A 230,686-nucleotide genomic window follows, 5' to 3' on the forward strand; every position below is an offset into this window, starting at 1 on the left:
GTATCCAATGTTTTCACCAACGAGCCGGCGTTGCGTCTGGCGCACAAGCTGGTCGACGCGACCTTTGCCGACAAGGCATTTTTCTGCAACTCCGGCGCCGAGGCCAACGAGGCTGCGTTCAAGCTGGCCCGTCGGGTTGCCCATGATCGCTTCGGCCCGGACAAGCACGAAATCATCTCCACCGTGAACAGCTTCCACGGTCGCACCCTGTTTACCGTCAGCGTCGGCGGCCAGCCGAAGTACTCCGACGGCTTCGGCCCGAAGATCACTGGCATCAGCCATGTGCCGTACAACGACCTTGAAGCGCTCAAGGCACAGATCTCCGACAAGACCTGCGCGGTGGTGATCGAGCCGATCCAGGGTGAGAGCGGCGTAGTGCCTGCTGACCTGGCTTACCTGGAAGGTGCGCGCAAGCTGTGTGACGAGCACAACGCGCTGCTGATCTTCGACGAAGTGCAGACCGGGGTCGGCCGTACCGGCCACCTGTATGCCTACCAGCATTACGGCGTGATCCCGGACATCCTCTCCAGCGCCAAGAGCCTGGGCGGCGGCTTCCCGATCGGCGCCATGCTGACCACCGACGACATTGCCAAGCATCTGGTCGCCGGTACTCATGGCACTACCTACGGCGGCAACCCGCTGGGCTGCGCCGTGGCCTGTGCAGTACTGGATGTGATCAACACCCCGCAGACCCTGGCCGCTGTCACTGCCAAGCACGAGCGCTTCAAGGCACGCCTGGAGAAGATCGAGCTGTTCAGCCTCGTCCGCGGTGTCGGCCTGCTGATCGGCTGCGTGTTGACCGATGCCTGGAAAGGCAAGGCCAAGGACGTGCTCAACGCCGCCGAGAAAGAAGGCCTTATGGTGTTGCAGGCTGGCCCGGATGTAGTGCGTTTTGCACCGAGCCTGGTCATCGAGGATGCCGATATCGACGAAGGCCTGGACCGCTTCGAACGCGCGGTAGCCAAGCTGCTGCAAGGCTGACATACAGCGATTCTGTCGCCGCTGTCAGTAGTGCCAGCGGCGACAGCAGAATTCCAGCGCGGGTGCCTTGTCTCAGGCGGGCACCCGCCGTTTTGCCGCACCACGCTGTGCGGCCCGTATTCCCGAAAGGAGTGACACCATGCTGGTAATGCGCCCCGCGCAAATGGCTGACCTGAATGAAGTGCAGCGCATGGCTGCGGACAGCCCGGTTGGTGTCACTTCGCTGCCTGATGACGCTGCGCGTCTGGGCGACAAGATTGCCGCGTCGGAAACCTCGTTTGCCGCCGAGGTCAGCTTCAATGGCGAAGAGAGCTACTTCTTTGTGCTCGAAGACACCAGCACCGGCAAGCTGGCCGGCTGCTCGGCCATCGTCGCCTCGGCGGGCTACTCGGAGCCGTTCTACAGCTTTCGTAACGAGACCTTTGTGCATGCTTCGCGCGAGCTGAAGATTCACAACAAGATCCACGTCCTGTCGCTGTGCCACGACCTCACCGGCAACAGCCTGCTGACCAGCTTCTACGTGCTGCCGGAGCTGGTGGCCAGCGGCTTTGCCGAGCTCAATTCGCGCGGCCGCCTGCTGTTCATGGCCGCCCACCCGGAGCGCTTTGCCGACTCGGTGGTTACCGAGATCGTCGGCTACAGCGACGAGCAGGGCGAGTCGCCGTTCTGGGATTCGATCGGGCGTAACTTCTTCGACCTGAACTATTCCGACGCCGAGCGCCTGTGCGGGCTGAAGAGCCGGACCTTCCTCGCCGAGCTGATGCCGCATTATCCGATCTATGTACCGCTGCTGCCGGACCACGCTCAGGAGGCGATGGGTCAGGTGCATCCGCGGGCGCAGATCACCTTCGACATCCTCATGCGTGAAGGCTTCGAGACCGAGCATTACATCGACATCTTCGACGGTGGCCCGACCCTGCACGCACGTGCCTCGGGGATCCGCTCGATCAGCCAGAGCCGAGTAGTTCCGATCAAGCTCGACGAGGCCTCAGTCAAGGGTGGCCGCTCGTACCTGGTCTGCAATGGCCAGTTGCAGGACTACCGCGCCGTGTTGCTGGAGCTGGACTGGGTGCCGGGCAAGCCGGTCAGCCTGAGTAGTGAAGCGGCCGATGCCCTGGGCGTCGGTGAAGGTGCCAGCGTGCGCCTGGTCGCTGTTTGAGCGGCCTGGCCATAGCGCCAGCGTTCGCGACCCGCACCCGTCTTGCGGCCGGCACAGACCGCCGCTCAAGGAGATAGCATGATCGTTCGTCCTGTACGCAGCAGCGATTTACCCGCGCTCATCGAAATGGCGCGCAGCGCCGGTACCACTGGCCTGACTACCCTGCCGGCCAACGAAGAGCGGCTGGCTCAGCGCGTGCGCTGGGCTGAAAAGAGCTTCACCGGTGAGGCCGGGCGGGCCGACACCGATTACCTGTTCGTGCTTGAAAACGACGAAGGCCTGGTGGTCGGTATCAGCGCCATCGCCGGTGCCGTCGGCCTGCGTGAACCCTGGTACAACTACCGGGTCGGCCTGACCGTCAGCGCTTCGCAGGAGCTGAATATCTACCGCGAGATCCCGACCCTGTTCCTGGCCAACGACCTCACCGGCAACTCCGAGCTGTGTTCGTTGTTTCTGCGCAGTGATCACCGCAACGGCCTCAACGGTCGCCTGCTGTCGAAGGCGCGCATGCTGTTCATCGCCGAGTTCCCTGAGCTGTTCGGCAAGAAGGTCATCGCCGAGATGCGCGGGATCTCCGACGCCGCAGGCCGCTCGCCGTTCTGGGAGTCGCTGGGCCGGCACTTCTTCAAGATGGAGTTCAGCCAGGCTGACTATCTGACCGGCGTGGGTAACAAGGCCTTCATCGCCGAATTGATGCCCAAGTTCCCGCTGTACACGTGCTTCCTTTCCGAGGCTGCACGCAGTGTGGTCGGCCGGGTACACACCGACACCGAGCCGGCGCTGGCCATGCTCGAGCGCGAAGGTTTCAATTACCAGGGCTACGTCGACATCTTCGATGCAGGCCCGGCAATCGAATGCGACACGGCGAAGATCCGTGCCGTGCGCGAAAGCCAGAATCTGGTGCTGGCAGTAGGCACTCCAGGCGATGACGCCACGCCGTACCTGATCCACAACCGCAAACGCGAAGACTGCCGCATCACCGCAGCGCCAGCGCGGCTGGCGGCCGGCACGCTGGTGGTCGACGCGCTGACGGCGAAACGCCTGCGCCTGGGCGTGGGTGACCACGTGCGCGCAGTCACCTTGTCCGCCAGTCGGGAGGCGCAGTGATGACGACCCATTACATCGCAGGGCAATGGCAGGCTGGCCAGGGTGAGGCGCTGCAGTCGCTGAACCCGGTCACCCAGGCGCTCGTCTGGGCGGGGCAGGGCGCTGCTGCTGGCCAGGTTGCCGCCGCAGTAAGCGCGGCTCGCGAGGCGTTCCCGGCCTGGGCGCTGCTCAGTCTGGAAGCACGCATCGCGGTGCTGGAAGCCTTCGCCGAGCAGCTCAAGGCCCATGCTGACGACCTGGCCCGCTGCATCGGTGAAGAAACCGGTAAGCCGTTGTGGGAGTCGGCAACCGAAGTCACCAGCATGGTCAACAAGGTGGCGATCTCGGTGCAGAGCTATCGTGAACGCACTGGTGAAAAAAGCGGCCCGCTTGGCGATGCGACTGCCGTGCTGCGGCACAAGCCCCATGGCGTGGTGGCGGTGTTCGGCCCGTACAACTTCCCTGGCCATTTGCCCAACGGGCATATTGTGCCGGCGCTGCTGGCCGGTAACTGCGTGGTGTTCAAGCCAAGTGAGCTGACCCCGAAAGTGGCCGAGCTGACGGTCAAATGCTGGATCGCGGCGGGTGTGCCTGCGGGTGTGCTCAATCTGGTTCAGGGCGCCCGTGAGACTGGCGTGGCGCTGGCTGCCGATGCTGGTATCGACGGTTTGTTCTTCACCGGCTCCAGCCGCACCGGCAACCTGCTGCACCAGCAATTTGCCGGGCGCCCGGAAAAGATTCTGGCGCTGGAAATGGGTGGCAACAATCCGTTGGTGGTCGATCAGGTCAAGGATCTCGACGCGGCCGTCTATACCATCATTCAGTCGGCGTTCATTTCTGCCGGCCAACGCTGCACCTGCGCGCGTCGCTTGCTGGTGCCCGAGGGCGCCTGGGGTGACAGCCTGCTGGCGCGGCTGGTCGAGGTCTGCCGCAGCATCACGGTTGGCGCCTATGACCTGCAACCCGCGCCGTTCATGGGCTCGGTGATTTCCCTGGCGGCGGCCCAGGCCCTGCTTGATGCTCAGCAAGCGCTGATCGGCAAGGGTGCGCTGGCGCTGCTGGCGATGACTCAGCCGCAAGCAGGTGCGGCGCTGCTGACGCCTGGCATCATCGATGTCACAGGCGTTGCAGAGCGCCCTGATGAAGAGTTCTTCGGGCCGTTGCTGCAGGTCATTCGCTACGCCGACTTCGACAGCGCGATCGACCAGGCCAACGCCACCCAATACGGCCTGGCCGCCGGTTTGTTGTCTGACTCGCATGCGCGCTATCAGCATTTCTGGCTGCGTAGCCGCGCCGGTATCGTCAACTGGAACAAACAGCTCACCGGGGCCGCCAGCAGTGCGCCATTCGGTGGCGTCGGCGCCAGCGGCAACCACCGCGCCAGCGCTTACTACGCGGCCGACTACTGCGCTTACCCCGTGGCATCGCTGGAGACCGCCAGCCTCGCCTTGCCGGCGACATTGACGCCGGGCGTCACCCTATAACAAATGGTCTCGGAGCCTTGCCGATGAAATCCTATGAAGTGAATTTTGATGGCCTGGTAGGGCCGACCCACAATTACGGCGGCCTGTCGTACGGCAACGTGGCCTCGCAGAGCAACAGCCAGCAGTGCTCCAACCCGCGCGAAGCGGCGCGTCAGGGCCTGGCCAAGATGAAGGCGCTGATCGACATGGGCTTCAAGCAGGGCGTACTCGCCCCGCAGGAGCGCCCGGCCGTTGCTGCCCTGCGCCGGCTCGGCTTCAGCGGCAGTGACGCCGAGGTGATCCGTCGCGCCGCCCAGGAGGCCATGCCCTTGCTGGTTGCCAGTTGCTCGGCTTCGAGCATGTGGGTGGCCAACGCGGCAACGGTCAGCCCGAGCGCCGACACTGCCGATGGCCGCGTGCATTTCACTGCCGCCAACCTCAACTGCAAGTATCACCGCAGCATCGAGCATCCGACCACCAGCCGCGTGCTGGCGGCGATGTTCGCCGATGAGCAGGTATTCGCCCACCACCAGGCGCTGCCGGCGGTGGCCCAGTTTGGTGACGAAGGCGCGGCCAACCACACGCGCTTCTGTCGCAGCTATGGCGAGCCCGGCGTAGAGTTTTTTGTCTACGGCCGCAGTGCCTTCGACAGCCGCTACCCGGCGCCGCAGAAGTACCCGGCACGCCAGACCCTGGAAGCTTCGCAGGCCGTCGCTCGCTTGCACGGCCTCAGTGCTGATGGGGTGGTCTACGCTCAACAGAATCCAGCGGTGATCGACCAGGGCGTGTTCCATAACGACGTGATTTCGGTAGGTAACGGCGAAGTGCTGTTCTACCACGAGGATGCCTTCCTCGAGACTGATGCGGTGCTTGCCCAGCTGCAGGCTAAACTGGCCGGCAAGGGTGGCAAGTTCCAGGGCATCTGCGTGCCACGGGCGGCGGTGGCAGTGGAGGACGCGGTGCGTTCCTACCTGTTCAACAGCCAACTGCTGTCACGCGAAGACGGCTCGATGCTGCTGGTGGTGCCGGAAGAGTGCCGCAACAACCCGCGCGTCTGGGACTACCTGAGCCAGTTGACCAGCCAGGGTGGCCCGGTCAAGGAGGTCAAGGTGTTCGATCTCAAGCAGAGCATGCAGAACGGCGGCGGCCCGGCGTGCCTGCGTCTGCGCGTGGCCTTGAAAGAATCCGAGCTGGCGGCGGTCAATCCAGGGGTTATCATGTCGGCGCCGCTGTACGACAGCCTGATCCAGTGGGTCGATCGGCACTATCGCGATCGCATGAGCGACAGCGACCTGGCCGACCCGCAACTGCTCACCGAATGCCGTACGGCCCTGGATGACCTGACCCAACTGCTCAAGCTGGGCTCGGTCTATCCGTTCCAACGCCAACCCTGAAGAGAGAATTACGTAATGTCTGACGCCCTGCGCCTGATCCTGGAAGACGATGATGGCACCCAACTGGAAACCTCCTGCACGCGCTTTGCCGTGCTCTGGCAGGGCAAGGAAGTCTGGATTCAGCAGGACGGCCGCGGCCAGCTGCTGATCGGTGTGGATGTCGCTGAAGGCGATGCCGAGTTCGCCAACCTGCTGCTGCGCCCGATGGCCACCAACCTGGTCAGCCTGCAGCTGGAGATGGAGCCGGCTGAGCTGGGCGACGACGATGAGGATGGCCACGTGCACGGCCCGGATTGCGGTCACCACCACTAAGGATGTGCCTATGCTCGCCCTCGGCAAACTGCTTGACCTGACGCTTGGCGGCCGTGAGCCGGGCGAGAAGACTCAATCGACATCAGCAGGTCTGCGCCTGCGTTGGCTGGGGGAGGGCGCGCTGGAAGTGACGCCGCCGAAGGTGGACGACGGCACCTTGCACCTGCTGCTGTCGGCGGGTATTCACGGTAACGAGACCGCGCCGATCGAGTTGCTCGATCAATTGCTGCAGGGCATCGCCAGGGGCGAGATCGTGCCGCAGGCGCGGGTCCTGTTCCTGTTTGGCAGCCCAATGGCGATGCGTGCAGGCCAGCGTTACCTTGAGCAGGACCTGAACCGCTTGTTCAACGGTCGGCACGAATCGTCGAGCGGCTTCGAAGCGCTGCGTGCTGCCGAGTTGGAGCAGTACGCCCGCACGTTCTTCAGCGTGGCTGGGCGCAATCGCCTGCACTACGACCTGCACACCGCGATCCGCGGCTCGAAGATCGAGCAGTTTGCCCTGTACCCGTACAAGGACGGCCGCCAGCATTCGCGCCGCGAGTTGGCGCGCCTGAGCCAGGCCGGGATGCAGGCGGTGTTGCTGCAGAGCAAGACCTCGATCACCTTCAGTGCCTTCACCTACGAACAGCTCGAAGCCGAGGCGTTTACCCTGGAACTGGGCAAGGCGCGCCCGTTCGGGCAGAACGAAGAGGTCAACCTTGACCGTTTGCACAAGCGCCTGGTGCAGATCATCGAAGGCAAGGAGCCGGCGGTCGACGACAGTTTCGACGGCCTGCAACTGTTCAGCGTGGCCCGCGAAATCATCAAGCACAGCGACCACTTCCACCTGCACCTGCCGGATGACATCGAAAATTTCTCCGAACTGAGCAAGGGCTACCTGCTGGCCGAAGATCTGGCTGAAACTCGCTGGATCGTCGAGGAGGAGGGCGCGCGGATCATTTTCCCCAACCCCAAGGTGCGCAACGGCCTGCGTGCGGGCATTCTGATCGTGCCCGATTCGGGCCAGCGCCTGAGCTGATCCGTACCATTTGTCGCTGGCTGCGCGCTGCGCGGCCAGCCTCGAGCGGCGCATCCTGGCTGATTTTCCCTGCCCCAGCGGTAATTGGCTTGCCAGCGGCCAAACCCTCGCCTTAGCATCCCCTTCAAGTTTTTAGCCGTGCTGACCTGAAATTGCCCGCAAACGACCTTTCAGGGCGCATAAACACACTGCATCCAGCTTGCAGGACCGATATAATGCGGCCCTTTGCCGTCGTTTCGACGTGTTTGCCTTAACGGCCGCCGTTTCCGTGGAAGAACCTATGAAAAGCGCAGAAATCCGTGAAGCCTTCCTTCGCTTCTTCGAGGAGCAGGGCCACACCCGTGTTGCCTCCAGCTCCCTGATCCCGGGCAACGACCCGACCCTGCTGTTCACCAATGCCGGCATGAACCAGTTCAAGGACTGCTTCCTCGGCCAGGAAAAGCGCGCCTACACCCGCGCCGCCAGCAGCCAGAAGTGCGTCCGCGCCGGCGGCAAGCACAACGACCTGGAAAACGTCGGTTACACCGCGCGTCACCACACCTTCTTCGAAATGCTGGGCAACTTCAGCTTCGGCGACTACTTCAAGCGTGACGCGATCACCTATGCCTGGACCTTCCTGACTTCGCCGCAGTGGCTGAACCTGCCCCAGGAAAAACTCTGGGTCACGGTCTACGCCAGCGATGACGAAGCCTACGACATCTGGACCAAGGAAATCGGCGTGCCGGCCGAGCGCATGGTGCGCATTGGCGACAACAAAGGCGCGCCTTACGCTTCGGACAACTTCTGGACCATGGGCGACACCGGCCCATGCGGCCCGTGCACCGAGATCTTCTTTGACCACGGCGCCGATATCTGGGGTGGCCCACCCGGCTCGCCAGAAGAAGACGGCGACCGCTACATCGAGATCTGGAACAACGTCTTCATGCAGTTCAACCGCACCGCCGATGGCGTCCTCCACCCGCTGCCAGCGCCGTCGGTGGATACCGGCATGGGCCTGGAGCGGATCAGTGCGGTGATGCAGCATGTGCACTCGAACTACGAGATCGACCTGTTCCAGAACCTGCTGGTAGCCGCAGCCCAGGCCATCGGTTGCAGCAACGACGGCCAGCCTTCGCTGAAAGTCGTCGCCGACCATATTCGTTCGTGCGGCTTCCTCATCGCCGATGGCGTGCTGCCGTCCAACGAAGGCCGCGGCTACGTGCTGCGCCGGATCATTCGCCGCGCTTGCCGTCACGGCAACAAACTCGGTGCCAAGGGCAGCTTCTTCTACCAGATCGTCGCTGCCCTGGTCGCCGAGATGGGCCAGGCCTTCCCTGAGCTGAGCAGCCAGCAGGCGCACATCGAGCGCGTCCTCAAGAGCGAAGAAGAGCAGTTCGCCAAGACCCTCGAGCAGGGCCTGCGCATCCTCGAGCAGGACCTGGCCCAGCTGCAGGGCACTACCGTCCCGGGTGACGTGGTGTTCAAGCTGTATGACACCTATGGCTTCCCGATGGACCTGACCGCCGACATCGCCCGTGAGCGCGAGCTGACCATCGACGAAGCCGGTTTCGAGCGCGAGATGGAAGCCCAGCGCGAGCGCGCCCGCTCCGCCAGCGCCTTCGGCATGGACTACAACAGCCTGGTCAAGGTCGATGTTGCCACCGAGTTCCTCGGCTACCAGGCAACCACGGCACAGGCCAAGGTCGTCGCGCTGTACAAGGACGGCCAAGCCGTCGAGCAGCTGCATGAAGGCGACGAAGGCGTGGTGGTGCTTGATCGCACGCCGTTCTACGCCGAGTCCGGCGGCCAGATTGGCGATGCCGGCTACCTGCAGGCCGCCGACGTGCGCTTTGATGTGCGTGATACCACCAAGACTGCCGGTGCTTTCCTGCACCACGGTGTAGTCGCCACTGGCGCGCTGCGCGTAGGCGCCGAAGTTGAAGCGCAGGTGGATGCCGAAGTGCAGCACGCCACCTCGCTGAACCACTCCGCGACTCACCTGCTGCACGCGGCGCTGCGCCAGGTGCTCGGCGATCACGTCCAGCAGAAAGGCTCGCTGGTCGACAGCCAGCGCCTGCGCTTTGACTTCAGCCACTTCGAGGCGGTCAAGCCAGAGCAGCTCAAGGCGCTGGAAGACATCGTCAACCGCGAAGTGCGCAAGAACTCCGAGGTGCAAACCGAAGAGACCGACATCGAAACCGCCAAGCGCAAAGGTGCAATGGCGTTGTTCGGCGAAAAATACGGCGACAGCGTGCGCGTGTTGAGCATGGGCGGTGATTTTTCGGTGGAGCTGTGCGGTGGTATCCATGCCAAGCGCACCGGCGACATCAGCCTGTTCAAGATCATCAGCGAAGGCGGCGTGGCTTCTGGCGTGCGCCGTATCGAAGCGATCACCGGGGCTGCGGCACTGGCTTACCTGAACGCTGCTGAAGAGCAGGTCAAGGAAGCTGCGCAATTGGTCAAGGGTAACCGTGACAACCTGATCGACAAGCTGGCGGCGGTGCTCGAGCGCAACCGTCAGCTGGAAAAACAGCTTGAACAGCTGCAGGCCAAGGCCGCCAGCGCTGCCGGAGATGATCTCTCCAACGCAGCCGTTGAGGTCAAAGGCGCCAAGGTTCTCGCCGCTCGCCTTGACGGGCAGGATGGCAAGGCTCTGCTGGCGCTGGTCGATCAACTGAAGAACAAGCTCGGCCACGCAGTGATCCTGCTGGGCAGTGAGCATGAGGGCAAGGTCGTGCTGGTGGCTGGCGTGACCAAAGACCTCTCCGGCCAACTCAAGGCCGGCGATCTGATGAAGCAGGCCGCTGCGGCGGTTGGCGGTAAAGGCGGTGGTCGTCCGGACATGGCCCAGGGTGGCGGCGTCGACGTCGCTGCACTGGACAGTGCCCTGGCCCTGGCTGTGCCGTTCGCCGAACAGCGGCTTTGAGATGAAACGGCCCGCTAGTGATAGCGGGCCGTTTCAGGTTGGATTGTTTATTGGGTGCCCATCACGGGCAGAGGCAGCTTTGAAATGGCGTTGATCGTACAGAAATTTGGCGGCACCTCTGTCGGATCCATCGAGCGGATCGAGCAGGTTGCCGACAAGGTCAAGAAATTCCGCGAGGCAGGCGATGACCTGGTCGTGGTCCTGTCGGCCATGAGCGGGGAGACCAACCGCTTGCTGGACCTGGCCAAGCAGATTAGCGACAAGCCGGTTCCGCGTGAGCTGGACGTGATCGTGTCGACTGGCGAGCAGGTGACCATTGCCCTGCTGGCCATGGCCTTGATCAAGCGTGGCGTGCCGGCGGTGTCCTACACCGGCAACCAGGTGCGCATTCTCACCGACAGCGCGCATAACAAGGCGCGCATCCTGCAGATCGACGACCAGAAGATTCGTGCCGACCTCAAGGCTGGCCGTGTGGTTGTCGTGGCGGGCTTCCAGGGCGTCGACGAGAACGGCAGCATCACCACCCTCGGTCGTGGCGGTTCGGACACCACTGGTGTGGCCCTGGCGGCCGCGCTGAAGGCTGACGAGTGCCAGATCTACACCGACGTCGATGGTGTCTACACCACCGACCCGCGGGTGGTACCGCAGGCGCGCCGTCTGGAGAAGATCACCTTCGAAGAGATGCTGGAAATGGCCAGCCTCGGTTCCAAGGTGCTGCAGATCCGCTCTGTCGAATTCGCCGGCAAGTACAACGTTCCGTTGCGCGTGCTGCACAGTTTCAAGGAGGGTCCAGGTACCCTCATTACCATTGATGAAGAGGAATCCATGGAACAGCCGATCATTTCCGGTATCGCCTTCAACCGTGATGAAGCCAAGCTGACCATTCGTGGCGTGCCGGATACCCCAGGCGTTGCCTTCAAGATCCTCGGCCCGATCAGCGCTTCGAACATCGAAGTCGACATGATCGTGCAGAACGTTGCCCACGATAACACCACCGATTTTACCTTCACCGTGCACCGCAACGAGTACGAAGCGGCGCACAAGGTGTTGGAAAACACTGCGCGCGAGATCGGCGCCCGTGAAGTGATCGGCGATACCAAGATTGCCAAGGTATCGATCGTCGGCGTCGGCATGCGCTCGCACGCCGGCGTTGCCAGCCGTATGTTCGAAGCGCTGGCCAAGGAGACCATCAACATCCAGATGATCTCCACGTCCGAGATCAAGGTTTCGGTGGTCATCGAAGAGAAGTACCTCGAGCTGGCCGTGCGCGCCCTGCACACCGCCTTCGAGCTGGATGCGCCTGCCCGCCAAGGCGAGTAACGTGTAGTCAGGAGGAGGGCGCGGCTTGCCGCGCCCTTCGCGTTTCCGGCCGCCGGATGGGCCCTGTCCTGTCCTCTCTGGCGGCCACACACGCTGACTGTGCGTCCCGCAGCCAGCGCGCTACCTCAGACTGTTGTCCCTGATTGAACTGCGTAAGGAGAAAGCTATGTTGATTCTGACTCGTCGGTGCGCCGAGAGCCTGATCATTGGTGACGGTGAGATCACCGTTACGGTCCTGGGTGTCAAAGGCAACCAGGTACGAATTGGCGTTAGCGCGCCCAAGGAAGTCGCGGTTCACCGCGAAGAAATCTACCTGCGAATCAAGAAAGAGAAGGACGAAGAACCAACCCTTTAATTTTTATCAGATTTTTTTTAAAAAAGGGTTTGCAAACGGGGAGGGCTCTGGTTATAGTACGCCCCGTGTTGCGGTGAGGTGGCCGAGTGGCCGAAGGCGCTCCCCTGCTAAGGGAGTATACCTCATAAGGGTATCGGGGGTTCGAATCCCCCCTTCACCGCCATTATTCGCTTAGGGCGCTTCAACTGGCCAAGATTACTAAGTCGTTGAAATTAAACGAAAAAGTACTTGGCAAATCGGTAAAGCGATCTATAATGCGCGGCAAGACATGGACTCATAGCTCAGCTGGATAGAGTACTCGGCTACGAACCGAGCGGTCGCAGGTTCGAATCCTGCTGAGTCCACCATACAACATGAAGGTTTTGCTCGCAGAGCCGGATTGTTCAACCAGTGGTAATCTGGTCTAAAACTACCAACTTGGACTCATAGCTCAGCTGGATAGAGTACTCGGCTACGAACCGAGCGGTCGCAGGTTCGAATCCTGCTGAGTCCACCATATAGCACGGTGGTTGTGCTTGCACAGGCACCTTGTTTCAACCAGTGGTAACCTGGTCTAAAACTACCAACTTGGACTCATAGCTCAGCTGGATAGAGTACTCGGCTACGAACCGAGCGGTCGCAGGTTCGAATCCTGCTGAGTCCACCATCTTCATCAAGAAGCCCGCTTTTATAGCGGGCTTTTTGTTGTCTGCAATTCACCGAATTGTCAGTAAGCCGGACTAGACTGTGCGAGTAGGGCGCCCATGAGACAGGTCCTGCGCCTATGTGCTTTTTGTCTGGCGCCCACCGTCGCACTGATGGCTTTGCGCGTTGTCACAAGATAATCGCGTAAACGATTGTTCTGACCAAAAATTTAAGCAATCCGACAGCTCTTGCAGTGTATGATTGCGCCCGTCAGCCCCGCCGGGGCTTGTGGAATACCACCATGGACTTACCCAGTAGTTACCCCTTAATCCGATTTGCCAAAATAGATCTGATCGATTGATCTCCCCGGCGTGCTCCGCTGCTGGGAGTGGAGTTCGCCTATGACCGAAGTCGAAGTAAAGAAAAGCCAAGACAGCCTGCAGGATCGCCTGGCCCAGGTGATTGACCTGCTGCAGCGTCAGCGTGTTGTTGAAGACCTGACCCACCGTCAGGAGGGGCAGCACAATAGCCTGGTGGAGAGCCTCGTCCACCGCCAGAACCTGGTCGAGCTGCAACGCAAGCTCGATGACCTGCACCCTGCCGACATCGCCTACATTCTCGAAGCACTGCCGCTCGACGACCGCCTGACGGTCTGGCAGTTGGTGCGCTCTGATCGTGACGGCGACATCCTCCTGGAAGTATCCGACGCCGTCCGCCAGACCCTGATCGCCGACATGGACGATCACGAGCTGCTGGCCGCTGCCAAGGAAATGGACGCCGACGAACTCGCTGACCTGGCTCCCGAGCTGCCGCGTGACGTTGTCCACGAGCTGATGGAGACCCTCGACGCCCAGCAACGCGAGCGGGTCCGCTCGGCGCTGAGCTACGACGAGGATCAGGTCGGTGCACTGATGGACTTCGAGATGGTCACCATCCGCGAAGACGTCAGCCTGGAAGTGGTACTGCGTTACCTGCGTCGGCTCAAGGAGTTGCCAGGCCACACCGACAAGCTGTTTGTGGTCGACTCCGATGGCATGCTCAAGGGCGTGTTGCCGATCAAGCGCCTGCTGGTCAATGATCCGGACAAGCAGGTGGCTGAGGTCATGGCTACCGACCCGGTCAGTTTCCACCCTGACGACGACGCCTACGACGCCGCGCAGGCGTTCGAACGTTACGACCTGGTATCTGCCCCTGTAGTCGACAAGAGCGATCGCCTGATCGGCCGTCTGACCATCGACGAGATGGTCGACCTGATCCGTGAGGAAAGCGAAAGCGAAGTCCTCAACATGGCCGGTCTGCGCGAAGAAGAAGACATTTTCGCCTCGGTCTGGCGCTCGCTGCGCAACCGTTGGGCGTGGCTGGCGATCAACCTGATTACCGCGTTCCTCGCCTCTCGCGTGATTGGCCTGTTCGAAGGCTCGATCGAGAAGCTGGTGGCATTGGCGGCATTGATGCCGATCGTTGCTGGTATCGGCGGCAACTCGGGCAACCAGACCATCACCATGATCGTCCGCGCCATGGCGCTGGACCAGGTCAGCCCGGGCAACACCTCGCGATTGATGCGCAAGGAGCTGGCGGTGTCATTGATCAACGGCCTGGTCTGGGGTGGTGTAATCGGGGTAGTGGCGTATCTGCTCTACGGCAGCTGGTCGCTGGGCCTGGTAATGACCGGAGCAATGACTCTGAACCTGCTGTTGGCGGCGCTGATGGGGGTTTTGATCCCGATGACCCTGGTCCGCCTCGGGCGTGACCCGGCGATGGGTGCCAGTGTGATGATCACGGCAGTGACAGACAGTGGCGGCTTCTTCATCTTCCTTGGCCTGGCCACGATATTCCTGATGTAAACCCACTGCCGGCGCTTGATTGAAGAGCGCCGGCCGCCAGAAACAACAAAGCCAGCTTGCGCTGGCTTTGTTGTTTCTGGCGGTTTGATCAGGACGCGTCGGCGGCCATTTCCACATCGTGGGCAATCAAGGCTACCAGAGCGTTTTGTTGGCGGTGGGAGAGCTGGCGGAAGCGTTGCAGCAGCTCGCGCTCGTGCAGGCTCAGCTCAGGGCTGTCCAGGCGCATGCTCAGCTCGTCGCCCAGTGCACCTTCCTGGATAAGGCTCTGTTCCAGGCGGGCAATGATCTCGGAGTTCATGCTGCGGTGATGGTTGCGGGCTACCTCGGCAATGCGCTCACGCATCCCGTCTGGCAGACGAACGACAAACTTGTCAGCGGTGCGGCTTGAATAAATAGCCTGTTTCAATGGGCGCATATAAATTGACCGGTTTACTGGTTCAGGGGAAGCGGTTGTCAAATGCCGCGCGGTGGAAATCTGACCGTCGCGACGGCAAAATGTTCAACCGTCGTGTATTTTTGGCGTTCATCATGCCTAAAATCTGCCGTTTCCTTGGCGTCAATTCTGTGACAAATAGTGATCCGCATAAAGGCTTTTTGCCAGTACCAATTATCAGAAATGAGCACTGGTTTGAAAAGTTTAGCGTTTTTCGGATCTACTGAATGTCAGACCTCTGCCGTCAAAATCTGGTAACAGTCGGAAAAGGGCAGGGAAAACACCTAGAATGCGCTCGGTCCCTAACAGTGAGCATAGTGGCTATGCAATATGACGCAAGCGGCAGTCCATCGACAGTAGGTAGGTTGATATTCCTCGTTGGACCCTCTGGATCAGGAAAAGATTCCCTGATCGACGCGTCTTGGGCGAAATTGACCGAGCACGGCATCATGGTTGCTCGCCGCGTCATTACCCGCTCGCCCGAAGCACTGGGCGAGGCCGCGCAGGGTGTCAGCCCTGAGCAATTCGAGCAGATGCGCGCAGGTGGGCATTTTGCCATGTATTGGCAGGCAAATGCTTTGGCATATGGCATTCCGGCGCAGATTGATCAGTGGCTGCAGGCTGGCAAGCACGTTTTGGTAAACGGATCGCGGGCTTACTTGGCCGAAGCGCGGCGACGTTACCCGGACCTGCTGGCAATCCGCCTCGAGGTAAACCCGACCGTCCTGCGTCAGCGTTTGCTGGCGCGCGGCCGAGAGACCCCGCAAGCCATCGAGCAGCGTTTGCAGCGCAGCGCCGAACTGCAGGTGACCGCCGCCGACAACGTGCATGTGCTGGACAACTCGCAGACGCTGGAGCAATCGGTCACCAGTCTGTTTGCCTTGCTGCAGGCCGAAGGTTTGCTTCAAGCCTGACCGCTATGACAAGTCTTACGTGGCAAAAGCCCGAATCGGGCATGACAAACGGTCTGGCGCTGGTTAACATGCTCGCCGTCACGCTCATCGGCGCTCGCCGGTGGCCCTGGTCCCAGTAGCTCAATTGGATAGAGCATCCCCCTCCTAAGGGGAAGGTTGGCCGTTCGAACCGGCCCTGGGACACCATCTCTCGCGCTGCAGGCGCCCACGCAGCACCGTCACCTCCCCCAGACATTTCCCGCCGGACCTGGCACTTTCATGCTAGATTCTCGGAAATATCCGACCATTTCCATGCTGCAACGCCCAACTTGATCCCAAACGATCGGGATTACCGCGCTGGGCAGGCTTATTCACTACTCTGTGGAAGACATCACGATGCAGCAATCTTCTGCCGACGAGACCATTCGTGCGGCATTGCAGAGGTCCCATGCGCGGCTTCATCGCCAGCATGAGTTGGTGGTCGAGTTTGGCGTCGCCTCGCTCAAGGCGAGTGACCTGGACCTGTTGCTTACCAAGGCTTGCGTGGTGGTTGCCGAAGGCATGCAGACGCGCTTTGCCAAGGTGCTCACGCCGCTGCCCGACAGTGAAGACTTGCTGCTGTCGCACGGGGTTGGCTGGGACGAAGACGATATCGGTCACGCGACGCTGGGTGGTGACGTCGCCAGTCCGGCGGGTTATGCCATCGCCACCTACCGCCCGGTGCTGTCCAATCATCTTGGTCAGGAGCACCGTTTTCGCACCCCCGAGTTGCTGAAGAAGTACGGTATCGAGCGTGCCATCAACGTGCCGATTCGTGGTGCGATGACGCCGTTCGGCGTACTCGAAGCCGACAGCACCGACGGTGATGACTTCATCGAGAGCGATATCGTCTTTCTCGAAGGCATCGCCAACGTGCTATCGATGGCAGTCGAGCGGTTGGCGGCTGGTAACGCCGAGGCGCTGCCCGACCCGTATTCGGAGAGCATGCTCAACGCCAGCCCGGACTGCGTGAAGGTACTGTCGACCGATGGCGAAATCGAGTTCATGAATGACGCCGGCATGTGCCTGATGCAAGTCGGCGACCTGGCCATGGTCAAAGGCAAGCCTTGGCCGCAGCTGTGGCCAGAAGAGTCCAAGAACCTTGTGCTGGGCGTTATCGAGAAGGTCAGCAGCGGCGAATCCGCTCGCTTCGAGGCGTTCTGCCCGACCGCCAGCAACGAGCCCCGTTGGTGGGATGTCACCGTGGCGCCGATCGTCAGCCCGGACGGCGTGATCAGCAAGCTGATCGCGGTGTCCCGCGACATTACCGAGCGCCATCACCATGAGGCCAAGCTGCTCTCACTGATCGCCGCGCAGAACTCCAAGCTCAACGAAAGTGACCTTTTCCTTGAAGAGATTCACCACCGGGTCAAGAACAGCCTGCACCTGGTCAACACCTTGCTTATGTTGCAAGCCAACCTGACAGCGGACGAAGCGGTCAAGCTCCAGCTGGAGACTGCCGCTGGGCGCGTAGTGACGATTGCCAGCGTGCACGAGCGCTTGTACCAGGCGACAGAAAGCCAGGACCTCGATGTGGTTGAGTATCTGGGAGCGCTGTTGGGTGATCTGGGCAATGCGTTGGGTGATCGCAAGATCTCGTTGGAGGCTACGTCGTTTGTGCTGGCGCAAGAAAGAATGGCGCCGCTGGGGATGGTGGTGTCCGAGCTGATCACCAATGCGCTCAAGTACGGCAAGGGAAAAATCGAGGTCAGCCTGCACAAGGCTGAGGATCATGCCTTGATCACGGTGACCGACCAGGGTGACGGCTTCCCGGAGACCTTTCCCAAACCCAGTGGCACCGGACTGGGCATGCGTCTGGTCAAGAGTTACTCAGGTTACGGCGACAGCGCCATTTCGATTGATCGGCTGGAAGGCAAAAGCACCATCCGGGTCCGCTTCAAACTCTGATCCAGACCCAAGCGTGCAGCGCAGAGCGCGGTGCACGCCGGTCCTGCCGTTAGATATGCAGTGCGTGCCCCAAAGCGCGCAACGCGGCTTCCTGCACCGCCTCACCCAGGGTCGGGTGGGCATGGATGGTACCGGCTATATCCTCCAGCCGCGCGCCCATCTCCAGCGACTGAGCAAACGCCGTCGACAGTTCTGAAACTGCCACGCCTACTGCCTGCCAACCCACGATCAGATGGTTGTCGCGCCGCGCTACCACGCGCACGAAGCCGGTCTTTGACTCGAGTGTCATGGCCCGACCATTGGCCGCGAACGGGAACTGCGCAATGATGCAATCCAGACCTTGCTGGCTGGCCTGCTCCGGCGTTTGCCCAACCACCACCAACTCTGGATCGGTAAAGCACACTGCGGCAATCGCGGTGGGCGCAAAGAGCCGTGCGTGGCCGGCGATCAGCTCGGCGACCAGTTCGCCCTGGGCCATGGCGCGGTGCGCCAGCATTGGCTCACCCGCCACATCGCCGATGGCCCAGACGTTGCGCATGCTGGTCTGGCAGCGCTCATCAATGGCGACGGCAGCACCGTTCATACTCAGCCCCAGGCTTTCCAGATTGAAGCCTTGCGTGCGTGGCCGGCGACCGACGGCGACCAGCACCTGATCGGCCTCCAGCAGCAGTTGTTGGCCGTCGGCAGTGCGCGCCTGCAAGGAGCCGCCCTCATAGCCTTCGACGCTGTGGCCCAGGTATGTAGCGACGCCGAGCTTTTTCAATGACTCGGCAACCGGTGCAGTCAATTCGGCATCGTAAGTCGGCAAGATCCGCTCACGCGCTTCGACCACGCTGACCTGTACCCCAAGCTTGCGATAGGCGATACCCAGCTCCAGGCCGATGTAGCCGCCGCCGACGACCACCAGGTGCTGGGGCAGTGCCTTGGGCGCGAGTGCTTCAGTGGACGAGATCACCGCGCCGCCCAGCGGCAGCATCGGCAGTTCAACGCTGCTGGAGCCGGTGGCCAGCAGCAGATGATCACAACGGATCAACTGCCCATCGACCTCGACGCTTTTGCCATCGACGATCTTCGCCCAGCCATGGATCACGGTCACCCCGTGCTTTTTCAGCAAGGCCGCGACACCACTGGTCAAACGATCGACAATGCCGTCTTTCCAGGCCACGCTGCGGCTGATGTCCAGCTGCGGTGTGGCCACGCTGATGCCCAGTGCGGCGTGTTCGCTGTGTCGGCAGGTCTGGTGAAACCGCTCGGCTACATGGATCAGCGCCTTGGACGGGATGCAGCCGACATTCAGGCAGGTGCCGCCGAGCGCCTGACCTTCGATCAATACGGTAGGGATGCCCAGCTGGCCGGCACGGATCGCTGCGATGTAGCCGCCAGGACCGCCACCGATGATCAGCAGGGTGGTGTTGAGGGTCTGAGTCATGCTCACTCCACGAACAGGCAGGCGGGTTGCTCAAGCAAGCCGCGCACGGCCTGGATGAACAAGGCGGCGTCCATGCCATCGACCACGCGGTGATCGAACGAGCTGGACAGGTTCATCATCTTGCGCACGACGATCTGGCCGTCGACCACCACCGGCCGTTCGACCATGCGGTTGACGCCGACGATCGCTACCTCCGGGGTGTTGACCACGGGCGTGCTGACAATGCCGCCCAGGGCGCCAAGGCTGGTTAGGGTGATGGTCGAGCCGGACAGCTCGTCGCGGCTGGCCTTGTTGTTGCGCGCCGCGTGGGCCAGGCGGGTGATCTCGCTGGCATTGCTCCACAGGCTGCCGGCCTCGGCGTGACGCAGTACCGGGACTATCAGGCCGTTGTCGCCCTGGGTGGCAATGCCGACATGCACCGCACCATGGCGGGTGATGACCTGGGCTTCGTCGTCATAGGTGGCGTTGATCTGCGGGAAGTCGCGCAGGGCGACGACCATTGCCCGCACCAGCAACGGCAGCAGGGTGAGTTTGCCGCGGCTTTCGCCGTACTTGCGATTGAGCTGTTGGCGCAGGGCCTCCAGCGCGGTCACGTCGATTTCTTCAACGTAGCTGAAGTGGGCAACACGGCGCTTGGCATCCTGCATGCGCTGGGCAATCTTGCGGCGCAGGCCGATCACCGGCACCTGCTCGCTGTCGGTGCGCCGGCTATACCCACTTGGCGCTTGCCCGGCAGCGGACTGTGGTTTGCTCATGAAGTTGTCGAGGTCTTCGTGCTGAATACGCCCGGCCGGGCCACTGCCGTGCACATAACGTAATTCGATACCGGCATCCAGCGCGCGCTTGCGCACGGCAGGGGAGGCCAGTGGTTTTTCGTTGGCCTGGCGCGGCACGATTTCAGCGCTGGGCTTGCTCGCCGCAGGCTGGCTGGTGACGCTGGCTGGGGTAGCTACTGGCGCTGGCGCTTCAGTCTGTGCAGTGCTGACGGCAGGCGCCGCAGCTGCTGCAGCCGGTTTGCTGTCAGGTGCATCAACATGGTTGCCACTGCCTTCGACTTCGATGCGGATCAGCTCGCTGCCGACCGCCATGACTTCACCCGGCTGGCCGCCGAGGGCTACTACCGTGCCGCTGACCGGCGAGGGGATTTCCACCGTGGCCTTGTCGGTCATGACATCGGCCACTACCTGATCTTCGGCAATTACATCGCCGACCTTGACGAACCACTCAACCAACTCGACCTGCGCGATGCCTTCGCCGATGTCCGGCATCTTGATGACGTGCGTGCCCATTCAGACCTCCATGACCTTTTTCAGTGCCGCGCCAACCCGCGAAGGGCCTGGGAAGTACGCCCATTCCTGCGCGTGCGGGTAGGGCGTGTCCCAGCCGGTGACGCGCTCGATCGGCGCTTCGAGGTGATGGAAGCAATGCTCTTGCACCAGCGCGACCAACTCGGCACCAAAACCGCAGGTGCGTGTGGCTTCGTGTACGACCACGCAGCGGCCGGTTTTTTTCACCGAGTCGACAATCGCGTCCAGGTCCAGCGGCCACAGGCTGCGCAGGTCGATGACTTCGGCGTCGACGCCGGTCTCTTCGGCAGCCACTTGCGCGACATAGACAGTGGTGCCGTAGGTCAGCACGGTCACGTCGTTGCCGGGCCGCACGATCGCAGCCTTGTCCAGCGGCACTTTGTAGTAGCCGTCCGGCACTGCGCTCTGGGCATGCTTGGCCCATGGCGTCACCGGGCGGTCGTGGTGGCCGTCGAACGGGCCGTTGTACAGGCGCTTGGGCTCGAGGAAGATCACCGGGTCGTCGCATTCGATCGAGGCAATCAACAGGCCCTTGGCGTCATACGGGTTGGACGGCATGACCGTGCGCAGCCCGCAGACCTGGGTGAACATCGCCTCAGGGCTCTGGCTATGGGTTTGCCCGCCATAGATGCCGCCGCCGCAAGGCATGCGCAGAGTCAGCGGCGAAATGAACTCACCGGCCGAGCGATAGCGCAGGCGGGCCATCTCCGAGACGATCTGGTCGGAGGCCGGGTAGAAGTAGTCGGCGAACTGGATTTCCACCACCGGGCGCAGGCCATAGGCACCCATGCCGACAGCAGTACCGACGATGCCGCTTTCGGAAATCGGCGCATCGAATACCCGCGACTTGCCATACTTGGTCTGCAGACCTTCAGTGCAGCGGAACACACCGCCGAAATAGCCGACGTCCTGGCCATAGATGACCACATTGTCATCGCGCTCAAGCATCACATCCATGGCCGAGCGCAAGGCCTGGATCATGGTCATGGTAGTGGTGGACATGGCGGTTTCCAGGTCGATGCTGTTGTTGTGATCGTTCATGTTCAGACCCCCAGCTCTTGGCGCTGACGGCGCAGGTGCTCAGGCATTTCCTTGTACACGTCCTCGAACATCGAGGCGGCACTGGGGATCTGGCCATTGCTCATGGTGCCGTACTGCTCGGCTTGCTTCTGTGCCTTGATCACTTCGGCTTCGAACTCGGCAGTTACTGCCTGATGTTCTTCTTCGGACCACTGGCCGATGTGAATCATGTGCTGCTTGAGGCGGGCGATCGGGTCGCCCAGCGGGAAGTGGCTCCAGTCATCGGCAGGGCGGTACTTGGAAGGGTCGTCCGAGGTCGAGTGCGGGCCGGCGCGGTAGGTGACCCATTCGATCAGGGTTGGCCCAAGGCCACGGCGGGCGCGTTCAGCGGCCCAGCGCGAGGCGGCATACACCGCAACGAAGTCGTTGCCGTCGACGCGCAGCGAGGCGATACCGCAGCCAACGCCACGGCCGGCAAAGGTGGTCGACTCACCGCCGGCGATTGCCTGGAAGGTCGAGATCGCCCACTGGTTGTTGACCACGTTGAGAATCACCGGCGCGCGGTAGACATGGGCAAAGGTCAGGGCAGTGTGGAAGTCCGACTCGGCGGTAGCGCCGTCGCCGATCCAGGCCGAGGCGATCTTGGTATCGCCCTTGATCGCCGAGGCCATCGCCCAGCCGACGGCCTGGACGAACTGGGTGGCGAGGTTGCCGCTGATGGTGAAGAAGCCGGCTTCGCGCACCGAGTACATGATCGGCAGCTGACGGCCCTTGAGCGGATCGCGCTCGTTGGACAGCAGTTGGCATATCATGTCGACCAGCGACACGTCGCGGGCCATCAGGATGCTTTGCTGGCGGTAGGTCGGGAAGCACATGTCGCTGCGGTTCAGGGCCAACGCCTGAGCGCTGCCAATGGCCTCTTCGCCAAGGCTTTGCATGTAGAAAGACATCTTCTTCTGGCGCTGGGCAACCACCATGCGGCTGTCGAAGATACGCGTCTTGAGCATGGCGCGCATACCCTGACGCAGGATCTGCGGGTCGATGTCCGCAGCCCATGGGCCAACGGCGTTGCCGTGCTCATCGAGCACGCGCACCAGGCTGTTGGACAGGTCTGCGGTTTCGGCAGGCTCGACATCGATAGGGGGCTTGCGAACCTGGCCTGCATCGTTCAGACGCAGGTAGGAGAAATCAGTCTGGCAGCCTGGCCGGCCGGTAGGCTCGGGCACATGCAAACGCAGGGGGGCGTACTCGTTCATGCTGTTTACGCTCGCTCGAATATTGTTTTTGTGAGCTTTGAAGCGGTCGCCGCTGAATGCCGGCTCGTGACCAGCAGGTCAGTGCTGACTACATGGTAGTGGGAGCGCAGGAGAATATTTCTCTCTTGTTGATTGCCTTTGCCCTCACGCCCAGATAAACATTCCGCATAAACACAAAAAACTGGTGATTTTGTCTCATGCGCAAACTCGATCGCACCGATATCGGCATTCTCAACAGCCTGCAGGAAAACGCCCGCATCACCAACGCCGAGCTGGCCCGCTCCGTCAACCTGTCACCGACGCCGTGCTTCAATCGGGTCAAGGCGATGGAGGAGCTGGGCGTGATTCGCCAGCAAGTGACCTTGCTGTCGCCTGAGGTGCTGGGGCTGGACGTCAATGTGTTCATCCATGTCAGCCTGGAAAAGCAGGTCGAGCAGTCGCTGCATCGCTTCGAGGAAGAGATCGCCGAGCGGCCCGAGGTGATGGAGTGTTACCTGATGACCGGCGACCCGGATTACCTGCTCAGGGTGTTGTTGCCGAGTATTCAGGCGCTCGAGCGGTTTCTCGACTACCTGACCCGCTTGCCGGGGGTAGCCAACATCCGCTCCAGCTTCGCCCTCAAGCAAGTGCGGTACAAAACGGCGTTGCCGTTGCCAGCCAATGGCATGACCTTGCGTGAATGAGATGGACGATGTGCGAGGGTGTACAGGAACTCTGCCGTGACCCACTCATCGAAGCTAGACCTTTTTGCTGACTACGGCCTGCAGCCCGGCCTGTTTGCCCTTATGCTTGCCAGCATACCCTCCACCTGAATCGGGAGCCCCTCAGGGACGCATGCGCCAGATCTGGAAGTCTTTTCGTTCACTGTACTTTGCTGCGCTGATGATGCTGATTGGCTCCGGTCTGCTCAGTACCTACCTGGCGCTGCGCCTGGCGGCTGAAAACGTCGATAGCCTGTGGGTGGGTGCCTTGATGGCGGCCAACTACTTTGGTCTGGCGCTGGGCGGCAAGATCGGCCACCGGCTGATTGCCCGGGTTGGGCATATCCGCGCCTACGCGACCTGCGCTGGTATCGTCGGCGCGGCGGTGCTCGGCCATGGCCTGACCGACCTGTTGCCGGTGTGGGTTGGGCTGCGGGTGATCGTCGGTCTGGGCATGATGTGTCAGTACATGGTCATCGAGAGCTGGCTCAATGAGCAGGCCGATGCCAAACAGCGCGGTGCCGTATTCAGCGGCTACATGATCGCTTCGTATCTGGGCCTGGTGCTGGGTCAGTTGATTCTGGTTGTGCACCCTGAACTTGGCCCTGAGCTGCTGATGCTGGTCGCCATGTGCTTCGCCCTGTGCCTGGTGCCCGTGGCGATGACCCGGCGCATTCACCCGGCGCCGTTGCATCCGGCACCGATGGAGCCGAAGTTCTTCATCAAGCGTGTGCCGCAGTCGCTGAGTACCGTGCTTGGCGCGGGGCTGATCGTCGGCTCGTTCTATGGTTTGGCGCCGCTGTACGCCTCCAATCAAGGCCTGAGCACAGAGCAGATCGGTTTGTTCATGGGTTGCTGCATCTTTGCCGGGTTGTTGGTGCAGTGGCCGCTGGGCTGGTTGTCCGACCGTTATGATCGCGCAGTGCTGATCCGTAGCGCGGCGGGCGGCCTGGCGCTGGCGGCGTTGCCGCTGGCGATCCTGCCCAGTGTGCCGTTGGAAGTGCTGTTTGCGGTCGGCTTTGTCATCTCGTTGTTGCAGTTCTGCCTGTATCCGCTGGCGGTGGCTTTTTCCAATGACCATGTCGAGAGCGAGCGGCGGGTGTCGTTGACCGCAATGTTGCTGGTTACTTATGGCGTGGGCGCCTGTATCGGGCCGTTGGCGGCAGGCGTGCTGATGAAGCTGCTCGGGCCGCAGATGCTCTATGCATTCTTCCTGTTCTTCGCGCTGGTGCTGGTGTGGCGGATTCGACCGAAGGCGGTTACCGGTTTGCACCAGGTGGAGGATGCGCCGCTAGGACACGTCGCGATGCCGGCTGCTGGCTCGCCATTGTCGGCGGCGCTCGACCCGCGGGTGGATGAGCAGACTGTGCAGGATGTGATGCAGACGCCAGTGGCGGCGGAGGATACCGAGGAGGATCAGGTCGGTCCTGAGGGCAGGCCTTCCGAGCTGTAAGGGCTGGGCCCGCATAGCGGGCCCGGAATCTCAGTAATCGTCTTTATCGAATCGCCGCGCTTCACGCTGCAGCTGGTAGACAAAACTTTCGATCTTGCGCTGCGCCTGACCACTCAGGTTGTGGAAGCGCACGCCAGCGAAGGTGGTATTGATGCGTTCTTCGAAGTGCAGATGACGCAGCTCGACCATCACGTCCACCAGCCCCAACGGGTTGCCCGCCTTGAATCGCTCGTAAACCTGGCCCAATTGCAGACGCTGTTCTACGTCGCCTTCAAAACGCATCTTGCAGCCGGTGGCGGAGATGTCCAGCAGCTTGCCGCGCAGTGCGCCATTGCCCTTGATATGGGTACCATCAAGCGTCACATCGACCAACTGGGATAGTTTCAGCGCAGCGCGGAACGCGTTGCGGCGCTGGTGGTAGACAACTTCTTCCGGTAGGGGGCCGCGGTAGCTGCGGTGGCCATCGACCTCGGTGATGGTCAATGGCGAGTTGCATTCCCAGGCGATACGCACGCCGTCATGGAAGCCTTCAACGCGGAACGGTTCGCCGTTCTCTATGAATTTTTCCCCGTCGCGCGGGATCATTTCATCCAGTGCCACGCTGTTGCTGTCACGGTCAACATCCACTACATAGCTCTGGAACCGCTGGCTACGCTCGTGGAAGGTGATGATCAGCGGATCGTGGCTATCCAGCAGTTGACGCAAGTTGGCGACAATTTCCAAAGGGGTATTGAGCACCTTTGGCGGCTGGGGAGCATCGGATTCATTGAACACGGGTTATAAATCTCCAGGCAAAAACGACACACGCAATTAACGGCATTTTGCCAGTAGTACCGTGCAATGTCAGAAAAATCACACTTGGCTGAGCGCCCGCGGTTTGACCATTGGCGAGGTTGCGCCACGGCTGTCATACAGCGACGGAGAGTCGCCGCCCATGAGGATGCGGATTTGATTGGATGTGGCGTTTTGCTGGACCTGGATGATCCGCCCATTGGTCTCGTTGACCTGTTGGCAGGTATCCATCAACTGGGTCAGCACGCCGAGCTGCTGCATGATCAGCTCGCCGTTGGGCGAGAGGTCGGCAACTGCCTGCACACCGGCGCGATCCGCCGTGAGGCCGAGGCTGGTGAGCAGGTGATTACGGCGCTGGCCCTGCTGCTCGAGCAGCACGATCAAAGACTGCTTACGGGCGAGAATGGTCTCGAGCACCTCGATTTCACGGCCATGCAGGGCGACTGCCTCGTTCTGTAGCAACTCGAGCAGTTCCTGGGTGGGCGCGATGTCGTCTTCGATCAGTTGCAGCAGGGTTGTGTCGTGCATGGCTGGCTCTTTGGCTTGTAGCGTCCTTGAAGTCAGCGCGCCGAAGGCTTAGCGCTGAGCTTCGAAATCAAGCAGTTTACTGGCGACCCGGCTGGCATCGACCTGGTAGCTGCCGTCGGCGATCGCTTGTTTCAACTCAGCCACGCGGGCGCTGTTGACTACCGGCTGGTCGCGCAGCTTGTCGCTGATCTTCTGCAACTGCTGAGCCTCTTGGCTGAAATGTACCGCTTCTCCGCTGACGCTGGAGCGCGCTGGTGTTTCGCTGGCTTCACCGCTTTTTTCGGTGCTGCCGGCCGCGGTGCCACCGCGTACGCCGCCGACTGACGGCGAATTGTTCAAACGACTGAAGTCGATGACCATGATCAGAAACCTCTGGGTATTAAGACGCTTGCCTTGTTTTCGGCCAACCCGAAGAAAACTTTAGGCACGAATACGAAGCTGCCTGTCAGCAAGCTTTCGCTACCCGATTTCTGACACAGTTTAGGTAATGCGGTTCCTTACCGCCAGCACTGTTACATGGCTACTTCGACCTGGCCGGGGCCGGTCACCCGCGCCTTGACCACCCGCTTGGAGTTGAGGTTGCGCACTCTGATCTGTTCGCTGAAGCCGCCCTTGCTCAGTGCTTCGCCGGGCATGCGTACGCTGAGGGTGCCGCTGCGGGCCACGATCACCACTTGATCGCCCTTGCGGATCAGCTCTGCCTGTTCAAGGTGCTGCGGGGTCAGCACCTGGTCGAGCACCACCGGTCGCATCAGTTTCATGCCCACAGCCTGGTCCAGACTGCCGAGAAAACCCTGGCTGAGGGTGCCGACGTCGCGCTCGCGCAGAGTCACGTCGTCCTCGCTCACCACGCTTTCGCGCTTGAGCGGGCGGGCCATGACCACCACTTCGCGAAACAGCCTGACCTGGGCCGGTACAAACACCGTCCACGGCGCCGCGCTGTCACAGCGCACGCGTACCGTCACACGTCCGAGCGGCTGCGCCGGGCTTTCCAGCGACGCATCCAGCGGCTGGCTGCACAATGGCATGCGCAGGCGCGGGTCCAGGTTGTTGATCTGGATTTCGTAACGCCCGGCGGTCTGGCTGGTGGCCAGATAATCTTCGACGGTGAATTCAAGAAACCCTTGGGTGACACCGATAAGCTGTTCAGGCAAGGTTACCGCGTCGGCCAGCGCCCGAGCGGCAGGTGCCAGCAGGCACAGCGCAGCCAGGCTAGAGGCCAGCAAGCGGGTCAATCGTCGGGAAAATGTCGTTTTCATGTACATGACGCTCAAAAAAGCAAAGCCCGTGCCGACTTTAATAAGAAGGCAGAAACGTTAAGGAGTCTGGCATGGCTGGTGTTATGGATTCGGTCAACCAGCGCACGCAGCTGGTTGGGCAGAATCGTCTGGAACTTTTGCTGTTTCGCCTCAATGGCGCTCAGTTGTACGGGATCAACGTGTTCAAGGTCCGTGAGGTGCTGCAGTGCCCGGCATTGACCGTGTTGCCCAAGTCGCACCCGGTGGTGCGCGGCGTAGCCAATATTCGCGGTGCGACCATTCCGATTCTTGATCTGTCGATGGCAACCGGCTTGCCCGGCCTGCAGGAAGACATCCGCAACAGTTTCGTGATCATCACCGAGTACAACACCAAGACGCAGGGCTTTTTGGTGCATTCGGTCGAGCGCATCGTCAACATGAACTGGGAGGAGATTCATCCGCCACCCAAGGGTACTGGCCGCGACCATTATCTGACGGCAGTGACCCGGGTCGACAACCGCATGGTCGAGATCATCGACGTGGAGAAGGTGCTGGCAGAAGTTGCGCCATCGTCCGAGTCGGTGTCGGTCGGCGTGGTCGACCAAGAGGTGCACAGCAAGGCGGTGTCGCTGCGCGTGTTGACGGTGGATGACTCGTCGGTAGCGCGCAAACAGGTCAGCCGTTGCCTGCAGACGGTCGGGGTCGAGGTGATCGCCCTGAATGATGGCCGGCAGGCGCTGGATTACCTGCGCAAGCTGGTCGATGACGGCAAGCGTCCGGAAGAGGAATTCCTGATGATGATTTCCGACATCGAGATGCCGGAAATGGACGGCTATACCCTGACTGCGGCAATTCGTAGTGATCCGCGCATGCAACAATTGCACATCGTCCTGCATACTTCATTGTCTGGGGTGTTCAACCAGGCCATGGTCAAGAAGGTCGGGGCCGATGATTTCCTGGCCAAGTTCCGGCCGGACGATCTGGCTCAGCGGGTCGTTGACCGGATCAAGGCTACGCATTAAACCGGTCGGGGTACGCCCCGGCCTCAGCGATTGAAAAGAGGCGGTTGCATTGTCTACGGGTAATTTGGATTTCGAACAGTTCCGGGTCTTCCTGGAAAAAGCCTGTGGCATCCTGCTGGGCGAAAATAAGCAGTACCTGGTCTCCAGCCGTTTGAACAAGATGATGGAGCAGCAGGGGATCAAGTCGCTTGGTGAGCTGGTGCAGCGTATCCAGACCCAGCCGCGCAGCGGTCTGCGTGAGCAGGTAGTCGATGCGATGACCACCAACGAGACGTTGTGGTTTCGCGATACCTATCCGTTTGAGGTGTTGAAGAACAAGGTCATCCCGGAGTTCATCAAAGGCAATCCGGGGCAGCGCCTGCGCATCTGGTCGGCAGCCTGTTCATCGGGGCAGGAGCCTTACTCGTTGTCGATGTCGATCGACGAGTTCGAGCGGGGCAATCTTGGCCAACTGAAAATGGGCGCGCAGATCGTCGCGACCGATTTGTCGGGGACCATGCTGACCAACTGCAAAAGTGGCGAGTACGACAGTCTGTCGATCGCCCGTGGCTTGTCGCAGGAGCGTCTGCAGCGCTACTTCGATGTGAAGGCGCCGGGGCGCTGGGCGATCAAGGCGCCGATCCGCAGTCGGGTCGAGTTTCGTTCGTTCAACCTGCTCGACAGCTATGCGAGCCTGGGCAAGTTCGATGTGGTGTTCTGCCGGAACGTGCTGATTTATTTCTCGGCGCAGGTGAAACGCGACATCTTGCTGCGCATCCATGCCACGTTGAAGCCTGGGGGGTATTTGTTCCTGGGGGCTTCGGAGGCGCTCAATGGGTTGCCTGATCATTATCAGATGGTCCAGTGCAGTCCCGGGATTATTTATCAGGCCAAGTGATATGGCCCCAGTCACGTTGCGCTGACTGTTGGGGCGGCCTTGCCGGATGGTCGGAAACGGTCGCGCAGCGGCCCCGACTATCCCAAGGCCATGAACAAAAAAAGGCCAGCGTCAATCGACGCCAGCCTCTTCCAGAACAACAACCAATCAACCCCTCACAAGGTCAACTCAGAAGTCATACCGTACCTTGGCCGAGAACACATCGGCATCAAATCCGGACTTGCCGATGTAGTCATAATTCAGACCCACCGTCACAGCGCCCAACTTGTAATCAGTCCCCACGCCCGCTTCGTAACTGTTGCGTACCGCATCAGCTCCGTGCGTCACGAACGGCGTATTGCCCAGCAGGAAGGTAGACGTACTGCTGGCCTGGTCGGCCGCGAAGTCGTGATAGCCCATCAACTTGAACTGCGGTTCCAGCGTCCCGGCGCCCAGGCCAACGCTTCCGGCAACCCGAACCCCAGCCCCCAGCTCGATCGCTTCATAACGCTGATCTTCGATCTTCAGCGCAGCAGAAGAGCCTTTCTCACGGTAACCATCGATTTCCACTCGGCTGTAACGCGCCGCCAGGCGCGGCTCGATCAGCAACTGTGGGTTGATCCGGTAGGTATAACCTCCAACCAGATTCAGGCCCAGCAGGTCGCTGTCGTAGTCAGCCTTGGCGCGGGTGCCGGCGATGTCGCGCTTGCCTTCGTTGTCGTTGAAGCCGTAAGTCAGGCTGGCGTCAACGAAGTAGTTTCCCTGCTCAAAGCCGCCGTACAGGGTGAATGCGTGGCTGTCGACTTCGGTCTGGTTGCCGCTTTTGCCGTTGACGTCGGTATTGATGAAGCTGTACGCCAGGCCCAGGGTTAGCTGGTCGTTGAGCTTGCCATCAGCACCTACCGCGATGCCGCGGCTGTAGGCGTTGTAGCCGGCAATGCCGTCGCGTTGGCCTTGGGTCGCATCGCTGTACAGCGACTGAATCCACACGCCGGTCTGCTGGAGCGCGTCGCCCGACGAAGCGCCGCGCAGGCCGCTGGTGCGGCTGGTGGTCACGCCGTTGACCAGGCTTTGGCTGGTGGTCGCTGCCTGGGTAGCTCCGCCGTTGGTTTCCGGGGTCAGCTGTTCGGCAATCTTGGCCAGCTGCTTGCTGTCGGCGTTGACCGCAGCACGCAGCAGGGGGTCATTGGCGGCAAGCTTGGCGAGGACGCCGTCCTTGGCGAGGGCGCCGAGCGCGCGTTTGTGGTTGATGGTGCCGCCATTCAGATCCAGTACGTGGTCGATGCCTTGCTGATCCTTGGTGGTGACCACCGCCACGACCGTGTTGCCTTCGACAGCGCTGGTGTCGACATCGAGCAGTGCCGAGGTGCTGGTGACCAGCGGAGCACCTTGCAGCTCGCCGGCCTCTATCAGCTTGAAACGGCTGCCGTTGGCGCTGAAGTCATTACCGCGTGCAGTCAGTTTCAGTTGCGCACCTTCGCCGAATTCAGCGGTGCCGCTGACGCTGACGACGGCGCGAGCAGGGTTGGTGTCGGCGCCCAGGGTCAGGCCCAGTGCCGAGTTGCCAGCAACATACAGGTTGCCGTCGATGGTGGTGTGCGCCGACTGCAGCGCCAGGGTCGCCGAGTTGCCGCCCGAAACCGAACCGACGTCGATCCAGCCGTTGCCCTTGAGGCGAATGTTGGAGCCGTCAGCGGAACTGTCGGTGCCAGTGAAGGAGGTGTCGGCCTCGACTTCGATGTTCGACAGGTCGATCAGGTTGCCGACGATCACGCTGCCTTTGCGCAGGATCAACTCGACCGGGCGGTTGGCTTCGGAGGCATCGATCGCTTCATCCTGAGAGATGATGGTGCCGCTGTTGAAGATGTTCAGATCACCGTGCAACTGGTACTGAGGTTGCAGGCCCGGGCCGTCGAAGTCGACGTTGCCGATGGTGATTGCCGCGTCTTCGGCAATGATGGTGCCGGTGTTGAGCAGGTGTACGCCATCGGCGGTGCTCAGGCTGGCGCCGTCGAGCATGATGCCGTTGGCGTCGTTGCCGGTGGCGATGATGGTGCCGTGGTTTTCGATGCCGGCCAGGTCGACCATGTCGCCGCGGTTGCTGGTGGTGGCGTCGATGGCAGTGGCGCCTTCGCCGCTGACGACGATGCTGCCGTAGTTGATCACCTTGCCATTGATGGTGCCGCCTTCGAGGTTGATCCCGCGGGCGCTTTCGCCGCTGGCCACGATACGGCCGCTGTCGGCGTTGATCAGGTCGCCTTCGATCAGCGAGGTGCCGGAGAAGTCCAGTGCGCGAGCGACATCGGTGCCGCCGTCGTCGGTCAGTGGCTCGCCGATGGCCGACAGCAAACCCTGGTTGATCAGGTTGCCGCCGATCCGCGCTGGATCGATCATCAGCGCGTTGGCGCCGCCGCCGGTGGCGCTGATGCTGCCTTTGTTGATGACGTCGCCGGCGATGTCGTTGCGTGCCCAGCTCAGGCCATCTTCCCAGCTGTCCATGTCCACGCCGCCGGCAAAGTCGCCGCTGCTGTCGATGGTGCTGTTGAGGATCAGGTCGCCGGTAATCGTCGAGCCGTTCAGTTCAATGGCGTCTTCATCGCTGCCGCCGGTGTAGCTGCCAGTGAATTCGAGATTGCCGTAGTGAGTCTGGTGCTCGCTCTTGAAGCCGGCGTTGGTCAGGTTGACCACCTGGTTGGCGAGCGGCACGGCAAAGGCGGGGAGGGCGCTGGCGGTGATCGCCAGGGCCAGCAGGGTCTTGCGGAAGATAACGGGAGCCACGGTTCTGTCCTTGAAAAACGGGGGAGCAAACGGCGCGCATCCATGCATGGCTCTAGGCAGTAAGTCAGGCGACTACGGCCAGCGGGGCCGCATGTCTGCGCGGCGCGAATTCTATCCCAGATAGTGGCCAATTGACATTTTCGTTGGCGTCAATTTTTTGATTTGCCGCTTTTGCCGCCCAACTATTGCCGCCCGCCTCCCATCAAGCGGAAGCACTTTGCCGCTTTTCTGGCATTCCTATGCTCGCAAGCAAGGCTGAACGCCCTGATCCCGTGCCTTCCAGCTGGTTGGCACAGGCCTTGCTATAACTTCGCCAACGACACTCCGGCCCCATCGGCGAAGGTTTGCACCCATGAGCATCAGTTTCGACAAAGCGCTTGGCATCCATGAAAAAGCCCTGGGCTTTCGCGCTCAGCGCGCAGAGGTCCTGGCCAACAACATCACCAACGCCGACACGCCCAACTACAAAGCGCGTGACATGGACTTTTCGTCGGTGCTGGCTGCCGAGAGCGACAAGCAGCAAAACGGCCGCATCGCGCTCGACCGCACCAACACTCGCCATATCGAAGCGCAGGGCCTGGCCATGGGTGACGACACCCTGAAGTACCGTACACCGACACAGCCGTCGGTCGACCAGAACACCGTTGACGCTCAGGTCGAGCAGGCCAACTACACCGAAAACGCGATCGGTTTCCAGGCCAGCTTCACTTTGCTCAACAGTAAATTCAAAGGGCTGGTATCGGCCCTGCGCGGAGAGTAACCATGTCCCTTTCCAACGTTTTCAATATCGCCGGTAGCGGCATGAGCGCGCAGAATACCCGCCTCAACACCGTCGCTTCGAACATTGCCAACGCCGAGACGGTCTCGTCGAGCATCGACCAGACCTACCGCGCACGTCACCCCGTGTTCGCCACCACCTTCCAGCAGGCCCAGGCCGGCATGGGGCAGTCGTTGTTCGAAGACCAGGGTGAAGCGGGGCAGGGCGTGCAGGTAACGGGCATCATCGAAGACCAGAGCAATCTGGAAGCCCGCTACCAGCCTAATCACCCGGCGGCCAACAAGGACGGTTACGTCTACTACCCGAACGTCAACGTGGTCGAAGAGATGGCTGACATGATCTCGGCGAACCGTTCGTTCCAGACCAATGCCGAGCTGATGAATACGGCCAAGACCATGATGCAGAAGGTACTGACCCTGGGTCAGTGATAAGGAATCCGGACCATGGCTATCAACAGTACCAACCTCAATGAAGTGATCGCAGCGTCGGGTGTCAGCACCGGGACCAAGAAGGTGACCACCGATACGGCTTCCAAGACCGGCACTGATTCGCTGGGCAAGGATGCGTTTCTGCAGTTGCTGGTTTCCCAGATGCAGCACCAGAACCCGCTTGAACCGCAGGGCAATGGTGAGTTCGTGGCGCAGTTGGCGCAGTTCAGCAGCCTTGAAGGCATCACCTCGCTGAACGAGTCGGTCAATGCAATCACCAGTTCGCTGGGTTCGTCCCAGGCGCTGCAGGCGTCGTCGCTGGTCGGTCGTTCGGTGATCGTGCAGAACGACAAGGCGGTGGTTGACACCAGTGCAAGCTTCAATGGGCAGTTTGTGGTGCCGGAAGGCATCAGCGAAGCCAAGATCACGGTCAAGGACAAGGACGGCAATACCGTCAAGACCATTGAGCTGGGCGAACAGAAAGCCGGTTACGCCGACTTCATCTGGGACGGCACCAACGACAAGGGCGTCAAGGTCGATCCGGGTACCTACACCTTTACCGCCAGCACCATGGTGGACGGCAAGTCGGTACAGATGAATACCCTGCTGCCGGCCAAGGTCACCAGCGTCAGTTTCAGCGCCAATGGCGAAATGGTCCTCAACCTCGCCGGCGTCGGCAAGGTCTCTCTTTCCGACGTACAAACCATCGGTATCTAAGGCCAGAACGGCACAAGGAGCAACAGCATGTCTTTCAATATCGGCCTTAGCGGTCTGTACGCAGCCAACAAGCAACTGGACGTCACCGGCAATAACATTGCCAACGTCAATACCAATGGCTTCAAGTCCTCGCGCACCGAGTTCGCCGACGTCTATGCCGGCGCCAACCGTCTGGGCGTGGGCAAGAACCAGATCGGCAATGGTGTGCGCCTGGCCGCGGTTTCCCAGCAGTTCAGCCAGGGTGACGTGAACAACACCGGCAACGTGCTGGACATGGGTATCCAGGGTCGCGGCTTCTTCGTGTTGTCCGACAACGGCACCCAGGTCTATACCCGTGCCGGTGCATTCCAGAACAACAAAGACAACTTTGTGGTGACCTCCGACGGCCTGCGTCTGCAGGGCTACGCAGCTGATTCCAACGGCAAGATCCAGAAGGGCATCCTCACCGACCTGAAGATCGACACCTCGTCACTGGCGCCAAAAGCCACCACGTTGATCGATCAGGGCATCAACCTGAACTCCTCGGCAACCTCCATTCCGCTGCCGGCTACCCCGCCTGGCGCGGGTGATATCGTCTTCGACCCGGCTGACGAAACCTCATACACCAAGTCGTTCCCGACCAAGGTTTTTGACAGCCAGGGTAACGAGCACACCATGGAGCAGTTCTATCGCAAGACCGGCAAGAACGAGTGGACCATGTATACCCTGGTCGACGGCCGTAACCCGATGGATCCGACCAGCACCGCGCCGTTGGTGGGTACCGTCAGTTTCAACGAAGACGGCAGCGTTGCCTCGATGACGGCCGACCAGACTGGCCTGCCGACCGGCGCCGAATGGAGTGTGACCAACAATGTCTTCAGCATGAAGGGCTGGATCCCGGCCGAAAAAGACGGTGCCGGCAACTGGGGCTCCAATGGCTCGGCCGGCAACCCGGATGGCATGCGTCTGTCGATGAACAGCACTACCTCGTACAACACCGAGACCGCGCGCATGTCGCAGTCGCAGGATGGTTACGCCACCGGTGTTCTGTCGAGCCTGAGCATCGACTCCACCGGCGTCATGTTTGCCAGCTTCAGCAACCAGCAGTCGCGGGCGATTGGCCAGGTGGCGCTGGCCAGCTTTGCCAACGAGCAGGGTCTGCAGCAGATCGGCGGCACCCGCTGGACCGAGACCTTTGCGTCGGGTATCCCGGGCGTTGACGCACCCAAGACCGGCACTTTGGGCGGCGTCGAGTCCAACTCGCTGGAAGCCTCCAACGTCAACCTGACTCAGGAGTTGGTCGAGCTGATCAAGGCGCAGAGCAACTACCAGGCGAACGCCAAGACCATCTCGACCGAGAGCACCATCATGCAGACCACCATCCAGATGGTCGGCTAAAAGCGCTGAGGATGGACACTGGACGAGCCCCTTCACTGCAAGGGGCTCGTCGTTTCAGGCAAGGTGGACATGAAAAAACTGATCATCGCCAGCGCTGCTGTGTTGTATCTGCTGCAGGCTCAGGCTGGCACCGCGCCGTGGTGGCGCTGGGAAAGCCAGGTGGATGGCCGGCTGGTGTGTTCGCAGTGGTCGCCAGGGGAGGGTTGGAAGCGTTTTGCCGGGCCCTTCAACAATGCCGGTTGCCGCGAATTGTAGCCAGTTGCCGCCCGCGGCAAGCAAGCGCCGGATATCCGGCGTGAGTATTTCCCCACTATCCCCCATGAGCCCGTAAACACGGGCTTTTTCATGCTTTGTAAAAGTTGGTTCGGAACTTGCTTTATCGCCTGTATAGCAGCGGCGAGCGGCAAGCAATCGCCAGTGCAGTGGAGGAAGACTGTGGACAAGATGCTTTACGTGGCCATGACCGGCGCCAGCCAGAACGCGCTGGCGCAAAAGGCCCATGCCAACAACCTGGCGAACGTTTCAACCAACGGTTTCCAGCGTGACCTGGAGCAGGCGCGCTCGATGCCGGTGTTTGGTGACAGCTTTCCGTCGCGAGCATTTGCCCTGTCCGAGCGCCCGGCCACCGACTTCACCGCCGGTGCGCTGGTGGAAACCGGCCGCGAGCTGGACGTTGCCGTGACCGGCAATGGCTTTATCGCCGTGCAGGCACCAGATGGCAGCGAAGCCTATGTACGCACCGGCAGCCTCAATATTGACGCCCTCGGCGTCCTGCGCGCTGGCAATGGCATGCCGGTGATCGGCAACGGCGGCCCGATTGCCGTGCCGCCCGAGCAGAAGGTCGAGATCGGCGAAGACGGCACCATCAGCATTCGCGCCATGGGTGAAGACCCGCGGGTGATGGCTGAGGTCGACCGGATCAAGTTGGTCAACCCGGACATCAAGGGCCTGACCAAAGGTACCGACGGCATGATCCACACCACCAGTGGCCAGCCTGCGGATGCCGACATCAACGTCAAGGTGGTGTCGGGTTTCCTTGAGTCGAGCAACGTCAATGCCGTCGAGGAAATGACCTCGGTGCTGGCCCTGTCGCGCCAGTTCGAACTGCACGTGAAGATGATGAACACGGCCAAGGAAGGCGATGAAGCCATGGCCCGGGTTTTGCAAATCAGCTAATCAATTTTGAACGGGTGCCGAAAAACAGGCGCGCGAGGAGAACACTATGCTTCCGGCACTTTGGGTCGCCAAGACCGGTTTGTCCGCCCAGGACACCAACCTGACGGTCATTTCCAACAACCTGGCCAACGTTTCGACCACCGGCTTCAAGCGTGATCGCGCCGAATTCCAGGACCTGCTGTACCAGATCAAACGCCAGCCTGGCGCTCAGTCGACGCAAGACAGCGAGCTGCCTTCGGGCCTGCAGGTCGGTACCGGTGTGCGCATCGTTGGCACCCAGAAGAACTTCCAGACCGGCAGCCTGCAAACCACCGAGAACCCGCTCGACCTGGCGGTCAATGGTCGCGGCTTCTTCCAGGTCTTGCAGCCTGACGGCACCGTGTCCTACACCCGTGACGGTACCTTCCACCTGAACTCCGATGGTCAGGTAGTGACCGCCAACGGCTTTGCCCTGGAGCCTGCGATCGTCGTCCCCAACGACGCCCAGACCTTCACCGTGGGCCAGGACGGTACCGTGTCGATCACCACCGCCGGCAACCCGGCAGCGCAGATCATCGGCAACCTGCAGACGGCTGACTTCATCAACCCGGCAGGCCTGCAGGCAATGGGCAACAACCTGTTCTTGGAAACCGCTGCCAGCGGCGCACCGCAGGTCGGTACGCCTGGCCTGAACGGCTTCGGTACCACCCTGCAGCAGACCTTGGAAAACTCCAACGTCAGCACCGTGGAAGAGCTGGTCAACATGATCACCACCCAGCGTGCCTACGAGATGAACTCCAAAGTCATTTCGACCGCCGACAAGATGCTCGGGTTCGTCACCCAGCAGCTGTAAACCTTAGGTCGCTGTTGCAGCGCCAGTTCTACCGTGAGGGAAGCGTCATGAGCCGTTTGTTGTCCGTATTCGCCCTGGGTGGGGCGGTGTTGTTGGCCGGTTGCGTCGCGCCGACGCCCAAGCCCAACGACCCGTACTACGCGCCGGTGTTGCCGCGCACCCCATTGCCGGCGTCGGCCAACAACGGCTCGATCTACCAGGCCGGCTTCGAGCAGAACCTGTATGGCGACCGCAAGGCGTTTCGGGTGGGTGACATCATCACGATCACCCTCAACGAGCGTACCTCGGCGAGCAAGAGTGCCAACTCCCAGGTGGGCAAAGACAGCAAGGCCAGCCTCGGCCTGACTTCGCTGTTCGGCGCCATCCCCAATACCAACAACCCGTTGGGTAGTGGTGACCTGTCGCTCGAAGCCGGCTACAGCGGTAACCGCGCGACCAAGGGCGACAGCAAGGCCGCCCAGGGCAATACCTTGACCGGTTCGGTCACTGTGACCGTGGCTGAAGTCCTGCCCAACGGCATCATCGCCGTGCGCGGCGAGAAGTGGATGACCCTTAACACCGGCGACGAGCTGGTGCGGATTGCCGGGCTGGTGCGCGCCGATGACATCGCCACCGACAACACCGTACCGTCGACCCGCGTCGCCGATGCGCGCATCACCTATTCGGGTACCGGTTCGTTTGCCGATGCCAGCCAGCCCGGTTGGCTGGACCGCTTCTTCCTCAGCCCGCTTTGGCCTTTCTGAGTACGGATGCCCATGCTTAATTTCAGGCAGCTGATTGCCGCCACCGTGCTTGTATCCTGTGCGTTCAGCGCCCACGCCGAGCGCCTCAAGGACATCGCCAGTATCTCCGGCGTGCGCACCAACCAGCTGATCGGTTATGGCCTGGTGGTCGGCTTGAACGGCACTGGCGACCAGACCACGCAGACCCCGTTCACCCTGCAGACCTTCAACAACATGCTCTCGCAGTTCGGCATCAAGGTGCCGCCAGGTTCAGGCAACGTGCAGCTGAAGAACGTCGCCGCAGTGTCGATCCATGCGGATCTGCCAGCGTTTGCCAAGCCGGGCCAGGTAGTCGATATCACCGTGTCGTCGATCGGTAACTCCAAGAGCCTGCGCGGCGGCAGCCTGCTGATGACCCCGCTCAAGGGTATCGACGGCAACGTCTACGCCATCGCCCAGGGCAATCTGGTGGTCGGCGGTTTTGACGCCGAAGGTCGCGATGGCTCGAAGATTACCGTCAACGTGCCATCGGCCGGGCGTATCCCTGGCGGTGCCAGTGTCGAGCGGGCCGTGCCGAGTGGTTTCAATCAGGGCAACAGCCTCACCCTGAACCTCAATCGCCCTGACTTCACCACCGCCAAACGCATCGTCGACAAGGTCAACGAGCTGCTCGGCCCAGGTGTTGCCCAGGCCCTGGATGGCGGTTCGGTGCGGGTCACTGCGCCGATGGACCCAAGCCAGCGTGTCGACTACCTGTCGATCCTGGAGAACCTCGAGATCGATCCGGGCCAGGCCGTGGCCAAGGTCATCATCAACTCGCGTACCGGCACCATCGTCATCGGCCAGAACGTCAAGGTTTCGCCGGCTGCGGTGACCCACGGCAGCCTCACCGTGACCATTACCGAAGACCCGATCGTCAGCCAGCCGGGGCCGTTCTCCAATGGCCAGACGGCCGTGGTGCCACGTTCGCGCGTGAACGCCGAGCAGGAAGCCAAGCCGATGTTCAAGTTCGGCCCGGGCACCACGCTGGATGAGATCGTCCGAGCGGTCAACCAGGTCGGGGCAGCGCCCAGTGACTTGATGGCCATCCTTGAAGCGCTGAAACAGGCCGGTGCTCTGCAAGCCGACCTGATCGTGATTTGAGGGCGCTTTAGATGAACTCCAAGAGTCTGGTTTCCAGTCAAGCCGACAGCGGTGCCTACACCGACCTCAACCGCCTGACCTCGCTCAAGCATGGCGATCGTGACAGCGAAGCGAACGTGCGCAAGGTCGCCCAGGAGTTCGAGTCACTGTTCATCAGCGAGATGCTCAAGGCTTCGCGCAAGGCCAGTGACGTACTCGCTGAAGACAACGAGCTGAACACCGAGACGGTCAAGCAGTACCGTGACATGTACGACCAGCAGCTGTCCGTGAGTATGTCCCGCGAGGGCGGCGGCATCGGCTTGCAGGATGTGCTGGTGCGGCAATTGTCCAAGCAGAAGAACCCGGTCGCGACGCCCAACCCGTTCCTGCGCGGCGAGGGCGCAGGCCCTGCGCTGTGGGGGACCAAGGTGGCGACGCCGGTTCACGGCGATACCAGCAGTGCCGCGCGCAATGACGTCGCCGCGCTCAACTCGCGGCGCCTGTCGCTGCCTGGCAAGCTCACCGATCGGCTGCTGGCCGGCATCGTGCCGTCCGCCGGCAACCCGGCGCTTGACGGGCAACTGGTCAATGGCGTGGTCAAGGGCGACTGGGAGCCAGCGCAAGCGTTTGCTGCCGCCGATGGCGGTACGCGCATCCTCGGTCGGGCCATGGCCCAGCCACCGCTGGCGCCGAAAAGGGCCTTCGGCAACAGTGACGAATTCGTCTCGACCATGCTGCCAATGGCTGAACAAGCGGCCAAGCGCATCGGCATCGACCCGCGCTACCTGGTAGCCCAGGCCGCGCTGGAAACCGGCTGGGGCAAGTCGGTGATGCGCAACACCGATGGCAGCAGCAGCCACAACCTGTTCGGCATCAAGGCCACCGGCAGTTGGCAGGGCGGTGAAGCGCGGGCGATCACCAGCGAGTTCCGCGATGGCGCCTTCGTCAAGGAAACCGCCGCGTTCCGTTCCTACGACTCCTACCAGGACAGTTTCCACGACCTGGTCAGCCTGCTGCAGAACAATGCGCGCTATCAAGATGCGGTCAAGTCGGCCGATAACCCAGAACAGTTTGTGCGAGAGCTGCAGAAGGCCGGGTACGCAACCGACCCGAACTACGCCAGCAAGATCTCGCAGATCGCTAAACAGATGAAGTCGTACGAGAGCTACGCAATGCTCGGTACCACCACGCAACGTTAAGGGTAGAGAACCATGGCGAGTTTGCTCAATATTGGCATGTCAGGGCTTGGAGCCGCACAGTCGGGGTTGTACACCCTGGGTAACAACATCGCCAATGCCGATGTCGCCAGCTACTCGCGTCAGCAAAACGTGCAGAAGACCAGCGGCGGCCAGCAGACTGGCCAGGTCTTCATCGGTACCGGTACCACCCTGGCCGACGTGCGACGGGTGTACAACGCGTTTCTCGAGAACCAGTTGCGCACCACCACCTCGCTGTCCAGCGATGCCAACACCTACCTCAGCCAGATCACTCCGCTGGACAACGCCCTGTCCAGTGCCGATACCGGTATCACTGCAGCGCTGCAGAGCTTTTTCAGCGCCATGCAGGATGCCTCGGCCAAGCCGACCGAAGACGCCTCGCGCCAATTGCTGCTGACCAGCGCGCAGACCTTGGCCAAGCGTTTCAATACGTTGTCTGCCCAGCTCAATCAGCAGAACAGCAACACCAACAGCAACATGGCTTCGCTGGCCACTCAGGTCAACAACCTGACCAAGACCATTGCCGATCTCAACGAGCAGATCTCCAAGGTCAGCGTAGTCACCGGCCAGCCCAACGATCTGCTCGACCAGCGTGACGGTGCAGTCCGCCAGCTGACGTCACTGATCGGCGCCGATGTGGTCGAGCAAAAAAACGGCAACTACGACATCTACCTGAAGAACGGCCAGGCACTGGTATTGGGCAACACCACCCAGACCCTTGGCGTCGAGCCGAGCGCGGCCGACCCGACCCGCATGAGCCTGATCCTCAATCGCGGCTCGACCAAGATGGACATCACCAACAGCACCAGCGGTGGTGAGCTTGGCGGCCTGATCCGCTACCGCAAGGAAACCCTCGACCCGGCGCTCAACGAGCTCGGTCGCGTGGCACTGGTGGTGGCTGATGCAATCAACAGCCAATTGGCCCAAGGCATCGACAAGGAAGGTAACTTCGGCGCCAGCCTGTTCGGCGACATCAACAGCGCCAAGGCCATCAGCGAGCGCAGCATCGCCAAGCAGGGCAATGCCGGCACCGGCAATATCAACGTGACCATTGCCGACAGCGGCAAGCTTGGCACCAGCGACTATCAGGTTACCTTCAACAACCCGGCCAACCTGAAAGAATACACCGTGCGCAAGTTGCCGGAAGGCACCGACATGGGCACGCACAACCTCGACGACGACCCGGCGCCGGTGTTCGATGGTTTCAGCCTGTCGGGCAATGGCGGCACCTATGCTGCCGGTGACAGCTTCAAGATCACTCCTACGCGCAATGCTGCCGCCACCATCGAGTCGGTGCTGACCGACCCCAAGCGCCTGGCCATGGCCTCGCCGCTGACCGCTACCAGCGGTTCGGGCAACAAGGGCACTGGCGTGATCACCCAGCCAACCCTTACCACCAAGTTGGACATCTACGACGCAACCGAGCTGAACAAGCTGCAGACCGGCCTCAAGTATTCCACCCCGGTCAAACTGGTGTTCGGCGACGATGGCGCCTCGCCGCAGAGCTACACCCTGTACAACGCCAAGGGTGACTCGATCGGCACCGGCACGATCATCCCCGGCCAGGACAACAAGCTGCAATTGTCGGTGCCTTTGACCGATGCCAACGGCAATGCTCTAGGTGGCAATTTCACCTTCGAGATGAACGTCAACGGCGCGCCAAAAAACGGTGACAGCTACAGTGTGGCCTTGACTGGCTCAGGCTCGGCGGATAACCGCAATGCCCAGTCGGTGATCGACCTGCAAACCAGGTCCACCGTGGATGTAGGCGCCAACGGCAAGGGCATCAGCATCAGCGACGCCTATGCCAAGCTGGTCTCCAACGTAGGCGGCAAGGCCGGCCAGGCGAAGATGGACAGCGACGCCACCGGTGCATTGCAGAACTCTGCGTTGGACAGCCGCAATTCCTTGTCGGGGGTCTCGGTCGATGAAGAGACCGGCAACCTGATCAAGTTCCAGCAGTACTACACCGCGTCGTCGCAGATCATCAAGGCGGCCCAGGAAACCTTCGCCACCTTGATCAACAGCCTTTAAGGAGCCGTAGACCGTGCGCATTTCCACTTCGCAGTTCTACAACACCACCAGCGCCAACTATCAGCGCAACCTTGCCAACACGGTGAAGAGCCAGCAGGAAGCCAGCGACAACCTGCGCATCCGTACCGCGGCCGACGATCCGGTAGGCGCTGCGCGTCTGTTGCAGCTTGAGCAGCAACAGAACATGCTCAAGCAGTACAGCGGTAACATCACCAACGTGCGCAATGCCCTTGGCTCCAGCGAGAGCACGTTGAACGCTATCGGCAATGTCTTGCAGCGGGTAAATGAGCTAGCTGTGAGCTCTGGTAACGCAAGTTTCACTGACGCTGACCGCAAAGCCAATGCCGATGAATTGGCCTCGCTCGAGGAGCAGCTGTTCACGCTGATGAACAGCAAGGACGAGAACGGCAAATACCTGTTCTCGGGTTCCAAGGGCGATACCCAGCCGTATGTGAAGAATGCCGACGGCACCTTCAGCTATCAGGGTGACCAGACCAATCTGATGCTGCAGGTTGGCGACATGCTTAGCCTGGCGGCCAACGAAACCGGCTACAGCGCGTTCGAGCAGGCGCTCAATACCAGCCGCACCGAAACCTCGTTCAGCGACCCGCTGATGAATGACGGTCGCGTCAACCTGTCCAATGGTCAGGTGTCTGGCAACTCGACGTTCAATGACCGCTTCCGCGGCGGTGAGCCGTACGAGATCAGCTTCACCAGCAGTAGCCAGATGAAGATCATCGACAGAAATGGCCAAGACGTCACCAGCGAGGCGACTCAAGCCGGCGCATTCGATCCTGCCGGGGAAAACACCTCGATCAATTTCCGTGGGGTTGACCTGCGTCTGAAGGTCACCTTGCAGGCTGGAGATGACCCGGCGACTGCCCTCAATGGTCACAAGCTGGTGCTGGGCGCCAAGGCCGATACCGTCAGCGGCACGCGCAGCGCTGGCAATGGTCCTTCCGGCAGCCAGGTTACCGGCGTCAGCATTGTCGATGATGCCAAGTACAAGGCGGCATTTCCGGGTGGCGGGGCCATCCTGAGGTTCTCCGAAACCGATCCTACCCAGTTCGATCTGTACGCAGCGCCACTGAGCGCCAACAGCCGTCCAATTGACAGTGGTACCTTGAGCGGCACCGGTACTGCGCTTGATCCCTACGTCGCGACAGCCGCTGGTCTGAGTTTCACTCTGTCAGCGCCACCGGATGCTGGTGACTCCTTTGCACTCAAGGCAGATACCCATCAAACCCAGAACATGCTGGAAACCATCAGCCAGCTGCGCACCGCGCTGAGCACGCCGATGGATGACGATCCGGTCGCCCGGCAGAACTTCCTCGCGTCGCTGGATTCGGCAATCGGCAATATTGCCAGTGCTACCGACCAAGTCTCGGCATCGGTAAGTGCCATTGGTGGTCGCGGTCAGGCGCTGGATATCCAGGCCGAAACCAACGAGGCACTGAGCACCGAAAACAGTAAGACGCAGAGCTCGATCCGCGAAAGCGATCCTGCCGAGGTCATGCTACGTCTGCAGCGCCAGACCGACATGCTCAAGGCATCACTGCAGGCTTTTGCCAAGGTTGCGACGCTGTCGCTGGTCAACTACATCTGATCGCTTCGGCGCAGCTTCGCCGAGGAGCTGGCGCTGAGTTCTAGCAGGTCGTCAAGCAGCTGACTATGAGCCGGGCACCGCAGCTCGATGCGGTGCCGCCGGTCAGCTTCGACTACCTCGATTTACTGCTTTGAAGTGAGCTCCTGTGAACGCACACCCCCTTGTCACGATTGCCATCCCAGCGTTCAACCCTGAGTTCTTTCGCGCGACCTTGGTCAGTGCGCTGGCGCAGGATTATTCCAATCTGGAAGTGGTTGTCTGCGACGACAGTGCTGGGAGCGAAATCCAGAGCCTGTGCGTCGAGCTGGCACAAGCATCGCCGGTGCCTGTCCACTACACCCGCAACCCCAGCCGTCTTGGCCTTGCCAGCAACCTGCTGGCCTGCCTGTCGCGCGCCTCTGGTGAGTTGATCAAGGTTCTCTGTGATGACGACACGTTGTTCGGGGGTTGCATCAGTGCGCAGGCCAGAGTCCTGGCAGACTACCCGCAGGTGAGTCTTGTCATATGTCAGCGTCTGTTGTGCGCTGCCGATGATGTATTGCTACCCTCACGCTCGCTGAACTTTGTGATCTCCATGCAGAATGCAGTGCTGCATGGAACTGATTTGTTGGAGAGTATTTCCGATCATGCACCGAACCTGTTTGGTGGCCTCAGCCACGCGTTGATGCGGCGCGCGCAGGTCGGGCAGTACCTGGCAACCCTGGTCCAGGACGGCCAGGGCTTTGTCGCGCGGCTTGACCTCGCCTTGTATGCCTGCCTGCTGCGTCGTGGTCATCTGTGTAGCCTGAACCAGGTGCTCAGCCTCGAGCGCGTTCATCCAGGCCGGCTGAGCCTGCAGGGGAGCATGGTCGAGGCCTACAAGAGTGAAAGCGAATGGTTGATGCAGATGCTCGCGGCCCGCACCAGCGAAGCCGCGCCCGCCGATGGCTGGGTGCGTTACCAGGTGCTGGAGGAGTTTACCGGCGGCAGCGAGCAAGTCTGGGACGAGTTCAACCTGCGCCGCTATTTCTCGGCGCAGATGGCCAATTTCAACCAGCACATCGGCCATGACAGCCTGAGCTTTGCCGAGTTGTATGGCGAGTGGCTGGAATGCCGTACTTTGTCTGATGGCCAGCTGCGCTTGCTGCCCAAGCGCATCGAGCAGTGGCCTTCGCGGCCACGCATTGTCCCCGCAGTATTCTGCCGTGAGGGCGACGAGCGAGCATTGCGCCGGACGCTCGACAGCCTGGCCGTGCAATCCTATCCCGCGCAGCGAGTGCTGGTGATCGGCCCGGCCTCGCTGCAAGCCAGTGTCGGCCGCGACGTCGACTATCTGCTCGGCGACGAGTACGCGCAGGCTCTGCTAAATGGCTGGTTGCAGGACGATCAGCAAGCTGACTGGCTGCTGCTGATGCGTGCTGGCGATTGTCTGCAACCCCACGCGCTGGTGATCATGGCCGAGCGCATGGCGCTGCGCAGCGATATCCAGTGCCTGTATTTCGATGAAGGAGCGAATGACAATCTCGCACCGTCCGAGCCGGTATTCAAACCGGATTTCAACCTGGATTTGATGCGCAGCCTGCCCTATGTCGGCCGCCTGCTGGCGTTCAAAGCCAGCGGTGTGCGCGCACTGGGAGGCTGGGACGGGGAGTTCGGCGGGTTGGCAGCACACGATCTGCTCTGGCGTATGGTCGAGGCGCACGGGCCACAGGTGATTGAGCACATCGCCGAGGTGCTGGTGCAGTGCCAGTACCGTTATGCGGACTGGTTGCAGGAAAGCGCCAGCCACCCTCAGGCGGCGCGTATCGTGCAGGCCCATCTGCAGCGCCTGGCAATCGGTGCGAAGGTAGTCGCTGTCGAAGGCTCGCTGATCACCCGCGTGACCTATGAGCATCCACACGTGGCCAGCGTGTCAATTGTGATTCTCGCCGACGGCGAGCTGCAGGCGCTTATGCAGTGCGTCGAATCACTGTTCGCGCATACCGCCTACAGTGGCTTCGAGGTGCTGCTGGTGGCCGACGAAGACACCCCGGCGGCGCTGCTCGACTGGCTACAGGCGATGGCCGGCCTTGGCAGTGCGCAACTGCGCTGCATCAGCGTTATGGGGCGCGGCAGGGCTGCCAGCTTGAATCAGGCCAGCGTCCACGCCTGCGGCGACTACCTGTTGTTTGTCGACAGTGGCTGCCTGCTGTTTGACGATCAGTGGCTGGCCGAGATGATGCACCACGCTCAGCGTCCCGAGGTGGGGGTGGTCGGGCCGAAGCTGCTGGATCCTACTGGCGCTGTAATCTCTGCGGGTATGGTGCTCGGTATGCAAGGGGCAGCTGGCAGTGCGTTTGCGTCCTGCGCCGGCAACGCCGAAAGTTACATGAATCGCTTGAGCCTGGTCCAGAACTGGAGCGCGCTGAGTCTGGATTGCCTGTTGGTGCGGCGTGAGCTGTTTGATGCCTTGGGCGGATTCGAGGCGCTGGCATTGCAACACCAGTTGCACGACGCCGACCTGTGCCTGCGCGCTCGTACCGCCGGCTATCTGGCAGTGTGGACGCCATTCTCCAGAGTCGCCCGCACTCCTCATAGCGACCCGCAGGTGGCGACGCAAGCCGAGGAAAACGACCGTCTGGCGTTCTATGAGCGCTGGCTGGCGTGGGTCGCGTTGGATCCGGCCTACAATCGCAACCTCAGCCTGGTAGTGCCCAACTTCAATTTTGAACCGGGGCTGCGCAATGGCTGGGATCCTTTCATAGCTCGGGCCATGCCATCGGTGCTGGCGCTACCGACCAACGCCACAGCGATCGGCCACTACCGGGTAATTCAACCGTTTGTCGAACTCGAGCGGGCCGGCTGGGTGCAGGGACGCATCGATTACAGCGCCTCTGGCCTGGTCGAACTCGAGCGCGAAAAGCCCGATGTAATGATCCTGCAGTGCCGCTACACCCCGGGCAACATCCATGACATGACTCAGTACAAGCGTTTCTCCAACGCGCGCCGTGTGTATGAGCTGGATGACTACATCATCGAGCCTGCGAAGAAGAACGATCATGCCCGCAACATGCCCGGCAATATGCGCGAGCTGGTCGGTCAGGCCATTGCCCTGTGTGATCGAGTCGTGGTTTCGACCGAGCCGCTGGCCGATGCGCTGTCGCATTTGCATCACGATATCCGCGTAGTCCCGAACATGCTCGCGGCGGGATTGTGGACAGGCCTTGCCAGTCAGCGTCAGACCAGTGCACGGCCGCGGGTAGGCTGGGCGGGGGGCACCAGTCACCGGGGTGACCTTGAGCTGTTGGAGGATGTTGTCAAAACGCTCGCCGATGAAGTCGATTGGGTGTTCTTCGGTATGTGTCCAGAGCCCCTGCGGCCGTATGTGAAGGAGTTCCATGAAGGGATCTCGTTCAGCCAGTACCCGGCCAGGCTGGCCAGTCTGAACCTCGACCTGGCGCTGGCGCCGCTCGAGCGCAACCTGTTCAACGACTGCAAGAGCAACCTGCGTCTGCTCGAATACGGTGCCTGTGGCTTCCCGGTGATCTGCAGCGACACCAAGGCCTATTCCGGATATCTGCCATGTACTCGGGTGCGAGAGAACACCAGTGATCACTGGCTTGAGGCGATTCGGATGCACCTGGCCGACCCATTGGCCAGTTACCGCCAGGGTGATGCCCTGCGAGAGGCAGTGCTGCGCGACTACATACTCAACGAACATCATCTGCAGCATTGGGCGAATGCCTGGCTGGCGGACTGACCTTTGGCACCTGCTCCTGGTGGGTGCTGCAACGACCATTTCAACAGGTGTCATATGATCGAAATCGCAATCGGGTCCGCCAGTGATGTGACCGTGGTCCTGCTCGGGCATGACCAGGCAGGTCATCGCCCTCGGGCGCTTCACTACTATCGTGCGGCGGAGGTTGCCTGTGTGGCCGTGGAGCCGCTGCTGACGGGCACTTCGAGCGCAACGTGCAGCGCACGGCTGCTCGCAACGCTGACGGCAGTAGAGACGCCTTTGGTCATGCTGACGTTGGATGCCGATTTTGTCATCCCGACCGCGCTCGCTTGCGCTCAGGCACGTCTGCGCGAGTTGCCCCAGGCAATCGCAGCGCAGGGTTATGCCTTGGCGTATCAAGCTGACAGCGCCCGGCTAACTTATCACGCTGTCGGCACTGCCCTGGAGCATGCTGATGCCGGCAACGTCCGTGCGCGTCTGCAACAGTACGCACAGACCGGGCTGCAGGCCTGGCGCGCTGTGGTGCGCTTGGCAGACCTGCAGGTAGCTGTAGCGAGTGTACCGGACGACCTCGATTTCGCGGGCTGGCGCCTTGCGCTGTCATGGGCGATTCTGGCTCGTGGCGACGTGGCGATACTGCACCAGACTGATGTCGTGTGTGAACTCGCAACGGATCAGGCCAGCGCGCATGCGCGCGAAGAGCAACTGGCCAGCGCTGTGCGCTTGCTGCGGCAGTGGGACAGTGCGGGGCAAGGTATCGCTGCCGATGAGCACGGCTTTGAACTGGTCAACAACTTTGTCCGGCAGACTTGGGATCAGCAGCAGGCGCGTTTGCTGGTAACTTCGCGCTGGAGCAGTGTGATCGATGACCCGGAGCGTGATTTCGAGCCGCGCCAGCACGTCGAACTGCCTTACTACAATGCACAGCTGTTTGCTCAGCTGACGGCGGTGGAGTTCCTCTGTCATGCGTGGCCGACCGGTCAGCAGCATCAGTATGCGCTGGAAGGGGTGTGGGTGCGCCAGGGCGAACTGATGCGCGAGCACGCCAATGACACCCCAGAAAGCCTGGTCGAGCGCTACTGGCAGGCACTCTCTCTGGGCTTGTTCAGTCGCGAAGTGTGCCGGCGCTTGCAACTGATGCTGCTTGATGATGCCGACTCGGCCCGCGCCCGCGAACTGGCCAACTGGCTCGAGCGCCTTGGGCAAGTACCAGGCGCCGACAGTCAGCAGTTGCTCCAGGCAACACCTTCGGGCCAAGTCCTGGCAGCTATCGAAGCCAGTACTCCGGATGAGCAAGGTCGGACACGGGTGCTGGCGCATCTGGCACGCAACCCAGCTGCGACTGTCTGCTTTGTGCTGGTGGACCTGGGCAACGATGACGCCGCTCTGCAAGCGAGCTTCGACAGCCTGCTGGCCAGCGGCATGCGCAACTTCAAACTGGTGGTGCTCAAAGCCGGTCGACCGCCGGCGGTCACCACCCCGCGCGACACCTTGCACTTTGTTCAGGTGACAGAGGGCAACTGGGTCTCGCACCTCAACCGCATCGTCAACCAACTGACCAGCGAGTGGCTGATGCTGCTGCAGGCCGGTGACACGTTGCTTGCCGGCGGCCTTTTGCGTCTTCTGGCAGAGCTTGCAGATGCACCGGTCTGTCAGGCTATTGCCAGTAATGAAGTTCAGCGCGACAGCGATGGGCGACTGCTCGCCGTAGTGCGGCCTGGCAGCAATCTGGATTTGCTGCGCAGTCAGCCCGGGCTGATGTCGCGCCATTGGCTGGTGCGGCGTGAGGCGGTGGTCGAGCTGGGCGGTTACAGCGAAACCTGCCCGCATGCACTGGAGTTAGATCTGTTGCTACGCCTGGTCGAGAGCCAGGGACAAGGCAGCCTGGCGCACATGGATGAATACCTGGTGATTGGCCAGCAGGCCACGCCAGCACTGGCCACCGAAGCGCTCGGCGTGCTCAATCGGCACCTCGCCCAGCTGGGATACCGCGGCCATGTGCGTGCGCAGGAGGCGGGCGCACTGAGCATCGACTTCCGCCACTCGGCGACGCCACTGGTGAGCATCTTGCTGGCTAATCAAGGCGATATGGCGCAACTGCAGGCGTGTCTGACCGGCATCCTGCAGCGTACCCGTTACCCACGCTATGAAGTATTGGTCGCACGGCCTGTCGAAGGCGGCTCGACTTCGGGTGAGGCGCAGGCGTTCGGCAGTCGCGTGCGTCTGGTCAGCGCTCCGACGGGCAGTTCGCGTAGCCAACTGCTGTCGTTGGCGGCTGCAGAAGCGCGTGGTGAATACCTGTTGCTGTTGTCCGAAGCCTGTCAGGTGATCAACCCCGCCTGGATCGAAGCCTTGCTCAACGAAGCTCAGCGTCCTGAGGTGGGTGTGGTTGGCGCGCGTCTATGGGCGCCTGACGGCACCTTGGCGCACGCCGGCTATGCCCTCCTGGAAGGTGCGCAGGTGCACAGTCCATGGCAGAGCTTCACTGCGCAGCGGAGTGCTGCAGATCGCTGGCCGCTTTCTGTACGTAGTTGTGATGCGGTCAGCGGCGATTGCCTGATGGTGCGCAAGGAGGTGTTCGACGCGTGTGGTGGTTTGGCCAGGCGGGACGGTGCTGATATCGAGTTGTGCCTCACAGCACGCGCTACCGGCTTGATGGTGGTGTGGACGCCGCGGGCCGAGCTACTGCTCACCGCACAGTGTGCGGTCCAGGCTGGCCATGAGCTGGCAGAGCGCTGGCCGCATGCGTTTAGCGGCCAGCTAAGGGGGGGGATTGACGCACCTGGGCCGGTCGCGCCCGCAAGCCTGCAGTGGCTCGCCCAGCTCGGTTAAGTGGCGCGGGAATTGCAAAGCCGGGCTTAGTGCCCGGCTTTTTCGTCGCTGGGCGGCAAATTATTGACAGGGCAGGGCGACGCCAGTTGTGCTGCGGCGTGCGCGAGGTTCGGGATGCAGAAAAAAGTGGCCGTGGTGCAGTCCAATTACATTCCGTGGAAGGGCTATTTCGACTTGATTCGCAGTGTCGACGCGTTTGTTCTGTACGACGATGTGCAGTACACCCGACGCGACTGGCGTAACCGCAACAAAATCAAGACCGCCCAAGGTGAGCATTGGCTGACCATTGCCGTGAAGAACCGTGGGCGGTATGAGCAGTTGATCAACGAAGTTGAAGTCAGCGACGCGGACTGGGCGGCTCAACACTGGAAAACGATCGAGATGAGTTACCGCCGCGCGCCGTGTTTTGCGCAGATGGAAGCACCGCTGCGTGCTCTGTTCGAGCAGGCCGCCAAGCTCCAGCATCTGTCCAGCATCAATCATCTACTGATCGCTGGGCTGTGCCCGCTGTTGGGCATCCACACCCCGCTTTATCGCTCCGAAGATCTGCCCGGTGCTGATGGTCGCAATGAGCGCTTGATCCAGCTTTGCCTGGCTTTGGGCGCCAGCGAATATCTGTCCGGGCCTGCCGCCAGTTCCTACATGGATGAAGCGGCGTTCGCCGCTGCCGGGCTCGACGTTTCGTACATGAATTATGCCGGTTATCCCGAATACCCGCAGATGTACGGTGAGTTCGCGCATGCGCTGAGTGTTATCGACCTTTTGTTCAACACCGGAGCAGATGCCCCGGCTTTCCTGGAGCGCCGGGCGTGAGCGAAAACATCCTGCAGGACGTCGAGGCTTACTATTCGTCGCGTATCCGCAGTCATGGAGCGACCCCCGAGGGGGTCGACTGGAATGGCCCCGATTCGCAGCAGCTGCGCTTTGAGCAGTTGCTCAAGCTGGTCCCGCTCGCGGAGCGTGAGCAGGGGTTCAGCCTGATCGACGTCGGCTGCGGCTATGGTGCCCTGCTGACTTGGCTGCGCGAGCGCAGCTTCGCGGTTGACTACCATGGATACGACCTGTCGGCGGAAATGATCAACGCTGCGCTTGCCACGCATGGCAGCGACGCCAATGCCTTTTTCGAAGTGGCCGCAGCGCCCTCGCGCCAGGCTGACTACGCCGTGGCGAGCGGTATCTTCAATGTCTGCCAACAGACATCAGCTGAGGCCTGGCAAGGCTATATCGCCGAGGTCTTGCGTTGTATGGATGCCAGCAGCCGCAAGGGCTTTGCCTTCAACTGCCTGACCAGCTATTCCGACCCACCGTTCATGCGCGATTACCTTCATTACGCTGATCCGTGCTTTTACTTTGATCTGTGCAAAAGAACCTACTCCAGACAGGTGTCACTCTTGCACGACTACGGCTTGTACGAGTTCACCCTGCTGGTGCGCAAGGCATCGTAAGCGGCCGTCCGGTTTTCCTGTTTCCTGGAGATTCACATGCTCAAAAGCGGTTCCACTTCTGTTACCCAGTCTGACGAAAGCCAGCTCGAGGCTCGCGAGCAACTCTGGCAGGCGTTCACCAAGGCGCCGCTGGACGACGCCGAGAAAGAACGCAACCTGGGATTGTTCATCCGCTCAGCTTCGCTGGCGCGACTGCTGGCGATTTCCGACCTGTACCGGGAAATCGTTCATTTGCCGGGCTCGATTCTCGACTTCGGCACCTGGCGCGGGCAGAACGCCGTGCTCTGTGAAAACCTGCGAGCAGTATTCGAACCGTTCAACAAGCAACGTCGCCTTGCCGCGTTCGATACTTTTGCCGGCTACAAGTCGCATGACAATGACGGCAAGGTCAACAACGAGCACTTCCAGGACGGTTGCTACCACACCGGCAACGGCTACGCCGACTATCTGCGTCACCTGCTCGGTCTGCACGAAAGCATCAATGCGTTGCCACAGGTGCCCAGTGGTCACCAAGTGGTCGAAGGGGACATCAAGGACACCCTGCCGCCGTTCATTGAAGACAACCGCAACTTGCTGGTAGCGCTGGCGTTCTTCGACATGAATCTGGAAGGGCCGACGCGCTTCGCCCTTGAACAGATTCTGCCGCGCTGCGTACCCGGCTCGTTGCTGGTGTTCTTCCAGTTGCAGCGCGACTTCCTCCCCGGCGAGGGCTATGCCTATGCTGCCGACGTGCTGGGTAAGGTACGCCATGAGATCAAGCGCTCAGAAACCTACCCGTCGCTGTGTATCGTCAAGCTGCTCTGAGGAGGACTGCGCATGTTCCTTATCATTGGTAATGGCATGGTTGGCCTGGCTATCGCAGCGGGTTTGTCGCGCAGTGTGCCGGCTGATCAGATTCAGGTCATCGGCCCCGCCGACCGAACCAACAGTGCCTCGATGGCCGCTGCGGCGATGCTCAACTCGTTTGCCGAGCTTGAGCCGGGCGCGCTCGATCAGCCGCGAGATCGGCTCAAGTTCGAATTGAGTCAGGCCTCTGCGCGCTTGTGGGGCAACTTTGTCGAGGAGTTCGACATCCCTGCTGCCCACTACCGCTTGGGTACCGTGCTGGTCAACAACAATGCCTCAAACGCATTTGAAGACGCGGCATTCGATGCCATCGCCGGTTACCTGGACGAGTTCGCCGAGCCCTTCGAGCGAATCGAACCGAATATGGAGCCGGCCTATATGCCAGGTTCCAGCTACCGCAGCCGGCAGGCGTTGTTCCTGCCACGTGAAGGCGTGGTCAATCCCGACGGAGTAATCCATGCGTTGCAAGCGAGCCTGGTCAAGCGCGGCGTGCGCTTTATTGACGGCACTGTACAGGCGCTGGACAAGGTTGGCGGGTGCACCCGCGGTGTGACCCTGGCAGATGGCCGCGTGCTGGCAGGCGAGCGCGTTGTGCTGGCCAACGGCAGCATGGCCACCCGGCTCTGGCAAGAGCAGGACTGCATCCGCGTGATCAATGGCGTCGGCGCCACCGTAGTGCTGAAAAACCCTGGCATCAAGGGTCGCTATGTACTGCGCACACCAAATCGTGGTGGCGCCTGTGGCATCTACCATGCGCCCTATCAGGATGACTTGTTCGTGGTCGGCGCGACCAACCTGGTGACCACTGTCGATGAGCAGTATCCGCGCGCCGAAGCGGTTGCCGCGTTGATCAACGGCGCGATCAATCAGGTCAACCAGATGCACCGTGCCAGTGGCCTGGTGCGCTACAACTTTGGCTATCGTCCTGTCAGTCTCGATGGCTATCCGGTGCTCGGTCAGCTCAATGACAACACATTCATTGCCACCGGCACGCGCCGCGATGGCTACCACTTTGCTCCATGGCTGGCCGATAACTTCGCCGCACTGCTGCTCGACAAGCCGATTACAGGGCAAGCGCGTGCCTACTTTGAGCATGCCCGGCCGCAGCGCAGCGCGCTGCTCGACCAGCCGATCGAGGCCTGCTGCCGCAAGTACGCAGCCGTCAAATGCTCTGCGCTTTCGCAGCACGGCTATGACGCTGGCCACACCGATGCCGACCAGGCGATGGAGCAGTTCTACTATCACCGGGCCCGCGATTTTTTCGAGATGCACGGGCTTGAGCAGGCGATACAGGTGGACTTCCTCGATGCCTTGATCGGCGGCTATCTGTCGCTGGACGACTTCACCTGAAACGCGTGACCGGAGAAACGAACGTGGACAAGCAGGTTATTCCTTTCAACAAGCCTTTTGTGGTTGGCAAAGAGCTGTTCTATATCGCACAGGCGGTCATGAACGGTGGCATTGCCGGCGATGGTCACTTCAGCCGGCTGTGCCATCAGTGGCTGGAAAGCAATCTTGGTTGCCACAAGGCATTGTTGACGCACTCGTGTACCGCTGCCTTGGAGATGGCTGCGATCCTGGCTGACGTGGGGCCTGGTGATGAAGTCATCATGCCGTCGTTCACCTTCGTTTCCACCGCCAACGCCTTTGTCCTGCGCGGCGCGATACCCGTGTTTGTCGATATCCGCCAGGACAGCCTCAATCTCGACGAGCGCTTGGTTGAAGCGGCCATTACCGAGCGCACCAAGGCGATCGTGGCGGTGCACTATGCCGGCCAGCCTTGTGACATGGACGCGCTGATGCGGATCTGCGAGAAGCACGGCTTGATGCTTATCGAAGATGCTGCACAGGCTATTCTGGCTCGGCAGAAGACGCGTGCGCTAGGCACCATTGGCCACCTTGGCTGCCTGAGTTTTCACGAGACCAAGAACGTCATTAGCGGGGAAGGCGGTGCATTGTTGATCAATGATCCGAAGCTGATCGAGCGCGCCGAGATAATCTGGCAGAAAGGCACCAACCGCAAGGCGTTCGCCCGTGGCGAAGTCAGCAAATACACCTGGGTTGACGTTGGCTCGTCCTTTCTCCCAAGTGAGTTGACCGCAGCGTTCCTGTACGCACAGTTGGAGCAGGGGGAAAGCATCAACGATCATCGGCGATCGTTGTATGAGGCTTATTACAATCAGCTCGGCGCGCTGGAAGTTGACGGTTGTTTCACCCTGCCGCGCACACCGGGCGGCAAGCCGGCCAATGCACACATCTTCTACGTGTTGATGCGTAGCAGTGTCGAGCGGGACGCGTTGATCCGCTTCCTGCGCGAGCGTGAGATCTATGCGGTGTTCCATTATGTACCTTTGCACGACTCGCCGGCAGGTCTGCGCTTTTCGCGTAGCGTCGGAGAGCTGCCGATAACCCGCAAGGTTTCCGACTGTCTGGTGCGTCTGCCGCTGTTCTCCGACATGGCGGGTTGCCAGGTCGATGAGGTTTGCGCGGCCATTCAGGACTTTTTCACCCAGCTCACTAGCGCTTGAAACCCAAGCGCAGTCGCCCCGATTCTGGAGTTTCAACCGATGTCCAATCCTGCGCTGGGTCAGGGTTGCTCACCCGAGCAAGCTCTGGCCAATCTGCGGCAGCTGTACGCCAGGCCAGAGCATCCTTATTACATCCTGGCGCCGGACTACCGGGAAACCTCCTCAGGCATTGCCTCGCTGCACTACCTCTGCCATCTGCTCAATCTGCGCGGGCGAGAGGCCTATATTCTGGGTAAGGCTCAGGTCAACCCAGACCTGAAAACACCTTTGCTCGATGCTCAGGCGGCCCAGCGTCATGTCGATACTGGCCAGGTACCGATTGCGATCTATCCAGAGGTCGTCGAAGGCAATCCGTTCGAGTGCTCGGTGGTGGCGCGTTTCCTGTTGAACTTCGAAGGGTTCATCACTGGCCGCGGTATGGCTGCTGCTCCATCCGACCTGTTGTTCTATTCCGGCGCGTTGATTGCAGCGCGTCACGGTAACCCCGAAGGCGACCTGCTGTGCCTGCCGACCATCAATGTCGATCTGTTTTGTGCAGCTGCGCCCGGGACCGTGCGCGAGGGCACGTACCTGTACCAGAACCGCTTCGCATTGGAGCAGATCGACTATTCGCAGTTGCCGGCCGACATTCGCCTGCTGAGCATGGCCAATGCCCTGACCCTTGCCCAACTTGCTGATCTTTTGCGCAAAGCGCAGGTGATGTACACCCACGAGTGGTCGATGACGTGCGTGATTGCCGTGCTCTGTGGTTGCCCGGTGATTTTCATACCGGGTCATGGCATTGATCAGCAGTTCCTTGATGCCAGCTTTGTCGGTAGCAGCGGTTTTGCCATGCTCGATCAGCCCGATGCATTGCGCCACGCCAGCGCTGGCGTCGAAGGTGCATTGCAACGCTACGTTGAGCGTACCGCGCCGTTCTGGCAGCAACTTGAAGTGTTTGTCGACAAGACCCAGCAGGCCGCGCGGCGTGAGCAACAGGGCAATGCCCTGGGTGTTCTGGGCTGGCTGCGGCAGCGTTATCCGCTGGCTGAGCCGCTGCGCCTGATCAACGCAAAACTTGACGCAGCTGCGGCACCCACGATTGCCGTAGTTGTGCGCGCCAGCGCCGATCAGGTGGCTCTGGCGCGCACCCTGGACAGCCTGCAGCGCAGCCTTTACAAGCGTCTGGAGGTGATCGTTCTGAGCCGCGATGAGCCGGATCAAGCAACGGCGCGGTGGCTGCCAGGTGATTCAGAGCAATGGCAGGCGCCGGTCAACACATTACTCGCGGACAGCACCAGTGACTGGTTCATGCTGGTCGAGGCGGGTGTCGAATTTACCGCCAGCGGCATGCTGATGGTGGCCTTGAAACTACTTGAGACCCCGCCCAGTTGTCTGGCGCTGTTCGGCGACGAAGCGGTACGCCTGGACGGTGGAGCTGTTGACCTCTGCCTGCGGCCGGAACTGAACCTTGATCTGCTGCTGGCGCAGCCTGCCAGCCTGGCCCGACACTGGTTGTACCGACGCCTCGCCGTGCTGAGCCAGCAAGGTTTCGGTCTGGCCAGCGGAGCGGCGGCGGAGCTGGCCTGCCAGCTGCGATTGCTCAACGAGCACGGGCTGAGTTGCGTAGCCCACGTCAGCGAGCCCCTGTTGGTCGCCGACGGTGCGCCTGTCCGCGACTGCCCTGACGAGCGCGCTGTGATTGCAGCGCATCTATACGAGCGCGGTTATGCCCAGGCACAAGTACTGGCGCTGGCGCAGGCGGCTGGCTGTTACCGTATCGATTACCAGCACGCGCAGCAGGCCACCGTCAGTATCATGATCTATGTGCAAGGTGGTCTTGTGCAGTTGCAGCGTTGTCTGGAAATCCTCCTCACGCAAACCACCCACTCTGCTTACGAAATCGTCCTGATCGAGCCGGGGTCCGACGATCCAGCTGTGGCGCAGTGGCTGGAGATGGTCAGCCAGATTGACCAGGCGCGCTTCCAGGTGCTGCGGTTCATGCCTGGCCAGTCACGCGCTGCCTTGTGCAATGCTGCGGCGCAGGAGGCTCGCGGTGATTATCTGGTCTGGCTTGATGCTGGCGTCAGTGTGCTTGACGGGGGCTGGCTGCAGACGCTGCTCAACCAGGCCCAGCGCCCGGAAGTAGGGGCCGTGGCCGGCAAGTTGCAGACAGGCACTGGCTTGCTCCACCGCGCCGCGCTGGTACTAGGCCTGGGCGGCAGTGTGAGTAGCGGCGTAGACGGCGCTGCCCATGACCATGTCGGCTACATGGGCAGGTTATGGCTGGAACATGATTGCAGCGCGCTTGCGGATGAGTGTCTGATGGTCCGCCGCGACAGTTTCCTGCAGGTAGGCGGTTTTGCGCTCGATCCTTTGCTGGTGCCTTGGGTCGGCGCGGATTTGTGCCTCAAGCTGCAGCAGGCCGGCTACCTTAACGTCTGGACCCCTTATGCACGGTTTTTGATCGAAGCTGAAGTGGTCTCGCCACCCGGCGCCGATGAAGAAGATGCGCTGTTCGCCCGCTGGCTACCGCAATTGCTGCACGACGCTTGCTACAACGAGAATTTCTCGTTGGTGGCAGGCGAGGCCTTCGCAGTGCAAAGCAATGCCATGAGCTGGCGTCCACTCAAGGACATCGCGCCTACCGTCCTGGTGTTGGCCTCTGCTTGCGAGGGGGATGGCCAGTTGCGTCTGATCCAGCCCCACCAAGCCCTTGGCCGCGCAGGTCTGATCGATGGCACGGTTCATATGGGCTTGATGTCGCCCGTGCAGATCGAGCGCTTTGCGCCTGCAAGTATTGTCATGCAGCGGCCGATTGACGAAGACCAACTGTTGACGCTGCGCCGCTTGAGAGCGTTCTCGCAGGCCTTCAAGATTTGTGACCTGGATGGCTTTGCGCCGGGCCTGGCAGCTGGAGGCGGCGCTGCCGCTCTGTTGGAGCACCTTCAGCCGGGATTGATGCAGGCGGACCGCGTTGTGGTTTCCAGCCCTGTGCTGGCTGACCTGTTGCGTGGGGCACATGACGATATTCGCTTGCTTGAGAGTGCGTTGTCGGCAGATTGGGGTCGCCTGCAAGGGCAGCGCCGCACGGCTGAGCGGGCGCGCGTGGGATGGCTGGGCAGCACAGACGCCGCTCTGCTTGAAGTGGTCGTGCCAGCGCTTGCCAATGAGGTCGATTGGGTGGTGATCGGCGAGTGTCCGTCCGTGCTGCAGCCATTTGTCAAAGAGCTGCACCCGGCAGTTGAGCCTGGACAGTTGGGGCTGGCATTGGCGGCACTGAATCTGGATCTGGCGCTGGTGCCGCTTGCCGATACGCTGGTCAATGCGTGTGGGAGTGACTTGCGAGTGCTGCAGCACGCGGCCTGTGGTCATCCGGTAGTCTGTAGTCGGGTGGCCGGATTGGCCGGTGCGGACAGTTTGCCGCTGTCGCGGGTGGCTAACCAGACAGAGGAGTGGTTGCGGGCAATTCGCCTGCACCTAGAGGATCGCGATGCATCTGCAGCCTTGGGCGATGCGCTGCAGGCGGCTGTCCGTGCTGACTGGTTGCTGGCCGGGCCGCGTCTGCAGGCCTGGCGTCAGGTGTGGCTGGAGCGCTAGTCTGCGCGTGGGCAGGGCGCGCCGTGAGATGATCGACGGTCGGGCCGTGGCTTTCTTTGCAGAGCGCGCAGGAGGGTGATTCTCGATTGTCTGGTGAGTCGTGACTTGGCAGTCGAAACGTGCATCTTTACTCTATTGGGTCAGCGGGCAGTAAATTGCCATAGTAAAGGCGCGATCGTAAGGTCGTGGCCCCTGCGAATATCCGCCATATCTACCGGGAAGCCACAATGATTGGCATTAAAAGCATCGCCAGCTACGTACCTGCCGAGGGCGTCGACAATTACGCCCAGGGTGCGAAATTCGGCAAAGACCAGGATTTTATCTTCGGCAAGATCGGTTCGACCTTCTTGCCGCGCAAGGACGCCGATCAGGAAACCTCTGACTTGTGTGTCGAGGCCGCCAAGGCATTGTTTGCCAGTAATCCAGGGCTGGACCCGGCAGCCATCGATGCAGTCATCGTGGTTACCCAGAACGGCGATGCCGAGGGCCTGCCGCATACTGCCGCGATCGTTCAGCACAAGCTTGGCCTGGCAACCCATATTGCTGCTTTCGATATTTCCCTGGGCTGTTCCGGCTACGTTTACGGCCTGTACGCTATGAAGGGCTTCATGGAAGCGGCAGGGCTCAAGAACGGTTTGTTGATCACTGCCGACCCGTACTCGAAGATCGTCGATCCAGAAGATCGCAACACGACCATGCTGTTTGGTGATGCCGCGACGGCCACCTGGATGGGTGAGCAAGCCAGCTGGCAGCTAGGCAAGTCGTTGTTTGGCAGCGATGGCGGCGGTGCAGAACATCTGCGTACCACTGACGGCAAGTTCTTCATGAATGGTCGCCAAGTGTACAATTTTGCCTTGGTCAAGATCCCTGCTCATCTGCAACAGCTGCTCGATGCCAGCCAACTGCAGGCTGACGATATCGACTTGTATTGCCTGCATCAGGGCAGCGCGGCGATCGTTGACGCGGTCTCGTTGCGCTTCAAGGAGGGCGAGCACAAGCACAAGTTCGTCAAAGACATGGTCGAGACCGGTAATACCGTATCCTCGAGCATTCCATTGCTCCTCGAAAAGCACGTGCTCGGCTCCCGGCATCAGCGCGTTGCCCTCAGCGGTTTTGGGGTAGGCCTGTCGTGGGGCTCGGCGATCATCGAGCGTTGCGACTGAGCACCGCCCATCTCCTCGTTGTCGAAGCGCCGCCTTGTTCAAGGCGGCGTTCTTTTATCCGCCATGCGCCAAACCTTACAAAAGGATGAGCATTCATGGCTCAAGCGCTGCCTGTATCTTGGCGTCAAGTCCTTGAATTCACTGGGCTGGCACGTTGCCAGCAAATTATTTTGAAATTTCGCTAAAGCAACCCGCCCTGACGACGATAACTATTACGAAGGTTCTCTGTGCCACACCCGGCGAATTGCCAAGGCCGGAAGCCGTAGTACCCAATCCAACGAGGAATTCGTCATGGCTTTGACTGTTAACACCAACACCACCTCTCTGGGCGTTCAGAAGAACCTGAACCGTGCTTCCGATGCACTGAGCACCTCGATGACCCGTCTGTCCTCCGGCCTGAAAATCAACAGCGCCAAAGACGACGCTGCCGGCCTGCAGATCGCTACGCGTATGACTTCGCAGATCCGTGGTCAGACCATGGCTATCAAAAACGCCAACGATGGTGTTTCGATCGCTCAGACCGCTGAAGGCGCGATGCAAGAGCAGACCAACATTCTGCAGCGTATGCGTGAACTGGCCGTTCAGTCGCGAAACGACTCGAATAGCTCGACCGACCGTGACGCGCTGAACAAAGAGTTCCAGTCCATGCTCCTGGAAATCGACCGTATCGCTGACAGCACCCAGCTGAACGGCAAGAACCTGCTGGACGGTACCGCTGGCGTCATGACCTTCCAGGTCGGCTCCAACGTTGGCACTCAGAACCAGATCACCATCAGCCTCAGCGGCGCGATGAAAACCACCGGTGCTGGTGCAGCACTGACCGGTCTGGCTGGCAAAACCATCGCTGGTGCAGACACCACTGCTGCCCAGAACAACTTCAGCGCCGCCGTCAGCGCCATCGACGACGCTCTGAACGCGATCAACAGCTCGCGTGCTGACCTGGGTGCTTCGCAGAACCGCCTGACCAGCACCATCAACAACCTGAACAACATCAACGAAAACGCTGAAGCTGCTCGCGGCCGTGTTCAGGACACCGACTTCGCTGCTGAAACTGCCCAGCTGACCAAGCAGCAGACTCTGCAGCAAGCTTCGACTTCGGTTCTGGCCCAGGCCAACCAGCTGCCATCGGCAGTTCTGAAACTGCTGGGCTAATCTGCCAGTAGGTTCTCGGCGGGGGAGTGCGTTGAAGCGCTTCCCCGCTTTTTCGTTGCGAGGTGGTAGAAATGGACATGAGCGTCAAGCTGAATCTATCCTACCCGGCCGCGCGTCCGACCGAGCAGGTCGCCGAAAAGCCGGTTAGTGATGTAGCGGTATCCCGCCCTGAGGAAGGCAAGCGTCTCAGTGACGGTAACAAACCTTCAGCGGAGATCGATGCTGAACAAGTACGAAGTGCTGTTGCCGAGATCGAAAAATTTCTGAGCAACGGTAGACGCAACTTGGAATTCTCCACGGATGAAGAATCCGGCAAGGTCGTTGTCAAAGTCATCGCCAGCGAAACCGGTGAGCTGATTCGTCAATTGCCCTCGGAAGAGGCTTTGCGAATTGCAAACAGTCTGAGTGATGTCAACAGTCTTCTGTTCGACGCCAAGGTTTGACCGGCGGCGAACTATAATGATGCGGTGAAGGCCGGGAGCGCAGGAATGGCGCCTGGCCTATCAATGAGAGGGAAAACAGCATGGCAAGCCCGATAGCTTCCAGTCTTGGCCTTGGGTCCGGTCTTAATATTACCGATATCGTCAAGGTGCTGGTCCAGTCCGATACTGCCGCCAAGCAGGCGCAGATCTCCCGGCAGACCAGTAACAACGCTGCGTATATATCCGGGGTTGGCGCGCTGCGCAGCGCTCTCACTGCGTTTACCACTGCCATGGGCAAGCTCAACGACAAGTCTGCGCCGTCCTTCAATGCCTATGCAGCGACGTCGGCGAGCGACAGTATTGTCAAGGCGACGGCTGGCAATACCGCAGTTGCAGGCAGTTACAGCATCGAGGTGAAGAACCTTGCCACGGGCTCGAAAGTTGCCAGCGCAGCCTACGCCGAAGGTGCAAGCAAGTCGGTAACGGCCGGTGAGATGGTGATCGAGCAGAATGGCAAGACCTACAAGGTCACCATTGGCGATGATGCCACTCTGCAAACGGTGCGCGACCAGATCAACAAAGAACTGAGCGCCAGCGGCATCTCTGCCAACATCATCACCGGGAAGGATGGTGCCCGCCTAGTGCTGGGCTCTACTACCACTGGCGCGGGTAATGATCTCAAGGTCTCGGGTATCCCTGAGCTTGAGATCGACGGGACCAAGTCGATGGCCAGCGAAGGCGCTGGCTACATCGATGACGTTGCCAAGGATGCGCTGCTGACCATCGATGGCCTGGAAGTCAGCAGCGCCTCGAACACGGTCACTGACGCCATCAGTGGCTTGTCGTTGGAGCTGACTGGCAAGAGTGCCGTGGGTGTGGCGACCAAGGTGACTGTTGCCGCCAACAATGACGGCCTGAAGACCTCGGTGCAGGCTTTTGTCGATGCCTACAATACCATGCAAAGAGCCATCACCGCGCTGACCAGCACCAGTACTGACGCCGATGGCAATCTGGTGCTTGGTTCGCTGACGAACGACCCGACCACTCGCTCGCTGCTCTCCGATGTGCGCGGCGTGTTGGCAGAGGTAGGTGCAGGGGACCGCCTGACAACGTTGAGCCAGTTGGGTATCAATACCCAGAAAGACGGCACCCTGGAGTTCAGTGCCAGCAAATTCACCGCAGCGATGAGCGACAAGAAGCTTGGCGCTGAAGTGCAGGAACTGTTCACTGGCACAGGCGGTATCTTCGAGCGGATGAACAAGGCGATTGATCCGTATAACGCTACAGATGGCAGTCTGGCTGCACGCAAGACCAGCCTGGACAAGACGGCCAAGAGTCTGACCGACCAGCAGGCGGCGCTTGATCGTCGCACCGAGTCGCTGACCGAAGCGCTGACCAAGAAATACGTTGCACTGGACACCGCGTTGGGCAAGATGAAAGCCCAGGCCGAACAGATCACTTCGATCTTCGACGCTATCAACGCCCAGGCCAAGAAGTCCTGATCCGGCAACGCTGAGTCTCCCAAAAGCCCGGCTGCGTCCCTTCGACGCGCCGGGCTTTTTTATTTGCCGCTAAAGTTTTTTGACGCAGCGGCGATATACAGGGTATACGCAACCTTTTTTGCTGGAACGAGGCAGATCCATGAACCCGATGTTGGCCCTTCGGCAGTACCAGAAAGTGAACGGCGCGGCGCAGACCTCAGAGGCCAGCCCGCATCGCCTGGTGCAGATGCTCATGCAGGGTGGTCTTGACCGCCTTGCCCAGGCCAAGGGCGCGATTGCGCGCAATGACATTGCCCAAAAGGGCATCCTGCTGGGCAAGGCGATCGATATCATCGGCGGTCTGCGTGAGGGTCTTGATCTGGAAAACCACGGCGACAGCCTTGCCGAGCTGGACAGTCTGTACACCTACATGAGCCGGCGCCTGGTCGAGGCCAACGTCAAGACCGACCCGGCGATCATCGACGAAGTCGCCCGCCTGCTGATCACGGTCAAGGAAGGCTGGGATGCGATCGCCGACCAACAGCCGGAAGGCTGATCCAAGGAGCGTGGCATGAGCATGGTGATCGAGCGTATCGAACAGACCCGTGAGGCGCTGCTGGCAGCGCTCGCCGGCCGCGACTGGGATGCAGTGAGCGAGCTCGACCTCGAGTGCCGCCTGTGCGTCGATGACGTGTTGTCCGAAGCATCGCACAATGAAAGCCAGGTACGTGCCAGCCTTGAGCAGCTACTCGAGGTCTATCGGCATCTGATTGAAGTTGCAAGTGGGGAACGTCAAACTTTAGTCGACGAGATGACGCAAATCCGTCAGGCGAAAAATGCCGCCAAGGTATACCATCTGTTCAGCTGACACTGATGAGATACAAAAACTGAGCGCCATAAATTTGACTGTGCGTTTTTTTTTGACTTTACTAGTGGCTGTATTCGAATTTCAGACGTCCGAACACTGACCATTCAGTCGGAATGATGTCGAGCACGCCCTCAGGGCGCCGATATGACTAGGGAAGTTGCTATTGCATGTGGCGTGAAACCAAGATTCTCCTGATCGATGACGACAGCGCCCGCCGCCGCGATCTGGCAGTGGTTCTGAACTTTCTCGGCGAAGACAACCTGTCTTGCTCAAGCCAGGACTGGCAGCAAGCGGTAGAGTCGCTGGCCTCCAGTCGTGAGGTGCTGTGCGTACTGATCGGTGCGGTCAATGCGCCTTCCAGTGTGCAAGGGCTGCTTAAGACAGTGGCAGGCTGGGATGAGTTCCTTCCGATGTTGCTGCTTGGCGATGTTTCTGCTGCAGAGTTCCCTGAGGACCTGCGCCGTCGGGTGTTGTCCAACCTGGAAATGCCTGCCAGCTACAGCCAGCTGCTCGACTCCCTGCACCGCGCCCAGGTATATCGCGAAATGTACGACCATGCCCGCGAGCGTGGCCGTCAGCGCGAACCGAACCTGTTCCGCAGCCTGGTCGGCACCAGTCGCGCCATTCAGCACGTGCGGCAGATGATGCAGCAGGTGGCCGACACCGACGCCAGCGTGCTTATCCTCGGCGAGTCGGGCACTGGCAAGGAAGTGGTTGCGCGTAACCTGCACTATCATTCCAAGCGCCGTGAAGCACCGTTCGTGCCGGTCAACTGTGGGGCGATCCCGGCCGAGTTGCTCGAAAGCGAACTGTTTGGTCACGAAAAGGGCGCGTTCACCGGTGCGATCACCAGTCGCGCTGGGCGCTTCGAGCTGGCCAACGGCGGCACGCTGTTCCTCGACGAGATCGGCGACATGCCGCTGCCGATGCAGGTCAAGCTGCTGCGCGTGCTGCAGGAACGTACCTTCGAGCGTGTCGGTAGCAACAAGACCCAGAGCATCGATGTGCGCATCATTGCCGCCACGCACAAGAACCTTGAGGTCATGATCGAAGAGGGCACCTTCCGCGAAGACTTGTACTATCGCCTGAACGTGTTCCCGATCGAGATGGCGCCGCTGCGCGAGCGAGTTGAAGACATCCCGCTGCTGATGAACGAGCTGATCTCGCGTATGGAGCACGAGAAGCGTGGGTCGATTCGGTTCAATTCGGCCTCGATCATGTCGCTGTGCCGGCATGGCTGGCCTGGCAACGTCCGCGAGCTGGCCAACCTGGTCGAGCGCATGGCGATCATGCATCCCTACGGTGTGATCGGGGTGTCCGAGCTGCCGAAGAAATTCCGCTACGTCGACGATGAAGACGAGCAGTTGGTCGACAGCATGCGCAGCGACCTGGAAGAGCGCGTTGCGATCAACGGCCATACGCCGAATTTCTCCAATCACGCGATGCTGCCGCCCGAAGGCCTCGACCTCAAGGACTACCTCGGTAGCCTCGAGCAAGGCTTGATCCAGCAGGCGCTGGACGACGCCAATGGTATCGTTGCGCGGGCCGCCGAGCGCTTGCGGATTCGCCGTACGACGCTGGTGGAGAAAATGCGCAAATACGGCATGAGCCGTCGTGACGGCGAGGAACAGGCAGAGGATTGACGCCTGCCGTTTCCCTTGCATAGGGCTGCAGTGCAGCCCTGATAAGCCCTCCACCCTGTTAACCCTATCTCCGGCACGGCTATTGCTATATCGCAGGCAACACACCGTTTTTATGACGGTCAGCCACGCGAGAGAGCACGATGCCCCACGCCGCCCCGATTTCCCGAGCCGCTGATCCGCAGGGTCGCATCCCGGTCGAGCAGGAAAGCCGACAGGGCCTTGAACACGCATTCGCGTTGTTCAATCAGGTTTCCAGCCAACTGAATCAATCCTACGGCATGCTCGAGGCGCGGGTGCGCGAGCTCAAGGGCGAGCTGGCTGTAGTCAGTGCGCAGCGCATGGCTGAACTGGACGAAAAGGAACGCCTGGCCAATCGCCTGCAGAACCTGCTCGACCTGTTGCCAGGCGGGGTGGTCGTGATCGATGAGCACGGCAGGGTGCGCGAGGCGAATCCTGCAGCCTGCGAGTTGCTGGGCGAGCCATTGCTCGGCGAATTGTGGCGCCAGATCATTGCCCGCAGTTTCGCCCCACGCAAGGACGACGGCCATGAAGTGTCCCTGCGCGATGGCCGCCGTGTGTCTATCGCCACCCGCTCGCTGGATGCCGAGCCTGGCCAGTTGGTCCTGTTGACCGACCTGACCGAAACCCGTCGCCTGCAGGATCAACTCGCCCGGCATGAGCGCTTGTCCTCGCTCGGGCGCATGGTTGCCTCGCTGGCGCATCAGATCCGCACGCCGCTGTCGGCGGCCATGCTCTATGCCAGCCACCTGGCGGATCCGCAGCAACAGTTGCCCAGCGAAACCCGTCAGCGCTTTGCTGGAAACCTCAAGGAGCGCCTGCACGAGCTTGAGCATCAAGTGCGCGACATGCTGGTGTTCGCCCGCGGTGAGTTGCCGCTGGCTGATCGGCTCAGTCCGAAGGGTTTGTTCCAGGCGTTGCAACAAGCCGCGCAGGTGCATGTGCAGGGCCATGCAGTGCGTTGGCAGTGCGACACCCACCTGGGTGAGTTGCTGTGCAATCGCGACACCCTGGTCGGGGCACTGCTCAATTTGCTGGAAAACGCCCTGCAGGCAAGCACGCTGCCGGCGCGGGTAAAAATTCATTTGTTCCGCCGTGGGCATGCGCTGCACCTGTGCGTCAGTGATGCTGGCTGCGGCATCGCGCCGGCGCTGCTGGCGCGCCTCGGTGAGCCATTTCTGACCACCAAGACTACCGGTACCGGGCTCGGTCTGGCCGTGGTTCAGGCGGTGGTGCGCGCACATCAGGGCGAAGTCCGCATGCGCTCGCGACTAGGTCGGGGCACCTGCGTGCAGGTGATCCTGCCGCTGCTGGGCGAGTTGCCTGGGGAGGCGCGCTGATGGGTATCAAGGTGCTGCTGGTCGAGGATGACCGGGTGCTGCGTGAAGCGCTTGGCGATACCCTCGAGATCGGCGGCTTTGCCTACCGGGCGGTGGGCAGTGCCGAAGAGGCGTTGGCAGCTGTGGCCGGTGAACCGTTCAGTCTGGTGGTGAGTGACGTCAACATGCCGGGCATGGACGGCCATCAGTTGCTGCTGCAATTGCGCAGCAGCCATCCGCAATTGCCGGTGCTGCTGATGACCGCCCATGCTGCGGTTGAGCGTGCAGTCCAGGCCATGCGCCAAGGCGCGGTGGATTACCTGGTCAAGCCGTTCGAGCCGCAGGCGCTGTTAAGTCTGGTGGCGCGTCATGCTGGCGGTCGCGTCGGCGGAGCCGATGAAGACGGCCCGGTGGCATGCGAGCCGGCCAGCCGGCGCTTGCTGGAGCTGGCTGCGCGAGTCGCCCAGAGTGATTCGACGGTGTTGATTTCCGGCGAATCGGGTACCGGCAAGGAGGTCTTGGCGCAGTACATCCATCGCCAGTCCTCGCGAGCGGCGCAGCCGTTTGTGGCGATCAACTGCGCAGCAATCCCGGACAACATGCTCGAGGCAACCTTGTTCGGCCACGAGAAGGGGGCCTTCACCGGCGCCATTGCCGCTCAGCCAGGCAAATTCGAGCAGGCCGATGGCGGTACCTTGCTCCTTGACGAGATTTCCGAAATGCCGCTGGGCTTGCAGGCCAAGCTGCTGCGGGTGTTGCAGGAGCGCGAAGTGGAGCGGGTGGGTGGACGCAAGCCGATCGCGCTGGATATTCGCGTGCTGGCTACCACCAACCGCGACCTGGGCGCTGAAGTAGCGGCGGGGCGCTTCCGCGAAGACCTGTTCTATCGATTGTCGGTGTTCCCCTTGGCCTGGTGCCCGCTGCGCGAGCGCAGCGGCGATATTCTGCCGCTGGCCGAGCGCCTGCTGGCGCGCCATGTGGCGAAGATGAAGCACGCGCCGGTCCGGTTGTCTGCCGAGGCGCGCCACTGCCTGCAGAACCATCCGTGGCCGGGCAACGTGCGCGAACTCGACAATGCCCTGCAACGGGCGCTGATTCTGCAGCAGGGCGGCTTGATCGAGGCGGCGGATTTTTGTCTGGGTGGGGTAATTGCCTTGTCTGCACCGGCAGCGCTGGTCGCGCCTGCACAGGCAGTCACTAGCGATTCGCCTGCTGATTCCGGGGTGTTGGGCGATGACCTGCGCCGGCACGAATTCCAGATGATCATCGACACCCTGCGCGCCGAGCGCGGGCGGCGCAAGGAAGCGGCCGATCGACTGGGCATCAGTCCACGTACCCTGCGCTACAAGCTGGCGCAGATGCGCGATGCCGGCCTTGATGTCGAGGCCAGCCTGTTCGGCTGATTCACCTTAATTAACCCGCTTACAGGATGGCTGGCATCGCTCTTGCTAGCACCAGCCTATCCGCTGCATGAGTGTCAAAAAAATGCGGCCGCCGGAGAGAGAAGTTCATGAGCCAAGGTGTTGAATTCAATCGTCTGATGTTGGACATGCGGTCCATGCAGGCCGATGCCATGTCCCTGCCCAAAGTGGCAGCTGCGCCTGAGCTGGCGCCAGGGCAGAGCAGTTTTGCCGACATGCTCGGCCAGGCCATTGGCAAGGTCCATGAAACCCAGCAGGCCTCGAGCCAGCTCGCCAACGCTTTCGAAATTGGCAAGAGCGGCGTAGACCTGACCGACGTGATGGTTGCTTCACAAAAAGCCTCGGTGTCATTCCAGGCGTTGACCCAGGTGCGCAACAAGCTGGTTCAGGCGTACCAGGACATCATGCAGATGCCGGTTTGAGGACTAATTGACTCATGGCCGAAGCAGTCGTCGATAACGCCCCCGCCAAGAGCGGGCCGCCAGTGGCCAAGCCGCCGCTGTTCGGCATGTCGTTCCTGGAAAACATCTCGCGGATGCCCGCCCTGCGTCAGGTCGGCCTGTTGGTCGGGCTGGCTGCCAGTGTGGCTATCGGCTTTGCCGTGGTGCTCTGGTCGCAGCAGCCGGACTACCGGCCGCTGTATGGCAGCCTGGCCGGCATGGACACCAAGCAGGTCATGGAAGTGCTTGGCGCTGCCGACATCCCCTACAACGTGGAGCCCAACTCCGGCGCTCTGCTGGTCAAGGCCGACGACCTCTCCCGTGCGCGCCTGAAACTGGCAGCCGCTGGCGTGGCGCCCAGCGACGGCAACGTCGGCTTCGAGATGCTCGACAAAGAGCAGGGTCTGGGCACCAGCCAGTTCATGGAGGCGACCCGCTACCGGCGCAGCCTGGAAGGCGAGCTGGCGCGCACCGTGTCGAGCCTGAACAACGTCAAGGCCGCCCGCGTCCATCTGGCGATCCCGAAAAGCTCGGTATTCGTGCGCGACGAGCGCAAGCCAAGTGCGTCGGTACTGGTTGAACTGTATCCGGGCCGTGCGCTGGAGCCGGGCCAGGTGATGGCGATCGTCAATCTGGTGGCGACCAGCGTGCCGGAGCTGGACAAGACTCAGGTCACCGTGGTCGACCAGAAAGGCAACCTGCTCTCCGATCAACTGCAGGACTCTTCGCTGACCATGGCCGGCAAGCAGTTCGATTACAGCCGACGCATGGAAGGCATGCTCACCCAGCGTGTGCACAACATCCTGCAGCCAGTGCTGGGTAATGACCGCTACAAGGCTGAAGTGTCGGCCGATGTCGACTTCAGTGCAGTCGAGTCGACCTCCGAGCAGTTCAACCCTGATCAGCCAGCCCTGCGCAGCGAACAGTCGGTCGACGAGCAGCGCACCAGCAGCCAGGGGCCGCAAGGCGTGCCGGGTGCTCTGAGCAACCAGCCGCCAGCTGCCGCTGCCGCACCGCAAAACGCCACCGCCGCGGCAACCCCAGCGGGTGCCATTCAGCCTGGCCAGCCATTGCTGGATGCCAATGGCGCGCAGATCATGGACCCGGCCACCGGCCAGCCTATGCTCGCACCGTACCCGGCCGACAAGCGCAAGCAGTCGACCAAGAACTTCGAGCTGGACCGCTCGATCAGCCATACCCGTCAGCAACAGGGCCGCCTCAGCCGCCTGTCGGTGGCAGTGGTAGTGGATGATCAGGCCAAGCTCGATGCTGCGACTGGCGAAACCACCCGCGCACCGTGGGGCGCCGAAGATCTGGCGCGCTTCACCCGCCTGGTCCAGGACGCGGTGGGCTTCGATGCGAGCCGTGGCGACAGCGTGACCGTGATCAACGTACCGTTCGCCGCTGATCGCAGCCTGGAAATCGCCGATATCCCGTTCTACTCGCAGCCCTGGTTCTGGGACATCATGAAGCAGATGATGGGTGTACTGTTCATTCTGGTGTTGGTGTTCGGCGTATTGCGTCCGGTGCTCAACAACATCACCGGCGGTGGCAAGCAGTCTGCTGCCGACGGCGACATGGAGCTGGGTGGGATGATTGGTCTGGATGGCGATCTGGCCAACGACCGTGTCAGCCTGGGTGGCCCGCAAAGCATTCTGTTGCCAAGCCCGAGTGAGGGATATGAGGCGCAGTTGAACGCAATCAAAGGCCTGGTGGCCGAAGACCCGGGCCGTGTCGCCCAGGTCGTGAAAGAGTGGATCAACGCCGATGAGTGATAACCGAGCCGTTACCGCCAAACTGAGCCGCACCGACAAGGCCGCGATCCTGCTGCTGTCGCTGGGCGAAACCGATGCCGCGCAGGTCCTGCGCCATATGGGCCCCAAGGAAGTGCAGCGAGTCGGTGTGGCCATGGCGCAGGTGGGCAATATCCACCGCGACCAGGTCCAGCAGGTGATGAGCGAGTTCGTCGAAATCGTCGGCGAGCAGACCAGCCTTGGCGTCGGCTCCGACGGATACATCCGCAAGATGCTCAACCAAGCCCTTGGCGAGGACAAGGCCAACGGCCTGATCGACCGCATTCTGCTCGGTGGCAACACCAGCGGCCTGGACAGCCTGAAGTGGATGGAGCCACGCGCCGTGGCTGACGTGATCCGCTTCGAGCACCCGCAGATCCAGGCCATCGTGGTGGCCTACCTGGACCCTGACCAGGCCGGTGAGGTGCTGGGTAACTTCGACCACAAGGTGCGCCTGGACATCATCCTGCGCGTATCGTCGTTGAACACGGTACAGCCAGCGGCGCTCAAGGAACTCAACCAGATCCTCGAGAAGCAGTTCTCCGGCAACTCCAATGCCGCGCGGACCACGCTGGGTGGTATCAAGCGGGCTGCCGATATCATGAACTTCCTCGACAGTTCGGTCGAAGGTCAGCTGATGGATTCGATCCGCGAGATCGATGGCGACCTGTCCGAACAGATCGAAGACTTGATGTTCGTCTTCAACAACCTCGCCGACGTCGACGACCGTGGCATTCAGGCGCTGTTGCGCGAAGTGGCCTCGGACGTACTGGTGGTGTCGCTCAAGGGCGCCGACGAGCGGGTCAAGGACAAGATCTTCAAGAACATGTCCAAACGTGCTTCCGAGCTGCTGCGTGACGACCTCGAAGCCAAGGGCCCGGTGCGGGTCAGCGACGTCGAGACCGCGCAGAAGGAAATCCTCACCATCGCGCGGCGTATGGCTGATGCCGGCGAGATCGTGCTGGGCGGCAAGGGCGCCGAAGAAATGATCTAAGCCTTGTTCAGGCTGGCGCTGGAAGGTTCGACCTCAGGCGCCAGCGCTGGCACGCTGGATTTTTCCACCGACGCGCGCGCGAGCAGGGCGTACGTTGGCCGAACATGGTTTTTGAGAGCCCCACAGCATGTCCACCACCGAACACCCCAGCGACCTGATCCGTGCCCGCGACCTTGAAGGCGTCGATGTCTGGGCGCTGCCCAGCTTCGACCCGGCGCCTGCGCCAGCACCGGAGCCTGAGCCTGAAGTCATCGAGCCGGAAATCGAAGAGGTGCCCCTCGACGAGGTCCAGCCGCTGACCCTCGAAGAGCTCGAAGCGATTCGCCAGGAGGCCTACAACGAAGGCTTTGCCACCGGTGAGCGCGAGGGTTTTCACAGCACCCAGCTCAAGGTCCGCCAGGAAGCCGAAGAAGCCCTCGCCGCCAAGCTGGGTGAGCTTGAGCAGTTGCTGGCGCATCTGCTCGAGCCGATTGCCGAGCAGGACACCCAGATCGAGCGCTCGCTGGTGCACCTGGTGGCGCACATGACGCGGCAGGTCATCGGCCGTGAGCTACGCACTGATTCGAGCCAGATCACCCAGGTGCTGCGCAGCGCGCTGAAGCTGCTGCCGATGGGCGCCGACAATATCCGCATCCACCTCAATCCGCAGGACTTCGAACTGGCCAAGGCCCTGCGCGAACGCCACGAAGAGAGTTGGAAAATCCTTGAAGACGAATCGTTGTTGCCCGGCGGGTGCCGTATCGAAACCGCCCACAGCCGCATCGACGCCAGCATGGAAACCCGCATCGAGAAGGCCGTAGCGCAGCTGTTCGACCAGTTGCACGATCAGGCCCTGCATCCGGCGCCTGCCGATATCAGCCTGGACCTGGGCAGCACCGATGCGCCTTGACCGCACCAGCTTCGGCAAGCGCCTGGGCGGCTACGCCGAGGCGATCAGCCTGCCTGAGCAGCCGGTGGTCGAGGGTCGCCTGTTGCGCATGGTCGGCCTGACGCTTGAGGCCGAAGGCCTGCGCGGCGCAGTCGGCAGTCGCTGCCTGGTGATCAACGACGACAGCTACCACCCGGTGCAGGTCGAGGCCGAGGTGATGGGCTTTGCCGGGACCAAGGTGTTCCTCATGCCGGTTGGCAGCATTGCCGGGATCGCGCCGGGCGCGCGGGTGGTGCCGCTGGATGACAGCGGGCGCCTGCCGATGGGCATGAGCATGCTTGGCCGGGTGCTCGATGGCGCTGGCCGGGCGCTGGATGGCAAAGGAGGGATGAAGGCCGAAGATTGGGTGCCGATCGACGGGCCGATCATCAACCCGCTGAACCGTGACCCGATCAGCCAACCACTGGATGTCGGCATCCGCAGCATCAACGGTCTGCTTACCGTCGGCCGCGGCCAGCGCCTGGGTCTGTTCGCTGGTACCGGCGTCGGTAAGTCGGTGTTGCTGGGCATGATGACGCGCTTCACCGAAGCCGAAATCATCGTGGTCGGCCTGATCGGCGAGCGGGGGCGGGAGGTCAAGGAGTTCATCGAACATATCCTTGGTGAAGAAGGCCTGAAGCGTTCGGTCGTAGTCGCCTCGCCGGCCGACGATGCGCCGCTGATGCGCCTGCGCGCTGCGATGTACTGCACGCGCATCGCGGAATACTTTCGCGACAAGGGCAAGAATGTCCTGTTGCTGATGGACTCGCTGACCCGGTTTGCCCAGGCCCAGCGCGAAATCGCCCTGGCCATCGGTGAGCCGCCAGCGACCCGCGGTTACCCACCGTCGGTATTCGCCAAGCTGCCCAAGCTGGTCGAGCGCGCCGGTAACGGCGAGGCCGGCGGGGGCTCGATCACAGCGTTCTATACCGTGCTGTCCGAAGGTGATGACCAGCAAGACCCGATCGCCGATGCGGCGCGGGGTGTGCTCGACGGTCACTTTGTGCTGTCGCGGCGGTTGGCCGAAGAAGGTCATTACCCTGCGATCGACATCGAAGCCTCGATTAGCCGGGTCATGCCGCAGGTAGTAGACGCCGATCACTTGCGCCAAGCGCAGAAATTCAAGCAGTTGTGGTCGCGCCTGTCGCAGAGCCGCGACTTGATCAGCGTGGGCGCTTACGTGGCGGGCGGCGATCCCGAGACCGACCTGGCGATTGCCTTGCAGGCACGCCTTGTCGGCTTCCTGCGTCAGGGCCTGGACGAAAACGTCAGCGGCACGCAGAGCCGTGAGCAGTTGGCCGGCGTGTTTGCCACGCCCACAGGCGGTGGCTAAGCCATGAGCATGCCCAGCCGTGCCGCGCGCCTGGCGCCGGTGGTGAACATTGCCGAAGAGGCTGAGCGCAAGGCGGTCCAGCGCCTTGGTCACTTCCAGCAGCAGGTAGCCCAGGCCCAGGCCAAGCTGGCCGAACTCGAGCGCTTTCGCGAAGACTACCAGCTGCAGTGGATCAACCGTGGTGGGCAGGGCGTCAACGGCAGCTGGCTGCTCAACTATCAGCGCTTTCTGGCCCAGCTGGAAACGGCCATGACCCAGCAGCGGCAGAGCCTGGCCTGGCACCAGAGCAACCTCAACAATGCCCGTGCCACCTGGCAGCAGGCTTACGCCCGGGTTGAGGGCTTGCGCAAGCTGGTACAGCGCTACATGGATGAGGCGCGCCGGCTCGAAGACAAGCGCGAGCAAAAGCTGCTGGACGAGCTGTCCCAGCGCCTGCCGCGATCCAGCGCTTACTAGGGCATTGGTCGAGTTTGTTGGCGCTGCCGCTTGCAACTTGTCGGCGCGTCTTCTAAACCTTCTGAAGCTGCATCCGCCATCATCGAAGGAATCGCTAGCATGGCAGTGGAACCTACGCTTTCCCCCGACGGCAAGAAGCTGACGATTGCGATCAAGGGCCGTTTCGATTTCGCCAAGCATCAGGCGTTTCGCGATGCTTACGAGCGGCAGAACGGCCGGCCCGAGCAGGTCGTGGTCGATTTGAGTGAGGCAACCTACCTGGACAGTTCTGCGCTGGGCATGCTGTTGCTGTTGCGCGACCATGTTGGCGGTGACGACTCCGACGTGCGCGTGGTGCACGCCACAGCCGATGTGCGCAAGATCCTGGCGATCTCCAACTTCGAAAAACTGTTCGACATCAGTTGACCGCGCTCATGCCGGCTGAAGCCACTTTGCAGGTGCTGATTGCCGAGGATGGCGCTGCCGATCGTCTGTTGCTGGCGCAGATCGTACGCCGCCAGGGTCATCAGGTGTTGACCGCCGAAAACGGCGCCGAGGCGGTGGCGCTGTTTCGCCAGCACCGGCCGCAACTGGTGCTGCTCGACGCCTTGATGCCGATCATGGATGGCTTCGAGGCCGCGCGGCAGATCAAGGCGCTGGCCGGCGAGACCTTGGTGCCGATCATCTTTCTCACGTCATTGAGCGAGGAACAGGCGCTGGTGCGCTGCCTTGAAGCCGGTGGCGACGACTTCATCGCCAAACCCTACAGTGCGGTGATTCTGGCGGCGAAGATCGGCGCCATGGAGCGCCTGCACAGGTTGCAGGCCAAGGTCCTCGAGCAGCGCGATGAAATAGCCCGGCACCACCAGCATCTGCTCAACGAGCAGCGCGTGGCCAAGGCGGTATTCGACAAGGTCGCCCATACCGGCTGCCTGCAGGCGCCGAATATCCGCTATTTGCAGTCGCCTTTTGCGCTGTTCAATGGCGACCTGCTGCTGGCGGCCTACACGCCCTCGGGTGACATGCATGTGCTGCTGGGTGACTTTACCGGGCATGGCCTGCCCGCAGCGGTCGGCGCCATGCCGCTGGCAGAGGCGTTTTATGGCATGACCGGCAAGGGCTATGGTCTGGCGCAGACGCTGCGCGAAATGAACGCCAAGCTCAAGCGCATCCTGCCGGTAGACATGTTTTGCTGTGCGTTGCTGCTGAACATCAGCTACCAGCGCGGCATAGTGGAGTTCTGGGGTGGCGGGATGCCCGATGGCTATCATCTGGCGGCCAGCGGCGAATTACTGGCGACCTTGCCGTCTACCCAGCTACCGCTGGGTGTACTGGCCCCGGAACGTTTCGATGAGCGTACCCAGGTGATGCCACTGGCGCCGGGTGAGCGGCTGTTGCTGCTGTCCGATGGTGTAATCGAGACCAGCAACGCCGGCGGGCAACTGTTTGGGGTCGAGCGCCTGCAGCAGGTAATCGCCCTGAACCGCACCCCCGCACTGTTGTTCGAGGAGCTGCTGCAAGCCTTGCAGGCGTTTGGCGGGCGCGCTCGGGATGATGTCAGCCTGTGTGATATCCGCATGCTCGAGCCAGCCGCGGATTTACCCGCCAACGCCGGCCATGCCGACAGGGGGCGCAGCAGCCCGCTCGATTGGTCGCTAGGCTTCGAGCTGCGCGGCGAGACGTTGCGGTGGGTCAATCCAGTTCCGCAACTGCTGCAGCTGCTGCAGGAAATCCATGGCCTGCGACCGCTTGCCGGACAGTTGCACAGCGTCTTTGCCGAGCTCTATACCAATGCCCTGGAACATGGCGTGCTCGGCCTTGATTCAGCGCTAAAGGGCGATGCGGCAGGGTTTTCAGAGTTTTACCGGTTGCGCGGTGAGCGACTTGCGCAGCAGGTCGATGGTTACATTCGGATAGATCTCAAGGTTGAACCCTGGGAGCGAGGAGGGCGTCTGATCATCGAAATCCGTGACAGCGGCGTCGGCTTCGATGTCGAGCAGGTGCTGGCACGGCTGCCACGCCAGGATGCCTTCAGTGGGCGCGGAATACATCTGGTGCGGCGCCTGAGTCAGGATGCACAATGGATCGAGGGCGGTCGATGCGCCAAGGTAGAGGTGCTCTGGTGAGCACGCTGCCAGGCCCAGCCGCCTCAACAGGGAGTGAACAGATGATGGACGTGCACATCGATGAGCGGGTCCTGCGTGACTTGCAGGACATCATGGAGGGTGGCTATCAGCAACTGCTGGAGATTTTTCTGGAAGACTCCGAGCGGCGCCTGAGCCAATTGCATGGCGCGAGAAATGCCAGTGAGTTGGGCATGGCCGCGCACAGCTTCAAGGGCAGCAGCAGCAACATGGGTGCGGTCGGTTTGGCCGCCCTTTGCCAGCAGCTCGAAGAGCGGGTCAAGCAGTCGCCGGCCTATGGCGTTGAAGACCTGGTCAACCGTATCGACTCCGAATACCGCCAGGTGAAGTGCTTCTACCTACTCGAATGTGAGCGTGTCTCCGGCAGTTGAGCAAAACTGGCGCGAGTTTTGCCTGTCTCTGTGCAGACGATTTTGCCGCAAGCCGGCGCGGAGACCCTCGATGCCTGTCGTACCCAATCCACTGATCCAAGCCAGCGCTCCCGCCAAGCAGACCCGGATGGGCGCCGACAAGCCGCCTGCGGCCGCTGTTGCGCAGGATAAAGGCTTTGATCAAGTGATGGCAAAGCAGGCCCGCGACAGTGTCGGCCAACGTGACGACAAGGTGGCCCCGGCCAAACCGAAGGACAAGCCCGACGCCGCCTCGGCCGGCAAGGCCCAGACCGCCGACAAGCCTGAGGTTGCCGCTGACGGCAATAACTTGCCAGGCAGCGACCCGGCGCAGCAGGCCGACGCCAGCACTGACGGCGATAACAAGGCTTCTGTGGATGCCAGCCTGGTTGCCGGCCAGGTCACCGACGCCCCAGCCGGTGCCCAACTGATCCAGGCTCAGGCGCAGGCGATTGCTCCCGTCTTGCAGGCGGGTGTGCCGGCCACTGCAGCGCCGCAAACCGGCGAGCCGGCCGAGGCTGCGTTCGACCCCGAAGCTGACGCCTTGGCAGGCCTGCCAAGCCTGCGCTTTGCACTTGAGCACAGTGCTCAGGCCAAAGGCACGACCTCGGCGCATGCGGCCAATCAGTCAGAAACTGGCAAGGCACCCGCAGACGGCAACCAGGCTGCCGTCAATACCTTGGCGAACGTGGTCGAGAAAGGCGAGCACGAAGGCGGCAAGTCCGAGTCAGGCCACAAAGCTTTCGGCAGCCTGATCGAGGACGGCCTGAAAGACATCAAGAGCGCCAGCAGTGATACCCGCGTCGACAACTTCGCTGACCGCCTGGCCACGCTGACCCAGGCCGCCACCGCCAAGACCGCCAACGCCGTGCCGGTCAACCCCAGCCCGCTGCAACAGCCGTTGGCAATGAACCAGGGCGCCTGGACCGAAGGCCTGGTCAACCGGGTCATGTACCTGTCGAGCCAGAACCTCAAGTCGGCGGATATCCAGCTTGAGCCGGCCGAACTGGGTCGGTTGGACATCCGCGTCAATATTGCCACCGACCAGGCCGCGCAGATTACCTTTGTCAGTGGTCACGCCGGTGTGCGTGACAGCCTCGACAGCCAGCTGCACCGTTTGCGTGAGTTGTTCGCGCAGCAGGGCCTGGCCCAGCCTGACGTCAATGTTGCCGATCAGTCCCGCGGTCAGCAACAGCAGGCGCAGCAAGAGGCATCGCAGCTGTCCGGTGTGGCGGCACGGCGCGGCGCCGCCGCTGCGGCTGAGCAAGGTGAACAAGGTGAGCTGAGCGAGGCTTCACGCGCGGCCGAGCAGCAAGTAGTGATCGGCGACAGCGCAGTCGATTACTACGCCTGACCCAGCATTTGCTGATCCAGGACGCCGGGCCAGTCTGCCGTCACTCTGTTGGGTGACGACGGGCGGGCCCGGCGTTTTGTCTACGTTGCAATATCTGGCATAACACTTGCTCAAGCCACGTCATCCACCTACGAACCCCTGATGGACGACGGATTATTGGCATGGCGAAGAGCGAAGCAGTGAAAGACCCCGCCGCAAAAGGCAAACTCAAGTTGATCCTGCTGATGGTAGTGGCACTGCTGCTGGCGGTTGGCCTGTCGGTGGGCGCTACCTGGTTCATCATGCACAAGGGCGAAGCGGCGCCAGCCACCGACCCGGCCCTGGCCAACGTCAAGCCGGCTGCGATCTACGAGCCGCTGGCGCCGGCCTTTGTGGTCAATTTCAACCAGAATGGCCGCCAGCGCTATATGCAGGTGAGCATCACCCTGCAAGGCCGTAACCAGGCTGACATCGACGCACTCAAGGTGCACATGCCGGTGATCCGCAACAACCTGGTGATGATGTTCTCGGGGCAAGGCTTCGACACCCTGGCCAGCAGTTCGGTGGGCCAGGAGATGCTGCGCCAGAAGGCCACTGCGGTGGTCCAGGAAGTGGCGCAGAAAGAAGTCGGCAAACCGGTCATCGACCAGTTGCTGTTCACCAACTTCGTGTTGCAGTAGGAGTCCGTAATGGCCGTACAGGACCTGCTGTCCCAGGATGAGATCGACGCGCTGCTGCATGGCGTCGACGATGGCCTGGTACAGACCGAAAGTGCTGCCGACCCCGGCAGCATCAAGAGCTACGACCTGACCAGTCAGGATCGGATCGTGCGCGGGCGCATGCCGACCCTGGAAATGATCAACGAGCGTTTTGCCCGCTACACCCGGATCAGCATGTTCAACCTGCTGCGCCGCTCCGCCGATGTGGCGGTCGGTGGTGTGCAGGTGATGAAGTTCGGCGAGTACATCCATTCGCTGTACGTGCCCACCAGCCTCAACCTGGTCAAGATCAAGCCGTTGCGCGGCACCTCGTTGTTCATTCTCGACGCCAAGCTGGTGTTCAAGCTGGTCGACAACTTCTTTGGCGGTGACGGGCGTCACGCCAAGATCGAGGGGCGCGAGTTCACCCCGACCGAGCTGCGCGTGGTGCGCATGGTTCTGGATCAGTGCTTCGTTGACCTCAAGGAAGCCTGGCAGGCGATCATGCCGGTCAACTTCGAGTACATAAACTCCGAGGTCAACCCGGCCATGGCCAACATCGTTGGTCCCAGTGAAGCGGTAGTGGTGTCGACCTTCCACATCGAGCTCGATGGCGGCGGCGGCGACCTGCACGTGACCATGCCCTATTCGATGATCGAGCCGGTGCGCGAGATGCTCGACGCGGGCTTCCAGTCCGACCTCGACGATCAGGACGAGCGCTGGGTCAAGGCCCTGCGCGAGGACGTGCTCGATGTCAGTGTGCCGGTCACCGCCACGGTTGCCCGCCGCCAGCTGAAACTGCGCGACATCCTGCACATGCAGCCGGGCGATGTGATCCCGGTTGAGCTGCCCGAGCACCTTGTACTGCGCGCCAATGGCGTGCCGTCGTTCAAGGCGCGGCTGGGCTCGCACAAGGGCAATCTGGCCCTGCAGATCATCGATCCGATCGAGCGCCGCTGACGGCGTGCCGGTCGCAACCCCGAATTGAATGCTTGTCGAGGACACTATGGCTAACGAAAACGAAATCACCTCTGCCGAGGACCAGGCCCTGGCCGATGAATGGGCTGCCGCGCTGGAAGAAACCGGTGATGCCGGCCAGTCCGACATCGATGCACTGCTGGCCGCCGACAGTGGCGGCGCCGGGCGCCTGCCGATGGAAGAGTTCGCCAGCTCGCCCAAGCCCAATGAAAACGTCAGCCTCGAAGGGCCGAACCTGGATGTAATCCTCGACATTCCGGTGAGCATTTCGATGGAAGTCGGCAGCACCGACATCAACATCCGCAACCTGCTGCAGCTCAACCAGGGTTCGGTGATCGAGCTCGACCGCCTCGCCGGTGAGCCGTTGGATGTGCTGGTCAACGGCACCCTGATCGCCCATGGCGAAGTGGTTGTGGTCAACGAGAAGTTCGGCATCCGCCTGACCGACGTGATCAGCCCTAGCGAACGCATCAAGAAGCTGCGCTGAGTGAAGCCGGTGATACGCGCTGTGGCCGCTGTCGCCACGCTGCTGGTCAGCGAAGTGGTGGTTGCCTCGCAAGCGCCTGCTGCTGCCCCGGTTACCGCTGCGACGCCGCCAGGTGGTCTGGGCGGGCAACTGGCGCAGATGGTCTTTGGCTTGTTGCTGGTGGTCGGCCTGATCTTCGCGCTGGCCTGGCTGCTGCGGCGCATGCAGGGCGCCGCGCCGCGCGGTGGCCAGGTGATCGAGATCATCGGCAGCCGCACCATCGGCCCGCGTGACCGGCTGTTGCTGGTGCAGGTCGGCAAGGAACAGATCCTGCTCGGGCACAGCCCGGGCAGCATCAAGGCTTTGCATGTGCTGGCCGAGCCGGTCGAGGTGCCTGCCAGTGCCCGCCCGGCGACTCCAGAGTTCGCCCAGCGGCTGTTGGAGCTGATGGGCAAGGATCAGAAGGACACCAAGTGATGATCGGCGCCGTGCGCATGCTGTTGACCCTGGCGCTGCTGCTGGCCGCGCCGCTGGCCCTGGCCGCCGACCCGCTGTCGATCCCCGCCATTACCTTGTCCAGTGGCGCCGACGGCCAGCAGGAGTATTCGGTCAGCCTGCAGATCCTGATGATCATGACTGCGCTGAGTTTCATTCCAGCGTTCGTCATCCTCATGACCAGCTTCACCCGCATCATCATCGTCTTTTCGATCCTGCGCCAGGCCCTTGGCCTGCAGCAGACGCCATCCAACCAGGTGCTCACCGGCATGGCCTTGTTCCTGACCCTGTTCATCATGGCGCCGGTGTTCGACAAGGTGAACAAGGATGCCCTGCAGCCGTACCTGAGCGAGCAGATGACGGCTCAGCAGGCCATCGACAAGGCCCAGGGGCCGCTCAAGGACTTCATGTTGGCGCAGACCCGGCAGAGCGACCTGGACATGTTCGTGCGCTTGTCCAAGCGCACCGACATTGCCAGCCCCGAGCAGGCACCGCTGACCATTCTGGTACCGGCGTTCGTCACCTCGGAGCTGAAGACCGCGTTCCAGATCGGTTTCATGATCTTCATCCCGTTTCTGATCATCGACATGGTGGTCGCCAGCGTGCTGATGGCGATGGGTATGATGATGCTGTCGCCGCTGATCATCTCGCTGCCGTTCAAGATCATGCTGTTTGTGCTGGTCGATGGCTGGGCACTGATCATGGGCACCCTGGCCGGTAGTTTCGGTGGCCTCTGACACCGTCAAGGAGAGCGTGGCATGACCCCTGAAGTTGCCGTTGACCTGTTCCGTGATGCGCTCTGGCTGACCGCCCTGATGGTCGCCGTGCTGGTAGTGCCGAGCCTGCTGGTCGGCCTGGTGGTAGCGATGTTCCAGGCTGCGACCCAGATCAACGAACAGACCCTGAGCTTTCTGCCGCGTCTGCTGGTGATGCTGGTGACGCTGATCGTGGTCGGGCCTTGGCTGGTGACCAAGTTCATGGAATACATGCTTGGTCTGTACACCAGCATCCCGCAGTTGATCGGTTAGCCGGCGATGCTGGAGCTTACCGACGCGCAGATCGGCACTTGGGTAGCGACTTTCATGCTGCCCTTGTTCCGCGTGACTGCGGTGCTGATGACCATGCCCATTTTCGGCACCAAGATGCTGCCTGCGCGGGTGCGCCTGTATGCCGCGCTGGCGATTACCGTGGCCATCGTGCCGGGGCTGCCGCCAATGCCGGAGTTCGACCCGCTGAGCCTGCGCGGGCTGATGCTGTGCGGTGAGCAGATCCTGGTGGGCGCGCTGTTCGGTTTCTCGTTGCAGATGCTATTCCAGGCGTTTGTCATCGCCGGGCAAATTGTCGCGATCCAGATGGGTATGGCATTCGCCTCGATGGTTGACCCGGTCAACGGCGTCAACGTGGCGGTGGTCAGCCAGTTCATGACCATGCTGGTGAGCATCCTGTTTCTGCTGATGAACGGCCACCTGGTGGTGTTCGAGGTGCTCAGCGAAAGCTTTACCACCTTGCCGGTCGGCAATGCCTTGGTGGTCCAGCACTTCTGGGAAATAGCCGGGCGCCTGAGTTGGGTATTTGGCGCTGGGGTGCTGTTGATTCTGCCGGTGGTCACCGCACTGCTGGTGGTCAACGTATCGTTTGGCGTAATGACCCGTGCGGCGCCGCAGTTGAACATCTTTTCGATCGGTTTTCCGCTGACCCTGGTGCTCGGCCTTGGCCTGTTCTGGGTCGGCCTGGCTGACATCCTCTCGCATTACCAGGCACTGGCCAGCGAAGCGCTGCAGTGGCTGCGTGATCTGGCACGGGCGCGCTGAGCATGGCAGAAAGCGAGAGCGGCCAGGACAAGACGGAAGACCCCACCGACAAGCGCAAGCGTGACTCGCGCAAGAAAGGTGAGATCGCCCGTTCCAAAGAGCTAAATACTGTGGCGGTGACCCTCGCCGGCGCCGGCGGCCTGCTGGTGTTCGGCGGCCATCTGGCAGACACCCTGATGGACCTGATGCGGATCAACTTCTCGGTGTCGCGCGAGGTCCTGATCGACGAGCGCTCGATGGGTCTTTTTCTGCTGGCATCAGGCCAGAAGGCGCTGTGGGCGGCGCAGCCATTGTTGATCATGCTGTTCGTTATTGCCTTTGTGGCGCCGATCATTCTGGGTGGCTTCATCTTCTCCGGCAGCCTGCTGCAACCCAAATTCAGCCGGATGAATCCTCTGGCCGGGATCAAGCGGATGTTCTCGCTGAACGCGCTGACCGAGCTGCTCAAAGCGATGGCCAAGTTCGTATTGATCCTGTTTGTGGGCTGGCTGGTGCTGCTCAATGACCGTATAGCGCTGTTGTCCATTGCCAACGAGTCGCTGGAGCAAGCGATCATTCACAGCGCGGTAGTGGTCGGCTGGAGTGCGGTGTGGGTGTCGGCGGGGCTGCTGCTGATCGCTGCGGCGGACGTGCCGTTCCAGCTCTGGCAAACGCAGAAAAAGCTCAAGATGACCAAGCAGGAAGTGCGCGACGAGCACAAGGACTCCGACGGTAAGCCCGAGGTCAAGCAGCGCATCCGGCAATTGCAGCGCGAGGTCTCGCAGCGGCGCATGATGGCGGCAATCCCTGACGCCGACGTGATCATCACCAACCCGACCCACTATGCCGTAGCCCTGCAATACGACCCGGAGACGGGCGGTGCCGCGCCGTTGCTGCTGGCCAAAGGCAGCGACTTCATCGCCCTCAAGATCCGCGAGATCGGCGCTGCGCACAACGTGCAGATTCTCGAGTCGCCTGAGCTGGCGCGGGCGATCTACTACTCCACCGAGATCGAGCAGGAAATCCCTGCCGGCCTGTACCTGGCGGTAGCCCAGGTGCTGGCGTTCGTCTTCCAGGTCCGCCAGCACCGCGCCGGCAAGGGCAAGCGCCCTGATCCGCTGAACAAGGACCTGCCGATTCCGGACGATCTGCGCCGCGACAGCTGATCGCAGGCATCCGTTGGCAAAGTTGGACAGCTTCTTGCAAAGGCAGCGCAGGCGCTCTACAGGCGTCAAAGTTTTGCTTGAAGAGGAATCGCGGTGGATCGCAGTCAGTTAATCAGCAACGCGCGCAGCAACCTGAGCGGACTCGGTCGGGGCAACCTGGGTGTGCCGTTGTTGCTGTTGGTGATGTTGGCAATGATGATGTTGCCGATCCCGCCGTTCCTGCTCGACGTGTTCTTCACCTTCAACATCGCCCTGTCGCTGGTGGTGCTGCTGGTCTGCGTATATGCCCTGCGGCCGCTGGACTTCGCCGCCTTCCCGACCATTCTGCTGGTAGCGACGCTGTTGCGCCTAGCGCTCAACGTCGCCTCGACGCGGGTGGTGCTGCTGCACGGCCACGAGGGCCATGGCTCGGCGGGCAAGGTCATCCAGGCCTTTGGTGAGGTGGTGATCGGCGGCAACTACGTGGTCGGTGCCGTGGTGTTCGCCATCCTCATGATCATCAACTTCGTGGTGGTGACCAAGGGCGCCGGGCGTATCTCTGAAGTCAGCGCGCGCTTCACCCTCGATGCCATGCCCGGCAAACAGATGGCGATCGACGCCGACCTCAACGCCGGCCTGATCGATCAGGCCCAGGCCAAGGCGCGCCGCGCCGAAGTCGCCCAGGAAGCCGAGTTCTACGGCTCTATGGACGGTGCCAGCAAGTTCGTTCGCGGCGACGCCATTGCCGGCCTGCTGATCCTGTTCATCAACCTCATCGGCGGCGTGCTGATCGGTATCCTCTCGCACGGCATGTCGGGCGGGGAGGCCGGTAAGGTCTACGCGTTGCTGACCATTGGTGACGGTTTGGTGGCGCAGTTGCCATCCTTGCTGTTGTCCACCGCCGCCGCAATCATGGTGACGCGCGCCTCGGGCTCCGAGGACATGGGCAAGCTGATCAACCGGCAGATGTTCGACTCGCCAAAAGCCTTGGGCGTGTCGGCCGGCATCATGATCGTCATGGGCCTGGTCCCGGGGATGCCGCATGTGGCCTTCCTCAGCCTCGGTGTAATGGCCGCCGGTGGCGCCTATCTGGTCTGGCGCAAACAGCAGGTCAAGGCGGTCAAGGCGCTGGAAGAAGTGCAGCGCCAGCAGGATCTGCTGCCATCCCCGCAGCGCGCAATGGACACCAAGGAGCTGGGCTGGGACGACGTCACTCCGATTGACATGATCGGCCTGGAAGTAGGCTATCGGCTTATCCCGCTGGTCGACCGCAACCAGGGCGGCCAGTTGCTGGCGCGGATCAAGGGCGTGCGCAAGAAGCTCTCGCAGGATCTGGGCTTCCTCATGCCGACCGTGCACATTCGCGACAACCTCGACCTGCAGCCCAGTGCCTATCGTCTGACCCTGATGGGGGTAATCCTCGCGGAAGCCGAGATCTACCCGGATCGCGAGCTTGCAATCAACCCAGGTCAGGTGTTCGGTACCCTCAATGGTATCGCCGCGCGTGACCCGGCGTTCGGCCTGGAGGCGGTTTGGATCGACATCGGCCAGCGTGCGCAGGCGCAGTCGCTGGGCTACACCGTGGTCGATGCCAGCACCGTAGTGGCGACCCACTTGAACCAGATTCTGCAGAAGCACTGCCACGAACTGATCGGTCACGAGGAAGTCCAACAACTGTTGCAAGTACTGGCCAAGGCCTCGCCGAAGCTTGCCGAAGAGCTGGTGCCGGGTGTCATTTCCTTGTCGGGGCTGCTCAAGGTCCTGCAGGCTCTGCTCTCCGAGCAAGTGCCGGTGCGCGATATCCGCAGCATTGCCGAAGCTATCGCCAACAACGCTGGCAAGAGTCAAGATAATGCCGCGCTGGTCGCCGCAGTGCGCGTCGGATTGTGTCGCGCCATCGTGCAAAGCATTGTCGGCGTTGAGTCCGAGCTGCCTGTTATCACCTTGGAGCCAAGGTTGGAACAGATTTTGCTCAATAGTCTGCAAAGGGCCGGGCAAGGTCAGGAAGATGGTGTTCTTCTTGAACCGAGCATGGCCGAAAAGCTACAGCGTTCGCTTATCGAAGCGGCCCAGCGTCAGGAGATGCAAGGTCAGCCAGCTATCCTTCTGGTAGCCGGGCCGATCCGGGCGATGCTGTCGCGCTTCGGCCGCCTGGCTGTACCGAATTTGCATGTTTTGGCGTATCAGGAAATACCTGACAACAAGCAAGTCACCATCGTTGCCACCGTGGGCCCGAACGGCTGAGGTAGTGGAGTATGCAAGTTAAGCGTTTTTTCGCCGCAGATATGCGTCAGGCCATGAAGCTGGTCCGCGATGAGCTTGGCTCCGATGCCGCTATCATCGGTAACCGGCGCATCGCCGGCGGCGTTGAGCTGACCGCTGCACTGGACTACAAGCTGTCGGCGCTGGCGCCGCGGGTGCCCAACCCCGAGCTTGAAGACGAGCTGCGCAAGACCCAGTCGCGCATCGCTACCGCCCAGGCCGAACTGAGCAGCCGCAGCGATGCCGATGACGGCAACCGTCAGTTGTTTGCCGGCCTCTCGCTGACCGCTTCCGAGCCCTTGGTCGAGCCGCACGTCGAGCAGCCCGCCGCCCCGGCTGCGCCGGCAGTGGCGCCGGTTGATCCGCGCCTGTTCGATGCCATGCGCTCGGAGCTGTCCGGCCTGCGTGAACTGCTCGAAGTACAGCTCGGCTCGCTTGCCTGGAGCCAGTTGCAGGGCAGCAAACCGCTGCAGGCCAACCTCTGGCGGCGCCTGCAGCGTGTTGGCCTGACCGGTGCCTTGGCCCGTGAACTGCTCGACCTGACCGGCGAAATCGATGAGCCGCGGCAAGCCTGGCGGATGATCCTCGCGCACCTGGCGCGAATGATCGATGTACCCGAGATCGAACCGATCGAGGAGGGCGGGGTAATTGCCATGGTTGGCCCGGCCGGCATGGGCAAGACCACCACCCTGGCCAAGCTGGCAGCGCGTTATGTGCTCAAGTACGGCGCGCAGAACCTGGCGCTGGTGAGCATGGACAGCTTCCGTATCGGCGCTCAGGAGCAACTCAAGACCCTGGGCCGCATCCTCAACGTGTCGGTGACCTACGTCGACCCGGGCGAGTCCCTCGCCCAGGCCCTGGAGCCGCTGCTGCGCAAGCGTGTGGTGCTGATCGATACCGCCGGCCTGCAGGCCAGTGATCCGGCCCTGCGCATGCAGCTGGAGACGCTCGCCGGGCGCGGTATCGCTTCGAAGAATTATCTGGTCCTGGCAACCACCAGCCAGAAACAGGTGCTGACCGCCGCCTATCACAGCTACAAGCGCTGTGGCCTGGCTGGCTGCATCCTGACCAAGCTTGATGAAACCGCTTGTCTCGGTGAAGTACTGAGCCTGGCGATCAGTCATGAACTGCCCGTGGCCTATCTTACCGACGGCCCGCGTATTCCTGACGACCTGCACCTGCCGCGCAAGCACCAACTGGTCAGCCGCGCCGTCAGCGTGCAAATGCAGGAAGACCCCAGCGAAGAGGCCATGGCCGATATGTTCGCTGATCTGTACCACAACTCCGGCAAACGCGTGGGTTGAAGATGAACACAATGCAAAGTACCTACAGCAAGGGCTTTAATCACAGCCCTCCATGTGGCCTCGGTTCAAGCGCGACAAGGTAAAGAACAAATATGGGTAGCATGCATCCCGTACAGGTTATCGCCGTGACCGGTGGCAAAGGTGGCGTCGGCAAGACCAACGTTTCAGTCAACCTGTCCCTGGCGTTGGCCGAACTCGGCCGCCGGGTCATGTTGCTGGACGCCGATCTGGGTCTGGCCAACGTCGACGTGCTGCTGGGGCTGACGCCCAAGCACACCCTGGCCGACGTCATCGAAGGCCGCTGCGAGTTGCGCGACGTGCTCCTGCAGGGGCCTGGCGGGGTACGCATCGTGCCGGCCGCCTCGGGCACCCAGAGCATGGTCCACCTGCAGCCGGCGCAACACGCCGGGCTGATCCAGGCCTTCAGCGAGATTGGTGACAACCTCGACGTGCTGGTCATCGACACCGCTGCCGGTATCGGCGATTCGGTGGTGAGCTTCGTCCGCGCCGCGCAGGAAGTGCTGCTGGTGGTGTGCGACGAGCCGACCTCGATCACCGACGCCTACGCGCTGATCAAACTGCTCAATCGCGACTATGGGATGAACCGTTTCCGCGTCCTTGCCAACATGGCCCAGAGCCCGCAGGAAGGGCGCAACCTGTTCGCCAAGTTGACCAAGGTCACGGACCGCTTCCTTGACGTCGCACTACAATACGTCGGCGCCGTGCCGTACGACGAATGCGTGCGCAAGGCGGTGCAGAAGCAGCGTGCAGTTTACGAAGCCTTCCCTCGCTCCAAGTGTGCGCTGGCGTTCAAGGCCATCGCGCAGAAGGTCGATAGCTGGCCGCTGCCTGCCAACCCTCGTGGGCATCTGGAGTTCTTCGTCGAGCGCCTGGTGCAGCCCACCAGTGCGGGACCAGTGCTATGAGTGCAAGCGGTTTTCAGATGTACAGCAAGGCTTCCAAGGACGCCCAGTACGAGTTGGTCGAGCGTTACGCGCCGCTGGTCAAGCGCATCGCTTACCACCTGCTGGCGCGCTTGCCGGCCAACGTGCAGGTCGAGGATCTGATCCAGGCCGGCATGATCGGCCTGCTCGAAGTGTCCAACAAATACGATGCCAGCAAGGGCGCCAGCTTTGAAACCTACGCCGGTATCCGCATCCGTGGCGCCATGCTCGACGAGGTCCGCAAGGGTGACTGGGCGCCACGTTCGGTGCACCGCAATACCCGTATGGTCAGCGACGCGATGCGCGCTGTTGAAGCAAGAACCGGTCGCGACGCTAAAGATCACGAGGTTGCTGCCGAACTCCAATTAGGTCTCGATGATTATTACGGGATTCTGAACGATACCCTGGGCAGCCGACTGTTCAGTTTCGACGACCTGTTGCAGGACGGCGAACATGAAGGTCTGCACGAGGATGGCGCCAGTGCGCAGGTCGAACCGTCGCGTGATCTGGAAGAAGAACGCTTCCAGACGGCGTTGACCGATGCGATCGCCAACCTGCCGGAACGCGAGCGGTTGGTGCTGGCGCTGTACTACGACGAAGAGCTCAACCTCAAAGAAATCGGTGAGGTGCTGGGGGTCAGCGAGTCGCGTGTCAGCCAGCTGCACAGCCAATGCGCGGCACGTCTGCGCAGCCGGCTGGGTGAATGGCGAGCGCGTTGAAACCGGGGTCGCTGCAGTCGTTTTGACGGTGTACCGAATTGATTGAATGCGCGCTCGGGGCCGAGCGCGTTTAAGACTGCTTGGAGGTCTAATTGAACAAAGACATGAAAATCCTCATCGTTGACGACTTTTCGACGATGCGGCGGATCATCAAGAACCTCTTGCGTGATCTGGGCTTCACCAATACCCAGGAAGCCGACGATGGCCTGACCGCCATGCCGATGCTCGAAAGCGGCCATTTTGACTTCCTCGTCACCGACTGGAACATGCCCGGCATGTCCGGCATCGACCTGCTGCGCAAAGTGCGTGCCGATGAGCGTCTCAAGCATCTGCCGGTGCTGATGGTAACTGCCGAAGCCAAGCGTGATCAGATCATCGAAGCGGCCCAGGCCGGCGTCAATGGTTACGTGGTCAAGCCGTTCACCGCCCAGGTGCTCAAAGAGAAGATCGAAAAGATCTTCGAACGCGTGAATAGCTAAATCACGCCAGGGGGCGCCATGGACTCTAACAACAACTCTTTGGGTGAGTTTGAAAACACCCTGAAGAAGCACGCTCAGGAACTGGTCGAGAGCCTTGAGCGCGGCCGGTTTGGCGATGCGGTGCAGCTGATTCATCAGCTCAACCAGACACGCGACCGTGGCCTGTACCAGGAAGTCGGCAAACTGACCCGCGAGCTGCACAGTGCGATCGTCAGTTTCCAGATCGACCCGGCAATGCCGCAGGCCGAGGAAGTCTCGCAGATCACCGATGCCACCGAGCGTTTGTCCTACGTGGTCAAGCTGACCGAGGGTGCCGCCAACCGCACCATGGACCTGGTCGAAGCGAGCACCCCGGTACTCAACGACCTGGCCGGTGAGGCCCAGGCGCTGAGCACTGACTGGCAGCGCTTCATGCGCCGTGAAGTGGCCGCGCCGGAGTTTCGCGATCTGGTCAAACGAGTCGACAGTTTCCTGACGCACAGTGCCGAGGGCAACCGCAAGGTGTCCGGGCATCTCAACGACATCTTGCTGGCTCAGGACTATCAGGACCTGACCGGCCAGGTGATCAAACGCGTCACCGCGTTGGTCACCGAAGTAGAAAGCAATCTGCTCAAGCTCGTGCTGATGGCCAGTCAAGTCGACCGCTTTGCCGGTATCGAACATGACCACGATCAGTTGCGTGCTGAAAAAGATCAAGAAAAACATCCGACTCGGGGTGAAGGTCCGCAGATTCATGCCGATAAGCGTGAAGACGTTGTGTCCGGTCAGGACGATGTCGACGATCTGCTGTCCAGCCTTGGTTTTTAGGGAGCACGTTTAATGAGCTTCGGCGCCGATGAAGAAATCCTTCAGGATTTCCTGGTAGAAGCCGGGGAAATTCTTGAGTTGTTGTCCGAGCAATTGGTCGAGCTGGAAAGCCGACCGGATGATGCCGACCTGCTCAATGCGATTTTCCGCGGTTTTCACACTGTAAAAGGGGGCGCCGGCTTCCTCCAGCTCAATGAGCTGGTGGAGTGCTGCCACATTGCCGAGAACGTCTTCGACATCCTGCGCAAAGGTGAGCGCAGGGTCGACGCCGAGCTGATGGACGTGGTTCTGGAAGCGCTGGATTCGGTCAACAGCATGTTCGGCCAGGTGCGCGAACGCACCGAGGTGACCCCGGCTTCCCGCGAGTTGCTGGCAGCGCTGTCGCGTCTGGCCGAGCCGGGTGCGACGCCAGCGCCTGCCGCGGTGGTCGAGCCTGAGCCAGCGGTGGTCGAGGAAGACATCACCGACACCGAGTTCGAACAACTGCTCGACTCGCTCGATGCGGTCAAGGCCGAGGCCGAGGCTGCTGAACAGCCGCAGCCAGGTGCAGCCAGCGCCGAGTCGGATGAAATCACCGACGCCGAATTCGAATCTCTGCTCGATCAACTGCACGGCAAGGGCCAGTTCTCGGTCGAGGCGGCCACGGTCGCTCCCGAGGCTGTCGTGCCAGCGCCGGCCGGTGACGAGATTACCGACGACGAATTCGAAGCATTGCTCGACCAGTTGCATGGCAAGGGCACCTTCGCTGCCGATGCGCTGCCGACTGCTGCGGTTGCCGAGGCTGCAGCCAGCCCCGCGCCGGCTGCCAGCGGCGACGAAATCAGCGAGCACGAGTTCGAAGCGCTGCTCGATGAGCTGCACGGCAAAGGCAAGTTCTCGACCGACGCTGCCGAAGCGGCTGCTGTGGCCGTTGCGCCGGCAGCAGCCAAGGCTGAGGTGAAAGCTGCGCCCAAGCCTGCTGCACCCGCAGCAGCTGCCAAGCCTGCGCCAGCGGCCCCGGCACGTGCGCCAGCGCCAGCAGCGCCCGCAGAAAAGCACGCCAGCGAAGCCGAGACGACCGTACGCGTCGACACCGCGCGGCTGGATGAGATCATGAACATGGTTGGCGAGCTGGTGCTGGTGCGTAACCGGCTGGTGCGCCTGGGCCTGAACAGCGGCGACGAAGCCATGTCCAAGGCTGTGTCCAACCTCGATGTGGTCACGGCCGACCTGCAGACTGCGGTGATGAAGACCCGCATGCAGCCGATCAAGAAAGTCTTCGGGCGGTTCCCGCGACTGGTTCGCGACCTTGCCCGCCAGCTCAAGAAGGAAATCAACCTGGAGCTGGTCGGCGAAGAAACCGACCTCGACAAGAACCTCGTCGAGGCTCTGGCCGACCCGTTGGTCCACTTGGTGCGCAACGCGGTCGACCACGGCATCGAAATGCCCGACGAGCGCGACGCCTCAGGCAAGGCTCGCACCGGCAAGGTGGTGCTGTCGGCCGAACAGGAAGGTGACCATATCCTGCTGTCGATCTCGGACGACGGCAAAGGCATGGACCCCAACGTGCTGCGTGCCAAGGCCGTGGAAAAAGGCCTGATGGACAAGGACGCCGCCGAGCGCCTGAGCGAATCGGACTGCTACAACCTGATCTTTGCCCCGGGCTTCTCGACCAAGACCGAGATTTCCGACGTGTCCGGCCGCGGCGTCGGCATGGACGTGGTGAAAACCAAGATTTCCCAGCTCAACGGCTCGATCAACATCTACTCGGCCAAGGGCCAGGGTTCGAAGATCGTCATCAAGGTGCCGCTGACCCTGGCGATCATGCCGACCCTGATGGTGATGCTGGCCAACCAGGCGTTTGCCTTCCCGCTGGTCAACGTCAACGAGATCTTCCACCTCGACCTGTCGCGCACCAATGTCGTCGACGGCCAGGAAGTGGTCATCGTCCGCGACAAGGCGCTGCCGCTGTTCTACCTCAAGCGATGGCTGGTCCAGGGCCAGGTGCATGAAGAGCAGCACGAGGGCCATGTGGTGATCCTCTCGGTCGGCACCCAGCGCATCGGCTTTGTGGTCGACCAGCTGGTCGGCCAGGAAGAGGTGGTGATCAAGCCGCTGGGCAAGATGCTGCAGGGCACCCCGGGCATGTCTGGCGCGACGATCACTGGCGATGGCCGGATTGCGTTGATCCTCGACGTCCCGAGCATGCTCAAGCGTTACGCCGCCAAGCGTTATTGATTTTCGGTGGCGCAGCCTCGCGGTTGCGCCATCTAATGGAGTGTTTATGGCAGTCAAGGTCCTGGTGGTGGATGATTCCGGTTTCTTCCGCCGGCGCGTTTCGGAAATTCTCTCGTCCGACCCGACAATCCAGGTTGTGGGTACCGCGACCAATGGCAAGGAAGCAATCGACCAGGCGCTGTCGCTCAAGCCCGATGTCATCACCATGGACTATGAAATGCCCATGATGGACGGCATCACCGCGGTGCGGCACATCATGCAGCGCTGCCCGACGCCGGTGTTGATGTTCTCGTCGCTGACCCATGAAGGCGCCCGGGTAACCCTCGACGCGCTGGATGCCGGGGCGGTCGACTACCTGCCGAAAAACTTCGAAGACATTTCGCGGAACCCAGAAAAGGTCAAACAGATGCTCTGCGAGAAGGTACATACCATCTCGCGCAGCAACCGCCGCCTGAGCAGCTATGCCGCACCGGCGCCCGCGCCAGCCGCGAGCAGCCCTGCACCGGCCAGCAGCCTTGGCCACACACCTGCGGCGCGCACTCCGACGCCTGCTCCCGTGCGTAGCCCGGCAGCGCCTGCTGCGGCGCATTCGCCGGCGCCCAAGCGCAAGCCCTACAAGCTGGTTGCCATCGGCACCTCGACCGGTGGCCCGGTTGCGCTGCAGCGTGTCCTGACGCAACTGCCCGCCAGCTTCCCGGCACCGATCGTGTTGATCCAGCACATGCCCGCGGCGTTCACCAAGGCTTTTGCCGAACGCCTCGACAAGCTCTGCCGGATCAACGTCAAGGAAGCCGAAGACGGCGACATGCTGCGCCCAGGTCTGGCGCTGCTGGCGCCTGGCGGCAAGCAGATGATGGTCGATGGCCGCGGCATGGTGAAAATCCTGCCGGGCGACGAGCGCCTCAACTACAAGCCATGTGTGGATATCACCTTCGGCTCGGCGGCCAAGTCCTACGGTGACAAGGTCCTGTCGGTAGTACTTACCGGCATGGGCGCGGATGGCCGTGAAGGTGCGCGCCTGCTCAAGCAGGGCGGTAGCACGGTGTGGGCGCAGGACGAAGCCAGCTGCGTGATCTATGGCATGCCCATGGCCATCGTCAAGGCCAACCTGGCCGACGCGGTGTACAGTCTCGACGATATCGGCAGGCACCTGGTCGAGGCCTGCGTCTGATGGACGTACTCAGCCTGATCGGCCTGATCCTCGCTTTCGTCGCCATTGTCGGCGGCAACTTCCTCGAGGGCGGGCATGTCGGTGCGCTGCTCAACGCGCCAGCTGCGTTGATCGTGCTCGGCGGCACCCTCGGCGCGGCCATGCTGCAGGCACCGCTGCCGTCGTTCAAGCGTGCGCTGCAGATCGCTCGCTGGATCATCTTCCCGCCGCGGGTCGACCTGGCCGGTGGTATCGATCGGGTAGTCAATTGGAGCCTGACCGCACGCAAGGAGGGCCTGCTCGGCCTGGAAGGCGTGGCTGACGGCGAGCCTGATCCGTATGCGCGCAAGGGCTTGCAACTGCTGGTCGACGGCGCCGAGCCGGAGGCTATCCGGAGCATCCTCGAGGTGGATTTCCTGACCCAGGAAAGCCGCGATATCCAGGCGGCAAAAGTGTTCGAAAGCATGGGCGGCTATGCGCCGACCATCGGCATCATCGGTGCTGTAATGGGCCTGATCCATGTCATGGGCAACCTGGCCGACCCGTCCCAACTGGGCAACGGCATCGCCGTGGCGTTTGTCGCCACCATCTATGGCGTGGCCAGTGCCAACCTGATCCTGCTGCCGGTCGCCAACAAGCTCAAAGCCATCGTCATGCGTCAGTCACGCTACCGCGAGATGCTCCTCGAAGGCCTGCTGTCGATCGCCGAAGGCGAAAACCCACGCTCGATCGAGCTGAAGCTGCAAGGCTTCATGGAGTAAGCCATGCGTCGCCGTCGCCATACCGAAGAACCCGAGAATCACGAGCGCTGGCTGGTGTCGTACGCCGACTTCATCACGCTGCTGTTTGCTTTTTTCGTGGTCATGTATTCGATCTCTTCGATCAACGAGGGCAAGTACAAGGTCGTCTCGCAGGCCTTGCTCGGCGTGTTCAATGACCCTGAGCGGGCTATGCGGGCCATCCCGATCGGCGAAGAACAGCCGCTCAGCATCAAGCCAGCCGAGCCGTTGATCAAAGACAGCGAGCAGACCGATGCGGGCCTCGGCCAGACCAGCGCCGACCCGCTGCAGACCATCAGCGATGATGTGCGCAGCGCTTTCGGCGATTTGATCAGCTCCAACCAGATGACCGTGCGCGGCAACGAACTGTGGGTCGAGGTTGAGCTGAATTCGGCGCTGTTGTTTGGCAGTGGCGATGCCATGCCCAGCGACGCTGCATTCGCGATCATCGAGAAGGTGGCGAATATCCTCAAGCCGTTCGCCAACCCGGTGCACGTCGAGGGCTTTACCGACAACCTGCCGATCCGCACTGCGCAGTACCCGACCAACTGGGAACTGTCGGCCTCGCGTGCGGCCAGTATCGTCCGCCTGTTGGCCATGAACGGCGTCAATCCCGGGCGCATGGCCTCGGTCGGCTATGGCGAGTATCAACCGGTCGCCAGCAACGATACGGCCGAAGGCCGTGCGCGCAATCGACGGGTCGTGCTGGTGATTTCGCGCAACCTGGAAGTACGCCGCAGCCTGACCGCAACCGGCAGCGCCAATGCGACCCCGGATGCGGCGATGCGCCGGGCTGGCACACAAAGTGCACCGCCAAGCGCAGTAGCGGCGGGAGGGGGCTAGCCCCGTCAAATCCCCGTCACAGAATTTCACACCGTTCCCGGGAGGGCAGGCGGCCATACCGGGAGGAAGCAGCGCACCATGAGAGTCTGGGCAGTAGCCAATCAAAAAGGTGGCGTCGGCAAGACCACCACAACCATCGCCCTGGCCGGCTTGCTGGCCGATGCGGGCAAGCGCGTGGTCGTTGTCGATCTCGACCCGCACGGCTCTATGACCAGCTATTTCGGGCATAACCCGGATGCGCTGGAGCACAGCTGCTACGACCTGTTCCTGCACAAGGGCACGGTGCCCGAGGGCTTGCCGGGGCAGTTGCTGCTGCCGACCAGCCACGAACGTATCTCGCTGCTGCCGTCGAGCACAGCGCTGGCGGTGCTCGAGCGGCAGTCGCCGGGTCAGAGTGGCCTGGGCCTGGTGATCGCCAAGAGTCTGGCGCAGCTGTGGCAGGATTTCGACTTTGCCCTGATCGACAGCCCGCCGTTGCTCGGCGTGCTGATGGTTAACGCGTTGGCTGCCAGCCAGCAGTTGGTGATCCCGGTGCAGACCGAGTTCCTCGCCGTCAAAGGCCTGGAGCGCATGGTCGGCACCTTGGCAATGATCAACCGCTCGCGCAAGCAGGCGCTGCCGTATCAGATCGTGCCGACCCTGTTCGACCGTCGCACCCAGGCATCACTGGGCACCCTCAAGGTGCTGCGTGATACCTATGCCGACAGCGTCTGGCAGGGCTATATCCCGGTCGACACGCGCCTGCGCGATGCCAGCCGGGCCGGGGTCACACCATCGCAGTTCGATGGCAAGAGCCGCGGCGTTGTGGCCTATCGGGCCTTGCTCAAACATATGCTCACCTACAAACCCGCATTGCAGGTGGCCTGATGAAACACGCGCAACAGCTTGCCAGCAAACCGCAACTGGCCTTGCAGAGTTACCTCGATGGCCTGTTGCAGGAGGCTACCGAGCCGTTCGACCTTGACCTGCCAGCGGTAGTGGTCGAGGAGGCGCCGAGCAGCGACTTCGAAGCCGCCGTGCGCGAAGAGCAGGCACGTGATGCCCAGCGCAAGGCTGCTGTTGTCGACGTAGCTGGCGCCAGGCCGTTTGCCGAGCCGCAGGCCAAGCTGCTGCCGACAGTGCTGGCCCCCGCTGTGGCCGCGCCAGAGCCGGTGCTGAGCGTTGTCGAGACTACGGTGGTGGCCGAGGCGAGCATTCCGTTGCTGACCGAGGTCGAAGCGTCTGAGCCGGTCGCGCCGCTGGTCGAAGTGCACTTGCCGGCAGCCAATGTGCCGACGCCGCCTACGACCAGCGATGGTCGTCCGGCCTGGGCCGCGGAGCCGTTCGAATGCCTGTTGTTCGATGTAGCCGGGCTGACCCTCGCGGTGCCGCTGGTGTGCCTGGGCTCGATCTACACCCTGGCCGGGCAGGAGCTGACCCCACTGTTCGGTCAGCCGGACTGGTTCCTGGGCATCCTCACCTGCCAGGCGGGCAACCTCAAGGTACTCGATACGGCGCGTTGGGTGATGCCCGATCGCTACCGCGACGACTTCCGCCAGGGCTTGCAGTACGTGATTTCGGTGCAGGGCTACGAATGGGGGCTGGCGGTGCACCAGGTCAGCCGCTCGTTGCGCCTGGACCCCAACGAGATCAAGTGGCGTAGTCAGCGCGGGCAGCGGCCCTGGCTGGCTGGCACGGTCATCGAACACATGTGTGCGTTGCTCGACGTCGCTGAACTGGCCGAGTTGATCGCCAGCGGCGCCGTCAAGCAGATGCACGCCAAACACCAATAATTCGCGGCCACGGCCGCACCGAGCACACCGCCGCTGGCGGCATTTGAGGGTAGGGGAATGAAAAAGTCGTCCGCACAGGGTTCTGAAGATCCGATTCTGCAGTGGGTTACCTTCCGTCTGGACAACGAGTCCTACGGCATCAACGTCATGCAGGTGCAGGAAGTTCTGCGTTACACCGAGATCGCGCCAGTGCCGGGTGCGCCGAGCTATGTGCTGGGCATCATCAACCTGCGCGGCAACGTCGTCACCGTGATCGACACCCGCCAGCGCTTTGGCCTGGTGCCGACCGAGGTCACCGACAATACTCGTGTGGTGATCATCGAAGCCGACAAGCAAGTGGTCGGCATTCTGGTCGACAGCGTTGCCGAAGTGGTTTACCTGCGTCAGTCGGAAATCGAAACCGCGCCGAACGTGGGTAACGAAGAGTCGGCCAAGTTCATCCAGGGCGTGTGCAACAAGAACGGCGAGCTGTTGATCCTGGTCGAGCTGGACAAGATGATGACCGAGGAAGAATGGTCAGAGCTGGAGAATATCTGAGTTGATTTTCGAAGCTGCTGTCATCTTACTGGCGCTGCTTTGGGCGCTGAGCCTGTGTTTTTTTCTCAACTACAGCAAGCGCCAGCGTGAGCTGGCTGCGCAACAGGCTCAAGGTGATGCCGTGCGTGACCAGCGGATCAAGGAGCTGGCCAAGCGGGTGGACGATTACCAGAACGGCACGGTGCGCATGGGCGAGGCGATCCATGAATTGCGCGCTGTGGTCGCGCCGTTGCCGGACAAGCTGCAACAACTGGAGCAGCGCGATCCCAATGATGTGACCTTTTCCCAGGCGGCCAAGCTGGTTGGCATGGGCGCCAGTGTCAGCGAGCTGACTCAGACCTGTGGTTTGACCCAGGCCGAGGCCGAGCTGATGCGCAAGTTGCATGGCAGTGACTGAAAGATAGCGTCGGACCGGTCGGAAAGGGCTGCAAAGCAGCCCCAATCCAGCCGCCAAGTCCTGTCAGTGCGCCCAGGAATTGAACCCCCCAGTCTCGGCAATCCGGTTCAGCGGCAGATATCTCTGCACCGCGCTCTGGTACTGCTCAATGCTCAGCAGGCTCCAGAAGTTCTGCGGGCGCATGCAGTAAAGATTGTTCAAGTTGCGCAATGTGCGCATCGCCGGCAACTGCCGATCAACGACCGTGCTCAGCAGCGCCGGCCCGGTCAAGCGGGACAGGGTATTGGCGTATTGGTAAAACGCCCGGCGGTCCTCTTCCAGCCGTGGCTTGCTGTTGTAAAACTCCGGCTGTGCGAGAAACCGCTCATTCATTTCTGCACTGATAGCGTCCAAGGTCGGATTGCCTGCGCGGCTGCCGAGAAAGCTGTTGTTGTACAGGCAGTCCATGCCCATCTTCTCGTTGGACATCGGTGTCGACAGCAGCAGGCCATCGACAGTGGTCGCCAGCTCGAATTGATTCAGTGGTTCGATCGGCTCGGCGCCAGCCGGCTGGCGGTCTGCAGGATGTTCGCCGGGAGCAAACAAACGGTCGTCGATATCCATGTACAGCCCACCTTCTTCTTTGAGTAGCGGATAGCGCAGCACATCTGCCGCCGAAGCGTAGTTGCGGGCGACCCCGCCGTTGCCCTGCAGAGCGGCTTCGTACTGGCGGTAGGCGGGTGACCTGCGGAATGTGGCAAAGAATGGCTGTTCCTCCAGAGGCAACACGCGCAGGCTCGGTGCCTGCTCCGTCAATTGCCGCAGATTGCCGCTGAAGGCATCGCTGTCGGCGCTGGAGAGATACAGACGGAACGCCCAGCCGCTGCGTTCAACCCTGGTCGCGTTGTTGGCAATGTTGCTCAACAGCTGAGGCGGAATCGGGTCGTTGCCCACCCAGACACTCAAGACTTGTCTGGGGATCGGCTGCAGGCTGTCGGCAGTCGGCAGTGGCAACTGGACCGGCAACTCCAGATCCACCCCCAGCGCGCGCAAGGTGCGCATGCGCGTTGCATCGCTGACCGTTCGCGTGGCGCGGTCGACCGAGATCAGGTCGCGCCCCTGTGTGGGGGCGGTCATGTAGGTGGGATTGACCTCGTTGAGATCGCTTCCGGTAATGAACGCATCCTGCTCGACGTCATACAGCACCTCGATCGAGTAGCCATAGAGTGAGGCTTGCAGCGTATCTGGCTCGCCGGTGTAGTGGGAGATCCTGATCACCGCACCTGCCACGTTGTCGTCACCACCTGGCAACGGCGCAATGGTGTTGTCGCTGCGGAAGAACTCACTGGCATCTGCCGGCGGCAGCCGTGGCGGATCGAGCGGACTGAGCGGATATCCCCACTGCTCGTTGATCCGGCTGGGCCTGACGAAGCGATCCTGCTTGAAGGCGAACAACAGCGGCTTGTCGCTGGCCAACTGCTCGACCAGCGGCAGGGCATTGAGCAGGCCGAACTCGGCGGCGCTGACGCCCTCGGTTTGCTCCTGTAGTGACTTGCCGTTGATCGCCTGATCAAGGCCCAGGCCGAACTGGGCAACGCCACCTATGGCAAACAACGGCCACAGTTCAGGTACTGCCAGCGCCAGTGGGGCCAGGTAAGTCAAGGTTGAATCCAGATACCCGCGCCATCTGGCCTTGCTCACATCGCTGTCGCTTTTGATCAGGAAGTCGGCATCCTGGAAGCTGCGTTGGCGATAACGCTTGGCCAGCGTTGCAAATAAAGGGCCTTCAAGGCGCGGGCTGTAGGTTTTACCTTTGTAATTGACGTAGTCGCGCGGCGGCCAAGTGCCTGCTGTGGTGAAACCAGGGCGATTGGCGTCCAGAGGTAGTACTTGCGGGTAGGCTCCAAGGCCTTCCAGCGCCGTGCTCAGACCGCTGAAACTGAGGCAATCCGGCGTGTCGGCCTGATTGAAGTGGGCGTGCAGCGCCAGGCGTTTGGCCGGATCCTGGCATTGCTGTGCAAACCAGTCCTGTAACTCGCCGTGGGAGGCAAACTCGTGCAGCGGTGAGGTGTTGCCGGGGATGTACAGCAGGACTCGGTCGACACCCCTGCGTTTGAAGCAGACGAGGTCCGTGGCGGGGTAGCCGTAGACGTTGAGTATCCGCGCCTGCACGGCTGCCGGGGCGGTTTCTTCCAGTCTTGCCACTTGCCAGGCAAGCCTGACCGCGTCCTCGCTCAGGCTGCCCTCGGCCGCCTGTTTGTTGCAGGCGGCGATGAAATTCAGCTTGAGGCACTGGCCAAATTCCTCCAGATGCTGGCGCCAGTAGCTCTTCAGCGTTGCGGTGTAGTGTGTGTGAAAGTCCAGATCCCAGACAAAAGCCTGCAAGTCCTGCATCTGCACAGGAATGTGCGTGGCGTGTTCATAGGTTTGTGGCTGGGTCCGGCGAAAGATGCCGCTGAACACGTAGTAGTTGATCGCGCCCGGCTGATGCGGAGGACGCAGTTTGTCGACCAGGCGGATGATGCGATCCGAACCCGCCGGCTGATTGTCTTCGAGCATGTGCGGCAGCGCGTTGTTTTCAGGCGCTTGGTAGTTGCAGAGCAAGGCCTCGGTCAAGCTGAGTTTCTGCGCTACCACGCCGGTCCAGCCATAATCGGCGCCCAGCTGATAATGCAAGGTCACCACGTCGAGCTGTTCCGGCGGATGCTGGATGCCCTTGGCTTGCAGCCATTTACGCAGTTCGGCGGTGGCCGCGCGGTCTGCACGCGGTAGTTTGGCAAGATGGTCGCGGACGAACTGGATGCCGTCCTGGCCGAGGTTGGGGATGGGCATGATGCAGGCCTCAGAGAATTGAGGCACGACGGTGACTGAACTGTGTTGTCAGCCAGCGTTAATTATGTCTGCTTGCAGGTCCCCTAGCTGTATTTCAGCCACGTTTGGCCGGCGGCGCCAGCAGGGCAGTGGGCGGGGTGATGTCGCGCGGTGTCGCATCAGCCTCGGCAAACCCGACCGGGACCTTGCCGCGTAGCTGCCAGGCAAAGGCAATGATCTCGGCGATGGTCAGGTACAGCGCCTCGGGGATCTGCTCGCCCAGTTCCAGGCGTGCCAGCAGGCGCACCAGTTCGGCGTTCTCGTAGATGGGCACGTCGTGCTCGCGGGCAATCGCCAGGATCGCCTCAGCCAGCTCATCGTCACCTTTTGCGCTCAATGTCGGTGCCTGTTGGCCGTCATAGCTCAGGGCAATGGCCTGACGTGATTGCTTGTCACTCATGCGGTCTCATCCACCCAGCGTTGTTCGACACGTGTTTTCGGACCTTGTGGCGGCGTGCCAGTGTGGCATTGCAGGTCACCGACTTCGAGACCGCGATCAAGCAGGCGTGTGCGCAAACTGCCCAGTTGGCTGTCGATCAATTGCGCGGTCTGCGCAAGTTCCGCCCACAATTGCCCGGACAAGCGGCCCTGACTGAGCTGCGCCTGCACCTGTAACGGGCCGAGCGGCGGCAGGTCGAAGGCCAGCTCGATGCGCCACAACGACTCGAGCGGATCGCGTTGCTCGCGCTGGCCGTCAGCCTGCTGCTGCGGGGTTTCTTCGCGCTGCAGCTTCGCTTGCAAAGGGATGAACTCCTGGCCGTGGCGGATCGGGATTTCGGCCTGCCAGGTGGTCTGCAGGTTACCGTTTTCGCTCACACCGGTCTGTTGCAGGCTGCTCAGGGCGTGGCTCTGCAAGCGCGACACGGCAGCCGCAGCCAGACGCAGCAGTTGCTCCAGATCGCCTTCCTGCTCCAGGCTCTGCAGCAACCGTGACGGTAGCGGGAAACTGCCTGGTTGCGGTCGGGGGCTGACCCGGTCAAGCATGCCCAGTGCACTGCGGGCGAAGCCGGGCATCACCTGTGCCAAGGTATTGGCAGCAACGGTGGGGTTGCTCATGGGGTTGGCGGCGTTCGGCAGCGCCTGCGCAACCAGCCTGATCAACTGCGCTTTGAGGTCTGGGGCGATACCCGCAGGCAAACCGGCCAACAGCTTCGCCTCAAGAAAACCACCACTGTTGCTCAGCGCCTGCGCCACGCCTTTGGGGTCGCTGAGCTGGCGCGCATCCGGCAGGCTGGCCAGCAGGCGCTCGGCGCTGGCGCGCAGTAGGCTGGCCGTGTCGGGATCGCTGGCGAGCTGCTGCAATGCGCTGAGCACACCGGGCAGCGAAGCTTGCCGAGCCTGCTGGTTGGCCAGTTGCTGGCTGATCAGCAACTGATCCTGACGCCCGCTCAACGGCACGAAGCGCAGTGACTGGTCGCCCTGCACCAAAGCGCTGAGCAGGCTGCCCACCGGCAACGGGCGCGGGCTGTCGATACTCAGGGTGGCGCCGGCCTGGCTGCTGTTGAGCAGGCTGACCAACGCGCGAAAACTGGCAGTTTCACCGGGGTTGACAGGCAATGCCTGGTTGCTCAGGACCTTGCCCTGCAGCAGGGTACCGATCGGCACCTGGCTGGTGTCGAGGCGGGTGAGGGTGGTGACATTGTTGGCGTTGGCCTGCTGCACCATGACTGCCAGGCGATTGCTGTCGGCCTGGCTCAGCAGCAGCTGGCTGCCCGGAGCCAATGGTTGGCTGGCGGTGGTCTGGACCTGGGTCTGAGTACCATTGGCGGCAGTCAGGCGCAGCAGCAACTGAAAGTCGACGCCAAGCTGGCGCAGCGACATGACCTCGGCCTTGGCAGTCTCGCCTGGCGCGATCAGCCCGGGCTGCGGTTGCAGCAGGCGCAGCAGTTCGCCGGTCATGGCAGCTTTGGCTGCCTGCGGGGCGATTGCGCTTTGTGCGCCGAGACTATTGATTTCAGTCATGATTGTATACAACCTGTCGAAGCAGCCCTCTTGGCAGCGCGGCGGCGCGTGTAATAATGCCGGCCACGTCGCCCACCACTGTCAGTATAACGGCAGGCCAGGGGGCGACTTGAGACTCAGGCTCCACACAGAATAAGGCGGTACCGTGACCCTTGACCTTCGAGCCACCGGCCTGGCGTGCGAGCGCGACTGGCGCCTGCTGTTTGAACACCTGGATTTTCAGCTGGGCCCAGGCGACATGCTGCAGATCAGCGGCCCCAACGGCAGCGGCAAAACCAGCCTGCTGCGGTTGTTGGCCGGGCTGATGCAGCCCACCGCCGGGCAGATCCAGCTCAATCGCCAGCCGTTGGCCGAGCAGCCGCAGGCACTGGCCAGCATCCTGCTGTGGATCGGTCATGCGGCGGGTATCAAGGATTTGCTCACGGCCGAAGAGAACCTCGCCTGGCTCTGCGCGCTGCATCAGCCGGCCAGTGTCGAGGCGATCTGGCAGGCCCTGGCCGCAGTCGGCCTGCGCGGTTTTGAAGATGTGCCCTGCCACACCCTGTCCGCCGGCCAGCAGCGGCGGGTGGCGCTGGCGCGGCTGTACCTGGCCGGGCCGCCACTGTGGATTCTCGATGAGCCGTTCACCGCCCTCGACAAACAGGGCGTTGCGCAGCTTGAAGCGCACCTGGCCGCGCACTGCGAGGCGGGCGGCACAGTGGTGTTGACCACGCACCACAGTCTCACGCTCAAGCCTGCCGGCTATCGTGAACTGAATGTGGGGCAGTGGGCCGCATGAGTGTATTCGTCCTGTTGTTGCGCCGCGAAGCGCGCCTGCTGTTCCGCCGCCCGGCCGAGCTGGCCAACCCGTTGGTGTTTTTCGCCATTGTGGTGGCGTTGTTCCCCCTTGCCGTCGGCCCCGAGACGCAATTGTTGCAAACCTTGTCGCCTGGCCTGGTCTGGGTAGCCGCGCTGCTTGCGGTACTGCTGTCGTTGGACGGCTTGTTTCGCAGCGATTTTGAAGACGGCTCGCTGGAGCAATGGGTGCTGTCGCCGCATCCACTGGCGTTGTTGGTGCTGGCCAAGGTGCTGGCGCATTGGATCTTTTCCGGGCTGGCGCTGGTATTGTTGGCGCCGCTGCTGGCGCTGATGCTGGGCCTGCCGGCGAGCTGCCTGCCGGTGCTGCTGGCCTCGCTGCTGCTGGGCACGCCGGTGCTGAGCCTGCTCGGTGCAGTGGGCGCGGCGCTGACCGTGGGCCTCAAACGCGGTGGTTTGTTACTGGCGCTACTGATTTTGCCGTTGTATATCCCAGTATTGATCCTGGGCAGTGGCGCCTTGCAAGCGGCGTTGCAGAATATGCCCGCCACTGGCCACCTGTTGTGGCTGGCCAGCCTGACTGCCCTGGCTGTGACCCTGGCACCCTTTGCGATAGCGGCCGGCCTGAAGATCAGCGTCGGCGAATAACGAGATCTGGGCCTACGGCAGAATGCTCAAGGCCCAGCCAAGACCGGATGTACCTGATGAAAATAAGCTGGACGTGGTTCCACAAGCTCGGCTCGCCCAAATGGTTCTACGCCATCAGCGGGCGCATGCTGCCCTGGCTGACGGTGGCCGCTGTGCTGTTGCTGACAGTCGGCATGGTCTGGGGCCTGGCCTTTGCGCCGCAGGACTACCAGCAGGGCAACAGCTTCCGCATCATCTATATCCATGTGCCGGCGGCCATGCTGGCGCAGTCCTGCTATGTGCTGCTGGCGGTGGCTGGTGTGGTCGGGCTGGTGTGGAAGATGAAGATCGCCGACGTTGCCCTGCAGTGCGCGGCGCCCATCGGCGCCTGGATGACCGCCGTGGCGCTGGTCACCGGGGCCATCTGGGGCAAGCCGACCTGGGGTAGCTGGTGGGTCTGGGATGCGCGCCTAACGTCGATGCTGATCCTGCTTTTTCTGTACTTCGGCATCATTGCGCTGGGCCAGGCGATCAGTAATCGTGACAGCTCGGCCAAGGCTTGTGCGGTGCTGGCGATCGTGGGCGTGATCAACATCCCGATCATCAAGTATTCGGTGGAGTGGTGGAACACCCTGCACCAGGGCGCGACTTTCACCCTCACCGAAAAGCCGGCGATGCCCGCAGAAATGTGGCTGCCGCTGCTGCTCACCGGGCTTGGCTTCTACTGCTTCTTCGGCGCTGTGCTGCTGCTGCGCATGCGCCTCGAGGTGCTCAAGCGCGAGGCCCGCGCCAGCTGGGTTCGTGAAGAAGTGCTGAACAGCCTGGGGCGGAGGGCAGCATCGTGAATTTTGCCTCGTTCAGCGAGTTTCTCGCCATGGGCCACCACGGCTTGTACGTATGGTCGGCCTACGGCATTTGCCTGGCAGTGCTGGCGCTCAATGTCGCCGCACCACTGTTGGCCCGCCGTCGTTATCTGCAAGAAGAGGCGCGTCGTCTGCGCCGGGAGAACAATCAGTGAATCCGCAGCGCAAGAAACGCCTGTTGCTCATCGGCGCCCTGCTGGTCGGGGTCGGCGTCGCCGTTGGCTTTGCCCTGAGTGCCCTGCAGCAGAACATCAACCTGTTCTACACCCCGACCCAGATCGCCACCGGCGAAGCGCCGCTGGACACGCGCATTCGCGCCGGTGGCATGGTCGAGAAGGGCTCGGTGCAGCGCTCGGCTGACTCGCTCGACGTGCGCTTTGTGGTCACCGACTTCAACAAGTCGGTGCCGATCACCTATCGCGGCATCCTGCCGGACCTGTTCCGTGAAGGGCAGGGCATCGTTGCCTTGGGCAAGCTCAATGCCGATGGCGTGGTGGTGGCGGATGAAGTGCTGGCCAAGCACGATGAAAAGTACATGCCGCCTGAGGTGACCAAAGCACTCAAGGAAAGCGGCCAGGCGGCCAGCGGCGCGGAGCAGAAGCCATGAATGCTGCCCTGATAGTGCCCGAACTGGGTCAGTTAGCGATGATCCTGGCGATCTGTTTCGCCGTGGTTCAGGCCAGCGTGCCGCTGCTCGGCGCCTGGCGCGGCGACAGCCTGTGGATGAGCCTGGCGCGACCTGCCGCCTGGGGCCAGTTCGCTTTTCTGGTGTTTGCGTTCGGCTGCCTTACCCATGCGTTCATGACCGACAATTTCTCGGTAGCGTACGTTGCCAGCAACTCCAATACCGCTTTGCCGTGGTACTACAAATTCAGCGCAGTGTGGGGCGCGCATGAAGGCTCGTTGCTGCTGTGGGCATTGATTCTGGGCGGCTGGACCTTCGCCGTGTCGGTGTTCTCGCGCCAGTTGCCACAAGTCATGCTCGCCCGCGTACTGGCGGTGATGGGCATGATCAGCGTGGGCTTCTTGTCGTTCCTGATCGTCACCTCCAACCCATTCCAGCGCCTGTTGCCGCAGGTGCCGGGCAACGGCCGTGACCTCAACCCGCTGCTGCAGGACTTTGGCCTGATCGTCCATCCGCCAATGCTGTACATGGGCTACGTCGGCTTCTCGGTGGCCTTCGCCTTCGCTATCGCCGCCTTGCTCGGTGGCCGCCTGGATGCCGCCTGGGCGCGCTGGTCGCGGCCATGGACCATCGTCGCCTGGGCGTTCCTCGGGGTCGGTATCACCTTGGGCTCGTGGTGGGCGTACTACGAACTTGGTTGGGGCGGCTGGTGGTTCTGGGATCCGGTCGAAAACGCCTCGTTCATGCCCTGGCTGGTGGGCACCGCGCTGATCCACTCGCTGGCCGTCACGGAAAAACGCGGCGTGTTCAAGAGCTGGACGGTATTGCTGGCGATCGCCGCATTCTCGTTGAGCCTGCTCGGCACGTTCCTGGTGCGCTCCGGCGTGCTGACCTCGGTGCACGCCTTTGCCGCCGACCCGGAGCGCGGTGTATTCATCCTGATCTTCCTGCTGTTTGTCGTGGGTGGCTCGCTGACCCTGTTCGCTCTGCGCGCGCCGGTGGTGAAAAGCCAGGTCGGCTTTGCCCTGTGGTCGCGAGAAACCTTGCTGCTGGCCAACAACCTGGTGCTGGTGGTGGCTGCATCGATGATTCTGCTGGGTACGCTGTATCCGCTGGTGCTCGATTCCCTGACCGGGGCCAAACTGTCGGTCGGCCCGCCGTATTTCGATGCGCTGTTCCTGCCGTTGATGGCATTGCTGATGGTGGTGCTGGGGATCGGCGTGCTGGTGCGCTGGAAGGACACGCCGGGCAAATGGCTGGCGGGCATGCTCACACCGGTATTGATTGGCAGCGCAATTCTGGCGCCGATTGCCGGGCTGATTGCCGATGACTTCGACTGGCCGGCGCTGGCGACCTTTGCCCTGGCGGCGTGGGTAGTGCTCGCCGGCCTGCGCGACATCTTCGACAAGACCCGCCACAAAGGCCTGGGCAAGGGCGTGCGCGGCCTGTCCCGCAGCTATTGGGGCATGCAGGTCGCGCATCTGGGCCTGGCTGTGTGCGCCCTGGGCGTGGTGCTGTCGAGCAACAACAGCGCCGAGCGCGACCTGCGCATGGCGCCGGGCGAGACGGTCGAGCTTGGCGGCTATCACTTCCTGTTCGAAGGCGCCAAGCACTTCGAAGGGCCAAACTTCATCTCCGACCGTGGCACCGTGCGGGTTTCCAAGGACGGTCGCGAGGTCAGCGTGCTGCACCCCGAGAAGCGTCTGTACACCGTGCAGCAGTCGATGATGACCGAGGCCGGGATCGATGCCGGTTTCACCCGCGACCTCTACGTGGCCCTCGGCGAGCCGCTGGAAAACGGCGCCTGGGCCGTGCGCGTGCACATCAAACCGTATGTTCGCTGGATCTGGCTGGGCGGTCTGCTGACCGGCCTGGGCGGGCTACTGGCAGCCTTCGACCGGCGTTACCGGGTCAAGGTCAAGAGCCGCGTGCGTGAAGCCCTCGGCGCGACTGGAGCAACTGCATGAAGCGTTGGATGATGGTCCTGCCGTTGGCGGTGTTTCTACTGCTGGCGGTGTTTCTCTACAAGGGCTTGTTCCTCAAGCCCGATGAGCTGCCGTCGGCGATGATCGGCAAGCCATTCCCGGCCTTCTCGCTGGCCTCCACCCAAGGCGAGCGCAGCCTGACCCAGGCCGACCTGCTCGGCCGGCCGGCGCTGGTCAACGTGTGGGCCACCTGGTGCCCGTCGTGCAAGGTTGAGCATCCTTACCTGAACACGCTGGCCGAGCAGGGCGTGGTCATCCATGGCGTCAACTACAAGGACGATAACGCTGCGGCGTTGAAGTGGCTCGCCGAGTTCCACAATCCGTATCAGCTGGATATCCGCGACGAGCAGGGCACTCTGGGTCTGGACCTTGGTGTGTATGGTGCGCCGGAGACCTTTCTGATCGATGCCAAGGGTATCATCCGCTACAAGCACGTCGGCATCGTCGATGCCACGGTCTGGCGCGAGCAGCTGGCGCCGCTGTACCAGGGCCTGGTCGATGAGGCCAAGCCATGAAGCGCTGGTTGGCAGCAGCCGTGCTCGGCCTGAGCCTAGTGAGCGTGGCCAAGGCCGCGATCGACACCTATCAGTTTCGTGACGACGCCGAGCGCGAGCGCTATCAGCAACTGACCAAGGAGCTGCGCTGCCCCAAGTGTCAGAACCAGGACATCGCTGACTCCAATGCGCCGATTGCCGCCGACCTGCGTCGGGAGATCTTCCGCATGCTCGGCGAAGGCCAGAGCAATCAGCAGATCGTTGCCTTCATGGTTGATCGCTATGGCGACTTCGTCCGTTACAAACCGGCCTTGAGCGGGCGCACCTGGCTGCTCTGGTTCGGCCCGGCAATTCTGCTGGCGGGGGGCTTTGTCATGTTGGCGGTGATTGTCCGCCGGCGCCGGCAGCCGGTGGCAAGCGGCAGCGCGCAGCTGTCGATGGAAGAACGCGAACGTCTCGCCAAACTGTTGGATAAAGAAGCTACCCATGACTGAATTCTGGCTTGGCGCGGGCCTATTGTTGCTCGCCGCCCTCGGCTTTCTGCTGATCCCGATCCTGCGTGGCCGTGGCCGCCAGCAGGAACAAGACCGTACCGCCCTGAACGTGGCGCTGTATCAGGAACGTGTCGCCGAACTGAGCGCGCAGCAGGCTGCCGGCGTACTCGATGCCGAGCAACTGGCCAGCGGCCGTGATGAAGCCGCGCGGGAGCTGCTGGCCGATACCGAAGGCGCCGGCGAACCGCGCCAGGGTCATCTGGGGCGGGCGGTACCGCTGTTGGCAGCGTTGCTGGTGCCGGTGATGGCGGTGGGGCTGTATCTGCATTTTGGTGCTGCGGACAAGGTCGAGCTGACCCGTGAGTTTGCCCAGGCACCGAAAACCATGGACGAGATGACCAGCCGCCTCGAGCGCGCGGTGCAGGCCCAGCCGGATTCAGCTGAAGGCCTGTACTTCCTCGGTCGTGCGTACATGGCTGACCAGCGCCCGGCTGATGCGGCGAAGATCTTCGAGCGTGCCGTCGCCCTTGCTGGTCGCCAGCCAGAGCTGCTCGGGCAGTGGGCCCAGGCGCTGTACTTTGCTGCCGACAAACAATGGAGCGCACAACTGCAGGAGCTTACCGACGAAGCGCTCAAGGCTGACCCCAAGGAAGTCACCAGCCTCGGCCTGCGCGGCATCGCCGCGTTCGAAGGCGAGCGCTATCAGGAGGCCATCGACTACTGGCAGCGCCTGCTGGCGCAATTGCCTGAGGGTGATGCCTCGCGCGCCGCGTTGCAGGGCGGCATCGATCGCGCCGCCGACAAGCTCAGCGCCGCGCCAGGCAAAGCGGCCGCACCAGCTGTATCGCCCGCGCGCTTGCAGGTACGGGTCGAGCTGGCCACAGCGCTGCAGGGCAAGGTTCAGCCGAGCGACACGGTGTTCATCTTCGCCCGCGCCAAAAGCGGCCCGCCGATGCCGTTGGCGGCCAAGCGGGTGACGGTGGGCCAGCTGCCGATCGAAGTTGAACTGTCAGACGCTGATGCCATGATGGCGCAGATGAAACTGTCCGATTTTGCCGAAGTCCAACTGGTTGCACGGGTGTCCCGCGCAGGCCAGCCGACTCAAGGCGAATGGATCGGCCAGAGCGCGCCGATGAGCAATCGCACGCCGGGCATTCAGCACCTGACAATCGACAGCCCTGACCAATAAGAGAGCCCACCATGAAGCATGCCGTCCGCTTGACCCTGATCACCCTGGCCCTGGGTCTGTCTGCGTGTACGGTGCGCGAGCCGGTCCAGCAGCCGCTGCCACCGGTCGAAGGCGTGCCGCCGCGCCAAGGGCCGGCGATCACGCCATTGCCGGGTAGCAAGCCGGGTACGCAGCCGAGCAAGCCAACCGCAGCGCCGAAGGCCATGCCGCGCACTTCGGCCAGCTTCGCGCCACCGCCAGGTGGTGCCAGCCACTGGGACCCGAAAATGGGCGTGTATGTGCTGGAGAAAAAACCCAACACCTTCTACCGTCAGCGCACCTATTACCGCTATGACGGCGGCTGGAGCTGGTCGCTGAGCCCGGAAGGTCCATGGCAGGAAACCGACAGCAGCGGTGTGCCGGGTGGCCTGGGCCGCGCCTTCGCGCAATAAGCATCTGCAGCACCTCTCTACCAGGGCCGGTACAGTACAGTTGAAGGGCAATTCTTCGATTGACTGTACTTGCCCCTGATCCCGCATAATCCCTCCTCGCATAGAGCCGGAGGGTGCATGAGCAAGACAGTCCTGGTACTGGTTGAAACCGTCGACGATTACCTGCCGCTGCTGGAACAGGCGGGCTATCGACTGATTCGTGCGCCGAATGCGCAGCTGCGCGCTGCGGCCATCGCTCAGCAGGCCGATGAGATCGACGCGGTGCTCACCCGCGGCCCACTTGGTCTGACTGCCAGCGAGATTCAGGCGCTGCCACACTTGCAGATCATCTGTGTGATCGGTGCCGGCTATGAACAGGTCGATCTGACCGCCGCTGCAGCTCGTGGCATCACCGTCACCAACGGCGCCGGCGCCAACGCTGCAGCAGTCGCCGATCACAGCCTGGCCCTGCTGCTGGCCTTGTTGCGCAATATCCCCAACGCTGACGCAATCACTCGCCGCGGTGAGTGGAACCGGGTGATCAGCCCGTCGGTGTCGGGCAAGCGCCTGGGCATCATCGGCCTCGGTGCTGTTGGCCAGGCGATTGCCAAACGCGCGTCGCTGGGCTTCGACATGCCGGTCAGCTACCACAGCCGTACACCTCGTAAAGAGCTTGCCTACACCTGGTACGACAGCCCACTGCGTCTGGCCGAGGCGGTCGACATCCTCGTGATTGCTACACCCGGCGGCGCTGCGACGCAGCATCTGGTCGACGCCGATGTGCTCAAAGCACTCGGTGCAGAGGGCTACCTGGTCAATATCGCCCGCGCCAGTGTGGTCGACAGCGCCGCCTTGCTCGAGGCGCTGGAGCAGGGCTGGATCGCTGGCGCGGCACTCGATGTATTCGACGACGAACCCAACGTACCCGACGCCTTCAAGGCACTCGGCAACACCGTGCTGACCCCGCATGTGGCCGGGCAGTCGCCCGAGGCCGCACGCGATACGGTGACCCTGGTGCTGCGCAATCTGCAGGCGTTTTTTGCTGGCGAACCGGTGCTGACCCCCGTTCGCGGCTGAATTTTTACCCGGCCAGTCATGGACAGTGGAGCTTATTGCATGCAACTCGAGATCTTTCAGGTAGACGCTTTTTCCAGCAAACCTTTCGGCGGTAACGCGGCAGCAGTGATCCCGCTGGAGCAGTGGCTGGACGATGCCACCCTGCAGCGCATCGCCGAAGAGAATAACCTGTCCGAGACTGCCTACTTCGTCAAGCACGGCGACGGCTACCAGCTGCGTTGGTTTACCCCGACGGTGGAAGTCGACCTGTGCGGGCACGCCACCCTGGCCTCGGCCTGGGTGTTGTTCGAGCAACTTGGCGAGCAGGCTGAGGTGCTGCGCTTCAGTACCCGCAGCGGCGAGCTGCGGGTCAGCCGTGGCGCTGACGGCATGCTGGAAATGGACTTTCCGGCCAAGCAGCCGCAGCCGGTAGCGACCCCGCCAGGCTTGCTGGAGGCGCTCGGTCTGGACAGCGCACGTGAGGTGTACCGCAGCGATGACTACCTGGTGGCGATTGACGACGTGTCGTTGATCGAGACCCTGCGCCCGGACTTCGCCGCGTTGGCAGCCTTCGATGTGCGCGGTATTGCGGTGACTGCGCCGGGCCGCGGTTTTGACTTCGTCACCCGCTGGTTCGGCCCTCGGGTGGGCGTCAATGAAGACCCGGTGACCGGGTCGGCGCACACTTCGCTGGCACCGTACTGGGCGCAGCGTCTGGAGCAAAGCAGCCTGCGCTGCGAGCAGGGCGGTGCGCGCAAAGGCCAGTTGCACTGTGAGGTGCTCGGCAACGGCCGGGTTATCATCAGCGGCCACGGCGCGCTGTACCTCAAGGGCAGCGTGTTCATCTGAGTGCAGCGCAGCTTTCCCAAGGAGCTTCATGAACAACGAATTACAGATCACCGACCTGCTCGAAGGCGACGGCAAGGCTGTGGTCAAGGGCGCATTGATCACCACCCAGTACACCGGCTGGCTGGCCGATGGCAGCGAGTTTGATTCCTCCTGGTCGCGCGGCAAGCCGTTCCAGTGCGTGATCGGCAGCGGCCGGGTGATCAAAGGCTGGGATCAGGGCCTGATGGGCATGCGTGTCGGCGGCAAGCGCAAGCTGCAGGTGCCGGCGCACCTGGCCTACGGCGAGCGCAGCGTCGGCGCGATTCCGGTCAACTCCGACCTGACCTTCGAGATCGAATTGCTCGAAGTGCTGACCCGCGACGACTGAAACTGTAACAACTTCACCCGGCAAGTTTGCCCCGGCGAATGAATTTCGTTCACATTTCTAGGTCAAGATGGTCCCGCTTGCACGGCTGGCTCGCCAGCCTGTGCAGGTGATCACGAAATGCAGGCACGGACGCCTTCCTTCTTTTGTCGGATGAGTCCATCGCCATGAAGTTGCTGCAGTCCTTGCGACGCCGTCATCTCTACCTTGCCACTGCGTTTGCGGCAGTCCTGGTGCCCCTGACCTATGCCGTGGTGCACAACCATGAAGAGCCGGTCGATGGCACCCAGACTCTGGTGTTTCTGCGCCACGCAGAGAAGCCTGGCGAAGGTCTTGGCCAGCTGAATTGCCAGGGTCTGAATCGGGCCATCGAGTTGGCCAGTGTGCTGCCGGAGCGGTTCGGCGATGCCGATTATGTCTTCGCTGCCAACCCCTCGCGGCACGTCGAAGAGGGTAGCCAGGACCAGCGCTACAGCTACATTCGCCCGCTGATGACCATCAGCCCCAGCGCCATTCGCCTCGGTCTGCCGGTCAATATCGACTTCGGCGCCAATGACTACGACGAGTTGGCCGACGAGCTGCTGACCGACAAGTACCGCAACGCCACCGTCTACACCGCCTGGTCGCACGGTTACCTGCCTGATCTGATCAATGCCGTGGCCGGCAAGGCCCTGGGTGACGAGCGAGTCATCACCGAGGACTGGAGCAACGAGGATTTCGACAGTTTGTATGTGATTACCCTGACCTGGCACGACGGCAAGGCGAGCATGCTCAGCCGTAACGTGCGTCAGGGTCTGGATGGTGGCAACAAGGCCTGCCCGACCTGAGCCGGGCAGGGCTGATCAGCGGCCCAGGCGCATTGGCCAGCCGACGACCTTTTTCACCCGCGGGGTCGCGTAGGTGCGTACCTTGGAGGTGCTCAGGCCAAGCCGCACCAGCGACTCGGCAATGGTTACCGCAGCGCTGACACCATCCACCACCGGCACCCCGGTGCGCTGGCGAATCTGCTCGTCGAGGCCGGCCATGCCGCCGCAACCAAGGCAGATCACCTCGGCTTTGTCTTCGCGCACTGCGCGCTCGGCCTGTTCGACGATGGCGTCCACCGCCCGTTGCGGGTTCTCTTCAAGCTCCAGCACCGCCAGGCCGCTGGCGCGCACCGAGGCGCAGCGGTCATACAGCCCGGAGAGTTTCAGGCGATCTTCGATCAGCGGTACGGTGCGGTCCAGGGTGGTTACCACCGAGTAGGCGTGGCCGAGGTACATGGCGGTGCTGGCGGCGGCGTCGGTGATGTCTACCACTGGCACATCGAGCAACTCCTGCAGCCCCTCGCGGCCATGCTCGCCGTAGCCTGCCTGGATCACCGCATCATAGGGCTGGTCGTAAGCCAGCACGCGGTCCATCACGGCGATGGCCGCCAGATAACTTTCGAAATTGCCCTCCACCGACTCGGCGCCAAAGTACGGCGTCAGACCGACGATCTCGGTGCCTGGCGCGGCGACGCTGCGGGCTTGCTCGGCAATAGCCTCGGTGATGGCTGCGGTAGTGTTGACGTTGACGATAAGAATGCGCATGCAGGTTCTTCCTTGATCAATGGCTGCTGTGGTCGACGGCGATGCACTCACCGCTGACGTCGTGGTATTGGCGATTGCGCGGGGCAATCAGCAGGTACAGCGCAGCCGCGATGCCCGCACCGATCAACCAGGAGAACGGCGCCACGCTGTGGAAGTTGGGTACCAGCGCAAGGATGATGGCCAGCAGCGCCGCCGGCGCGAAGGCCGCCATCGCCCGCCAGTTGATGCCGCGGGTGTAGTGATAGGCGCCAGCCGGGTTCTCGCTGTACAGCTCAGGCACGTTGATCTGGCCTTTGCGCAGCAACCAGTAGTCGGCCATGATCACCCCGTACAGCGGGCCGAGCAGGGCGCCCAGGCCGGACAGGAAGTAGACGATCACCAGTGGGCTGTTGTAGAGGTTCCACGGCAGGATCAGTACCGCCAGCGTGGCGCTGATCAGGCCGGCGCGGCGGAAGTTCAGGTGGCGCGGGGCGAGGTTGCTCAGGACAAATGCCGGGGCGACGAAGTTGGCCATGATGTTCACCGCGACGGTGACGATCAGGAACGCCAGGCAACCCAGTACCAGAAACAGCGTATTAGGGATGGTCGCAACGATCTGGGTGGGGCTGTCGATGATGTGGCCGTTGATCTTGAACTGTGCACCGCTGAGCACCACGGTGATCACCGCGAACACCAGGATATTCACCGGCAAGCCCCAGAAGTTGCCGACGCGGATGGTCTTGCGGCACGGCGATGAGCGGGCGAAGTCGCAAAAGTTCAGCACCAGGGTGCCGTAGATCGCCAGCCACAAGGCGCCACCGGCGAAGATATTGCGCCACATTTCGTATCCGGTCAGTGGCTCGGCCACCGACCAGGCGATGCGTGTGTCGGCCTGGAAGTACATCCAACCGGCCAGGCTCGCCACTGTCAGCAGAATCACTGGGCCGGCGAAGCCTTCATAGCGGCGCACCATTTCCATGCCGTAGGCAAGGATCACCAGCTGCACCAGCCAGATCGCGACGAAGCACACCCAGCCCAGGCTCGACAGGCCAAGGATGCTGTCTTGATCGTATGCGGCCACCTGCGGCCAGATGGCGGTGAGCAATACCCGCAGCACCACCGAGGCGAGATAGGTCTGGATACCGAACCAGGCGATGGCGATCACGGCGCGAATCAATGCCGGCAACTGTGCGCCGTGGATGCCGAAGGCGATGCGGCTGATGACCGGGAAGGGCACACCCGTCTTCTGCCCCATGTAGCCAGACAGGTTCATGAAGAAGTACACCAGCACTGCGCCGATCGCCAGCGACAGGAGAATCTGCCAGCCACCCAGGCCGAGCGCGAACAGGCCCATGGCGAACGAGTAGTTGGCGATGTTGTGCACATCGTTGGTCCACAGCGCGAAGATGCTGTAACCGCCCCAGCGTCGGCCCTCGAGACGGGTCGGCGCGAGGTCGCGGTTGTGCAGGCGCGGGCTGAGTTCGAGGGCCGGCGATGCGCCGGTCAAGGTTGACGGCTGGGCGGTGCTGGCGACGGATAGTTCAGGGGCAAGGTCGAGGCTGCTACTCATTCCGGCGGCTCCTGATGCGCAGGTTGCAGTGAGGGGCGAGAGTGCACGGTCTCGTCTTGTCACGGCTGAACCTTGGCATCACTGGGTTCTGGAGGCTGCGGCCTGCTTGGGGCAGGCGCTGCGCGTTGTTGTGTATTTAGGTTTTGTTCAAGTTGTATACAAAACACAAGCACAGCAAAGCCAGTTCCATGCCATCGGGTGTGCAAGTTCACAATTTACTGTTCCGTGAACTCTTTATTTAAATCTCTAACTGACTGAATTAATTTGTTTATAAGTTGACTGATTGAACAAGTTAAATTTTTTACCAACTTACATTACTGATCAATCGGTCAAATTATCTCGCGCCGTGCGTGTAACGTCTTGGTGCTGCGCTTCCCAGAAGTGCACACAAAAATGGCACCTTAGGTGACAATCCTGTGTACAAAAAATAAACAGCACAATCTGGCCGTGCCGGTCTGCAGGAAAGCCGCTCACTCGGCCATTGGCGGCAGGCGGCGTTTCACCGGGCTCTTCTTGATGATCGCGGTGTTGGTTTCGGCCAGGACATTGATGCGGTCGAGCAAGCTGTCCAGTTGCTCCATCGAGCGCACATGCAGGCGGGCGATAAAGCAGTCCTCGCCGGTCACCTTGTCGCACTCGGTGAACTCGGCAATCGCGATGATCTGGCGCTCGACTTCCTGCAGTTGGCCGGGCAGTGGGCGGATGCGCACAATCGCCTGCAACTGATAGCCGAAACAGCGCGGGTCGATCTCGACGGTGTAACCGCGGAGCACGCCGCGCTCTTCCAGCCGGCGCAGCCGCTCGCTGACGCTGGGCGCCGAAAGCCCGCTGATCTGCGCCAACGCCTTGAGCGAGCGGCGCGAATCCTCCATCAGGGCGGTGATCAGGAGTTGGTCGATGGCATCGGTCATAAGTACCTCGTTAGGCAAAGCTTCTGATTTGCCTTGATCGTAAAGGTGAATGGCGATTTTTGCCTTGGTTATCCGCTGGAAGGCGGCAGCCAGCCCTCGTCATACTGTTGCCATCATCAACGGAGGTGGCCGATGGACAGTTCAATACGCCGTGGTTCGCTGGAAATGATCGTTGCCATGCTTATTTCCGGGACGATTGGCTGGTTCGTGCTGGTGTCCGGGCAACCGGTGCTGGAGGTGGTGTTCTGGCGCTGTGTGTTCGGCGCGGGGGCGTTACTGGTGATCTGCGCGAGCCTGGGCCTGCTCAAGTCCGGCGTGATCAGCCGCGGCGCCGTGTTGCTGGCGATTGTCAGCGGGGTGGCCATCGTCGGTAACTGGGTGCTGCTGTTCGCCTCGTATTCGCGGGCGTCGATTGCCATCGGTACTGCGGTATACAACGTGCAGCCGTTTCTGTTGGTCGGCCTGGCTGCGGTGTTTCTCGGCGAGAAGATCACCCTGGCCAAACTGAGCTGGCTGGGGGTGGCGTTCGTCGGCATGCTGGCCATCGTCAGTGCCCACGGCAACGGCCAGAGCAGTGGCAGCGACTATCTGCTGGGGATTGCCCTGGCCCTTGGGGCGGCGTTGCTGTATGCGGTTGCGGCGTTGATCATCAAGCGCCTGAGCGGTACGCCGCCGCACTTGATCGCGCTGATCCAGGTCAGCACCGGCATCGTCCTGTTGGCGCCGTGGGTCAAGCTTGGTGGGTTGCCCGCTGAACTGCCGGCGCTGGCCAGTTTGCTGACCCTGGGCATCGTCCATACCGGGCTGATGTATGTGCTGCTGTACAGCGCGATCCAACGTCTGCCGACTGCATTGACCGGCGCGCTGTCGTTCATCTACCCGATTGCGGCGATCCTGGTCGACTGGTTCGCCTTTGGCCATCGGCTGGCGCCGTTGCAGTGGCTGGGGGTGGCGTTGATTCTGCTGGCCGCGGCCGGCATGCAACAAGGCTGGTGGTTTCGCGCCCCGGTCAAAGCGGCGCCAAGCCCATGCGACTGAGCGCAGTTGAAGCGGGTAGAATGCCCTCTTTTGAGCCTCAGCGACGCGCCCATGACCTCCGTGATTGATACCCTCGAGCAGCACCTGCTCACCGCTCTCGACCCTGCTCCGTTGGAAACCCGGCGCCTGTTCCATGGCCGTGGCCGCTGCTGGGCAGGGCTTGAGCAGATCACGGTCGACTGGCTGCAGGGGGTGTTGCTGGTGGCGTTGTTCCGCGAGCCACCCGAGGGCCAGCTGGCTGAGCTTGAGGCGATGCTGCGGGCACTGGCCGAGCGCACACTGTGGACCGGCGAGGCGATTTTGATTCAGCACCGTTACCTGCCCGACAGCCCCGGCCAGTGGTTGCTTGGCGAGCCGGTGCAGCAGCGTGAGGTGGTCGAAGACGGCCTGACCTACCTGCTCGATCTGGGCGTGCGCCAGAACAACGGTCTGTTTCTGGACATGCGCTATGGCCGGCGCTGGGTGCGTGAGCACGCCGCTGGCAAGCGGGTACTCAATCTGTTCGCCTATACCTGCGGTTTCTCGGTGGCGGCGATCGCCAACGGCGCTGCTCAGGTGGTCAATCTGGACATGGCCAAGTCGGCACTGTCGCGTGGACGCGAGAACCATCGGCTCAATGGCCATGATGTGAGCCAGGTGGCGTTTCTGGGTCATGAACTGTTCAAGTCATGGGGCAAAGTGCGCAAGTACGGGCCGTATGACCTGATCATCATCGACCCGCCGACGTTCCAGCGCGGCAGCTTTGTGCTGACCCAGGACTACGCGAAAATCCTGCGCCGCTTGCCCGAGTTGCTCAGCGCAGGCGGCACGGTGCTGGCGTGTGTCAACGACCCGGCGATTGGCTCGGACTTCCTGATCCAGGGCATGGCCGAACAGGCGCCGGGCTTGCAGTTCATCGAGCGTCTGCAGAATCCGCCGGAGTTTGCCGATGCTGATCCTGAGGGTGGCTTGAAGGCGCTGGTGTTCCGCCAACTATAAGCTGCCGCCCTCGACAACGAGGGCGACAGTGCTTGGCAGGGTTCAGGCAGGCAATGCGCGGGCCTGGGCGGGCATCGGGTAGACCTGGGCGAAAGCGACGTTGTCGGTTTGATCGACGCGCTTTTTCAGGCGTTCGTTGAAAGCCCGGCTGACCGCGTACTGGCCACCGGAAATGGTTCGGAACTGCGCGGTCAGGACGAACCCGTTGAGGTCCATACGGTCGACGCCGAACACCTGCAGCGGCCCTTGCAGGTTGATCCGCAGCAGTGGGTCTTCGCTGATCGACTTGCCCACTTCGTGAATCAACGCCAGCGACTGATCGACGTCACTGTCGTAGGTGAACTGCACCGAGAAGAACGCATAGGCAAACTGCCGCGACTGGTTGGTAACCGCCTTGATCTGGCCAAACGGCACCGAGTGGACGAAGCCCTTGCCGTCGCGCAAGCGCAGGGTGCGGATGGTCAGGCTCTCGACCGTGCCGGCGTGGCCGGAGTCGAGCACCACCCAGTCACCGATCGAAATGGTGTCTTCGATCAGGATGAACAGCCCGGTGATCACATCCTGCACCAACTGCTGCGAACCAAAACCGATGGCCAGGCCAATTACCCCGGCACCGGCCAGCAGCGGCGCAACGTTGATGCCCAGGTTGGCCATGGTGGTGATGGTGCAGATCACTACCAGGATCACTTTCACCGCATTACGCAGCATCGGCAGGATGGTGCGCACGCGAGTGCTGGGCTGGCGCGAGCTGCGCTTGCCGACGGGTGGCTTCAGCGCCTCTTGAATGGCGGTGTCGAGCACCACCCACAGCAGCCAGGTCACCAGCAGGATCAGGCCGATACTTGAAATTGAGTTACTGATGGCCTGGCCGAGGCGGTTGCTCAGGGCAAAGTCGATCACCGAGAAACCCCAGATGCGCCCGAGCAGCTCGATAAAGGTAATCGCCATGGCGATGCGCAACAGCGCATGGGCGAGGCTGCGTAGCAGCTCCTTGTAGGGGCGGACCTTCTGCTGCGTATCAACCTTGCGTGACGCCAGCAGGTGTTGCAGCAGGGTGCTGAGGAACAGCGTGGCCACCAGCAGCACGGTGGTCAGCAGGGCATTCTGCAGGGCTTTCTGGCTCTCTTCGCCGGCACCGATCAGGTTGATCGCCGAGACCAGAATCATCATCAGGATCGGCAGGTACCACAGCTTGGAGAAGATCCGCAGGGTCTCCTGCACTGCACGGTGGTGCAGGCGATCATGCAGGTCGCGGTTGCGGATCAGGTGACCCACCGGCCGGCGCAGGCGCAGGACCAGGCTGGCAAAGATGAAGGTGGCGATCAGGCCGGTGATCACGGCGATGCTGGCGGTGATATTGCCGCCGACCTGGCGAGCGATCTGCGGGCTGGTCAGCGCGTCGCTCCAGGCCGCGAGAAAGCCGATCATGAACAACGCACGCGGTGCCATCTGCCTGATCACGGCGACGGCAGGGCGTTTGTGGCCTGCATCGAACAGGGTGATCAGGCAGAGGATGATCGACGTCGAGAACAGGCCGCTGCTGGTCGCGTAGGCCAGGCTCAGGCCGAGTGCGCGGGCAATCGATGGGTCGAGAAAGCGGCTGGCATACAGCGTCAGCGGCAAGCTCGCCAGGGCCGGCAAGGTATAGGGCAGCAAGTACCTCAGCAAGCCACGCAGGCGCTTGCGCCGTTGCAGCAGGGCGGTGCGCGCGCAGCGGGCGGCGAGCCAGCGGCCGAGCAGGCTGAGCAGCGAGAAACTGGCGGCCCAGGCTATCGTCAGCAGAACAAAATCGCCGATCAGTTGCAGGCCGTCGTGCCCCGAGTGGCGGTCGACCAGGCGCTCCACCTCTTTGCTGGCGCGGTCGGTGCGCAGGCGCCAGGTGTCCAGCACATGGGCATCGAGGTCGAGGTCTTTGGCTGCACTGTCGAGGCCATCGGCCAGGGCACCCAGCAAGCCACCCTGCAAAACCGGAGCAGGTTCTTCGGCGGGAGCTTCGGCAGGCGCGGGGTCAGCGGCGTAGAGTGAAGTGCTCAGCAACAGGCTGAGAAGTAGCGGGGTTAGCAAGCGCAGCACTGGAGTACTCCTTGGGCCGTGGCGGGCGTGGGGGGTTACTCAAGGAACTGATTGCCGAAGGCGAGGGAAGTTCGATGCAATCCGGGCCATGGCCTGGCCCGGATTGCTCTGGCAAGCGTCAGTCGATCACTGGCCGGTGTAGATCTGGTCGAACACGCCACCGTCGTTGAAGTGGGTCTTCTGCACCGTGCGCCAGTCACCAAAGGTCTTCTCTACCGAGAGGAAGTCGACTTTCGGGAAGCGGTCGGTGTACTTGGCCAGTACCGCTGGATCACGCGGGCGCAGGTAGTTGTTGGCAGCGATTTCCTGGCCTTGTGGCGACCACAGGTACTTCAGGTATTCTTCGGCGGCGGCGCGGGTGCCCTTCTTGTCGACCACCTTGTCGACCACGGTGACCGGCGGCTCGGCTTCGGCCGATACGCTTGGGTAGACCACTTCGAACTGATCGCGACCGAATTCGCGGGCGATCATTTCGGCTTCGTTTTCAAAGGTGACCAGCACGTCGCCGATCTGGTTGGTCATGAACGTGGTGGTAGCCGCCCGGCCACCGGTGTCGAGCACTGGCGCCTGCTTGAACAGCTTGCCGACAAAGTCCTTGGCTTTGTTTTCGTCGCCGCCGTTTTTCAGCACGTAGCCCCAGGCCGAGAGGTAGGTGTAACGGCCGTTACCGGAGGTCTTGGGGTTGGGCACGATCACCTGGACGCCGTCCTTGAGCAGGTCAGGCCAGTCTTTCAGCGCTTTCGGGTTGCCTTTGCGCACGATGAACACGGTGGCCGAGGTGAACGGCGCGCTGTTGTTTGGCAGGCGCGTGACCCAGTTGTCCGGGACCAGCTTGCCGTTATCGACCAGGGCATTGATGTCGGTCGCCATGTTCATGGTGATGACGTCAGCCGGCAGGCCATCGATCACCGAGCGCGCTTGCTTGCTCGAACCGCCGAAGGACATCTGCAGGTTGATCTTCTCTTTGTGCTCGGCTTCCCAGTGCTTCTGGAAAGCGGCGTTGTAGTCCTTGTAGAAATCGCGCATCACGTCATAGGAAACGTTGAGCAGCGTCGGTGCGGCCTGGGCCAGGTTGCCCAGAGTCAAGCCTGCGGCGAGCAGCGAGGCGGTAAACAGTTTTTTCACGACGCGATCCTTGTTCTTGAAACAGTTAATGGCAGAGTGCCTGCGACTATAGCGGGTGTTTCCCAAGCGTTTAAAGAACGAAATACGCTTTGGTTATTCCTTCCTGGGGAACAGCGCATTGCCGCAGCGCGAGCAGAACGCAGCGCCGTGCTCATGGCTGTTTTTACGGCAGGTCGGGCAGTCGTGCTGGAGTTGTTCGCCACGCATGGCGTTGGCCAGCTCGGCGGTGAAAATGCCGGTCGGCACGGCGATGATCGAGTAACCGGTGATCATCACCAGTGACGACAGCACCTGGCCCAGCGGCGTCTTCGGCACGATATCGCCAAAGCCCACGGTAGTCAGGGTGACGATCGCCCAGTAGATGCCTTTGGGGATGCTGGTGAAGCCATGCTCGGGCCCTTCGACCACGTACATCAAGGTGCCGAACACGGTCACCAGAGTCGATACGCTGACCAGAAACACGATGATCTTCTGCTTGCTGCCGCGCAGCGCGCTCATCAGGTAGTTGGCCTGCTTGAGGTACGGGCTCAGCTTGAGCACGCGGAAGATCCGCAGCATGCGGATCACGCGGATGATCAGCAGGTACTGGGCGTCGCTGTAATACAAGGCGATGATGCCCGGCACGATGGCCAGCAGATCGACCAGGCCGTAGAAGCTGAAGGCATAGCGCAGCGGCTTGGGCGAGCAGTACAGGCGGGTCAGGTATTCAGCGAGAAAGATCGCCGTAAAGCCCCACTCGATGGCGGCGAGCAGGCCTGAATAGTTCTGGTGAACCTCATCGATACTGTCGAGGATCACCACCACCAGGCTGGCCAGAATGATCAGCAGCAGGGTCTTGTCGAAGCGTCTGCCAGCGGTGGTGTCGGATTGAAAAACCAGAATGTAGAGCCGCTCGCGCAGGCTCGCCGGGGAGTTCATGGGGCGCGTTCCATTATGCAATGGGCAGAGCCTAGGGCTTGCCCCTCAGCTGTGCAAGCGGCGTGGCTTACCGCCCGCCAGCCCGCGCGGCAGGCGGCTGCTCAGGTGCAGCAACCAGCAGGCGGCCACAAACGGCGCGGTCAAGGCGGCCACCGGCAGCAGGTTGAACAGCGGTTGCAAGGCGATGGCCAGGATGATCGCCAGCAGCGGCAACCACGGCCGTTCGCGCTGGCCGCAAAAGGCCAGTGCCGCCAGCGCGGCATTGAAACCGAGCAAGCCCATCCCGGCGCTGTGGACATCGCCCATGAGCAGCGCAACGCAGGCGCCCAGGCCTGAACCGAACAAAGCCCAAAGTGCAGCGCTGCGATTGGACAGGAACAAACCGATGGCGATCAGCAGCCCCGCCAGCGGCTGCTCCAGCAGAAACACCTGGCCCAGGCCACGCGCCAGTGCCTGCAGAGGCTCGGCACTGACCGCTATGCCGGCGGCAGACGGCTGCGCAGCCAGCAGCGCGGCCCAGCCGAGCAGGACGAACGGTGCGGTATAGGCCGGCAGCAGGCAGGCGCCGCGTTTGCGCCATTGATGGACGAGGATGCTCGACAGGCCACTGGCGGCGATGATCAGCGGCGGCAGAATCACTGACCATGGCAACACTGCGCTGAACAGGATGCCGATCAGCACGCCGTTGTAGCTGTACAGGCCGGCCTGGCGATCAGCCCGGTCGTAGCCGCGCCGCTGCGCCGTGAGCAACCCTGCCAGCGCGCCCAGCAGGGCACCACCGACCAACTGCGGGGCGGTCAGAAGGATGGCGAGCAGACAACACAGGCCGCACAGCGGGCTACGCTGCAGCAATACCTGGCTGAAGCCGTTGAGAAGCGCCGTGGCCCAGTCGGGGCACGGGGTGACGAAATTTTGTGTGTACATGGGCAGTCAGTAGGTTGAAGTTGGCGGTGGGCCTCTTTGGGCCTCGGTTCCGCGGTTGGTCTTTTGGGCCGCTCTGCGGCCTTCGCGGGTGAACCCGCTCCCACAGGGTTTTGTGTGGGAGCGGGCTTGCCCGCGAAGGCTGCAAAGCAGCCCAATACGGTCCTAGATCAAAGTCTCGATGCGCAGCGTGTTGGTCGTGCCCGGCTTGCCAAACGGCACCCCGGCGGTGATCAGCAGCGTATCGCCGATGCTGGCCATGCCTTGCGCCTGGGCGATTTCCAGTGCGGTCGAGCAGATTTCGTCGACCTGGCGCAGGCGGTCGTTGACCACCGAGTGCACGCCCCAGGTCACGCTCAGGCGGCGCGCCGTCACCAGATTTGGCGTCAGGTTGAGGATCGGTGCCCGTGGCCGTTCGCGGGCGGCGCGCAGGGTCGAGGCCCCGGACTCGCTGTAGTTGACCAGCACCGCCACCGGCAGAATGCCGCTGATACGGCGGATTGCACAGCTGATCGCATCCGAGGTGGTGGCCTCGGCTTTTGGCCGGCCAACGTCGAGCTGTGCCTGGTAATCCGGGCCGTTTTCCACCTGGCGGATGATCTTGCTCATCATCTGTACGGCTTCCAGCGGATAGTCACCGGAGGCGGTTTCCGCAGACAGCATCACCGCATCGGCGCCTTCGGCGACCGCGTTGGCGACGTCGGTGACTTCGGCGCGGGTGGGCGCAGGCGAGAAGCGCATCGACTCGAGCATCTGCGTTGCCACCACCACCGGGCGGCCGAGCTGGCGGCAGGTGTTGATGATGTGCTTCTGGATCTGCGGCACGCTCTCGGCGGGGACTTCCACGCCCAGATCGCCACGGGCAACCATGATTGCATCGGACAGCTCGGCGATGGCCTGCAACTGGTCGACCGCCGACGGCTTCTCGATCTTGGCCATGAGGTAAGCGCGGTCGCCGATCAGCTCGCGCGCTTCGATGATGTCCTCAGGGCGCTGCACGAACGACAGCGCCACCCAGTCCACCCCAAGCTCCAGGCCGAAGGCCAGGTCGCGGCGGTCTTTCTCGGTCAGCGGGCTCAACTCGAGCACCGCCTGCGGCACGTTGACACCCTTGCGGTCGGACAGCTCGCCGCCGGCCAGCACTTCGGTATCGATGGCGTCGTCATGCTTGGCGGTCACGCGCAGGCGCAGCTTGCCATCGTCGAGCAGCAAGTCCATGCCTGGCTGCAATGCAGCGATGATTTCCGGGTGCGGCAGGTTGACCCGGTGGCTGTCGCCCGGGGTGCTGTCCAGGTCCAGGCGCAGGGCCTCGCCACGCTGCAGCTGGACCTTGCCTTCGGCAAAGCGACCGACGCGCAGCTTGGGCCCTTGCAGGTCCATGAGGATGCCCAGCGGGTAGTTCAGCTGTTGCTCGACTTCGCGGATCCACTGATAGCGCAGGGCGTGGTCGGCGTGCTCGCCGTGGCTGAAGTTGAGGCGAAAGATATTCACCCCGGCTGCGACCAGTTGGCGTACATCGTCGATGCCGTTGATGGCAGGGCCGAGGGTGGCGAGGATTTTGACTTTTTTATCAGGCGTCATGATTGGGCAGTCTCGAGAATCAGAATGGCGCGGAAGTCGTTGACGTTGGTACGGGTCGGCTCGGTTACGATCAGGGCGTCGAGCGCGGCGAAGTAGCCGTAGCCATTGTTGTTGTCCAGCTCATCGCTGGCCGAAAGCCCCAGGGCAGCGGCGCGGGCATAGCTGGCCGGGGTCATGCTGGCGCCGGCATTGTCTTCCGAGCCATCGATGCCGTCGGTGTCGCCGGCCAGGGCATACACGCCCGGCAGGCCTTTGAGGTTTTCGGTGAGGCTGAGCAAAAACTCCGCGTTGCGCCCGCCACGGCCATTGCCGCGCACGGTCACGGTGGTTTCACCGCCGGAGAGAATCACGCAGGGCGCCTTCAGCGGCTGGCCGTGCTGGACGATTTGCCGAGCGATGCCGGCATGCACCTTGGCCACCTCGCGCGACTCGCCTTCAAGGTCACCGAGGATCAGCGGGCTGAAGCCGGCCTGGCGGGCTTTCACGGCTGCCGCCTCCAGCGACTGCTGGGGTTTGGCGATCAATTGGAAGTGGCTGCGGGCCAGGGCCGGGTCGTCGGCTTTGACGGTTTCCGAAGCCGGGTTGTTGAGCCAGTCGATGACCGCTTGCGGCGCTTCGATGTTGTAGCGTTTGAGGATCGCCAGTGCTTGCGCCGAGGTGCTCGGATCGGCCACCGTCGGGCCGGAGGCGATCACGGTGGCGAGGTCGCCGGGCACATCGGAAATGGCATAGGTGTACAGCGTGGCCGGCCAGCAGGCCTTGGCCAGGCGGCCGCCCTTGATCGCCGAGAGGTGCTTGCGCACGCAGTTCATCTCGCCGATGGTCGCGCCCGACTTGAGCAGGGCCTTGTTGATCTGTTGCTTGTCGGCCAGGGACAGGCCTGCGGCTGGCAGGGCGAGCAGGGCAGAGCCGCCGCCAGACAGCAGGCAGATCACCCGGTCGCTTTCAGTGAGGTTGCTGACCAGCTCCAGCACGCGCTTGGCCACGGCCAGGCCGGCGGCATCGGGAACAGGATGGGCCGCTTCGACCACTTCGATTTCCTGGCAGCTGGCGCCGTGCCCATAGCGGGTCACGACCAGCCCGGAGACTTCACCTTGCCAGGTTTTTTCGACCACTTCGGCCATGGCTGCGGCGGCCTTGCCGGCGCCGATAACGATGACCCGGCCGCTACGGTCGGCGGGCAGGTAGGCTTCGAGGACCTGGCTTGGGTGGGCGGCGGCGATGGCTGTGTCGAACAGCTCGCGCAGAAATTGTTGCGGATCGACCGACATGGCAGGCTCCCAAAATTCTTGTTGTTATGCGTAATAAAAAAACGCCCCCGGAACGACCTCCGTGCAGGCTGAACCAGGGGCGGGTGTTGCTCGGTTGCGGGTCAGAGACCCCTGGGGGCTGCGTCGCAAGCCCCCGGATTCAAATCAATTCAAATCACTTCTCGTCGCGGATCGAGAAATTGGCCATGTGCTCCAGGCCCTTGATCAATGCCGAGTGGTCCCAGTTGCCGCCACCCAGTGCTACGCAAGTGCTGAACACTTGCTGCGCGTTGGAGGTGTTCGGCAGGTTGATGCCCAGCTCCTTGGCGCCTTGCAGGGCCAGGTTCAGGTCCTTCTGGTGCAGGTTGATGCGGAAGCCTGGATCGAAGGTGCCTTTGATCATGCGCTCGGCATGCACTTCAAGAATCTTCGACGAAGCGAAACCGCCCATCAGTGCTTCACGCACCTTGGCTGGGTCCGCGCCGTTCTTGGCGGCGAACAGCAGCGCCTCGCCAACTGCCTGGATGTTCAGCGCGACGATGATCTGGTTGGCGACCTTGGCGGTCTGGCCGTCACCGTTACCGCCGACGCGGGTGATGTTCTTGCCCATCAGCTCGAACAGCGGCAGGGTGCGCTCGAAGGCTTTCGGGCAACCACCGACCATGATGCTCAGGGTGGCCGCCTTGGCGCCTACTTCGCCGCCGGACACCGGGGCGTCCAGATAGGCCGCGCCAGTGGCTTTGATCTTCTCGGCAAAGGCTTTGGTCGCGGTTGGCGAGATCGAGCTCATGTCGATGACGATCTTGTTCGGGCCAACACCTTCGGCAACGCCGTTTTCACCGAACAGGACAGCTTCGACCTGCGGGGTATCCGGGACCATGACGATGATGAATTCAGCTTCCTGAGCCACTTCCTTTGGATTGGCCAGGGCCACCGCGCCAGCGGCGATCAGGTCAGCCGGTGCTGCGTCGTGATGGGTCGAAACGAACAGGCTGTGACCTGCTTTTTGCAGGTTTTGGGCCATGGGCTTGCCCATGATGCCAGTGCCGATAAAACCGATTTTAGCCATGAGAGATACCCTCTTTTGTAATTGTCGAATCTCGATGAACCAGGCGCAGCCCGATCAGATCGCGTTGTGCGTCTTCAGCCAGCCCAGGCCCGCTTCAGTGGTGGTCAGCGGCTTGTACTCGGCGCCGACCCAGCCCTTGTAGCCGATGCGGTCCAGGTGCTCGAACAGGAAGCGGTAGTTGATCTCACCGGTGCCGGGTTCGTTGCGGCCAGGGTTGTCGGCCAGCTGGATGTGGTTGATGCGCGGCAGGTTGGCTTCGATGGTGCGCGCCAGGTCACCTTCCATGATCTGCATGTGGTAGATGTCGTACTGCAGGAACAGGTTGGCGCTGGCGACCTCGGTCTGGATGTCCAGCGCTTGCTGCGTGGTGTTCAGGTAGAAGCCAGGGATGTCGCGGGTGTTGATCATTTCCATGACCAGACGGATCCCGGCGGCCTGCAACTTGTCGGCGGCAAACTTGAGGTTGTCGACAAAGGTCTTGCGCACGGTGGCGCATTCCAGACCCTGTGGCCGAATGCCCGCCAGGCAGTTGATCTGGGTATTGCCCAGCTCCTTGGCATAGGCGATGGCCTTGTCGACACCGGCGCGGAATTCTTCGACGCGGTCGGGGTGGCAGGCAATCCCGCGCTCACCTGTCGACCAATCGCCCGCAGGAAGGTTGAACAACACCTGGGTCAGGCCATTGGCGTCCAGTTGCGCCTTGATTTCAGCGGCGCTGAAATCGTACGGGAAGAGATATTCGACACCGCTGAAGCCAGCGTCGGCGGCGGCCTTGAAGCGGGCCAGAAAGTCCTGCTCGGTAAACAGCATGGACAGGTTGGCAGCGAAGCGAGGCATGGTGATCTCCTTGCAAATGAAAGCCCCCGGCACAACCGGCGCGGGGGCGTCAGGCAATCAGTCGAGCAGCGAAATAGCGGTAGGGGCGTCGTTGCCCACCAGGGCGAGGTCTTCGAACTCGTTGACCGCGTTGATTTCGGTGCCCATGGAAATGTTGGTGACGCGCTCGAGAATGATTTCAACCACGACCGGCACGCGGAACTCTTCGGCCATCTTCTGCGCCTTGAGCAGGGCAGGGGCGATTTCGCCTGGCTCGAATACGCGCAGGGCCTTGCAACCCAAACCTTCGACGACTGCAACGTGATCGACACCGTAGCTGCCGGCTTCGGTCGAGTTGATGTTCTCGAACGCCAGTTGTACACAGTAGTCCATCTCGAAGCCACGCTGGGACTGACGGATCAGGCCGAGGTAGGCGTTGTTCACCAGCACGTGGACGTAGGGCAGATTGAACTGCGCGCCAACAGCCAGCTCTTCGATCATGAACTGGAAGTCGTAGTCACCAGACAGCGCGACGACTTTGCGTTGCGGGTCGGCCTTGACCACACCGAGGGCCGCCGGAATGGTCCAGCCGAGCGGGCCGGCCTGGCCGCAGTTGATCCAGTGACGCGGCTTGTACACGTGCAGGAGCTGCGCGCCAGCGATCTGCGACAAACCGATGGTGCTGATGTAGCAGGTGTCCTTGCCAAATACCTTGTTCATCTCTTCATAGACGCGCTGCGGCTTGACCGGCACGTTGTCGAAGTGGGTCTTGCGCTGCAGGCTGGCCTTGCGCTGCTGGCAGTCTTCCAACCAGGCACTGCGGTCCTTGAGCTTGCCGGCGGCTTTCCACTCGCGGGCCACTTCCAGGAACATATCCAGCGCCTTGCCAGCATCGGAAACGATGCCCAGGTCCGGGGTGAACACGCGGCCGATCTGGGTCGGTTCGATGTCGACGTGAACGAAGCTGCGGCCTTCGGTGTAGACATCGACAGAACCGGTGTGGCGGTTGGCCCAGCGGTTACCGATACCGAACACCATGTCCGATTTGAGCAGGGTCGCGTTGCCGTAGCGGTGCGAGGTCTGCAGGCCGACCATGCCCACCATCAGCGGGTGATCGTCCGGGATGGTGCCCCAGCCCATCAGGGTCGGGATGACCGGCACGCCGGTCAGTTCGGCGAACTCGACCAACTTGTCGCTGGCGTCGGCATTGATGATGCCGCCACCGGCCACCAGCAATGGGCGCTCGGCGTCATTGAGCATGGCCAGGGCTTTTTCCGCTTGCACGCGGGTAGCGCCTGGCTTGTTGATCTGCAGTGGCTCGTAGGCGTCGATGTCGAATTCGATCTCGGCCATCTGCACGTCGAACGGCAGGTCGATCAGCACCGGGCCTGGACGGCCGCTGCGCATTTCAAAGAAAGCCTTCTGGAATGCGTAAGGGACCTGGCCTGGCTCGAGCACGGTGGTTGCCCACTTGGTCACCGGCTTGACGATGCTGGTGATGTCGACGGCCTGGAAGTCTTCTTTGTGCAGACGTGCACGCGGCGCCTGGCCGGTAATGCACAGGATCGGGATGGAGTCGGCGGCGGCGCTGTACAGACCAGTGACCATGTCGGTACCGGCTGGGCCGGAAGTGCCGATGCACACGCCGATGTTGCCCGGGTTGGCGCGGGTGTAACCCTCGGCCATGTGCGAGGCACCTTCGACGTGGCGAGCGAGGACGTGATCGATGCCACCGACTTTCTTCAGGGCCGAGTACAGCGGGTTGATAGCGGCCCCTGGGATGCCGAATGCGGTATCTACACCTTCCCGGCGCATGACCAGAACGGCTGCATCGATTGCTCTCATTTTGCTCATGGGTTGTGCCTCATCGATTTTGTAATTGTATACAACTTTCTCTTGGCCAGAGTGTATTCACGCTCGGTGGCCTAGGTCAATCCATTTTCGTCGGCAGCAAACGCTTCGGTCGGAATGCCCGTGAAAACGGCGTTTCGTCTGATCGTGCACGATCGTCTAAAAATATTGTATACAAAGATAATCGTAGTTGTGTTCTATTTATGCCATTGGATTTCAACTGCCCTCAGGGCTTCTCACAACAAGAAGAGGACCTTTCCATGACCACTTTGACCCTCAAAGTCGCTGTCAGCCTGGTGAACGCCGCGCTGGCCGCAGGCCGCAAGATCAACGCTGCGCCGCTGACCGTGGCGGTGCTGGATGCCGGCGGGCATCTGCTGACCTTGCAGCGTGAAGACGGCGCCAGCCTGCTGCGCCCGCAGGTAGCGACCGGCAAGGCCTGGGGTGCAATTGCCCTGGGCAAGGGCTCGCGTCTGCTGGCGTTGGATGCGCAGCAGCGACCGGCGTTTTTTGCCGCATTGAATGGTTTGGGCGAGCGGCCGGTGGTGCCGGCGCCAGGGGGCGTGCTGATTCGCGATCAGCAGGGCAGGGTGCTGGGTGCGGTGGGGATCAGCGGCGATACTTCGGATATCGATGAACAGTGCGCAATCAGCGCCATCGAAGCGGCGGGCCTGACCGCAGATGCCGGTGTCGCGGCCTGATCACTGCACCCAGGGCCGCGCTGCGGCCCTTTCTGACTCAGCTCAAGCCAGCTCTGGCTCACAGCCCTTGAGCACGAGCCGAATGATCGTTTGCGCAGCGGCCTCGTAATCACTGTCGGCGAGCTTGGCCTTGCCGGTGACGGCGGCGATCTGCCAATCGAAGTCGGCGTAGGTCTGGGTCGCCGCCCAGATGCTGAACATCAGGTGATGGGCATCGACCGGGGCGATCTGTTTGCGCTCAATCCAGCGCTGGATGCACTCGATATTGTGCCGGGCCTGCTCGTTGAGCTGCTCGACCTGGCTCGGCGAAAGGTGCGGCGCGCCGTGCATGATCTCGCTGGCGAACACCTTCGAGGCATGGGGTAGATCACGCGAGATGCGGATCTTCGAGCGGATGTAGGCACTCAGCACTTCTTTCGGATCACCGTCGGCATTGAACGGCGTCGATGCCTGCATGATCGGCGCGATGATGCTCTCGAGCACCTCGCGGTAGAGGTTGTCCTTGGATTTGAAGTAGTAGTAGACGTTCGGCTTGGGCAAACCCGCCTTGGCCGCAATGTCGCTGGTTTTGGTGGCGGCAAAGCCCTTGTCGGCGAATTCCTCGCTGGCCGCGCGCAGGATCAGTTCCTTGTTGCGCTCGCGAATGGTGCTCATTGCAGGGATCTTCCTCGGAAAGGGCGCCTCTAGGAGGGATCGGGCATGGTAGCACCGGCCCGGAGCGAGGCTCAAGGCAGGCTGTTTGCGCAAGGGACGAGGGAGCTGGTCTGGGGGCAGCCGGGGTGATGAGCATCGCAGAGGGGAAATGTCGGGCAGCAGTGCCTAGGCTGCTACTCGACCGGCGCTCAGCGCACGCTTGCCCGCACCTTGTCGCGAAAGCTGTTCTCGTAACCGTCCTGCAGCTTCACCTGCTCGGCCAGCGAGGCGAGACGGCTGCGCGGGATGACGATGATGCCGTCGCGGTCGCCAATTATCGCATCGCCCGGATGGCACACGACATTGCCGCACGCCACGGCGATGCCGACCTGGCCCGGGCCCCATTTCGACGGCCCTGCGGGGTTGACCGCGCGGGCATAGACCGGCAAACCCATGCTGTCGAGTTCTGCCACATCGCGCACGGCGCCGTCGATGACCACCGCCGCCACTTGCCGGGCCAGGCAGATCTCGCCAAGCAGATCGCCGAACACCGAGCGGTTGACCTCGCTGTTGCCATTGATCACCAGCACATCGCCGGGCTGCGCTTCGTCGAGGGCTCGGTGGATCGCCAGGTTGTCACCCTCGCGAGTATTGAGCGGCAGGATGGTGCCGAAAAAACTCGGCTTGCCAGCGGTATGGCGGATGGCCGAAGCCATCATGCCCATGCGCTGCAGAACGTCACCGATCAGGGCGACCGGGTAACGGGCGATCTCGCCAATCAGCGCCAAGTCTGCCCGTTGCCACTGGCTGTTGACGCTGATCGAGTCGTCGGACACGTTGATGAACATATGAAACCTCCAGATTCGCCGGCGCTCAGTCGAACGACTTCGCCACAGGTTGGTTGACCGGGTGCGCCGGGGCTTGCCCCTGGAGCACGGCGGCAATCGCCTGCAGGGCGCTCATGCCAACCCGCATCAACGATTCGTCGGTCTGCCCGGCCACATGCGCGGTGACGATCAGGTTCGGCGTTTCGGCGATGGCCGGCGTGGGGTGGTTGAAAGGGTTGATCATGTCGAGATTCTCCGCGTCGAGCACATCCACCCCCGCGCCGGCCAGCTTGCCGCTGTTCAGCGCAGCGACCATGGCCTGCTCATCGACCACGCCGCCCCGGCTGGTGTTGATCAGCAGCGCGCCGTCTTTCATCCGGGCGAACTGCTTGGCACCGATCAGGTTGCGGGTGGTGGGTAGCAGCGGTACATGCAGGCTGATCACATCGGCAGTGGCCAGCAGGGTGTCGAGGTCGACCCAGCGCGGATCGGTGCCTGGTGCGATTGCCGGGTCGGTGAAGATCACCTTCAGGCCAAAGGCCTCGGCCACAGGCGCAACGCTTGCGCCGATGTTGCCAAAGCCGACCAGGCCCAGGGTGCGCCCTTCGAGCTCGATGCCGGTCAGTGCCAGGCGGTCCTGCGCCCAGTTGCGATTACGCGTCTGCTCGCTGGCCATGGGCAGTTTGCGGCACAGCGACAGCAGCAAGGCGAAGACATGTTCGATGACACTGCGCTGATTGGCCCCGGGAGTGTTGGTGACCCACACGCCATGTTGCGCGGCGGCCTGGTAATCAACGTTGTCGTAGCCTGCGCCATGGCGGGCGACGATGCGCAGTTTCGGCGAGGCGGCGATCATCTCGGCGCTGACATGACCACCACGCAGAAACACCGCGTCGACCTGGTTGTGGATTTCGTCATAGCTGACGGCGTTGGCGCCATAGCCCAGACGCACCTCGCCAAGGTCAGCAAGGCCGGCGAGCACGCGCGGGTGAATGGGGCTGGTGACGTAGATCAGAGGCATGGTCTGTACTCAGGAAAATTGATGGCGATTGGCGTCGGCGGCAGCGTTGTTGCGCACGGTGCTGAGCACGATCAGGCCCAGCACGCCAGCGCCGCAGAGGATGAAAGCGGGTGCCGACTGGTTACCGCTGGCGCCGATCAGCCAGGTCGCCATGAACGGCCCGATGCCGCCACCGATCACCGCGCCGACGCTGTGGCCGAAGGCGACACCGGTGTGGCGAACGTGGGTCGGGAAGAACTCCGGCATCACCGAGTAGGTGCCGGCCAGGCACAGCGCGTACGGCACCATGCCCAGGGCCAGGCCGACCATGGCCAGGCTCACCTGGCCTTGCTGCATGAGCATGAAGGAGGGGATCGACAGGGTGGCGTAGCCGAGATAGGCCAGGCGCAGAACGGCCTTGCTGCCGATGATCGAGCCGAGGTGACCGGCCAGGGGAATCATCAGCGCGGCAAAACTCACCGCCACCAGGACAATGGTCGAGGCCTGACCTTTTGAGTAGCCGAGGATCGAGCTGAAGTAGGCGGCGATGAATACCGTGCCGATGTAAGTGCCGATGTTCTGCACCAGCGAGATCATCATGACCTTGGTCAGCGGGCGCATGTAATCGCGCACCAGCTCGGCGAAGGGCGCGCTTTTCGGCTCGGCGTCAGTGGTCTTGTTCGACTCGAACTCAGGACTGTCTTCAATGCCCAGGCGCATCCACAGGCCGATGATGCCCAGCGGCAAAGCCAGCAGGAACGGCACGCGCCAGCCCCAGTCGGCCATCTGCGGGTCGGTCAGCCAGGCTGCGGCCAGGCCAGCGATGGCCGCTGCCAGGCCCTTGCCGAACTGGGCGATCGAGGGCAGGAAGGAGATGTACAGCGAACGCCGATTGGCCGGTGCCCACTCGCGAATGTAGCTCGCTGCGCCACCGATTTCGCCGCCGGCGGAAAAGCCCTGAAGCATGCGCAGCGCCACCAGCAGAATCGGCGCCCACACGCCAATCTGCGCATAACCGGGTAGCAGGCCGATCAAGGTCGCGGCGATGCCCATCAAGGTGATGCTGGCAATCAGGCTGGTGCGGCGGCCCACCTTGTCACCCAGCCAGCCGAACGCGACGGCGCCGAGCGGGCGCACGAGGAACGCCGAGCCGAATACCAGAAATGTGTTGAGCAGGCCGGTGGTGGGGTCATCGGACGGAAAGAACACCAGCGCCAGGGTGGCCGCCAGATAACCGTAGATGCTGAAGTCGTAGTACTCGACGAAGGTGCCGAACACGGCGGCGGCGGTGGCTTTCTTCGCCTTGGTCTTGCGCTCGGCGACAGGCTCGGACATGGCGACGGGCTCGGTCAACGTATTGTTGTTATTCATAGGTCACTCCAGCGTTTTGGTCACGGCAATTTAAAAAATGGGACAGTGTCCTGTTTTGTTTTTTCCAAGCATCCTCGTGCACAGCCTGGTTGTCAACAGGCGGGCTAATTGCTTTGGTTGTGGCCTTGAGCACAGAATGGGCTCCCGTAGATGCCAAGCCTCTGAAATGCCTAACCCACGCCCTGAACCCGCGGCCAGCCACGCGGTTGCCGCCACCTCCAGCCACGGTCGTTTGATCGAGGTACTGGACGCACTGGTCAGACGAGCGGAGGTTGAGCCGTGGGGTGTCAGGGAGCTGGCCAGCGAGCTCGCCGAGAGCCGCAGCACTATCAATCGGATCCTGGCGGCACTGGTCGAGCGTGACCTTGCAGCGGAAGATGGCGCGGGCAAGTATCGGGTCGGGCCACGCTTGCGGGTGCTGATGCAGGCGGTGAGTGCGCACAGCGCCGTGTGGAATGCGGCCGGGAAGCTGCTCGATGAGCTGGCCGGCGATGCCAAGCAGTCAGCCTTGCTCTCGGTGTATGCCCCGCACTGTGACGGCTACTTCGTGCTGTGTTGCGGCGAGGCAGCGGCCACCTTGGCCTTCAGGCCGCAGCTTGGCGCGATTTATCCGCTGGGTTTTGGCGATATCGGCCGAGCGTTCGCTGATCATCTGAACAGCGGCGCGCAGCCTGACCAGCAACAGCTGCCGGTGCCAGCCGACAACGGGCAGGCGATGGCCGAATCCGAGTTCCCCGCAGCGGTGGCCCTGGCCACCCGGTGCTTGCCGCAAGGGCTGCTGGTGACGGTGTCGCTGCACGACCTGGGCGCTGGCGGTGGCAGCAGCGCCAGTGCGGCGTTGCGCAAAGTCGAACAGGTCTTGAACCACCTCGAGGGATTGCCCGTCACCGCGCGAGCCTGTCCGCAGGTGCGGGGTTGCGACGAGGACAGCGCCACTGCGGCTCGGCTGGAGGTATTGCTGCAAATCCTCTGTGCGGTACCCGACGGCTACCCCTGCAAGGCGGGGATTGCCGCCGAGCTGCAGTGCAACAGCGCCACGGCGCGCAAGATCGTCGAGTCTGCTGCACAGGCCAGCCTGGTGTTTGCCAGCGGCCAGGCGCTATACCCTGCGGCGCGCCTGTACCAGTGGGCGGCGGTGCTCGGCGACAACCGCTTGCCTGTGGCAAAACTGTGCCGAGCGATCGTTGAGGCGTTGGTCAAGCAGACCGGCGAAACGGTGGCCTTTCTCAGCTTCGATGCGTGCTCCAGCACGGCGCAATTCATCGAAGTGGCTCAGGGTTGGAAGCCCATCCAGTACAAACTCGAAACCGGTGTCGAAGTGCCGCTGTATGCCGGTGCTGCGGGCAAGGCTGTATTGGCGCACCTGGCCCCCGAGTTCGCTGACGGCCTGACCCTGAACAGATTCACCGAGGCCACCATCGTCTCGCATTCGGCGCTGCAGGCGGATTTGCTCGCCATTCGCGAACGCGGCTGGTCGCAGGGGGACGGCGAGCGAGTCCTCGGCGCCTTTGGTATCGGCGTGCCGTTCTTTGTCGACGGCCAGGTGGCAGGGTCGCTCTCGGCCACCATTCCGCAGTACCGCAAGCAGGATTGCGATCTAGCGGCATTGGTTGATCACATGAAGCTTGCAACCAGCCGCATCAGCCGGCTGCTTTCACTGGGCACTGCGCCTGCCCAAGGTGAACCGGGCCAGTAAGCCATGCCGCGGTTTGCGCTTAGCTGGCCGCGTATTTGCCGATGAACTGCGCCGCGATCATCGGCCGGCCGAAGTAAAAACCCTGGAAGGCAGTGCAGCCCATCGCTTGCAGGCAATCGAACTGGGCCTCGGTCTCAACGCCTTCGGCAACCGTCGATATGTTCAGTATCTCGGCAATTTCAATGATCTTTCTGATCAGTTCATATTTGCCCACGTCACTCTCAATACCGGCGATAAATGAGCGATCGATTTTCAACTCATCCAGTGGCAGTTCGCGCAGCAGGGCCAATGAAGAAAACCCCGTGCCGAAGTCATCCAGTGACCACGATATGCCGTCGCTGCGCAGATCTTCCATTTTCATCACGGTTGCCACCAGATCACTGGCAAATACCGACTCGGTTATTTCCAGGCGAAGTCGATTGGCAGGAATATTAAATTTGTGAACTATCTCTCGAACTTCCTCAACAAAGGTTGACGAAGTCAGTTGAAGCGGACTGACGTTTACCGACAACTTCCAGTGCTGTGCATCGCGGTGCTCGGACCACTCACTTAGCTGGCGACAGGCTTGTTCCAGCACCATCAGGCCGATGTCGTGGATCAGGCCGCTTTGCTCTGCAACGGGAATGAATTCGGCGGGCGACTGAATGCCGTGTCCGGGGCGGTCCCAGCGCAGCAGGGCCTCGGCGCCGATCACCCGCCCTTGCGCGCAGACTTGTGGTTGCAGGTAAGTGCACAGCTCGCGGCGGGCCAGTGCCCGTGCCAGCGCACTGTGCAGTTCGACCTTGAATTTCTGCTCATCGCGGAATATCGCCAGCACGCCCAGGGTCAGGGCCATGGCGGTGATGCTGTTCAGGGCATGCCCGAACTGGCTGATGTCTGATGGCAGCAATTCCAGCCGGCTAAAGGTCAATGGGCTGTTGGCGAAGAACACCAGGCCTGCGAAACATAGGCACGGAAACACCCAGCGCAGGTAGATGCCACTGTTGCGAAACAGTAGAAAGGCGGCCACGCCGATAGGGATCAGAAACAGGTTGGCCGAGCGTGATGTATCGGCCGTCGCCGAGTCGGCCAGGCTGGCAATCACGGTAGCGATCAGCAGGCAATGGGCCAAGGCCGGCAGCGCGCGCTGTGTCGGCTGAGTCGCCAGGTACAGGCAGGCCAGGCCAGACAGCACCACCGTGAACAGCAACACTGCCAGCAGCAACATGGCATGGGTCGCGTAATAAACGCCCCATAACGTGCCGTGCAAAATGCAGGCGACGCCGCTGAAGCGAAGGAGCAATTGGATGCGTGGCCACTGCGACGTGTCAGGGAACTTGCGAGCCATCCAACGCCTGCTCGCTTGAATTGATGTGTTCTTCACGTTGGCCAGTTCCACTGATGGAGTTGCGGTGTTGCGCGCACTAATAATCATAGACCACGCCACTCGCGGTTTACTGCGCATCATGGCCGGTGCAGATGACAAGCACGCCGCTCAAGTGCGGGGTCGCGCGCATGGTAGCAAACGTTTGCCAGGGAATGATGAATCGCGTGCTACGCGCCACCGTTATTAACTTGACCAGTTGATCAGTTCTACCGTGGCCCGAGTAATGGAGGCAAGGGCATCTATTGTTTTGTATCCTCGGAATAATAAATCGCCGCGCGTTGTTGGTTATTCAGTTTATAGTCCCGGGCTGTTGTTATGGAGGAGGTTTCTGTGTTGCGGCGAACGTTGTCAATTTTGCCGGCGGCTGGCCAATGACCAGCGCGCTCATTCTCGCCTTGGTGCCGATTGCCTTGCTGATCATGCTTGGGCTCTGGCTGCGCCACGCGAACTTCGTCGGCGAAGCGTTCTGGCCGTATGCCGAAAAGCTCGGTTATTACGTGCTGCTGCCGGCACTGTTCTTCCATAGCCTGGCAACCGCACAGCTGGGCGACCTGCCGGTGCAGGCGATGGTCAGCGTGCTGGTGGTGTCGACGGTGGCCGTGGCTGCGGTGATGGTCTTGGCGCGGCGGTTGTTCCCGGCCGATGACCCGGCATTTACCTCGCTGTTCCAGGGTGGTGTGCGCTTCAACAATTATGTCGGAGTGACCGCTGCGGCGGGGATTTTCGGCGCCCATGGCATCGCCTTGGCCGCCATCGCCAATGCTGCGATCGTGCCCACGGTGAATATCCTCTGCGTGCTGGTGTTTGCCCGATATGGCGCGGGCAGTCGCCCGACCTTGGCCCGCGTGCTCAAGCAGCTGGCGCTCAACCCGCTGCTGCTGGCCTGTGCGCTGGGCATGCTGGTACGGGGCAGCGGGCTTGCCATCCCGCCGGGCCTGGCTCCGGCACTGCAGGCGCTGGGGCAGGCGTCGCTGCCTTTGGGCCTGCTGTGCATCGGGGCGGCGCTGCACCTGCGCAGTATGCGCGGCTGGCTCAAGCCGATCGGCACTTCGTCAGTGATCAAGTTCGTGGCAATGCCCTTGGTGACGGTGTTGATCTGCCGCTTGTTCGGCCTTGAAGGCGAGGCGGCGCTGGCGGCGGTGCTGTTCCAGACTTTACCCACCGCGTCGTCCGCCTACATCATGGCCAGGCAGTTGGGCGGTGATGCGCCACTGATGGCGGCGATCATCGCCGGGCAGACGCTGCTGGCGGCGCTGGCGATGCCGCTGGTGGTGTTGGCGACGACACCGCTGCTGTAGCGCTGGGGCGCCCAGCCAGAACTGTTCAGCGTGGCTAGGGTCTCTATGCCAACTTGTCGGCAATCACGTCTTTATCGCAGCCGCGCGGGCTCAGGCCTGGGTGGCTGCGGACACCTTTAGGAATCAATGGAATGGCTGGCAGCAGTTTTTTTGCTTTGTTGGATGATATCGCGGCGTTGCTCGATGACATTGCGCTGATGAGCAAGGTCGCGGCGAAGAAGTCGGCGAGCGTGCTCAGCGATGACCTGGCGGTGAACGCCGAGCAGGTCACCGGCATGAAGGCCGATCGTGAACTGCCGGTGGTATGGGCGGTGTTCAAGGGCTCGTTGAAGAACAAGGCGATCCTGGTGCCGTGCGCATTGATCCTCAGCGCGTTGTTGCCGGCCGCGATCAAGTGGCTGTTGATGCTGGGCGGGATCTACCTGTGCTATGAGGGCTATGAGGCAATCAAGGACAAGCTTTCGCGTGGCAGCGATGAAGCAGCGGACGCTGAACACAAGCCTGTGCCGAAAACCCCACAAGCGCTGGCCGAGTACGAGCAGCGCAAGATCAAGGGCGCGATCAAGACCGACTTCATCCTCAGTGCCGAAATCATCGTCATCACCCTCAACGTGGTTGCCGATGCGCCTCTGTATCAGCAGATCATCACTTTGGTGGTGATCGCGCTGGCGATGACGGTCGGCGTATATGGCCTGGTCGCCGGCATCGTACGCATGGATGACGCAGGCTTTGCGCTGGCGAAGTCGAAAGCTCAGGGCGCCTGGGGCACATTCGTCAAGAAATTCGGGCGCGGCCTGGTGGCTGCGGCGCCGTTCCTGATGAAGGCGTTGTCGTGGATCGGCACGCTGGCGATGTTTCTGGTCGGCGGCACCTTCGTTGCTGAGGGTATCCAGCCGCTTGAACACCTGATCGAGGCGCTGGTTAGCGCGAGCGCGGGCTGGGGCGCGGTGGCGAAGTTCGGCCTGTACGGTGTGGTTGGCGCGATCACCGGCTTTGTCGCTGCGGTGGTCGTCGGCGGGGTATCGCGGGTGCGCAAACTGGCGAGCAACTGATCGAACTGGTACCGCTCCAGCAGGGTTCATCCTGACTGGAGCGGATTCATACGCCGCGCCTGATCAGATCAGATCAGATCAGATCAGATCAGAAGTGCACCTTGACCAGCAGGCTGGCGGTGTTCTGGTCGGTGGTGAAACCGTCGGAATCCTTGATCCCGTATTTGTTCTTCCAGTAGTCGTACTCGATACCCACGTACAACTGCTTCTCGCCCAGATGCATTGCCTTGCCCAGGTCGTATTTGATCTGTGGGTTGAAGTGCAGGTTGGCGTGGTAGGTGCCACGACGGTTCTGGTCGTTGTCGACTACCCAGTCCATGAAGCCGTCGATCAACACGTCCGAAGAGCCGACCGGGATGGTGTACGCCCACACCGGGGTGATCTGCCAGACGTTGTCGCCGGCGCGGCTGCCGTCGGTGGTGCGCTGGTAGAAGTTCAGCTGGAAGTAATCGAAGCCTGGGATATCCAGATCGAAGCCAGGGCCGATCAGGTAGGACTCGCTGTCGCCTTCACCAAACTCGTAGGTCATCGCCAGCAGCACGTCCTTGACCGGGCCGAAGGCGATCTTCTGGTCGAGGATCTTGCCCAACGACAGGCGCGGGCTGATCTCACCGTAGTAGGTGTTGGGGCCGTTGCCGGCGTCCTTTTTACCCTGGTAGAAGATCTTGTCGACAAACACGAAGTTGTCGCCGTACTTCCAGCCATCAGCGTGCTCGAAAGTGAAGGTCTGCTGGATTTCCGGGTTGACCTTGAAGTTCTTGCCCCACAGGTAGGTCAGGCTGTTGCTTTGCCACTGCAGCAGGTCATCGGCGAAGGTGGTCCCGGAGGCCAGCAGGCTGCCGGCGAGGATCAGGCTGTTGATGGTACGCATCGCGTGTGTCGCTCCCTTGATTCGGATCTGTTGTCAGCGCTCGGTGGTGGCGCTGTTTTTGTCTTTTGAGTCAACTTTTTTCGATTGACCACAGCTGTTTGGCAAGAGCTGCGCCAACTTTTGTCGTTGGTCGCAATCTTCCTGCTCGACGTCTTGCTGAACGGCTGAAAACGGTCCTGTACGGCTGGCAACACGCAGACCAACCACCCGAATTCATTGACTGAGCGGTCAGTAAACGCGGGCAGAAATCATTCTGCCCTGAGCGAGGGGGCGCGCAGATTACTCAGTTGCGCGCTGCGCCTCAAGTGCTCCGTCCTGAAGCACGTGGAACCAAAGTTGGGCGTTCGGTCAGCTTCTCAGAAATGCACCTTGACCAGCGCACTGGCTACGCTCTGGTTGCTGTCCAGATTGCCGCGGCTGTCGATGCCGTACTTGTCCTTCCAGTAGCTGTACTCAAAGCCGACATACAGCTGCTTGGCACCGTAGTTGAGGGCTTTGCCGAGGTCGTATTTGACCTGTGGGTTGACGTGCAGGTTGGCGTGGTAGGTGCCGCGGCGGGTCTGGTCGTTGTCGACCACCCAGTCGATGTAGCCATCGATGAGTACGTCCGAGCGGCCGACCGGGATGGTGTAGGACCAGGCCGGGGTGATCTGCCAGACATTGTCACCGGGGCGGCTGCCCTCGGTGTTGCGCAAGTAGAAGTTGAGGGTGAAGTAGTTGAAGCCGGGCACCGCCAGGTCAAAGCCAGGGCCGATCAGATAGGCTTCGTTGTCGCCCTCGCCACGCTCGTAGGTCATGGCCAGCAACACGTCCTTGACCGGGCCGAAGGCAAAGCTCTGGCCGGTGATCTTGCCCAGCGACAGGCGTGGGCTGAACTCGCCGTAGTAGGTGTTGGCGCCTTTGCTGGCATCGGCCTTGCCGTTGTAGAAGATCTTGTCGACGAACAGGAAGGTATCGCCATACTTCCATTTGTTGGCGTGCTCGAAGGTCACCGTCTGCTGGATATTCGGGTTGACCTTGAAATCCTTGCCGTACAGGTAGGTCAGGCTTTCGCCGTGCCACTGCAGCCATTCGCCGGCGTGGGCGGGGACGGTCGCCAGCAGGCTGCTGCCGAGCAAGAGGGACGAGGTGATGCGCTTCATGTCGTGATTCCCGGACTTATTGTTTTTTTTGGGGTTTTTTCGGCGCAAGGGCGCCCCGAACGGCCCATTCCGGCGGGCCGACGGTGGAGCGGTACTGCGTGAGCGTGAGAGCGTTGCAATCAACGGGGTAGCCAGCCTGGCCACCCCGTCGACTCAGTGTTGGTGACAGACGTCGTTGTGCGCCGCCCGGTCAGCACCACCGAGGATGTTGAACAGCACGTTGAGCACCAGGGCACAGACCGTGGCCATGGCAATCCCGCTATGGGTGATCGGTTCCATCCACTGCGGCATCTGCGCGAAGAACTCCGGCTTGACCACGGGGATCAGGCCAAAGCCGACACTCACCGCAACCAGCAACTGGTTGCGTCGGTCGGAGATGTCCGCCTCCTGGAGGATCTTGATCCCGGTGGCGGTAACCATGCCGAACATGGCAATCGACGCACCGCCAAGCACGGCCGGTGGAATCGAGGCGATCAGGTACGCCGCCTTGGGCAGCAGGCTGAGGCCGATCAGCATGGCCCCGGCCATGACCGTGACGTAGCGGCAACGCACGCCGGTCATCTGCACCAGGCCGATGTTCTGGGCGAACGAGGAGTGGGTGAAGGTATTGAAGAAACCGGCGATGAACGACGCACCGGCATCGCACAACAGACCCCGGCGCAACATGCCCGGGGTTACTTCGCGATCAGTCACCTTGCCCAGGGCGAGGAACATGCCGGTGGACTCGACGAAGATGATCACTACCACCAGGCACATCGACAGGATCGGCGCCAGGCTGAAGGTCGGCATGCCGAAGTGCAGCGGCGTGACCACTTGCAGCCATGGCGCAGCGCCCAGCCCGGACAGGTCGACCATGCCGATCGAACCGGCGACGATGTAGCCCAGGCCCATCCCAACCAGCACCGACACGTTGACCCAGAAGCCACGCATGAAGCGGTTGATCAGCAGGATCACGGCCAGCACCAGACCGGCCACCATCAGGTAGATCGGCGCGCCGAAGGTCTCCGCTTGCTGGCCGCCACCGGCCCAGTTGACCGCCACCGGGAACAACGACAGGCCGATCGACGTGATCACCGTGCCGGTGACCAGCGGCGGGAAGAAGCGCACCACCTTGGACATGAACGGTGCGATCAGCATGCCGAAGAAACCGGCGGCGATGGTCGCACCAAAGATGCCCTGCAGGCCCACGCCGGGCATGCCGGCCATGGCCACCATGCTGCCGACTGCGGCAAAGCTTGCGCCCATCATCACCGGCATGCGAATGCCGACCGGGCCGATACCGAACGATTGGATAATTGTGGCAACGCCTGCGACCAGCAGGTCAGCGTTGATCAGGAAGGCGACTTCTTCACGCGACAGGCCAGCGGCCTGGCCAATGATCAGCGGCACGGCGATCGCACCGCCGTACATCAGCAGCACGTGTTGCAGACCCACCAGGATCAGCTGAAACAGGGGCAGGGGCTGTCGTGGCGGCGCAACAGGGATGTACGCCTTGGATGACTCTGACATGCAGCACCTCGAGTTTTGTTTTTATTCTCGGATCCAAGCGGTCAACCTGCAGCGCGAGGCTTTGGGTAAAAGCCAGGGGTTCACGCTGCGGGTTTGCGCTCGATGCTTGCTTGTTGCGTAGTGCGCATGGCGCAGGCGTGCCCTGCACGGGAAGTGGTCCCGGTGCAGGAGCAAGCCTGGCGATGCGTGGGGTCAGTTGACGGGGGCGCCTTTGGCGATCCAGTCACCGACCAGTTTGCGTTCTTCAACGGTCATCTGGGTGATGTTGCCCAGCGGCATGATCTGGCTGGCAACCGCTTGCGCCTGAATGCGCGCGGCCTGGGCCTGGATCTGCTGCGGGGTATCGAACATCACGCCACCTGGCGCCGTGCTGAACAGTGGGCTGGTCGGCTTGGACGAGTGGCACACAGTGCAGCGTTCCTGGATCACGTTGTGAATCGTATCGAAGGTGTCACCCGACTGGGCTGCGGCCTGGGCCGGAGCCTGTGCAGCAGCGGCCGGTGCTTCAGCCGCCTTGGCCGCATCGGCAGCACGCTGTTCGGCAGCGGTCTTGCCGCCTACGGCCGTGGCTGGTAGCGGTTGATATTCGATCTTCGCCGCAGCCTGCTCAGGAGTAGTTGGCAAAGGTTTAGGGCCGGTGACATAGGCCAGGCAGATCATCGCCAGAGCGCCGACGGGCAGGGTCCAGGCGTATTTGTTGCTGTCGTGACGGGTGTTGAAGTAGTGACGGATCAATACCGCAGCCACTGCAATCCCGGCCAGGATCAACCAGTTGTACTGGCTGCCGTAGGTGCTCGGGAAGTGGTTGCTGATCATGATGAACAGCACCGGCAGGGTGAAGTAGTTGTTGTGCCGCGAGCGCAGCAGGCCTTTGGCCGGCAACAGCGGGTCGGGCGTCTGGTTGGCTTCGATCGCCGCGACCAGCTGGCGCTGGGCCGGCATGATGATGCGGAACACGTTACCGACCATGATGGTGCCGATGATCGCACCGGTGTGCAGGTACGCACCACGACCGCTGAACACCAGGCTGAAGCCCCAGCATGCGGCGATGATCAGTACGAACAGCACGCCGCCGAGCAGGGCAGGGCGCTTGCCCAATGGTGAGTCACAGAGAATGTCGTAGATGAACCAGCCGGCTACCAGCGAACCGATACCGATGGCCACGCCTTCGGCGCCGCTCAGCGAGCTGCCCGGGGCGAGCAGGTACAGGGTCGGGTTCCAGTAGAACACCACGCACAGCAGGGCGATCCCGGACATCCAGGTGAAGTAGGCTTCCCATTTGAACCAGTGCAGGTTCTCGGGCATTTTCGGCGGCGCCAGCTTGTACTTCTCCAGGTGGTAGATACCACCACCGTGGATGGCCCAGAGATCACCCGACAACCCATCGCGCGGGTTGCTGCGGTTGAGGTGGTTCTCCAGCCAGACGAAGTAGAACGATGCACCGATCCAGGCGACGCCTGTGATCATGTGAACCCAGCGAATGCTCAGGTTCAGCCATTCGTGAAGGTGTGCTTCCACAGTATGTACCTCTTGCCGATCACCAGCTTGAACGCTGCACGCGACCTTGCGCGCGATAAGCAGGCTGCGAGGGCAGCAGGTTTATCGCGACACCGAGTACTTCATGCAGGCCGTGGATGACCGACCTTTTCTTATTGGTGGGGATTGAGGATCAACATCTGTTCCTCGGTGAAGTAATGCTCATCGCAGTTGTTGCCTGAACCACTGCGATCAACCACCAGGAAATCATCCCGCTTTTCGATCGTCAGCACCGGGTGGTGCCAAACGCCGCGATGGTAATTGACGCCCTGCCTGCCGTTGCTGCGGAAGGCACGGACCAAACCTGATACAGGTGCATCGCCAACTGGCGCGACCACGATCAGAAACTGATTGCCGAGCAGCGGAATGAAAGCCTGGCTGCCCAGCGGATGGCGTTCGAGCATACGCACGGTCAACGGCATTTCCAGCGCGTCGGCGCGGAAGATACTGATGATGGCGTTGTCCTCAGGCTCGGCGGTTTCAACCGTGGCGAGCTTGTGGAAGCGCATGGTCGAGCCGTTGTTGATCATGAAGTGGTCGCTGCCGTCGGTTTCGATCACGTCACCAAAGGGGGCGAAGGCTTCTTTGCTCAGGGGCTCGATCACTAGTGTGCGCATGCTTGTTATCTCTTCTTCTATGACTGGCTAATGTGGTGGTGCGCTTGCCGGAAGGCCCTGGGTACGCTCGCGTGGCGGACTCGGGCCAGACCTCGTGGCAAGCCTTACAGCTGCAGCAGGCGGAACAGCGCGATCAGGTTGATCTGCGCCAGCGCCTCTTTGAATTCGGCATCGGCATCGTTGTGAATCCGGGTTTCGAACGCCGCCAGAATCTGGTGTCGGTTACTGCCCTTGACCGCCATGATGAACGGGAACTGGAGCTTGGCCTTGTAGGCATCGTTGAGTTCGGTGAAGCGGGCGAACTCTTCGGCAGTGCACTGGTGGATACCGGCGCCAGCCTGTTCATTGGTACTCGATTCGGTCAGCTCGCCCTGGACGGCGGCTTTGCCGGCCAGGTCCGGGTGAGCGTTGATCAAGGCCAACTGGTCGGCGTGGCTGGCGCTGAGCAGGATGTCGCTCATGCGCTGATGCAGGGCTTCGATCTGGTCCAGCTCGGCCAGTTGACCGAGGTCATAGGCCTTCTCGGCCACCCACGGCGAGTGCTCGTAGATGTCGGCAAAGGCGCTGACGAACGCGTCACGGCTCAGGGTCGAAGGAGTCAGGGTCTTGAAGGCGGTCATCAGGCGTTCTCGTTCTGGTACGGGTGGGTGGTGTGCCAGTGGCGGGCGATGTCCACGCGACGGGCAAACCAGACCTGGTCATGGCTCTTGGCGTATTCGACGAAGCGCTTCAGCGCTGCCAGCCGCGCCGGGCGACCGACCAAGCGGCAGTGCAGGCCGATCGAGAGCATTTTCGGTGCTTCGGCGCCTTCTTCGTAGAGCACATCAAAGGCGTCCTTGAGGTACTGGAAGAACTGCTCGCCACAGTTGAAGCCCTGCACCTGGGTGAAGCGCATGTCGTTGGTGTCGAGGGTGTACGGGATCACCAGATGCGGCTTGCCGGTCGGGTTGTTCGGCTCCCAGTAGGGCAGGTCGTCGTCGTAGGTGTCGCTGTCGTAGAGGAAACCGCCTTCTTCCATCACCAGCCTGCGCGTGTTGGCGCCGGTACGACCGGTGTACCAGCCCAGTGGGCGCTCGCCGGTCAGCTCGGTGAGGATGCGGATGGCTTCGAGCATGTGCTCGCGCTCCTGCGCCTCGTCCATGTTCTGGTAGTCGATCCAGCGGTAGCCGTGGCTGCAGATCTCATGGCCAGCTTCGGCCATGGCGCGGATCACATCCGGATGGCGCTGCGCGGCCATGGCCACGGCGAAGATGGTCAGCGGTACGCCGGTGTCCTTGAACAGCTTGAGCAGGCGCCAGACGCCGGCGCGGCTGCCGTACTCGTACAGCGACTCCATGCTCATGTTGCGTTGGCCCTGCAGGGGCTGGGCGGCAACCATTTCAGACAGGAAGGCTTCGGACTCTTTGTCGCCGTGGAGGATGTTGCGCTCGCCACCTTCCTCATAGTTGAGTACGAACGACAAGGCGATGCGGGCGTTGCCCGGCCAGTGCGGGTGAGGTGGGTTGTTGCCGTAACCGATCAGGTCGCGAGGGTAGTCAGCGCTCACTGCAGTCTTCCTTCTTGTACGTTGTGCGAGGGGTGGTGGACCCGCGTCGGGTTGTCGCACTCACCGGATGGGCTGATTGTATACAACTTCTGAAATCTTTTGTAAGCCTGTTTTTCCGCATTTCTGCCCTTTTGTCGCTTGAGACTGCTTTGCAAGAAACTTGCCTGATTGGTCAGCTAATGACCTGGGCCTGCTTATACAGCCTATATCTGGCGATACATAGCAGGTTTTCGCGAGCGTGTGGCGGAGTGGCGCTGAAGGGTCTAAAAAATTGTGTACAATTTATTGAGAAAGTGTCTTAATGAGCTCATTCCCGCACACGGCAGGCCCTCTTACGGTGCTTGCTGGGTATTTTCTGCCCACGAACTGAACAAGAGGCGACACGCACATGGGACGTCTGACCACTCACGTACTGGACGCTGCGCATGGCTGCCCGGGCAGCTCGATCAAGGTCGAGCTGTACCGTGTCGAAGGCCAGCAGCTGGAATTGGTTAATACCGCGCTGACCAACAGCGATGGCCGCGTCGATGCGCCGTTGCTGCAGGGTGACGATTACCGCACCGGCGTGTACCAGTTGCAGTTCAGTGCCGGGGATTACTATCGAGCTCGGGGCGTGGCTTTGCCAGAAGCGGCGTTCCTGGATGTTGTGGTACTGCGCTTTGGGGTCGACGAGAATCAGGAGCACTACCACGTGCCGCTGCTGATCTCGCCTTACAGCTACTCGACCTATCGTGGAAGCTAGTTGGTCGCTAGAAGAATCTTCGTAGGTCTTTGGCCCGCTCTCACACTGGCGGGCTTTTTTTCGTCTGGAGATTGGTGTTTCTGAGGTCTTGTGACCATCGCCGGTCTTTGTTCAGGTGTGTTTTCGCACGGCCTGGTTGTTCTGCTTCAGTACTCGGCCAGTCGCATAGCCGGCCTTGTCCTCGGCGCCAGCAGCAATGGCGCCCATGAAATTGAATGTGGCCCCGACGATGCGTTCAGCGCCTTTCTCAGTGGTCACCCATACGCGTGCGGCCTCGAGGTGAGCCGACGTGTTCGAGATCTGACCGCTGAGATTTTGCGTGGCTATATCGCGGTATATACCCGCGTGCTCAGTGGTCAGCGTGGCGTCGTTGTGACTCGTCAGGTTGTCGTTGACCTTGAACAGCTTTTGCGTAAAGGGTGTGCTGTCCACTTGGTCACTGGCAAATTTACGGATTACTGCCCTTCCCAACCTTGGTGATTCCTGCGAGGTTGGATCCGGGAAGAGTGCTTTGCTCGCCAGGTCTACTGACTTTTTTGCAACCTGAATTTTCGGTTGGACGTGTTTTCTCATGAACGTAAGCGCCCAAGGGGTTTTCCCAGTGGGGTCGGTAAGGTTTATCGGGTCATTCAGGCAGTAGGCATAGGCATTCAACCCACCGCTGCCGAACGGACTCAGGCTGTCCGGGCTGAGGAATTTCATGAGCGACGGGCTGTAGGCGCGATGACCGTTGCCGAGCAGGTAGTAGCCGGTTACCGGTTCGCGCTTTTGTCCGGTGAACGACAGCAGGCTGGCGCCCGCCTCCAGGGGGTGGTGGCCATAGGCGGCGTAGGCGATGCTCGCGCTGCTGGCGGCGCCCTGCAGCCGCACAATCGATCCTTGCTGATCGACGCCGAGCGGACAGGTGGCCGTGGTGTTGTCCAGCTGCGCCAAGGCTGACTCGCCATGGCGCAGCAGCGTGACGCATCGCTCACCTTGAAGCTCGGTCGCCAGGGATGACGCTTGGTAGAAGCGCAGCGCCGGGGGCAAAACGGAGGGTGGGGTGGTGTTGGGGAGCATGTTCGGGTCTCGGCATGGAGAAGATGAGACCCGAGTCTAACGTGGGGTTTTTCTGCAGTGACCTGTCAAAAATGACAGGCCACTGCAAGAGGCCCTAGAGGAATACGAACTTGGCGATGAAGATCACGCAGAGTACCCAAAGGCTGGGCGAAATCTCCTTGTACTTGCCCGTCCCGGCCTTGAGCACCACGTAGCTGATGAAGCCCAGGGCAATGCCGTCCGCCACCGAGAAGGTCAGCGGCATCATGATCACCGTGACGATCGCCGGAATGCTGTCGGTGGCTTCGTCCCAGTTGATATGGGCCATGCTGCCCATCATCAGCATCGCCACGTAGATCAGCGCGCCAGCGGTGGCGTAGGCGGGGATCATCCCTGCCAGCGGGGCGAAGAACATCGCCGCGACGAACAGTGCCCCGACCACCACGGCGGTCAGCCCGGTACGGCCACCTGCGGCCACTCCCGCAGCGCTCTCGACATAGCTGGTGACCGGCGGCACGCCAACGGCGGCGCCGAACACGCTCGAGGCACTGTCGGCCTTCAGCGCCCGTGACAGGTTTTCGATCTTGCCGTCCGGCGCCACCAGGTTGGCGCGCTGGGCAACCCCCATCAAGGTCCCGGCGGTGTCGAACATGTGCACGAAGAGAAACGCCAGCACCACGCTGATCATGCTCACGTTGAACACGCCGGCGACGTCCATGGCCATCCAGGTCGGCGCCAGGCTCGGCGGCAGCGAGAACACCCCGCCGTACTGCACCAGGCCCAAGCCCCAGCCGGCCAGGGTAACGCTGATGATGGCGATCAGGATCGCACCGAACACTCGGTGATAGCTGAGTACCGCGATCATCAGGAAGCACACCGCCGCCAACAGCGGCCCGGCCTCGTGCAGCGAGCCGAGCTTGATCAGGGTCGCCGGGCTGTCGACGACGATGCCCGCAGTCTTCAGGCCGATCAGCCCGAGAAACAATCCGACGCCGGCCCCCATGGCATGGCGCAGGCTCAGCGGAATGCTGTTGAGCAGCCATTCGCGAACCCGCGACAAGGTCAGGAACATGAACAGCACCCCGGAGACGAACACGGCGCCCAGCGCCGCCTCCCAGGTGTAGCCCATGGTGCCGACCACGGTGTAGGTGAAGAAGGCGTTGAGCCCCATGCCCGGCGCCAGGCCAACCGGCCAGTTGGCGTAAAGCCCCATCAGCAGGCAGCCGAGCGCGGCCGAGATGCAGGTGGCGACGAACGCCGCACCATGATCGATGCCGGCGTCAGCCATGATGTTGGGGTTGACGAAGATGATGTAGGCCATGGTGATGAAGGTGGTCACCCCGGCGATCATTTCGGTCTTGACGGTGGTGCCATGTCGCTTGAGTTTGAAAATCCGTTCCAGCCAGCTCGTTTCGAGCGGCGGGGTGAGATCCAGCGTAGGGGCGTCGGATTTGCGGGTGTCCACAGCGAGTACTCCTCAAGTCTTTCTTGTTGTTCGGAACCAGTGTCCTGCGCTATGCACTTGGTGATTCCGCGAGGGTGAGGCAGACGTCTGACCGTTTTTGTTGACTCATGGGTCAAGAAGTTGCTCGCTGGATTATGCGTTTGTGTACAAATAATGCAAATAATGTTTTATCTTTCCTGGGTACAATCTTGTAAATAGTGGCTATATGCCGAAATGGCCACCTGCAGAAACGGGTCAGCCTGTGTACAATGGGCCAGTACCTTTCTTCTTATTTCCAACCAGGGCTTGCCAGCCACCCTCTGACAGGCAGTACAGTCAAGGTCCGATTGGCGGATTCCCATGCTCGAGTGCCCATGAACGAACAGCTGCAGCCTCTCAAGAAACCTGTACGCACCGGCAAGGCCGGGCGCAGTGGTACCCAGGACGACATCGTCTACGCGCATATTTTCGAGGCGATCCTCGAGCAGCGGCTGGCGCCGGGCACCAAGTTGAGCGAGGAAGCGCTGGGCGAGATCTTTGGCGTCAGCCGCACCATCATTCGTCGCGCGTTGTCGCGTCTGGCCCATGAGAGCGTGGTGTTGCTGCGGCCCAATCGCGGTGCCGTGGTTGCCAGTCCGACGGTTGAAGAGGCGCGGCAGGTGTTCTTTTCGCGACGGATGGTTGAGCGGGCGATTACCGAGTTGGCGGTGCAGCATGCTACGGCTGAGCAGCTGAACGAGCTGCGGCAGATGGTGCGTGACGAGCGCGACAGCTTTTCGCGGGGTGATCGTGGGGCCGGGATTCGGCTTTCCGGGGAGTTTCACCTGAAGCTGGCCGAGGCTGCTGGGAATGCACCTTTGGTGAGTTTCCAGCGTAGTCTGGTGTCGCAGACATCGCTGATCATTGCTCAGTATGAGAGCGGGAACCGGTCGCACTGTTCGTATGATGAGCATATGCAACTGATCGATGCGATCGAGGCGAGGGATGCGGGGCAGGCGGTTAGCTTGATGATGCATCATATGGATCATATCGACAGCAAGCTGAACCTCGATGAGGAGAGTGCTTCGGACGATCTGCATGCGGTGTTTTCGCACTTGTTGCAGAAGAAGCCTGCTCGGGTTACTTCGGCTAAAGGTTGATTGGTTGGTTGTCGGCTTGGGGCTTATCCGATTGATGTGTGGTTTGATCGGGCCCCTTTCGCCCTTACGGCGAGTCACTTTTTTGGCAAACGCCCCAAACAAGGTCTTGGCTCCACATCCGGCCCCTTCGCTGCGCTGGCGCAGAGCGGGTCAAAGTGGGTTTCGCGATGGTGGTTGGCCGTCAGATTGCCGGGGCCGCTACGCGACCCTTCGCAGGTGAACCCGCTCCCACAGACCGCGCATGTCGATGGTACGCGGCCCCTGTAGGAGCGGCCTTGTGTCGCGAAAGGGCTGCGTAGCAGCCCCGGCAATCTCAAACCAATCAAAGCTCGGGCAGCCACAACAATCCCGCCCTGCGCCAGCGCGCTACCGCTGATGCACACACCGCCCAGCCGCATACGTCTCCAGTACCGTCCGATCATCCCCCAGCGTCGTCAACACAAACAACGTTTCCTCGATCCCCCCCGATTGCTGCAGGCGATACTCAAGCAACGGCGTAGCCTTATAATCGAGGACCACGAAGTCCGCATCATTACCCGGACGCAAACTTCCCACCCGATCCTCCAGCCGCAAAGCCCGAGCCCCACCCAGCGTCGCCAGGTACAACGACTTGAACGGGTGCAAGCGCGCGCCCTGCAACTGCATCACCTTGTAAGCCTCATTCAAGGTATGCAGCAGCGAAAAACTGGTCCCCGCGCCAACATCCGTGCCCAGCCCGACATTGACCTTGAACTTCTCAGCTTGCGGCAAGTTAAACAAGCCACTGCCCAGGAACAGGTTCGAGGTCGGGCAGAACGCCACCGCCGAGCCCGTCTCCGAAAGCCGCTGACACTCTTCATCACACAGATGCACGCCATGGGCAAACACCGACCGCTCCCCCAGCAGCTCGAAGTGATCGTAGACGTCCAGGTAACCCTTCTGCTCCGGGAACAAGCCCTTGACCCAGTCGATCTCCTGCAGGTTCTCGGACAGGTGCGTATGCATGTACACCCCCGGATGCTCCTTCAGTAACTGGCCGGCCATCGCCAATTGCTCGGGCGTGCTGGTCGGGGCAAAGCGCGGCGTCACCGCATAGTGCAGCCGGCCCTTGCCATGCCAGCGCTGAATCAGCGCCTTGCTCTCGGTGTAGGACGACTCCGCCGTGTCGGTCAGATAATCCGGCGCGTTGCGGTCCATCATCACCTTGCCGGCGATCAGGCGCAGGTCCAGCCGCTCGGCCTCTTCGAACAGCGCGTTGACCGACTCCGGATGCACACTGCCGAACACCAGCGCGGTGGTGGTGCCGTTGCGCAGCAGCTCCTGCAGGAAGATCTTCGCGACCTTGTCGGCATGCGCCTTATCGGCAAACTGCTTTTCGCAGGGGAAGGTGTAGGTGTTCAGCCAGTCCAGCAACTGCTCGCCATAGGAGCCGATCATGCCGGTCTGCGGGAAGTGGATATGGGTGTCGATAAAGCCCGGGGTGATCAGGGCATCCTGGTAATGCACCACGTCGATGTCGGCATCCAGCGTCGGCAGCAGGTCGCTGGCGTGACCAAGGGCGCTGATGCGGCCTTCGTCGACCACCAGCAGGCCGTCCGGGTAGTACTCGCAGGATGCCTCCAGGCCGACTTCGGCGGGGTCGCCAACGCTGTGCAGGATGGCGGATCGGTAAGCTTTGCGGGTTGCGCTCATAACACTCTCGTCAATTGGCGTGGCTGCGGCGGGACGGCGGCAGCAACTGAGCAATGGGGCCGGCATTGACCGCAGCATCGTGCTGGCCAAAACAGGCGTTGTAGGTGGCGATGATTTCGCCGGCAATCGACACGGCGATCTCGATCGGCAATTTGCCTTTGACCTCGGCCAGGCCCATCGGGCAGCGCATGCGTGCTAGCACCGCATCGTCATAGCCGCGATCACGCAGGCGATGCTCGAACTTGGCCCGTTTGGTCTTCGAACCGATGAGGCCGAACCAGGTGAAGTCGTTGCGCTTGAGGATCGCCGCGGTCAGCTCGAGATCGAGCTGGTGGTTGTGGGTCATGACGATGCAGTAACTGCCTGGCGGCAGCGCAGCCACTTCGTCGACCGGCTCCTCGCTGATGATGCGGCTCACGCCGGTGGGGATCAGCTCCGGAAATTCTTGCTCGCGCGAGTCGATCCAGCGCACCCGGCAGGGCAGGGCAGCGAGCAAGGGTACCAGAGCCCGGCCGACGTGGCCCGCACCGAACACGGCGATCTCGGCCTGCACCGCCGCCATTGGCTCGAACAGCAGCACGGTAACGCCGCCGCAGCATTGGCCAAGGCTCGCGCCGAGGCTGAAGCGCTCCAGATGCGGGGTGCTGCGCTGCTCGTCGAGCATCTGCCGGGCGATGTGCAGGGCCTTGTACTCAAGGTGGCCACCGCCGATGGTGTCGAACAGCTGGCGGGCGCTGACGACCATCTTCGAGCCGGCATTGCGCGGGGTCGAGCCGCGCTCTTCGATGATGGTCACCAGCACGCAGGGTTCACCGCGAGCTTGCAGGTCGGCGAGGGCGTTGATCCATTGATGCATGATACAAAACCTCAGTTGGCTTCAACTCAGCCCCGCGCAGCACAGGGCTGCGCGGGGCTGCCTGCGGTCACGATGTGACAGGTTCCACGTGCTGTTCAGCAGGCTGCTGCACGGCCAGGGTCTGGCGCATCTGCTCGCAGCCCCACAGGACCCGCTCAGGCGTGGCCGGCGCGTCGATGTTGGGTTGCGCGCGGTAGTCGGCGATGCTGGCGACGGCGTCCTTGATCGCGCACCAGGCAGCGATACCGAGCATGAACGGCGGCTCGCCGACGGCCTTGGAATGGAACACGGTGTCTTCCGGGTTCTTGCGGTTCTCGACCAGCTTGACCCGCAGGTCCAGCGGCATGTCGGCCACGGCCGGGATCTTGTAGCTGGCCGGGCCGTTGGTAACCAGCTTGCCCTTGGCGTTCCACACCAACTCTTCGGTGGTCAGCCAGCCCATGCCCTGAATGAAGCCGCCTTCGACCTGACCGATGTCGATGGCCGGGTTCAGCGAGTCGCCGACGTCATGCAGGATATCGGCACGCAGCATTTTGTACTCGCCGGTCAGGGTGTCGACGATGACCTCGACGCAGGCTGCGCCGAAGGCGAAGTAGTAGAACGGCCGGCCGCGCGCCTGTGAGCGGTCGTAGAAGATCTTCGGCGTGCGGTAGAAGCCGGTAGTCGACAGCGACACCTGGGCAAAATAGGCCTGCTGCACCAGCGTCTCGAAGCTGATCAGTTCCTCACGCACGCGCACATGGCCATTGCGGAATTCAACATCTTCCTCGGTGACATTCCAGTGCCGGGCGGCAAACTCGACCAGGCGCTTCTTGAGGATCTCGGCCGCGTTCTGCGCCGCCTTGCCGTTCAGGTCGGCGCCACTGGATGCAGCGGTCGGTGAGGTATTGGGGACCTTGTCGGTATTGGTCGCCGTGATCTGAATGCGGTCGATCTCGACCTGGAACACCTGCGCAACCACCTGTGCAACCTTGGTATTCAAACCCTGGCCCATCTCGGTGCCGCCATGGTTGAGGTGGATGCTGCCGTCGGTGTAGATGTGGATCAGTGCACCGGCCTGGTTGAGGAAGGTGGCGGTGAATGAAATGCCGAACTTGACCGGGGTCAGCGCCAGGCCTTTTTTCAATACCGGGCTGTGCTCGTTGAAGTGGCGGATCGACTTGCGCCGCTCGGCGTAGTCGCTGCTGGCCTCCAGTTCGGCGGTCATTTCCTCGATCAGGTTGTGTTCGACGGTCTGGTAGTAATGGGTGACGTTGCGCTCGATCTTGCCGTAGTAGTTGGCCTTGCGCACATCCAGCGGGTCACGGCCGAGCTGACGGGCAATGTGGTCCATCACCTGCTCGATGGCGACCATGCCTTGCGGCCCGCCGAAACCGCGGTAGGCGGTGTTGGAGGCGGTGTTGGTCTTGCAACGGTGGCCGTTGACGGTGGCGTCGCCAAGGTAATAGGCGTTGTCCGAGTGGAACATGGCGCGGTCGACGATCGAGCCGGACAGGTCAGGCGAGTAGCCGCAGTTGCCGGCGAGGTCGAACTGGATGCCGTGCAGGCGGCCGTCGTCATCGAAGCCGACGTCGTACTCGACGTAGAACGGGTGGCGCTTGCCGGTCATGGTCATGTCTTCGACCCGTGGCAGGCGCATCTTGGTCGGCTGGCCGGTCAGGCGCGCTATCACCGCGCACAGGCATGCCGGGCTGGCGGCCTGGGTTTCCTTGCCGCCGAAGCCGCCACCCATGCGGCGCATGTCGAGGACGATCTTGTTCATCGGCACATCGAGCACTTCGGCGACCAATTTTTGCACTTCGGTCGGGTTCTGCGTCGAGCAGTACACGATCATGCCGCCGTCTTCGGTCGGCATCACCGAGGAGATTTGCGTTTCCAGGTAGAAGTGCTCTTGGCCACCGATATGCAGGGTCCCCTGCAAGCGGTGCGGGGCGCTGGCCAGGGCGGCAACCGAATCACCGCGCTGATGGGTATGGCTGTCGAGCACGAAGTGCTTGTCGCGCAGCGCCTGGACCACATCCAGCACCGGTTCGAGGTCTTCGTATTCGATGATCGCCGCCATCGCCGCACGGCGAGCGGTTTCCAGGTCGCGGGCAGCTACCGCCAGCACCGGTTGGCCGAAGAACTCGACCTTGTCGATCGCCAGCAATGGGTCGCCGGCGACCACCGGGCCGATATCCTTGAGGCCGGGGATGTCTTCATGGGTGATGGCGATGCGTACGCCTTCGAAGGCGTAGCACGGCGCGGTATCGATACTCAGGATGCGCGCGTGGGCGCGGTCAGCTGTGCGCGCATACACATGTAACTGATTGGGGAATTCGAGGCGGTCATCGATATACACCGCTTCGCCGCTGACGTGTTTGTCGGCGCTGTCGTGCTTGACGCTGCGGCCGACACCGGTGGTCAGGTCCTGGCGGAACAGTTCGGCCATCTCGGCCTGGCTCTTGACGGCATGATGATTAGACATAGTCGGTCACCCGGGTTTCGATGTGCGGCGATTGCAGTTCGATGAAGTACTTGCGCAGCAGGTTCTGTGCGGTCAGCAGGCGGTATTCCTTGCTCGCGCGGAAGTCCGAGAGCGGGCTGAAGTCTTCGCCCAGCGCCTGGCAGGCACGTTCAAGGGTGGCCTGGTTCCACGGCTTGCCGCGCAGCGCGGCTTCACAGGCACGGGCGCGTTTGGGAATCGCTGCCATCCCGCCAAAGGCAATGCGCACGCCGCTGACCACACCGTTTTCGATGCTCAGGTTGAACGCTGCACAAACTGCCGAGATGTCGTCGTCCAGTCGCTTGGAGACCTTGTAGGCGCGGAACGTCCAGTCGTTGCTGGCCCGCGGCACGATGATCTTCTCGATGAACTCGCTGTCCTGGCGGGCCGTGATGCGGTAGTCGATGAAGTAGTCTTCCAGTGGCAGCACGCGCTGGCGCTGGCCCTGGCGCAGTACCACCTGGGCATCCAGGGCAATCAGCAGCGGCGGCGAATCACCGATGGGCGAGGCATTGCCGATGTTGCCGCCGAGGGTGCCCTGGTTGCGAATCTGCAATGACGCAAAGCGGTGCAGCAGGGCGCCAAAATCGGCGTACTCATCGCTGAGCGCGCCGTAGCAGTCTGTCAGCGGCGTCGCTGCGCCGATCTCCAGATGAGTGGCGGTCTTGTCGATGCGCTTGAGTTCGGCGACGTTGCCGACATAGATCATCACCGGCAAGGTCTTGTGGAACTGGGTCACTTCCAGCGCCAGGTCGGTGCCGCCGGCAAGCAGGCGCGCTTCTGGGTGCGAGCTGTACAGGTCGGCCAGGTCGGCAACGGTCAGCGGCACCAGACAGCGCTTGTCGCCGCTGTTCAGTTCGCCGGTTTCGGACGGGGCGATGGCCTTGAGGCGGGCGATGGTCTGCGCTTGTTGCGCATCGAACTGATCGCGGCACGGTGTGGCGCAGCTCTGTTCGGCAGCGGCGAGGATCGGCCGGTAGCCGGTGCAACGGCACAGGTTGCCGGCGAGGGCTTCCTGGGCCTGCTGGGTGTCGGCGCCGTTGCTGTTCTTCTGCAAGGCAAACAGCGACATGACAAAGCCGGGAGTGCAGAAGCCGCATTGCGAGCCGTGGCAGTCGGCCATGGCTTTTTGCACACTGTGCAGTTCGCCCTGATGCTTGAGGCCTTCGACGCTGATCAATTGTTTGCCGTGCAACGACGAAACGAAGGTCAGGCACGAGTTGAGGCTGCGGTAGCGCAGGCTCTGGCCGTCTTCTTCGAGCTCGCCGACCACCACTGTACAGGCGCCGCAGTCGCCACTGGCGCAGCCTTCCTTGGTGCCGGATTTGCCAAGGTGTTCGCGCAGGTACTGGAGCACGGTCATGTTCGGGTCCAGGGCGTGCTCATTACGCAGCTCCTGGTTTACGAGAAACTGGATCACGGGGAAGGCCTCGCAATGGTTTTATTGTTGTTCCGGCGGACTCTAAGCAGGCTTGATCGCCGGGTCAATGATTTTCTGACTCAAAGGTCAAGAAATCGCGCGCAGTGAGTCCGCACCGAACAGTGTGTCTTTTGTTAAGCATAGATCGCGCCTGATTCCCACGGCCGCCTGCAACGAATAAAGCGCAGCGCACCTCTGCGCGACTGCCTGGCAAGTGCGCTACAATCCGCCGCTTGTGCCCAGTTCAATGATTTTGAAGGAAAACCATGACGTTCAAGGCGCCGGACAGTCTCTCCGAGCAGATTGCCCACCATCTGGCCGAGCGGATCATCCGCGGCGAGCTTGCCCCGGGTGAGCGGATCCAGGAGCAAAAGGTCACTCAGGCCCTGAACGTTAGCCGCGGCTCGGTACGCGAGGCGCTGTTGATCCTTGAGCGTCGCCATCTGGTAGCGATCCTGCCGCGGCGGGGCGCCCACGTGACCCGTCTTGACGAGCGCAGTGTGCGCAGCCTGTGTGCGCTGATGGGCGAGTTCTACATTCTGCTCGGCAACGCCGTTGCCCAGAAATGGCGCACCGATGCCGACCTGATGCCGTTTCTGGGCATTCAGCAGCGCTTGCAACAGGCCTACGCCGCCACCGACATCAAGACCTTCGTCGCCGAGAGTTTTGCAGTGATGCGCGCTGCGTATCCGTTCGCCGACAACCCGTACCTGCAGGAAACCGTCGAGAACCTGCAGCCCGCCATGAGCCGCGCCTATTACCTCGCGCTGGATCAGCGCCAGGCGAATATGCTCGACTACCTCGACCTGTTCGATCGCCTGCTCCAAGCCGTGGTTGCGCGCGACATTGCACGTATTCGCGAAGTGCTGGTTGCCTACTGCCAGCGCAGCTGCGAGCTGGTGCTGGCTGCGTTGGCACGGGTCTGATCGATGCGCTTGAAGTGCATTCGCCTGGCCGGGTTCAAGTCGTTCGTCGACCCGACCACGGTCAACTTCCCCAGCAACATGGCCGCCGTGGTCGGGCCCAATGGCTGTGGCAAGTCCAACATCATCGACGCGGTGCGCTGGGTGATGGGCGAAAGCTCGGCTAAAAACCTGCGCGGCGAGTCGATGACCGACGTCATCTTCAATGGCTCGACCAGCCGCAAGCCGGTCAGCCAGGCCAGTATCGAACTGGTGTTCGACAACAGCGACAACACCCTGGTCGGCGAGTACGCCGCCTATGCCGAGATCTCGATCCGGCGCAAAGTGACCCGCGACGCGCAGAATACCTACTACCTCAACGGCACCAAATGCCGTCGCCGCGACATTACCGATATCTTCCTCGGAACCGGGCTGGGCCCGCGCAGCTACTCGATCATCGAGCAGGGCATGATCTCCAAGCTGATCGAGGCCAAGCCAGAAGAGCTACGCAACTTCATCGAAGAAGCCGCCGGCATCTCCAAGTACAAGGAGCGCCGCCGCGAGACCGAAACCCGAATTCGCCGCACCCAGGAAAACCTCGCCCGCCTGACCGACCTGCGCGATGAGCTCGGGCGCCAGCTCGAGCGTTTGCACCGCCAGGCCCAGGCCGCAGAAAAGTATCGCGAGTACAAAGCTGAAGAGCGTCTGCTCAAGGCGCGCTTGTCGGCCCTGCGCTGGCGTGAGCTGGACCAGAAGGTGCAGCAGCGCGGCGCCGTCATCGGCGATCAGGAAGTAGCCTTCGAGGCGCTGGTGGCCGAGCAGCGCAATGCCGATGCCAGCATCGAGCGCCTGCGCGACGGCCACCATGAATTGTCCGAACGCTTCAATCAGGTCCAGGGCCGCTTCTATTCGGTGGCCGGTGACATTGCCCGGGTCGAGCAGAGCATTCAGCACGGCCAGCAGCGCCTGCGCCAGTTGCAGGATGATCTCAAGGAAGCCGAGCGCACACGGCTGGAGACCGAGTCGCACCTGGGCCATGACCGCACCCTGCTGGCGACCCTCGGCGAAGAGCTGGAGCAGCTTGAGCCTGAGCAGGAGATGACCCTCGCCGCAGCCGAAGAAGCGGCTGCCGTGCTCGAAGAAGCCGAGTTGGGCATGCACGGCTGGCAGGAGCAGTGGGACAGTTTCAATACCCGCTCAGCGGAGCCGCGGCGCCAGGCCGAAGTCCAGCAGTCGCGCTTGCAGCAGCTGGAAACCAGCCTCGAGCGCTTGGCTGAACGCCAGCGCAAGCTGGCTGACGAGCGTGATCAGCTCAGCGCCGACCCGCAGGATGCAGCCATGCTCGAGTTGACCGAGCAGGTCGCCAGCAGTGAGCTGCTGCTGGAAGAACTGCAGCTCAGCGAGCAGGACGTGCTCGAACGCCTCGAAGCTGTGCGTGAGCAACTGCAGCAGCTCAACCAGAGCCATCAGCAGTTGCAGGCCGAGCAACAGCGTCTGGGCGGCCGGCTGGCGTCGCTGGAGGCGTTGCAGCAAGCCGCCCTGGAGCCGTCTGCCGGTGCTGGGGAGTGGCTGCGCGAGCAAGGTTTGCAACAGCGTCCGCGCCTGGCCGAGGGTTTGCGCGTCGAGGCAGGTTGGGAGCTGGCCGTCGAGACGGTGCTGGGTGCTGACTTGCAGGCAGTGCTGGTCGACGACTTCAGCCAGCTGGACTTTGCCACGCTGGAACAAGGTGATTTGCGCCTGTTGCTGGCGGCCGGCGAGGGCGCTCGGGTGCCCGGCAGCTTGCTCGACAAGGTCGAAGGGCGCACCGACCTCAGCCCTTGGCTGGGCCAGGTGCGTCCGGTCGAGACCCTTGAGCAGGCGCTGAGCCAGCGCCCAAGTCTGCTGGCTGGCGAAAGCCTGGTCAGCCGCGATGGCTACTGGGTGGGCCGGCATTTCCTGCGCGTCAGCCGCGGCAGCGAAGCGCAAGGCGGCGTGCTCGCCCGCGCGCAGGAGATCGAACAGCTGGCCGAGCAGCAACTGCAGCAACAGGAGCAGTTGGACCAGTTCGAGCAGCGCCTGCACAGCCAGCGCGAGCAACAGCGTGACCTTGAAGAGCAGCGCGAACAACTGCGCCGCCGTAGCCAGGACGAAAACCGTCAGCACGGGGAGCTCAAGGCGCGTTTGTCTGCCGGTCGCGCCCGCGCCGAGCAGCTTGAGCTGCGTCGCCGCCGCCTTGAAGAAGAATTAAGCGAGCTCGGTGAGCAGCGCGCCATCGAGCACGAACAGCTCGGCGAGGCGCGGCTGATCCTGCAAGAGGCCCTTGACCTGATGGCCGAGGACACCGAGCAGCGCGAACAATTGCTGGCCCGCCGCGACACCCTGCGCGAAAGCCTCGACCGCATCCGCCAGGAAGCCCGCCAGCACAAGGACCACGCCCACCAGTTGGCCGTGCGCCTGGGCTCGCTGCGCGCCCAGCATGATTCCACCCGGCAGGCGCTGGAGCGGCTGGAGCAGCAAGCCGAGCGCCTGAGCGAGCGCCAGGAGCAGTTGAGCCTGAATCTGGAAGAGGGCGAAGCGCCGCAGGAAGAGCTGCGCCTGAAACTTGAAGAGCTGCTCGAAGGGCGCATGAGCGTCGATGAAGAAATGCGCCTGGCCCGGCTGCATATGGACGACGCCGACCGCGAACTGCGCGACGCCGAAAAACGCCGCACCCAGGCCGAGCAGCAGTCGCTTTTGCTGCGCGGTCAGCTGGAGCAGTCACGGCTTGAATCGCAAGGCCTGAACCTGCGCCGCAGCACCTTGCAGGAACAACTGCTGGCCGACGGTTTTGACCTGCAAGGCGTGCTTGCCACGCTCGATCCCGAGGCCAGCGAAGCGACCACCGAACAGCAGCTCGAACAAATCGAAGGGCGTATTCAGCGCCTGGGTGCGATCAACCTGGCAGCCATCGAAGAGTACGAGCAGCAGTCCGAGCGCAAACGCTATCTGGATGCGCAGGACGCCGACCTGGTCGAAGCGCTCGAGACCCTGGAAAACGTCATCCGCAAGATCGACAAGGAAACCCGCACCCGCTTCAAGGATACCTTTGATCAGATAAATGCCGGTTTGCAGGCACTTTTTCCAAAAGTTTTTGGCGGTGGCAGCGCTTACTTGGAACTGACGGGCGAAGATTTACTCGATACTGGGGTGACAATCATGGCGCGCCCGCCTGGCAAGAAAAACAGCACCATCCATTTGTTGTCGGGTGGCGAGAAAGCCCTGACTGCGCTGGCGCTGGTGTTCGCTATCTTCAAACTCAACCCGGCACCGTTCTGCATGCTCGACGAAGTCGATGCGCCGCTGGACGATGCCAACGTCGGGCGGTACGCCCGGTTGGTCAAGGAAATGAGCGAGACCGTGCAGTTCATCTACATCACCCACAACAAGATCGCCATGGAGATGGCCGATCAACTGATGGGGGTGACGATGCACGAGCCAGGCTGTTCACGTCTTGTTGCAGTTGATGTAGAGGCGGCGATGGCCATGGTAGACGCCTGATAAGCGACGCTGAGGCGTTTTCAGCAGCTAAAACGCCTGTCATGTGTGACAGACGGTGTAAAGTTGCCTTTGGTCGTGCTAGCTTTACCGTCACGTGTATTCTGCGTGGGTAAAACGCCTGTCAGAACATAGAGTTGGCGCCACGTGTTAAAGGGCTTTGAACCCTTTGTTTTCAAGCATATTTTTTATAGAGGCACGGGATTAAATGGAAATCGGTCTGCGCGAGTGGCTGATCGTCATCGGCATCATTGTCATCGCCGGTATTCTTTTCGACGGCTGGCGTCGCATGCGTGGTGGCAAAGGCAAGTTGAAATTCCGTCTCGATCGCAGCTACTCCAATGTTGCGGACGAAGAAGGCGGCGCGGAAGTGCTCGGCCCGGCACGCGTGCTGGAAGGCCAGCACAAAGAGCCCGAGCTGGATGAAACCGACCTGCCGTCGATGAGCGCAGGGCGTGAGCGCGAGCGCGAAGCCAAACCCGTCAAGGCCGCCAAGCGCGGCAAGCGCAACAGCGAGCCGCATCAAGGCGATCTGAGCCTGGCGGCCGAGCCGCGTGAGCCCGACCTGTTCGCCGAGCCTGACAACGCCTACGAGACTGACAACAACCGCAGCAGCGGTTTCTCCTCGAGCTCGTCCAGCAGCAGCGTCAAGGAGCTGCCACCGGCTGAAGAAGTACTGGTGATCAGCGTGATCTCCCGTGACGAAACCGGCTTCCGCGGCCCGGCACTGTTGCAGAACATTCTCGAGAGCGGTCTACGCTTTGGCGAAATGGACATCTTCCACCGTCACGAGAGCATGGCCGGTCACGGCGAAGTGCTGTTCTCGATGGCCAACGCGGTCAAGCCAGGGGTGTTTGACCTGGATGACATCGACCATTTCAGCACCCGTGCGGTGAGCTTCTTCCTCGGCTTGCCAGGCCCGCGCCACCCCAAGCAGGCGTTCGACGTAATGGTCGCTGCTGCGCGCAAGCTGGCCCATGAGCTCGATGGCGAACTCAAGGATGACCAGCGTAGCGTGTTGACGGCGCAGACCATCGAGCATTATCGCCAGCGTATCGTTGAGTTCGAGCGTCGCGCGCTGACTCAGAAACGTTGATTTAACTGTGCGGGCAGGGTCGATAGTGATCCTGCCCGCAGTGATTTTTGCGCTAGAGCAGCTTTGGGGTTGAGTGGGGCAGGCGAGTGCGGCGGTGCCTGGATTGGGGCTGCGGCGCAGCCCTTTCGCGACACAAGGCCGCTCCTACATGGATCCCGTTGCCCTTGAGGTCAGTGCGGTCCCCGCCGCTCTTTAGGCATGCGCGGTCCCCTGTAGGAGCGGCCTTGTGTCGCGAAAGGGCCGCATAGCGGCCCCCCATCCGCCAAACCCACCCAAAGCCGCTCTTGTGCCCAGCAAGAGACCCCCCCCATGACCGCCGAAACCCGCATCCATCAGCTGCGCGCCGAACTCGACCAGCACAACTACCGCTACTACGTCCTCGACGAGCCAAGCATCCCCGACGCCGAATACGACCGCCTGTTCAACGAGCTCAAAGCCCTCGAAGCCGAACACCCGCACCTGGTCACCCCTGACTCGCCAACCCAGCGCGTCGGCGGCAGTGCCCTCGCGGCTTTCAGCCAGATCCGCCACGAAGTGCCCATGCTCAGCCTGGGTAACGCCTTCGAAGAAGCTGACCTGCGCGAATTTGATCGCCGCGTAGTCGACGGCCTCGATCAGCCCGGCGCCGTCGACTACAGCTGCGAGCCCAAGCTCGACGGCCTTGCGGTCAGCCTGCTGTACCGCGATGGCCAGTTGGTGCAAGGTGCCACCCGTGGCGACGGCACCACCGGCGAAGATATCAGCAGCAACGTGCGCACCGTACGCAACATCCCGCTCAAGCTGCAGGGCAGCGGCTGGCCAGCCGTGCTTGAAGTGCGCGGTGAAGTGTTCATGAGCAAGGCCGGCTTCGACCGCCTCAACGCCAGCCAGGCTGCCATTGGCGGCAAGACCTTCGCCAACCCGCGCAACGCCGCCGCGGGCAGTCTGCGCCAGCTGGACTCGAAGATCACCGCCAGCCGCCCGCTGGAATTCTGCTGCTATGGCGTTGGGCAAACCTCCGAAAGCATCGCCGACAGCCACATCGACACCCTCGAGAAGCTCAAGACCTGGGGCATGCCGATCAGTCGCGAGCTCAAGCACGCCGCTGGTATTGAAGAATGCCTGGCCTACTACCAGGACATCGGCGCTCGCCGCAACGAGCTGGCCTACGAGATCGATGGCGTGGTGTTCAAGGTCAACAGCCTGGCCGCACAGCGCGAGCTGGGCTTCCGTGCACGCGAGCCGCGCTGGGCGATCGCCCATAAATTCCCGGCCATGGAAGAGCTGACCGAAGTGCTCGACGTCGAGTTTCAGGTCGGTCGTACCGGCGCAGTCACGCCTGTCGCGCGCCTGAAGCCGGTCAAGGTCGCCGGCGTCACCGTATCCAATGCCACCCTGCACAACATGGACGAAGTCGCCCGGCTCGGCGTGCATATCGGCGACACGGTGATCATCCGTCGCGCTGGCGACGTCATCCCGCAAGTCATGCAGGTGGTGCTCGAGCGCCGCCCGGCTGACGCCCGTCCGGTGCCGGTGCCGAGTGAATGCCCGGTGTGCGGCTCGCAGGTCGAGCGTACCCAGTTGATCAAGCGCAGCAAAGGCAAAGAGACCACCAGTGAAGGTGCGGTCTACCGCTGCGTTGGCCGCCTGGCCTGCGCCGCGCAGCTGAAGCAGGCGATCATCCACTACGTCTCGCGCCGCGCCATGGACATCGATGGTCTAGGCGAGAAAAGCGTCGAGCAGTTGGTCGATGAGGGGCTGATCCGCTCGCCGGCTGACCTGTACAAGCTGACTTTCGAGCAGATCGTCGACCTCGAAGGCTTTGCCGAGGTTTCCAGCAACAAACTGCTCGAGGCCATCAACAACAGCAAGCGACCAAACCTGGCGCGCTTCATCTACGCCCTCGGCATCCCCGATGTCGGCGAAGAGACCGCCAAGGTCCTGGCGCGCTCGCTGGGCAGCCTGGCGCGGGTGCAGGAGGCGCTGCCGCAGGTGCTCACCTACCTGCCCGATATCGGCCTGGAAGTCGCCCACGAGATCCACAACTTCTTTGAAGACCAGCACAACCGCGACGTCATCCAGCAGTTGCTCGACAGCGGCATGCAATTGCAGGAGGAGGGTGAGCTGGCCCCCGAGTTCGCCGCCAGCACTACCCTCGCCGGGCTGATCGCCAAGCTCGACATCGCTTCGGTCGGCCCGACTGGCGCCGAGAAGCTGGTGGCCAAGCTCGGCAGCCTCGAGCAGATCATCCAGGCCGACGGCATCGACCTGCGTCAGGCCCTGGCGGCCAAGCAAGCCGAAGCCGTGCGCGAGTTCTTCAAGGTCGAGGCCAACCAACAGCTGGCACGCGCTATCGAAGCGCAGTTGCTGAAGTTCGGCATGCACTGGGCCAGCGACAAGCGCGTGGTCGAAGGCCTGCCCCTGGCCGGGCAGACCTGGGTGCTTACCGGCAGCCTCGAGCGCATGAGCCGCGACATCGCCAAGGACAAGCTCGAACAGCTCGGCGCCAAGGTCGCCGGTTCGGTCTCTGGCAAGACCCACTGCGTCGTCGCCGGCCCCGGCGCCGGCTCGAAGCTGGCCAAAGCCAGCGAACTCGGGGTCAAGGTGCTCGATGAAGACGCCTTTGTCGGCTTTTTGGCCGGCCACGGCATCGACATCTGACCGCCTCGCGGGTCAAGTCATTGAGAAATGATGATTTTTTCTTGATGCAGAGGTTGTAACTTCGTCCCAGAGCGGTACAATGGCGCGGCTTGTCACATGGCAAGTCGCGTTATGGTGGCCCTATCGGTCCCTCCGCATTGATTACCCGTTGACCTGGTCAGATCCGGAAGGAAGCAGCCAAGGCGGGGACATTGAGTGCCGGGGTGTGGCTGGTGGGGCTGCCTCCATTTCAGGGGTCGGAAAATCTTTCGACGCGCCTGCTTCAGCATCTCCCTTCGCTGTCCAACCCAACTCCCCTCAGTTATTCGAGCGCCGCTCGCGTACACGTACCCCTGCAGCCGCAACCTTCATCAACCGCTGAAACGTTGGACACGCCAGATGATCGTCCTCAGGGCACGCCGCCGCATGCCGCAGCCCTTTGCTCATGGCCTGCAAGCGTTTGACCTGTTCATCGATTTCGTCCGCCTTGGCCCTGAGCATGTCGCGATCGACCTGCAGGTCTACCAGCATCGCCCGCACTTCACTCAATGAAAACCCTGCCGTTTGGCCCAGCGCGATCAAGGCCAGCCGATCAGCCACGTCTGCGGAAAACTGGCGACGTTGGCCGGGGCTGCCAAGTGACTCGAGCAAGCCAGTCTTGGCGTAGTAGCGCAGGGTCGAGGCGGGTACTCCGGTGCGCTTGGCGACATCGGCGATGTCCATGATTGCTCCCTTGACTTGAAGTTGACTTCAACTTCTATGCTGCGCGGCATTGGGGTTTTTCGTCAATCTGCGAGGGTGTATTCATGGGCGTTACGGTTTTATTGATTTCCACGCTGGTGGTCGGCATCGGCGCCACGTTGGTGATGGATGCGTGGGCGATGGTGCTGCGCCGCCTGGGGGTGACAACGCTGAACTACGCCATGCTCGGGCGCTGGGCGGGGCACCTGCTGCGGGGCAGGGTGCACCATGCAGCTATCGCCAAGGCGGAGCCGATCAGGCACGAGCGGGTGTTGGGCTGGGCGTTGCATTACGCGATTGGCCTGTTCTTCGCCGCCGCGTTGCTGGCACTGCAAGGGGCCGATTGGCTGCACGCGCCGACGCTGCTGCCAGCGCTGACCTTTGGGCTGTGTACCGTTTTGGCGCCGCTGTGCATTCTAGAGCCGGCGATGGGGGCGGGCTGGTTTGCCAGCAAGACGCCAGCGCCGCTGCGCAACAGCCTGCGCAGTATGGCCACGCACCTGGTGTTCGGCAGCGGCTTGTATGCCACGGCGTTGCTGCTGTCACTGGTGTGAGCCGATCACCATCGGCGCTGGCGAAGTGGGCGCGGCGTAGCGCTGGACAATGCGTTCCATCTCGCCGGACTGCTTGATCCGCACCAGCGCCCTGAGCAGCGCCTGGGTCGGGCGCGACGGGTCGCTGCGGACCACGCAACCGAGGTTTTGCTCATCCAGCAGCGCGCGGCTCTGCAATTGCGCTTCGGCTGGCAGTTGGCGGTTGAACCACTGCAGCGATAACTCATTGCTCACTGCGTACTGGTAGCGCCCGGCCTGTAGTTTCTGCAGGGCCAGTTGTTGGCTACGGCTGTCTTCGCGGTGCAATTGTCCTCGGCTGAACAGGGGTTGCAGGGTTGGGTAGCTATAGCCGAGGACCGTACCAATGGCTTGAGCCGGCAGGCGCGAGGCATCCACGGGATCGAGCAGGCCGGCGCGGCTTACCAGCAGATCGCGCTGGACCATCAGCGGCACGCTCCAGATGTACTCGCCTGGGCGCTCGATCAACCAGTTGGTTGCGAGGTGGCAGCGCACGTCGACATCGCCGTCCTCCATGGCTTGCTGCATGCGCAGGCGGGCCAACACGTGGTACTCAGGCCGCACCCCGGCTTCGCGCGCGGCAGACTGCATCAAGTCATAAAGAATGCCTTCGACCGGCTGACCCTGCTCGATGCGGATCAGCGGCATGCTCCAGCTCTCGGCAATGGCGAAGCGCAGCACCGGTTGCTCGGCCCAGCTGGGCGTGGCGCATAACAGCAGGCTGGCCAGTAGTCGGCGCACGTGTATTCCTCCTTGATCTGCGTCGAACCGTGCATGGCTTAGCGTAGACGAGATTGGCCGGGTGCAATTTCGGCCCCGCTCCGCTAGCATTAGCGATCTTCCGCTGGTTCAGTTTGCGATGGTTTTTGATGAGTTATCAGGTTCTTGCACGTAAGTGGCGTCCGCGCTCGTTCCGCGAAATGATCGGCCAGACCCATGTGCTCAAGGCATTGATCAATGCGCTGGACAACCAGCGGCTGCATCACGCCTACCTGTTTACCGGTACCCGCGGGGTCGGCAAGACCACCATCGCGCGGATCATCGCCAAGTGCCTGAACTGCGAAACCGGCATCACCTCGACGCCCTGTGGCACCTGCTCGGTGTGCCGGGAGATCGACGAGGGGCGCTTTGTCGACCTGATCGAGATCGACGCTGCCAGCCGAACCAAGGTCGAAGACACCCGCGAGCTGCTCGACAATGTGCAGTACGCACCGAGCCGTGGCCGCTTCAAGGTCTACCTGATCGACGAAGTGCATATGCTCTCGACGCACTCGTTCAACGCCTTGCTGAAGACGCTGGAAGAGCCGCCGCCCTACGTCAAGTTCATCCTCGCCACCACCGACCCGCAAAAGCTGCCGGCCACCATCCTCTCGCGCTGCTTGCAGTTCTCGTTGAAGAACATGAGCCCGGAGCGGGTAGTAGAGCACCTGAGTCACGTGCTGACTGCCGAGAGCGTGCCGTTCGAGAATGACGCACTGTGGCTGCTCGGGCGCGCTGCCGATGGCTCGATGCGCGACGCCATGAGCCTGACCGATCAGGCCATCGCCTTTGGCGAAGGCCAGGTACTGGCCGCCGATGTGCGGGCGATGCTCGGCACCCTTGACCACGGCCAGGTGTATGGCGTGTTGCAGGCGTTGCTCGAAGGCGATGCGCGAGCGCTGCTGGAGGCGGTGCGCGATTTGGCCGAGCAAGGCCCGGACTGGTCCGGCGTGCTCGCCGAGATGCTCAACGTGCTGCACCGCGTGGCCATCGCCCAGGCGCTGCCCGAGGCGGTCGACAATGGTCAGGGCGACCGTGATCGAGTCCTGGCGCTGGCGTCGGCGCTGCCTGCCGAGGACGTGCAGTTCTACTATCAGATGGGTTTGATCGGCCGGCGCGACTTGCCGCTGGCACCAGACCCGCGCGGCGGTTTCGAAATGGTCCTGCTGCGCATGTTGGCATTCCGCCCGGCGGACAACGATGACGCGCCGAGACCGCAGCTAAAGCCAGTGGGGATCAGCCAGGCCACAGCTGATTCAGCAAAAGCGGTGGCAGCGCCCGTCAGCGCGGTTGCTGAGGTGCCGGCCCCGGCTGCGCCGGTGGCCCCAGCGGTTGCCGAACCAGTAGTCGCGGAGCCTGTTGCGGAACCAGAGCCAGAACCAGAACCTGCTGCGCTAGCGCCAGTTGCCGAGCAAGCCATCGACCTGCCATGGGAAGAGCAGGCAGCGCCTGTCGCTCCGCCGAAGCCACCTGTGCCTGAGCCGCCAGCCAAGCCCGAGCCGCAACCCGAAGCACAGCACGCGCCGTCACGTGACGACGCGCCGCCGTTCGACCCGGCTGCCTACGATGGCGTCGGTATGGAACGTGACGACGAGCCGCCGCTGGACGAGGACTACTATGCCGGCGAGGCCGACCCGGTTGGTTTCAGCTACCTCGACGAACTCGCCGAGCACGTTCAGGAAGACCAGCAGGCGCCGCCGCCCGAGCCGCTGCCAGCCTCCAAGCCGGCAACTGGGCTGGCCCTGCAATGGTTGGAATTATGCCCACAGTTGCCTGTATCGGGGATGACAGGCAACATCGCCGCAAACTGTACGTTAATTGCCGTCGACGGCGACAACTGGCTGCTGCACCTTGACCCGGCGCAGGGCGCGCTGTTCAACTCGACCCAGCAGCGGCGCTTGAACGACGCGCTCAACCAGCACCTCGGGCGCACCCTGCAGCTGAGCATCGAGCTGATTCGCCCTGAGCAGGAAACCCCGGCCCAGGCCGCAGCGCGCAAGCGTTCCGAGCGTCAGCACGATGCCGAAGTGTCGATCGAGCAGGATCCGCTCATCCAGCAGATGATCCGCCAGTTTGGCGCGACCGTGCGGCAGGATACTATTGAGCCCGTAGAGCCTCTGGTCAGCCAGGGGCAATAAACCGATATCCATGCGGCCGGCACTGCGCCAGGCCGCATCATATGAACCAATCGAGGTATACCCCCATGATGAAAGGTGGCATGGCAGGCCTGATGAAGCAGGCTCAGCAAATGCAGGAAAAAATGGCCAAGATGCAGGAAGAGCTGGCCAGCGCCGAAGTCACTGGTCAGTCCGGCGCCGGCCTGGTCAGCGTGGTCATGACCGGCCGTCATGACGTCAAGCGCATCAGCCTCGACGACAGCCTGATGCAGGAAGACAAGGAAGTCCTCGAAGACCTGATCGCTGCCGCCGTCAACGACGCCGTGCGCAAGGTCGAGCAGAACAGCCAGGACAAGATGGGCGGCATGACCGCTGGCATGCAACTGCCGCCGGGCTTCAAGATGCCGTTCTAAGGCGTTGGCTTTCCTGCAGGACAAAACGCCCGTTGATCGGGCGTTTTTTTTTTGCGCTGGGTAAACCCTGGCCAGTAACCGCAGCCGACCGAACCCGCAGGCGCGGTCGGGGGTCAACCACAACACAGGTAGGCCTTGTCGGTATCAGCTGTAGCTGATTTGACGCTGCCTGCCGTGGCCGGTATAAACCGCCTCTTAATTTGTATTGTCAGGCCTCTCCGATGAGCTTCAGCCCACTGATCCGCCAACTGATCGACTCGCTGCGCATCCTGCCCGGTGTCGGCCAGAAAACTGCCCAGCGCATGGCCCTGCAGTTGCTCGAGCGTGACCGCAGCGGCGGCCTGCGCCTGGCGCAGAGCCTGACCCAGGCGATGGAAGGGGTCGGCCACTGCCGCCAGTGCCGCACCTTGACCGAACAGGAGCTGTGCCCGCAGTGCGCCGATGTGCGCCGCGACGACACCCAGCTGTGCGTGGTCGAGGGGCCGATGGATGTGTATGCCGTGGAGCAGACTGGTTTCCGCGGTCGCTACTTCGTACTCAAGGGGCACCTGTCGCCGCTCGATGGCCTCGGGCCTGAGGCTATCGGCATCCCGCAGCTGATGGCGCGCATCGCCGAGCAGGGCAGCTTCACCGAAGTGATCCTCGCCACTAACCCGACCGTGGAAGGTGAGGCGACCGCGCACTACATCGCCCAGTTGCTGCACGAGCAGGGCCTGGTTGCCTCGCGCATCGCTCACGGCGTGCCGCTCGGTGGCGAGCTGGAGCTGGTCGACGGCGGCACCCTGGCCCATGCCTTTGCCGGGCGCCGACCGATTGCGCTTTAACTGGCTGTCCCCAGCCGGTTACTTCATCCGCGGCATTTCAATCCGGTGCTCGTGCACGCGCCGATACAAGGTTGCCCGGGAAATGCCCAGCGCCTGAGCTGCATCCGCCGGTTTCCAGCGATGACGAATCAGCGCATCGAGAATCATCTGCCGGGCCGGGCTGGAGACGCTGGTCAGCGCCGGCGCGTCCTGAGCGGCGCCGCGCAACTCTTGCGGTAGATCCTCCAGGCGCAACTGGCCACCATCACACACCGCGCAGGCATAGCGCAGCACCTGGCGCAGCTGCCTGAGGTTGCCCGGCCAGCGGTAGCTCAACAGCGCTTCCAGCGCCGCATCGGTGAGTAGCACCTCAACCCCGCAAGCCTGCGCCTCCTCGGCCAGCAGGCGGTGGATCAGGCTCAGGCGGTCATCGCGCTCGCGCAGCGGCGGCAGTTCGAAGCGGGCGTTGGCCAGGCGGAAGTAAAGGTCCTCGCGAAAGCGCCCGTCGCTGACCATCGTTGCCAGGTCACGGTGAGTGGCGCAGATCACCTGGATATCGACGCGCTCGCGCCGGGCCGCACCCAGCGGCGCCACCTCGCCCTCGGCCAGCACCCGTAGCAGCCGGGTTTGCAGGCTTAGCGGCATGTCGCCGATCTCGTCGAGAAACAGCGTGCCGCCATCGGCTTGCTGGAGCAGGCCCTGCATGCCTTTGCTGGAGGCGCCGGTAAACGCTCCGGCAACATAGCCGAACAGCTCGCTTTCGATCAGCGACTCCGGGATCGCCGCGCAATTGAGCGTGACAAACGGCCCTGCTGCGCGCTGGCTGAGCTGGTGCAGCTGGCGGGCAAAAACTTCCTTGCCGACCCCGGTTTCACCTTGCACCAGCACCGCCAGGTTGCAGTCCTTGACCCGCGTGGCCAGGCGCAGGTGCTGGCTGATGCGCGCGTCTTGGGCTGGCGCCGTGGGCACTGATGGCGTGCTGCGCCGCTGTGGCGCGCTGACTCGCCCATACAAGGCAAAACCTGGCAGGCGCTGGGCGCTGGCCTCGCTGGCGCGGCGCAGTTGCTCAAGGTCGAACAGCTCGCCGATGTGTTGCGGCAGGCGCCCGTTGCGTGCCAGCAGATGCTCGCGGGCGAGGCTGTTGAGCGCTTGCAGGCGGCCTTCGGCATCCCAGGCGAGCAGGTAATCGGGCTGGCTTTCGACATAACCGGGGGTGCCGTGGGCGCGCATCACCCAGTGGCCCTGGCTGCTGTGCATGAAGAAGGCGTTTTCAATCTCGCGAGCGGTCTGCTCGACCAGCTGGCGAATCAGGTGCTGGCTGCGCCGATCATCCGGCGACTTCAGCGCGGACACGTCGACCACCCCCAGCAGTTCGCCCAGCGGGTCGAACACCGGCGCTGCGGTACAGGTCAGGCCGATGAATGCAGCGCGATAGTGATCGCGCTTGTGCACGGTCACCGGCGCCTTGCTGGTCAGCACCGCCGCCACGCCGCAGGTGCCTTCTTCCACTTCCGACCAGCAGGTGCCCAGATACAGGCCGGCCTTGCGGCAGTCAGTGCGGATGCTGCTGTCGACCCGGTAGTCGATGGTGCGGCCCTGGCCGTCGGTCAGCAGCACGCAGTAGTCGGCGCCGCGCACTTGGGCGTGCAGGCGCGCCACGGCGTCGCTGGCGATGCGCAGAAACAGCTCGGCGCGCTCGCGGCATTCGTTGAGCAGGTTTGGCGAAAGGATGCGTGGACCCTGCTGCGAGCCAGGGTCGAGGTGATGCAGCTCCATCGAGCGCCGCCACGAATCGAGGATCAGCGCGGGTACCGGCACCTGTGGCTGGCGTTCGGCGTTTTTCAGCACGCGGCTGACGCAGTCGACATGGGCTCTGGAGTTCGCGGCGAGCATTCGGGCCTCCGGGTCTCTCGTTCTTGTCTTTATCGAGCCATTAAGCACCCGTGCGAAAGCCGCGACAAGCGCTGCTTGATTGGCGGCGCGGCTGAGACGCGGCGTCTCAGCGTCTCGCGGTCGGCGCTGCTGGCGCGGCACCCGGCGTCTCGCCGGCAAGCCGCCAATGTGCGCTGGACAATAGCTGAAACCGCTCTGCCACAGGGTTTGCAGCGTTCAGATCAAAAGCTGGCACCGGGCTTGCTCTGGCTCTCCTCAAACAATAAAACGAGGTGCGCCATGCGCCAGCCCGGCCCGATCATCGGGATCATTGCTAACCCTGCCTCCGGTCGCGACCTGCGCCGCCTGACGGCCAATGCCGGTTTGTATTCCAGCACCGACAAAGCCTCGGCGATCCAGCGCCTGCTCGCCGCATTTGGCGCCACCGGCATTGCCCAGGTGCTGCTGCCAACCGATATGACCGGCATCGCCGCCGCGGTGCTCAAGGCCAGCACTGGCCCGATGGCCCGTGAGCAGCGCTGGCCGGCGTTGCAGATGCTCGATCTGCCTCTGACGCAAACCGTCGCCGACACCCGCCTCGCGGCTCGCCAGATGGTCGAGCAGGGCGTGGCGATGATCGCTGTGCTGGGCGGCGACGGCACGCACAAGGCGGTCGCCGCCGAAGCCGGCGATACGCCGTTGCTGACCTTGTCGACCGGCACCAACAACGCCTTCCCTGAACTGCGCGAAGCGACCAGCGCGGGCCTCGCCGGTGGCCTGCTGGCCAGCGGGCAGATCCCAGCAGCCATCGGCCTGCGCCGCAACAAGCGGCTGCTGGTGCGGGTGCCGCAACAGCAGCTGTGCGAATGGGCGTTGGTCGAGGTCGCGGTTTCACCTCAACGTTTTGTCGGCGCCCGCGCCTTGAGCCGCAGCGAAGACCTGGCAGAAGTGTTCGCCTGCTTTGCCGAGCCACACGCCATCGGCCTGTCGGCCATCTGCGGGCTGTGGTGCCCGGTTTCACGTCAGGCCGAGCAGGGCGCCTGGGTGCGCCTCGATACCAGCGCCACACAGGTCTTGCTGGCGCCGCTCGCGCCCGGCCTGTTGCAAGGCTGTGGGGTGACCGCCAGTGGCCCGCTGCAGCCGGGCGTGGCGTATCCGCTGAGCCTGCGCAGCGGCACCCTGGCGCTGGATGGCGAGCGTGAAATCGAGTTTGCCGAGCAAGACACCCCAACCATCACCCTCGACCTGCACGGCCCACTTTCGGTCGATGTCGAGGCGGTGCTGGCGCATGCCGCCCGCCACCATCTGCTGGTCGTCCCCCGCGACCAGCGGCACACCCCTGCAACCCTGCGTTGAGACAACCCTGGAGAACAACAAGATGTCCACCCAACTCAGCTCCGAGCAGTTGCTGCATGCCTATGAAGTCATGCGCACCATTCGCGCCTTCGAAGAGCGCCTGCATGTCGAGTTTGCCACCGGCGAGATCCCCGGTTTCGTCCACCTGTATGCCGGCGAAGAAGCCTCGGCGGCCGGGGTCATGGCGCACCTGCGCGATTCCGATTGCATCGCTTCCAACCACCGCGGCCATGGCCACTGCATCGCCAAGGGCGTCGATGTGTACGGGATGATGGCCGAGATCTACGGCAAGAAGACCGGCGTCTGCGGCGGCAAGGGCGGTTCGATGCACATCGCCGACCTGTCCAAGGGCATGCTCGGCGCCAACGGCATCGTCGGTGCCGGCGCGCCGCTGGTGGCCGGCTCGGCGCTGGCAGCCAAGCTCAAGGGCCGCGATGACGTCTCGGTGGTGTTCTTCGGCGACGGCGCCTCCAACGAAGGCGCGGTGTTCGAAGCCATGAACATGGCCTCGGTGATGAACCTGGCGTGCATCTTCGTCGCCGAGAACAACGGCTACGCCGAAGCCACCGCGTCGAAATGGTCGGTGGCCTGCGACCATATTGCCGACCGCGCCGCCGGCTTCGGCATGCCCGGGGTGACGATCGACGGCTACGACTTCTTTGCCGTGCACGAAGCCGCAGGCGCCGCCGTCGAGCGTGCGCGCAGCGGCCAGGGGCCGTCGCTGATCGAGGTCAAGCTGACCCGCTACTACGGCCACTTCGAGGGCGACGCACAAACCTACCGCGCCCCCGACGAGGTCAAGAACCTGCGCGAAACCCGCGACTGCCTACTGCAGTTTCGCAACAAGACCACCCGTGCCGGCCTGCTCAGCGCCGCGCAACTGGACGCCATCGATGGCCGCGTCGACGACCTGATCGAGGACGCCGTACGCCGCGCCAAGGCCGACCCCAAACCACAGCCCGCCGATCTGCTCAGCGACGTTTACGTCAGCTACCCGTGAGCCCCCGACAATAACAACGACAGGACAATCACCATGGCAAGAAAGATCAGTTACCAGCAGGCCATCAACGAGGCCCTGGCCCAGGAAATGCGCCGCGACAGCACTGTGTTCATCATTGGCGAAGACGTCGCCGGCGGCGCCGGTGCGCCGGGTGAGCAGGACGCCTGGGGTGGCGTGCTTGGCGTGACCAAGGGCCTTTATCATCAGTTTCCGGGGCGGGTGCTGGATGCGCCGCTGTCTGAAATCGGCTACGTCGGTGCCGCCGTCGGTGCTGCCACCCAAGGCCTGCGCCCAGTCTGCGAACTGATGTTCGTCGACTTTGCCGGCTGCTGCCTGGACCAGATCCTCAACCAGGCGGCGAAGTTTCGCTACATGTTCGGCGGCAAGGCGGTGACACCGCTGGTGATGCGCACCATGGTCGGCGCCGGCCTGCGCGCAGCGGCCCAGCACTCGCAGATGCTCACCTCGCTGTGGACGCATATCCCGGGCCTGAAGGTGGTCTGCCCGTCGTCACCGTATGACGCCAAGGGCCTGCTGATCCAGGCCATCCGTGACAACGACCCGGTGATCTTCTGCGAGCACAAGCTGCTCTACAGCATGCAGGGCGACGTACCCGAAGAGCTCTACACCGTACCGTTCGGCGAGGCCAATTACCTGCGCGACGGCGACGACATCACCCTGGTGACCTACGGGCGCATGGTCCATCTGGCCATGGAAGCTGCCAACAACCTGGCCCGCCAGGGCATCGACTGCGAGGTGCTCGACCTGCGCACCACCAGCCCGCTGGACGAGGACAGCATCCTTGAAAGCGTGGAGAAAACCGGCCGGCTGGTGGTGATCGACGAAGCCAACCCGCGTTGCTCGCTGGCCACCGACATCAGCGCGTTGGTCGCGCAAAAGGCCTTTGCCGCGCTCAAGGGGCCGATCGAGATGGTTACCGCGCCGCACACGCCAGTGCCGTTCTCCGATGCCCTCGAAGACCTGTACATCCCCGATGCGGCGAAGATTGAAGCCGCCGTGCGCAAAGTCATGGACGCCTCAAGGAGTGCTGCATGAGCCAGATCCATACCCTGACCATGCCCAAGTGGGGCCTGTCGATGACCGAGGGCCGAGTCGACGCCTGGCTCAAGCAGGAAGGCGAGCAGATCAACAAGGGCGACGAAGTGCTGGATGTCGAGACCGACAAGATCAGCAGCAGCGTCGAGGCGCCGTTCAGCGGCGTGTTGCGCCGACAGGTCGCCCAGCCGGACGAAACCCTGGCAGTCGGCGCATTGCTCGCCGTGCTGGTCGACGGCGAGGCCGATGAGGCCGAGATCGACGCGGTGGTCGAGCGCTTCCAGGCCGAGTTCGTCGCCAGCGCTGCCAGTGAGCAGGCGCAAGGCCCGGCACCGCAGAAAGCCGAGGTCGGCGGGCGCCTGCTGCGCTGGTTCGAACTGGGCGAGGGCGGTACACCGCTGGTACTGGTGCACGGCTTTGGCGGCGACCTCAACAACTGGCTGTTCAACCACCCGGCCCTGGCCGCCGAGCGGCGGGTGATTGCGCTGGACCTGCCCGGTCACGGCGAGTCGGCAAAGACCCTTGAGCATGGTGACCTTGACGAGCTCGGCGGCGCCGTGTTGGCCTTGCTCGACCACCTTGATATCACCCGCGCGCACCTGGCCGGGCATTCCATGGGCGGCGCAGTGTGCTTGAATCTGGCCCGCCTGGCGCCGCAGCGGGTGGCCAGCCTGAGCTTGATCGCCAGCGCTGGTCTGGGCCGGGAGATCAATGGCGACTACCTGCGCGGTTTTGTCGAAGCGGCCAATCGCAATGGCTTGAAACCAGCCATGAGCCAACTGTTTGCCGACCAGGGCATGGTCAACCGGCAGATGCTCGAGGACATGCTCAAGTTCAAGCGCATCGAAGGCGTCGACGCTGCCCTGCGTTTGTTGGCCGCAGCGATTGCCGATGGCGACCAGCAACGCCATGACCTGCGCGGCGTGATCGCCCAACAGCCGACCCTGGTGCTGTGGGGCAGCGAAGACGCGATCATCCCGGCCAGCCATGCCCAAGGCGTTGAGGCCGAAGCGGTGGTGCTGCCAGGGGTTGGCCATATGGTGCAGATGGAAGCTGCCGAGCAGATCAACCAGCTGCTGCAGGACTTTGTCCGCAAGCACTGATCCCGCGAGCCTGGAGAAAACAACAATGAACGACCTCAGCCACTCCCATATGCGCGCCGCCGTCTGGCATGGGCGCAATGACATTCGCGTCGAACAGGTACCGCTGCCGGCAGACCCACCGCCGGGCTGGGTGCAGATCAAGGTCGACTGGTGCGGTATCTGCGGCTCGGACCTGCACGAGTACGTGGCCGGGCCGGTATTTATCCCGGTCGAAGCACCGCACCCGCTGACCGGTATTCAGGGCCAGTGCATTCTAGGCCACGAATTCTGCGGTGAGATCGCCAAGCTCGGCGAGGGCGTCAGCGGCTACGCCGTTGGCGATCCGGTTGCTGCCGATGCCTGCCAGCACTGCGGCACCTGCTATTACTGCACCCATGGCTTGTACAACATCTGTGAAAAACTGGCCTTTACCGGGCTGATGAACAACGGTGCGTTCGCCGAGCGAGTGAACGTCCCGGCCAATCTGCTCTACCGCCTGCCCGAAGGATTCCCGCGCGAAGCCGGCGCGCTGATCGAGCCGCTGGCGGTGGGCATGCATGCGGTGAAAAAGGCCGGCAGCCTGCTTGGGCAGAACGTGGTGGTAGTCGGGGCTGGCACCATCGGCCTGTGCACCATCATGTGCGCCAAGGCCGCAGGTGCGGCTCAGGTCATCGCCCTGGAGATGTCCTCGGCGCGCAAGGCCAAGGCCCTTGAGGTCGGCGCCAGTGCCGTGCTCGACCCGAGCCAGTGCGACGCGCTGGCTGAAATCCGCGCGCTCACCGGCGGGCTGGGTGCTGATGTCAGCTTCGAATGCATCGGCAACAAGAACACCGCCAAGCTGGCCGTCGATGCGATTCGCAAAGCCGGCAAGTGCGTACTGGTGGGGATTTTCGAGGAGCCGAGCCTGTTCAACTTCTTCGATCTGGTCTCGACCGAGAAACAGGTATTGGGTGCCTTGGCCTACAACGGCGAGTTTGCCGATGTGATCGCCTTCATCAACGATGGCCGCCTGAACATTCAGCCACTGGTGACCGGGCGCATTGGCCTGGAGCAGATCGTCGAGTTGGGCTTTGAGGAGTTGGTCAACAACAAGGAGCAGAATGTGAAGATCATCGTCTCGCCAGGCGGGCGTTGATCTCCACAGGCTGACCTACACGGGGAGATGCGCTGGCCGCCAGCGGCCAGCGTAGATAAGGCACCCCCTAGTATTCGCTCAGGGAAAACTCGGTCAGGCAGAAGGTCGGCACGCCTGCGTCCTGCAGCCGTTGCGAGCCTTCCAGCTCCGGCAGGTCGATGATCGCCGCCGCTTCGAATACTTGCGCGCCGGTGCGCCGGACCAGGTTAGCTGCTGCCAGCAAGGTGCCGCCGGTGGCAATCAGGTCATCGAAGATCAGCACCGAGTCGCCTTCACACAGGCTGTCCGCGTGCACTTCAAGAAACGCCTCGCCGTACTCGGTCTGATAGCCCTCGGACAGCACATGCGCCGGCAGCTTGCCCTGTTTGCGAAACAGGATCAGCGGCTTGTTCAACTGGTGGGCAATGATCGACCCGATCAGAAAACCGCGCGCATCCATGGCACCGATATGGCTGAATTCGGCCTCGACATAGCGCTCGATGAACCGGTCGGCCACATAGCGCAGGCCGCGCGGCGACTGGAACAACGGGGTGATGTCACGGAAGATCACACCCGGCTTGGGGAAGTCCACTACCGGGCGGATCAGGGCTTTGAGGTCGAAAGTGTCGCTGTACATGAGGGGTATCCTGAGAAATCTGGCCGCAAGTATACCCCGTCAACTGGCTCAGGCGTCGATAGCGCCGCCGGCCAGTGCGCACAGCTGGATCGGGTCGAGGATATGCACTTCCTTGCCCTCGGCCGTGATCAGGCCGTTTTGCTGGAAGCGCGTGAACACCCGCGACACGGTTTCCACAGCCAGGCCCAGGTAGTTGCCGATCTCGTTGCGCGACATGCTCAGACGGAACTGGTTGGCCGAATAACCGCGTGCGCGGAAGCGCGCCGACAGGTTGACCAGGAAGGTGGCGATGCGCTCGTCAGCGGTTTTTTTCGACAGCAGCAGCATCATTTGCTGGTCGTCGCGAATCTCCCGACTCATCACTCGCATCAGCTGGCGGCGCAGTTGCGGCAGTTGCACCGACAGTTCGTCGAGGCGCTCGAAGGGGATCTCGCATACCGAGGTGGTTTCCTGGGCCTGGGCCGATACCGGGTAGGCCTCGGTGTCCATGCCCGACAGGCCGACCAGCTCGCTCGGCAGGTGGAAGCCGGTGATCTGCTCCTCGCCGCTGTCGCTCAGGCTGAAGGTCTTCAGGGCACCGGAGCGAACCGCATAGACCGAGCCAAAATCGTCGCCCTGGCGGAACAGGAATTCCCCCTTTTTCAGCGGGCGGCCGCGTTTGACGATTTCATCCAGCGCATCCATGTCCTCAAGGTTAAGGGACAGTGGCAGGCACAACGGGGCCAGGCTGCAATCCTTGCAGTGGGCCTGGTTGTGTGTGCGCAGTTTTACTGGCTCGGACATTTCGATCGATCCTTGTGGGAAATCACACATAAGCCGTAAGGATAACCGACGGCATGGCTTGAGGGCCAGCCTGCACTTTTTTTGTGCAGGCTGGCGGGGCTGCAGCGTGGTGTCGCGCAGCCCGTCCTCAGCCAATGATGTGCCTGCCCCACAGGGAAGTCCATGCGCTGCTTGGTCGCGTCAGATCACCCGCGAGAAACGCTGGCGATTGTGTTGCGCCAGGTAGGCATCGAACACCATGCATACCGAGCGGACCAACAGGCGCCCGGCCGGCAGGACCTTGATGCCCTTGCTGTCGAGACGGATCAGACCGTCGCGGTGCATCGCCTGCAGTTGCGGCCACAGCTCATTGAAGTAACCACGAAAATCGATCATGAAAGTGCGTTCGATCTGCTCGAAGTCCAGCTCGAAGTGGCAGATCAATTGCTGAATCACCGCCCGGCGCAGGCGATCATCCTGGTTGCACAGCAGCCCGCGCTGGGTTGCCAGTTGTGCGTTGGAGAGGAGCTCCTTGTAGGTGTTCAGGTCGCTGCTGTTCTGGCAGTACAGGTCGCCGATCTGGCTGATGGCCGACACGCCGAGGCCGATCAGGTCGCAATGACCGTGGGTGGTGTAGCCCTGGAAGTTGCGCTGCAGGGTGCCTTCTTCCTGGGCGATGGCCAGCTCGTCGTCGGGCAGGGCAAAGTGGTCCATGCCGATGTAGCGGTAACCCGCTGCGGTCAGTTGCTCGATGGTGGCGTGGAGCATTTCCAGCTTGGCTGCCGGGGCCGGCAGGTCGTTGCTGTCGATACGCCGCTGGGGCATGAAGCGCTCTGGTAGGTGCGCGTAGTTGAACACCGAAAGGCGGTCGGGCTGCAGTCGGATCACTTCGTCGACGGTGCGGGCAAAGCCCTCCGGGGTCTGCTTGGGCAGGCCGTAGATCAAGTCCAGGTTGACCGAGCGGAACTGCAAGGTACGCGCCGCCTCGATCAGGGTGCGGGTCTGCTCGAGACTCTGCAGGCGGTTGACCGCACGCTGCACCACTGGGTCAAGGTCTTGCACACCGAGGCTGACCCGGTTGAAGCCCAGTTCGCGCAGCAGGCCCATGGTCGACCAGTCGGCTTCCCGCGGGTCAAGCTCGATACCGTAGTCGCCGGAGTCGTCGTCGAGCAGGTTGAAGTGCTCGCGCAGGCTCGCCATCAGCTGACGCAATTCGACATGGCTGAGGAAGGTCGGCGTGCCGCCACCAAAGTGCAGCTGTTCAACACGTTGTTTAGGTTCCAGATGACAGGCGATCAGCTGGATTTCCTGTTGCAGGCGCTGCAGGTAGGGCAGGGCGCGGGCGCGGTCCTTGGTGATGACCTTGTTGCACGCGCAGTAGTAGCAGATGTTGGCGCAGAACGGCACGTGCACATACAGCGACAGCGGCCGTACCGCGCGGCGGCTCTCGCGCAGGGCATGCAGCAGGTCGAACGAACCCACTTCGCTGTGCAGTTGCAGAGCGGTTGGGTAGGAGGTGTAGCGAGGGCCGGCCAGGTCGTAACGGCGGATAAGGTCGGCGTCCCAACGAAGTTCGTCGAGCATGTGGAATAGTCCCCGGATAGGAGCAGCAGTGTCCGAAGTCTATGGGCGTCTGTAGGAATCTGTTTTGATTTGTATCAACGCGCCTCGCGAGGCGCCCTCAGTGGCCCATCAGCCAGTGCTGGTGCGGGCCGGGCAGGGTCCACAGGCCAAACACGATCACCAGCAGGCCACCGGCCACGCGCACACTGCGTTTGCGCAGCAGCCGATTGACCCGCTCGGCGGCCAGCCCGGTGGCGAGCAGGACCGGCCAGGTGCCGAGGCCGAATGCCAGCATCAGCGCCGCGCTGTAGCCGGCATTGCCCTGGCTCGCTGCCCACAGCAGGGTGCTGTAGACCAGCCCGCACGGCAGCCAGCCCCACAGTGCACCGAGCAGCAGCGCCCGCGGCAAACTCGACACCGGCAACAAGCGAGTTGCCAGCGGTTGAATATGCCGCCACAGGCCACGGCCGAGTGCTTCGATGCGGGTCAGCCCGCTCCACCAACCCGCCAGGTACAGGCCCATGGCGATCAACAGCAACGCCGCGATTACCCGCAACACCTGGGCTGCCGGGCTGCTGGCCACGGCCCAGCCGGCCATGCCCAGCAGCAGGCCGGCGCTGGCATAGCTGAGCCCCCGGCCGAGGTTGTAGGCCAGCAACAAGCGCAGCCGGCGGCCGCGTTGTTCTGCCGGGATGGCCAGGGTCAGCGCGCCCATCAGGCCGCCGCACATGCCCAGGCAGTGGCCGCCGCCAAGCAGGCCGAGCACCAGGGCCGAGCCCAGCAGGGGCAGCAGCTCAGCCACGGGGCGGGGTGTCCTCATCCGCGGGCTTGGTCTCATGCTTGACCGCCGCTTGATGACCTGGGTCCTGGTCATCGAAGAGGATGCTGTGCGCCGGGCTGTCGAGGTCGTCGTACTGGCCGCTGTCGACGGCCCAGAAGAAGATGTAGATGGCCAAGCCAACGATCAGCAGGGCTGCGGGAATCATGATGTACAGCGCAGGCATGGCGGTATCGCTCAGTGAAGGATGGTCGCGCCGGCACCCGCCTCGACGCGGGCGGTGCTGGCGGGCGCGGGGTCGGGCAGGCGGGTCAGGCGCAGGGCATTGAGCACCACCACCAGCGAGCTGACCGACATGCCGATGGCGGCCCACACGGGGGTGATCCAGCCCAGCGCCGCGAACGGCAACATCAGGCCATTGTACAAGGTTGCCCAGGCCAGGTTCTCGACGATTATCCGCCGCGTGCGGCGTGCCAGCAGCAGCGCCTGGGCCAGCGCTTGCAGGCGGTTGGACAACAGCACCGCATCGGCGCTGGTTTTTGCCAGGTCAGTAGCCGAGCCCATGGCAATGCTGATGTCCGCTGCAGCCAGCACGGGCACGTCATTGACCCCATCACCGAGCATCAACACCTTGCGTCCTGCGGCCTGCAAGGCGCGCAGGCGGGCCAGCTTGTCGTCGGGGCGCAGGCCGCCAACCGCCTCATCGATGCCCAGTTGCGCGGCCACCTCAGCGACCATCGGCGAGCTGTCGCCCGACAGCAGCAAGGTCTGCCACCCGCGCGCCTTGCAGGCGTCGAGCAAACCCTGGGCGTCATCGCGCAGGCGGTCGTCCAGGCCAAACCAGGCCAGCGGGCCGTGTGCATCGCCGAGCAGCAGCCACTGGCCACGCGGCTCGGGCAGCAGCGGTGGCTCGCTGCCGCTCAGGGCGCAGACGAAACTGGCTTGGCCGATGCGCAGGTGCTGGCCGTCGAGTTGGCCTTCCAGGCCCAGCCCGGGCACGTTCTGCACTTCTTCGGCGGGCCGCGTGCTGCGGCCGAAGGCACGCGCGATCGGGTGCTCCGAGCGGTTTTCCAGGGCGGCGGCGAGGGCCAGGCACTGGTCGCTGCCCAGCGTGCCCAAGGGGCGAATGCTGCGCAGGGTCAGGCGGCCTTCGGTGAGCGTGCCGGTCTTGTCGAAGATCACCGTGTCGATCTGGTTGAGGCCTTCCAGCACATGCCCGCGGGTCACCAGCAGGCCAAGCTTGTGCAGGGTGCCGGTGGCGGTGGTCAGCGCGGTCGGCGTGGCCAGCGACAGGGCGCAGGGGCAGGTGGCGACCAGCATCGCCAGCACGATCCAGAATGCCCGGCTCGGGTCCAGTTGCCACCAGAGCAGGCCGATGGCGACTGCGGCCAACAGCGTGAATAACAAGAACCACTGCGAGGCGCGGTCGGCGATCTGCGCCAGGCGCGGCTTTTCGGACTGGGCGCGTTCCAGCAGCCGGACGATGGCGGACAAGCGCGTGGCCTGGCCCAGCGCTTGGACCTCGACGGTCAGCGTGCTTTCGATGTTCAAGGTGCCGCCGGTGACGTGATCGCCCGGGCTGCGCGCCAGCGGCAGGTACTCGCCGGTGAGCAATGACTCGTCGATGCTCGAACGGCCCTCGACAATCCGCCCGTCCGCCGGGATCACCGCGCCGGGCAGCACCTGCACCCGATCGCCGCAGTTGAGTTCGGCCAGCAGAATACGCTCGCTGCGCCCCTCGCTGTCCAGGCGCAAGCACGAGGCCGGCAGCAGGTTGACCAGTTGCGCAGTGGCCGCCGCCGTGCGCTCGCGGGCGCGGCGTTCAAGGTAACGGCCAGTCAGCAGAAACAGGGCAAACATGCCGACCGTGTCGAAGTACAGCTCGCCACTCCCGGTGATTGCCGTCCAGATACCAGCGCAGTAGGCCAGGGCGATGGCCAGCGACACCGACACATCCATGGTCAGGTGGCGGGTGCGCAGGTCGCGCGCGGCGCCTTTGAAAAACGGCGCACAGCTGTAGAACACGATCGGCGTGGTCAGAAACAGCGCAACCCAACGCAGAATGGTGTGCAACTCGGGGCTGAGGTCGATGTTGAATTCCGGCCAGGTGGCCATGGTCGCCATCATCGCCTGGAACCACAACAGCCCGGCCACACCGAGGCGGCGCAGGGCGCTGCGGTTCTCCCGCGCAAGCTGCTCGGCGGCCTGGTCGGGCTGATACGGGTGGGCGGCGTAGCCAATCTGGCGCAGCTCGGCCATCAGCTTCGACAACGGCAGTTGCAGGTCGTCCCAGCTCAGCAGCAGGCGGTGGTTGGACAGGTTCAGGCGGGCGTCGGCCACGCCTGGCACATTGCGCAGGTGTTTCTCGATCAGCCAGCCGCAAGCGGCGCAACTGATGCCTTCGATCATCAGCACCGCTTCGGCATGGCCATGGTCATGGCGGACGAAGCCTTGCTGAACATCGTTGCGGTCGTACAGCGCCAGTTCGTCCTGCAACTGCTGGGGCAGGGCCTCTGGGTTGGCGCTGGTTTCGCTGCGGTGCTGGTAGTAGTGCTCAAGGCCGCCAGCGACGATGGATTCGGCAACGGCCTGACAACCGGGGCAGCAGAATGCGCGCAGCTCGCCCAACACCTTGGCGTTGAAGCGGCTGCCGGCAGGGACCGGCAGGGCGCAGTGGTAGCACGGGTTGGGCTGAGTCATCACATCATGGCCTTACAAAAACCGCAAAGTTGCACGCATCCCCGTAGGAGCGGCCTTGTGTCGCGAAAGGGTCGCGAAGCGGCCCCAGGATTCATGCCGCGGCCACAATTGCCGGGCCAGCTTCGCTGGCCTTTCGCGACACAAGGCCGCTCCTACAGGTGCTCGGCGCCCTGGATGGCTTCATCGCCGAGCTGGAGGGTTACGCCGTGCTCGACCTTCTCTTCCTCGAACAAGCGCCAGATGTGGCCATCCTGGCTGCCCAGCAGCTCGACAAAGCGCCGGCCCTCGACCTTGTCGTCCAGTTGGCCAACATAGCGGCCCGCTTCGCTGCGCGCCAACTGGACTTTGCGGTCCTTGTCCGGCTGGGTCGGCGAGATCAGGTTGAGTTCCAAGGTCTGCGGGTCGCTGTTGCCACTCAGACGCAGCTCGACCTCGCCGGTCAGCTCATCGAGGAGCACGCTGGCCTTGAGGTTGAGAGTCTGCGCCAGCAGTTCGCGGTCGAGCGAGCGGTTGATGCCTTTGCCGGCCTCGTAGTAGTTGTCGTTGACCAGGTTGTCTGGGTTGCGCACGGCAATGCTGACCATGGTCAGGCTCAGGCACACCGAGGTGGTGAGGATGCCGATGAGGATCCAGGGCCAGAGGTGCTTGTACCAGGGGCTGGCGGCAGTAGCAGGCATGGAGCGGGTTCCTTAGCGAATTTGCGGGCCGATGAAACGGCTCTTGGCTTCAACCTGGGTGCCGTTGTCGTCGGCGTCCTTGAGGGTGAAGATGACTTCGTTGGTGGTCGACGGCAACTGCTCGGGGGCCACCGACAGCTGCACCGGCAGGCTGACGATATCACCGGCCTCGACACGGATCTCGCGCCGGCCTTGCAGTTGCAGGTCTGGCAGGCCGCTGGCCTCGAGCACGTAGACGTGATCGCGCTGATCCTTGTTCATGACTTTGAGGCTGTACACGTTCTCGATCCGCCCCTGGGCGTTTTCGCGGTACAGCACGCGGTCCTTGCTGACATCGAACCCCACCAGCGAACGGGTAGCGAAGGCCGTGGCCAAGGCGCCGATCATCACCAGCAGGACTACTGCATAACCGATCAGGCGCGGCCGCACCATGTGTGTCTTTTGCCCGGACAGGTTGTGTTCGGTGGTGTAGCTGACCAGGCCGCGTGGGTAGTTCATCTTGTCCATGATGGTGTCGCAGGCGTCGATGCAGGCAGCGCAGCCGATGCACTCGACCTGCAGGCCGTCACGGATGTCGATGCCGGTCGGGCACACCTGCACGCACATGGTGCAGTCGATGCAGTCGCCCAGGCCTTGCGCCTTGTAGTCGGCGTCTTTCTTGCGCGGGCCGCGCAGTTCGCCGCGGCGCGGGTCATACGAGACGATCAGGGTGTCCTTGTCGAACATCACGCTCTGGAAGCGCGCATACGGGCACATGTAGATGCACACCTGTTCACGCAGCCAACCGGCATTGCCGTAGGTGGCCAGGGTGAAGAAGCCGACCCAGAAGTAGGCCCAGCCATCGGCTTCGCCGGTGAAGAATTCCACGAGCAGTTCGCGGATCGGCGAGAAGTAACCGACAAAGGTCACCCCGGTGACGAAACCGATCAGCAGCCACAGGCTGTGCTTGGCGGTCTTGCGAGCGAGCTTGTTGGCGCTCATTGGCGCCTTGTCGAGCTTCATGCGCTGGTTGCGGTCACCCTCGGTGATTTTCTCGCACCACATGAACACCCAGGTCCACACGCTCTGCGGGCAGGTGTAGCCGCACCAGATGCGCCCGGCGAACACGGTGATGAAAAACAGGCCGAAGGCGGCGACGATCAGAATGCCCGACAGCAGAATGAAATCCTGCGGCCAGATGGTGGTGCCAAAGATGTAGAACTTACGCTCGGGCAGGTTCCACCAGACAGCCTGGTGGTCACCCCAGTTCAGCCACACGGTGCCGAAGTAGAGCAGGAACAGCAGCGCGCCGCCGACCATGCGCAGCCTGCGGAACACGCCGGTGAAGGCGCGGGTGTAGATCTTGGCACGGGAGGCATAGAGGTCGACGGAATCCTTTCCCTTGTTGGCAGGCGGGGTCACGTCATGTACCGGAATGTGCTTGCTCATCATCGAGTCCCACGGCAGTGGAGAAGTGCCGCGGCCAGTGCATGCCGGCCGCGGTCGTGCGCCTGGTGCTGACGCTCTGCGGCCTATGATACGCCTGTGCTGGCGAGGTCGGGCCGTGCTGCGACGTTATGTCGCGTTGGGTTTGCCTGTGAAATGGTGTAAGTGCGATTGTCAATTGATCCAGGTCAGCCGAGGTGCAAACGCCTCGGCTGACCTGGCTGGATTACGGCTTGGCAGGCTCGGCGGCTTCCTGCTGCGACAGGCTGTACACATAGGCGGCCAGCAGGTGCACCTTGTCATTGCCTTGCAACTCGGCCTGGGCCGGCATCTGGCCCTGACGGCCGTAGCGGATGGTCTGCTGCAACTGGGCGAAGCTTGAGCCGTAGATGAACGCCTGCGGATGGGTCAGGTCAGGTGCGCCCATGGCCGGCGTACCCTTGGCCTCGGGCCCGTGGCAGGCGACGCAGTTGGTGGCGAACAGTTTCTGGCCGTTGGCAGGGTCTGCCTTGATGCCCTCGGGCAGCTTGCGCCCGTCCAGGTTGGTCAGGACAAAGGCGGCCACATCAGCCACACCTTGCTCGCCGAGCACCTCGGCCCAGGCCGGCATCACGCCGTGGCGGCCGTTCATGATCGAGGCCTTGATCGTCTCCGGCTCGCCGCCCCAGCGCCAGTCGCTGTCGGTCAGGTTGGGGAAGCCATAGGCGCCCTTGGCGTCGGAACCGTGGCACACCGAACAGTTGGAGGCGAACAACCGGCCACCCATTTTCAGCGCCTGCGGGTCCTTGGCGACTTCCTCGATCGGCATCGCGGCAAACTTGGCATAGATCGGCCCGAAGCGGGCATTGGCCTTGGCCATTTCCTTTTCCCACTCGTGCACGCCGGTCCAGCCCGCCTCACCGTTGCTGAACTCGGTCTGCTTGTCGTTATCGAGGTAGCTGTAGCCTGGCAGGATGCCTTTCCAGTTGCCCAGGCCTGGGTACAGCACCAGGTAACCAAGGGCAAAGATGATGGTGCCGACAAACAGCCAGAACCACCATTTGGGCAGTGGGTTGTCGTATTCCTCGATGCCGTCGAAGGCGTGGCCGACGGTCTCGTCGGTGATGTCTTCGCGCTGGCCCTTGCGGGTCGACAGCAGCAGCCAGGTGAGGGCGAAGATCGTGCCCAACGTCAGCACGCTGACGTACAGGCTCCAGAAGGTAGTCATTGTTGTTTGCTCCTAGACGCTTTTGCTTGCGCTTGCTCGACGTGCTGGCTGGCTTCGGGGTCATCGGCAAAAGGCAGTTGCGTGGCCTCGTCGAAGTCGCGCTTGCGCCGTGGGCTGAACACCCACAGGGCGAGGCCGACGAACGCCACCAGTACCACCACGGTGCCCAGGCCGCGGATCATTCCGATATCCATCAGCGTCACCGTTTGCTTTTGATGATGGTGCCAAGGCCTTGCAGGTACGCCACCAGCGCGTCCATCTCGGTCTTGCCCCTGACCGCGTCGGCAGCGCCGGCGATGTCGGCATCGGTGTACGGCACGCCCAGGGTGCGCAGCACTTCGAGCTTTTTCGCGGTGTCCTTGCCATCGAGCTTGTGCTCGACCAGCCACGGGTAGGACGGCATCTTCGACTCGGGCACGACGTTGCGCGGGTTGTACAGGTGCGCGCGGTGCCAGTCATCCGAGTAACGCCCGCCGACCCTGGCCAGGTCCGGCCCAGTGCGCTTGGAGCCCCACAGGAACGGGTGGTCCCAGACACTTTCGCCGGCCACCGAGTAGTGCCCGTAGCGCTCGGTTTCGGCGCGGAATGGCCGGATCATCTGCGAATGGCAGCCGACGCAGCCTTCGCGGATATAGATATCGCGGCCTTCCAGCTCCAGCGCGGTGCGCGGCTTCATGCCTTCGACCGGCTTGTTGGTGACGTCCTGGAAAAACAGCGGGACGATCTGGGTCAGGCCACCGATGCTGACGGCAATGACCATGAAGAAGGCCAACAGGCCGATGTTCTTCTCGACTGCTTCATGCTTCATCAGTGCGCTCCCACAACGACGATCTTGGCGGCGGCTTCAGCTTCTGTGGCATCCGCTGCACGTACAGTGCGCAGCACGTTGTAGGCCATCAGCAACATCCCCGAGGCGAAGAACGCACCGCCCACTGCGCGGACGATATAGCCCGGGTGGCTGGCCTGCAGCGCCTCGACGAACGAATAGGTGAGGGTGCCGTCATCGTTGATCGCACGCCACATCAGGCCCTGGGTAATGCCGTTGACCCACATCGAGGCGATGTACAGCACGGTGCCGATAGTGGCCAGCCAGAAGTGCGCGTTGATCAGGCCGACGCTGTGCATCTGCGCCCGGCCGTAGAGCTTGGGAATCATGTGGTAGATGGCGCCGATCGAGATCATCGCCACCCAGCCGAGCGCGCCGGCGTGTACGTGGCCGATGGTCCAGTCGGTGTAGTGCGACAGCGAGTTGACCGTCTTGATCGCCATCATCGGCCCTTCGAAGGTCGACATGCCGTAGAACGCCAGCGACACCACGAGGAAGCGCAGGATCGGGTCGGTGCGCAGTTTGTGCCAGGCCCCGGACAGCGTCATCATGCCGTTGATCATGCCGCCCCAGCTCGGCGCCAGGAGGATGATCGACATGACCATGCCCAGCGACTGCGCCCAGTCGGGCAGGGCGGTGTAGTGCAAATGGTGCGGGCCGGCCCAGATGTACAGGGTGATCAGCGCCCAGAAGTGCACGATCGACAAGCGGTACGAGTAGATCGGCCGCTCGGCCTGCTTGGGCACGAAGTAATACATCATGCCGAGAAAGCCCGTGGTCAGGAAGAAGCCCACCGCGTTGTGGCCGTACCACCACTGGATCATCGCGTCGGTCGCACCGGCGTAGGCCGAGTACGACTTGAACAGGCTGACCGGCAGCGAGATGTGGTTGACGATGTGCAGCATCGCGGTGACGACGATGAAGGCGCCGTAGAACCAGTTGCCGACATAGATGTGCTTGGTCTTGCGCTTGACGATGGTGCCGAAGAACACCACGCCGTAGGTGACCCAGACAATCGCCAGCAGAATCGCGATTGGCCATTCAAGCTCGGCATATTCCTTGGTGGTCGTGTAACCCAATGGCAGGGTGATCAAGGCGCTGACGATGACCGCCTGCCAGCCCCAGAAGGTGAACGCCGCCAGGCTGTCGGAAATCAACCGCGTCTGGCAGGTGCGCTGGACCACGTAATACGAGGTGCCAAACAGCGCACAGCCACCGAAGGCGAAGATCACCAGGTTGGTGTGCAGCGGGCGCAGGCGGCCGAAGCTGGTCCAGGGCAGGTCGAGGTTCAGTTGCGGCCAGACCAGTTGCGAGGCGATGAACACCCCGAGCCCCATGCCAAGGATCCCCCAGACCACCGTCATGATGGCGAACTGGCGGACGACCTTATAGTTATAAGCAGTCGGACTGATTGCTGTGCTCATTCTAAGGTTCCACGGTTTGAATATTCTTGTTGGTTGAAAATCGGCGCCAGTATCGGTAACCCCTGGGGGTATGGCAACGCAAGGCTCCTCGCGCCGACCCGTGTCCAAACCCTGCATGCTGCCGTCCCGCAGCGCTTGGGTCTGGATGATTGTACACAAATAAATATTTGTTATGTGTACCGTTTCTCGACTTTTTCTGATCGATTGGTCAGGCTTTTTCGGGCCTGTCTGGGTAGGTCGGATACCCTTCCAAAGCCGTAGCTTGAACCGCCCAAAGTCTGCCCGGCGTCAGGCGCTATGGGACGTGCGAGTAGGGCGTTGCCGCCTTGGCATCAAGCTTAGTTGTGTTCGGAGGGGGTGCAAGCGAGGTGGGCGGTGGGGAGAAGCGGGGAAGCCGGGGCCGTGAAACGGCCCCGAGGGTGTCACTTGGCGGTCACGGTCTGCGCCGGTTGCGGTTGCGACAGGCTGTACACGTAGGCTGCCAGCAGGTGGACCTTGTCGTGGCCCTGAATGTCAGCCTGGGCTGGCATCTGGCCCTGGCGGCCGTAGCGAATGGTCTGCTGCAACTGGGCGAAGCTGGAACCATAGATGAACGCCTGTGGATGGGTCAGGTCAGGTGCGCCCATCACTGGCGTGCCTTTGCCTTCCGGTCCGTGGCAGGCGACGCAGTTGCTGGCGAAGATCTGCTGGCCTTTGGCTGGATCAGCCTTGACCCCTTCAGGCAGCTTGCGGCCGTCCATGTTGGTCAGCACGAACGCCGCCACATCCGCCACGCCCTGTTCACCGATTACCTCCGCCCAGCCCGGCATGACGCCGTGGCGGCCGTTCATGATCGAGGCCTTGATGGTTTCCGGGTCGCCGCCCCAGCGCCAGTCGCTGTCGGTCAGGTTGGGGAAGCCGTAGGCACCTTTGGCGTCCGAGCCGTGGCACACCGAGCAGTTCGAGGCGAACAGGCGACCGCCCATTTTCAGCGCTTGCGGGTCCTTGGCCACTTCTTCCACCGGCATGGCGGCAAACTTGGCGAAGATCGGCCCGAAGCGGGCGTCGGCCTTGTCCATCTCGCGCTGCCATTCATCGACCTGGGTCCAGCCATTCTCATAGCCCGGCAGGATGCCCTTCCAGTTGCCCAGGCCTGGGTACAGGATCAGGTAACCGACGCCGAAGGCGAGGGTGCCGACGAACAGCCAGAACCACCACTTGGGCAGCGGGTTGTCGTACTCCTCGATGCCATCGAAGCTGTGGCCCATGGTCTGGTCGGTGGTGTCCTTGCTCTGGCCCTTGCGGGTGCTGAGCAGCAGCCAGGTCAGGCCGATCAGGCTGCCGATGGTCAGTACGCTGATGTACGTACTCCAGAAGGTGGTCATTGCCCGTTACTCCTCATTGCAGGCTCCTGCCCGGCAGGGGGCAGGCGGTCATCGTCGAAGGGCAGCAGGCGCGCTTCGGCGAAATCACGGTCACGGCGACGGTTGAACACCCACAGGCTCAGGCCGATGAAGGCGATCATCACCACCAAGGTGCCGAGGCCGCGGATCATGCCGATGTCAATTGACAGTTCCATTGCTTACCTCTTGTTCTTGATCGCAGTGCCGAGCACCTGCAGGTAGGCGACCAGCGCGTCCATCTCGGTATGGCCCTTGACGGCGTCACGGGCACCGGCGATATCCGCGTCGGTGTAAGGCACGCCGAGGGTGCGCAGGGCGCGCATCTTGGTCTCGGTGTGGCTGTTGTCGACCTGGTCGGCGACCAGCCATGGGTAGGACGGCATCTTCGACTCGGGGACGACGTTGCGCGGGTTGTACAGATGCGCGCGGTGCCAGTCGTCCGAGTAGCGCCCGCCGACTCGGGCAAGGTCCGGCCCGGTGCGCTTGGAGCCCCACAGGAACGGGTGGTCCCAGACGCTCTCGCCGGCGACCGAGTAGTGCCCGTAGCGCTCGGTCTCGGCGCGGAACGGCCGGATCATCTGCGAGTGGCAACCGACGCAGCCTTCGCGGATATAGATATCGCGGCCTTCCAGCTGCAGCGCGGTGTACGGCTTCATGCCTTCGACCGGCTTGTTGGTGACGTCCTGGAAGAACAGCGGGACGATCTGGGTCAGGCCGCCGATACTGACGGCCAACACCATCAACACCGCCAGCAGGCCGACGTTTTTCTCGATGACTTCATGTTTCATCAGGCAACTCTCCTCAGGCCAACTGGGCGTTCGCAGGGGCGGCGGCTGCATCCGGTGCGCGCACCGTGCGCCAGGTGTTCCAGGCCATCAGGAACATGCCGCTGAGGAAGATCGCACCACCGACGAAGCGCACGATGAAGCCTGGGTGGCTGGCCACCAGGGTTTCGACGAACGAGTAGGTGAGGGTGCCGTCGGCGTTGACCGCGCGCCACATCAGGCCCTGGGCGATGCCGTTGACCCACATCGAGGCGATGTACAACACGGTGCCGATGGTCGCCAGCCAGAAGTGCGCATTGATCAAGCCAATGCTGTACATGCGCTCTTTGCCCCAGATTTTCGGGATGGTGTGGTACAGCGCACCGATGGAAATCATCGCTACCCAACCAAGCGCGCCGGCATGGACGTGGCCGATGGTCCAGTCGGTGTAGTGCGACAAGGCGTTGACGGTCTTGATCGCCATCATCGGCCCTTCGAAGGTCGACATGCCGTAGAACGCCAGCGACACCACGAGGAAGCGCAGAATCGGGTCGCTGCGCAGTTTGTGCCAGGCGCCCGACAGGGTCATCATGCCGTTGATCATGCCGCCCCAGCTTGGCGCGAGCAGAATCAGCGACATGACCATGCCCAGCGACTGCGCCCAGTCAGGCAGGGCGGTATAGTGCAGGTGGTGCGGGCCGGCCCAGATGTACAGGGTGATCAGTGCCCAGAAGTGCACGATCGACAGCCGATAGGAATACACCGGGCGTTCGGCCTGCTTGGGCACGTAGTAGTACATCATGCCGAGGAAGCCTGCGGTCAGGAAGAAGCCCACCGCGTTGTGGCCGTACCACCACTGCACCATGGCGTCGGTTGCGCCGGCATACACCGAGTAGGACTTGGTCAGGCTGACCGGGATTTCCAGGTTGTTGACGATGTGCAGCAGCGCCACGGTGAGGATGAACGCACCGAAGAACCAGTTACCCACATAGATGTGCTTGGTGGTGCGCTTGATCAGCGTACCGAAGAACACGATCGCGTAGGCCACCCAGACAATGGTGATCAGGATGTCGATCGGCCATTCCAGCTCGGCGTATTCCTTGGAGCTGGTGTAGCCCAGCGGCAGGCTGATCGCGGCGAGCACGATCACCAGTTGCCAGCCCCAGAACGAGAATGCCGCCAGGCGCGGCGCGAACAGGGTGGTCTGGCAGGTGCGCTGCACCGAGTAATACGAGGTGGCAAACAGCGCGCAGCCGCCGAAGGCGAAGATCACTGCGTTGGTGTGCAGCGGTCGCAGGCGGCCAAAGCTGGTCCACGGCAGGTCGAAGTTGAGGGCAGGCCAGGCGAGTTGGGCAGCGATGAAAACGCCGAGCCCCATCCCGACGATTCCCCACACCACCGTCATAATGGCGAATTGGCGGACCACCTTGTAGTTGTAGGCGGTTCTGGGTGTTGTGTTCATGTATGGGTTCCCATCCACGGTTATAGGCAGACTAAACAGCGAGGCAAGAATGAGAGATGGGCAAAATGCCGGTATTGACGGGGATCAATGGGCGCAAGTGGCAAATGTTTCAGGCTTGCGCTGCGATCTACCGCAAGCCGGTGGCGAGCAGGGCTATGTGGGGTGTTTGATCCTGGCCCACGGTGCTGGCGCACCGATGGACAGCGGGTTCATGAACGACATGGCGCAAAGGCTGACAGGGCAAGGGCTGGCGCTGCTGCGCTTCGAGTTCCCGTACATGGCCGAACGGCGCGCAACAGGCGGCAGGCGGCCACCTAACCCGCAGAAGGTTTTGCTTGAATGCTGGCGCGAGGTGTATCAACAGGTGCGACCATTGGTCACAGGGCCGCTGGCGATTGGCGGCAAGTCAATGGGCGGGCGCATGGCCAGTTTGCTGGCCGATGAACTGCAGGTGGATGCACTGGTGTGCCTGGGATATCCGTTCTACGCAGCGGGCAAGCCGGAAAAGCCGCGGGTCGCGCACTTGGCGGAACTGCAGACACCGACCTTGATTGTGCAGGGCGAGCGCGATGCCCTGGGCAACCGGGAAACGGTCGCGGGCTACCAGCTGTCGTCAGCCATCGAACTGTGCTGGATGGCGGCGGCGGATCATGACCTCAAGCCGCTGAAAGCGTCGGGCTTCACCCATGAGCAGCACCTGCAAACCACTGCAGAACGGGTTGCCCGCTTCATCCAGCGCTGAGCAGCAACTCAGCAGGCGCCGCGCCTGCTGAGCCAATGCGATTGCTGGATCAGTCGCGGTATTCGCACAGGTAAGCGGTTGCAACTGCGACCTTGAGCTGGAACTTGCTGTCGGCAGGCACGTTGAACTGGCTACCAGCGATGAATTCCTGCCAGTTGTCGCTGCCCGGCAGCTTGACGGTCAGGGCGCCGGAAACCACGTGCATGATTTCGCGCTTGGCGGTGCCGAACTCGTATTCGCCCGGGGCCATGACGCCGACGGTGGCCGGGCCTTCAGTGCCTTCGAAAGCGATCGACTTGACGGTGCCATCAAAGTACTCGTTGACCTTGAACATGGGGGCGACTCCTGTAAAGGGGGGATGAAAAAGGGGCTGGCCAGTATGCCCAAGCCCCAGCGTGTCGTCATCTGCTTTCAGGGGCTCTCGGCCGGCAGGCTCAGCGGCAGCAAACGCGCGGTGTTGCGCGCATCTTCGAGGGCGCGGTGCTGCTGGCCGCTGAACTGCAGGCCAGCCAGTTGCAGGGCGCCGTTGAGCCCGGCCGGGCGTTGCAGGTGGCGGGCCTTGGCGAAGCGCTGCTTGAGGTTGATGTGGGCGGTGTCCTGGAGCACGCTGCGCACTTTATAGTCGTGCCATTCCTGCAGCAGCTGGCGGCGGTCATAGTCGCCCCAGCTGACCCAGGCTTGCAGTTCGTCGGCATGCGTCCTCAGCCAGCCCTCGAACCCAGCCCAGGCCTCACGAAAACACGCGGCGGCGTCGACGTCCGCCTGGCTGATGTGGGTCAGCTTGCGGCAGAACGGAGTCAACTGCGGGCGTTTTTTCGGTTTGACGAAGCACTGGAACTGGTCGACCTCATGGCCTTGCCGCGTCACCAGGCTGGCGCCGATTTCAATGATTTCCATCTCTGTGAGCGGCCAGCCACCGTCGTCGGTGGTGGCCTCCAGGTCGATCACTAACCAATGGGCCATGGCAGGCTCCCTTGCAAGACTCGCTAGAGAGTAGCCAAACTCGGCCAAACAGGCACCCTATGGCACTTTGGCATATGTGCTGGTTGTGCCGCTTGCAGAAAACGCCTAGCTTAGGCGCATCAAGGTTTGGTGTGTCTGCAAGTGTCTGTGTTGATTCCACTGCCCAGGCTCAAGGCCTTCTCGTCGCTGTTGCTGGTTGCTCTGCTGGGGCACGTCGCGCCTGCCTGGGCCGAACCCGAGGCAGGCATCGAGGTGCGCATCGGTGCGGCGCATTTTCCGCCTTATTCCGAACGCCCGGAGCGGGGCGCCGACAGTGGCCTGCTGCCGCAACTGACACAGGCGCTCAACACGCTGCAAAAGGACTACTTCTTCGTTCTGGTGCCCACCTCGATTCCGCGGCGCTTTGCCGACCTGGAGCAAGGGCGCACCGACATGGCGATTTTCGAGAACCCTCAGTGGGGCTGGCAACAGGTCGCCCACCAGGCCGTCGACATGGGCCTGGAAGATGCCGAAATTTTTGTCGCGCGGCGCCAGCCGGGAAGGGACCAGAACTACTTCGCTGAGCTGCATGGCAAGCGTCTGGCTGTTTACCACGGCTATCATTACGCCTTCGCCGACTTCAACGCCGACCCGCAGCAGCTCAGTGCAAACTATCATGCTAGCTTGACCTACTCGCATGACAGCAACCTGTTAATGGTCCAGCGAGGGCGCGCCGACATTGCCCTGGTAACGCGCTCGTATTTCAATGATTTTCTTGCTCGCAACCCTGCCAGCCGCGAGCAGTTGATGGCCTCGGAACGGGTCGATCAGCTTTATCATCATTACGCACTGCTGCGCCCGAATGCACCGATCAGCCCGCAGGCATTTGCCGCGCTGTTGCAACAACTGCGCAGCAACGGTGAATTGACGCGGATTTTTCAGCCCTATCAGATCCAGACGACCAGCCCGCAGTAGCCCTCAAGCGTGCGGCTGGGCGCTTTTGCGGCAATGGATCAGGGCGTCGCGAATCATGAAGTTGACCAGCGTCGGCGAGACGCCAAGTTCCTTGGCGATGTCTTTCTGCGGGACGCCGTGCAGCCGGTACATCTCGAAGGCATAACGGGTGCGCTGGGGCAGTTCATTCAATGCATCGGCGATATGTTCAAGCGCAGCCAGGTTGATGTGGGTGTGCTCGGGCGATGCATTGACGATCACCACGTTCATGCCTTCCTCTTCGGTGCCCGAATACCTCAGCTCCATCGCCTGTTTGCGATAGTGATCGATGGCCAGGTTGCGCACGATCTGGAACAGATAGCTGAGTTGAGCTTTGATCGAGGAGGTGATCTGCGGTGCGGCGTTGAGCCGGAAGAAGGCGTCCTGAACAACATCCTCGGCACGCGAGCGGCAGCCAGTGATGCGCGCGGCGATTTTGAGGAGAATGCTGCGATTGTCGACGAACGCCTGGAGTAAGGGTGAATCGCACTTACTTGTGGATAGTTGTTCCGCCATGGAAATCACCTTAGCTCTTTTAGGAATAGGAGCGCTTTTGGATAGGGCGCTTCCTGCGACGAGCGACAAATTAGGCGGAATGATAATGGTTGTCAAATACGAAAGTTAATGAGTATCTATTCGTGTTTGATCTAAGCCTGCCCTCGCACAGTCATCACCCTCGGTGCCCGCACTGTTAATTATTTGCCCTGCCCATCCGTTCCCCTGTGTACCCAAGGCCGCCTACGCCGCCCGCATTCAGCGAGGCAACGGCCAGGCCCGACTTACCCAGACACTGGCAGGAACACCCATGACGGACGCCTTCGAACTCCCGCACTCGCTGGTCCAGGCCCTGGCGCAACGCGCCAAGCAGACCCCCGAGCGGATCGCCTTGCGCTTTCTGGCCGATGACCCGCGCGAGCAGGCAGTACTGACCTATCAGGCGCTGGATGCGCGGGCGCGGACCATCGCCGCAGCACTGCAGGCGCGGGCCGAGTTCGGTGATCGGGCAGTGCTGTTGTTCCCCAGCGGTGCCGATTACGTCGCGGCGTTCTTCGGCTGCCTGTATGCGGGTGTGATAGCCGTGCCGGCCTATCCGCCGGAGTCTGCAAAGCGCCATCATCAACAGCGCCTGTTGTCGATCATCGACGATGCCCAGCCGCGCTTGCTGCTGACCGTGGAAACACTACGCGACAGCCTGCAGGAACTTGACGCGCTCGCTGCTGACGGCGCGCCGCAGTTGCTGGCGGTCGACCAGCTCGACCCGGCGCTGGCGGCGCAGTGGCGCGAGCCGCAGTTGGCGGGCGATGACATCGCCTTCTTGCAGTACACCTCAGGCTCTACCGCATTGCCCAAGGGCGTGCAGGTCAGCCATGCCAACCTGGTCGCCAACGAGCAACTGATTCGCCAGGGCTTTGGCATCGACCTGAACCCCGACGACGTCATCGTCAGCTGGCTGCCGCTGTACCACGACATGGGCTTGATCGGCGGCTTGCTGCAGCCGATCTTCAGTGGCGTGCCGTGTGTGCTTATGTCGCCGGGGTACTTCCTGGCCCGGCCGCTGCGCTGGCTGCAGGCGATCAGCGAGTACGGCGGCACCATCAGCGGCGGGCCGGATTTTGCCTACCGCCTGTGCAGTGAACGGGTTAGCGAAGCGGCCTTGGCCGGGCTCGACCTTAGCCGCTGGCGGGTGGCGTATTCCGGTTCCGAGCCGATCCGCCAGGACAGCCTGGAAACCTTTGCCAGCAAGTTTCAGCCATGCGGCTTCGAGCGCAGCAGCTACTTCGCCAGTTACGGCCTGGCCGAAGCCACCTTGTTCGTCAGCGGCAGCCGTCGCGCTCATGGCATTGCTGCTCTGCAGGTCGATGCCCAGGCGCTGGCCGAGCACCGTATCGAAAGCGGCGAGGGCAGTGTGTTGATGAGCTGCGGCTATCCGCAACCCGAGCACGCCGTGTGCATCGTCGAACCACAGCAGCAACAGCTGCTGGCGGATAACCAGGTCGGGGAAATCTGGGCCGCCGGCCCGAGCATCGCCCGTGGCTATTGGCGCAACCCGCAAGCGACGGCACGCACCTTCGTCGAGATGAACGGCCAGACCTGGCTGCGCACGGGCGACCTGGGCTTTATCCGCGACGGCGAGATATTCGTCACCGGGCGCCTGAAAGACATGCTCATCGTACGTGGGCAAAACCTCTACCCGCAGGACCTGGAGCAGACCCTCGAGCGCGAAGTCGAAGGGCTGCGCAAGGGGCGGGTGGCGGTATTCGCCGTCGACGACAACGGCGAGGAGGGCATCGGTGTCGCTGTTGAAGTGAGCCGCAATGTGCAGAAGTCGACCGCTCCCGAGGCGCTGATCAAGACCCTCCGCCAGGTGATCGCCGATGCCTGTCGGCAGGCACCGGCGGCAGTGCTGCTGCTCAACCCCGGGGCGCTACCGAAGACTTCCAGCGGCAAGCTGCAACGCGCGGCCTGTCGCCAGCGCATGGATGACGGCAGCCTTGATTGCTACGCGCGCTTCCCGGCGATCAGCAGCGTTGCGTCGGCGGCTTCTGTGACAGAGCCCCTGCAAGCGCGCATCGCTGCCATCTGGCGTGACCTGCTCAAGGTCGAAGCGGTGGCGGCCGATGACCACTTCCTGCTGCTGGGTGGCAACTCGATTGCCGCCACGCAGGCGACCGCGCAACTGGCAGACGAGCTTGGCATCGAGCTGAGCCTGCGCACCCTGTTCGACGCCCCGGTGCTGGCTGACTACAGCGCAGCGGTAGCTGCACTGCTGGCTGACGGCGGCCAGCAGCGCACTCATATCGACGTGCGCGGCCGCGCTCAGCCACTGCCGCAGTCGCTGGCGCAAAACCGCCTGTGGCTGCTGTGGCAGCTGCAACCGCAGTCGGCAGCCTACAACATCCCGGCCGGCCTGCACCTGCGCGGCGAACTCGACGTTGCCGCGCTGCAGCACAGCCTGCAAGCGCTGGTCAGCCGGCATGAATCGTTGCGTACGGTGTTCAGCGAAGTCGACGGCCAGGCCCTGCAACGGGTGCTGCCTGAGCTGCAACTGGAGCTCGCTCAGCTTGACCTGCATGGGCTGGACCCCGCGCAGGTTGCGGCCCGCCGCGAAGCCGAGGCGCAGCAGCCGTTCGATCTGGGCAATGGGCCGCTGCTGCGCGCTACTCTGGCGCGGCTGGATGATGAGCAGCACCAGCTGTGGCTGACGCTGCACCACATCGTCGCTGACGGCTGGTCGCTGAACATTCTGCTGGATGAGTTCGCTCGCCTGTACGCGGCCCGCTGTCAGGGCCAGCACGTCAGCCTGCCAGCGCTACCGTTGGGCTACGCCGATTACGGCATCTGGCAGCGCCAGTGGCTGGCCGAGGGCGCGGCTGCAGCACAACTCGAATACTGGCAAGCGCAATTGGGTGATGATCTGCCGGTGCTCGATCTGGCCACCGATCAGCCGCGTTCGAGCCAGCGCACACTGCGCGCCGAGCGCCTCAGCGTAAAAGTCCCGGCCCAGCTCACCACCGCGCTCAAGCAGCTTGCCGAGCAGCAACAGGCCAGCCTGTTCATGATCCTGCTGGCTGCCTGGCAGGGCTTGCTGCACCGCTACAGCGGGCAGCACGACATCCGCGTTGGCGTGCCCAATGCCAACCGCCCACGCCTGGAAACTCAGGGCATGGTTGGCTTCTTCATCAATACCCAGGTGCTGCGTGCGCAGCTCGATGGCCGCCAGCCGTTCAGCCAGTTGCTGGCCCAGGTGCGTCAGGCCACGATCGAGGCGCAGGCGCATCAGGACCTGCCGTTCGAGCAACTGCTTGAAGCACTGCCGCAGGCGCGTGAGCAGGGCCTGTTCCAGGTCATGTTCAACCATCAGCAACGCGACCTGTCAGCGCTGCGCCGCCTGCCTGGTTTGCTCGCCGAAGAGTTGCCATGGCACAGCCGTGAAGCCAAGTTCGACCTGCAACTGCACAGCGAAGAAGACCAGCAGGGCCGCCTCAGCCTGGCCTTCGACTATGCCGCTGAGCTGTTCGACGCGGCCACCGTGCGGCGCCTGTCGCAGCACCTGCTGGCCTTGCTCGAACAGGTCAGCGCGCAACCGCAGCTGGCGCTGGGCGATGTGCAGTTGCTTGATGCCGCCTCGCGCACGCAACTGCTGCAATGGGGCCAGTGCGCAGCGCCGGCGCCGCAGCGCTTGCTGGTCGAGCAGCTCAACGAGCAGGCGCGCCTGACCCCGCAACAGCCGGCTCTGCTCTGGGACGGCGGCAGCCTCGATTACGCCAGCCTGCACCAGCAGGCCAACCGCCTGGCGCATTACCTGCGCGACAAAGGTGTCGGCCCCGATACCTGTGTCGCGATTGCCCTGCAGCGCTCGCCACAGTTGCTGGTCGGCTTGCTGGCGATCCTCAAGGCCGGTGGCGCCTATGTGCCGCTGGACGTCGATTACCCTGCCGAGCGGCTGGCGTTCATGCTCGCCGACTGTGGCGCGAGCCTGTTGCTCAGCCACAGCGACTGCCTGGCACAGCTGCCGCAGCGTGCCGAGGTCAGCGTGATCGCCCTTGACCAGTTGCACCTGGACAGCTGGCCAAGCCATGCGCCGGGGCTGCATCTGGAAGGCGACAACCTCGCCTACGTAATCTACACCTCAGGCTCCACCGGCCAGCCCAAAGGCGTCGGCAATACCCATGGGGCATTGGCCGAGCGCCTGCAGTGGATGCAGACCAGCTATGCGCTGGAGGCCAGCGATGTGCTGCTGCAAAAGGCACCGATCAGTTTTGACGTGTCGGTGTGGGAGTGCTTCTGGCCGCTGCTCACCGGTTGCCCATTGGTCCTCGCCGGCCCCGGCGAGCACCGTGATCCGCAGCGCATCGCCGAGCTGGTGCAGCAGTTTGGCGTGACCACGCTGCACTTCGTCCCGCCGTTGCTGCAGGTGTTTGTCGAGGAGCCGCTGGCTGCGAGCTGCACGAGCCTGCGCCGGCTGTTCTCCGGTGGCGAGGCGTTGTCGGCCAGCCTGCGTGATCGGGTTCTGCAGGTACTGCCGCAGGTGCACCTACACAACCGCTATGGCCCGACCGAAACCGCAATCAACGTAACCCATTGGCATTGCCAGCCAAGCGATGGCGAGCGTTCACCGATTGGCAGGCCGCTGGCCAACGTGCTCTGCCAGGTGCTCGATGACGAGCTCGAGCTGAGTCCGCCAGGTGTGCCGGGCGAGCTGTGCCTGGGTGGCGTCGGCCTGGCTCGGGGTTACCTGGGCCGACCAGGGCTGACCGCCGAGCGCTTCGTGCCGCAGGCCGATGGCAACGGCGCGCGCCTGTACCGCAGCGGCGACCGCGTCCGTTGGTTGCCCGAGCATGCGGCGCTGGAATATCTGGGCCGGTTCGATCAGCAGGTCAAGGTCCGTGGCTTCCGGGTTGAACCCGAAGAAGTGCAGGCCTGCCTGCTGGCTCAGCTGGGCGTCTCTCAGGCGGTGGTGCTGATTCATCAGGACGCGGTTGGTGCGCAGTTGCTCGGCTATTACACCGGTAACGAGCAGAGCGAGGCGCTGCTGGCCGCACTGAGCGAGCGCCTGCCGGCCTATATGGTCCCGGCGCAATTGATCCACCTTGCTCAGATGCCCATCGGCCCGAGCGGCAAGGTCGAGCGCAAGGCGCTGCCGGCGCCGGTCTGGCAACAACGCCAGCACGTCGAGCCGCACACTGCGCTGCAACAGCAGGTCGCGGCAATCTGGCGCGAAGTGCTCGGCGTGCCGCAGGTGGGCTTGCAGGATGACTTCTTCGCCCTCGGTGGCCACTCGCTGCTGGCCACCCAGATCGTCTCGCGCACACGCCAGGCGTTGGACGTCGAACTGCCGTTGAAGACCTTGTTCGATGCCAGCCAGCTGGGCGCATTCTGTGTCGAGATTGCCGGGCTGCGCGAGCGCGGCGAGCATAACCAGCAAGGCGCTATTGCGCGGGTCGACCGGCGCCAGGCGGTGCCGCTGTCGTATTCGCAGCAGCGCATGTGGTTCCTCTGGCAGATGGAGCCGGACAGCCCGGCCTACAACGTCGGCGGCATGGCGCGCCTGCGCGGCACCTTGCACGTGGATGCCTTCGAGCGCGCCCTGCATGCGTTGATTGCCCGTCACGAAACCCTGCGCACCACCTTCCCGAGCATCGACGGCGTGCCATACCAGTGCGTCGCCGAGCACAGCCCATTGCAGGTGCAGTGGCATGACTTCAGCGCGGTGGCTGCCGAGCAGCGCCAACAGCGCCTGCAAGCGCTGGCCGATCAACAGGCGCACCAGCCGTTCGATCTGGAGCGCGGTGCGCTGCTGCGCGCCTGCCTGGTCAAGGCCGCCGAGCGCGAGCACTACTTTGTCCTGACCTTGCACCATATCGTCACCGAAGGCTGGGCGATGGACATCTTTGCCCGCGAACTGGGTGAGCTGTACGAAGCCTTTGTCGATGATCGCGAGTCGCCGCTGGCGCCGTTACCAGTGCAGTACCTGGACTACAGCGTGTGGCAGCGGCAATGGCTGGAAGGCGGCGAAGGCCAGCGCCAGCTGGCCTACTGGCAGGCCCGGCTGGGCGATGAACAGCCGCTGCTGGAACTGCCCAGCGACCGCCCACGGCCGCCGGTGCAGAGCCATCAGGGCGGGCTGTACCGCTTCGACCTCGACCCGGCACTGGCGGCGCGGGTGCATGCGTTCAATGGCGAGCGCGGCCTGACCCTGTTCATGACCATGACCGCCACTCTGGCGGCCTTGCTGCACCGCTACAGCGGCCAGCGCGACCTGCGTATCGGTGCGCCGGTGGCCAACCGGATTCGCCCGGAAAGCGAAGGCCTTATTGGCGCCTTCCTCAACACCCAAGTACTGCGCTGCGAGCTGGACGGGCAGATGCGTGCAGGCGACCTGCTCGAGCAACTGCGTGAGACCATCGTGGCCGGCCAGTCGCACCAGGACCTGCCGTTCGAGCAACTGGTCGAAGCCTTGCAACCGGCGCGCAGCAGTGCCTACAACCCGCTGTTCCAGGTGATGTGCAACGTGCAGCGCTGGGCCTTCCAGCAAAGCCGCGAGCTGGCCGGGATGCAGGTCGACTACCTGCTCAACGACGCCAGTGCGACCAAGTTCGACCTGTACCTGGAAGTTACCGACCTGGACGGCCGCCTCGGCTGCTGCCTGACCTACAGCCGCGACCTGTTCGATGAACCGCGCATCGCCCGTATGGCCGAGCACTGGCAACAGCTGCTGGCTGGGCTGATCGCCGACCCGCAGCAGCGTCTGTGCGAGCTGCCGATGCTGGCCGCGGCCGAGCAACAGGCGCTACTTGACCAATTGCAGGGCGAGCCTGCTGGCGAGCTGCAACACACCCTGCACGGTCTGTTCAGCGTGCAAGCCCAGCGCAGCCCGGATTCGCTGGCGCTGACCTTTGCCGGTGAACACCTCAGCTATGCCGCCCTCGACCAGCAGGCCAATCGCCTGGCGCGGGTGCTGCGCGAGCGTGGCGTCGGCCCGCAAGTGCGGGTTGGCCTGGCACTTGAGCGCTCGCTGGAAATGGTCGTTGGCCTGTTGGCAATCCTCAAGGCCGGCGGTGCCTATGTGCCGCTCGACCCGGAATACCCGCTGCAACGCCTGCAATACATGATCGAAGACAGCCGCATCGGCCTGCTGCTCGGCCAGCGCGATTTGTTCGAACGGCTCGGCGAGTTGCCGGCCACTGTCGGCCGTTGGTGCCTTGAGGATGATGCCCCAGCCTTGGCTGATTACAGCGATGCAGCGCTGACCAACCTCAGCCTGGCGCAGCATCAGGCCTACCTGATCTACACCTCCGGCTCGACCGGCCAGCCCAAGGGCGTGGTGGTCAGCCACGGCGAAATCGCCATGCATTGCCAGGCCGTGATCAGCGCGTTCGGCATGCGCAGCGACGACTGCGAGCTGCACTTCTATTCGATCAACTTCGATGCTGCCAGTGAGCGCCTGCTGGCGCCGCTGTTGTGCGGTGCGCGGGTGGTCTTGCGCGGGCAAGGGCAGTGGGGCGCCGAGGAAATCTGCCAGCTGGTGCGCGAGCAGCAGGTGAACATTCTTGGCTTTACCCCAAGCTACGGCAGCCAGCTGGCTCAGTACCTGGCCAGCAGCGCCGAGCAATTGCCAGTGCGTCTGGTAATCACCGGCGGTGAAGCGCTGACCGGCGAGCACCTGCAGCGGATCCGCCAGGCGTTTGTTCCGCAGCAGCTGTTCAACGCCTATGGGCCGACCGAAACCGTAGTCATGCCGCTCGCGTGTCTGGCGCCGCCGACCCTGCCGGCCGACGCTGGCAGCGTGCCGATCGGCCAAGTGATCGGCGCTCGTAGCGCGTACGTGCTGGATGACGATCTGGCGCTGTTGCCCCAGGGCGGCATCGGCGAACTGTACATCGGCGGCGCCGGCCTGGCCCAGGGTTATCACGACCGCCCCGGTTTGACTGCCGAGCGTTTTGTCGCCGACCCATTCAGCGGCGACGGCGGCCGCCTGTACCGCACCGGCGACCGCGTGCGCCTGCGTGCTGATGGCTTGGTCGAATACGTTGGCCGTGCCGACCAGCAAGTGAAGATCCGTGGCTTCCGGATTGAACTGGGTGAAATCGAAAGCCGCCTGCAAGCCTACGCCGACATCGACGAGGCAGTGGTGCTGGCGCTGGACTTGCCCGGCGGCAAGCAGCTGGTCGGCTATCTGGTCTGCGCTCAGGCCAACGCCGACGCGGCTACCCAGGCCGATCTGCGCGAAGCGCTGAAGGCTCATGCCCGCCGGCACCTGCCGGACTATATGGTCCCCGCACACCTGGTGCTGCTCGCCCAGCTGCCGCTGATGGGCAACGGCAAGCTCGACCGCCGCGCCTTGCCAGCGCCGGATCTGGAGCTGGTGCAGCTGCATTATCAAGCCCCGGCGAATGCGCTCGAGGAGCAACTGGCGCAGGTCTGGCGGGAGGTGCTCAACGTCACCCGAGTTGGCGTGCAGGACAACTTCTTCGAGCTGGGCGGCGATTCGATTCTGTCGATCCAGGTGGTCAGCCGGGCCCGCCAGCTGGGCCTGCAGTTCACCCCGCGCGACCTGTTCCAGCACCAGACCATCCAGGCACTCGCCGCGGTGGTCAGGCACAGCGATGCGCCGAGCGTGATCGAGCAGGGCGCGCGGGTCGGCAGCAGCGCGTTGACGCCGATCCAGCAGTGGTTCTTCGACAGTGAAGTGGTCGAGCCGCAGCATTGGAACCAGGCCGTGCTGTTGCAGGTCTGTGAGCCATTGCTGGCGGCGAGCCTGGAACAGGCGCTGGCCGCGTTGCTGGTCCAGCACGACAGCTTGCGGCTGCGCTTCAGTCAGGTGAACGGTCGCTGGCACGGCGAGTATCAACAGCCGACCAGCGAGCAACTGCTGTGGACGGCAACGGTCGCCGATCTGGACGACTGCCAGGCGCTGTATACCGATGTGCAACGCAGCCTCGACCTGCAGCAAGGGCCGCTGCTGCGCGCCTTGCTGGTCAGTGATGGACAAGGCCAGCAGCGTTTGCTGGTCGTTATCCACCACCTGGTGGTCGATGGCGTGTCCTGGCGGGTGCTGCTCGAGGACTTGCAGGCGCTGTACCGCGGCGCCAATCTCGCGGCCAAGACCCACGCCATCGGCGACTGGGCAGCGCGCCTGGCTACCTATGCCGGCAGCGACTCGCTGCGCGATGAGCTTGGCTGGTGGCAGACGCAACTGGCTGGCGTGCGCCGTGAGCTGCCCTGTGATCATCCTCAGGGCGGCAACCTCAACCGACATGCACAGACCCTGAGCATCAACCTTGAGGTCGAACAAACCCGCGAGCTGCTGCAGCAGGCGCCGGCGGCCTATCACACCCAGGTCAACGACCTGCTGCTGACCGCCCTGGCGCGCACCCTGTGCCGCTGGAGCGGCGACCGCGAAGTGCTGGTGCAACTGGAAGGCCACGGCCGCGAAGGCTTGTTCGAAGACCTCGACCTGACCCGCAGCGTCGGCTGGTTTACCAATGCCTATCCACTGGCCTTGGCCATCGAGCCAGGCGACCACGATCAGGCCCAGGCAAGCTCGATCAAACGCATCAAGGAACAACTGCGCCAGGTGCCGCACAAGGGCATCGGTTACGGCGTACTGCGTTACCTCGCTGACGCCGCCAGCCGCGAAAGCATGGCAGCGCTGCCGCAGGCGCGGATCACCTTCAACTACCTCGGCCAGTTCGACCAGCAGTTCGATGCGCATGCGCTGTTCCAGCCGCTGGATGCGCCGGCGGGACTGGCCCACGACCTCGACGCGGCGCTGCCCAACTGGCTCAGCGTCGATGGCCAGGTTTACGGCGGTGCCCTGCAACTGCGCTGGACCTTCAGCAGCGAGCGCTACGAGCACGCCACCATCGCCGCGCTGGCCGAAGACTATCGCCGCGAACTGCTGGCGCTGGTTGCCCATTGCCTGGCCGATGGCAACGGCAGCTTCACCCCGTCGGACTTCCCCCTCGCTCACCTGAGCCAGGAGCAGATCGACAGCCTGCCCGTACCCGCTGCGCAAATCGACGACGTCTACCCGATGACGCCGATGCAGGAGGGCATGCTCCTGCATACCCTGCTCGAGCCGGGCACCGGCATCTACTACATGCAGGACCGCTACCGCATCAACAGCGCGCTCGAGCCGCAGCGCTTTGCCCAGGCCTGGCAGGCGGTAGTCGCCCGTCACGAAGCCCTGCGTGCCTCGTTCAGCTGGAGCGCCGGCGAAGCGATGCTGCAGATCATCCATAAGCCGGGCCACACCGCGGTCGACTATCAGGACTGGCGCGAGCTGGATGAAGAGGCCCAGGAGCAACGCCTGCAAGCGCTGCACAAGCAGGAACGCGAAGCGGGCTTCGAATTGCTCAGCCAGGCGCCGTTTCACCTGCGCCTGGTGCGCGTGGCCGACGAGCGTTACTGGTTCATGATGAGCAATCACCACATCCTGATCGATGCCTGGTGCCGCTCGTTGCTGATGAACGACTTCTTCGAGATCTATCAGGCGCTCGGTGAGGGCCGCCAGGCGCAACTGCCAGTGCCGCCGCGCTATCGCGATTACATCGGCTGGCTGCAACGGCAGGACCTCGATGAAGCGCGCCAGTGGTGGCAAGCCAACCTGGCCGGATTCGAGCGCGCCACGGCGCTGCCCAGCGACCGACCGCTGCGCCACGATCATGCCGGCGACGGCATGATCGTCGGCGACTGCTATACCCGGTTGCAGGTCGAGCAGGGCGCACGCCTGCGTGAGTTGGCCCAGGCCCACCAGTTGACCATCAATACCTTCGCCCAGGCGGCCTGGGCACTGGTGCTGGCGCGCTTCAGCGGCGAGCGCGACGTGGTCTTCGGCGTTACCGTGGCTGGGCGGCCGGTGAGCATGCCGCAGATGCAGCGCACGGTTGGCCTGTTCATCAACAGCGTGGCCCTGCGTGTGCAATTGCCGGCGCCGGGGCAGCGGCAAAGTGTGCGGCAGTGGCTGCAGGGCCTGCTCGAGCGCAACATGGAGCTGCGTGAATACGAGTACCTGCCGCTGGTGGCGATCCAGGAGCGCAGCGAGCTGCCCAAGGGCCAGGCGCTGTTCGACAGCCTGTTCGTGTTCGAGAACGCGCCAGTGGAAACGGCCGTGCTCGACCACGCCCAGCACCTCAACGCCAGCTCTGACTCGGGCCGGACCCACACCAACTTTCCGCTGACCGCGGTGTGCTACCCCGGTGATGACCTAGGCCTGCACCTGTCGTTTGACCAGCGCTATTTCGATCACGCCACGGTCGAGCGCTTGCTGGCCGAATTCAAGCGCCTGCTGCTGGCGCTGGTCGAGGGCTTTGACGGCGAGGTCAGCGCGCTGGCGTTGCTCGGCGCTGAAGAACAACGCTTCCTGCTCGAAGACTGCAACCGCAGCGAGCATGCCTACAGCCTTGAACAGAGCTATGTCGAGCTGTTTGAAGCGCGCGTCGCCGCGCATCCGCAGCGGGTCGTGGCGCGCTGCCTGGAGGCCAGTTTTGACTACGCCGGGCTCAACCTGGCCGCCAACCGCATGGGCCACGCGCTGCTCGCAGCGGGCGTCGCCATCGATCAACCCGTAGCCCTGCTGGCCGAGCGTGGCTTGCCGCTGCTGGGCATGATCGTCGGCAGCTTCAAGGCCGGCGCGGGCTATCTGCCGCTCGACCCCGGGCTGCCAGCGGCGCGCCTGCAACGCATCGTCGAGCTGAGCCGCACGCCGCTGCTGGTGTGCACCGCCGCCCACGCCGAACAGGCGCGGCAACTGCTGGATGAGCTGGCCGGTGCCGTACGGCCAACCTTGCTGGTGTGGGAAGAAATTCAGCATAGCGCCGTGGCTAGCCATAACCCAGGCGTCTACAGCGGCCCGGACAACCTCGCCTATGTGATCTACACCTCCGGCTCCACCGGTTTGCCCAAGGGGGTGATGGTCGAGCAGCGTGGCATGCTCAACAACCAGTTGAGCAAGGTGCCGTACCTGGGGCTGGACGAGCACGACGTGATCGCCCAGACCGCGTCGCAAAGTTTTGATATTTCGGTCTGGCAGTTTCTCGCCGCGCCGTTGTTCGGGGCCCGCGTGGAGATCGTGCCGAACGCCATCGCGCATGACCCGCAAGGCTTGCTCAGCCATGTGCAGGCGAGCGGGATCAGCGTGCTGGAAAGCGTGCCGTCGCTGATTCAGGGCATGCTCGCCAACCCCGAGCAGCACCTGGACCGGCTGCGCTGGATGCTGCCGACCGGCGAGGCGATGCCGCCCGAGCTGGCCGCGCAATGGCTGCAACGCTACCCGGCAATTGGCCTGGTCAACGCTTATGGCCCGGCCGAGTGCTCGGATGACGTGGCGTTCTTCCGTGTCGATGCAGCGTCGACCGAAGGCAGCTACCTGCCGATCGGTACGCCGACCGACAACAACCGGCTGTACCTGCTGGGTGAAGAACAGACCCTGGTGCCGCTGGGTGCAGTGGGCGAGTTGTGCGTGGCCGGCACCGGGGTGGGCCGTGGCTATGTCGGCGACCCGGTGCGCACGGCCCTCGCGTTCATACCGCATCCATACGGCGCGCCGGGAGAGCGCTTGTACCGCACGGGCGATCTGGCCCGGCGCCGGGTAGACGGCGTGCTCGAATACGTCGGTCGCATCGACCACCAAGTGAAGATCCGCGGTTATCGGATCGAGCTGGGCGAGATCGAAGCGCGCCTGCATGAGCAAGGCGAGATCCGCGACGCCGCCGTCGGCGTGCAGGAGGGCGTCAACGGCAAGCACCTGGTCGGCTATCTGGTGGCGCATCACGGCGTGACGGCTGATGCAACCTTGCTTGAACAGGTCAAACAGCGCCTGCGCAGCGACCTGCCGGAGTACATGGTGCCGTTGCACTGGGGCTGGTTCGACAGCCTGCCGCACAACGCCAACGGCAAGCTCGATCGCAAAGCGCTGCCAGCCATCGATATCGGTGCTCAGCACAGCCAGGACTACCTGGCGCCGCGCAGCGAGCTGGAAGCGACACTGGCTGTGGTCTGGGCCGATGTGCTCGGCAGCGAGCGGGTAGGCGTGCGCGACAACTTCTTCGAGCTTGGCGGCCACTCGCTGCTGGCCACTCAGATCGCCTCGCGGGTGCAGAAGCAGCTGCAGCTGAACGTGCCGCTGCGGGCAATGTTCGAGTGCAGCACGGTCGAGGAGCTGGCGCTGTATGTCGAAGGGCTGCAGGGCAGTGTGCTGGATGACGACAAGGTCGACCGCCTGAGCGACCTGATGGCCGAGCTGGAAGGCTTCTGACAGCTGCGGTGGGCGGGCGCTGGTCGCCCGCTCGCCGGCGCCTGGCCGAGCGTTAAATTCAACCTGTGGTTATCCGTTCTAGCTTGGACACCACCTGCAGCACCATCGCATTTGATCAGAGGCGCAATGACCATTTCTCGACGCGGCTTCATCGCTGGCCTGGCGCTGGCGGGGGCCACTGGCACGGCGGCTTACTACGCGCACAGGGAGCTGACCCACGACCCGGCCGACGACATCGTTACCCCCGGCGAAGCGACGGTGGAGCCTGCCGATTTCACCGGTCAGGTGCTCGCCGAGCAGATGCGCGGGGTTTGGGACCTGCGCTTCGAGGGCGTTGATGGCGGCCTCGAGGGCTTGCCACTCACGGGCGTGCAGGCGTTTATCGACGTCGCCACCAAGGGCCGTGGCCTGCGTGGTTTTGTCGATACCGGCGAGCAGTTGCGCGCTGACGGCGTGGCCGCCTACCGCATTCTCGGAGACCTGGTCGGGGCCAATTCGCGGCAGGTGCGCTGGCGTTTGATCAGCCTGCGCGGCGGCCCCGGCTACGAGTGCATCGCCACCCTGGATGAGGTCTGGGGCGAGTTCGCCAATGCCGGCAACGCCAGCCTCAGTGGCCGCTTGCAACGGGTCGACCGCTCGCTGACCCTGCCGGTGCCGGACAGCCGCTTCGTTGCGATCAAACGCAGTTTCCCCGAAGCACGTGAGCGCCTGAGGTACAACGCGGCGATGCAGGCCTGGGTGATCAGCCCCGAACATCGCTTGTTCCATCAGCTCTGGCACGCCACCCGCGACCAGTGGCACAAGCTCCCCGAAGACAAGCGCAACGCCCTGCGTGGGCTCGGTTGGCAGCCCGGCCCACGTGAGCAGGAGCGCGATGCCCGCGGCCCGCGCAAGCACCGCAATGGCTCGGGTATCGACTTTCTGTTCATGCACCGGCACATGCTCGCGGCAGCGCGGCAGTTGCAGGACTTGCCCGCCTGGCAGCAGTTTCCGCTGCCGCAGCCCAACGTCGAGTTCGACCGTCAAGGCTTTGCCCGCTACCACGAGAACCACGACGGCTGCTGTGTGCCGCCCAGCTGGCAGGCGCCGGGCGACGAGCCGTATGGCCAGTGGGTTGCAGCGATCAAGGCCAGCGAAACGTTCTGCAGTAACTTCCAGGTGTGGGAGTCGCAGTATCAGGACCCGCAGTACCTGGCCAGGCTCAGCCTGGGCGAGCTTGGTTCGGAAATGGAAATGACCCTGCACGACTGGCTGCACATGTGCTGGGCCTCGGTCCCGCGCGACCCAAGCAACGGCGCTCCGGTGCCGTTTGCCCGCGATCCGAGCGACTTTGCTCCGCGCTGGTTCGGTGCCGACAACGATTTTCTTGGCGATCCGTTTTCATCCCACGTCAACCCAGTGTTCTGGGGCTTTCACGGCTGGATCGACGAGCGCATCGAGGACTGGTATCAGGCCCATGAGCGGCTGCACCCGGGCCAGGTGCGCCGGCTTGAGGTGAGCGGGGTGAAGTGGTTTGCGCCTGGACGCTTCGTCGAGGTCGGCGATCCGTGGCTGGGGCCGGACACCCACGGTTGCAGCAGCACGCCCGGCCTGCGCCTGGGCAAGTCGGTGGAGATGGACGTAGAGACCATGAAGCTGGCTCTGCGCATCACTTTTGGTGAAGACGACACGCTCGCCGGGTTGGTGCGCAAGGTGCCGCAGCGGCCTTGGTATGCGCGGCACTTGTCGCTGAAGAATATCGTCTGAAGCCGGCCTGGGGCCGCGGCCCCGGGCGTTCGCCTACTGCTCGACCTGCCAGCCACCGCCCAGGGCTTTGTACAGCGCTACGCTGCCTTGCAGGCGGGCCAGACGCAGTTGCGCCTGCTGGTCCTGGGCCAGGTACAGCGTGCGCTGGGTTTCGAGCACGCTGAGCAGGGTTTCGGCGCCGGCGCTGTAGCGGCGTTGGGCAATATCGAAAGCCAGCCTGGCCTGGGTGAGTTCCTCATCCTGCCACTGGCGCTGACGGTCTATCCCGCTGATCGCGTTGAGTGCCTTTTCCACATCGGCAAAGCCGGCAACGATGCTGCTGCGGTAATTCTCCAGCAGTTCTTCCTGCTCGGCCGTGGCCAGGTCGCGGGCCGCACTGAGGCGGCCGTTATTGAAGATTGGCCCGATCAGCCCGGCTGTCAGGGTGTAGTAGGGGCTGTCGAGGATGTCGGCGAAGGTGCGCGCGCCACTGCCCAGTTCGGCGCCCAGGGTCAGCCGCGGCAACAGTGCAGCGCGGGCGACCTGAACATTGGCACTGGCGGCGGCCAGACGTGCTTCGGCGGCGGCGATGTCCGGGCGGCGGCCGAGCAGGTCGCTGGGCACACCACTGCCGATCTGCGGCCAGCGCACGGCGCTGATGCTGGCGCTGGTCTGCGGCAGGTTCTGCACCGGTTCGCCGAGCAGTGTGGCTAGCGTCACGCGGTTGTCTTGCCACTGTTGTTCGAGCAACGGCACTTGCCGTTCCTGAGCGGCGACCAGACTGCGCTGCTGGGCAAGCTCCAGGCGGGTGGCAGACCCCGCACCCTGGCGCGCCTCGACCACGCCGAGCACATCGCGCGCGTTGGCCAGGTTGAGGCGGGCGATGCGCAGTTGCTCTTGCAGGGTCAGGCCACGCAGGTAGCTGTCGGCAACGGCGCTGGTCAGGGTCAGCTCGACGGTGTGCCGATCAAAGCGGCTGGCGTCGACCTCGCGCAGGGCGCTGTCGCGAGCGGCGCGCACACCGCCCCAGAAGTCCACCTCGTAGCTGGCGTTCAAGCGTGCATCGAAGGCGGTGCTGGTGCGCTCGCTGCTGCTGGCGTCGAGCTGGTCGTTACCCTCGCCACGCAGCAGCCGCTGGCGGCTGGCGTCGAGGCCGTATTGCAGGTCCGGCAGCAACGGCGCGCCGGCAATCACAGCTCGCGCCTGCGCCTGGCGTACCCGTGCGGCAGCGCCGGCAAGGTCGTGGCTGTTGAGCCGGGCGCGCTCGACCAGACCGTCCAGCTCGCTGCTGGCAAACGCCTGCCACCAGCGGGCATTTGGCAGCGGGTGGTTATTAACCTCACTGCCGCCCTGCCAGGCCGACGGTGCCGGGAGGTTGGCCTCGGGGGCGGGCGCGGTGCTGCAGGCGGCGAGGGCAAGGCTCAGGGATAACAGGCTGATGCGGCTGGGCAAGGTCATGGATTATTCGCTGGTAAGGGCTTTGACCGGATCGAGGCGGGCAGCTTTGCGCGCCGGCATGAAGCCGAACACCACGCCTGTCACCACGGCGCAGGCAAAGGCGCCAAGAATGGCCGGCAGGGCGAAGGCTACGGCGATGTCGGCCAGCAGCAGGCCGCCGCCAATCGCCAGGGCGAGGACAATGCCGGTCACGCCGCCGACCATCGACAGCATCACCGCCTCGCTTAGGAACTGGCGGAGGATGTCGCGCTGACGGGCGCCGGTGGCCATGCGGATGCCGATCTCGCGGGTGCGCTCGCGCACGGTCATGAGCATGATGTTCATCACGCCGATGCCGCCGACCAGCAGCGAAATCGCGGCGATGGCGCCGAGCATCAGCGACAGGCTGTTCTGCGTGCGTGCTTCGGCCTGAATCAGCGCCGCGTCGTTGGTCAGTTCGAAATCGGCCTTGCCCTGGTGGCGCTGGCGCATCAAACGCTCGATGGCTGCTTCGGTGGCGCTGACCCTGGCCGAATCGGCGGCGGCGATGATCACGTACTCGGGGTCGTGGCTGCCGAACAGGCGGATCGCCGCTGCGGTATAGGGCACCACGATGCGCTCGTCGCTGTCCTGATCGCCGGAACTGGCACCTTTGGCCGCGAGCATGCCGATTACCTGAAACGGCACGTTGCCGATCAGCAGGTACTGGCCGATCGGATCGCTGCCCGGGGCGAGCAGCTTGTCGCGGACCTTCTGCCCGATCACCGCCACAGCGGCGCCGGAGCGCTCGTCGGCCTCGGTGAAGAAGCTGCCGGCCACCACCGGCCAGTTGAGAATGTGCGGGAACTGGATATTGTTGCCGCCGACATAGAACTGCTGATTGTTGTTGCCATGACGGACCATCAGCTCGCCGCCAATGACTGGCATGATCCGCTCGACTTGCGGCAGTTGCGCGACCGCAGCAACGTCATCGAGGCTGACGATGCCGCCGGGTTCGCGCAGGGTGGCGTGGCGCCCGCTCAGGTAGAGGATGTTCGAGCCAAACGCGGCCATCTGCGCCATGACCTGGCGCTTGCTGCCTTCGCCTACAGCGAGCATGACCACCACCGACGCGACGCCGATGACGATGCCAAGCAAGGTCAGTGCGGTGCGAAAGCGGTTGATCCACATCACCCGCCAGGCGGCTTGCAAGGCTTCGACCAGCTCGCCTTTCCAGGCGCCGCGCTCGACGGCGCCCTGATCCAGACGCTGGCGCAGGTCATCGGCCTGCAGCCCTTGTATGACCGCAGGCGGCTGGCCAGCCGCCGAGTCGCTGACGATCTGCCCGTCACGAATCTCGATCACCCGCGCTGCTCTGGCCGCGACTTCGCGGTCGTGGGTGATCAGGATGATCACATGGCCCTGGCTGGCCAGTTCGTCGAGCAGGTTCATCACCTCGGCGCCGCTGTGGCTGTCCAGCGCACCGGTCGGCTCGTCGGCCAGGATGATATGGCCGCCGTTCATCAGGGCACGGGCAATCGATACTCGCTGCTGCTGGCCGCCCGACAACTGATGCGGACGGTTGCCGGTGCGGCTGGCCAGGCCCAGCCGGTCGAGGAGGGCGGCGGCGCGGGCATGGCGCTCGGCGGCCGCGGTCCCGGCGTAGATGGCCGGCATCTCGACGTTTTCCTGGGCTGAGCCAGACGGGATCAGGTGGTAGCCCTGGAAGACGAAACCGAACGCTTCGCGGCGCAGCCAGGCCAGCTCATCGCTGTCCAGTTCTGCAACGTTCTTGCCAGCGAAGTGGTAGCTGCCGGAGGAGGGCCGGTCGAGGCAGCCGAGGATGTTCATCAAGGTCGATTTGCCGGAACCGGAGGTGCCGACGATGGCGACGAATTCACCCGGATGAATGCTCAGGCTGACCCCGCGCAATACCTGCACTTCAGGGCTGTCGATACCGCCGTAGACTTTGCAGATGCCGTTCAGCTCGATCAGAGGCACAGACATTCAACCTCCGCTGGCGCTGGGCGCGCCGATGACCAGTTGCTCGCCTTCGGCGAGGCCGTCGAGGATCTGCACGCGCAGTCGATCACTGAGGCCGGTGCGGACCTCGCGCTGCTCGATCTTGCCGTCGCGCTTGACCACCTGCGCCAGGCGCAGGCCCTCGGCCTTGCCTTCGTCGAAGGCGGCCAATGGCGCGGTCAGGACCTGGCTGGCCTGGCCGGCGACGAAGAACACCTGGGTGGTCATCTCGGCCATCAGCGCGCCGTCGGGATTGTCGACATCCAGCAGTACCGTGTACTGCACCACCTGGCTACCGGTGGTACCGGCGCTGGCGCTGGCCGGGCTGCCGCCACCCTGGCTGGTCTGATCCAACGGCTTGGGCGGGATCGGCAGGATCTGCCTTACCTGGCTGGTCCAGCGGCGCTTGCCGCCGGCGAGGGTGGTGAAGTAAGCGCTCATGCCCGGCTTGACCTTGCCGATGTCGGCTTCCGAGACCTGCGCCCAGACGGTCATCGGCGACAGCTTGGCGATGCGCAGGATCAGCGGGGTCTGCTGTTGGGCGTTGAGGGTCTGGCCCTCGCGCGCGTCCAGCGCCACCACCGTACCGTCCATTGGGGCAAAGATACGCGTGTAGCCAAGCTCGGCTTCATCACTGCGCAAGCTGGCCTGGGCCTGGCGGATCTGCGCCTGGTACATGTCGATGCGCGCCTGGGTGACCTTGAGCTGGGCGTCAGCGCTTTGCAGGTCTTCGGCACGGGTGGCGCCGGCGGCAGCCAGTGCACGTTGGCGCTGCTGTTGTTGCTGGGCTAGCTGGAATTGCGCGCGTTGCTCAGCCAGTTGCGCCTTGAGGTTGTCGATCGAATAACGCCCGGCATCGAGCCTGGCCTGTTGCGTCGAGGGGTCGATTTCGACCAGCAGCTGACCCTGGCGGATCGGGTCGCCGACTTCGACGTGCAGCTTGCGGATCTGCCCCGACGCCTGCGCCCCCACGTCGACGTAGCGGCGTGGCTGCAGGGTACCCAGCGCGGTGACGCTGCTTTCGATGTCGGCGCGGGTAACCGCGACGGTGCTGACTGGCGCGCCAGCCAAGGGCAAGCTGGCCCAGGCCAGTACGCTGCCCAGCGTCAGCAGGCCGAGGCCACCGAGCAAAATACGGTGGCGGGTGGTGGTTGAGCGACTCATGCGAACTTCCAGCCAGTGAGGTTGGCCACACGCTGCCAATCAGGGCGCGCACGGAGGTGCCAGATAGACGAAAGCGCTGTATCCGGATTTAGCCGGAAAAGGTGCTCGCGTGCTTGTTGCTGAGAATAATTATAATTTGTAAGATCGCACTCTGATATCACTCAGTCCCGCGTCAATGCAGTGCAGATTGCCCAGCAGGGAGACGCCAGGTGCCGTTGTGGAACATTATTATCGCGAGTTGGTGAGCTTTCTTTGCGCGCGTCTGGGCAATCGCCAGGCCGCCGAAGACGTGGCTCACGACGCTTATCTGCGGGTGCTGGAGCGTACCGATACGCAGCAGATCGAGCATCCCCGCGCGTTCCTTTATCGCACTGCGCTCAACCTGGTGATTGACCGCCACCGCCGCCACCTGATCCGCCAGACCGAATCGCTCGATGTGCTCGACAGCGATGAGCGCTGGCACAGCCCGGCGCCGTCGCAGAGCATGCAGCTTGGCCAGCGCCTGGCGCTGATGCAGCGCGCACTGGATGAACTCAGCGCGCCGTGTCGCGAGTGTTTTCTGCTGCGCAAGATCGACGGTCTGTCGCATCCGCAGATTGCCGAGCGTCTGGGTATTTCCCGCAGTCTTGTGGAAAAGCACATCGTCAATGCCATGAAGCACTGCCGCGTGCGCATGCGCCAGTGGGAATCGTGAACGGCGGCCAGTGAAAATCCCCGTGCTGGCACCTTGATTTCTCGCGTTTTAGCGACGAGTATCAGTAAAGACCCCGCCTGGTAGTCACCGGGCATGCCTGAACTGGCGCAGTATGGTCATGGAGCGTGTGTCCTTACCTCTGCCCAGGTTCGATCGATGCCTCATAAATCCTTGCGCATCCTCATCGCCGACGAGCACCCGTCCCAGCGTTTGCAGCTGGAGAAGATGCTTAATGCCATGGGGTATTACCGGATCGCCCCGGTGGAAAACTTCGAAGACTTGCAGCGCCTGGTGCAGAGCGCGCTGCAGCCGTTCAATCTGTTGATTGGCAACATCGAGCTGGCTAGCCACGCCGGTGTTGATCTGGCGCGTTTCTGTCGGGTCAGTTCGCAGATTCAGCATGCCCTGCTGTATCACTCGCAGCGCCTGAAAGTGCCGGCGGTGCCGCAGACCGAGCGCAAGGCGGTGAGCATCAGCCTGCCGAAAGTGCCTGACAGCGAGGCGTTGGAGTCCTTTATGGCAATCATCGACCTGCCGATGGTGGTCGGCCAGTTGCCGCTGCCGCCCGGGCTTTCCCCAGGCTCGGGCTATCCAAGACTGCGGCGCAACTTCGCCCAGACCGTGTTCAACCGCTAAGCCTGGATGCGCCTGATGGCTGCAGGGTTTGTTATTCTCTCGCCCTTTGCCGATCTGCGGACTCTGCCATGACAGCCATCGATAGCGCGCCTGCGCCGCGGTTTACCCGCGCTGACCACCGGACCCTGGGTCTGGCGGCGCTGGGCGGCGCGTTGGAAATCTACGATTTCATCATCTTCGTGTTCTTTGCCCTGACCCTCAGCCAGCTGTTTTTCCCGCCGGAAATGCCTGAGTGGCTGCGTTTGTTGCAGAGTTTCGGGATTTTTGTGACTGGTTACCTGGCGCGGCCGTTGGGCGGTATCTTGATGGCGCATTTTGCCGACCATCTGGGCCGCAAGCGGGTGTTCAGCCTGAGCATCCTGATGATGGCGCTGCCGTGCCTGCTGATCGGGGTGATGCCGACCTACGCCGACATCGGCTACGCCGCGCCGTTGATCCTATTGGCGCTGCGGATTCTGCAGGGCGCGGCAGTGGGCGGTGAAGTGCCGAGCGCCTGGACCTTCGTTGCCGAGCATGCGCCGGATGGCCGGCGCGGCTACGCATTGGGCTTTTTGCAGGCTGGATTGACCTTTGGTTATTTGCTCGGCGCGCTTACGGCTACTTTGCTGGCGCAGCTGTTTACCCCGCAGGAGATTCTTGATCACGCCTGGCGCTATCCGTTCTTGCTTGGCGGGGTGTTTGGCGTGATTGGGGTTTGGCTGCGCCGTTGGTTGAGTGAGACGCCGGTGTTTCTGGCGCTGCGTGAGCGGCGTGAGCAGCCGGTGGCGTTTCCGTTGCGCCAGGTGTTGCGCGAGCATCGGCGGGCGTTGCTGCCGGCGGCGCTGCTGACCTGTGTGCTGACTTCGGCGGTGGTGGTGTTGGTGGTGATTACGCCTACAGTGATGCAGCAGCGCTTTGCTATCAGTGCTGGGCATACCTTTGCCTTGAGCAGTGTCGGGATCGTGTTCTTGAATATTGGTTGCGTGCTGGCGGGGTTGCTGGTTGACCGCATCGGGGCGTGGCGGGCGTTGCTTGTTTATAGCCTGGCGCTGCCGGTGGGGATTGCCACGTTGTATGCGAGTCTAGTGGGGCAGTGGGGGATGATCTGGCCGGCCTATGCGCTGGCGGGGCTTTGCTGTGGGGTGGTGGGGGTGGTGCCTTCGGTGATGGTCGGGTTGTTTCCGGCGCAGATTCGGGTTTCCGGGATTTCCTTTACCTATAACGTGGCATATGCATTGTGGGCAAGTACTACGCCTTTGGCTTTGATCGCCTTGATGCCTTGGAGTCCTTGGGTTTGTGTGGGGTTCTGTTTGGTGATGGGGGTGGTTGGGGTGGTGACTGCGCTGTATTTTCAGGGGCGGGAGTCGTTGGTGTTTGCAGGTGATAGTTCTGCTTCAGGGGCGGCGTTGTGTCGCGAGGGGGCTGCTTAGTTAGGCTTGGCTGTCTTCGGGTTGATCGCGGGTCTTTTGAGATTATCCATTTTATTTATAGATAGTTCTGGCCCCTTTCGCCCTTACGGGTAGTCACTTTTTTGAGGCCCCCGGGCGTTTGCCAAAAAAGTGACTCACCGTAACGGCGAAAGGAGCCGGACCTACCCATGCATCACATGGACAAGTCCCAGCCCCCAGCCTCAAACAATCACATATTAGGGTAGTTAGGCCCACCCGCACCCTCAGGCGTAACCCAGGTAATATTCTGCGCCGGATCCTTGATATCACACGTTTTGCAATGCACACAGTTCTGCGCATTGATCTGGAACCGCTTGGCGCCATCTTCCTGCGTAACTACCTCATACACCCCAGCCGGGCAATATCGCTGCGCCGGCTCGTCATACAACGGCAGGTTACTGGCAATCGGTACACTCGGATCAGCCAGCTTCAAGTGGCAAGGCTGCTCCTCTTCATGGTTGGTACTGGAGAGAAACACCGAACTCAGCTTGTCAAAGCTCAACTTGCCATCCGGCTTCGGATAATCGATCTTCTTCGAGTCTGCCGCCAGTTTCAGGCACGCATAATCAGGCTTGGTATCACGCAGGGTGAACGGCAGCTTGCCGGCAAACCAGTTCTGGTCGACATAGTTGAAGGCAGCACCAAACAGCGGCCCGAACTTGTGCATCGCCGGGCCAAAGTTACGGCTGGCAAACAACTCATCATGCAGCCAGCTGGCCTTGAAGCCATCGACGTAGCTATTGAGCACATCACCGCCTTCACTCCCGGCCAGCAACGCAGCAGCCACCGCATCAGCGGCGAGCATGCCTGACTTCATCGCCGTATGGCTGCCCTTGATCTTGGCGAAGTTCAGTGTGCCCAGGTCGCAACCAATCAGTGCGCCGCCATTGAAGACCATCTTCGGCAGCGAGTTGAAGCCGCCCTTGGCGATTGCGCGGGCGCCGTAGCTGATGCGCTTGCCGCCTTCAAGGTACTGGCTGATCACCGGGTGATGCTTGAGACGCTGGAACTCATCGAACGGCGACAGGTACGGGTTGGAGTAGGACAGGTCGACGATAAGGCCAACCACCACCTGATTGTTCTCCAGGTGATAGAGGAACGAGCCACCGGTGTTCTCGTTGCTGACCACATCCAGCGGCCAGCCCGCGGTATGCACCACCAGGCCTTGCTCGTGCTTGCTCGGGTCGATCTCCCAGATCTCTTTGATGCCGATGCCGTAGTGCTGCACATCCGACTCGCTGTCGAGATTGAAGCGTTTGATCAGCTGCTTGCCGATGTGCCCGCGGCAGCCTTCGGCGAACAGGGTGTACTTGGCACGCAGTTCCATGCCTGGGGTGTACAGGCCATCTTTCGGCTTGCCTTCGCGGTCGACGCCGAGGTCGCCGGTGAGGATGCCGCGAACTACGCCGTTGTCATCGATCAGCGCTTCCTGAGCGGCAAAACCTGGATAAACCTCGACGCCGAGGTTTTCCGCCTGCTGGGCCAGCCAGCGGCACAGGTTGCCCAGCGAGATGATGTAGTTGCCCTGGTTGTGCATGGTCTTGGGCACGAACAGGTCAGGCACCTTGGTCGAGCTGCCGGCATCTTTGAGGACATAGATGTCATCGCGTTTGACCGCGGTGTTGAGCGGGGCGCCGAGCGCTTTCCAGTCAGGGAACAGCTCGTCCAGCGCGCGCGGTTCGAACACCGCGCCAGAGAGGATGTGAGCGCCGACTTCGGAGCCTTTCTCGACCACGCAGACGCTGATCTCGCTACCGGCTTCGGCGGCCTTCTGCTTCAGACGGCAGGCGGCGGACAGGCCTGCCGGCCCGGCGCCGACAATGACCACGTCGAATTCCATGTATTCGCGTTCCACTGGTTCTCTCCTACTCAAGGCTCATCGCTGTTTCTTGTCGGGGGACGGGCAGTCACCGGTAGCTATCTAGGCTGTAGCTTTACCGAACACGGACTACACCGCTGGGTCATGCCGCGCATTATATCTACACCACTCCAACGGTCCAATACAAACGTTTGTTTGAATTTGCCGCAGACCAGTAAAATCACAGGGAGGCGGCTGGAGGCTGGCCGATTTGCCGTATTGACCAGGCTGGGTGTTACGGTCAAGATACGAGCGGTTTTACGCTCGCCGTAGGCTGATCGATGGGCGCAGGAGCACCCCTAAAGACCAGGTGTAGAGCAGGGTTTTCGGGCTGAAAGCCGTCATGTAGTGGAGTTTACACGCCACCACAGAAAATGACCCGCAGGTTCTACCTCGGCAGTCGCTACAGGACTTATCAGTCACAGTGAATAATCCTCTGGCCGATTCGTTTTTAGAGGTGCCCTTGTACCCACGCGCAATCGCCGGGCCTTTGTCCCCAGGCGAGTTTCTTTTCACCGGAGAGTAACGAGGAATCCATGAAGGTTCTTGTAGCTGTCAAACGAGTGGTCGACTACAACGTCAAGGTTCGCGTCAAAGCGGATAACTCCGGCGTCGACCTTGCAAACGTCAAGATGTCCATGAACCCCTTCTGCGAAATCGCGGTGGAAGAAGCCGTACGCCTGAAAGAAAAGGGCATTGCGACCGAGATCATCGCCGTTGCAGTCGGCCCGACCGCTGCCCAGGAGCAACTGCGCACCGCGCTGGCCCTCGGCGCTGACCGTGCCATCCTGGTCGAGACCAGTGATGAACTGAACTCGCTGGCCGTGGCCAAGGTGCTCAAGGCGCTGGTCGACAAGGAGCAGCCGCAACTGGTGATCCTCGGCAAACAGGCGATCGACAGCGACAACAATCAGACCGGGCAGATGCTCGCGGCGCTGACTGGCTACGCCCAGGGCACCTTCGCCTCCAAGGTTGAGGTGGCCGGTGACAAGCTCAATGTCACCCGTGAAATCGATGGCGGCCTGCAGACTGTATCGCTGAACCTGCCGGCGATCGTCACTACCGACCTGCGCCTGAACGAGCCGCGCTATGCGTCGCTGCCGAACATCATGAAGGCCAAGAAGAAGCCACTGGAGACTGTTACTCCGGACGCGCTGGGCGTTTCTACCGCCTCCACTGTGAAGACCGTAAAAGTCGAAGCGCCGGCTGCACGCAGCGCGGGTATCAAGGTCAAGTCGGTGGCTGAACTGGTCGAGAAATTGAAGAACGAGGCGAAGGTAATCTAAATGACTATCCTGGTTATCGCTGAACACGAGAACGGCGCTGTTGCCCCGGCCACCCTCAATACCGTTGCTGCTGCCGCCAAGATTGGTGGTGAAGTCCACGTACTGGTCGCCGGCGCCAACGTTGGTGCTGTCGCCGAAGCCGCAGCCAAGATCGCTGGCGTGGCCAAGGTGCTGGTAGCCGACAACGCCGCCTATGCCCACCTGCTGCCGGAAAACGTCGCGCCGTTGCTGGCCGAGCTGGGCAAGGGTTACAGCCACGTGCTGGCTCCGGCCACCACCAACGGCAAGAACATCCTGCCACGGGTTGCTGCACTGCTGGACGTCGACCAGATCTCCGAGATCATCGCGGTCGAGTCTGCCGACACCTTCAAGCGCCCGATCTATGCTGGTAACGCCATTGCCACCGTGCAATCGAGCGCGGCCGTCAAGGTCATCACCGTGCGTACCACCGGCTTCGATCCGGTTGCTGCCGAAGGTGGTTCGGCCACTGTCGAAGCCGTCAGCGCTGCCCACGATGCCGGCAAGTCGGCGTTCGTTGGCGAAGAGCTGGCCAAGTCGGACCGTCCCGAGCTGACTGCTGCCAAGATCGTCGTTTCCGGCGGCCGCGGCATGGGTAACGGTGACAACTTCAAGCACCTGTACACCCTGGCCGACAAGCTCGGCGCCGCCGTTGGTGCATCCCGCGCTGCGGTAGACGCAGGCTTTGTGCCGAACGACATGCAGGTCGGTCAGACCGGCAAGATCGTCGCGCCGCAGCTGTACATCGCCGTCGGTATTTCCGGCGCGATCCAGCACCTGGCCGGTATGAAAGACTCCAAAGTGATCGTTGCGATCAACAAGGATGAAGAGGCGCCGATCTTCCAGGTTGCTGATTACGGCCTGGTCGCGGACCTGTTCGAAGCAGTTCCGGAGCTGGAAAAGCTGGTCTGATCCGCCTGCTTCACTTATAAAGAAGCCCGGCCCTCGACATGAGGGCCGGGCTTTTTTCATAAGGAGTGGTGGATGAATTTTCGCAGAACGGGCAGGGCGCTGGTCTGCCTGGCCGCGCTGATGTCGCCTGCGGTCATGGCGGCCGGCAAGTGCGAGCGCCTGGTCGCCACCGGCAGCCCGGATGCGCCGCCTTATTCATGGCAGGACCCGCAAGACCCGCGGCACCTGATCGGGGCCAACGTCGACCTGCTGCGCCAGGTGGCGACCGAGCTTGGCCTGAAGCTTGAAGTGCTGCACGCCGGCCGCCGCGATCAAGCGCTGGAAGAGGTGCGCAGCGGGCGTATGGACCTGTTGCTCGATACGCCCATGCAGGTAACCCAACTGGATGCCCTGGATTACATCCACCCTGCGCTGCAGCTCAATGAATACTTGGTCTGGACCCGGCATGACGGCGCCGTGGTGTTCGACGGGCCGGCTGATCTGGCTCGCTATCAGGGCACTTTGTCCGAGCGGGCGCGGCTGACCCCGGCCTTCGAGGCCTTTGCCAAGGCGCAGCTCAAGCTGGTGCCGGCGCAGAACCTGACTCAGGCGTTCCAGAAGCTGGTGCTCGGTCAGGTTGATTATGTGCTGGCCGGGCGCTACTCGGGCATGGCCATGGTCCAGGGCCTGGGCATGGCCAATGACCTGATCGCCCGTGGCCTGCCGGTGGACCGCCCCGGGCTGTACCTGGCGGTGTCGCACAACTCGGCCTGCAATGACGCCTGGTTGCGCGGACAACTGGCAAAAAAACTGACAGAATTGCCGATCTCCGGTGCATCCGAAACGGTGCTGCAACGTAACGTCGAACGCTGGAAGGCGCAGATGTTGGTGCCCCAGGATGCCCCCAAACAGTAGGAAGACCGTGTTGAGAATCCAACCCTTGATGCTGGCCCTGGCCATCACCAGCCTGGCTGGCTGTGCCAATGATCCGGCGCCCACTGAACAACTGCGGCTGTCCGAGCAGGCGCTGGAGCAGGCCAAGGCCGTCGGTGCTACCGATCAGGTCGAAGCGCTGAAGCTGGCAGACGAAAAACTGACTCGCGCCAAAGCCAATCTGCTCAGCCAGGACAATCGCGATGCACGCATGCGCGCTGAGCAGGCCGAACTGGATGCGCGCCTGGCCGAGGCACAGGTATTGACGCTCAAGAGCGAAGAGCAGTTGACCGTGCTGCAGTCGCGCGTCAAGCGCTTGCGCAAGCAATTGGAGGCGCAGCCATGAATCGCACTACGCCAATCGCGGCGCTGGCATTGCTGGCGCTGGTCGGTCTGCAGGGCTGTGCCAGCCAGCGCAGCGAGTCGGCCCTGGAGGACGCCAGCGCGGCGTTCCAGAAGGTCAAGGATGACTCCAACGTGCTGCGCAGTGCGCCACGCGACGTGATCCGCGCCGGCGAGTCGCTTGCCAAGGCCGAGCGCTTGTCCAGCTACATCGGCACCGGTGCCGATGTGCGCCACTACGCTTATCTGAGCCAGCGCTACAGCGAGATCGCTGCCGAGCACGCCAAGCTGTCGTTGAATCAGGAGCGCATCGCCAAGCTTGATCTGGAGCGTCAGCGCCTGCAATTGGCGCTACGTGAGGCCAAGCTGGCCAGTGTGCAGCAGCAAGGCAAGTGGGTCGAAGCGCAGATCAGCGCGCTGGCCTCCGAGCAGAGCGAACGCGGCCTGGTGATGACCCTCGGCGATGTGCTGTTCGACACCGGTCGGGCTGATCTGAAGAATTCGGCAAGTCGCACCGTGCTCAAGCTGGTGCAGTTTCTCCAGCTCAATCCGCGCCGTGTGATCCGCATCGAGGGTTACACCGACAGTACTGGTACGCCGGAAGACAACCTCAAGCTGTCGCGTGATCGTGCGCAGGCCGTGGCCGATATGCTGGTCGATCTGGGTATCGACGAGAAGCGTATTCAGGTCGAGGGTTACGGCGACCAGTACCCGATCGACGTCAATGCTTCGGAGCGGGGCAGGGCGCAGAACCGCCGAGTCGAGATCGTCTTCTCGGACGACAAGGGCAAACTCGCCTCGCCACGCTGACGGACGCTGCTCGCGGGGCCGTTGCATGGCCCCGTGAGCTGGCGTGGATAAACCCTGAAAGGGTGCTGGTCACGTAACTGTAATGTCGACTATTCTGCAATCTGTCCCCGTACACTTTGCAACTGTTCCGGTATTCTGCCTGTCAGTGAGTCGCATAAAAACAACGACCCGTCCGCGCTTCGAGAATCCGTCATGACCAACCTGCTGCTGTACCAGCGCATCGCCCAGCAACTGGCTGAGGACATCCGTCGCGGTGTCTACCAGCCCGGGGAGCGAGTACCGTCGGTGCGCAAGATGAGCGCGCAGCTCAATGTCAGCCACGCAACCGTGCTTCAGGCCTACGCCAACCTGGAAGACCAGGGGCTGATCCGCGCACGGCCGCAGTCCGGCTACTATGTGCACCAGACGCCAGCGTTGACTGCGCAGACGCCGGACATCGCCCGCGTCGAGCGGCCTGGCCTGGTCACCCGCGCGACCATCATCCAGCAGGTACTGACCGAGGCGCGTCGGGATGGCGTGTTCCCGTTCGGCGCTGCCGTGCCGCATGTCGACTATCTGCCGGTACGAGCGCTACACCAGCAATTGGCCAAGGTCACCCGTTTTCATAGCCCGCGAGCGTTCAGTTACATGTTCAGCCCGGGCTTCGAGCCACTGCGTCGACAGATAGCCATTCGCATGCGTGATGCCGGTGTGTTGGTCGACCCGCGTGAGATCATCGTGACCCATGGCTGTGTCGATGCGCTGCAGATGTCGCTGCGCGTGCTGACCCGGCCGGGCGACCTGATCGCAGCCGAGTCGCCGACCTATTACGGCCTGCTGCAACTGGCTGATCTGCTTGGGCTGAAAGTCATCGAGATCCCCAGCGACCCTGCCAACGGCATCAGCCTTGAGGCATTGCAGCTGGCGGCCAATCAGTGGTCGATCAAGGCGCTGGTACTGACTGCGCGATTGAGCAACCCGCTTGGCGGCACCATCCCGGAAGAGCGCCAGAAGCAGCTGCTGCGGCTGGCGTCGGACTTCGACATCCAGATCGTCGAGGATGATATCTACGGCGAGCTGATGTTCGAACAGGGCCGCACCAAGGCACTCAAGGCCTACGACCGGCTGGATCGGGTGATCTACTGCTCGAGCTTTTCCAAGACCTTATCGCCCGGCGTACGGGTGGGCTGGATGATTGCCGGCCGTTATCAGGCCGAGATCCAGCGCTTGCAGACTTTCACCACCCACTCGGCTTGCAGCGTGACTCAGATGGGGGTGTCGGCGTACCTGGAAAACGGCGGCTATGACCGCCACCTGCGCTTTATCCGCCAGGAATACCGCAAGAACCTCAGTGCGTATCAGTTGGCGGTGCAGCAGCACTTCCCTGAGGGCACGCAAATGACCCGGCCAACCGGCGGTTTCATCCTTTGGGTGAGTCTGCCTGGGCGGGTCAACACCCAGGAGTTGCATGTGCGCGCGCTGGAGCAGGGCATCAGTATCGCGCCAGGGTTGATCTTCAGTAATACCGAGCAGTTCAACCACTGTATTCGGCTCAACTGCGGTATCCCGTGGAACAAGGAAGCCGAGCGCGCCGTGATCACCCTTGGCCTGCTGGCCCATCAATTGTGCAAAGACTCGGCCAGTTCACTGTTCTAGTCTTGCCAGACTCAGGCGGAACCGCCAGCATAGTCCTGTCATTCAGCGGTGTTTATGGAGTTCATGAAAGCGCTTCGCTGTTTTGCCCTGTTGTTTTGCCTGGCTCCGCTGTGTTTCTCCAGCGGTGCGCTGCAGGCTGCGTCCACAGCGCCCGTCGCTGCCCCGGCCAAGGCGGCCAGCAAAGCCACCGCTGGCAAGGCGAGCACGCCCCCGGCAAAGGCTGCGGTACGCAAGAAGGCCAAGGCCAAGCCTGTGGCGAGAAACAAGCGCAAGGCAGTCAGCAAGGCTGTGGCCAAACCGGTACCCAAGACCAAGCTCGACCTCAGCTTGCCTACGCACCTGGTCGACAAGCTGGAACCGGAGGTGAACACCTTGTCGTCGCAACGGCGCAAGCCTCTGCTGCCGTCGATGTTCCCGGAGAACCCGCCAGCGGATGACAGCCCATTTCAGCTCAACGGGCGCTTGATCAACAACGAGATGCAGCTGCAGTTGCGCAATGACAGCCGGCGTGAAGTCGAAGGCGCTGCCATCGATTTCCAATTCCGCCAGTAACTGCAACTGACTGCCGGGTCACGGCAGATTTCATCTGGCCAGCAATTTCAAACGAATGTTTGAGTCGTTACTATCAGGGACGTTCGTCCCGTTTTGTTCCAGGAGTCTAGACTTGATGAAATGCCGAGAGGGTTGCGGTGCATGCTGCATCGCCCCTTCGATCAGCTCGCCCATGCCGCGCATGCCACATGGCAAGCCGGCCGGTGAGCGCTGCCTGCACCTGACGCCGAGCAATCTCTGTGAGCTTTTCGGCAGGCCGGAGCGCCCCGCAGTGTGTGGTGGCTTCAAGGCCGATGTCGAGGTGTGTGGCAGTGACAGTGACGAGGCAATCAGGCTTCTTGGCTGGCTGGAGCAGATGACGGCGGCGTGACACGGTATCTTCGACAACAAGGATAAGCATGATGAGATCGTTCAAGCGTATTGCACTGCTGTGTGGCATGGGTGTGTTGTTGGCTCCGGCCGCCTGGGCAGAAAACTGGCAGGTGGCCAAGGACAAGGACGGCATCACCGTGTCGCTCAGCGAGGTGGCAGGATCGCAGTACAAGGCCTACCGCGGCGTGACGGTGATCAAGGCACCGCTGGCCAAGGTCAAGGCGCTGCAGGAAGACGTCGCCGGGGCCTGTGCCTGGATCCATGAGTGCGAGTCGCAGAAGCTGCTCAAGCATGAGGGTGATCAAACCTGGACTTACAGCCGCTTCAATACGCCGCCGCTGGTTACCCCGCGCGACTCGGTGATGCTGGTTACCACCACTCAGCAAGCGGACGGCAGCCTGCTGCGCACGCTGGAAGAAAAGCCCGATTATCTGCCGGCAGAAAAGGGTTTTGTGCGGGTGGCCAAGGTCGAAGGCTTCTGGAAGCTGGTGCCCAAGGGTGACAGCACTGAGGTGACCTATCAGGTGCACACCGAACCAGGTGGCAGCGTGCCGTCCTGGCTCGCCAACAAATTCGTCGTGGATGCACCGTTCAATACCCTGCAGGCGCTGCGCGAGCGCGCCGAGAAGCCCTGATCGGCAAATGCAAAAAGGCTGCCCGAGGGCAGCCTTTTTTACGCATTCAGCATTAAACCAGCGATGCTTACTTGCGATCCGTCAGGTTGACGATATCGCGCTGCGGCTCACCGGTGTACAGCTGGCGTGGACGGCCAATCTTGTACGGGCTGGAGAGCATTTCTTTCCAGTGCGAGATCCAGCCGACAGTACGTGCCAGGGCAAAGATCACGGTGAACATGCTGGTCGGAATGCCGATCGCCTTGAGGATGATCCCCGAGTAGAAGTCGACGTTCGGATACAGCGAGCGCTCGATGAAGTACGGATCGGTCAGAGCGATCTCTTCAAGGCGCATGGCCAGTTGCAGTTGCGGGTCGTCCTTGATGCCCAGCTCGCGCAGGACTTCGTCGCAGGTCTGCTTCATCACGGTGGCGCGCGGGTCACGGTTCTTGTAGACGCGGTGACCGAAGCCCATCAGCTTGAACGGATCGTTCTTGTCCTTGGCCTTGGCGATGAAAGTGTCGATGTTGGAAACATCGCCGATTTCATCGAGCATGGTCAGTACGGCTTCGTTGGCGCCGCCGTGTGCCGGGCCCCACAGCGCGGCGATGCCGGCTGCGATACAGGCGAACGGGTTGGCACCCGACGAACCGGCCAGACGTACGGTGGAGGTCGAAGCGTTCTGCTCGTGGTCGGCATGGAGGATGAAGATCCGGTCCATCGCCTTGGCCAGCACCGGGCTGATCGGTTTGATCTCGCACGGGGTGTTGAACATCATGTGCAGGAAGTTTTCCGCGTACGACAGGTCGTTGCGCGGGTACATCATCGGCTGGCCCATGGAGTACTTGTAAACCATCGCGGCCAGGGTCGGCATTTTTGCGACCAGGCGCACCGCGGAAATTTCGCGGTGTTGCGGGTTATTGATATCCAGGGAGTCGTGGTAGAACGCCGAGAGGGCGCCGACCACACCGC

199 protein-coding genes, 5 tRNA genes and 1 other RNA gene (2 of these 205 cut by a window edge) are annotated in these 230,686 nt (G+C 62.5%); 135 read left to right on the plus strand and 70 right to left on the minus strand.

The genetic code is table 11. From position 1 onward, the window contains the following. The 15 genes from K3F44_RS02380 to mgtE form a co-directional block, all read left to right on the plus strand. Positions 1-981 carry the 3' portion of an aspartate aminotransferase family protein gene (locus K3F44_RS02380; RefSeq protein WP_181088168.1) on the plus strand. It extends 228 nt beyond the left edge of the window, so only the last 981 of its 1,209 coding nucleotides appear in the window; its start codon lies beyond the left edge, outside the window; the stop codon is at positions 979-981. Between the two features lie 139 nt (positions 982-1,120). Then, positions 1,121-2,140, plus strand: a complete 1,020-nt coding sequence (gene aruF, locus K3F44_RS02385) for an arginine/ornithine succinyltransferase subunit alpha (RefSeq protein ID WP_220633271.1) — start codon at positions 1,121-1,123, stop codon at positions 2,138-2,140. A 78-nt stretch (positions 2,141-2,218) separates the two neighbouring features. Further along, a complete protein-coding gene (gene astA, locus K3F44_RS02390) occupies positions 2,219-3,247 on the plus strand; it encodes an arginine N-succinyltransferase (protein ID WP_101317718.1) in 1,029 nt (342 codons plus the stop codon). Next, entirely contained in the window at positions 3,244-4,710 is a 1,467-nt protein-coding gene (astD, locus tag K3F44_RS02395) for a succinylglutamate-semialdehyde dehydrogenase (RefSeq protein WP_181088166.1), read from the plus strand. The genes astA and astD overlap by 4 nt, the downstream gene beginning before the upstream one ends. Before the next feature lie 23 nt (positions 4,711-4,733). Further along, positions 4,734-6,083, plus strand: a complete 1,350-nt coding sequence (gene astB, locus K3F44_RS02400) for an N-succinylarginine dihydrolase (RefSeq protein WP_220633272.1) — start codon at positions 4,734-4,736, stop codon at positions 6,081-6,083. Positions 6,084-6,098: 15 nt separating this feature from the next. Beyond that, positions 6,099-6,395, plus strand: a complete 297-nt coding sequence (locus K3F44_RS02405) for a topoisomerase II (protein ID WP_101317724.1) — start codon at positions 6,099-6,101, stop codon at positions 6,393-6,395. A gap of 10 nt (positions 6,396-6,405) precedes the next feature. Beyond that, on the plus strand, positions 6,406-7,413 hold the full coding sequence (astE, locus tag K3F44_RS02410) for a succinylglutamate desuccinylase (protein WP_150569799.1): 1,008 nt from the start codon (positions 6,406-6,408) through the stop codon (positions 7,411-7,413). A gap of 280 nt (positions 7,414-7,693) precedes the next feature. Further along, on the plus strand, positions 7,694-10,318 hold the full coding sequence (gene alaS, locus K3F44_RS02415) for an alanine--tRNA ligase (protein ID WP_150569798.1): 2,625 nt from the start codon (positions 7,694-7,696) through the stop codon (positions 10,316-10,318). Between the two features lie 84 nt (positions 10,319-10,402). Next, positions 10,403-11,638 carry an aspartate kinase gene (locus K3F44_RS02420; protein WP_101317730.1) on the plus strand — a complete coding sequence of 412 codons (1,236 nt, stop codon included), beginning with the start codon at positions 10,403-10,405 and terminating at the stop codon, positions 11,636-11,638. A 166-nt stretch (positions 11,639-11,804) separates the two neighbouring features. Further along, positions 11,805-11,993 carry a carbon storage regulator CsrA gene (gene csrA / locus K3F44_RS02425; protein WP_043209419.1) on the plus strand — a complete coding sequence of 63 codons (189 nt, stop codon included), beginning with the start codon at positions 11,805-11,807 and terminating at the stop codon, positions 11,991-11,993. A gap of 72 nt (positions 11,994-12,065) precedes the next feature. Then, positions 12,066-12,156: transfer RNA gene (locus tag K3F44_RS02430), tRNA-Ser, on the plus strand. Positions 12,157-12,263: 107 nt separating this feature from the next. Further along, a tRNA-Arg gene (locus K3F44_RS02435) sits at positions 12,264-12,340 on the plus strand. A gap of 72 nt (positions 12,341-12,412) precedes the next feature. After that, positions 12,413-12,489: transfer RNA gene (locus K3F44_RS02440), tRNA-Arg, on the plus strand. 73 nt (positions 12,490-12,562) lie between these two features. Continuing rightward, positions 12,563-12,639 (plus strand) — tRNA-Arg (locus K3F44_RS02445). A 379-nt stretch (positions 12,640-13,018) separates the two neighbouring features. Further along, entirely contained in the window at positions 13,019-14,461 is a 1,443-nt protein-coding gene (gene mgtE / locus K3F44_RS02450) for a magnesium transporter (protein ID WP_101317732.1), read from the plus strand. An 88-nt stretch (positions 14,462-14,549) separates the two neighbouring features. Here mgtE and K3F44_RS02455 read toward each other — a convergent pair whose 3' ends face one another. Then, the gene (locus tag K3F44_RS02455) at positions 14,550-14,876 is read right to left on the minus strand and encodes an Arc family DNA-binding protein (RefSeq protein ID WP_033699552.1); all 327 of its coding nucleotides are present in this window, start codon (positions 14,874-14,876) and stop codon (positions 14,550-14,552) included. Positions 14,877-15,217: 341 nt separating this feature from the next. Between K3F44_RS02455 and phnN the strand changes: the two genes are divergently transcribed. The 3 genes from phnN to K3F44_RS02470 all read left to right on the plus strand — a co-directional run bounded on the left by phnN (position 15,218) and on the right by K3F44_RS02470 (position 17,734). Next, complete coding sequence (gene phnN / locus K3F44_RS02460; protein ID WP_150569832.1) at positions 15,218-15,808, plus strand: phosphonate metabolism protein/1,5-bisphosphokinase (PRPP-forming) PhnN; 591 nt, start codon at positions 15,218-15,220, stop codon at positions 15,806-15,808. 109 nt (positions 15,809-15,917) lie between these two features. Beyond that, positions 15,918-15,994 (plus strand) — tRNA-Arg (locus K3F44_RS02465). Between the two features lie 189 nt (positions 15,995-16,183). Further along, the gene (locus K3F44_RS02470; protein ID WP_220633273.1) at positions 16,184-17,734 is read left to right on the plus strand and encodes a sensor histidine kinase; all 1,551 of its coding nucleotides are present in this window, start codon (positions 16,184-16,186) and stop codon (positions 17,732-17,734) included. A 49-nt stretch (positions 17,735-17,783) separates the two neighbouring features. Here K3F44_RS02470 and lpdA read toward each other — a convergent pair whose 3' ends face one another. Genes lpdA through K3F44_RS02490 form a run of 4 tightly spaced genes read right to left on the minus strand, consistent with a single transcriptional unit; the run spans position 17,784 to position 22,746 of the window. After that, the gene (gene lpdA, locus K3F44_RS02475) at positions 17,784-19,163 is read right to left on the minus strand and encodes a dihydrolipoyl dehydrogenase (RefSeq protein WP_220633274.1); all 1,380 of its coding nucleotides are present in this window, start codon (positions 19,161-19,163) and stop codon (positions 17,784-17,786) included. Positions 19,164-19,165: 2 nt separating this feature from the next. Continuing rightward, entirely contained in the window at positions 19,166-20,452 is a 1,287-nt protein-coding gene (locus K3F44_RS02480; protein ID WP_220633275.1) for a dihydrolipoamide acetyltransferase family protein, read from the minus strand. Beyond that, positions 20,453-21,511 (minus strand): alpha-ketoacid dehydrogenase subunit beta, encoded by a 1,059-nt coding sequence (locus K3F44_RS02485; protein ID WP_101317744.1) that lies wholly within the window; start codon positions 21,509-21,511, stop codon positions 20,453-20,455. It abuts the gene before it with no gap. Positions 21,512-21,513: 2 nt separating this feature from the next. After that, entirely contained in the window at positions 21,514-22,746 is a 1,233-nt protein-coding gene (locus K3F44_RS02490; protein WP_103436616.1) for a 3-methyl-2-oxobutanoate dehydrogenase (2-methylpropanoyl-transferring) subunit alpha, read from the minus strand. Between the two features lie 197 nt (positions 22,747-22,943). Between K3F44_RS02490 and bkdR the strand changes: the two genes are divergently transcribed. Together bkdR and K3F44_RS02500 are read left to right on the plus strand one after the other, a co-directional pair. Further along, positions 22,944-23,429: a Bkd operon transcriptional regulator BkdR gene (bkdR, locus tag K3F44_RS02495; RefSeq protein ID WP_054891915.1), complete on the plus strand. Its 486-nt coding sequence runs from the start codon at positions 22,944-22,946 to the stop codon at positions 23,427-23,429. A gap of 151 nt (positions 23,430-23,580) precedes the next feature. Beyond that, positions 23,581-24,900: an MFS transporter gene (locus tag K3F44_RS02500; protein WP_101317748.1), complete on the plus strand. Its 1,320-nt coding sequence runs from the start codon at positions 23,581-23,583 to the stop codon at positions 24,898-24,900. Positions 24,901-24,930: 30 nt separating this feature from the next. Here the strand turns inward: K3F44_RS02500 and K3F44_RS02505 are convergent, their stop codons facing one another. The 4 genes from K3F44_RS02505 to flgA all read right to left on the minus strand — a co-directional run bounded on the left by K3F44_RS02505 (position 24,931) and on the right by flgA (position 27,485). Beyond that, entirely contained in the window at positions 24,931-25,674 is a 744-nt protein-coding gene (locus K3F44_RS02505) for a flagellar brake protein (protein WP_220633276.1), read from the minus strand. A gap of 78 nt (positions 25,675-25,752) precedes the next feature. After that, the gene (locus K3F44_RS02510; RefSeq protein WP_101317752.1) at positions 25,753-26,220 is read right to left on the minus strand and encodes a flagella synthesis protein FlgN; all 468 of its coding nucleotides are present in this window, start codon (positions 26,218-26,220) and stop codon (positions 25,753-25,755) included. A gap of 48 nt (positions 26,221-26,268) precedes the next feature. Beyond that, the gene (gene flgM, locus K3F44_RS02515) at positions 26,269-26,580 is read right to left on the minus strand and encodes a flagellar biosynthesis anti-sigma factor FlgM (RefSeq protein ID WP_150569794.1); all 312 of its coding nucleotides are present in this window, start codon (positions 26,578-26,580) and stop codon (positions 26,269-26,271) included. A 152-nt stretch (positions 26,581-26,732) separates the two neighbouring features. Then, the gene (gene flgA, locus K3F44_RS02520; RefSeq protein ID WP_101317756.1) at positions 26,733-27,485 is read right to left on the minus strand and encodes a flagellar basal body P-ring formation chaperone FlgA; all 753 of its coding nucleotides are present in this window, start codon (positions 27,483-27,485) and stop codon (positions 26,733-26,735) included. 65 nt (positions 27,486-27,550) lie between these two features. Between flgA and K3F44_RS02525 the strand changes: the two genes are divergently transcribed. Together K3F44_RS02525 and cheR are read left to right on the plus strand one after the other, a co-directional pair. Then, entirely contained in the window at positions 27,551-28,480 is a 930-nt protein-coding gene (locus K3F44_RS02525) for a chemotaxis protein CheV (protein ID WP_103436620.1), read from the plus strand. A 49-nt stretch (positions 28,481-28,529) separates the two neighbouring features. Next, complete coding sequence (gene cheR / locus K3F44_RS02530; protein WP_101317760.1) at positions 28,530-29,357, plus strand: protein-glutamate O-methyltransferase CheR; 828 nt, start codon at positions 28,530-28,532, stop codon at positions 29,355-29,357. A gap of 168 nt (positions 29,358-29,525) precedes the next feature. Here cheR and K3F44_RS02535 read toward each other — a convergent pair whose 3' ends face one another. Then, positions 29,526-32,072, minus strand: coding sequence for an autotransporter domain-containing protein (locus K3F44_RS02535; protein WP_409077685.1), 2,547 nt, complete (start codon positions 32,070-32,072; stop codon positions 29,526-29,528). 394 nt (positions 32,073-32,466) lie between these two features. Here K3F44_RS02535 and flgB point away from each other — a divergent pair, with 394 nt between their 5' ends. From flgB to K3F44_RS02840, 61 genes are all read left to right on the plus strand, one after another. Beyond that, positions 32,467-32,874, plus strand: a complete 408-nt coding sequence (gene flgB / locus K3F44_RS02540) for a flagellar basal body rod protein FlgB (protein WP_101317765.1) — start codon at positions 32,467-32,469, stop codon at positions 32,872-32,874. Between the two features lie 2 nt (positions 32,875-32,876). Beyond that, positions 32,877-33,320 (plus strand): flagellar basal body rod protein FlgC, encoded by a 444-nt coding sequence (gene flgC / locus K3F44_RS02545; protein WP_101317767.1) that lies wholly within the window; start codon positions 32,877-32,879, stop codon positions 33,318-33,320. A 15-nt stretch (positions 33,321-33,335) separates the two neighbouring features. Next, positions 33,336-34,037 carry a flagellar hook assembly protein FlgD gene (flgD, locus tag K3F44_RS02550; RefSeq protein WP_101317769.1) on the plus strand — a complete coding sequence of 234 codons (702 nt, stop codon included), beginning with the start codon at positions 33,336-33,338 and terminating at the stop codon, positions 34,035-34,037. A gap of 27 nt (positions 34,038-34,064) precedes the next feature. Further along, positions 34,065-35,414 (plus strand): flagellar hook protein FlgE, encoded by a 1,350-nt coding sequence (flgE, locus tag K3F44_RS02555; RefSeq protein WP_150572195.1) that lies wholly within the window; start codon positions 34,065-34,067, stop codon positions 35,412-35,414. Between the two features lie 69 nt (positions 35,415-35,483). Next, positions 35,484-35,669, plus strand: a complete 186-nt coding sequence (locus tag K3F44_RS02560; RefSeq protein ID WP_150569791.1) for a hypothetical protein — start codon at positions 35,484-35,486, stop codon at positions 35,667-35,669. 180 nt (positions 35,670-35,849) lie between these two features. Next, positions 35,850-36,590: a flagellar basal-body rod protein FlgF gene (gene flgF, locus K3F44_RS02565; RefSeq protein ID WP_150569790.1), complete on the plus strand. Its 741-nt coding sequence runs from the start codon at positions 35,850-35,852 to the stop codon at positions 36,588-36,590. Positions 36,591-36,636: 46 nt separating this feature from the next. Further along, positions 36,637-37,422 carry a flagellar basal-body rod protein FlgG gene (flgG, locus tag K3F44_RS02570; protein ID WP_101317777.1) on the plus strand — a complete coding sequence of 262 codons (786 nt, stop codon included), beginning with the start codon at positions 36,637-36,639 and terminating at the stop codon, positions 37,420-37,422. A 47-nt stretch (positions 37,423-37,469) separates the two neighbouring features. Continuing rightward, the gene (gene flgH / locus K3F44_RS02575; RefSeq protein WP_101317779.1) at positions 37,470-38,165 is read left to right on the plus strand and encodes a flagellar basal body L-ring protein FlgH; all 696 of its coding nucleotides are present in this window, start codon (positions 37,470-37,472) and stop codon (positions 38,163-38,165) included. A gap of 12 nt (positions 38,166-38,177) precedes the next feature. Then, complete coding sequence (locus tag K3F44_RS02580) at positions 38,178-39,287, plus strand: flagellar basal body P-ring protein FlgI (protein WP_101317781.1); 1,110 nt, start codon at positions 38,178-38,180, stop codon at positions 39,285-39,287. Positions 39,288-39,298: 11 nt separating this feature from the next. Beyond that, positions 39,299-40,465 (plus strand): flagellar assembly peptidoglycan hydrolase FlgJ, encoded by a 1,167-nt coding sequence (gene flgJ / locus K3F44_RS02585; protein WP_220633278.1) that lies wholly within the window; start codon positions 39,299-39,301, stop codon positions 40,463-40,465. 12 nt (positions 40,466-40,477) lie between these two features. Continuing rightward, positions 40,478-42,517, plus strand: coding sequence for a flagellar hook-associated protein FlgK (gene flgK, locus K3F44_RS02590; RefSeq protein ID WP_220633279.1), 2,040 nt, complete (start codon positions 40,478-40,480; stop codon positions 42,515-42,517). 13 nt (positions 42,518-42,530) lie between these two features. Next, complete coding sequence (locus K3F44_RS02595; protein ID WP_220633280.1) at positions 42,531-44,123, plus strand: flagellar hook-associated protein 3; 1,593 nt, start codon at positions 42,531-42,533, stop codon at positions 44,121-44,123. A gap of 145 nt (positions 44,124-44,268) precedes the next feature. Continuing rightward, on the plus strand, positions 44,269-47,841 hold the full coding sequence (locus K3F44_RS02600; protein ID WP_220633281.1) for a glycosyltransferase: 3,573 nt from the start codon (positions 44,269-44,271) through the stop codon (positions 47,839-47,841). Positions 47,842-47,895: 54 nt separating this feature from the next. Beyond that, the gene (locus tag K3F44_RS02605) at positions 47,896-50,652 is read left to right on the plus strand and encodes a glycosyltransferase (RefSeq protein WP_220633282.1); all 2,757 of its coding nucleotides are present in this window, start codon (positions 47,896-47,898) and stop codon (positions 50,650-50,652) included. 114 nt (positions 50,653-50,766) lie between these two features. Next, positions 50,767-51,465, plus strand: a complete 699-nt coding sequence (locus K3F44_RS02610; protein WP_220633283.1) for a WbqC family protein — start codon at positions 50,767-50,769, stop codon at positions 51,463-51,465. Continuing rightward, a complete protein-coding gene (locus tag K3F44_RS02615) occupies positions 51,462-52,097 on the plus strand; it encodes a class I SAM-dependent methyltransferase (RefSeq protein ID WP_103436635.1) in 636 nt (211 codons plus the stop codon). The genes K3F44_RS02610 and K3F44_RS02615 overlap by 4 nt, the downstream gene beginning before the upstream one ends. Positions 52,098-52,133: 36 nt before the next feature. Continuing rightward, positions 52,134-52,901 carry a hypothetical protein gene (locus tag K3F44_RS02620; RefSeq protein ID WP_181107582.1) on the plus strand — a complete coding sequence of 256 codons (768 nt, stop codon included), beginning with the start codon at positions 52,134-52,136 and terminating at the stop codon, positions 52,899-52,901. Between the two features lie 12 nt (positions 52,902-52,913). Continuing rightward, entirely contained in the window at positions 52,914-54,293 is a 1,380-nt protein-coding gene (locus K3F44_RS02625; protein ID WP_220633284.1) for an FAD-binding oxidoreductase, read from the plus strand. Between the two features lie 23 nt (positions 54,294-54,316). Continuing rightward, positions 54,317-55,471 (plus strand): dTDP-4-amino-4,6-dideoxygalactose transaminase, encoded by a 1,155-nt coding sequence (gene rffA, locus K3F44_RS02630; protein ID WP_181107584.1) that lies wholly within the window; start codon positions 54,317-54,319, stop codon positions 55,469-55,471. 39 nt (positions 55,472-55,510) lie between these two features. After that, positions 55,511-59,050: a glycosyltransferase gene (locus K3F44_RS02635; RefSeq protein ID WP_220633285.1), complete on the plus strand. Its 3,540-nt coding sequence runs from the start codon at positions 55,511-55,513 to the stop codon at positions 59,048-59,050. 227 nt (positions 59,051-59,277) lie between these two features. Continuing rightward, on the plus strand, positions 59,278-60,213 hold the full coding sequence (locus K3F44_RS02640) for a ketoacyl-ACP synthase III (RefSeq protein ID WP_220633286.1): 936 nt from the start codon (positions 59,278-59,280) through the stop codon (positions 60,211-60,213). Positions 60,214-60,504: 291 nt separating this feature from the next. Further along, positions 60,505-61,365, plus strand: coding sequence for a flagellin domain-containing protein (locus tag K3F44_RS02645; protein WP_103436641.1), 861 nt, complete (start codon positions 60,505-60,507; stop codon positions 61,363-61,365). A 71-nt stretch (positions 61,366-61,436) separates the two neighbouring features. Beyond that, a complete protein-coding gene (locus K3F44_RS02650; RefSeq protein WP_181107587.1) occupies positions 61,437-61,808 on the plus strand; it encodes a flagellar protein FlaG in 372 nt (123 codons plus the stop codon). 80 nt (positions 61,809-61,888) lie between these two features. Beyond that, entirely contained in the window at positions 61,889-63,289 is a 1,401-nt protein-coding gene (gene fliD / locus K3F44_RS02655) for a flagellar filament capping protein FliD (protein ID WP_220633287.1), read from the plus strand. Between the two features lie 139 nt (positions 63,290-63,428). Continuing rightward, positions 63,429-63,824, plus strand: coding sequence for a flagellar export chaperone FliS (fliS, locus tag K3F44_RS02660; RefSeq protein ID WP_101317829.1), 396 nt, complete (start codon positions 63,429-63,431; stop codon positions 63,822-63,824). 15 nt (positions 63,825-63,839) lie between these two features. Next, complete coding sequence (locus tag K3F44_RS02665; RefSeq protein ID WP_150573123.1) at positions 63,840-64,136, plus strand: flagellar protein FliT; 297 nt, start codon at positions 63,840-63,842, stop codon at positions 64,134-64,136. Between the two features lie 167 nt (positions 64,137-64,303). After that, positions 64,304-65,779, plus strand: coding sequence for a transcriptional regulator FleQ (fleQ, locus tag K3F44_RS02670; protein WP_103436646.1), 1,476 nt, complete (start codon positions 64,304-64,306; stop codon positions 65,777-65,779). A gap of 140 nt (positions 65,780-65,919) precedes the next feature. Beyond that, positions 65,920-67,137 (plus strand): PAS domain-containing sensor histidine kinase, encoded by a 1,218-nt coding sequence (locus tag K3F44_RS02675; RefSeq protein ID WP_150569772.1) that lies wholly within the window; start codon positions 65,920-65,922, stop codon positions 67,135-67,137. Next, positions 67,137-68,519 (plus strand): sigma-54 dependent transcriptional regulator, encoded by a 1,383-nt coding sequence (locus K3F44_RS02680; RefSeq protein ID WP_220633288.1) that lies wholly within the window; start codon positions 67,137-67,139, stop codon positions 68,517-68,519. The genes K3F44_RS02675 and K3F44_RS02680 overlap by 1 nt, the downstream gene beginning before the upstream one ends. Before the next feature lie 107 nt (positions 68,520-68,626). Next, positions 68,627-68,959: a flagellar hook-basal body complex protein FliE gene (gene fliE, locus K3F44_RS02685; RefSeq protein ID WP_101317840.1), complete on the plus strand. Its 333-nt coding sequence runs from the start codon at positions 68,627-68,629 to the stop codon at positions 68,957-68,959. A 14-nt stretch (positions 68,960-68,973) separates the two neighbouring features. Continuing rightward, positions 68,974-70,752 carry a flagellar basal-body MS-ring/collar protein FliF gene (gene fliF / locus K3F44_RS02690; protein ID WP_103436650.1) on the plus strand — a complete coding sequence of 593 codons (1,779 nt, stop codon included), beginning with the start codon at positions 68,974-68,976 and terminating at the stop codon, positions 70,750-70,752. After that, the gene (fliG, locus tag K3F44_RS02695) at positions 70,745-71,764 is read left to right on the plus strand and encodes a flagellar motor switch protein FliG (protein WP_101317844.1); all 1,020 of its coding nucleotides are present in this window, start codon (positions 70,745-70,747) and stop codon (positions 71,762-71,764) included. The genes fliF and fliG overlap by 8 nt, the downstream gene beginning before the upstream one ends. Before the next feature lie 127 nt (positions 71,765-71,891). After that, a complete protein-coding gene (gene fliH / locus K3F44_RS02700; RefSeq protein WP_220633289.1) occupies positions 71,892-72,653 on the plus strand; it encodes a flagellar assembly protein FliH in 762 nt (253 codons plus the stop codon). Next, on the plus strand, positions 72,643-74,004 hold the full coding sequence (gene fliI, locus K3F44_RS02705) for a flagellar protein export ATPase FliI (RefSeq protein ID WP_101317848.1): 1,362 nt from the start codon (positions 72,643-72,645) through the stop codon (positions 74,002-74,004). The genes fliH and fliI overlap by 11 nt, the downstream gene beginning before the upstream one ends. Before the next feature lie 3 nt (positions 74,005-74,007). Next, entirely contained in the window at positions 74,008-74,460 is a 453-nt protein-coding gene (fliJ, locus tag K3F44_RS02710; protein WP_220633290.1) for a flagellar export protein FliJ, read from the plus strand. 99 nt (positions 74,461-74,559) lie between these two features. Further along, a complete protein-coding gene (locus K3F44_RS02715; RefSeq protein WP_101317852.1) occupies positions 74,560-74,865 on the plus strand; it encodes an STAS domain-containing protein in 306 nt (101 codons plus the stop codon). Positions 74,866-74,873: 8 nt separating this feature from the next. Beyond that, on the plus strand, positions 74,874-76,565 hold the full coding sequence (locus tag K3F44_RS02720; protein WP_220633291.1) for a fused response regulator/phosphatase: 1,692 nt from the start codon (positions 74,874-74,876) through the stop codon (positions 76,563-76,565). A 41-nt stretch (positions 76,566-76,606) separates the two neighbouring features. Further along, complete coding sequence (locus K3F44_RS02725) at positions 76,607-76,954, plus strand: Hpt domain-containing protein (protein WP_101317857.1); 348 nt, start codon at positions 76,607-76,609, stop codon at positions 76,952-76,954. A gap of 70 nt (positions 76,955-77,024) precedes the next feature. Continuing rightward, on the plus strand, positions 77,025-78,326 hold the full coding sequence (locus tag K3F44_RS02730; protein WP_220633292.1) for a flagellar hook-length control protein FliK: 1,302 nt from the start codon (positions 77,025-77,027) through the stop codon (positions 78,324-78,326). Positions 78,327-78,487: 161 nt separating this feature from the next. Next, positions 78,488-78,985, plus strand: coding sequence for a flagellar basal body-associated protein FliL (gene fliL, locus K3F44_RS02735; RefSeq protein WP_101317860.1), 498 nt, complete (start codon positions 78,488-78,490; stop codon positions 78,983-78,985). Positions 78,986-78,994: 9 nt separating this feature from the next. Continuing rightward, a complete protein-coding gene (gene fliM, locus K3F44_RS02740; RefSeq protein WP_101317862.1) occupies positions 78,995-79,963 on the plus strand; it encodes a flagellar motor switch protein FliM in 969 nt (322 codons plus the stop codon). Between the two features lie 46 nt (positions 79,964-80,009). Continuing rightward, on the plus strand, positions 80,010-80,468 hold the full coding sequence (gene fliN, locus K3F44_RS02745; RefSeq protein WP_101317864.1) for a flagellar motor switch protein FliN: 459 nt from the start codon (positions 80,010-80,012) through the stop codon (positions 80,466-80,468). Further along, positions 80,469-80,924, plus strand: a complete 456-nt coding sequence (gene fliO, locus K3F44_RS02750; RefSeq protein ID WP_101317866.1) for a flagellar biosynthetic protein FliO — start codon at positions 80,469-80,471, stop codon at positions 80,922-80,924. After that, positions 80,924-81,679, plus strand: a complete 756-nt coding sequence (gene fliP / locus K3F44_RS02755) for a flagellar type III secretion system pore protein FliP (RefSeq protein WP_178080752.1) — start codon at positions 80,924-80,926, stop codon at positions 81,677-81,679. The genes fliO and fliP overlap by 1 nt, the downstream gene beginning before the upstream one ends. Before the next feature lie 21 nt (positions 81,680-81,700). Continuing rightward, positions 81,701-81,970 carry a flagellar biosynthesis protein FliQ gene (gene fliQ, locus K3F44_RS02760; RefSeq protein WP_101317868.1) on the plus strand — a complete coding sequence of 90 codons (270 nt, stop codon included), beginning with the start codon at positions 81,701-81,703 and terminating at the stop codon, positions 81,968-81,970. Between the two features lie 6 nt (positions 81,971-81,976). Further along, complete coding sequence (fliR, locus tag K3F44_RS02765; protein WP_101317871.1) at positions 81,977-82,753, plus strand: flagellar biosynthetic protein FliR; 777 nt, start codon at positions 81,977-81,979, stop codon at positions 82,751-82,753. A 2-nt stretch (positions 82,754-82,755) separates the two neighbouring features. Further along, positions 82,756-83,898, plus strand: a complete 1,143-nt coding sequence (flhB, locus tag K3F44_RS02770; protein ID WP_220633293.1) for a flagellar biosynthesis protein FlhB — start codon at positions 82,756-82,758, stop codon at positions 83,896-83,898. Positions 83,899-83,991: 93 nt separating this feature from the next. Further along, positions 83,992-86,121: a flagellar biosynthesis protein FlhA gene (gene flhA / locus K3F44_RS02775; RefSeq protein WP_101317879.1), complete on the plus strand. Its 2,130-nt coding sequence runs from the start codon at positions 83,992-83,994 to the stop codon at positions 86,119-86,121. Between the two features lie 11 nt (positions 86,122-86,132). Continuing rightward, positions 86,133-87,443 (plus strand): flagellar biosynthesis protein FlhF, encoded by a 1,311-nt coding sequence (gene flhF / locus K3F44_RS02780; protein ID WP_101317881.1) that lies wholly within the window; start codon positions 86,133-86,135, stop codon positions 87,441-87,443. A gap of 92 nt (positions 87,444-87,535) precedes the next feature. Beyond that, a complete protein-coding gene (gene fleN / locus K3F44_RS02785; RefSeq protein WP_101317883.1) occupies positions 87,536-88,369 on the plus strand; it encodes a flagellar synthesis regulator FleN in 834 nt (277 codons plus the stop codon). Beyond that, the gene (gene fliA / locus K3F44_RS02790; protein ID WP_101317885.1) at positions 88,366-89,106 is read left to right on the plus strand and encodes an RNA polymerase sigma factor FliA; all 741 of its coding nucleotides are present in this window, start codon (positions 88,366-88,368) and stop codon (positions 89,104-89,106) included. Before fleN ends, fliA begins: the two co-directional genes overlap by 4 nt. 104 nt (positions 89,107-89,210) lie before the next feature. Further along, positions 89,211-89,585 carry a chemotaxis response regulator CheY gene (locus K3F44_RS02795; RefSeq protein ID WP_178080754.1) on the plus strand — a complete coding sequence of 125 codons (375 nt, stop codon included), beginning with the start codon at positions 89,211-89,213 and terminating at the stop codon, positions 89,583-89,585. Positions 89,586-89,603: 18 nt separating this feature from the next. Then, on the plus strand, positions 89,604-90,392 hold the full coding sequence (locus K3F44_RS02800; protein WP_103436662.1) for a protein phosphatase CheZ: 789 nt from the start codon (positions 89,604-89,606) through the stop codon (positions 90,390-90,392). Between the two features lie 12 nt (positions 90,393-90,404). Then, a complete protein-coding gene (locus K3F44_RS02805; protein ID WP_220633294.1) occupies positions 90,405-92,609 on the plus strand; it encodes a chemotaxis protein CheA in 2,205 nt (734 codons plus the stop codon). Positions 92,610-92,655: 46 nt separating this feature from the next. Beyond that, positions 92,656-93,780 carry a chemotaxis response regulator protein-glutamate methylesterase gene (locus K3F44_RS02810; protein WP_220633295.1) on the plus strand — a complete coding sequence of 375 codons (1,125 nt, stop codon included), beginning with the start codon at positions 92,656-92,658 and terminating at the stop codon, positions 93,778-93,780. After that, positions 93,780-94,520, plus strand: coding sequence for a flagellar motor protein (locus K3F44_RS02815; RefSeq protein WP_101317895.1), 741 nt, complete (start codon positions 93,780-93,782; stop codon positions 94,518-94,520). Before K3F44_RS02810 ends, K3F44_RS02815 begins: the two co-directional genes overlap by 1 nt. A gap of 3 nt (positions 94,521-94,523) precedes the next feature. Then, positions 94,524-95,381 (plus strand): flagellar motor protein MotD, encoded by an 858-nt coding sequence (motD, locus tag K3F44_RS02820; protein WP_101317897.1) that lies wholly within the window; start codon positions 94,524-94,526, stop codon positions 95,379-95,381. 78 nt (positions 95,382-95,459) lie between these two features. Next, the gene (locus K3F44_RS02825; RefSeq protein ID WP_101317899.1) at positions 95,460-96,248 is read left to right on the plus strand and encodes a ParA family protein; all 789 of its coding nucleotides are present in this window, start codon (positions 95,460-95,462) and stop codon (positions 96,246-96,248) included. After that, positions 96,248-97,153 (plus strand): CheW domain-containing protein, encoded by a 906-nt coding sequence (locus tag K3F44_RS02830; protein WP_220633296.1) that lies wholly within the window; start codon positions 96,248-96,250, stop codon positions 97,151-97,153. The genes K3F44_RS02825 and K3F44_RS02830 overlap by 1 nt, the downstream gene beginning before the upstream one ends. Positions 97,154-97,210: 57 nt before the next feature. Next, positions 97,211-97,690 carry a chemotaxis protein CheW gene (locus K3F44_RS02835; RefSeq protein WP_101317903.1) on the plus strand — a complete coding sequence of 160 codons (480 nt, stop codon included), beginning with the start codon at positions 97,211-97,213 and terminating at the stop codon, positions 97,688-97,690. 1 nt (position 97,691) lies between these two features. Beyond that, positions 97,692-98,087: a DUF2802 domain-containing protein gene (locus K3F44_RS02840; protein WP_220633297.1), complete on the plus strand. Its 396-nt coding sequence runs from the start codon at positions 97,692-97,694 to the stop codon at positions 98,085-98,087. 63 nt (positions 98,088-98,150) lie between these two features. Here K3F44_RS02840 and K3F44_RS02845 read toward each other — a convergent pair whose 3' ends face one another. The 3 genes from K3F44_RS02845 to K3F44_RS02855 all read right to left on the minus strand — a co-directional run bounded on the left by K3F44_RS02845 (position 98,151) and on the right by K3F44_RS02855 (position 102,899). Continuing rightward, a complete protein-coding gene (locus K3F44_RS02845) occupies positions 98,151-100,898 on the minus strand; it encodes a dermonecrotic toxin domain-containing protein (protein WP_220633298.1) in 2,748 nt (915 codons plus the stop codon). A 94-nt stretch (positions 100,899-100,992) separates the two neighbouring features. Next, positions 100,993-101,337, minus strand: coding sequence for an EscU/YscU/HrcU family type III secretion system export apparatus switch protein (locus tag K3F44_RS02850; protein ID WP_150569760.1), 345 nt, complete (start codon positions 101,335-101,337; stop codon positions 100,993-100,995). Continuing rightward, the gene (locus tag K3F44_RS02855) at positions 101,334-102,899 is read right to left on the minus strand and encodes a flagellar hook-length control protein FliK (protein ID WP_220633299.1); all 1,566 of its coding nucleotides are present in this window, start codon (positions 102,897-102,899) and stop codon (positions 101,334-101,336) included. Before K3F44_RS02855 ends, K3F44_RS02850 begins: the two co-directional genes overlap by 4 nt. Positions 102,900-103,044: 145 nt before the next feature. Here K3F44_RS02855 and ccmA point away from each other — a divergent pair, with 145 nt between their 5' ends. The 14 genes from ccmA (at position 103,045) to K3F44_RS02925 (ending at position 113,477) form a co-directional block, all read left to right on the plus strand. Beyond that, entirely contained in the window at positions 103,045-103,677 is a 633-nt protein-coding gene (ccmA, locus tag K3F44_RS02860) for a cytochrome c biogenesis heme-transporting ATPase CcmA (RefSeq protein ID WP_220633300.1), read from the plus strand. Then, on the plus strand, positions 103,674-104,342 hold the full coding sequence (gene ccmB / locus K3F44_RS02865) for a heme exporter protein CcmB (RefSeq protein WP_101322971.1): 669 nt from the start codon (positions 103,674-103,676) through the stop codon (positions 104,340-104,342). The genes ccmA and ccmB overlap by 4 nt, the downstream gene beginning before the upstream one ends. A 56-nt stretch (positions 104,343-104,398) precedes the next feature. Continuing rightward, complete coding sequence (locus tag K3F44_RS02870) at positions 104,399-105,166, plus strand: heme ABC transporter permease (protein ID WP_101317917.1); 768 nt, start codon at positions 104,399-104,401, stop codon at positions 105,164-105,166. Next, complete coding sequence (ccmD, locus tag K3F44_RS02875) at positions 105,163-105,339, plus strand: heme exporter protein CcmD (RefSeq protein ID WP_150569758.1); 177 nt, start codon at positions 105,163-105,165, stop codon at positions 105,337-105,339. The genes K3F44_RS02870 and ccmD overlap by 4 nt, the downstream gene beginning before the upstream one ends. Then, positions 105,336-105,791, plus strand: a complete 456-nt coding sequence (gene ccmE / locus K3F44_RS02880) for a cytochrome c maturation protein CcmE (protein ID WP_103436670.1) — start codon at positions 105,336-105,338, stop codon at positions 105,789-105,791. Before ccmD ends, ccmE begins: the two co-directional genes overlap by 4 nt. Positions 105,792-105,802: 11 nt before the next feature. Next, positions 105,803-107,776, plus strand: coding sequence for a heme lyase CcmF/NrfE family subunit (locus tag K3F44_RS02885; protein WP_178080824.1), 1,974 nt, complete (start codon positions 105,803-105,805; stop codon positions 107,774-107,776). Continuing rightward, entirely contained in the window at positions 107,773-108,309 is a 537-nt protein-coding gene (locus tag K3F44_RS02890) for a DsbE family thiol:disulfide interchange protein (RefSeq protein WP_150569757.1), read from the plus strand. The genes K3F44_RS02885 and K3F44_RS02890 overlap by 4 nt, the downstream gene beginning before the upstream one ends. Beyond that, positions 108,306-108,782 carry a cytochrome c-type biogenesis protein gene (locus K3F44_RS02895; RefSeq protein ID WP_220633301.1) on the plus strand — a complete coding sequence of 159 codons (477 nt, stop codon included), beginning with the start codon at positions 108,306-108,308 and terminating at the stop codon, positions 108,780-108,782. The genes K3F44_RS02890 and K3F44_RS02895 overlap by 4 nt, the downstream gene beginning before the upstream one ends. Next, positions 108,775-109,971: a c-type cytochrome biogenesis protein CcmI gene (gene ccmI / locus K3F44_RS02900; RefSeq protein WP_150569756.1), complete on the plus strand. Its 1,197-nt coding sequence runs from the start codon at positions 108,775-108,777 to the stop codon at positions 109,969-109,971. Before K3F44_RS02895 ends, ccmI begins: the two co-directional genes overlap by 8 nt. Positions 109,972-109,982: 11 nt before the next feature. Beyond that, positions 109,983-110,402, plus strand: coding sequence for a hypothetical protein (locus tag K3F44_RS02905; protein WP_220633302.1), 420 nt, complete (start codon positions 109,983-109,985; stop codon positions 110,400-110,402). 117 nt (positions 110,403-110,519) lie between these two features. Next, positions 110,520-111,458, plus strand: coding sequence for a 2-hydroxyacid dehydrogenase (locus K3F44_RS02910; RefSeq protein ID WP_220633303.1), 939 nt, complete (start codon positions 110,520-110,522; stop codon positions 111,456-111,458). A 39-nt stretch (positions 111,459-111,497) separates the two neighbouring features. Beyond that, the gene (locus tag K3F44_RS02915; protein WP_220633304.1) at positions 111,498-112,286 is read left to right on the plus strand and encodes a PhzF family phenazine biosynthesis protein; all 789 of its coding nucleotides are present in this window, start codon (positions 111,498-111,500) and stop codon (positions 112,284-112,286) included. 28 nt (positions 112,287-112,314) lie between these two features. Continuing rightward, positions 112,315-112,653 carry an FKBP-type peptidyl-prolyl cis-trans isomerase gene (locus tag K3F44_RS02920; RefSeq protein ID WP_101317938.1) on the plus strand — a complete coding sequence of 113 codons (339 nt, stop codon included), beginning with the start codon at positions 112,315-112,317 and terminating at the stop codon, positions 112,651-112,653. Between the two features lie 164 nt (positions 112,654-112,817). After that, positions 112,818-113,477, plus strand: coding sequence for a histidine phosphatase family protein (locus K3F44_RS02925; RefSeq protein WP_150572706.1), 660 nt, complete (start codon positions 112,818-112,820; stop codon positions 113,475-113,477). Between the two features lie 15 nt (positions 113,478-113,492). On the opposite strand, the gene K3F44_RS02930 is transcribed toward K3F44_RS02925, so the two are convergent. From K3F44_RS02930 to K3F44_RS02940, 3 genes are all read right to left on the minus strand, one after another. Continuing rightward, positions 113,493-114,221 carry an aspartate/glutamate racemase family protein gene (locus K3F44_RS02930; protein ID WP_101317942.1) on the minus strand — a complete coding sequence of 243 codons (729 nt, stop codon included), beginning with the start codon at positions 114,219-114,221 and terminating at the stop codon, positions 113,493-113,495. Between the two features lie 16 nt (positions 114,222-114,237). Then, positions 114,238-115,770, minus strand: coding sequence for an NCS1 family nucleobase:cation symporter-1 (locus tag K3F44_RS02935; protein WP_220633305.1), 1,533 nt, complete (start codon positions 115,768-115,770; stop codon positions 114,238-114,240). Between the two features lie 470 nt (positions 115,771-116,240). Next, entirely contained in the window at positions 116,241-116,681 is a 441-nt protein-coding gene (locus K3F44_RS02940; protein WP_101317946.1) for an Lrp/AsnC family transcriptional regulator, read from the minus strand. A gap of 132 nt (positions 116,682-116,813) precedes the next feature. Between K3F44_RS02940 and K3F44_RS02945 the strand changes: the two genes are divergently transcribed. Both K3F44_RS02945 and K3F44_RS02950 read left to right on the plus strand, forming a co-directional pair. Beyond that, entirely contained in the window at positions 116,814-117,719 is a 906-nt protein-coding gene (locus K3F44_RS02945; RefSeq protein WP_150569751.1) for a DMT family transporter, read from the plus strand. Positions 117,720-117,770: 51 nt separating this feature from the next. Beyond that, complete coding sequence (locus tag K3F44_RS02950) at positions 117,771-118,697, plus strand: class I SAM-dependent methyltransferase (RefSeq protein ID WP_220633306.1); 927 nt, start codon at positions 117,771-117,773, stop codon at positions 118,695-118,697. A 42-nt stretch (positions 118,698-118,739) separates the two neighbouring features. On the opposite strand, the gene K3F44_RS02955 is transcribed toward K3F44_RS02950, so the two are convergent. The 9 genes from K3F44_RS02955 to gcl form a co-directional block, all read right to left on the minus strand. Further along, positions 118,740-120,770: a mechanosensitive ion channel family protein gene (locus K3F44_RS02955; RefSeq protein WP_101317950.1), complete on the minus strand. Its 2,031-nt coding sequence runs from the start codon at positions 120,768-120,770 to the stop codon at positions 118,740-118,742. Between the two features lie 126 nt (positions 120,771-120,896). Further along, the gene (locus tag K3F44_RS02960; protein WP_150569750.1) at positions 120,897-121,895 is read right to left on the minus strand and encodes a sulfate ABC transporter substrate-binding protein; all 999 of its coding nucleotides are present in this window, start codon (positions 121,893-121,895) and stop codon (positions 120,897-120,899) included. 93 nt (positions 121,896-121,988) lie between these two features. Next, on the minus strand, positions 121,989-122,813 hold the full coding sequence (locus tag K3F44_RS02965; RefSeq protein WP_150569749.1) for an ion transporter: 825 nt from the start codon (positions 122,811-122,813) through the stop codon (positions 121,989-121,991). Between the two features lie 45 nt (positions 122,814-122,858). After that, complete coding sequence (locus K3F44_RS02970) at positions 122,859-123,737, minus strand: urea transporter (protein ID WP_220633307.1); 879 nt, start codon at positions 123,735-123,737, stop codon at positions 122,859-122,861. A gap of 162 nt (positions 123,738-123,899) precedes the next feature. After that, complete coding sequence (gene pyk / locus K3F44_RS02975; RefSeq protein ID WP_220633308.1) at positions 123,900-125,315, minus strand: pyruvate kinase; 1,416 nt, start codon at positions 125,313-125,315, stop codon at positions 123,900-123,902. Beyond that, positions 125,312-126,586, minus strand: a complete 1,275-nt coding sequence (locus tag K3F44_RS02980) for a glycerate kinase (RefSeq protein WP_220633309.1) — start codon at positions 126,584-126,586, stop codon at positions 125,312-125,314. The genes pyk and K3F44_RS02980 overlap by 4 nt, the downstream gene beginning before the upstream one ends. Before the next feature lie 154 nt (positions 126,587-126,740). After that, entirely contained in the window at positions 126,741-127,634 is an 894-nt protein-coding gene (locus tag K3F44_RS02985) for a 2-hydroxy-3-oxopropionate reductase (RefSeq protein WP_101317964.1), read from the minus strand. Between the two features lie 54 nt (positions 127,635-127,688). Then, entirely contained in the window at positions 127,689-128,471 is a 783-nt protein-coding gene (gene hyi / locus K3F44_RS02990) for a hydroxypyruvate isomerase (RefSeq protein ID WP_150569745.1), read from the minus strand. A gap of 57 nt (positions 128,472-128,528) precedes the next feature. Continuing rightward, the gene (gene gcl, locus K3F44_RS02995; protein WP_101317968.1) at positions 128,529-130,304 is read right to left on the minus strand and encodes a glyoxylate carboligase; all 1,776 of its coding nucleotides are present in this window, start codon (positions 130,302-130,304) and stop codon (positions 128,529-128,531) included. A 257-nt stretch (positions 130,305-130,561) separates the two neighbouring features. Between gcl and K3F44_RS03000 the strand changes: the two genes are divergently transcribed. Next, a complete protein-coding gene (locus K3F44_RS03000) occupies positions 130,562-131,002 on the plus strand; it encodes a heme-binding protein (protein ID WP_101317970.1) in 441 nt (146 codons plus the stop codon). 42 nt (positions 131,003-131,044) lie between these two features. Here the strand turns inward: K3F44_RS03000 and K3F44_RS03005 are convergent, their stop codons facing one another. The 4 genes from K3F44_RS03005 to K3F44_RS03020 all read right to left on the minus strand — a co-directional run bounded on the left by K3F44_RS03005 (position 131,045) and on the right by K3F44_RS03020 (position 134,833). Beyond that, positions 131,045-131,656: a TetR/AcrR family transcriptional regulator gene (locus K3F44_RS03005; RefSeq protein ID WP_101317973.1), complete on the minus strand. Its 612-nt coding sequence runs from the start codon at positions 131,654-131,656 to the stop codon at positions 131,045-131,047. Positions 131,657-131,844: 188 nt separating this feature from the next. Further along, positions 131,845-132,483: an RraA family protein gene (locus K3F44_RS03010; RefSeq protein ID WP_101317975.1), complete on the minus strand. Its 639-nt coding sequence runs from the start codon at positions 132,481-132,483 to the stop codon at positions 131,845-131,847. A gap of 25 nt (positions 132,484-132,508) precedes the next feature. Next, the gene (locus tag K3F44_RS03015) at positions 132,509-133,483 is read right to left on the minus strand and encodes a hydroxyacid dehydrogenase (RefSeq protein ID WP_150569744.1); all 975 of its coding nucleotides are present in this window, start codon (positions 133,481-133,483) and stop codon (positions 132,509-132,511) included. Positions 133,484-133,492: 9 nt separating this feature from the next. Next, positions 133,493-134,833, minus strand: a complete 1,341-nt coding sequence (locus K3F44_RS03020) for an MFS transporter (protein WP_150569743.1) — start codon at positions 134,831-134,833, stop codon at positions 133,493-133,495. A 166-nt stretch (positions 134,834-134,999) separates the two neighbouring features. On the opposite strand from K3F44_RS03020, the gene K3F44_RS03025 reads away from it, so the two are divergent. After that, positions 135,000-136,529: an IclR family transcriptional regulator C-terminal domain-containing protein gene (locus K3F44_RS03025; RefSeq protein WP_220633310.1), complete on the plus strand. Its 1,530-nt coding sequence runs from the start codon at positions 135,000-135,002 to the stop codon at positions 136,527-136,529. A 19-nt stretch (positions 136,530-136,548) separates the two neighbouring features. Here K3F44_RS03025 and K3F44_RS03030 read toward each other — a convergent pair whose 3' ends face one another. Then, entirely contained in the window at positions 136,549-137,856 is a 1,308-nt protein-coding gene (locus K3F44_RS03030) for a bifunctional diguanylate cyclase/phosphodiesterase (protein WP_220633311.1), read from the minus strand. A gap of 410 nt (positions 137,857-138,266) precedes the next feature. Here K3F44_RS03030 and K3F44_RS03035 point away from each other — a divergent pair, with 410 nt between their 5' ends. After that, positions 138,267-139,193 carry an AEC family transporter gene (locus K3F44_RS03035; RefSeq protein ID WP_220633312.1) on the plus strand — a complete coding sequence of 309 codons (927 nt, stop codon included), beginning with the start codon at positions 138,267-138,269 and terminating at the stop codon, positions 139,191-139,193. 131 nt (positions 139,194-139,324) lie between these two features. Further along, on the plus strand, positions 139,325-140,245 hold the full coding sequence (locus K3F44_RS03040; RefSeq protein ID WP_150569739.1) for a DUF808 domain-containing protein: 921 nt from the start codon (positions 139,325-139,327) through the stop codon (positions 140,243-140,245). Between the two features lie 88 nt (positions 140,246-140,333). Here the strand turns inward: K3F44_RS03040 and K3F44_RS03045 are convergent, their stop codons facing one another. From K3F44_RS03045 to puuE, 7 genes are all read right to left on the minus strand, one after another. After that, on the minus strand, positions 140,334-141,116 hold the full coding sequence (locus K3F44_RS03045) for an outer membrane protein OmpK (RefSeq protein WP_101317989.1): 783 nt from the start codon (positions 141,114-141,116) through the stop codon (positions 140,334-140,336). 356 nt (positions 141,117-141,472) lie between these two features. Beyond that, positions 141,473-142,258 (minus strand): outer membrane protein OmpK, encoded by a 786-nt coding sequence (locus K3F44_RS03050; RefSeq protein WP_101317991.1) that lies wholly within the window; start codon positions 142,256-142,258, stop codon positions 141,473-141,475. A 153-nt stretch (positions 142,259-142,411) separates the two neighbouring features. Continuing rightward, positions 142,412-143,767, minus strand: coding sequence for a nucleobase:cation symporter-2 family protein (locus K3F44_RS03055; protein WP_220633313.1), 1,356 nt, complete (start codon positions 143,765-143,767; stop codon positions 142,412-142,414). A gap of 192 nt (positions 143,768-143,959) precedes the next feature. Continuing rightward, positions 143,960-145,285: a urate hydroxylase PuuD gene (locus K3F44_RS03060; RefSeq protein ID WP_150569737.1), complete on the minus strand. Its 1,326-nt coding sequence runs from the start codon at positions 145,283-145,285 to the stop codon at positions 143,960-143,962. A gap of 131 nt (positions 145,286-145,416) precedes the next feature. Further along, positions 145,417-145,920: an ureidoglycolate lyase gene (locus K3F44_RS03065; protein ID WP_101317997.1), complete on the minus strand. Its 504-nt coding sequence runs from the start codon at positions 145,918-145,920 to the stop codon at positions 145,417-145,419. Between the two features lie 104 nt (positions 145,921-146,024). After that, entirely contained in the window at positions 146,025-146,540 is a 516-nt protein-coding gene (uraD, locus tag K3F44_RS03070; RefSeq protein ID WP_220633314.1) for a 2-oxo-4-hydroxy-4-carboxy-5-ureidoimidazoline decarboxylase, read from the minus strand. Beyond that, on the minus strand, positions 146,540-147,466 hold the full coding sequence (puuE, locus tag K3F44_RS03075) for an allantoinase PuuE (RefSeq protein ID WP_101318001.1): 927 nt from the start codon (positions 147,464-147,466) through the stop codon (positions 146,540-146,542). Before puuE ends, uraD begins: the two co-directional genes overlap by 1 nt. A 388-nt stretch (positions 147,467-147,854) precedes the next feature. On the opposite strand from puuE, the gene uraH reads away from it, so the two are divergent. Beyond that, a complete protein-coding gene (gene uraH, locus K3F44_RS03080) occupies positions 147,855-148,208 on the plus strand; it encodes a hydroxyisourate hydrolase (protein ID WP_220633315.1) in 354 nt (117 codons plus the stop codon). A 111-nt stretch (positions 148,209-148,319) separates the two neighbouring features. Here uraH and K3F44_RS03085 read toward each other — a convergent pair whose 3' ends face one another. Then, positions 148,320-149,267: an RHS repeat-associated core domain-containing protein gene (locus K3F44_RS03085; RefSeq protein WP_220633316.1), complete on the minus strand. Its 948-nt coding sequence runs from the start codon at positions 149,265-149,267 to the stop codon at positions 148,320-148,322. Positions 149,268-149,361: 94 nt separating this feature from the next. Next, on the minus strand, positions 149,362-150,711 hold the full coding sequence (locus K3F44_RS03090) for an NCS2 family permease (protein WP_150572687.1): 1,350 nt from the start codon (positions 150,709-150,711) through the stop codon (positions 149,362-149,364). Between the two features lie 353 nt (positions 150,712-151,064). On the opposite strand from K3F44_RS03090, the gene K3F44_RS03095 reads away from it, so the two are divergent. Continuing rightward, positions 151,065-151,829 carry a GntR family transcriptional regulator gene (locus tag K3F44_RS03095; protein WP_101318009.1) on the plus strand — a complete coding sequence of 255 codons (765 nt, stop codon included), beginning with the start codon at positions 151,065-151,067 and terminating at the stop codon, positions 151,827-151,829. Positions 151,830-152,195: 366 nt separating this feature from the next. On the opposite strand, the gene guaD is transcribed toward K3F44_RS03095, so the two are convergent. From guaD to xdhA, 4 genes are all read right to left on the minus strand, one after another. Continuing rightward, on the minus strand, positions 152,196-153,500 hold the full coding sequence (gene guaD, locus K3F44_RS03100; protein ID WP_150569733.1) for a guanine deaminase: 1,305 nt from the start codon (positions 153,498-153,500) through the stop codon (positions 152,196-152,198). A gap of 10 nt (positions 153,501-153,510) precedes the next feature. Continuing rightward, the gene (gene xdhC, locus K3F44_RS03105) at positions 153,511-154,356 is read right to left on the minus strand and encodes a xanthine dehydrogenase accessory protein XdhC (RefSeq protein WP_101318014.1); all 846 of its coding nucleotides are present in this window, start codon (positions 154,354-154,356) and stop codon (positions 153,511-153,513) included. A gap of 67 nt (positions 154,357-154,423) precedes the next feature. After that, entirely contained in the window at positions 154,424-156,823 is a 2,400-nt protein-coding gene (gene xdhB, locus K3F44_RS03110) for a xanthine dehydrogenase molybdopterin binding subunit (protein WP_220633317.1), read from the minus strand. After that, positions 156,816-158,261, minus strand: coding sequence for a xanthine dehydrogenase small subunit (gene xdhA / locus K3F44_RS03115; RefSeq protein ID WP_101318018.1), 1,446 nt, complete (start codon positions 158,259-158,261; stop codon positions 156,816-156,818). The genes xdhB and xdhA overlap by 8 nt, the downstream gene beginning before the upstream one ends. A 266-nt stretch (positions 158,262-158,527) precedes the next feature. Between xdhA and K3F44_RS03120 the strand changes: the two genes are divergently transcribed. The 5 genes from K3F44_RS03120 to ffs all read left to right on the plus strand — a co-directional run bounded on the left by K3F44_RS03120 (position 158,528) and on the right by ffs (position 166,630). Next, positions 158,528-159,187, plus strand: coding sequence for a GntR family transcriptional regulator (locus K3F44_RS03120; protein ID WP_101318020.1), 660 nt, complete (start codon positions 158,528-158,530; stop codon positions 159,185-159,187). 3 nt (positions 159,188-159,190) lie between these two features. Further along, on the plus strand, positions 159,191-162,679 hold the full coding sequence (smc, locus tag K3F44_RS03125) for a chromosome segregation protein SMC (protein ID WP_220633318.1): 3,489 nt from the start codon (positions 159,191-159,193) through the stop codon (positions 162,677-162,679). Positions 162,680-162,884: 205 nt separating this feature from the next. Beyond that, complete coding sequence (gene zipA / locus K3F44_RS03130) at positions 162,885-163,772, plus strand: cell division protein ZipA (RefSeq protein WP_220633319.1); 888 nt, start codon at positions 162,885-162,887, stop codon at positions 163,770-163,772. Positions 163,773-164,081: 309 nt separating this feature from the next. Further along, positions 164,082-166,412, plus strand: a complete 2,331-nt coding sequence (gene ligA, locus K3F44_RS03135) for an NAD-dependent DNA ligase LigA (protein ID WP_181088082.1) — start codon at positions 164,082-164,084, stop codon at positions 166,410-166,412. Positions 166,413-166,533: 121 nt separating this feature from the next. After that, positions 166,534-166,630, plus strand: an RNA gene (gene ffs, locus K3F44_RS03140) — signal recognition particle sRNA small type. A gap of 79 nt (positions 166,631-166,709) precedes the next feature. Here the strand turns inward: ffs and K3F44_RS03145 are convergent. After that, positions 166,710-167,114 (minus strand): helix-turn-helix domain-containing protein, encoded by a 405-nt coding sequence (locus K3F44_RS03145; protein ID WP_220633320.1) that lies wholly within the window; start codon positions 167,112-167,114, stop codon positions 166,710-166,712. Between the two features lie 83 nt (positions 167,115-167,197). On the opposite strand from K3F44_RS03145, the gene K3F44_RS03150 reads away from it, so the two are divergent. After that, positions 167,198-167,686 (plus strand): DUF2938 domain-containing protein, encoded by a 489-nt coding sequence (locus K3F44_RS03150; RefSeq protein WP_220633321.1) that lies wholly within the window; start codon positions 167,198-167,200, stop codon positions 167,684-167,686. On the opposite strand, the gene K3F44_RS03155 is transcribed toward K3F44_RS03150, so the two are convergent. Then, positions 167,675-168,445, minus strand: coding sequence for an ABC transporter substrate-binding protein (locus K3F44_RS03155; protein ID WP_181107635.1), 771 nt, complete (start codon positions 168,443-168,445; stop codon positions 167,675-167,677). The genes K3F44_RS03150 and K3F44_RS03155 overlap by 12 nt on opposite strands. 128 nt (positions 168,446-168,573) lie before the next feature. Here K3F44_RS03155 and dnaX point away from each other — a divergent pair, with 128 nt between their 5' ends. The 3 genes from dnaX to recR all read left to right on the plus strand — a co-directional run bounded on the left by dnaX (position 168,574) and on the right by recR (position 171,817). Then, positions 168,574-170,601, plus strand: a complete 2,028-nt coding sequence (gene dnaX, locus K3F44_RS03160; protein WP_220633322.1) for a DNA polymerase III subunit gamma/tau — start codon at positions 168,574-168,576, stop codon at positions 170,599-170,601. A gap of 65 nt (positions 170,602-170,666) precedes the next feature. Next, on the plus strand, positions 170,667-170,993 hold the full coding sequence (locus tag K3F44_RS03165) for a YbaB/EbfC family nucleoid-associated protein (protein ID WP_101318032.1): 327 nt from the start codon (positions 170,667-170,669) through the stop codon (positions 170,991-170,993). Between the two features lie 221 nt (positions 170,994-171,214). Then, complete coding sequence (gene recR, locus K3F44_RS03170; RefSeq protein WP_101318035.1) at positions 171,215-171,817, plus strand: recombination mediator RecR; 603 nt, start codon at positions 171,215-171,217, stop codon at positions 171,815-171,817. Positions 171,818-171,835: 18 nt separating this feature from the next. Here recR and K3F44_RS03175 read toward each other — a convergent pair whose 3' ends face one another. Further along, entirely contained in the window at positions 171,836-173,689 is a 1,854-nt protein-coding gene (locus K3F44_RS03175; protein WP_220633323.1) for a sigma-54-dependent Fis family transcriptional regulator, read from the minus strand. Between the two features lie 279 nt (positions 173,690-173,968). Between K3F44_RS03175 and K3F44_RS03180 the strand changes: the two genes are divergently transcribed. Genes K3F44_RS03180 through K3F44_RS03200 form a run of 5 tightly spaced genes read left to right on the plus strand, consistent with a single transcriptional unit; the run spans position 173,969 to position 179,297 of the window. After that, the gene (locus K3F44_RS03180; RefSeq protein ID WP_181088075.1) at positions 173,969-175,024 is read left to right on the plus strand and encodes an ATP-NAD kinase family protein; all 1,056 of its coding nucleotides are present in this window, start codon (positions 173,969-173,971) and stop codon (positions 175,022-175,024) included. Between the two features lie 22 nt (positions 175,025-175,046). Further along, complete coding sequence (locus K3F44_RS03185; RefSeq protein ID WP_101318041.1) at positions 175,047-176,024, plus strand: thiamine pyrophosphate-dependent dehydrogenase E1 component subunit alpha; 978 nt, start codon at positions 175,047-175,049, stop codon at positions 176,022-176,024. A gap of 33 nt (positions 176,025-176,057) precedes the next feature. Continuing rightward, positions 176,058-177,080: an alpha-ketoacid dehydrogenase subunit beta gene (locus tag K3F44_RS03190; RefSeq protein WP_150569719.1), complete on the plus strand. Its 1,023-nt coding sequence runs from the start codon at positions 176,058-176,060 to the stop codon at positions 177,078-177,080. Then, on the plus strand, positions 177,077-178,183 hold the full coding sequence (locus tag K3F44_RS03195) for an acetoin dehydrogenase dihydrolipoyllysine-residue acetyltransferase subunit (protein WP_220633324.1): 1,107 nt from the start codon (positions 177,077-177,079) through the stop codon (positions 178,181-178,183). Before K3F44_RS03190 ends, K3F44_RS03195 begins: the two co-directional genes overlap by 4 nt. Positions 178,184-178,232: 49 nt before the next feature. Continuing rightward, a complete protein-coding gene (locus K3F44_RS03200) occupies positions 178,233-179,297 on the plus strand; it encodes a 2,3-butanediol dehydrogenase (protein WP_256585763.1) in 1,065 nt (354 codons plus the stop codon). A 67-nt stretch (positions 179,298-179,364) separates the two neighbouring features. On the opposite strand, the gene K3F44_RS03205 is transcribed toward K3F44_RS03200, so the two are convergent. From K3F44_RS03205 to ccoN (K3F44_RS03280), 16 genes are all read right to left on the minus strand, one after another. Further along, complete coding sequence (locus K3F44_RS03205) at positions 179,365-179,913, minus strand: adenine phosphoribosyltransferase (RefSeq protein ID WP_101318049.1); 549 nt, start codon at positions 179,911-179,913, stop codon at positions 179,365-179,367. Positions 179,914-179,961: 48 nt separating this feature from the next. Next, positions 179,962-180,696, minus strand: coding sequence for a Crp/Fnr family transcriptional regulator FnrA (gene fnrA / locus K3F44_RS03210; RefSeq protein ID WP_101318051.1), 735 nt, complete (start codon positions 180,694-180,696; stop codon positions 179,962-179,964). Between the two features lie 180 nt (positions 180,697-180,876). Further along, positions 180,877-182,259 (minus strand): oxygen-independent coproporphyrinogen III oxidase, encoded by a 1,383-nt coding sequence (gene hemN, locus K3F44_RS03215; RefSeq protein WP_150569716.1) that lies wholly within the window; start codon positions 182,257-182,259, stop codon positions 180,877-180,879. A 97-nt stretch (positions 182,260-182,356) separates the two neighbouring features. Beyond that, a complete protein-coding gene (locus tag K3F44_RS03220) occupies positions 182,357-183,040 on the minus strand; it encodes a sulfite exporter TauE/SafE family protein (protein WP_220633325.1) in 684 nt (227 codons plus the stop codon). Beyond that, entirely contained in the window at positions 183,033-183,242 is a 210-nt protein-coding gene (ccoS, locus tag K3F44_RS03225) for a cbb3-type cytochrome oxidase assembly protein CcoS (protein WP_220633326.1), read from the minus strand. Before ccoS ends, K3F44_RS03220 begins: the two co-directional genes overlap by 8 nt. 11 nt (positions 183,243-183,253) lie before the next feature. After that, on the minus strand, positions 183,254-185,716 hold the full coding sequence (locus tag K3F44_RS03230; RefSeq protein WP_220633327.1) for a heavy metal translocating P-type ATPase: 2,463 nt from the start codon (positions 185,714-185,716) through the stop codon (positions 183,254-183,256). A 152-nt stretch (positions 185,717-185,868) separates the two neighbouring features. Further along, a complete protein-coding gene (locus K3F44_RS03235; RefSeq protein ID WP_101318061.1) occupies positions 185,869-186,393 on the minus strand; it encodes a FixH family protein in 525 nt (174 codons plus the stop codon). Between the two features lie 12 nt (positions 186,394-186,405). Beyond that, positions 186,406-187,821: a cytochrome c oxidase accessory protein CcoG gene (ccoG, locus tag K3F44_RS03240; RefSeq protein ID WP_220633328.1), complete on the minus strand. Its 1,416-nt coding sequence runs from the start codon at positions 187,819-187,821 to the stop codon at positions 186,406-186,408. Positions 187,822-188,044: 223 nt separating this feature from the next. Further along, positions 188,045-189,025 carry a cytochrome-c oxidase, cbb3-type subunit III gene (ccoP, locus tag K3F44_RS03245; RefSeq protein ID WP_220633329.1) on the minus strand — a complete coding sequence of 327 codons (981 nt, stop codon included), beginning with the start codon at positions 189,023-189,025 and terminating at the stop codon, positions 188,045-188,047. Then, positions 189,022-189,219, minus strand: a complete 198-nt coding sequence (locus K3F44_RS03250) for a cbb3-type cytochrome c oxidase subunit 3 (RefSeq protein ID WP_101318067.1) — start codon at positions 189,217-189,219, stop codon at positions 189,022-189,024. The genes ccoP (K3F44_RS03245) and K3F44_RS03250 overlap by 4 nt, the downstream gene beginning before the upstream one ends. A gap of 5 nt (positions 189,220-189,224) precedes the next feature. Beyond that, complete coding sequence (gene ccoO / locus K3F44_RS03255) at positions 189,225-189,833, minus strand: cytochrome-c oxidase, cbb3-type subunit II (RefSeq protein ID WP_101318069.1); 609 nt, start codon at positions 189,831-189,833, stop codon at positions 189,225-189,227. Beyond that, complete coding sequence (gene ccoN / locus K3F44_RS03260) at positions 189,833-191,275, minus strand: cytochrome-c oxidase, cbb3-type subunit I (RefSeq protein ID WP_103436733.1); 1,443 nt, start codon at positions 191,273-191,275, stop codon at positions 189,833-189,835. The genes ccoO (K3F44_RS03255) and ccoN (K3F44_RS03260) overlap by 1 nt, the downstream gene beginning before the upstream one ends. A 422-nt stretch (positions 191,276-191,697) precedes the next feature. Further along, complete coding sequence (gene ccoP / locus K3F44_RS03265) at positions 191,698-192,639, minus strand: cytochrome-c oxidase, cbb3-type subunit III (protein WP_101318073.1); 942 nt, start codon at positions 192,637-192,639, stop codon at positions 191,698-191,700. Beyond that, the gene (locus K3F44_RS03270) at positions 192,636-192,827 is read right to left on the minus strand and encodes a cbb3-type cytochrome c oxidase subunit 3 (RefSeq protein ID WP_101322973.1); all 192 of its coding nucleotides are present in this window, start codon (positions 192,825-192,827) and stop codon (positions 192,636-192,638) included. Before K3F44_RS03270 ends, ccoP (K3F44_RS03265) begins: the two co-directional genes overlap by 4 nt. A 9-nt stretch (positions 192,828-192,836) precedes the next feature. Beyond that, positions 192,837-193,445: a cytochrome-c oxidase, cbb3-type subunit II gene (gene ccoO / locus K3F44_RS03275; RefSeq protein ID WP_101318075.1), complete on the minus strand. Its 609-nt coding sequence runs from the start codon at positions 193,443-193,445 to the stop codon at positions 192,837-192,839. Between the two features lie 13 nt (positions 193,446-193,458). Further along, positions 193,459-194,883, minus strand: coding sequence for a cytochrome-c oxidase, cbb3-type subunit I (ccoN, locus tag K3F44_RS03280; RefSeq protein WP_101318077.1), 1,425 nt, complete (start codon positions 194,881-194,883; stop codon positions 193,459-193,461). Positions 194,884-194,932: 49 nt separating this feature from the next. Here ccoN (K3F44_RS03280) and K3F44_RS03285 point away from each other — a divergent pair, with 49 nt between their 5' ends. Next, on the plus strand, positions 194,933-195,625 hold the full coding sequence (locus K3F44_RS03285; RefSeq protein WP_259407024.1) for an alpha/beta family hydrolase: 693 nt from the start codon (positions 194,933-194,935) through the stop codon (positions 195,623-195,625). 49 nt (positions 195,626-195,674) lie between these two features. Here K3F44_RS03285 and K3F44_RS03290 read toward each other — a convergent pair whose 3' ends face one another. Together K3F44_RS03290 and K3F44_RS03295 are read right to left on the minus strand one after the other, a co-directional pair. After that, the gene (locus K3F44_RS03290) at positions 195,675-195,959 is read right to left on the minus strand and encodes a pyrimidine/purine nucleoside phosphorylase (protein WP_101318081.1); all 285 of its coding nucleotides are present in this window, start codon (positions 195,957-195,959) and stop codon (positions 195,675-195,677) included. 77 nt (positions 195,960-196,036) lie between these two features. Further along, positions 196,037-196,588, minus strand: a complete 552-nt coding sequence (locus K3F44_RS03295; protein ID WP_220633330.1) for an exonuclease domain-containing protein — start codon at positions 196,586-196,588, stop codon at positions 196,037-196,039. A gap of 150 nt (positions 196,589-196,738) precedes the next feature. On the opposite strand from K3F44_RS03295, the gene K3F44_RS03300 reads away from it, so the two are divergent. After that, positions 196,739-197,542, plus strand: coding sequence for an ABC transporter substrate-binding protein (locus K3F44_RS03300; RefSeq protein ID WP_220634132.1), 804 nt, complete (start codon positions 196,739-196,741; stop codon positions 197,540-197,542). A gap of 3 nt (positions 197,543-197,545) precedes the next feature. Here K3F44_RS03300 and K3F44_RS03305 read toward each other — a convergent pair whose 3' ends face one another. Further along, positions 197,546-198,076 (minus strand): RNA polymerase factor sigma-70, encoded by a 531-nt coding sequence (locus tag K3F44_RS03305; RefSeq protein WP_150569709.1) that lies wholly within the window; start codon positions 198,074-198,076, stop codon positions 197,546-197,548. Between the two features lie 289 nt (positions 198,077-198,365). Between K3F44_RS03305 and K3F44_RS03310 the strand changes: the two genes are divergently transcribed. After that, complete coding sequence (locus K3F44_RS03310) at positions 198,366-211,319, plus strand: non-ribosomal peptide synthetase (protein WP_220633331.1); 12,954 nt, start codon at positions 198,366-198,368, stop codon at positions 211,317-211,319. 126 nt (positions 211,320-211,445) lie between these two features. Beyond that, positions 211,446-213,065 (plus strand): PvdJ/PvdD/PvdP-like protein, encoded by a 1,620-nt coding sequence (locus K3F44_RS03315; RefSeq protein WP_220633332.1) that lies wholly within the window; start codon positions 211,446-211,448, stop codon positions 213,063-213,065. Positions 213,066-213,098: 33 nt separating this feature from the next. Here K3F44_RS03315 and K3F44_RS03320 read toward each other — a convergent pair whose 3' ends face one another. From K3F44_RS03320 to K3F44_RS03330, 3 genes are read right to left on the minus strand one after another with little or no spacing between them, the layout of a single operon-like run. Then, positions 213,099-214,502 (minus strand): efflux transporter outer membrane subunit, encoded by a 1,404-nt coding sequence (locus K3F44_RS03320; RefSeq protein ID WP_101318091.1) that lies wholly within the window; start codon positions 214,500-214,502, stop codon positions 213,099-213,101. Positions 214,503-214,505: 3 nt separating this feature from the next. After that, entirely contained in the window at positions 214,506-216,467 is a 1,962-nt protein-coding gene (locus K3F44_RS03325; protein ID WP_220633333.1) for a MacB family efflux pump subunit, read from the minus strand. Beyond that, entirely contained in the window at positions 216,468-217,646 is a 1,179-nt protein-coding gene (locus K3F44_RS03330) for an efflux RND transporter periplasmic adaptor subunit (protein WP_220633334.1), read from the minus strand. It abuts the gene before it with no gap. 217 nt (positions 217,647-217,863) lie between these two features. Between K3F44_RS03330 and K3F44_RS03335 the strand changes: the two genes are divergently transcribed. From K3F44_RS03335 to K3F44_RS03345, 3 genes are all read left to right on the plus strand, one after another. Beyond that, positions 217,864-218,340 carry a sigma-70 family RNA polymerase sigma factor gene (locus K3F44_RS03335; RefSeq protein ID WP_101318098.1) on the plus strand — a complete coding sequence of 159 codons (477 nt, stop codon included), beginning with the start codon at positions 217,864-217,866 and terminating at the stop codon, positions 218,338-218,340. Positions 218,341-218,496: 156 nt separating this feature from the next. After that, the gene (locus K3F44_RS03340; RefSeq protein WP_101318100.1) at positions 218,497-218,976 is read left to right on the plus strand and encodes a response regulator; all 480 of its coding nucleotides are present in this window, start codon (positions 218,497-218,499) and stop codon (positions 218,974-218,976) included. 68 nt (positions 218,977-219,044) lie between these two features. Continuing rightward, complete coding sequence (locus K3F44_RS03345; RefSeq protein WP_220633335.1) at positions 219,045-220,385, plus strand: MFS transporter; 1,341 nt, start codon at positions 219,045-219,047, stop codon at positions 220,383-220,385. Between the two features lie 208 nt (positions 220,386-220,593). On the opposite strand, the gene K3F44_RS03350 is transcribed toward K3F44_RS03345, so the two are convergent. Continuing rightward, positions 220,594-222,258 (minus strand): electron transfer flavoprotein-ubiquinone oxidoreductase, encoded by a 1,665-nt coding sequence (locus K3F44_RS03350; protein ID WP_101318104.1) that lies wholly within the window; start codon positions 222,256-222,258, stop codon positions 220,594-220,596. A 539-nt stretch (positions 222,259-222,797) separates the two neighbouring features. Here K3F44_RS03350 and K3F44_RS03355 point away from each other — a divergent pair. The 9 genes from K3F44_RS03355 to K3F44_RS03395 all read left to right on the plus strand — a co-directional run bounded on the left by K3F44_RS03355 (position 222,798) and on the right by K3F44_RS03395 (position 229,735). Further along, the gene (locus K3F44_RS03355; protein WP_101318106.1) at positions 222,798-223,547 is read left to right on the plus strand and encodes an electron transfer flavoprotein subunit beta/FixA family protein; all 750 of its coding nucleotides are present in this window, start codon (positions 222,798-222,800) and stop codon (positions 223,545-223,547) included. Beyond that, entirely contained in the window at positions 223,548-224,477 is a 930-nt protein-coding gene (locus K3F44_RS03360) for an electron transfer flavoprotein subunit alpha/FixB family protein (protein WP_101318108.1), read from the plus strand. A 72-nt stretch (positions 224,478-224,549) separates the two neighbouring features. Then, positions 224,550-225,371, plus strand: coding sequence for an ABC transporter substrate-binding protein (locus K3F44_RS03365; RefSeq protein WP_101318110.1), 822 nt, complete (start codon positions 224,550-224,552; stop codon positions 225,369-225,371). A gap of 10 nt (positions 225,372-225,381) precedes the next feature. Beyond that, a complete protein-coding gene (locus K3F44_RS03370) occupies positions 225,382-225,735 on the plus strand; it encodes a DUF4398 domain-containing protein (protein ID WP_101318113.1) in 354 nt (117 codons plus the stop codon). Continuing rightward, positions 225,732-226,541 carry an OmpA family protein gene (locus tag K3F44_RS03375; protein ID WP_220633336.1) on the plus strand — a complete coding sequence of 270 codons (810 nt, stop codon included), beginning with the start codon at positions 225,732-225,734 and terminating at the stop codon, positions 226,539-226,541. The genes K3F44_RS03370 and K3F44_RS03375 overlap by 4 nt, the downstream gene beginning before the upstream one ends. 192 nt (positions 226,542-226,733) lie before the next feature. Next, positions 226,734-228,176, plus strand: coding sequence for a PLP-dependent aminotransferase family protein (locus tag K3F44_RS03380; RefSeq protein ID WP_181089744.1), 1,443 nt, complete (start codon positions 226,734-226,736; stop codon positions 228,174-228,176). A 63-nt stretch (positions 228,177-228,239) separates the two neighbouring features. Beyond that, on the plus strand, positions 228,240-228,728 hold the full coding sequence (locus tag K3F44_RS03385) for a hypothetical protein (RefSeq protein WP_150569700.1): 489 nt from the start codon (positions 228,240-228,242) through the stop codon (positions 228,726-228,728). Between the two features lie 115 nt (positions 228,729-228,843). Next, positions 228,844-229,098 (plus strand): YkgJ family cysteine cluster protein, encoded by a 255-nt coding sequence (locus K3F44_RS03390; protein ID WP_101318120.1) that lies wholly within the window; start codon positions 228,844-228,846, stop codon positions 229,096-229,098. A 31-nt stretch (positions 229,099-229,129) separates the two neighbouring features. Next, positions 229,130-229,735 (plus strand): START domain-containing protein, encoded by a 606-nt coding sequence (locus tag K3F44_RS03395; protein WP_101318122.1) that lies wholly within the window; start codon positions 229,130-229,132, stop codon positions 229,733-229,735. Positions 229,736-229,802: 67 nt separating this feature from the next. Here K3F44_RS03395 and gltA read toward each other — a convergent pair whose 3' ends face one another. Further along, positions 229,803-230,686, minus strand: the 3' portion of a protein-coding gene (gene gltA, locus K3F44_RS03400; RefSeq protein ID WP_101318124.1) for a citrate synthase. 406 nt of this gene lie beyond the right edge of the window; only the last 884 of its 1,290 coding nucleotides appear in the window; its start codon lies beyond the right edge, outside the window; its stop codon occupies positions 229,803-229,805.

The sequence above is a fragment of the Pseudomonas sp. S07E 245 genome (assembly GCF_019599025.1).
In the GTDB taxonomy this organism is placed as follows: Bacteria; Pseudomonadota; Gammaproteobacteria; order Pseudomonadales; family Pseudomonadaceae; genus Aquipseudomonas; species Aquipseudomonas shirazensis.

Bases quoted from the DNA above. Each gene is read 5' to 3' on its own strand.
- aruF (WP_220633271.1), top strand. From the start codon at position 1,121: ATGCTGGTAATGCGCCCCGCGCAAATGGCTGACCTGAATGAAGTGCAG.
- astA (WP_101317718.1), top strand. From the start codon at position 2,219: ATGATCGTTCGTCCTGTACGCAGCAGCGATTTACCCGCGCTCATCGAA.
- astB (WP_220633272.1), top strand. From the start codon at position 4,734: ATGAAATCCTATGAAGTGAATTTTGATGGCCTGGTAGGGCCGACCCAC.
- K3F44_RS02405 (WP_101317724.1), top strand. From the start codon at position 6,099: ATGTCTGACGCCCTGCGCCTGATCCTGGAAGACGATGATGGCACCCAA.
- astE (WP_150569799.1), top strand. From the start codon at position 6,406: ATGCTCGCCCTCGGCAAACTGCTTGACCTGACGCTTGGCGGCCGTGAG.
- alaS (WP_150569798.1), top strand. From the start codon at position 7,694: ATGAAAAGCGCAGAAATCCGTGAAGCCTTCCTTCGCTTCTTCGAGGAG.
- K3F44_RS02420 (WP_101317730.1), top strand. From the start codon at position 10,403: ATGGCGTTGATCGTACAGAAATTTGGCGGCACCTCTGTCGGATCCATC.
- csrA (WP_043209419.1), top strand. From the start codon at position 11,805: ATGTTGATTCTGACTCGTCGGTGCGCCGAGAGCCTGATCATTGGTGAC.
- mgtE (WP_101317732.1), top strand. From the start codon at position 13,019: ATGACCGAAGTCGAAGTAAAGAAAAGCCAAGACAGCCTGCAGGATCGC.
- K3F44_RS02455 (WP_033699552.1), bottom strand. From the start codon at position 14,876: ATGCGCCCATTGAAACAGGCTATTTATTCAAGCCGCACCGCTGACAAG.
- phnN (WP_150569832.1), top strand. From the start codon at position 15,218: ATGCAATATGACGCAAGCGGCAGTCCATCGACAGTAGGTAGGTTGATA.
- K3F44_RS02470 (WP_220633273.1), top strand. From the start codon at position 16,184: ATGCAGCAATCTTCTGCCGACGAGACCATTCGTGCGGCATTGCAGAGG.
- lpdA (WP_220633274.1), bottom strand. From the start codon at position 19,163: ATGACTCAGACCCTCAACACCACCCTGCTGATCATCGGTGGCGGTCCT.
- K3F44_RS02480 (WP_220633275.1), bottom strand. From the start codon at position 20,452: ATGGGCACGCACGTCATCAAGATGCCGGACATCGGCGAAGGCATCGCG.
- K3F44_RS02485 (WP_101317744.1), bottom strand. From the start codon at position 21,511: ATGAACGATCACAACAACAGCATCGACCTGGAAACCGCCATGTCCACC.
- K3F44_RS02490 (WP_103436616.1), bottom strand. From the start codon at position 22,746: ATGAACGAGTACGCCCCCCTGCGTTTGCATGTGCCCGAGCCTACCGGC.
- bkdR (WP_054891915.1), top strand. From the start codon at position 22,944: ATGCGCAAACTCGATCGCACCGATATCGGCATTCTCAACAGCCTGCAG.
- K3F44_RS02500 (WP_101317748.1), top strand. From the start codon at position 23,581: ATGCGCCAGATCTGGAAGTCTTTTCGTTCACTGTACTTTGCTGCGCTG.
- K3F44_RS02510 (WP_101317752.1), bottom strand. From the start codon at position 26,220: ATGCACGACACAACCCTGCTGCAACTGATCGAAGACGACATCGCGCCC.
- flgM (WP_150569794.1), bottom strand. From the start codon at position 26,580: ATGGTCATCGACTTCAGTCGTTTGAACAATTCGCCGTCAGTCGGCGGC.
- flgA (WP_101317756.1), bottom strand. From the start codon at position 27,485: ATGTACATGAAAACGACATTTTCCCGACGATTGACCCGCTTGCTGGCC.
- K3F44_RS02525 (WP_103436620.1), top strand. From the start codon at position 27,551: ATGGCTGGTGTTATGGATTCGGTCAACCAGCGCACGCAGCTGGTTGGG.
- flgB (WP_101317765.1), top strand. From the start codon at position 32,467: ATGAGCATCAGTTTCGACAAAGCGCTTGGCATCCATGAAAAAGCCCTG.
- flgC (WP_101317767.1), top strand. From the start codon at position 32,877: ATGTCCCTTTCCAACGTTTTCAATATCGCCGGTAGCGGCATGAGCGCG.
- flgD (WP_101317769.1), top strand. From the start codon at position 33,336: ATGGCTATCAACAGTACCAACCTCAATGAAGTGATCGCAGCGTCGGGT.
- flgE (WP_150572195.1), top strand. From the start codon at position 34,065: ATGTCTTTCAATATCGGCCTTAGCGGTCTGTACGCAGCCAACAAGCAA.
- K3F44_RS02560 (WP_150569791.1), top strand. From the start codon at position 35,484: ATGAAAAAACTGATCATCGCCAGCGCTGCTGTGTTGTATCTGCTGCAG.
- flgG (WP_101317777.1), top strand. From the start codon at position 36,637: ATGCTTCCGGCACTTTGGGTCGCCAAGACCGGTTTGTCCGCCCAGGAC.
- flgH (WP_101317779.1), top strand. From the start codon at position 37,470: ATGAGCCGTTTGTTGTCCGTATTCGCCCTGGGTGGGGCGGTGTTGTTG.
- K3F44_RS02580 (WP_101317781.1), top strand. From the start codon at position 38,178: ATGCTTAATTTCAGGCAGCTGATTGCCGCCACCGTGCTTGTATCCTGT.
- flgJ (WP_220633278.1), top strand. From the start codon at position 39,299: ATGAACTCCAAGAGTCTGGTTTCCAGTCAAGCCGACAGCGGTGCCTAC.
- flgK (WP_220633279.1), top strand. From the start codon at position 40,478: ATGGCGAGTTTGCTCAATATTGGCATGTCAGGGCTTGGAGCCGCACAG.
- K3F44_RS02605 (WP_220633282.1), top strand. From the start codon at position 47,896: ATGATCGAAATCGCAATCGGGTCCGCCAGTGATGTGACCGTGGTCCTG.
- K3F44_RS02610 (WP_220633283.1), top strand. From the start codon at position 50,767: ATGCAGAAAAAAGTGGCCGTGGTGCAGTCCAATTACATTCCGTGGAAG.
- K3F44_RS02620 (WP_181107582.1), top strand. From the start codon at position 52,134: ATGCTCAAAAGCGGTTCCACTTCTGTTACCCAGTCTGACGAAAGCCAG.
- K3F44_RS02625 (WP_220633284.1), top strand. From the start codon at position 52,914: ATGTTCCTTATCATTGGTAATGGCATGGTTGGCCTGGCTATCGCAGCG.
- K3F44_RS02635 (WP_220633285.1), top strand. From the start codon at position 55,511: ATGTCCAATCCTGCGCTGGGTCAGGGTTGCTCACCCGAGCAAGCTCTG.
- K3F44_RS02640 (WP_220633286.1), top strand. From the start codon at position 59,278: ATGATTGGCATTAAAAGCATCGCCAGCTACGTACCTGCCGAGGGCGTC.
- K3F44_RS02645 (WP_103436641.1), top strand. From the start codon at position 60,505: ATGGCTTTGACTGTTAACACCAACACCACCTCTCTGGGCGTTCAGAAG.
- K3F44_RS02650 (WP_181107587.1), top strand. From the start codon at position 61,437: ATGGACATGAGCGTCAAGCTGAATCTATCCTACCCGGCCGCGCGTCCG.
- fliD (WP_220633287.1), top strand. From the start codon at position 61,889: ATGGCAAGCCCGATAGCTTCCAGTCTTGGCCTTGGGTCCGGTCTTAAT.
- fliS (WP_101317829.1), top strand. From the start codon at position 63,429: ATGAACCCGATGTTGGCCCTTCGGCAGTACCAGAAAGTGAACGGCGCG.
- K3F44_RS02665 (WP_150573123.1), top strand. From the start codon at position 63,840: ATGAGCATGGTGATCGAGCGTATCGAACAGACCCGTGAGGCGCTGCTG.
- fleQ (WP_103436646.1), top strand. From the start codon at position 64,304: ATGTGGCGTGAAACCAAGATTCTCCTGATCGATGACGACAGCGCCCGC.
- K3F44_RS02675 (WP_150569772.1), top strand. From the start codon at position 65,920: ATGCCCCACGCCGCCCCGATTTCCCGAGCCGCTGATCCGCAGGGTCGC.
- K3F44_RS02680 (WP_220633288.1), top strand. From the start codon at position 67,137: ATGGGTATCAAGGTGCTGCTGGTCGAGGATGACCGGGTGCTGCGTGAA.
- fliE (WP_101317840.1), top strand. From the start codon at position 68,627: ATGAGCCAAGGTGTTGAATTCAATCGTCTGATGTTGGACATGCGGTCC.
- fliF (WP_103436650.1), top strand. From the start codon at position 68,974: ATGGCCGAAGCAGTCGTCGATAACGCCCCCGCCAAGAGCGGGCCGCCA.
- fliG (WP_101317844.1), top strand. From the start codon at position 70,745: ATGAGTGATAACCGAGCCGTTACCGCCAAACTGAGCCGCACCGACAAG.
- fliH (WP_220633289.1), top strand. From the start codon at position 71,892: ATGTCCACCACCGAACACCCCAGCGACCTGATCCGTGCCCGCGACCTT.
- fliI (WP_101317848.1), top strand. From the start codon at position 72,643: ATGCGCCTTGACCGCACCAGCTTCGGCAAGCGCCTGGGCGGCTACGCC.
- fliJ (WP_220633290.1), top strand. From the start codon at position 74,008: ATGAGCATGCCCAGCCGTGCCGCGCGCCTGGCGCCGGTGGTGAACATT.
- K3F44_RS02715 (WP_101317852.1), top strand. From the start codon at position 74,560: ATGGCAGTGGAACCTACGCTTTCCCCCGACGGCAAGAAGCTGACGATT.
- K3F44_RS02720 (WP_220633291.1), top strand. From the start codon at position 74,874: ATGCCGGCTGAAGCCACTTTGCAGGTGCTGATTGCCGAGGATGGCGCT.
- K3F44_RS02725 (WP_101317857.1), top strand. From the start codon at position 76,607: ATGATGGACGTGCACATCGATGAGCGGGTCCTGCGTGACTTGCAGGAC.
- K3F44_RS02730 (WP_220633292.1), top strand. From the start codon at position 77,025: ATGCCTGTCGTACCCAATCCACTGATCCAAGCCAGCGCTCCCGCCAAG.
- fliL (WP_101317860.1), top strand. From the start codon at position 78,488: ATGGCGAAGAGCGAAGCAGTGAAAGACCCCGCCGCAAAAGGCAAACTC.
- fliM (WP_101317862.1), top strand. From the start codon at position 78,995: ATGGCCGTACAGGACCTGCTGTCCCAGGATGAGATCGACGCGCTGCTG.
- fliN (WP_101317864.1), top strand. From the start codon at position 80,010: ATGGCTAACGAAAACGAAATCACCTCTGCCGAGGACCAGGCCCTGGCC.
- fliP (WP_178080752.1), top strand. From the start codon at position 80,924: ATGATCGGCGCCGTGCGCATGCTGTTGACCCTGGCGCTGCTGCTGGCC.
- fliQ (WP_101317868.1), top strand. From the start codon at position 81,701: ATGACCCCTGAAGTTGCCGTTGACCTGTTCCGTGATGCGCTCTGGCTG.
- fliR (WP_101317871.1), top strand. From the start codon at position 81,977: ATGCTGGAGCTTACCGACGCGCAGATCGGCACTTGGGTAGCGACTTTC.
- flhB (WP_220633293.1), top strand. From the start codon at position 82,756: ATGGCAGAAAGCGAGAGCGGCCAGGACAAGACGGAAGACCCCACCGAC.
- flhF (WP_101317881.1), top strand. From the start codon at position 86,133: ATGCAAGTTAAGCGTTTTTTCGCCGCAGATATGCGTCAGGCCATGAAG.
- fleN (WP_101317883.1), top strand. From the start codon at position 87,536: ATGGGTAGCATGCATCCCGTACAGGTTATCGCCGTGACCGGTGGCAAA.
- fliA (WP_101317885.1), top strand. From the start codon at position 88,366: ATGAGTGCAAGCGGTTTTCAGATGTACAGCAAGGCTTCCAAGGACGCC.
- K3F44_RS02795 (WP_178080754.1), top strand. From the start codon at position 89,211: ATGAAAATCCTCATCGTTGACGACTTTTCGACGATGCGGCGGATCATC.
- K3F44_RS02800 (WP_103436662.1), top strand. From the start codon at position 89,604: ATGGACTCTAACAACAACTCTTTGGGTGAGTTTGAAAACACCCTGAAG.
- K3F44_RS02805 (WP_220633294.1), top strand. From the start codon at position 90,405: ATGAGCTTCGGCGCCGATGAAGAAATCCTTCAGGATTTCCTGGTAGAA.
- K3F44_RS02810 (WP_220633295.1), top strand. From the start codon at position 92,656: ATGGCAGTCAAGGTCCTGGTGGTGGATGATTCCGGTTTCTTCCGCCGG.
- K3F44_RS02815 (WP_101317895.1), top strand. From the start codon at position 93,780: ATGGACGTACTCAGCCTGATCGGCCTGATCCTCGCTTTCGTCGCCATT.
- motD (WP_101317897.1), top strand. From the start codon at position 94,524: ATGCGTCGCCGTCGCCATACCGAAGAACCCGAGAATCACGAGCGCTGG.
- K3F44_RS02825 (WP_101317899.1), top strand. From the start codon at position 95,460: ATGAGAGTCTGGGCAGTAGCCAATCAAAAAGGTGGCGTCGGCAAGACC.
- K3F44_RS02830 (WP_220633296.1), top strand. From the start codon at position 96,248: ATGAAACACGCGCAACAGCTTGCCAGCAAACCGCAACTGGCCTTGCAG.
- K3F44_RS02835 (WP_101317903.1), top strand. From the start codon at position 97,211: ATGAAAAAGTCGTCCGCACAGGGTTCTGAAGATCCGATTCTGCAGTGG.
- K3F44_RS02845 (WP_220633298.1), bottom strand. From the start codon at position 100,898: ATGCCCATCCCCAACCTCGGCCAGGACGGCATCCAGTTCGTCCGCGAC.
- K3F44_RS02850 (WP_150569760.1), bottom strand. From the start codon at position 101,337: ATGAGTGACAAGCAATCACGTCAGGCCATTGCCCTGAGCTATGACGGC.
- K3F44_RS02855 (WP_220633299.1), bottom strand. From the start codon at position 102,899: ATGACTGAAATCAATAGTCTCGGCGCACAAAGCGCAATCGCCCCGCAG.
- ccmB (WP_101322971.1), top strand. From the start codon at position 103,674: ATGAGTGTATTCGTCCTGTTGTTGCGCCGCGAAGCGCGCCTGCTGTTC.
- K3F44_RS02870 (WP_101317917.1), top strand. From the start codon at position 104,399: ATGAAAATAAGCTGGACGTGGTTCCACAAGCTCGGCTCGCCCAAATGG.
- K3F44_RS02890 (WP_150569757.1), top strand. From the start codon at position 107,773: ATGAAGCGTTGGATGATGGTCCTGCCGTTGGCGGTGTTTCTACTGCTG.
- K3F44_RS02895 (WP_220633301.1), top strand. From the start codon at position 108,306: ATGAAGCGCTGGTTGGCAGCAGCCGTGCTCGGCCTGAGCCTAGTGAGC.
- ccmI (WP_150569756.1), top strand. From the start codon at position 108,775: ATGACTGAATTCTGGCTTGGCGCGGGCCTATTGTTGCTCGCCGCCCTC.
- K3F44_RS02905 (WP_220633302.1), top strand. From the start codon at position 109,983: ATGAAGCATGCCGTCCGCTTGACCCTGATCACCCTGGCCCTGGGTCTG.
- K3F44_RS02910 (WP_220633303.1), top strand. From the start codon at position 110,520: ATGAGCAAGACAGTCCTGGTACTGGTTGAAACCGTCGACGATTACCTG.
- K3F44_RS02915 (WP_220633304.1), top strand. From the start codon at position 111,498: ATGCAACTCGAGATCTTTCAGGTAGACGCTTTTTCCAGCAAACCTTTC.
- K3F44_RS02920 (WP_101317938.1), top strand. From the start codon at position 112,315: ATGAACAACGAATTACAGATCACCGACCTGCTCGAAGGCGACGGCAAG.
- K3F44_RS02925 (WP_150572706.1), top strand. From the start codon at position 112,818: ATGAAGTTGCTGCAGTCCTTGCGACGCCGTCATCTCTACCTTGCCACT.
- K3F44_RS02930 (WP_101317942.1), bottom strand. From the start codon at position 114,221: ATGCGCATTCTTATCGTCAACGTCAACACTACCGCAGCCATCACCGAG.
- K3F44_RS02935 (WP_220633305.1), bottom strand. From the start codon at position 115,770: ATGAGTAGCAGCCTCGACCTTGCCCCTGAACTATCCGTCGCCAGCACC.
- K3F44_RS02940 (WP_101317946.1), bottom strand. From the start codon at position 116,681: ATGACCGATGCCATCGACCAACTCCTGATCACCGCCCTGATGGAGGAT.
- K3F44_RS02945 (WP_150569751.1), top strand. From the start codon at position 116,814: ATGGACAGTTCAATACGCCGTGGTTCGCTGGAAATGATCGTTGCCATG.
- K3F44_RS02950 (WP_220633306.1), top strand. From the start codon at position 117,771: ATGACCTCCGTGATTGATACCCTCGAGCAGCACCTGCTCACCGCTCTC.
- K3F44_RS02965 (WP_150569749.1), bottom strand. From the start codon at position 122,813: ATGAACTCCCCGGCGAGCCTGCGCGAGCGGCTCTACATTCTGGTTTTT.
- K3F44_RS02970 (WP_220633307.1), bottom strand. From the start codon at position 123,737: ATGTACACACAAAATTTCGTCACCCCGTGCCCCGACTGGGCCACGGCG.
- pyk (WP_220633308.1), bottom strand. From the start codon at position 125,315: ATGACGCCTGATAAAAAAGTCAAAATCCTCGCCACCCTCGGCCCTGCC.
- K3F44_RS02980 (WP_220633309.1), bottom strand. From the start codon at position 126,586: ATGTCGGTCGATCCGCAACAATTTCTGCGCGAGCTGTTCGACACAGCC.
- K3F44_RS02985 (WP_101317964.1), bottom strand. From the start codon at position 127,634: ATGGCTAAAATCGGTTTTATCGGCACTGGCATCATGGGCAAGCCCATG.
- hyi (WP_150569745.1), bottom strand. From the start codon at position 128,471: ATGCCTCGCTTCGCTGCCAACCTGTCCATGCTGTTTACCGAGCAGGAC.
- gcl (WP_101317968.1), bottom strand. From the start codon at position 130,304: ATGAGCAAAATGAGAGCAATCGATGCAGCCGTTCTGGTCATGCGCCGG.
- K3F44_RS03000 (WP_101317970.1), top strand. From the start codon at position 130,562: ATGACCACTTTGACCCTCAAAGTCGCTGTCAGCCTGGTGAACGCCGCG.
- K3F44_RS03005 (WP_101317973.1), bottom strand. From the start codon at position 131,656: ATGAGCACCATTCGCGAGCGCAACAAGGAACTGATCCTGCGCGCGGCC.
- K3F44_RS03010 (WP_101317975.1), bottom strand. From the start codon at position 132,483: ATGTTCATCAACGTGTCCGACGACTCGATCAGCGTCAACAGCCAGTGG.
- K3F44_RS03015 (WP_150569744.1), bottom strand. From the start codon at position 133,483: ATGCCTCTGATCTACGTCACCAGCCCCATTCACCCGCGCGTGCTCGCC.
- K3F44_RS03020 (WP_150569743.1), bottom strand. From the start codon at position 134,833: ATGAATAACAACAATACGTTGACCGAGCCCGTCGCCATGTCCGAGCCT.
- K3F44_RS03025 (WP_220633310.1), top strand. From the start codon at position 135,000: ATGCCTAACCCACGCCCTGAACCCGCGGCCAGCCACGCGGTTGCCGCC.
- K3F44_RS03030 (WP_220633311.1), bottom strand. From the start codon at position 137,856: ATGGCTCGCAAGTTCCCTGACACGTCGCAGTGGCCACGCATCCAATTG.
- K3F44_RS03035 (WP_220633312.1), top strand. From the start codon at position 138,267: ATGACCAGCGCGCTCATTCTCGCCTTGGTGCCGATTGCCTTGCTGATC.
- K3F44_RS03040 (WP_150569739.1), top strand. From the start codon at position 139,325: ATGGCTGGCAGCAGTTTTTTTGCTTTGTTGGATGATATCGCGGCGTTG.
- K3F44_RS03045 (WP_101317989.1), bottom strand. From the start codon at position 141,116: ATGCGTACCATCAACAGCCTGATCCTCGCCGGCAGCCTGCTGGCCTCC.
- K3F44_RS03050 (WP_101317991.1), bottom strand. From the start codon at position 142,258: ATGAAGCGCATCACCTCGTCCCTCTTGCTCGGCAGCAGCCTGCTGGCG.
- K3F44_RS03055 (WP_220633313.1), bottom strand. From the start codon at position 143,767: ATGTCAGAGTCATCCAAGGCGTACATCCCTGTTGCGCCGCCACGACAG.
- K3F44_RS03065 (WP_101317997.1), bottom strand. From the start codon at position 145,920: ATGCGCACACTAGTGATCGAGCCCCTGAGCAAAGAAGCCTTCGCCCCC.
- uraD (WP_220633314.1), bottom strand. From the start codon at position 146,540: ATGACCGCCTTCAAGACCCTGACTCCTTCGACCCTGAGCCGTGACGCG.
- uraH (WP_220633315.1), top strand. From the start codon at position 147,855: ATGGGACGTCTGACCACTCACGTACTGGACGCTGCGCATGGCTGCCCG.
- K3F44_RS03085 (WP_220633316.1), bottom strand. From the start codon at position 149,267: ATGCTCCCCAACACCACCCCACCCTCCGTTTTGCCCCCGGCGCTGCGC.
- K3F44_RS03095 (WP_101318009.1), top strand. From the start codon at position 151,065: ATGAACGAACAGCTGCAGCCTCTCAAGAAACCTGTACGCACCGGCAAG.
- guaD (WP_150569733.1), bottom strand. From the start codon at position 153,500: ATGAGCGCAACCCGCAAAGCTTACCGATCCGCCATCCTGCACAGCGTT.
- xdhC (WP_101318014.1), bottom strand. From the start codon at position 154,356: ATGCATCAATGGATCAACGCCCTCGCCGACCTGCAAGCTCGCGGTGAA.
- xdhB (WP_220633317.1), bottom strand. From the start codon at position 156,823: ATGTCTAATCATCATGCCGTCAAGAGCCAGGCCGAGATGGCCGAACTG.
- K3F44_RS03120 (WP_101318020.1), top strand. From the start codon at position 158,528: ATGACGTTCAAGGCGCCGGACAGTCTCTCCGAGCAGATTGCCCACCAT.
- smc (WP_220633318.1), top strand. From the start codon at position 159,191: ATGCGCTTGAAGTGCATTCGCCTGGCCGGGTTCAAGTCGTTCGTCGAC.
- zipA (WP_220633319.1), top strand. From the start codon at position 162,885: ATGGAAATCGGTCTGCGCGAGTGGCTGATCGTCATCGGCATCATTGTC.
- ligA (WP_181088082.1), top strand. From the start codon at position 164,082: ATGACCGCCGAAACCCGCATCCATCAGCTGCGCGCCGAACTCGACCAG.
- K3F44_RS03145 (WP_220633320.1), bottom strand. From the start codon at position 167,114: ATGGACATCGCCGATGTCGCCAAGCGCACCGGAGTACCCGCCTCGACC.
- K3F44_RS03150 (WP_220633321.1), top strand. From the start codon at position 167,198: ATGGGCGTTACGGTTTTATTGATTTCCACGCTGGTGGTCGGCATCGGC.
- dnaX (WP_220633322.1), top strand. From the start codon at position 168,574: ATGAGTTATCAGGTTCTTGCACGTAAGTGGCGTCCGCGCTCGTTCCGC.
- K3F44_RS03165 (WP_101318032.1), top strand. From the start codon at position 170,667: ATGATGAAAGGTGGCATGGCAGGCCTGATGAAGCAGGCTCAGCAAATG.
- recR (WP_101318035.1), top strand. From the start codon at position 171,215: ATGAGCTTCAGCCCACTGATCCGCCAACTGATCGACTCGCTGCGCATC.
- K3F44_RS03175 (WP_220633323.1), bottom strand. From the start codon at position 173,689: ATGCTCGCCGCGAACTCCAGAGCCCATGTCGACTGCGTCAGCCGCGTG.
- K3F44_RS03180 (WP_181088075.1), top strand. From the start codon at position 173,969: ATGCGCCAGCCCGGCCCGATCATCGGGATCATTGCTAACCCTGCCTCC.
- K3F44_RS03185 (WP_101318041.1), top strand. From the start codon at position 175,047: ATGTCCACCCAACTCAGCTCCGAGCAGTTGCTGCATGCCTATGAAGTC.
- K3F44_RS03190 (WP_150569719.1), top strand. From the start codon at position 176,058: ATGGCAAGAAAGATCAGTTACCAGCAGGCCATCAACGAGGCCCTGGCC.
- K3F44_RS03195 (WP_220633324.1), top strand. From the start codon at position 177,077: ATGAGCCAGATCCATACCCTGACCATGCCCAAGTGGGGCCTGTCGATG.
- K3F44_RS03200 (WP_256585763.1), top strand. From the start codon at position 178,233: ATGCGCGCCGCCGTCTGGCATGGGCGCAATGACATTCGCGTCGAACAG.
- K3F44_RS03205 (WP_101318049.1), bottom strand. From the start codon at position 179,913: ATGTACAGCGACACTTTCGACCTCAAAGCCCTGATCCGCCCGGTAGTG.
- fnrA (WP_101318051.1), bottom strand. From the start codon at position 180,696: ATGTCCGAGCCAGTAAAACTGCGCACACACAACCAGGCCCACTGCAAG.
- hemN (WP_150569716.1), bottom strand. From the start codon at position 182,259: ATGCTCGACGAACTTCGTTGGGACGCCGACCTTATCCGCCGTTACGAC.
- ccoS (WP_220633326.1), bottom strand. From the start codon at position 183,242: ATGCCTGCGCTGTACATCATGATTCCCGCAGCCCTGCTGATCGTTGGC.
- K3F44_RS03230 (WP_220633327.1), bottom strand. From the start codon at position 185,716: ATGACTCAGCCCAACCCGTGCTACCACTGCGCCCTGCCGGTCCCTGCC.
- K3F44_RS03235 (WP_101318061.1), bottom strand. From the start codon at position 186,393: ATGCCTGCTACTGCCGCCAGCCCCTGGTACAAGCACCTCTGGCCCTGG.
- ccoG (WP_220633328.1), bottom strand. From the start codon at position 187,821: ATGAGCAAGCACATTCCGGTACATGACGTGACCCCGCCTGCCAACAAG.
- ccoP (WP_220633329.1), bottom strand. From the start codon at position 189,025: ATGACTACCTTCTGGAGCCTGTACGTCAGCGTGCTGACGTTGGGCACG.
- K3F44_RS03250 (WP_101318067.1), bottom strand. From the start codon at position 189,219: ATGGATATCGGAATGATCCGCGGCCTGGGCACCGTGGTGGTACTGGTG.
- ccoO (WP_101318069.1), bottom strand. From the start codon at position 189,833: ATGAAGCATGAAGCAGTCGAGAAGAACATCGGCCTGTTGGCCTTCTTC.
- ccoN (WP_103436733.1), bottom strand. From the start codon at position 191,275: ATGAGCACAGCAATCAGTCCGACTGCTTATAACTATAAGGTCGTCCGC.
- ccoP (WP_101318073.1), bottom strand. From the start codon at position 192,639: ATGACCACCTTCTGGAGTACGTACATCAGCGTACTGACCATCGGCAGC.
- ccoO (WP_101318075.1), bottom strand. From the start codon at position 193,445: ATGAAACATGAAGTCATCGAGAAAAACGTCGGCCTGCTGGCGGTGTTG.
- ccoN (WP_101318077.1), bottom strand. From the start codon at position 194,883: ATGAACACAACACCCAGAACCGCCTACAACTACAAGGTGGTCCGCCAA.
- K3F44_RS03285 (WP_259407024.1), top strand. From the start codon at position 194,933: ATGAGAGATGGGCAAAATGCCGGTATTGACGGGGATCAATGGGCGCAA.
- K3F44_RS03290 (WP_101318081.1), bottom strand. From the start codon at position 195,959: ATGTTCAAGGTCAACGAGTACTTTGATGGCACCGTCAAGTCGATCGCT.
- K3F44_RS03295 (WP_220633330.1), bottom strand. From the start codon at position 196,588: ATGGCCCATTGGTTAGTGATCGACCTGGAGGCCACCACCGACGACGGT.
- K3F44_RS03305 (WP_150569709.1), bottom strand. From the start codon at position 198,076: ATGGCGGAACAACTATCCACAAGTAAGTGCGATTCACCCTTACTCCAG.
- K3F44_RS03310 (WP_220633331.1), top strand. From the start codon at position 198,366: ATGACGGACGCCTTCGAACTCCCGCACTCGCTGGTCCAGGCCCTGGCG.
- K3F44_RS03315 (WP_220633332.1), top strand. From the start codon at position 211,446: ATGACCATTTCTCGACGCGGCTTCATCGCTGGCCTGGCGCTGGCGGGG.
- K3F44_RS03320 (WP_101318091.1), bottom strand. From the start codon at position 214,502: ATGACCTTGCCCAGCCGCATCAGCCTGTTATCCCTGAGCCTTGCCCTC.
- K3F44_RS03325 (WP_220633333.1), bottom strand. From the start codon at position 216,467: ATGTCTGTGCCTCTGATCGAGCTGAACGGCATCTGCAAAGTCTACGGC.
- K3F44_RS03330 (WP_220633334.1), bottom strand. From the start codon at position 217,646: ATGAGTCGCTCAACCACCACCCGCCACCGTATTTTGCTCGGTGGCCTC.
- K3F44_RS03340 (WP_101318100.1), top strand. From the start codon at position 218,497: ATGCCTCATAAATCCTTGCGCATCCTCATCGCCGACGAGCACCCGTCC.
- K3F44_RS03345 (WP_220633335.1), top strand. From the start codon at position 219,045: ATGACAGCCATCGATAGCGCGCCTGCGCCGCGGTTTACCCGCGCTGAC.
- K3F44_RS03355 (WP_101318106.1), top strand. From the start codon at position 222,798: ATGAAGGTTCTTGTAGCTGTCAAACGAGTGGTCGACTACAACGTCAAG.
- K3F44_RS03360 (WP_101318108.1), top strand. From the start codon at position 223,548: ATGACTATCCTGGTTATCGCTGAACACGAGAACGGCGCTGTTGCCCCG.
- K3F44_RS03365 (WP_101318110.1), top strand. From the start codon at position 224,550: ATGAATTTTCGCAGAACGGGCAGGGCGCTGGTCTGCCTGGCCGCGCTG.
- K3F44_RS03375 (WP_220633336.1), top strand. From the start codon at position 225,732: ATGAATCGCACTACGCCAATCGCGGCGCTGGCATTGCTGGCGCTGGTC.
- K3F44_RS03380 (WP_181089744.1), top strand. From the start codon at position 226,734: ATGACCAACCTGCTGCTGTACCAGCGCATCGCCCAGCAACTGGCTGAG.
- K3F44_RS03385 (WP_150569700.1), top strand. From the start codon at position 228,240: ATGAAAGCGCTTCGCTGTTTTGCCCTGTTGTTTTGCCTGGCTCCGCTG.
- K3F44_RS03390 (WP_101318120.1), top strand. From the start codon at position 228,844: ATGAAATGCCGAGAGGGTTGCGGTGCATGCTGCATCGCCCCTTCGATC.
- K3F44_RS03395 (WP_101318122.1), top strand. From the start codon at position 229,130: ATGAGATCGTTCAAGCGTATTGCACTGCTGTGTGGCATGGGTGTGTTG.